This is a genomic window from Pseudomonas sp. CK-NBRI-02 (assembly GCF_008124495.1).
GTDB lineage: Bacteria > Pseudomonadota > Gammaproteobacteria > Pseudomonadales > Pseudomonadaceae > Aquipseudomonas > Aquipseudomonas guariconensis.
The window spans coordinates 1-230686 of record NZ_VSJH01000006.1; the positions used below are offsets into that span (position 1 = coordinate 1).

201 protein-coding genes, 20 tRNA genes and 5 pseudogenes (1 of these 226 cut by a window edge) are annotated in these 230686 nt (G+C 62.5%); 79 read left to right on the plus strand and 147 right to left on the minus strand.

Features of this window, described 5'->3' with window-relative positions:
- Positions 1–138 precede the first annotated feature (138 nt).
- From topA to DQ397_RS04400, 5 genes are all read right to left on the minus strand, one after another.
- A complete protein-coding gene (topA, locus tag DQ397_RS04380) occupies positions 139–2748 on the minus strand; it encodes a type I DNA topoisomerase (protein ID WP_043206689.1) in 2610 nt (869 codons plus the stop codon).
- A 100-nt stretch (positions 2749–2848) separates the two neighbouring features.
- Positions 2849–3100 (minus strand): DUF1653 domain-containing protein, encoded by a 252-nt coding sequence (locus DQ397_RS04385; protein ID WP_043206690.1) that lies wholly within the window; start codon positions 3098–3100, stop codon positions 2849–2851.
- Positions 3101–3177: 77 nt separating this feature from the next.
- Positions 3178–4353 (minus strand): acetyl-CoA C-acyltransferase FadA, encoded by a 1176-nt coding sequence (fadA, locus tag DQ397_RS04390; protein WP_043206692.1) that lies wholly within the window; start codon positions 4351–4353, stop codon positions 3178–3180.
- A 31-nt stretch (positions 4354–4384) separates the two neighbouring features.
- Complete coding sequence (gene fadB / locus DQ397_RS04395) at positions 4385–6532, minus strand: fatty acid oxidation complex subunit alpha FadB (protein ID WP_043206693.1); 2148 nt, start codon at positions 6530–6532, stop codon at positions 4385–4387.
- Positions 6533–6936: 404 nt separating this feature from the next.
- The gene (locus DQ397_RS04400; protein ID WP_043206694.1) at positions 6937–7374 is read right to left on the minus strand and encodes a hypothetical protein; all 438 of its coding nucleotides are present in this window, start codon (positions 7372–7374) and stop codon (positions 6937–6939) included.
- A 108-nt stretch (positions 7375–7482) separates the two neighbouring features.
- Between DQ397_RS04400 and DQ397_RS04405 the strand changes: the two genes are divergently transcribed.
- Positions 7483–7926 (plus strand): universal stress protein, encoded by a 444-nt coding sequence (locus DQ397_RS04405; RefSeq protein WP_043206695.1) that lies wholly within the window; start codon positions 7483–7485, stop codon positions 7924–7926.
- A 106-nt stretch (positions 7927–8032) separates the two neighbouring features.
- Here DQ397_RS04405 and DQ397_RS04410 read toward each other — a convergent pair whose 3' ends face one another.
- Positions 8033–9967 (minus strand): ATP-binding cassette domain-containing protein, encoded by a 1935-nt coding sequence (locus DQ397_RS04410; RefSeq protein WP_043206696.1) that lies wholly within the window; start codon positions 9965–9967, stop codon positions 8033–8035.
- Positions 9968–10188: 221 nt separating this feature from the next.
- On the opposite strand from DQ397_RS04410, the gene DQ397_RS04415 reads away from it, so the two are divergent.
- Positions 10189–12117 (plus strand): transglycosylase SLT domain-containing protein, encoded by a 1929-nt coding sequence (locus tag DQ397_RS04415; protein ID WP_043206697.1) that lies wholly within the window; start codon positions 10189–10191, stop codon positions 12115–12117.
- Between the two features lie 271 nt (positions 12118–12388).
- Here the strand turns inward: DQ397_RS04415 and DQ397_RS04420 are convergent, their stop codons facing one another.
- The gene (locus DQ397_RS04420) at positions 12389–13192 is read right to left on the minus strand and encodes an MOSC domain-containing protein (RefSeq protein ID WP_043206698.1); all 804 of its coding nucleotides are present in this window, start codon (positions 13190–13192) and stop codon (positions 12389–12391) included.
- 58 nt (positions 13193–13250) lie between these two features.
- Entirely contained in the window at positions 13251–14186 is a 936-nt protein-coding gene (locus DQ397_RS04425; protein WP_043206699.1) for a chemotaxis protein, read from the minus strand.
- Positions 14187–14529: 343 nt separating this feature from the next.
- Here DQ397_RS04425 and DQ397_RS04430 point away from each other — a divergent pair, with 343 nt between their 5' ends.
- From DQ397_RS04430 to DQ397_RS04440, 3 genes are all read left to right on the plus strand, one after another.
- Positions 14530–15045, plus strand: coding sequence for a hypothetical protein (locus DQ397_RS04430; RefSeq protein WP_043206700.1), 516 nt, complete (start codon positions 14530–14532; stop codon positions 15043–15045).
- A gap of 370 nt (positions 15046–15415) precedes the next feature.
- Positions 15416–16312 carry a sensor histidine kinase gene (locus DQ397_RS04435; RefSeq protein ID WP_043206701.1) on the plus strand — a complete coding sequence of 299 codons (897 nt, stop codon included), beginning with the start codon at positions 15416–15418 and terminating at the stop codon, positions 16310–16312.
- A complete protein-coding gene (locus DQ397_RS04440) occupies positions 16302–16961 on the plus strand; it encodes a response regulator transcription factor (RefSeq protein WP_043206702.1) in 660 nt (219 codons plus the stop codon). Before DQ397_RS04435 ends, DQ397_RS04440 begins: the two co-directional genes overlap by 11 nt.
- On the opposite strand, the gene yegS is transcribed toward DQ397_RS04440, so the two are convergent.
- Entirely contained in the window at positions 16945–17832 is an 888-nt protein-coding gene (gene yegS, locus DQ397_RS04445) for a lipid kinase YegS (RefSeq protein WP_043206703.1), read from the minus strand. The genes DQ397_RS04440 and yegS overlap by 17 nt on opposite strands.
- A gap of 183 nt (positions 17833–18015) precedes the next feature.
- Here yegS and DQ397_RS04450 point away from each other — a divergent pair, with 183 nt between their 5' ends.
- On the plus strand, positions 18016–19263 hold the full coding sequence (locus tag DQ397_RS04450; protein ID WP_043206704.1) for a glycosyltransferase family 4 protein: 1248 nt from the start codon (positions 18016–18018) through the stop codon (positions 19261–19263).
- Here the strand turns inward: DQ397_RS04450 and glp are convergent.
- The gene (gene glp, locus DQ397_RS04455; RefSeq protein ID WP_148921519.1) at positions 19252–20439 is read right to left on the minus strand and encodes a gephyrin-like molybdotransferase Glp; all 1188 of its coding nucleotides are present in this window, start codon (positions 20437–20439) and stop codon (positions 19252–19254) included. The two genes, DQ397_RS04450 and glp, sit on opposite strands and share 12 nt — an antisense overlap.
- A gap of 22 nt (positions 20440–20461) precedes the next feature.
- Positions 20462–21001 (minus strand): molybdenum cofactor biosynthesis protein B, encoded by a 540-nt coding sequence (moaB, locus tag DQ397_RS04460; protein WP_043206705.1) that lies wholly within the window; start codon positions 20999–21001, stop codon positions 20462–20464.
- 178 nt (positions 21002–21179) lie between these two features.
- Between moaB and DQ397_RS04465 the strand changes: the two genes are divergently transcribed.
- Positions 21180–21401 (plus strand): YgdI/YgdR family lipoprotein, encoded by a 222-nt coding sequence (locus DQ397_RS04465; protein ID WP_043206706.1) that lies wholly within the window; start codon positions 21180–21182, stop codon positions 21399–21401.
- Between the two features lie 82 nt (positions 21402–21483).
- Positions 21484–21560 (plus strand) — tRNA-Pro (locus tag DQ397_RS04470).
- Between the two features lie 204 nt (positions 21561–21764).
- Here DQ397_RS04470 and mqo read toward each other — a convergent pair.
- The 4 genes and pseudogenes from mqo to DQ397_RS04485 form a co-directional block, all read right to left on the minus strand.
- Complete coding sequence (gene mqo / locus DQ397_RS04475) at positions 21765–23351, minus strand: malate dehydrogenase (quinone) (RefSeq protein ID WP_043206707.1); 1587 nt, start codon at positions 23349–23351, stop codon at positions 21765–21767.
- 422 nt (positions 23352–23773) lie between these two features.
- Complete coding sequence (locus DQ397_RS24950) at positions 23774–24541, minus strand: methyl-accepting chemotaxis protein (RefSeq protein ID WP_372240734.1); 768 nt, start codon at positions 24539–24541, stop codon at positions 23774–23776.
- Between the two features lie 117 nt (positions 24542–24658).
- Positions 24659–25390, minus strand: a pseudogene (locus DQ397_RS24955) (HAMP domain-containing protein); the annotation flags it as partial.
- A gap of 190 nt (positions 25391–25580) precedes the next feature.
- Positions 25581–27344, minus strand: a complete 1764-nt coding sequence (locus DQ397_RS04485; RefSeq protein ID WP_043206849.1) for an ABC transporter transmembrane domain-containing protein — start codon at positions 27342–27344, stop codon at positions 25581–25583.
- Between the two features lie 263 nt (positions 27345–27607).
- On the opposite strand from DQ397_RS04485, the gene DQ397_RS24475 reads away from it, so the two are divergent.
- Positions 27608–27781: a PA1571 family protein gene (locus DQ397_RS24475; RefSeq protein ID WP_167358070.1), complete on the plus strand. Its 174-nt coding sequence runs from the start codon at positions 27608–27610 to the stop codon at positions 27779–27781.
- A gap of 144 nt (positions 27782–27925) precedes the next feature.
- Here the strand turns inward: DQ397_RS24475 and pdxB are convergent, their stop codons facing one another.
- From pdxB to rlmM, 3 genes are all read right to left on the minus strand, one after another.
- Entirely contained in the window at positions 27926–29068 is a 1143-nt protein-coding gene (gene pdxB, locus DQ397_RS04490) for a 4-phosphoerythronate dehydrogenase PdxB (protein WP_043206709.1), read from the minus strand.
- Positions 29069–29125: 57 nt separating this feature from the next.
- Entirely contained in the window at positions 29126–29368 is a 243-nt protein-coding gene (gene tusA, locus DQ397_RS04495; protein WP_043206710.1) for a sulfurtransferase TusA, read from the minus strand.
- Between the two features lie 105 nt (positions 29369–29473).
- Complete coding sequence (gene rlmM, locus DQ397_RS04500) at positions 29474–30538, minus strand: 23S rRNA (cytidine(2498)-2'-O)-methyltransferase RlmM (RefSeq protein WP_043206711.1); 1065 nt, start codon at positions 30536–30538, stop codon at positions 29474–29476.
- Positions 30539–30815: 277 nt separating this feature from the next.
- Here rlmM and acnA point away from each other — a divergent pair, with 277 nt between their 5' ends.
- The 3 genes from acnA (at position 30816) to DQ397_RS04515 (ending at position 36207) form a co-directional block, all read left to right on the plus strand.
- Positions 30816–33557 (plus strand): aconitate hydratase AcnA, encoded by a 2742-nt coding sequence (acnA, locus tag DQ397_RS04505; protein WP_043206712.1) that lies wholly within the window; start codon positions 30816–30818, stop codon positions 33555–33557.
- Between the two features lie 109 nt (positions 33558–33666).
- Entirely contained in the window at positions 33667–34443 is a 777-nt protein-coding gene (locus tag DQ397_RS04510) for a CPBP family intramembrane glutamic endopeptidase (protein WP_043206713.1), read from the plus strand.
- 198 nt (positions 34444–34641) lie between these two features.
- Positions 34642–36207, plus strand: a complete 1566-nt coding sequence (locus DQ397_RS04515) for a PAS domain-containing methyl-accepting chemotaxis protein (RefSeq protein ID WP_043206714.1) — start codon at positions 34642–34644, stop codon at positions 36205–36207.
- Positions 36208–36284: 77 nt separating this feature from the next.
- On the opposite strand, the gene DQ397_RS04520 is transcribed toward DQ397_RS04515, so the two are convergent.
- The 4 genes from DQ397_RS04520 to DQ397_RS04535 form a co-directional block, all read right to left on the minus strand.
- Positions 36285–37169 carry a pseudouridine synthase gene (locus tag DQ397_RS04520; protein WP_043206716.1) on the minus strand — a complete coding sequence of 295 codons (885 nt, stop codon included), beginning with the start codon at positions 37167–37169 and terminating at the stop codon, positions 36285–36287.
- Between the two features lie 50 nt (positions 37170–37219).
- Positions 37220–37528, minus strand: a complete 309-nt coding sequence (locus tag DQ397_RS04525; protein ID WP_043206717.1) for a hypothetical protein — start codon at positions 37526–37528, stop codon at positions 37220–37222.
- Between the two features lie 63 nt (positions 37529–37591).
- Positions 37592–37828, minus strand: a complete 237-nt coding sequence (locus DQ397_RS04530; RefSeq protein WP_043206719.1) for a glutaredoxin family protein — start codon at positions 37826–37828, stop codon at positions 37592–37594.
- Between the two features lie 73 nt (positions 37829–37901).
- On the minus strand, positions 37902–39110 hold the full coding sequence (locus DQ397_RS04535; RefSeq protein ID WP_043206721.1) for an ammonium transporter: 1209 nt from the start codon (positions 39108–39110) through the stop codon (positions 37902–37904).
- 289 nt (positions 39111–39399) lie between these two features.
- Here DQ397_RS04535 and DQ397_RS04540 point away from each other — a divergent pair, with 289 nt between their 5' ends.
- The 6 genes from DQ397_RS04540 to DQ397_RS04565 all read left to right on the plus strand — a co-directional run bounded on the left by DQ397_RS04540 (position 39400) and on the right by DQ397_RS04565 (position 46353).
- Complete coding sequence (locus tag DQ397_RS04540; RefSeq protein ID WP_043206722.1) at positions 39400–39714, plus strand: YqjD family protein; 315 nt, start codon at positions 39400–39402, stop codon at positions 39712–39714.
- A 9-nt stretch (positions 39715–39723) separates the two neighbouring features.
- Positions 39724–40098, plus strand: coding sequence for a phage holin family protein (locus tag DQ397_RS04545; RefSeq protein WP_043206723.1), 375 nt, complete (start codon positions 39724–39726; stop codon positions 40096–40098).
- Positions 40095–40424 carry a hypothetical protein gene (locus DQ397_RS04550; protein WP_043206724.1) on the plus strand — a complete coding sequence of 110 codons (330 nt, stop codon included), beginning with the start codon at positions 40095–40097 and terminating at the stop codon, positions 40422–40424. Before DQ397_RS04545 ends, DQ397_RS04550 begins: the two co-directional genes overlap by 4 nt.
- A gap of 75 nt (positions 40425–40499) precedes the next feature.
- Positions 40500–41831 (plus strand): deoxyguanosinetriphosphate triphosphohydrolase, encoded by a 1332-nt coding sequence (locus DQ397_RS04555; RefSeq protein WP_043206725.1) that lies wholly within the window; start codon positions 40500–40502, stop codon positions 41829–41831.
- Between the two features lie 272 nt (positions 41832–42103).
- Entirely contained in the window at positions 42104–42724 is a 621-nt protein-coding gene (locus tag DQ397_RS04560; protein WP_043206726.1) for a response regulator transcription factor, read from the plus strand.
- Between the two features lie 8 nt (positions 42725–42732).
- Positions 42733–46353 carry a transporter substrate-binding domain-containing protein gene (locus tag DQ397_RS04565; RefSeq protein WP_043206727.1) on the plus strand — a complete coding sequence of 1207 codons (3621 nt, stop codon included), beginning with the start codon at positions 42733–42735 and terminating at the stop codon, positions 46351–46353.
- A gap of 30 nt (positions 46354–46383) precedes the next feature.
- Here DQ397_RS04565 and DQ397_RS04570 read toward each other — a convergent pair whose 3' ends face one another.
- Complete coding sequence (locus DQ397_RS04570; protein WP_043206729.1) at positions 46384–46731, minus strand: YggL family protein; 348 nt, start codon at positions 46729–46731, stop codon at positions 46384–46386.
- A gap of 187 nt (positions 46732–46918) precedes the next feature.
- Here DQ397_RS04570 and dacB point away from each other — a divergent pair, with 187 nt between their 5' ends.
- A complete protein-coding gene (dacB, locus tag DQ397_RS04575; RefSeq protein WP_043206731.1) occupies positions 46919–48382 on the plus strand; it encodes a D-alanyl-D-alanine carboxypeptidase/D-alanyl-D-alanine-endopeptidase in 1464 nt (487 codons plus the stop codon).
- A gap of 262 nt (positions 48383–48644) precedes the next feature.
- On the opposite strand, the gene DQ397_RS04580 is transcribed toward dacB, so the two are convergent.
- Both DQ397_RS04580 and rlmKL read right to left on the minus strand, forming a co-directional pair.
- The gene (locus DQ397_RS04580; RefSeq protein ID WP_043206732.1) at positions 48645–51038 is read right to left on the minus strand and encodes a diguanylate cyclase; all 2394 of its coding nucleotides are present in this window, start codon (positions 51036–51038) and stop codon (positions 48645–48647) included.
- 96 nt (positions 51039–51134) lie between these two features.
- Positions 51135–53327 carry a bifunctional 23S rRNA (guanine(2069)-N(7))-methyltransferase RlmK/23S rRNA (guanine(2445)-N(2))-methyltransferase RlmL gene (gene rlmKL, locus DQ397_RS04585; RefSeq protein ID WP_090343852.1) on the minus strand — a complete coding sequence of 731 codons (2193 nt, stop codon included), beginning with the start codon at positions 53325–53327 and terminating at the stop codon, positions 51135–51137.
- Between the two features lie 553 nt (positions 53328–53880).
- Here rlmKL and rmf point away from each other — a divergent pair.
- Positions 53881–54096 (plus strand): ribosome modulation factor, encoded by a 216-nt coding sequence (gene rmf / locus DQ397_RS04590; RefSeq protein ID WP_080642046.1) that lies wholly within the window; start codon positions 53881–53883, stop codon positions 54094–54096.
- A gap of 99 nt (positions 54097–54195) precedes the next feature.
- Here the strand turns inward: rmf and DQ397_RS04595 are convergent, their stop codons facing one another.
- From DQ397_RS04595 to ppsA, 9 genes are all read right to left on the minus strand, one after another.
- Positions 54196–55221, minus strand: a complete 1026-nt coding sequence (locus DQ397_RS04595; RefSeq protein ID WP_043206735.1) for a quinone-dependent dihydroorotate dehydrogenase — start codon at positions 55219–55221, stop codon at positions 54196–54198.
- A 230-nt stretch (positions 55222–55451) separates the two neighbouring features.
- A complete protein-coding gene (locus tag DQ397_RS04600) occupies positions 55452–56486 on the minus strand; it encodes an OmpA family protein (RefSeq protein ID WP_043206737.1) in 1035 nt (344 codons plus the stop codon).
- 110 nt (positions 56487–56596) lie between these two features.
- Positions 56597–57163: an RNA polymerase sigma factor SigX gene (sigX, locus tag DQ397_RS04605; protein ID WP_043206738.1), complete on the minus strand. Its 567-nt coding sequence runs from the start codon at positions 57161–57163 to the stop codon at positions 56597–56599.
- A gap of 113 nt (positions 57164–57276) precedes the next feature.
- The gene (locus DQ397_RS04610) at positions 57277–58101 is read right to left on the minus strand and encodes a mechanosensitive ion channel domain-containing protein (RefSeq protein WP_043206740.1); all 825 of its coding nucleotides are present in this window, start codon (positions 58099–58101) and stop codon (positions 57277–57279) included.
- Between the two features lie 2 nt (positions 58102–58103).
- A complete protein-coding gene (locus DQ397_RS04615; protein ID WP_043206741.1) occupies positions 58104–58355 on the minus strand; it encodes a hypothetical protein in 252 nt (83 codons plus the stop codon).
- Between the two features lie 111 nt (positions 58356–58466).
- Entirely contained in the window at positions 58467–59462 is a 996-nt protein-coding gene (locus DQ397_RS04620; RefSeq protein WP_043206743.1) for a zinc transporter ZntB, read from the minus strand.
- 27 nt (positions 59463–59489) lie between these two features.
- The gene (rraA, locus tag DQ397_RS04625) at positions 59490–59981 is read right to left on the minus strand and encodes a ribonuclease E activity regulator RraA (protein ID WP_043206744.1); all 492 of its coding nucleotides are present in this window, start codon (positions 59979–59981) and stop codon (positions 59490–59492) included.
- Positions 59982–60073: 92 nt separating this feature from the next.
- Complete coding sequence (locus tag DQ397_RS04630) at positions 60074–61066, minus strand: alpha/beta fold hydrolase (protein WP_043206746.1); 993 nt, start codon at positions 61064–61066, stop codon at positions 60074–60076.
- Positions 61067–61162: 96 nt separating this feature from the next.
- Positions 61163–63538 (minus strand): phosphoenolpyruvate synthase, encoded by a 2376-nt coding sequence (gene ppsA, locus DQ397_RS04635; RefSeq protein ID WP_043206748.1) that lies wholly within the window; start codon positions 63536–63538, stop codon positions 61163–61165.
- Positions 63539–63716: 178 nt separating this feature from the next.
- Here ppsA and DQ397_RS04645 point away from each other — a divergent pair, with 178 nt between their 5' ends.
- Positions 63717–64535: a pyruvate, water dikinase regulatory protein gene (locus DQ397_RS04645; protein ID WP_043206750.1), complete on the plus strand. Its 819-nt coding sequence runs from the start codon at positions 63717–63719 to the stop codon at positions 64533–64535.
- 129 nt (positions 64536–64664) lie between these two features.
- On the opposite strand, the gene DQ397_RS04650 is transcribed toward DQ397_RS04645, so the two are convergent.
- The gene (locus DQ397_RS04650; protein ID WP_043206752.1) at positions 64665–69530 is read right to left on the minus strand and encodes an NAD-glutamate dehydrogenase; all 4866 of its coding nucleotides are present in this window, start codon (positions 69528–69530) and stop codon (positions 64665–64667) included.
- Between the two features lie 338 nt (positions 69531–69868).
- Here DQ397_RS04650 and DQ397_RS04655 point away from each other — a divergent pair, with 338 nt between their 5' ends.
- The 13 genes from DQ397_RS04655 (at position 69869) to DQ397_RS04715 (ending at position 86248) form a co-directional block, all read left to right on the plus strand.
- Complete coding sequence (locus tag DQ397_RS04655; RefSeq protein WP_043206753.1) at positions 69869–70222, plus strand: hypothetical protein; 354 nt, start codon at positions 69869–69871, stop codon at positions 70220–70222.
- Positions 70223–70340: 118 nt separating this feature from the next.
- On the plus strand, positions 70341–71051 hold the full coding sequence (locus DQ397_RS04660; RefSeq protein ID WP_043206755.1) for a FadR/GntR family transcriptional regulator: 711 nt from the start codon (positions 70341–70343) through the stop codon (positions 71049–71051).
- Positions 71052–71154: 103 nt separating this feature from the next.
- Positions 71155–72348, plus strand: coding sequence for an L-2-hydroxyglutarate oxidase (gene lhgO, locus DQ397_RS04665; protein WP_043206758.1), 1194 nt, complete (start codon positions 71155–71157; stop codon positions 72346–72348).
- A gap of 43 nt (positions 72349–72391) precedes the next feature.
- A complete protein-coding gene (locus DQ397_RS04670) occupies positions 72392–73720 on the plus strand; it encodes an MFS transporter (RefSeq protein ID WP_043206760.1) in 1329 nt (442 codons plus the stop codon).
- 201 nt (positions 73721–73921) lie between these two features.
- Positions 73922–74881: a MoxR family ATPase gene (locus DQ397_RS04675; protein ID WP_043206762.1), complete on the plus strand. Its 960-nt coding sequence runs from the start codon at positions 73922–73924 to the stop codon at positions 74879–74881.
- A 4-nt stretch (positions 74882–74885) separates the two neighbouring features.
- A complete protein-coding gene (locus tag DQ397_RS04680; RefSeq protein ID WP_043206852.1) occupies positions 74886–75830 on the plus strand; it encodes a DUF58 domain-containing protein in 945 nt (314 codons plus the stop codon).
- Positions 75827–76321 carry a DUF4381 domain-containing protein gene (locus tag DQ397_RS04685; protein ID WP_043206764.1) on the plus strand — a complete coding sequence of 165 codons (495 nt, stop codon included), beginning with the start codon at positions 75827–75829 and terminating at the stop codon, positions 76319–76321. Before DQ397_RS04680 ends, DQ397_RS04685 begins: the two co-directional genes overlap by 4 nt.
- Positions 76314–77390, plus strand: coding sequence for a VWA domain-containing protein (locus DQ397_RS04690; RefSeq protein WP_043206765.1), 1077 nt, complete (start codon positions 76314–76316; stop codon positions 77388–77390). Before DQ397_RS04685 ends, DQ397_RS04690 begins: the two co-directional genes overlap by 8 nt.
- Positions 77387–79105: a tetratricopeptide repeat protein gene (locus DQ397_RS04695; RefSeq protein ID WP_043206766.1), complete on the plus strand. Its 1719-nt coding sequence runs from the start codon at positions 77387–77389 to the stop codon at positions 79103–79105. Before DQ397_RS04690 ends, DQ397_RS04695 begins: the two co-directional genes overlap by 4 nt.
- Positions 79102–80727, plus strand: coding sequence for a BatD family protein (locus DQ397_RS04700; protein ID WP_043206767.1), 1626 nt, complete (start codon positions 79102–79104; stop codon positions 80725–80727). Before DQ397_RS04695 ends, DQ397_RS04700 begins: the two co-directional genes overlap by 4 nt.
- A gap of 51 nt (positions 80728–80778) precedes the next feature.
- Positions 80779–82017 carry an exonuclease SbcCD subunit D C-terminal domain-containing protein gene (locus tag DQ397_RS04705; protein WP_043206768.1) on the plus strand — a complete coding sequence of 413 codons (1239 nt, stop codon included), beginning with the start codon at positions 80779–80781 and terminating at the stop codon, positions 82015–82017.
- Positions 82014–85658 (plus strand): AAA family ATPase, encoded by a 3645-nt coding sequence (locus DQ397_RS04710; protein WP_043206771.1) that lies wholly within the window; start codon positions 82014–82016, stop codon positions 85656–85658. The genes DQ397_RS04705 and DQ397_RS04710 overlap by 4 nt, the downstream gene beginning before the upstream one ends.
- Positions 85655–86248, plus strand: a complete 594-nt coding sequence (locus tag DQ397_RS04715; protein ID WP_043206773.1) for a glutathione S-transferase — start codon at positions 85655–85657, stop codon at positions 86246–86248. The genes DQ397_RS04710 and DQ397_RS04715 overlap by 4 nt, the downstream gene beginning before the upstream one ends.
- Before the next feature lie 299 nt (positions 86249–86547).
- Here DQ397_RS04715 and DQ397_RS04720 read toward each other — a convergent pair whose 3' ends face one another.
- From DQ397_RS04720 to DQ397_RS04770, 11 genes are all read right to left on the minus strand, one after another.
- Entirely contained in the window at positions 86548–86727 is a 180-nt protein-coding gene (locus DQ397_RS04720) for a hypothetical protein (protein ID WP_043206774.1), read from the minus strand.
- A gap of 123 nt (positions 86728–86850) precedes the next feature.
- Entirely contained in the window at positions 86851–87942 is a 1092-nt protein-coding gene (locus tag DQ397_RS04725; RefSeq protein ID WP_052352365.1) for a lactonase family protein, read from the minus strand.
- A 4-nt stretch (positions 87943–87946) separates the two neighbouring features.
- Entirely contained in the window at positions 87947–88234 is a 288-nt protein-coding gene (locus DQ397_RS04730; RefSeq protein ID WP_043206779.1) for a DUF5629 family protein, read from the minus strand.
- Between the two features lie 105 nt (positions 88235–88339).
- Positions 88340–90742: an RND family transporter gene (locus tag DQ397_RS04735; protein ID WP_052352360.1), complete on the minus strand. Its 2403-nt coding sequence runs from the start codon at positions 90740–90742 to the stop codon at positions 88340–88342.
- The gene (locus DQ397_RS04740; RefSeq protein WP_043206780.1) at positions 90739–91767 is read right to left on the minus strand and encodes a YCF48-related protein; all 1029 of its coding nucleotides are present in this window, start codon (positions 91765–91767) and stop codon (positions 90739–90741) included. The genes DQ397_RS04735 and DQ397_RS04740 overlap by 4 nt, the downstream gene beginning before the upstream one ends.
- Positions 91768–92027: 260 nt before the next feature.
- The gene (pepN, locus tag DQ397_RS04745; RefSeq protein WP_043206782.1) at positions 92028–94685 is read right to left on the minus strand and encodes an aminopeptidase N; all 2658 of its coding nucleotides are present in this window, start codon (positions 94683–94685) and stop codon (positions 92028–92030) included.
- Positions 94686–94698: 13 nt separating this feature from the next.
- Positions 94699–95529 (minus strand): DUF2797 domain-containing protein, encoded by an 831-nt coding sequence (locus tag DQ397_RS04750; protein ID WP_043206785.1) that lies wholly within the window; start codon positions 95527–95529, stop codon positions 94699–94701.
- The gene (locus DQ397_RS04755; protein ID WP_043206786.1) at positions 95526–95786 is read right to left on the minus strand and encodes a YeaC family protein; all 261 of its coding nucleotides are present in this window, start codon (positions 95784–95786) and stop codon (positions 95526–95528) included. Before DQ397_RS04755 ends, DQ397_RS04750 begins: the two co-directional genes overlap by 4 nt.
- Before the next feature lie 13 nt (positions 95787–95799).
- Positions 95800–96672, minus strand: a complete 873-nt coding sequence (locus DQ397_RS04760; protein ID WP_043206789.1) for a rhomboid family intramembrane serine protease — start codon at positions 96670–96672, stop codon at positions 95800–95802.
- Complete coding sequence (locus DQ397_RS04765; protein ID WP_043206791.1) at positions 96669–97640, minus strand: metallophosphoesterase; 972 nt, start codon at positions 97638–97640, stop codon at positions 96669–96671. Before DQ397_RS04765 ends, DQ397_RS04760 begins: the two co-directional genes overlap by 4 nt.
- Positions 97640–98530 carry an NAD(+) kinase gene (locus DQ397_RS04770; protein ID WP_043206793.1) on the minus strand — a complete coding sequence of 297 codons (891 nt, stop codon included), beginning with the start codon at positions 98528–98530 and terminating at the stop codon, positions 97640–97642. The genes DQ397_RS04765 and DQ397_RS04770 overlap by 1 nt, the downstream gene beginning before the upstream one ends.
- A 58-nt stretch (positions 98531–98588) precedes the next feature.
- Between DQ397_RS04770 and DQ397_RS04775 the strand changes: the two genes are divergently transcribed.
- Together DQ397_RS04775 and DQ397_RS04780 are read left to right on the plus strand one after the other, a co-directional pair.
- On the plus strand, positions 98589–99578 hold the full coding sequence (locus DQ397_RS04775; protein WP_043206796.1) for a DUF1853 family protein: 990 nt from the start codon (positions 98589–98591) through the stop codon (positions 99576–99578).
- A 146-nt stretch (positions 99579–99724) separates the two neighbouring features.
- A complete protein-coding gene (locus DQ397_RS04780; protein WP_043206798.1) occupies positions 99725–100270 on the plus strand; it encodes a cytochrome b in 546 nt (181 codons plus the stop codon).
- On the opposite strand, the gene DQ397_RS04785 is transcribed toward DQ397_RS04780, so the two are convergent.
- The 3 genes from DQ397_RS04785 to DQ397_RS04795 all read right to left on the minus strand — a co-directional run bounded on the left by DQ397_RS04785 (position 100261) and on the right by DQ397_RS04795 (position 104654).
- Positions 100261–101157 (minus strand): 1-aminocyclopropane-1-carboxylate deaminase/D-cysteine desulfhydrase, encoded by an 897-nt coding sequence (locus DQ397_RS04785; RefSeq protein ID WP_043206800.1) that lies wholly within the window; start codon positions 101155–101157, stop codon positions 100261–100263. The two genes, DQ397_RS04780 and DQ397_RS04785, sit on opposite strands and share 10 nt — an antisense overlap.
- Positions 101158–101229: 72 nt before the next feature.
- Positions 101230–102453, minus strand: coding sequence for a hypothetical protein (locus DQ397_RS04790; RefSeq protein ID WP_052352362.1), 1224 nt, complete (start codon positions 102451–102453; stop codon positions 101230–101232).
- 164 nt (positions 102454–102617) lie between these two features.
- Positions 102618–104654: an NADPH-dependent 2,4-dienoyl-CoA reductase gene (locus tag DQ397_RS04795; protein ID WP_043206803.1), complete on the minus strand. Its 2037-nt coding sequence runs from the start codon at positions 104652–104654 to the stop codon at positions 102618–102620.
- Positions 104655–104837: 183 nt separating this feature from the next.
- Between DQ397_RS04795 and DQ397_RS04800 the strand changes: the two genes are divergently transcribed.
- Together DQ397_RS04800 and DQ397_RS04805 are read left to right on the plus strand one after the other, a co-directional pair.
- Entirely contained in the window at positions 104838–105956 is a 1119-nt protein-coding gene (locus DQ397_RS04800; protein WP_043206858.1) for a carbon-nitrogen hydrolase family protein, read from the plus strand.
- Between the two features lie 4 nt (positions 105957–105960).
- A complete protein-coding gene (locus DQ397_RS04805; RefSeq protein WP_043206805.1) occupies positions 105961–107001 on the plus strand; it encodes an AraC family transcriptional regulator in 1041 nt (346 codons plus the stop codon).
- Positions 107002–107230: 229 nt separating this feature from the next.
- Here the strand turns inward: DQ397_RS04805 and DQ397_RS04810 are convergent, their stop codons facing one another.
- The 20 genes and pseudogenes from DQ397_RS04810 to leuC all read right to left on the minus strand — a co-directional run bounded on the left by DQ397_RS04810 (position 107231) and on the right by leuC (position 126839).
- Positions 107231–108103 (minus strand): DUF2242 domain-containing protein, encoded by an 873-nt coding sequence (locus tag DQ397_RS04810; RefSeq protein ID WP_043206808.1) that lies wholly within the window; start codon positions 108101–108103, stop codon positions 107231–107233.
- A gap of 201 nt (positions 108104–108304) precedes the next feature.
- Positions 108305–108381, minus strand: a tRNA-Asp gene (locus tag DQ397_RS04815).
- 136 nt (positions 108382–108517) lie between these two features.
- Positions 108518–108594 (minus strand) — tRNA-Asp (locus tag DQ397_RS04820).
- 229 nt (positions 108595–108823) lie between these two features.
- Positions 108824–108900 (minus strand) — tRNA-Asp (locus tag DQ397_RS04825).
- 78 nt (positions 108901–108978) lie between these two features.
- Positions 108979–109054: transfer RNA gene (locus tag DQ397_RS04830), tRNA-Val, on the minus strand.
- A 230-nt stretch (positions 109055–109284) separates the two neighbouring features.
- Entirely contained in the window at positions 109285–110058 is a 774-nt protein-coding gene (locus DQ397_RS04835; protein ID WP_043206810.1) for an SDR family oxidoreductase, read from the minus strand.
- Positions 110055–111266, minus strand: a complete 1212-nt coding sequence (locus tag DQ397_RS04840) for an O-succinylhomoserine sulfhydrylase (protein WP_043206813.1) — start codon at positions 111264–111266, stop codon at positions 110055–110057. The genes DQ397_RS04835 and DQ397_RS04840 overlap by 4 nt, the downstream gene beginning before the upstream one ends.
- A gap of 15 nt (positions 111267–111281) precedes the next feature.
- A complete protein-coding gene (gene purF / locus DQ397_RS04845) occupies positions 111282–112787 on the minus strand; it encodes an amidophosphoribosyltransferase (RefSeq protein ID WP_043206817.1) in 1506 nt (501 codons plus the stop codon).
- Between the two features lie 42 nt (positions 112788–112829).
- On the minus strand, positions 112830–113384 hold the full coding sequence (locus tag DQ397_RS04850) for a CvpA family protein (RefSeq protein ID WP_043206819.1): 555 nt from the start codon (positions 113382–113384) through the stop codon (positions 112830–112832).
- A gap of 154 nt (positions 113385–113538) precedes the next feature.
- Positions 113539–114225, minus strand: a complete 687-nt coding sequence (locus tag DQ397_RS04855; protein ID WP_043206821.1) for an SPOR domain-containing protein — start codon at positions 114223–114225, stop codon at positions 113539–113541.
- Positions 114209–115512 (minus strand): annotated as a pseudogene (gene folC / locus DQ397_RS04860) (bifunctional tetrahydrofolate synthase/dihydrofolate synthase). The gene DQ397_RS04855 and the pseudogene folC overlap by 17 nt, the downstream one beginning before the upstream one ends.
- Positions 115512–116405: an acetyl-CoA carboxylase, carboxyltransferase subunit beta gene (gene accD / locus DQ397_RS04865; RefSeq protein WP_043206823.1), complete on the minus strand. Its 894-nt coding sequence runs from the start codon at positions 116403–116405 to the stop codon at positions 115512–115514. The pseudogene folC and the gene accD overlap by 1 nt, the downstream one beginning before the upstream one ends.
- 251 nt (positions 116406–116656) lie before the next feature.
- Positions 116657–117277 (minus strand): phosphoribosylanthranilate isomerase, encoded by a 621-nt coding sequence (locus tag DQ397_RS04870; protein ID WP_043206825.1) that lies wholly within the window; start codon positions 117275–117277, stop codon positions 116657–116659.
- 60 nt (positions 117278–117337) lie between these two features.
- A complete protein-coding gene (truA, locus tag DQ397_RS04875; RefSeq protein ID WP_043206829.1) occupies positions 117338–118192 on the minus strand; it encodes a tRNA pseudouridine(38-40) synthase TruA in 855 nt (284 codons plus the stop codon).
- Between the two features lie 170 nt (positions 118193–118362).
- Positions 118363–121044, minus strand: coding sequence for a FimV/HubP family polar landmark protein (locus DQ397_RS04880; protein ID WP_043206831.1), 2682 nt, complete (start codon positions 121042–121044; stop codon positions 118363–118365).
- 71 nt (positions 121045–121115) lie between these two features.
- Positions 121116–122120, minus strand: coding sequence for an aspartate-semialdehyde dehydrogenase (locus DQ397_RS04885; protein ID WP_043206834.1), 1005 nt, complete (start codon positions 122118–122120; stop codon positions 121116–121118).
- Between the two features lie 268 nt (positions 122121–122388).
- On the minus strand, positions 122389–123501 hold the full coding sequence (gene asd, locus DQ397_RS04890) for an aspartate-semialdehyde dehydrogenase (protein ID WP_043206838.1): 1113 nt from the start codon (positions 123499–123501) through the stop codon (positions 122389–122391).
- 64 nt (positions 123502–123565) lie between these two features.
- A complete protein-coding gene (gene leuB / locus DQ397_RS04895; protein ID WP_043206840.1) occupies positions 123566–124648 on the minus strand; it encodes a 3-isopropylmalate dehydrogenase in 1083 nt (360 codons plus the stop codon).
- A gap of 116 nt (positions 124649–124764) precedes the next feature.
- Positions 124765–125409, minus strand: a complete 645-nt coding sequence (leuD, locus tag DQ397_RS04900; protein WP_043206841.1) for a 3-isopropylmalate dehydratase small subunit — start codon at positions 125407–125409, stop codon at positions 124765–124767.
- Positions 125406–126839: a 3-isopropylmalate dehydratase large subunit gene (gene leuC, locus DQ397_RS04905; RefSeq protein WP_043206843.1), complete on the minus strand. Its 1434-nt coding sequence runs from the start codon at positions 126837–126839 to the stop codon at positions 125406–125408. Before leuC ends, leuD begins: the two co-directional genes overlap by 4 nt.
- A gap of 131 nt (positions 126840–126970) precedes the next feature.
- Between leuC and DQ397_RS04910 the strand changes: the two genes are divergently transcribed.
- The gene (locus tag DQ397_RS04910; protein WP_043206845.1) at positions 126971–127849 is read left to right on the plus strand and encodes a LysR family transcriptional regulator; all 879 of its coding nucleotides are present in this window, start codon (positions 126971–126973) and stop codon (positions 127847–127849) included.
- 60 nt (positions 127850–127909) lie between these two features.
- A complete protein-coding gene (locus DQ397_RS04915; protein ID WP_090343801.1) occupies positions 127910–131209 on the plus strand; it encodes a PAS domain S-box protein in 3300 nt (1099 codons plus the stop codon).
- Between the two features lie 68 nt (positions 131210–131277).
- On the opposite strand, the gene DQ397_RS04920 is transcribed toward DQ397_RS04915, so the two are convergent.
- The 14 genes from DQ397_RS04920 to gltX all read right to left on the minus strand — a co-directional run bounded on the left by DQ397_RS04920 (position 131278) and on the right by gltX (position 137745).
- A complete protein-coding gene (locus tag DQ397_RS04920) occupies positions 131278–131721 on the minus strand; it encodes an Hsp20 family protein (RefSeq protein WP_043215803.1) in 444 nt (147 codons plus the stop codon).
- A 166-nt stretch (positions 131722–131887) separates the two neighbouring features.
- Positions 131888–132862 carry a tRNA-dihydrouridine synthase gene (locus tag DQ397_RS04925; protein WP_043215804.1) on the minus strand — a complete coding sequence of 325 codons (975 nt, stop codon included), beginning with the start codon at positions 132860–132862 and terminating at the stop codon, positions 131888–131890.
- Between the two features lie 50 nt (positions 132863–132912).
- Positions 132913–133347 (minus strand): thioesterase family protein, encoded by a 435-nt coding sequence (locus tag DQ397_RS04930; protein ID WP_043215805.1) that lies wholly within the window; start codon positions 133345–133347, stop codon positions 132913–132915.
- A gap of 44 nt (positions 133348–133391) precedes the next feature.
- Positions 133392–134225 carry an alpha/beta fold hydrolase gene (locus DQ397_RS04935; protein WP_043215806.1) on the minus strand — a complete coding sequence of 278 codons (834 nt, stop codon included), beginning with the start codon at positions 134223–134225 and terminating at the stop codon, positions 133392–133394.
- Between the two features lie 25 nt (positions 134226–134250).
- On the minus strand, positions 134251–134790 hold the full coding sequence (locus DQ397_RS04940; RefSeq protein ID WP_043215808.1) for a TetR/AcrR family transcriptional regulator: 540 nt from the start codon (positions 134788–134790) through the stop codon (positions 134251–134253).
- A 165-nt stretch (positions 134791–134955) separates the two neighbouring features.
- A tRNA-Glu gene (locus tag DQ397_RS04945) sits at positions 134956–135031 on the minus strand.
- A 42-nt stretch (positions 135032–135073) separates the two neighbouring features.
- Positions 135074–135149 (minus strand) — tRNA-Ala (locus DQ397_RS04950).
- A gap of 51 nt (positions 135150–135200) precedes the next feature.
- A tRNA-Glu gene (locus DQ397_RS04955) sits at positions 135201–135276 on the minus strand.
- A gap of 43 nt (positions 135277–135319) precedes the next feature.
- Positions 135320–135395 (minus strand) — tRNA-Ala (locus DQ397_RS04960).
- Between the two features lie 70 nt (positions 135396–135465).
- Positions 135466–135541 (minus strand) — tRNA-Glu (locus DQ397_RS04965).
- Positions 135542–135621: 80 nt separating this feature from the next.
- Positions 135622–135697: transfer RNA gene (locus DQ397_RS04970), tRNA-Ala, on the minus strand.
- A gap of 51 nt (positions 135698–135748) precedes the next feature.
- A tRNA-Glu gene (locus DQ397_RS04975) sits at positions 135749–135824 on the minus strand.
- A gap of 78 nt (positions 135825–135902) precedes the next feature.
- A tRNA-Ala gene (locus DQ397_RS04980) sits at positions 135903–135978 on the minus strand.
- Between the two features lie 285 nt (positions 135979–136263).
- Positions 136264–137745: a glutamate--tRNA ligase gene (gene gltX, locus DQ397_RS04985; protein ID WP_043215431.1), complete on the minus strand. Its 1482-nt coding sequence runs from the start codon at positions 137743–137745 to the stop codon at positions 136264–136266.
- Between the two features lie 143 nt (positions 137746–137888).
- Between gltX and DQ397_RS04990 the strand changes: the two genes are divergently transcribed.
- Positions 137889–138944, plus strand: coding sequence for an HlyD family secretion protein (locus DQ397_RS04990; protein WP_043215434.1), 1056 nt, complete (start codon positions 137889–137891; stop codon positions 138942–138944).
- Positions 138945–138993: 49 nt separating this feature from the next.
- Positions 138994–140484, plus strand: coding sequence for a DHA2 family efflux MFS transporter permease subunit (locus DQ397_RS04995; RefSeq protein ID WP_178113778.1), 1491 nt, complete (start codon positions 138994–138996; stop codon positions 140482–140484).
- A 63-nt stretch (positions 140485–140547) separates the two neighbouring features.
- Here DQ397_RS04995 and uvrB read toward each other — a convergent pair whose 3' ends face one another.
- A complete protein-coding gene (uvrB, locus tag DQ397_RS05000) occupies positions 140548–142563 on the minus strand; it encodes an excinuclease ABC subunit UvrB (protein ID WP_043215438.1) in 2016 nt (671 codons plus the stop codon).
- Between the two features lie 287 nt (positions 142564–142850).
- Here uvrB and DQ397_RS05005 point away from each other — a divergent pair, with 287 nt between their 5' ends.
- On the plus strand, positions 142851–144047 hold the full coding sequence (locus tag DQ397_RS05005) for an amino acid aminotransferase (protein ID WP_043215441.1): 1197 nt from the start codon (positions 142851–142853) through the stop codon (positions 144045–144047).
- A gap of 62 nt (positions 144048–144109) precedes the next feature.
- Positions 144110–144185 (plus strand) — tRNA-Asn (locus tag DQ397_RS05010).
- A gap of 62 nt (positions 144186–144247) precedes the next feature.
- Here DQ397_RS05010 and DQ397_RS05015 read toward each other — a convergent pair.
- From DQ397_RS05015 to DQ397_RS05095, 17 genes are all read right to left on the minus strand, one after another.
- Positions 144248–144661 carry a cupin domain-containing protein gene (locus tag DQ397_RS05015; protein ID WP_043215443.1) on the minus strand — a complete coding sequence of 138 codons (414 nt, stop codon included), beginning with the start codon at positions 144659–144661 and terminating at the stop codon, positions 144248–144250.
- A gap of 137 nt (positions 144662–144798) precedes the next feature.
- On the minus strand, positions 144799–145356 hold the full coding sequence (locus tag DQ397_RS05020; RefSeq protein ID WP_043215444.1) for a DUF1285 domain-containing protein: 558 nt from the start codon (positions 145354–145356) through the stop codon (positions 144799–144801).
- 10 nt (positions 145357–145366) lie between these two features.
- Complete coding sequence (locus DQ397_RS05025) at positions 145367–145972, minus strand: DUF4823 domain-containing protein (protein ID WP_043215446.1); 606 nt, start codon at positions 145970–145972, stop codon at positions 145367–145369.
- A gap of 66 nt (positions 145973–146038) precedes the next feature.
- Complete coding sequence (locus DQ397_RS05030) at positions 146039–147007, minus strand: GTP 3',8-cyclase MoaA (RefSeq protein WP_043215448.1); 969 nt, start codon at positions 147005–147007, stop codon at positions 146039–146041.
- A 104-nt stretch (positions 147008–147111) separates the two neighbouring features.
- Positions 147112–147747, minus strand: coding sequence for a TetR/AcrR family transcriptional regulator (locus DQ397_RS05035; RefSeq protein WP_043215450.1), 636 nt, complete (start codon positions 147745–147747; stop codon positions 147112–147114).
- Between the two features lie 392 nt (positions 147748–148139).
- The gene (locus tag DQ397_RS05040; protein WP_043215454.1) at positions 148140–148925 is read right to left on the minus strand and encodes a TatD family hydrolase; all 786 of its coding nucleotides are present in this window, start codon (positions 148923–148925) and stop codon (positions 148140–148142) included.
- Positions 148926–148957: 32 nt separating this feature from the next.
- Positions 148958–149944, minus strand: a complete 987-nt coding sequence (locus DQ397_RS05045; protein WP_043215456.1) for a DNA polymerase III subunit delta' — start codon at positions 149942–149944, stop codon at positions 148958–148960.
- Positions 149937–150569 carry a dTMP kinase gene (tmk, locus tag DQ397_RS05050; RefSeq protein ID WP_090343787.1) on the minus strand — a complete coding sequence of 211 codons (633 nt, stop codon included), beginning with the start codon at positions 150567–150569 and terminating at the stop codon, positions 149937–149939. Before tmk ends, DQ397_RS05045 begins: the two co-directional genes overlap by 8 nt.
- Positions 150570–150578: 9 nt before the next feature.
- Entirely contained in the window at positions 150579–151736 is a 1158-nt protein-coding gene (gene mltG, locus DQ397_RS05055) for an endolytic transglycosylase MltG (protein WP_043214419.1), read from the minus strand.
- 3 nt (positions 151737–151739) lie between these two features.
- Positions 151740–152561 carry an aminodeoxychorismate lyase gene (gene pabC / locus DQ397_RS05060; RefSeq protein WP_043214417.1) on the minus strand — a complete coding sequence of 274 codons (822 nt, stop codon included), beginning with the start codon at positions 152559–152561 and terminating at the stop codon, positions 151740–151742.
- Positions 152561–153805, minus strand: a complete 1245-nt coding sequence (fabF, locus tag DQ397_RS05065) for a beta-ketoacyl-ACP synthase II (RefSeq protein WP_043214415.1) — start codon at positions 153803–153805, stop codon at positions 152561–152563. The genes pabC and fabF overlap by 1 nt, the downstream gene beginning before the upstream one ends.
- Positions 153806–153957: 152 nt before the next feature.
- Entirely contained in the window at positions 153958–154194 is a 237-nt protein-coding gene (gene acpP / locus DQ397_RS05070) for an acyl carrier protein (RefSeq protein WP_043214413.1), read from the minus strand.
- A gap of 206 nt (positions 154195–154400) precedes the next feature.
- Positions 154401–155141, minus strand: a complete 741-nt coding sequence (fabG, locus tag DQ397_RS05075; protein WP_043214411.1) for a 3-oxoacyl-ACP reductase FabG — start codon at positions 155139–155141, stop codon at positions 154401–154403.
- Positions 155142–155157: 16 nt separating this feature from the next.
- On the minus strand, positions 155158–156096 hold the full coding sequence (gene fabD / locus DQ397_RS05080; protein WP_043214410.1) for an ACP S-malonyltransferase: 939 nt from the start codon (positions 156094–156096) through the stop codon (positions 155158–155160).
- A gap of 124 nt (positions 156097–156220) precedes the next feature.
- The gene (gene plsX / locus DQ397_RS05085; RefSeq protein WP_080642141.1) at positions 156221–157231 is read right to left on the minus strand and encodes a phosphate acyltransferase PlsX; all 1011 of its coding nucleotides are present in this window, start codon (positions 157229–157231) and stop codon (positions 156221–156223) included.
- Between the two features lie 3 nt (positions 157232–157234).
- Positions 157235–157417: a 50S ribosomal protein L32 gene (gene rpmF, locus DQ397_RS05090; RefSeq protein ID WP_008096416.1), complete on the minus strand. Its 183-nt coding sequence runs from the start codon at positions 157415–157417 to the stop codon at positions 157235–157237.
- Between the two features lie 13 nt (positions 157418–157430).
- Positions 157431–157958 carry a YceD family protein gene (locus DQ397_RS05095; RefSeq protein ID WP_043214407.1) on the minus strand — a complete coding sequence of 176 codons (528 nt, stop codon included), beginning with the start codon at positions 157956–157958 and terminating at the stop codon, positions 157431–157433.
- A gap of 96 nt (positions 157959–158054) precedes the next feature.
- On the opposite strand from DQ397_RS05095, the gene DQ397_RS05100 reads away from it, so the two are divergent.
- Positions 158055–158633, plus strand: a complete 579-nt coding sequence (locus tag DQ397_RS05100; RefSeq protein WP_043214404.1) for a nucleoside triphosphate pyrophosphatase — start codon at positions 158055–158057, stop codon at positions 158631–158633.
- 82 nt (positions 158634–158715) lie between these two features.
- Here DQ397_RS05100 and DQ397_RS05105 read toward each other — a convergent pair whose 3' ends face one another.
- The 3 genes from DQ397_RS05105 to rluC are packed head-to-tail and all read right to left on the minus strand — an operon-like array spanning position 158716 to position 161353.
- Positions 158716–159708 (minus strand): S49 family peptidase, encoded by a 993-nt coding sequence (locus DQ397_RS05105; RefSeq protein ID WP_043214403.1) that lies wholly within the window; start codon positions 159706–159708, stop codon positions 158716–158718.
- Positions 159701–160390, minus strand: a complete 690-nt coding sequence (locus tag DQ397_RS05110) for an HAD family hydrolase (protein WP_043214401.1) — start codon at positions 160388–160390, stop codon at positions 159701–159703. Before DQ397_RS05110 ends, DQ397_RS05105 begins: the two co-directional genes overlap by 8 nt.
- Before the next feature lie 6 nt (positions 160391–160396).
- Complete coding sequence (rluC, locus tag DQ397_RS05115; RefSeq protein WP_043214399.1) at positions 160397–161353, minus strand: 23S rRNA pseudouridine(955/2504/2580) synthase RluC; 957 nt, start codon at positions 161351–161353, stop codon at positions 160397–160399.
- A 907-nt stretch (positions 161354–162260) separates the two neighbouring features.
- On the opposite strand from rluC, the gene rne reads away from it, so the two are divergent.
- Positions 162261–165449 carry a ribonuclease E gene (rne, locus tag DQ397_RS05130; protein WP_043214397.1) on the plus strand — a complete coding sequence of 1063 codons (3189 nt, stop codon included), beginning with the start codon at positions 162261–162263 and terminating at the stop codon, positions 165447–165449.
- Positions 165450–165564: 115 nt separating this feature from the next.
- Here rne and murB read toward each other — a convergent pair whose 3' ends face one another.
- The 8 genes from murB to DQ397_RS05170 all read right to left on the minus strand — a co-directional run bounded on the left by murB (position 165565) and on the right by DQ397_RS05170 (position 172438).
- Positions 165565–166581 carry a UDP-N-acetylmuramate dehydrogenase gene (gene murB, locus DQ397_RS05135; protein WP_043214395.1) on the minus strand — a complete coding sequence of 339 codons (1017 nt, stop codon included), beginning with the start codon at positions 166579–166581 and terminating at the stop codon, positions 165565–165567.
- Positions 166578–167042, minus strand: coding sequence for a low molecular weight protein-tyrosine-phosphatase (locus DQ397_RS05140; RefSeq protein WP_043214393.1), 465 nt, complete (start codon positions 167040–167042; stop codon positions 166578–166580). Before DQ397_RS05140 ends, murB begins: the two co-directional genes overlap by 4 nt.
- Entirely contained in the window at positions 167042–167806 is a 765-nt protein-coding gene (kdsB, locus tag DQ397_RS05145; RefSeq protein ID WP_043214391.1) for a 3-deoxy-manno-octulosonate cytidylyltransferase, read from the minus strand. Before kdsB ends, DQ397_RS05140 begins: the two co-directional genes overlap by 1 nt.
- Positions 167803–167988 carry a Trm112 family protein gene (locus DQ397_RS05150; RefSeq protein ID WP_003247142.1) on the minus strand — a complete coding sequence of 62 codons (186 nt, stop codon included), beginning with the start codon at positions 167986–167988 and terminating at the stop codon, positions 167803–167805. The genes kdsB and DQ397_RS05150 overlap by 4 nt, the downstream gene beginning before the upstream one ends.
- Before the next feature lie 42 nt (positions 167989–168030).
- Positions 168031–169041, minus strand: coding sequence for a tetraacyldisaccharide 4'-kinase (gene lpxK, locus DQ397_RS05155; RefSeq protein ID WP_043214388.1), 1011 nt, complete (start codon positions 169039–169041; stop codon positions 168031–168033).
- Positions 169041–169475, minus strand: a complete 435-nt coding sequence (locus DQ397_RS05160) for a biopolymer transporter ExbD (protein ID WP_043214387.1) — start codon at positions 169473–169475, stop codon at positions 169041–169043. Before DQ397_RS05160 ends, lpxK begins: the two co-directional genes overlap by 1 nt.
- On the minus strand, positions 169472–170107 hold the full coding sequence (locus DQ397_RS05165; RefSeq protein ID WP_043214385.1) for a MotA/TolQ/ExbB proton channel family protein: 636 nt from the start codon (positions 170105–170107) through the stop codon (positions 169472–169474). Before DQ397_RS05165 ends, DQ397_RS05160 begins: the two co-directional genes overlap by 4 nt.
- Before the next feature lie 111 nt (positions 170108–170218).
- Entirely contained in the window at positions 170219–172438 is a 2220-nt protein-coding gene (locus tag DQ397_RS05170; protein WP_043214383.1) for a DNA internalization-related competence protein ComEC/Rec2, read from the minus strand.
- 142 nt (positions 172439–172580) lie between these two features.
- On the opposite strand from DQ397_RS05170, the gene DQ397_RS05175 reads away from it, so the two are divergent.
- A complete protein-coding gene (locus DQ397_RS05175) occupies positions 172581–173222 on the plus strand; it encodes a DUF2062 domain-containing protein (RefSeq protein WP_139205743.1) in 642 nt (213 codons plus the stop codon).
- Here DQ397_RS05175 and DQ397_RS05180 read toward each other — a convergent pair.
- The 3 genes from DQ397_RS05180 to DQ397_RS05190 all read right to left on the minus strand — a co-directional run bounded on the left by DQ397_RS05180 (position 173106) and on the right by DQ397_RS05190 (position 175578).
- Positions 173106–173885, minus strand: a complete 780-nt coding sequence (locus tag DQ397_RS05180) for an ABC transporter permease (protein ID WP_043214381.1) — start codon at positions 173883–173885, stop codon at positions 173106–173108. The two genes, DQ397_RS05175 and DQ397_RS05180, sit on opposite strands and share 117 nt — an antisense overlap.
- Complete coding sequence (locus DQ397_RS05185) at positions 173882–174814, minus strand: ABC transporter ATP-binding protein (RefSeq protein ID WP_043214378.1); 933 nt, start codon at positions 174812–174814, stop codon at positions 173882–173884. The genes DQ397_RS05180 and DQ397_RS05185 overlap by 4 nt, the downstream gene beginning before the upstream one ends.
- 140 nt (positions 174815–174954) lie before the next feature.
- Positions 174955–175578 (minus strand): glutathione S-transferase, encoded by a 624-nt coding sequence (locus tag DQ397_RS05190; protein ID WP_043214375.1) that lies wholly within the window; start codon positions 175576–175578, stop codon positions 174955–174957.
- Positions 175579–175763: 185 nt separating this feature from the next.
- Here DQ397_RS05190 and DQ397_RS05195 point away from each other — a divergent pair, with 185 nt between their 5' ends.
- Both DQ397_RS05195 and DQ397_RS05200 read left to right on the plus strand, forming a co-directional pair.
- Entirely contained in the window at positions 175764–178211 is a 2448-nt protein-coding gene (locus DQ397_RS05195) for an acyl-CoA dehydrogenase (RefSeq protein WP_148921498.1), read from the plus strand.
- A gap of 93 nt (positions 178212–178304) precedes the next feature.
- Positions 178305–178715, plus strand: a complete 411-nt coding sequence (locus tag DQ397_RS05200) for a PA2817 family protein (protein ID WP_043209867.1) — start codon at positions 178305–178307, stop codon at positions 178713–178715.
- 114 nt (positions 178716–178829) lie between these two features.
- Here the strand turns inward: DQ397_RS05200 and DQ397_RS05205 are convergent.
- The 5 genes from DQ397_RS05205 to DQ397_RS05225 all read right to left on the minus strand — a co-directional run bounded on the left by DQ397_RS05205 (position 178830) and on the right by DQ397_RS05225 (position 179418).
- Positions 178830–178905, minus strand: a tRNA-Gly gene (locus DQ397_RS05205).
- An 86-nt stretch (positions 178906–178991) separates the two neighbouring features.
- Positions 178992–179067, minus strand: a tRNA-Gly gene (locus DQ397_RS05210).
- A 3-nt stretch (positions 179068–179070) separates the two neighbouring features.
- A tRNA-Glu gene (locus tag DQ397_RS05215) sits at positions 179071–179176 on the minus strand.
- Positions 179177–179264: 88 nt separating this feature from the next.
- A tRNA-Gly gene (locus DQ397_RS05220) sits at positions 179265–179340 on the minus strand.
- Between the two features lie 2 nt (positions 179341–179342).
- A tRNA-Glu gene (locus tag DQ397_RS05225) sits at positions 179343–179418 on the minus strand.
- 314 nt (positions 179419–179732) lie between these two features.
- On the opposite strand from DQ397_RS05225, the gene DQ397_RS05230 reads away from it, so the two are divergent.
- Positions 179733–180500, plus strand: a complete 768-nt coding sequence (locus tag DQ397_RS05230; RefSeq protein ID WP_043209865.1) for a hypothetical protein — start codon at positions 179733–179735, stop codon at positions 180498–180500.
- A 212-nt stretch (positions 180501–180712) separates the two neighbouring features.
- On the opposite strand, the gene DQ397_RS05235 is transcribed toward DQ397_RS05230, so the two are convergent.
- The gene (locus tag DQ397_RS05235) at positions 180713–181195 is read right to left on the minus strand and encodes a GAF domain-containing protein (RefSeq protein WP_043209863.1); all 483 of its coding nucleotides are present in this window, start codon (positions 181193–181195) and stop codon (positions 180713–180715) included.
- Positions 181192–181311: pseudogene (locus tag DQ397_RS05240) on the minus strand (AAA family ATPase); the annotation flags it as partial. The pseudogene DQ397_RS05240 and the gene DQ397_RS05235, both read right to left, overlap by 4 nt.
- 96 nt (positions 181312–181407) lie before the next feature.
- Between DQ397_RS05240 and DQ397_RS05245 the strand changes: the two are divergent.
- Positions 181408–183764: pseudogene (locus DQ397_RS05245) on the plus strand (response regulator).
- On the opposite strand, the gene DQ397_RS05250 reads toward DQ397_RS05245, so the two are convergent.
- Both DQ397_RS05250 and msrB read right to left on the minus strand, forming a co-directional pair.
- Positions 183754–184242, minus strand: a complete 489-nt coding sequence (locus DQ397_RS05250) for a glutathione peroxidase (RefSeq protein WP_043209858.1) — start codon at positions 184240–184242, stop codon at positions 183754–183756. The pseudogene DQ397_RS05245 and the gene DQ397_RS05250 overlap by 11 nt on opposite strands.
- Positions 184243–184255: 13 nt before the next feature.
- Positions 184256–184651 carry a peptide-methionine (R)-S-oxide reductase MsrB gene (gene msrB / locus DQ397_RS05255; protein ID WP_043209856.1) on the minus strand — a complete coding sequence of 132 codons (396 nt, stop codon included), beginning with the start codon at positions 184649–184651 and terminating at the stop codon, positions 184256–184258.
- A gap of 163 nt (positions 184652–184814) precedes the next feature.
- Here msrB and DQ397_RS05260 point away from each other — a divergent pair, with 163 nt between their 5' ends.
- Positions 184815–186026, plus strand: a complete 1212-nt coding sequence (locus DQ397_RS05260) for a pyridoxal phosphate-dependent aminotransferase (protein WP_043209854.1) — start codon at positions 184815–184817, stop codon at positions 186024–186026.
- Positions 186027–186306: 280 nt separating this feature from the next.
- Positions 186307–187194 carry a protease HtpX gene (gene htpX / locus DQ397_RS05265; RefSeq protein ID WP_043209852.1) on the plus strand — a complete coding sequence of 296 codons (888 nt, stop codon included), beginning with the start codon at positions 186307–186309 and terminating at the stop codon, positions 187192–187194.
- A 60-nt stretch (positions 187195–187254) separates the two neighbouring features.
- Here htpX and DQ397_RS05270 read toward each other — a convergent pair whose 3' ends face one another.
- Entirely contained in the window at positions 187255–187905 is a 651-nt protein-coding gene (locus DQ397_RS05270) for a thiopurine S-methyltransferase (protein WP_043209850.1), read from the minus strand.
- A gap of 101 nt (positions 187906–188006) precedes the next feature.
- Here DQ397_RS05270 and DQ397_RS05275 point away from each other — a divergent pair, with 101 nt between their 5' ends.
- Positions 188007–188774 carry a class III extradiol ring-cleavage dioxygenase gene (locus DQ397_RS05275; RefSeq protein ID WP_043209848.1) on the plus strand — a complete coding sequence of 256 codons (768 nt, stop codon included), beginning with the start codon at positions 188007–188009 and terminating at the stop codon, positions 188772–188774.
- A gap of 108 nt (positions 188775–188882) precedes the next feature.
- On the opposite strand, the pseudogene DQ397_RS05280 reads toward DQ397_RS05275, so the two are convergent.
- Together DQ397_RS05280 and DQ397_RS05290 are read right to left on the minus strand one after the other, a co-directional pair.
- A pseudogene (locus DQ397_RS05280) lies at positions 188883–190593 on the minus strand (DEAD/DEAH box helicase).
- Between the two features lie 319 nt (positions 190594–190912).
- Positions 190913–191668, minus strand: a complete 756-nt coding sequence (locus tag DQ397_RS05290; protein ID WP_043209843.1) for a spermidine synthase — start codon at positions 191666–191668, stop codon at positions 190913–190915.
- Between the two features lie 117 nt (positions 191669–191785).
- Between DQ397_RS05290 and DQ397_RS05295 the strand changes: the two genes are divergently transcribed.
- Positions 191786–193132: a class II 3-deoxy-7-phosphoheptulonate synthase gene (locus tag DQ397_RS05295; protein WP_043209841.1), complete on the plus strand. Its 1347-nt coding sequence runs from the start codon at positions 191786–191788 to the stop codon at positions 193130–193132.
- Positions 193133–193234: 102 nt separating this feature from the next.
- Here DQ397_RS05295 and DQ397_RS05300 read toward each other — a convergent pair whose 3' ends face one another.
- Positions 193235–193456 (minus strand): DUF1127 domain-containing protein, encoded by a 222-nt coding sequence (locus DQ397_RS05300; protein ID WP_043209839.1) that lies wholly within the window; start codon positions 193454–193456, stop codon positions 193235–193237.
- Between the two features lie 96 nt (positions 193457–193552).
- On the opposite strand from DQ397_RS05300, the gene DQ397_RS05305 reads away from it, so the two are divergent.
- The gene (locus DQ397_RS05305) at positions 193553–194404 is read left to right on the plus strand and encodes a LysR substrate-binding domain-containing protein (protein WP_052352446.1); all 852 of its coding nucleotides are present in this window, start codon (positions 193553–193555) and stop codon (positions 194402–194404) included.
- A 9-nt stretch (positions 194405–194413) separates the two neighbouring features.
- On the opposite strand, the gene DQ397_RS05310 is transcribed toward DQ397_RS05305, so the two are convergent.
- Positions 194414–195163, minus strand: a complete 750-nt coding sequence (locus DQ397_RS05310) for a sulfite exporter TauE/SafE family protein (RefSeq protein WP_043209835.1) — start codon at positions 195161–195163, stop codon at positions 194414–194416.
- 110 nt (positions 195164–195273) lie between these two features.
- Here DQ397_RS05310 and DQ397_RS05315 point away from each other — a divergent pair, with 110 nt between their 5' ends.
- From DQ397_RS05315 to DQ397_RS05325, 3 genes are all read left to right on the plus strand, one after another.
- Positions 195274–196227 (plus strand): LysR family transcriptional regulator, encoded by a 954-nt coding sequence (locus DQ397_RS05315; RefSeq protein WP_043209832.1) that lies wholly within the window; start codon positions 195274–195276, stop codon positions 196225–196227.
- 58 nt (positions 196228–196285) lie between these two features.
- Positions 196286–196741 carry a MarR family winged helix-turn-helix transcriptional regulator gene (locus tag DQ397_RS05320; protein WP_043209831.1) on the plus strand — a complete coding sequence of 152 codons (456 nt, stop codon included), beginning with the start codon at positions 196286–196288 and terminating at the stop codon, positions 196739–196741.
- A 129-nt stretch (positions 196742–196870) separates the two neighbouring features.
- Positions 196871–197299, plus strand: coding sequence for an organic hydroperoxide resistance protein (locus tag DQ397_RS05325; protein WP_043209829.1), 429 nt, complete (start codon positions 196871–196873; stop codon positions 197297–197299).
- 154 nt (positions 197300–197453) lie between these two features.
- On the opposite strand, the gene efp is transcribed toward DQ397_RS05325, so the two are convergent.
- Positions 197454–198023: an elongation factor P gene (gene efp, locus DQ397_RS05330; protein WP_043209827.1), complete on the minus strand. Its 570-nt coding sequence runs from the start codon at positions 198021–198023 to the stop codon at positions 197454–197456.
- Between the two features lie 48 nt (positions 198024–198071).
- Positions 198072–199205: an elongation factor P maturation arginine rhamnosyltransferase EarP gene (earP, locus tag DQ397_RS05335; RefSeq protein WP_043209825.1), complete on the minus strand. Its 1134-nt coding sequence runs from the start codon at positions 199203–199205 to the stop codon at positions 198072–198074.
- Positions 199206–199336: 131 nt separating this feature from the next.
- Between earP and DQ397_RS05340 the strand changes: the two genes are divergently transcribed.
- Together DQ397_RS05340 and DQ397_RS05345 are read left to right on the plus strand one after the other, a co-directional pair.
- Positions 199337–199729, plus strand: a complete 393-nt coding sequence (locus DQ397_RS05340; RefSeq protein WP_043209823.1) for a hypothetical protein — start codon at positions 199337–199339, stop codon at positions 199727–199729.
- A 2-nt stretch (positions 199730–199731) separates the two neighbouring features.
- On the plus strand, positions 199732–200214 hold the full coding sequence (locus DQ397_RS05345; RefSeq protein WP_043209822.1) for a GreA/GreB family elongation factor: 483 nt from the start codon (positions 199732–199734) through the stop codon (positions 200212–200214).
- A gap of 46 nt (positions 200215–200260) precedes the next feature.
- Here the strand turns inward: DQ397_RS05345 and DQ397_RS05350 are convergent, their stop codons facing one another.
- Positions 200261–201199: a LysR family transcriptional regulator gene (locus tag DQ397_RS05350; protein ID WP_043209820.1), complete on the minus strand. Its 939-nt coding sequence runs from the start codon at positions 201197–201199 to the stop codon at positions 200261–200263.
- A 118-nt stretch (positions 201200–201317) separates the two neighbouring features.
- Here DQ397_RS05350 and DQ397_RS05355 point away from each other — a divergent pair, with 118 nt between their 5' ends.
- Positions 201318–202067: a 3-oxoacyl-ACP reductase family protein gene (locus DQ397_RS05355; protein ID WP_043209818.1), complete on the plus strand. Its 750-nt coding sequence runs from the start codon at positions 201318–201320 to the stop codon at positions 202065–202067.
- A 44-nt stretch (positions 202068–202111) separates the two neighbouring features.
- Here the strand turns inward: DQ397_RS05355 and DQ397_RS05360 are convergent, their stop codons facing one another.
- Positions 202112–202990, minus strand: a complete 879-nt coding sequence (locus DQ397_RS05360) for a LysR family transcriptional regulator (protein WP_043209817.1) — start codon at positions 202988–202990, stop codon at positions 202112–202114.
- Positions 202991–203097: 107 nt separating this feature from the next.
- Between DQ397_RS05360 and DQ397_RS05365 the strand changes: the two genes are divergently transcribed.
- From DQ397_RS05365 to DQ397_RS05375, 3 genes are all read left to right on the plus strand, one after another.
- Complete coding sequence (locus DQ397_RS05365) at positions 203098–204285, plus strand: MFS transporter (RefSeq protein WP_043209815.1); 1188 nt, start codon at positions 203098–203100, stop codon at positions 204283–204285.
- 231 nt (positions 204286–204516) lie between these two features.
- Positions 204517–204894 (plus strand): hypothetical protein, encoded by a 378-nt coding sequence (locus DQ397_RS05370; RefSeq protein ID WP_043209812.1) that lies wholly within the window; start codon positions 204517–204519, stop codon positions 204892–204894.
- 178 nt (positions 204895–205072) lie between these two features.
- Positions 205073–207229, plus strand: coding sequence for a TonB-dependent siderophore receptor (locus DQ397_RS05375; protein ID WP_043209810.1), 2157 nt, complete (start codon positions 205073–205075; stop codon positions 207227–207229).
- A 122-nt stretch (positions 207230–207351) separates the two neighbouring features.
- On the opposite strand, the gene DQ397_RS05380 is transcribed toward DQ397_RS05375, so the two are convergent.
- Positions 207352–207441 (minus strand) — tRNA-Ser (locus DQ397_RS05380).
- A 289-nt stretch (positions 207442–207730) separates the two neighbouring features.
- On the opposite strand from DQ397_RS05380, the gene DQ397_RS05385 reads away from it, so the two are divergent.
- The 3 genes from DQ397_RS05385 to DQ397_RS05395 all read left to right on the plus strand — a co-directional run bounded on the left by DQ397_RS05385 (position 207731) and on the right by DQ397_RS05395 (position 210356).
- Positions 207731–208420 carry a crotonase/enoyl-CoA hydratase family protein gene (locus tag DQ397_RS05385; protein ID WP_043209808.1) on the plus strand — a complete coding sequence of 230 codons (690 nt, stop codon included), beginning with the start codon at positions 207731–207733 and terminating at the stop codon, positions 208418–208420.
- A gap of 137 nt (positions 208421–208557) precedes the next feature.
- Complete coding sequence (locus tag DQ397_RS05390) at positions 208558–209277, plus strand: 1-acyl-sn-glycerol-3-phosphate acyltransferase (RefSeq protein ID WP_043209806.1); 720 nt, start codon at positions 208558–208560, stop codon at positions 209275–209277.
- A 107-nt stretch (positions 209278–209384) separates the two neighbouring features.
- On the plus strand, positions 209385–210356 hold the full coding sequence (locus tag DQ397_RS05395; RefSeq protein WP_043209804.1) for a magnesium and cobalt transport protein CorA: 972 nt from the start codon (positions 209385–209387) through the stop codon (positions 210354–210356).
- Between the two features lie 76 nt (positions 210357–210432).
- Here DQ397_RS05395 and DQ397_RS05400 read toward each other — a convergent pair whose 3' ends face one another.
- Positions 210433–211167: an amidotransferase gene (locus DQ397_RS05400; RefSeq protein WP_043209801.1), complete on the minus strand. Its 735-nt coding sequence runs from the start codon at positions 211165–211167 to the stop codon at positions 210433–210435.
- 529 nt (positions 211168–211696) lie between these two features.
- Between DQ397_RS05400 and DQ397_RS05405 the strand changes: the two genes are divergently transcribed.
- Complete coding sequence (locus tag DQ397_RS05405; RefSeq protein WP_043209799.1) at positions 211697–212497, plus strand: cytochrome c; 801 nt, start codon at positions 211697–211699, stop codon at positions 212495–212497.
- Between the two features lie 60 nt (positions 212498–212557).
- Here DQ397_RS05405 and DQ397_RS05410 read toward each other — a convergent pair whose 3' ends face one another.
- From DQ397_RS05410 to DQ397_RS05425, 4 genes are all read right to left on the minus strand, one after another.
- Positions 212558–212890, minus strand: a complete 333-nt coding sequence (locus tag DQ397_RS05410; protein ID WP_043209796.1) for a ribonuclease E inhibitor RraB — start codon at positions 212888–212890, stop codon at positions 212558–212560.
- Between the two features lie 183 nt (positions 212891–213073).
- A complete protein-coding gene (locus DQ397_RS05415; protein WP_043209794.1) occupies positions 213074–213310 on the minus strand; it encodes a hypothetical protein in 237 nt (78 codons plus the stop codon).
- 154 nt (positions 213311–213464) lie between these two features.
- Positions 213465–215543, minus strand: a complete 2079-nt coding sequence (locus DQ397_RS05420; RefSeq protein ID WP_043209792.1) for an LTA synthase family protein — start codon at positions 215541–215543, stop codon at positions 213465–213467.
- Positions 215544–215765: 222 nt separating this feature from the next.
- Positions 215766–215957, minus strand: a complete 192-nt coding sequence (locus tag DQ397_RS05425; protein ID WP_043209790.1) for a PLDc N-terminal domain-containing protein — start codon at positions 215955–215957, stop codon at positions 215766–215768.
- 125 nt (positions 215958–216082) lie between these two features.
- On the opposite strand from DQ397_RS05425, the gene DQ397_RS05430 reads away from it, so the two are divergent.
- Positions 216083–217024, plus strand: coding sequence for a ZIP family metal transporter (locus DQ397_RS05430; RefSeq protein ID WP_043209787.1), 942 nt, complete (start codon positions 216083–216085; stop codon positions 217022–217024).
- 88 nt (positions 217025–217112) lie between these two features.
- Here DQ397_RS05430 and DQ397_RS05435 read toward each other — a convergent pair whose 3' ends face one another.
- Positions 217113–217643, minus strand: coding sequence for a hypothetical protein (locus DQ397_RS05435; RefSeq protein WP_043209784.1), 531 nt, complete (start codon positions 217641–217643; stop codon positions 217113–217115).
- A 60-nt stretch (positions 217644–217703) separates the two neighbouring features.
- Positions 217704–218225 (minus strand): ankyrin repeat domain-containing protein, encoded by a 522-nt coding sequence (locus DQ397_RS05440; protein WP_043209782.1) that lies wholly within the window; start codon positions 218223–218225, stop codon positions 217704–217706.
- Between the two features lie 270 nt (positions 218226–218495).
- On the opposite strand from DQ397_RS05440, the gene DQ397_RS05445 reads away from it, so the two are divergent.
- Entirely contained in the window at positions 218496–218768 is a 273-nt protein-coding gene (locus tag DQ397_RS05445) for a DUF3509 domain-containing protein (protein WP_043209779.1), read from the plus strand.
- Between the two features lie 101 nt (positions 218769–218869).
- Here DQ397_RS05445 and DQ397_RS05450 read toward each other — a convergent pair whose 3' ends face one another.
- From DQ397_RS05450 to aroC, 3 genes are all read right to left on the minus strand, one after another.
- Entirely contained in the window at positions 218870–219406 is a 537-nt protein-coding gene (locus tag DQ397_RS05450) for an oxidase (RefSeq protein ID WP_043209777.1), read from the minus strand.
- On the minus strand, positions 219406–220560 hold the full coding sequence (locus DQ397_RS05455) for an MFS transporter (protein ID WP_043209775.1): 1155 nt from the start codon (positions 220558–220560) through the stop codon (positions 219406–219408). Before DQ397_RS05455 ends, DQ397_RS05450 begins: the two co-directional genes overlap by 1 nt.
- A 111-nt stretch (positions 220561–220671) precedes the next feature.
- A complete protein-coding gene (gene aroC, locus DQ397_RS05460) occupies positions 220672–221763 on the minus strand; it encodes a chorismate synthase (protein WP_043209772.1) in 1092 nt (363 codons plus the stop codon).
- A 189-nt stretch (positions 221764–221952) separates the two neighbouring features.
- Here aroC and DQ397_RS05465 point away from each other — a divergent pair, with 189 nt between their 5' ends.
- Both DQ397_RS05465 and DQ397_RS05470 read left to right on the plus strand, forming a co-directional pair.
- Positions 221953–222915, plus strand: a complete 963-nt coding sequence (locus DQ397_RS05465; protein WP_043209771.1) for an alpha/beta hydrolase — start codon at positions 221953–221955, stop codon at positions 222913–222915.
- 198 nt (positions 222916–223113) lie between these two features.
- A complete protein-coding gene (locus DQ397_RS05470) occupies positions 223114–223902 on the plus strand; it encodes a hypothetical protein (RefSeq protein WP_043209769.1) in 789 nt (262 codons plus the stop codon).
- Positions 223903–223966: 64 nt separating this feature from the next.
- Here DQ397_RS05470 and prmB read toward each other — a convergent pair whose 3' ends face one another.
- The gene (gene prmB, locus DQ397_RS05475; RefSeq protein ID WP_043209765.1) at positions 223967–224875 is read right to left on the minus strand and encodes a 50S ribosomal protein L3 N(5)-glutamine methyltransferase; all 909 of its coding nucleotides are present in this window, start codon (positions 224873–224875) and stop codon (positions 223967–223969) included.
- Positions 224876–225053: 178 nt separating this feature from the next.
- On the opposite strand from prmB, the gene DQ397_RS05480 reads away from it, so the two are divergent.
- The 5 genes from DQ397_RS05480 (at position 225054) to DQ397_RS05500 (ending at position 227806) form a co-directional block, all read left to right on the plus strand.
- The gene (locus DQ397_RS05480; protein ID WP_043209762.1) at positions 225054–225644 is read left to right on the plus strand and encodes a cysteine hydrolase family protein; all 591 of its coding nucleotides are present in this window, start codon (positions 225054–225056) and stop codon (positions 225642–225644) included.
- 79 nt (positions 225645–225723) lie between these two features.
- Entirely contained in the window at positions 225724–226044 is a 321-nt protein-coding gene (locus DQ397_RS05485) for a hypothetical protein (RefSeq protein ID WP_043209760.1), read from the plus strand.
- A gap of 150 nt (positions 226045–226194) precedes the next feature.
- The gene (locus tag DQ397_RS05490) at positions 226195–226755 is read left to right on the plus strand and encodes a Smr/MutS family protein (protein ID WP_043209758.1); all 561 of its coding nucleotides are present in this window, start codon (positions 226195–226197) and stop codon (positions 226753–226755) included.
- Between the two features lie 71 nt (positions 226756–226826).
- Positions 226827–227372: a GTP cyclohydrolase I FolE gene (gene folE, locus DQ397_RS05495; protein WP_043209757.1), complete on the plus strand. Its 546-nt coding sequence runs from the start codon at positions 226827–226829 to the stop codon at positions 227370–227372.
- Between the two features lie 62 nt (positions 227373–227434).
- Positions 227435–227806 carry a glutaredoxin gene (locus tag DQ397_RS05500; RefSeq protein WP_043209755.1) on the plus strand — a complete coding sequence of 124 codons (372 nt, stop codon included), beginning with the start codon at positions 227435–227437 and terminating at the stop codon, positions 227804–227806.
- Between the two features lie 113 nt (positions 227807–227919).
- On the opposite strand, the gene DQ397_RS05505 is transcribed toward DQ397_RS05500, so the two are convergent.
- A complete protein-coding gene (locus DQ397_RS05505) occupies positions 227920–228522 on the minus strand; it encodes a glutathione S-transferase family protein (RefSeq protein WP_043209752.1) in 603 nt (200 codons plus the stop codon).
- 144 nt (positions 228523–228666) lie between these two features.
- Between DQ397_RS05505 and DQ397_RS05510 the strand changes: the two genes are divergently transcribed.
- Positions 228667–229857 carry a benzoate/H(+) symporter BenE family transporter gene (locus DQ397_RS05510; RefSeq protein WP_043209751.1) on the plus strand — a complete coding sequence of 397 codons (1191 nt, stop codon included), beginning with the start codon at positions 228667–228669 and terminating at the stop codon, positions 229855–229857.
- 63 nt (positions 229858–229920) lie between these two features.
- Here DQ397_RS05510 and DQ397_RS24960 read toward each other — a convergent pair whose 3' ends face one another.
- A protein-coding gene (locus tag DQ397_RS24960; protein WP_372240735.1) for a methyl-accepting chemotaxis protein crosses the window boundary here: on the minus strand, positions 229921–230686 show its 3' portion. The gene runs 107 nt beyond the window's last position; the window shows 766 of its 873 coding nt (coding positions 108–873); its start codon lies off the right edge, out of view; it ends in the stop codon at positions 229921–229923.

Below are 230686 nucleotides of genomic sequence, written 5' to 3' on the forward strand. Positions count from 1 at the left end.
AGTAATCACGCTGTGTTCGCTTCACACCATGCACCATCGAGGTCTCCAGATTCTCGGGGGAAAGGTGTAAACCTTATTCAGGACGGGACAATGTCAAAAGAAAGGGGCCGATTCGCGGCCCCCTTTCAGCACTTTGGATCAGCGCTTGTCTTCGATTTTCCAGCTGTTGCCGTTAAAGAATGCCTTCCAGCCGGTCGGCTTTCCGTCGACCTCGGACTGCACGTACTGCTCTTTGGTCTTGCGGCTATAGCGAATCACCGCCGGACGCCCATCGGGATCTTTCTGCGGGGCATCGCACAAGAAGTGATACTTCGGATCGATCTCGTGCTTGTGCGGGATGATCTCCAGCACCAGTGGCGCGCGTGTTTCGCGGTTCTTCGGGAACTGGCTGGCAGCCAGGAACAGCCCCGAGGCGCCGTCGCGCAGCACATAAGTGTCATCGACCTTCTCGCACTTGAGCTCGGGCATGTCCACCTTGTCCATCTTCGGTGGCGCTGCCTCACCGCTCTTGAGCAGCTTGCGGGTGTTCTTGCACGCAGGATTGGTGCAACCGAAGAACTTGCCGAAACGGCCAGTCTTGAGCTGCATCTCGCTACCGCACTTGTCACATTCCAGGCTAGGCCCTTCATAGCCTTTGATGCGATAGCTGCCCTGCTCGATCTCGTAACCGGCACAGTCCGGGTTGTTGCCACAGATGTGCAGCTTGTGCTTTTCATCCAGCAGGTAGGCATCCATCGCCGTGGAACAGATCGGGCAACGGTGCTTGCCACGCAGGACCAAGGACTCGGACTCACCCTCATCGTCGGCAGCGATTTCATCGCCCGGTACGAGGTTCACGGTGGCCTTGCAGCGCTCCTTGGGTGGCAGACTGTAACCCGAGCATCCCAGGAACACGCCAGTGGAGGCGGTACGGATCATCATGGGTCGACCACATTCCTTGCAGGGAATGTTGGTCAGGGTCGGCTGGTTGGCACGCATACCGTTCTCGGCGGATTCGGCAGCCAGCAGCTTCTTGCTGAAATCGCCATAGAACTCGTCCAGAACGTTCTTCCAGTCGCGCTCGCCCTGGGCGACGTCATCGAGGTTCTCTTCCATGCCGGCGGTGAAACCGTAGTCCATGAGATTGGAGAAGCTTTCCGACAGACGCTCAGTGACGATGTCGCCCATCTTCTCGGAGTAGAAGCGGCGATTGTGCAAAGTCACATAGCCGCGGTCCTGGATGGTAGAAATGATCGCCGCGTAAGTCGATGGTCGACCGATCCCACGCTTTTCCATTTCCTTGACCAGGCTGGCTTCGGTGTAGCGCGCCGGCGGCTTGGTGAAGTGCTGGCTCGGGTCGAGCTGGATGAGCTTGAGCGACTCGCCCTGGGCCATTTCCGGCAACACGTCATCTTCGCCCGGCTTGCTCTGCTGAGGCAGTACACGGGTATAACCGTCGAACTTGAGGATGCGGCCCTTGGCACGCAATTCAAAGTCACCGGCATTGACCGTGACGCTGGTGGACAGGTATTGCGCAGGAGGCATCTGGCACGCCAGGAACTGGCGCCAGATCAATTCGTACAGGCGCTCGGCGTCACGCTCCATGCCACTGAGCTTGGTCGGATGAGTGTTGACATCAGAAGGGCGAATCGCTTCGTGCGCTTCCTGGGCACCCTCCTTGCTGCCATACACCACTGGCTTTTCCGGCAGGTACTGCTTGCCGAACTCGCGCTCAATGTAGCTGCGCGCCATATCCAGCGCATCGACCGACAGGTTGGTCGAGTCGGTACGCATGTAGGTGATGTAGCCCGCCTCGTAGAGACGCTGGGCCATCATCATGGTTTTCTTCACACCAAAGCCCAGGCGGTTGCTCGCGGCCTGTTGCAGCGTCGAGGTAATGAACGGCGCCGACGGCTTGCTGCTAGTCGGGCGGTCTTCGCGTTTGGCAACGCTGTAGCTGGAAGCCTTGAGTTTCTCAAGCGCCGCCATGGCCTGGGCTTCGTTCAACGGCTTGAAGGCTTCGCCCTTCTCACGTGCCACTTCGAAGCGCACCTTGGCGTTCTTGGCGGTCCCCAGGTCAGCATGCACTTCCCAGTATTCTTCAGGATTGAAGGCCCGAATTTCCCGCTCACGTTCCACTACCAGCTTCACGGCCACCGACTGCACCCGACCGGCGGACAAGCCACGGGCGATCTTGGCCCACAGCAACGGCGAGACCATGTAACCGACCACGCGATCGAGGAAGCGCCGGGCCTGCTGGGCGTTGACCCGATCGATGTCCAGCTCGCCTGGCTGGGAGAAGGCTTCCTGAATGGCCTTCTTGGTGATCTCGTTGAACACCACGCGCTTGTAGCGGCTGTCATCACCACCGATAGCCTCGCGCAGGTGCCAGGCGATGGCTTCCCCTTCACGGTCCAAGTCGGTTGCGAGATAAATGGTGTCGGCATCCTTGGCCAGGCGACGCAGTTCGTCGATGACCTTTTCCTTGCCGGGCAAGATTTCGTACTTGGCTTTCCAGCCGGCTTCCGGGTCGACCCCCATGCGGGCGACCAGCTGGCGGCGCGCCTTCTCCTTCGGCGACAGCGCGGGGGCCTCGGACGCGGTCTTACCGCGCTTGGCCGCCGGCTCCTTGGTGGCGCTGGCCGAACCGCTGGTGGGGAGGTCTCGGATATGGCCGATACTCGACTTCACCACGTACTGGCTGCCCAAGTACTTGTTGATGGTCTTGGCCTTGGCCGGGGATTCCACAATGACCAGCGATTTGCCCATGGATCGGAGTATTCCTGAATCTGAAGATGAAAAACGCGTCAGGTGCCAGACGCGGCACCGCTATATATAGTGGCAACAGGGTGAGGTCAAGCGCTCAGGTTCAGCCTTGCGCTACACCAGGCTGCTCGAACCGTCCCTCTTCGGCCTTGACCAAAGCAAAGCGTGGCACCTGCTCGCCGTCAACCTCGACAGACTCCAGGAACATCGACAACGGCCTTACCCAAAGCCCGAATTCGCCATACAACGCCTGGTAGAACACGACCCATTCTTCGGTCTCGGAGTGCCGCGCAACGCCGAACACACGGTACTCAGGCCCTTTGTAATGCCGGTACACACCGGGTTGTATCTGCATGTCGCCCACCTCTTGAAACAAATCCTGTAAAAAACAAAAACCGGGGCACAAGGCCCCGGTTGCTGTCATCGACGCGATCAGACGCGTTCGAAGACAGTGGTGATGCCTTGACCCAGGCCGACACACATGGTGGCGACGCCGAGGGTACCGCCTTTTTGCTTCATGACGTTGAGCAGGGTGCCGGAAATCCGCGCTCCCGAGCAACCGAACGGGTGACCCAACGCAATCGCGCCGCCGTGCAGGTTAACCTTCTCATCCATCTTGTCGAGCACTTTCAGGTCCTTGAGTACCGGCAGGGCCTGCGCGGCGAACGCTTCGTTGAGCTCGATGAAGTCGATGTCGGCCATGGTCAGGCCGGCACGCTTGAGGGCTTTCTGGGTCGACGGCACCGGACCGTAGCCCATGATTGCCGGGTCGACGCCGGCCACCGCCATGGCGCGAATGACCGCCAGAGGCTGGATCCCCAGGTCCATGGCACGCTGGCCGGACATGACGATCATGCACGAAGCGCCGTCAGTGATTTGCGACGAAGTACCAGCGGTGACGGTACCCCCTTTCGGGTTGAACGCTGGCTTGAGCGACGCCAGGCCTTCAAGGGTGGTTTCCGGGCGAATGGTCTCGTCGTAGTCGAAGACCTTCAGGAAACCGTTCTCGTCATAGCCCTGCATCGGGATGATCTCGTCCTTGAAGTTGCCTTCGACCGTCGCCTGGTGGGCCAGCTGGTGCGAACGCAGGCCGAACAGGTCCTGCTGCTCGCGGGTGATGCCATGCATCTTGCCGAGCATCTCCGCAGTCAGGCCCATCATGCCCGACGCCTTGGCGGCATGCAGGGACAGGTGCGGGTTGGGATCCACGCCATGCATCATGCTGACGTGACCCATGTGCTCGACACCACCGACGACAAACACATCACCGTTGCCAGTCATGATCGCCTGGGCGGCGGTGTGCAGCGCGCTCATCGACGAGCCGCACAGGCGGCTCACGGTCTGGGCCGCAGAAGTGTGCGGGATCTGGGTCATCAGCGACGCCATGCGGGCGATGTTCCAGCCCTGCTCCAGGGTCTGGTTGACGCAGCCCCAGATCACGTCCTCGACTTCTTTCGGATCGACCTTGTCATTGCGCTCCAGCAGCTTGCTGATCAGGTGCGCGGACATATCCTCGGCACGGGTGTTACGGTGCATGCCACCTTTGGAACGACCCATCGGCGTGCGACCGAAGTCGACAATCACCACGTCTCTTGGATTCAGGCTCATATCAATACTCTCGCTCTAACTCGTTGGGCGCTCAGTTGAAGAAGCGCTGACCGTTCTTGGCCATTTCGCGCAGCTTCGCGGTCGGGTGGTACAGCGGCCCCAGATCGGCATACTGGTCGGCCAGGGCGACGAACTCAGCGACCCCGATCGAATCGATGTAGCGCAGCGCACCACCACGGAAGGGAGGGAAGCCAATGCCGTACACCAGGCCCATGTCGGCTTCGGCGGCGGTCTCGACGATGCCATCTTCCAGGCAGCGGACGGTTTCCAGGCACAGAGGGATCATCATCCAGTTGATGATGTCCTCGTCGGTCACTTCACGCTGCTCGAAGACGATCGGCTTGAGCACATCCAGCACCGAGGCATCGGCGACTTTCTTCGGCTTGCCGCGCTTGTCGGTTTCGTAGGCGTAGAAGCCCTTGCCGTTCTTCTGGCCCAGGCGATTGGCCTCGTACAGGGCATCGACGGCGGAGCGGCGATCGTCTTTCATGCGGTCCGGGAAGCCTTCGGCCATGACGTCGCGACCATGGTGGCCGGTGTCGATACCGACGACGTCCATCAGGTAGGCCGGGCCCATCGGCCAGCCGAACTTTTCCATCACCTTGTCGATGCGCACGAAGTCGACACCGGCGCTGACCAGCTTGGCGAAACCGCCGAAATACGGGAACAGCACACGGTTGACCAAGAAGCCCGGGCAGTCATTGACCACGATCGGGTTCTTGCCCATTTTCTTGGCGTAGGCGACGGTGGTAGCGACCGCGACTTCACTGGACTTCTCGCCACGGATGACTTCCACCAGCGGCATCATGTGCACCGGGTTGAAGAAGTGCATGCCCACGAAGTTCTCGGGACGCTTGAGGGCTTTGGCCAACAGGTTGATGGAGATGGTGGAGGTGTTGGAGGCGAGAATCGCGTCCTCTTTGACCTGCCCTTCCACTTCCGCCAACACCGCTTGCTTGACTTTGGGGTTCTCTACCACCGCTTCGACGACGATATCGACGTTGCCGAAATCACCGTAAGACAGGGTCGGACGAATGGCATTGAGCGCCTCAGCCATCTTCGCCGGGGTCAAGCGCCCCTTCTCGACACGCTTGCCGAGCAGCTTGGAGGCCTCGTTCAGGCCCAGCTGGATGGCCTCCTCACGGATGTCCTTCATCAGGATCGGCGTGCCCTTGACGGCGGACTGGTAGGCGATGCCGCCACCCATGATGCCGGCGCCGAGCACGGCAGCCTGCTTCACGTCACGGGCGATCTCGTCATGAGCCTTGGCCTTGCGCTTGAGCTCCTGATCGTTCAGGAACAGGCCGATCAGGCTTTCGGCGACCGAAGTGCGGGCCAGCTTGGCGAAACCTGCGGCCTCGACCTCCAACGCTTTGTCACGACCGAAATTGGCGGCTTTCTGAATAGTCTTGATGGCTTCGACCGGTGCTGGGTAGTTCGGGCCGGCTTGACCTGCGACGAAGCCCTTGGCGGTCTCGAAGGCCATCATCTGTTCGATGGCATTGAGCTTGAGCTTTTCAAGCTTTGGCTGGCGCTTGGCCTTGTAATCCAGCTCACCGCTGATGGCACGCTTGATCAGATCCAGAGCAGCGGACTGCAGCAGTTCAGGGGCAACCACGGCGTCCACGGCGCCGACCTTGAGCGCGTCCTCGGCACGGTTTTCCTTGCCGGAGGCGATCCACTCGATCGCGTTGTCCGAACCGATCAGGCGCGGCAGGCGCACGGTGCCACCGAAGCCTGGGTAGATGCCCAGCTTGACTTCGGGCAGACCGATCTTCGCGCTCGAGGACATGACGCGGTAATCGGCCGCCAGGCACATTTCCAGGCCGCCACCCAAGGCGATGCCGTTGATGGCAGCGACGGTCGGCACGGCGAGGTCTTCAAAGTCGTTGAAGATGCGATTGGCTTCCAGGTTGCCGGCGACCAGCTCGGCCTCGGGCAGCTTGAAGTTGTCGACGAACTCGGTGATGTCGGCGCCGACGATGAACACGTCCTTGCCGCTGCTGACGATCACGCCCTTGATGGCGGCGTCGGCCTTGATGGCGTCCACGGCCTGGCGTAGCTCTTCCAGGGTCAGGCGGTTGAACTTGTTGACGGACTCACCCTTGAGGTCGAACTTCAGTTCGACGATGCCGCTTTCAAGAGCCTTAACCGTGATGGCTTTACCTTCGTAAATCATCAACTGATCTCCACGATATGGAAGCTGAACTGTACACGCCGATCGCTGGTGCGAAGGCCGATCAAGCCTTCTTTCCAGGCACACCCGTCAGCGCGATAGTCGGGATTCTGTAAGAGCGATCTGACATACAAACGCTCAATTCATACGCCCGTTTGATTTGGGTATGCACACATTCACCGAAAAGATCGGCGTTGTCAAATGCTCGAAAGCACCCTTAAAACGCGACTTTCCGGTCATTTTGCACCGCACAGGTACCAAACATGATGACGGTGATTGCGGCACATTCATCGGGAAGATAGACACCCCATACACCCAGAAATGCACTGGTAAATGAGGAAAATGGGGCACAAGGCAGAGGCGTTACGCTATTGGGGCCGCGAAAAGCGGCCCAGGGAGGGTAGAGATCAAGCGAGGGTTTCGAGCACGCGGGCAATATCCTGCAAAACAGTCTTGTCGCCCCGCTCGCTCCAGTACAGGGCCAGCATGCGACTGTCGGCTTCGACTTTGTAGACCGTTGCCGGCAGGCGCGCAAAGGCTTCATTCAGGCGCGGGTCTGCGCAGGGCTCGCGCCACTGGTTCCACCAAACCCCCGGCGTGACCTGCCAATAACACCAGGTATCGTCGCTCCCCTTGCGCCGGGCTCGATGGTATTGCGGACAGGGGCTGGGAGGCTCTTTTTCCAGCCAATGAGGCCACTGCTGAGGCGCCAGCTGCATGGCCAACCCCATACGCCGGCCTTCCAGACGTAGATTCATCTGCTCGCTCTGTTTTCGCGAAGGGCGCAACCAGGCCATAGGGCTCAGAATCAGCGCAAGGATTGACACCACCAGCCATACCGTCATATCTGTAGATTCCATAAAGCGTTGCAAATGAGCTGGTTAGCCAGGTTTCTCGGCACTCGGCCCGAAAGCGACCATACTTCTACTATCGCAAATGTCAGGAGTACCACCATGTCCTACGAACATCTTCTGGTTGCTGTCGACCTGACCGAAGAATGCGACCCGGTGATCAAGCGCGCCATGAAGCTCGCCGAACCTACTGGAGCCAAGGTCTCGCTGGTGCACATCGTCGAACCCATGGCCATGGCCTTCGGTGGCGACGTGCCGATGGACTTGTCGCAATTGCAGCAGCAACAGTTCGATCAGGCCAAGGAGCGCATGGATCGCCTGTTCAACAAGTATCCGACCATCAACCGTGGCGACTCGCACCTGACCTACGGTCAGCCACGTCAGGAAATCCATCAACTGGCCAAGGACCAGAACTGCGACCTTATCGTAGTTGGCAGCCATGGCCGCCACGGTCTTGCCTTGCTGCTTGGCTCCACCGCAAACGATGTGCTGCATGGCGCGCCTTGTGACGTCCTGGCCGTACGCCTGCAGAAAAAAGAAGGCTAAACGCCCCCAGGGGCATCCAACAGCCACTCGCAGGTTTCACCAGCTTGGTCCTGGGCTGGCGAAGCCTGCGGCAGGGCGCCAGGCGCCCTGATGGCCTGAGACAGCCTTACCCTTCCAGTTCAGCCCAGCGCTCGACCAGCGTATCCAGCTCACTTTGCATCTGCTCAAGTTTGGCCAGCACCGCCGAGGTCTCACCGATCGGTCGTTGATAGAAGCCCGGGGCATTGACCTCTTCCTGCACCGTAGCCATGCGCTGCTCCAATTCATCGATCAGCCCTGGCAGCGCCTCCAGCTCACGCTGCAGCTTGTAGCTCAGCTTCTTCTTGGCCGGATCCGACGCAGCAGCCGCAAGGTTTGCAGCCGGTGCCGCCTGCTCCGCAGGCTTTTCCACTACGGCGCTGCCCAGCTCGGCCTTGCCGCCCTTGCTCTCGGCAACGCCGAGCAACTTTGGCGAGCCACCTTGACGGATCCAGTCCTCATAGCCACCGACATACTCACGCACCCGGCCTTCGCCTTCAAACACCAGGGTACTGGTCACCACGTTGTCGAGAAATGCCCGGTCATGGCTGACCATCAGCACGGTGCCCTTGAAGTTGGAGAGCACTTCCTCGAGCAGCTCGAGGGTCTCCACATCCAAGTCGTTGGTCGGCTCGTCCAGCACCAGCAGGTTGGCCGGCTTGCTGAACAGTTTGGCCAGCAACAGCCGCGCCCGCTCGCCCCCGGACAACGCCTTGACCGGCGTACGGGCACGTTGTGGACTGAACAGGAAATCGCCCAGGTAGCTGAGCACGTGCCGGCTCTGGCCGTCGATCTCGATGAAGTCCCGCCCTTGCGCGAGGTTGTCGATTACCGTCTTCTCCAGGTCCAGTTGATGGCGCAACTGGTCAAAGTAGGCGACCTCAAGCTTGGTGCCGCGCTCGACTTTGCCCGAAGTGGGCTCCAAGTCGCCCAGCATCAGCTTGAGCAAGGTCGTCTTGCCAGTACCGTTGGCGCCCAGCAGGCCAATACGGTCCTCGCGCTGCAGGACCATGGAGAAGTTCTTGACCAGCATCGGGCCATCGGCGTGCGCGAAGCTCACATTTTCGAGCGTCATGACCTGCTTGCCGGACTTGTCCGCAACCTCGATCTGGATGTTCGCCTTACCCTGGCGCTCGCGACGTTCGCCGCGCTCGACACGCAATGCCTTCAGGGCGCGCACACGACCCTCGTTACGGGTACGCCGGGCCTTGATGCCCTGGCGAATCCAAACCTCTTCCTGAGCCAAACGCTTGTCGAACAGCGCATTGGCAGTTTCCTCGGCGGCCAGCATGGCCTCCTTGTGTACCAGGAAGCTGGCGTAATCGCCGTTCCAGTCGATCAGACCGCCGCGATCCAGTTCCAGGATGCGGGTAGCCAGGTTTTGCAGGAAGGAACGGTCGTGAGTGATGAACAGCACAGCCCCGTTGAACCCGCTGAGGGCCTCCTCGAGCCAGGCGATGGCACCGATGTCCAGATGGTTGGTCGGCTCGTCGAGCAGCAGCAGGTCCGGTTCGGACACCAGCGCCTGGGCTAGCAGCACACGCCGACGCCAACCACCAGACAGCTCGGCGAGGGTCTTGTCAGCGGGCAGCTGCAGACGGCTCAGGGTGCTTTCCACCACTTGCTGCAGTCGCCATCCATCGCGCGCTTCGAGTTCATGCTGGACGTGCATCAGTTTCTCGAGGTCGGCATCGCCCTGAATGTTCTGGCTCAAGTGGTGATACTCGGCCAGCAGCGCGCCGACGCCGTCCAGGCCTTCGGCCACCACATCGAACACTGTGCGCTCGTCAGCAACCGGCAATTCCTGCGGCAATTCGCCGATCTTCAGGCCCGGAGCACGCCAAATTTCGCCGTCGTCAGGCTTCTGCTCGCCCTTGACCAGGCGCAGCATGCTCGACTTGCCAGTGCCGTTGCGGCCGATGATGCACACCCGCTCGCCACGCGCGATCTGCCAGGACACCTTGTCCAGCAGCGGCATGGCGCCGAACGCAAGGGACACATCGCTGAATTTGAGCAGGGTCATAATCTTCTCCAAAAACCGGGCGCGCATTCTACCTGACTTGCCCCTTGCGGGCATTAGCCAGACTGCACCCCGCAGACGTTGCGACATCCGGTCGAAGATAATGATTGGATACAAGCACAGTGCTTTCACCCGCTGCCGGCAAACGGCTAAGCTAAGGCAATAGATCCCAACAGTGCTGGCTTCGCCGTCACTTTTCCTTGGTTCACTTGCCCGGACGTCTCATGCGCAGCCGCCTGTTCCAACTCGTTTCCTGCCTGCTGCTCACCGCCACCACCGCGAGCGCGGCACAGGCCATCGATATCACTCAGCAGCGTCAATATTACGATGAGGCCAAGCGCGCCCTGGCCAAGGGCGACAAGGGGCCTTACCTGCGCTACGCCAATGCGCTTCGTGATTATCCGCTGACACCTTACCTGGCCTATGACGAGCTCACCGCCCGCCTCAAGAGCGCCAGTAACGAAGAAATCGAAGGCTTCCTCGCCCGGCATGGCGACCTGCCCCAGGCCAACTGGATGAAACTGCGCTGGCTACGCTGGCTGGCCGAACGCGGCGAATGGAACACCTTCGTCAAATACTACGACCCCAAGCTCAACTTCACAGAACTGGATTGCCTGCACGGCCAGTACCAGCTCACCCACGGCCTGCGCGCCGAAGGTTTTGCTAGCGCCGAAAAACTGTGGAACGTCGGCAAGTCGCAACCTGCCGCCTGCGACACCCTGTTCGGCCTGTGGGCGGCCGAAGGCCAGCTGACCGAGGCCAAACGCTGGCAACGGGCCAAGCTCGCGGCCCAGGCGCGCAACTACAGCCTGGCCAATAACCTGGTCAAGACCCTGACCACCCTCGCCCCCCAGGGCCGACTGCTGATCGATGTGGCGCAAAAGCCGGAGCTGCTCAACCAGCCGTCGCGTTTTACGCCTGTCAACGAAGCCATGTCCGATGTGGTCAGCCTGGGCCTGCGTCGCCTGGCGCGTCAGGACCCAGAGCGGGCCATGTCACTGCTCGACGACTACGCCCAGCGCATGCACTTCTCGCGCGACGAGAAGGTCGCCATCGCCCGCGAAATCGGCCTGACCCTGGCACGCCGTTACGACCCGCGCGCCCTGGACCTGATGACCCGATACGACCCCGAGCTGCGTGACAATACCGTCAGTGAGTGGCGCCTGCGCCTGCTGTTGCGCCTGGGTCGCTGGGAAGACGCCTACGAGTTGACCAAGCGTTTGCCTCAGGACTTGGCCAGCAGCAACCGGTGGCGTTATTGGCAGGCCCGTAGCCTGGAGCTGGCGCAGCCGAACAACCCCCAAATCCCACTGTTGTACAAGACAGTGGCCCGCGAGCGTGATTTCTATGGATTCCTCGCCGCCGATCGGGCACAGACGCCCTACCAGCTCAACAACAAGCCGTTGATGCTGAGCCAGCAGGTGATCAACAAGGTACGCAACACCCCCGGAGTGCGTCGCGCCTTGGAGTTCCATGCTCGCGGCCAGATCGTCGAGGGTCGTCGTGAGTGGTACCACGTCAGCCGCCACTTCAACCGCGACGAGATGGTCGCCCAGGCCCGCCTGGCCTACGACCTGCGCTGGTACTTCCCAGCGATCCGTACGATCAGTCAGGCTCAGTACTGGGATGATCTGGACATCCGCTTCCCCATGGCTCACCGCGACACGCTGGTGCGCGAAGCCAAGGTGCGCGGATTGCATTCGAGCTGGGTATTCGCCATCACCCGCCAGGAAAGCGCCTTCATGGAAGACGCCCGCTCCAGTGTGGGAGCCAGTGGTCTGATGCAGCTGATGCCGGCCACGGCCAAGGAGACAGCGCGCAAATTCAACATTCCGCTGGCCTCGCCTTCGCAGGTACTCAATCCGGACAAGAACATCCAGCTTGGTGCGGCTTACCTGAGCCAGGTGCATGGGCAGTTCAATGGCAATCGGGTGTTGGCCTCGGCGGCGTACAACGCAGGTCCCGGGCGGGTGCGGCAGTGGCTCAAAGGGGCCAAGCATCTGAGCTTCGATGTGTGGGTGGAGTCGATCCCATTCGACGAAACACGCCAGTATGTGCAGAACGTGTTGTCTTATTCGGTGATCTACGGACAGAAGCTGAACTCACCGCAGCCGTTGGTGGATTGGCACGAACGGTATTTCGACGATATGTGAGGGCTTGGGCTTTCAGATAGTGTGAATATCCATTCTGGGTGGGGCGCCACCGACGCTTTTCGCCTTTACGGCGACCTACTTTTGCTCTTGGGCAAAAGTAGGCAAAAACCGTTGGCTCCCACATCCGGCCCCTGCGCTACGTTCCGGAGTCCCCTCGCTGCGGTGTCTTGCGGGGCGTACGCGCAAAGGTGACTAACCGTCAATAAATCAAACGGATACACCCACGCCCCTCAAACCATCACAAACGAACAAACAAGCCAGCCACAACGTATTATTCGATCACCTCGACCGCCATCCCGACCCGCAACGCCCCAGGTCCATCGGCCGCCACGTTCTGCCCAAACAACACGTCCCCTTCTTTCTCCCGGAACGTCTTCAGTGTCGTCAAAGGCTCACGATCCGCGCTGCGCTCCCCCGTGGCAGGGTCAAGCGTGGTCAAGATGCATCGCACGCTAGGTTTGAGCAGCCGAAAGGTCAACTCGCCGATGCGAATCCGCTTCCAGCCGTCCTCGGCAAAAGGCGCAGCCCCTTCCACCACCAGGTTCGGGCGAAACCGCAACATCTCCATGGGGCGTCCGATCCGCCGGTTCAGCTCGTCAAGCGACCCTTGCCCGATCAGCAGCAACGGAAACCCGTCCGGGAACGCCGCCCGGTCGCTGTTCAGGCCATAGCCATTAGGTAGATAACGCGCTCGCTGCTCTGGGCAATACACCAGGCGAACCGACCTGCCGAGCAGTTCGCTCAACCAGGCTGCGGCGGCATCGCCGGCGTCCGGTACTCGCAGTGTGTCACGCCAAATGGTAACACCACGCAGGTCGTCATCGACTCCAGGTACGGGAACGGCCAAAGGCGCCTGCCCTGGGGCCTGGAGCAAGAGTTGCCCATGCTCGTCGTAGCTGGCATTGATTTGTCCCAGGCCTGGCCAGGCGCGTTGGGTGAGGAAGCGTCCATTGTCCTGCTCCACCACCATCCAGCGCCGGTCACCCCGCAACCCCAGAAGGTCAACCGGCGAGTCCACCAGGCTCTGGGCCTGCCCCGATTTCACCGGGTATCGATACAACGCACTCAAAAACATCCCTGCCCGCCTCGTGCCAGCCGAAAATGCCAAGCTTATACCCGGCCACGGCAGGCCACTAGGCTGTGGCGTGATCCAGCATCAGGCGCTGTCGCACCACATCCACCAGGCGGTCAGGCTGGAATTTGGAAAGGAAGTTGTCACAGCCAACCTTCTTCACCATTGATTCGTTGAAACTGCCCGACAGCGACGTATGCAGCACCACGTGAAGCCCACGCAGGCGCGCGTCGCCACGGATCTCGGTGGTCAGGCGGTAACCGTCCATCTCGGGCATTTCCGCGTCGGTGAACACCATCAGCAGTTTCTCGCAGACATCTTCTCCAGCATCCGCCCAGCCTTTGAGCATGCGCAATGCCTTCAGGCCATCGCTTGCCACGTGCAGCTTCATGCCGAGCTGAGACAGAGTCTCGCGCAGTTGAACCAAGGCCACGCTGGAGTCATCCACCAACAACACTTCACGACCGCGGGCGCGCGCCAGGACCGGGTCATCGAGCTTGTCCCGCGAGACGCGTGTGTTGTAGGGCACGATCTCGGCCAGGACCTTTTCCACATCGATCACCTCCACCAACTGCTCATCGACCTTAGTGATCGCTGTCAGGTAGTGCTGGCGACCGGCGCTGGACGGCGGCGGCATGATGGCTTCCCAGTTCATGTTGACGATGCGGTCGACGCCGCCCACCAGAAAGGCCTGCACCGAGCGGTTGTATTCGGTGACGATGATGGTGCTGTCCGGGCCGGGCTGCAGGGGCCGCATACCGATCGCCTGAGAGAGGTCGATCACCGGCAGTGTCTGGCCACGCAGATTGACCACACCACACACGAAGGCGTGGCGCTGCGGCATCAAGGTCAGCTTCGGCAGTTGCAGCACTTCCTGAACCTTGAACACGTTGATGGCGAACAACTGGCGCCCCGCCAGTCGGAACATCAGGATTTCCAGGCGGTTCTCACCTACCAGTTGTGTACGTTGATCGACCGTATCGAGAATACCAGCCATTGGAAAACCCCCAGGCTTGAGTCAGGAATGTGAATTCATCTGTCTTGTATCGGCGCAACTGCGCGCAGCTTGACCCCTCAGGGAAATTGTATTGCCGACATTTGATATCACTTTAACATCATGCTTTACTGCCTGCGCGGACATATCCGTTGCCGACTCATCATTTATCCGACCGCCATCAGGGAATCCCCTAGTAGCAATCGGGTGCGACCTGATGTTCCCCGTATCCAATAGCCATTAATGTGACGCCATTCTCAATGCATGAATGGAGTCAGGCTTTGCTAGCGACGGTCTCGGTGTTGCCAAGCGCAGATCCTCCTGCCCCGTGCGCAGGCGTTTCATGATGGACAGCGCACCACTGAACAACGGCGCCCTGCAGGATTTCCTGCTGGATGCACAGGTATGGCTGACCAAAACCCAGGAATGCCTTCAGCATCTGGAGCTGATCGATAACGATCCCGATGCATGCCAATGCCTGAACGAGACGCTCGACACCCTAGCCCGTCGTGCTGACGCGCTTGGGCTGCTTGAAGTCGCCCGCTACACCGCCGCGCTCCAGCAACTGCTGGCCCCCGTCTGCCAGCAGCAACATCATCTGGGCGAGCAGGCGTTGAGCACGCTGCATGCCTGCATGAATCTACTGGCTTGGCAGCTGGAGCTGGTCGATGCGACGACAGGCCGCTTGAACCTGGATACCGCCGAGCAGTCCCTGTTGCTCGAAGAACTGGCGAACGCCCTGGGGCAACCTCGTCCGGAACTGTGCGGGCCCTGCCAGTCGCGCGGCGACCTGTGCACCCACCCTCACCTATCCCAAACCCATCTTGCCTCGTCCGTCGTGGTGCCCGGTCACCGGCACTGAGCGTTTGTGACGAACAAACAATAAAAAATACAAAGCGCAAAGTTTTTCTTAGTTCGGAAAACGCTCTAGCAGGCATGTACGTATTAGTTGCGCTTGAAGAAAAACCATTTCAATGAATAATGGCGTTTTGATATCTGTCGAGTTGGGCTATGCCCCTGCATGGCCCCGAAAAACCTGAGGTTTCAAGCCACCGGCCACCGCGACCAAATCAACTTGAAGTGATACCATGCACGCAGTTGAATGCACGCGCCGCAGGTATTGTTCAATTGAGTGAACCGTCGTCGGCAAGTGCTTGAAAGCAGGACGCCAAAGCCTCTGACCAGTCCCATGCAAGGCCTCCAACAGCAACAATTCAGTGGCTTTTCTATCTATGCTTCCACGCTTGAAACTCCCTCAGCATTGCCGCTCCCGCGCCACCTTGCTGCGCTGGGCGACCGCGTTGCTGTGCGTGGGATCACTGCTCGCCAACCTAACGTTTGCCGTGCGCGCCCTCCCCCTGCCCGCCAGCCTGCTACTGCTGCAATCGATTGCCTTGATCGGGATCCTCTGGCACTGGCGCCAGTGGGCAAGATCGATCAGCCTGCGCCCAGCGGAACTGGCCGACCGTATGCTCAAGGTCCAGGAAGGCGAACGCCAGCGCCTAAGCCGAGAGTTGCATGACGATATAGGCCAATCGCTCACGGCCGCGAAGCTTCAGCTCGACTGGCTACAGCGGCGCATTCCGGCAGAGCTTCAAGAGCACTGCCAGACCCTGCGCAAGACCCTCGAAAGCACATTGAGCAATGTCAGGGACGTCTCGGCGATTCTCAACCCGCGTCAACTGGCCAGTCTGGGACTGGAGGCGAGCCTGCGGGCCCATCTGGTGCGCACCCTGGAGAGCAGCGATGTTCACTGGAGCCTGGAGTGCCATCAGCGCCTCGGCGGTATCGACGAAGCGGTTTCCATGGCCGCATTCCGGATCACCCAGGAAGCGGTGACCAACATGCTGCGTCACGCCCATGCGTGCAATCTCACGATCAGCCTGCGCCGCACGCCTGCGGGCCTGAGCCTGTCGATCCAGGATGACGGCCAGGGCTTCGAGCCCGCCGCCAACCCGGCCGAAGCCGGCCAACGAGGCCTGGCTGGGATGCTGGAACGCGCGGCGGCCCTGCAAGGCACGCTGAGCATCTCCAGCCAACCGGGTCAGGGCACCCGGATCGACGCGCTGTTCCCATGGCCACCGCGCACCGAAGAGCGCGCCAGGACTCCCGCCTCCCATGACCTGTAGATTGCTGCTGGTGGACGACCACTCGCTGATCCGCGCGGGCGTCCGCGCGCTGGTGACCGATATTCCTGGCTATTCGGTAGTAGGCGAAGCCGATGATGGCAGCCAGTTACTGGAGATGGTGCAGCGCGTGACGCCAGACATTGTCCTGCTGGACATCTCCATGCGCTCGACCAGCGGCCTGGACGCTCTCAGCCAACTGCGCGCAAACGGTTTCGTGTGCAAAGTACTGATCCTCTCCATGCACACCGATCCGGATCTGATCATGCGCGCCTTGGAAAGCGGCGCCCATGGCTACCTGCTCAAGGACACCACGGCCAACGAACTGGAACAAGCCCTGGCCGCCCTGCACAACGGCGAGCGCTACCTGAGCCCGGCGATTGCCCATACCGTGATCAACCAAGCCTTGCTTCACGCCCAGGACGGTAAGCAAACGGCGGGCGAGCGCCACAACCTGACCGCTCGCCAACTGGAGATCCTGCGTCTGATCGTGCGCGGCAAGTCGACCCGGGAAATCGCCAACGGCCTGGGCCTATCGATCAAGACAGTCGAAACCCACCGCTCGCAGATCATGAAACGCTTGCAGATCTATGACGTGGCCGGCCTGGTGCTGTTCGCCGTTCGCGAGAAGATCATCAGCCTGGACGACTGAGCAAGGGCGAGTCCGCCGGCAAATGCAGGCGCAACGCGGCCGGACACGCCTCGAAGCGCAGACTGTCGGCCTGCAACGGCTCGCCATCGAGGTTGATGTCCACCCCCTGTGAGCTCTTGATCTCGACCCAAGGCAGCCGAGCCCTCACGAACAACCCCTCTCCGGCAAGCAGATCGCGCAAAGCACCGATCATTTCCTGGGGGGCAGGCAAGATACCGATATCCAGCAAGCCATCGTCCACCCAAGCATCGGGGCACAGCACATGCCCACCGCCCGCCTGACGACCATTGCCGATACCCAGCGCCAGCAACTCGCCCTGCCAATGAAAATCCGGCCCCTGAAGCTCCACCGATGCCGCCTGCAGCTCGCTGAAACGAGACAGACCAGTGAACAGGTAGGCCGCGGCGCCTAGTACTTTCTTCAAATCTTCGGATGTATTGGCCGTAACTTGGCTGCCAAACCCACCGGTGGCCATGTTGAGAAACATCTGATCACCCACCTTGCCCAGATCCACCGGCCGTGCCGGCTGCTCGAGCAAGTCCAGAGCCGCCGCAGGCTCCAGCGGTATACCTGCGGCCTTGGCGAAGTCATTGGCCGTGCCCAAGGGCAGCAGTGCAAGGCTGGCATCCGAGCGAGCCTGCGCCATGGCCTCGGCCACGTCTCTCAAGGTGCCGTCTCCACCACCGGCCACCACCTGCCGAAAACCTGCGGCCAATGCCTGTGCGACCCACCGCTGGGCATCCCCGGCCTCCCAGGTCAGGCGCACGTCCAGTGTCCAACCGCGCTCACGCAGCCCGCCCACGGCGCTGCGCACCTCCTCGTTCATGGCTTGCTTGCCATGCAGGATCAACATCGCCTTGCGTTCGCCCATCACGCCACTCCTTGAAACCTGCGGTTTTCAATCTCGACCATCGGCAGCGCTTCATTGCTGCATGCAGCTTCCGCCAGATACTTGGCTATCTGACCACCTGCACGGCCACCAGGCCATTTTATTGACTAAGCTACTGCAATACACCGAACCGACCACACCAGCCGACGATGAGGTAGCGGGGCCATGCGTATACTCTGGACACTGCCCTACCTGCCCTGGCCCACCACCAGCGGCAGCAAGACCCGGCAATATCACCTCATGCGCGAACTGACGCGCCAAGGCCACCGGATCACCTTGCTGGTGCAGTCCAAAGTCCCGCTTGGTGACGCCGCCCGGCAAGCACTGGAGGCGGTGGTTGAACGTCTGATCGTCCTGCCCAGGCGCCCGCTGCACAGCCCGCTCAACCTGCTGGCCTCCCCCATCATCGATTACCCGATGCGTGCCATCATCAACGGTTTAGCGCCTTGTCTGCGCCATCGCTTCGAGCAATTGCTGGACGAGCCCTGGGACATCATCCAGATCGAACATAGCTACAGCTTCCAGCCCTTCGAAAAGGCCCTGCAGACCCGCCGCCTGCCCTTTGTGCTCAGTGAGCATAATCTGGAATCGGTGATGGGCGCGGCCTGTCATGACCGGTTGCCACTGTGGTTGCGTCCCCTCAATGCCTTCGACCGCTGGCGCTATCGGCGTTGGGAGCAACGCGTTCTACGTCAACCCAGCGAAGTGGTTGCCGTCAGCGCCCATGATGCAGAGCTGATCAGCCACATCAGCGGCCGGCCGGTGAACGTGGTGGTCAATGGCGTGGATTGTGACTTCTACCAGGACGTGCACCCTGCCTACCACAGCCAGCGTCTACTGTTCGTTGGCAATTTCGAATACGGCGCCAACCTCGAAGCCATCGAATGGGCACTCGAAGAAATCCTGCCTCAGGTCTGGATGAGCAACCCGGCCGTGCGCCTGGCCATCGCCGGGCATGCCCTGCCAGCGAGCTGGAAACTGCACTGGAACGACCCGCGCATCGAGTGGATCGGCTATCGCCCGGACCTGCGCGAACTGCAGCGGCGCTCGGCGCTGTTCTTTGCACCGCTGCGCTACGCAGGTGGCTCCAAGGTGAAAATCCTTGAAGCCATGGCCGCCGGGCTGCCGGTCATTACCACCAGCAAAGGTGTGTCAGGCTTGGCAGCCAACAATGGCGAGCATTACCTCGGCAGCGATGACAGTGGCCAACTGGCGCTGCTGATCACTCAACTGCTCAACCAGCCCTGGCGCATGTGCCAGTTGAGCGAGGCTGGCCGGCAGTTCGCACGCCAGCGCCACGACTGGAGCGTCGCGGCGCAGCAGCTGATGAACGTGCACATGCGCTTGAGCCAGTTGGGGCCGGCAGATGCCTCGCCCCTGGGCAACGTGTGGCTTGGTCGGTCAGCCAAGTAGCTCGCTGAAGGGAATGAACACCACGTTGTCGCCCTCGCGCACCGTGGTGCCTTCTCGCACTTCCGCCAGCCCCTCGGCCCAAGCTGCACTGCGCAGCACACCGGAGCTCTGGTTCTTGTAGATTCGCACCGTGCCCTCTTCGATTCGCGCGCGCAGGTATTCGCGGCGGCTGCCGGGCTTGGTCCATTCGAACCCCGCTGGAACGGTGAAGCGCAGCGGCGTGACCTTCTCGACGCCTTGGCGGCGCAACAGATACGGGCGGGCCAGCAAGGCGAAGGTCACCAGGGTCGAAGCCGGGTTACCCGGCAGGCCGATCACCGGCACACCACGGAAGTGCCCGAATGTCAGGGGCTTGCCCGGTTTGATCGCCAGCTTCCACAACGCAAGCTCGCCGGCCTCGCGAAGGGCCATGCCAAGGTAGTCCGCCTCGCCCACCGAGACACCACCGGTGGATAGAATCAGGTCGACCTCGCCCAGTCCGGCCAAGCAGTCACGAGTACCCTGCAGGTCATCGGCGAGAATCCCCACGTCCAGCACTTCGCAGCCCAGGCGCTGCAACCAACTGACCAGCAGACGCCGGTTGCTGTTGTAGATCTGCCCTGGCCCTAGCGGCAGGCCCGGCTCCACCAGCTCGTCGCCGGTGGACAGCACAGCCACACGGACCTTGCGTACCACCTCAAGCCGAGCATGGCCCAGGGTGGCCGCCAGGCCCAACGCGATCGGCCCCAGACGCGTGCCGGCAGCGATCACGTGCTCGCCAATGCGGGTCTCCTGCCCTTGCGGGCGCACGTTCTGGCCGATCTTGAGCGGCTCGAGCAAGCGCACCCGCCCGTCTTCCAGGACCTCGGCGTTTTCCTGCATCTGCACACAATCGGCGCCCTCAGGCAGTGGCGCCCCGGTAAAGATCCGCGCACAGGTGCCCGGCTGCAGCGGTGCCGGGGCATGGCCGGCAAAAATGCGCTGGCTCACCGGCAGAGGTTCGCCTTGCCAGTCGGCCAGGCGCAACGCATAGCCGTCCATGGCACTGTTCGGCCAAGGCGGCAGGTCCAGGCCGGCCACCACGTCGCGGGCCAATACCCGGCCTTCGGCGTCCGCGAGGGCCACTGCTTCGCTGTCCTTGATCGGCGCGGCCTCGGCCAGCGCCAGTAAGCGCTCCAGGGCTTCTTCAACCGGCATCAGGGGCCGGGCCTGCTTGACCTCAACCACGGCTGTCACAGGCCGCTGCCTGCTTCAGGTGAGGCACGAAGTTGCACGGCCTGTGACGCGCATCGAGCTGCTCGGCAAGAATGCCGTCCCATCCGGTGCGCACTGCGTTGGTCGAGCCCGGCAGGCAGCACACCAGGGTGCCATTGGCCAAGCCAGCCAAAGCGCGGGACTGGACGGTAGAGGTGCCGATGTCCGCCACGGAGATCTGTCGGAACAGCTCGCCGAATCCTTCGACCTGCTTGTCCAGCAGGCACGCCACGGCCTCCGGCGTGCTGTCCCGGCCGGTAAAGCCGGTACCGCCGGTGATCAGCACTACCTGCACCTGCTCATCGGCGATCCAGGTGGCGACTTGCGCGCGAATCTTGTAGAGGTCGTCCTTGAGCAGCACACGCTCTGCCAGTCGATGCCCGGCCGCACTCAGGCGGTCGACGAACAGCTGGCCAGACGTGTCGGTCTCGAAAGTACGGGTATCGCTGACGGTGAGCACCGCGATATTCAGCGCAACGAAGGGGATGTCTGCCTTGGCTTTCATGAGAGTGCGTCGCAGGAGTAAAAGATGGCGGTTGTTATATCACAGCCCAGCACGCCGCGACGCCGGCATTGTTCTCCGTCAATGCCGGCGTAATGCCGCTATGCTGCACTGAGAAGGAACTTGCATGGACACCGAGCGTCCTACTACTTATCAAGCACGATCGTACTGGAGAAAAGCAATGATTCAACGGACCCTTCCCGCCTTCCTGCTCGCCCTCGGCCTGGGTGCCTTGGCCGGTTGCGCATCGCCAACCGTCATCACGCTGAACGACGGCCGCGAGATCCAGGCAGTGGATACCCCCTCTTATGATGAGGACTCCGGTTTCTACGAATTTGAACAGCTCGATGGCAAGCGTACACGCATCAACAAAGACCAGATCCGCACGGTCAAAGAGCTGTGATCTGACAGGCCCTTTTTGCAAAACCCCCTTTTCGCAACAAGGGCTTGCGTTGAAAAATACGATGCAGTAGGATTTTGTTCATCGGAGTGTAGCGCAGCCAGGTAGCGCGTCTCGTTCGGGACGAGAAGGCCGCAGGTTCGAATCCTGTCTCTCCGACCAAATCCTAATTTTCAAAAAGCCCGCCTTGCGCGGGCTTTTTGTTGTGCCTGAAAAAATAACGGTGCAGCCTTTTCGCATATACCCTGCCCCCACCGGCCGATACTGCACTCCTGCACAACGCTGCATCTGTGGAGGCGGGTCACCCGCGAAGATTGGCCCCGCCATGACAGAAAAACGCCCCGCAGGGCGTTCTTCAATCCATCGTTACTGCGCCTCGGCCAGCGCTTGCTCGGGCTGCACAGGTACGTACAGCAATTGCAGACGCGAGCTGGTCCATTCGCGCGTCTTGTTGGTCAGCTCCAGGTTGTTGTTCAGCTTCTGGCCGTAAGTCGGCACGATCTGCTGAAGCTTGGCCTGCCACTGCGGGCTCTTGATGCGATCTTTGAAGGTCTTTTCCAGTACGGTCAGCATGATCGGCGCGGCAGTGGAAGCACCTGGCGAGGCGCCCAACAGCGCTGCGATAGTGCCATCCTCGGAGGCGACCACTTCGGTACCGAACTGCAGGATGCCGCCGTGCTCAGGATCCTTCTTGATCACTTGCACGCGCTGACCAGCCTGAAGCAACTTCCAGTCTTCGTTCTTGGCGTTGGGGAAATATTCGCGCAGGGCGTTCATGCGGTCATCGAAGCTGAGCATCAGTTGCCCCATCAGGTATGTGCTCAGGTCGATGTTGTCGATACCGGCGTGCATCATCGGCATGATGTTGTGGCTGGTCAGCGACGCGAACATGTCCAGCAGCGAGCCGTTCTTCAGGTACTTGGTGGAGAAGGTCGCGAACGGGCCGAACAGCAGCACCTCCTTGCCATCGATCACCCGAGTGTCCAGGTGCGGCACCGACATCGGCGGCGCGCCGACCGAAGCCTTGCCATACAGCTTGGCCTTGTGACGAGCAACGATGTCCGGATTGTCGGTCATCAGGAATTGTCCGCCTACCGGGAAGCCTGCATAGCCTTCGGCCTCCGGAATACCGGACTTCTGCAGCAGTTTCAGCGCGCCACCACCGGCACCGATGAACACGAATTTGGCATTGACGCGGGTTTGCTTGCCGCCATCGGCCAGGTCTGCCACCACCACATTCCAGGTACCGTCATCGTTGCGCACGATGTCACGCACTTCGTGGCGCAGGTGCAATTGCACGTTCGGGTTGCGAGTCATGGATGCGAACAGCTGGCGGGTGATCTCGCCAAAGTTCACGTCAGTGCCAATGGCCATACGGGTGGCCGCGACCCGCTGCTCGGGCGAGCGGCCTTCCATCACGATCGGCACCCACTTGCGAATCTGCTCGTGGTCCTCGGAAATCTCCATGCCACGGAACAGCGAGCTGTGCTGCAGTGCTTCGACGCGCTTGTGCAGGAAAGCGATGTTCTCATCCCCCCAGACGAAGCTCATGTGCGGTACGTTGTTGATGAACGATTTCGGGTTGCTCAGCACGCCCTGCTCGACCTGATAGGCCCAGAACTGCTTGGACACCTCGAACTGCTCGTTGACGTTGACCGCCTTGCTGATGTCGATCTTGCCGTCCTTGCCTTCGCTGGTGTAGTTCAGCTCGCAAAAGGCCGAATGGCCGGTACCGGCGTTGTTCCAGGCGTTGGAGCTTTCTTCGGCGACTTGGTCCATGCGCTCGTACACATCGACCTTCCAGTCCGGCTCAAGCTCAGTGAGGTAGGTCCCCAGACTCGCACTCATGATGCCACCGCCAATCAGCAGGACGTCGACCGTTTTTTCCGGTTCACCGGGCTTGGAGCAACCGATGACGCTCAGGCACAGGAGCGTCAGCAGGATTTTTTTCATGATTCAATCCAATTGAAGTGAAGTGACTGGCCTTTCGCTGCCCTTGCTGTGCACGCCCGGTTGTTGTTCTGACTCACGTGACCTTCGCGTCAGCGACGCTACATCCTGCGGCAACTGGCCAGCAGGACCGCTGAAGGTCAACGCCTGGGGTTTCGAAGGATCGGGACAGGATTGCCGTGGGCCTTGGCCCCGCTCGCCCTTAAGCAGAAGTTGTGCCAGTTACGCCAAGACCAACGACTAATAGCCAGGACGTTTGGTCGCAGGCCATCTTTAGCGGTTTCGCTGGCGACAATCCGCCACATGGGACAGGTCGCCAGAAGAGAAATGGCGGGTTTCCCCCCCCCCAAGATTGTGGGAGAGGTTCGAAACCGGTGTGAACGGCATTGTGTGGCGATTGGGCCGCCAAGCGGCCCAGAACCTGGTCAGGCATTGAGCCGGGAGGTGACTTCAGCCAGCTGCCCGGACAGACCATGCAGGCGTTGGCCTGCCTGCTCGGTATGCTGCACGGCCTGCTGGTTGGCCGTGGCGATGCGGGTGATCTCCACCAAGTTGCGGGAAATATCTTCGGCAACGCTGGTCTGTTCCTCAGCTGCCGTTGCGATCTGCCGGTTCATGTCGCGGATCGCCTCCACCGCCGTGGTGATGCGCTGCAGCATCTGCCCTGCCTGCTCGACCTGCTCGGCGCCTTCCTCGCTGCGTCGCTGGCCACTTTCGATAGCCTTGACCGCGTGTACCGCGCCGGACTGCACGGCGTCGATGATCTGGTTGATCTCAGCGATCGACGCAGCCGTGCGCTGGGCCAGGCTGCGGACCTCGTCGGCCACCACTGCGAAACCACGTCCGGCTTCACCAGCGCGGGCCGCCTCGATGGCGGCATTTAGCGCCAGCAGGTTGGTCTGCTCGGCGATACCACGAATCACTTCCAGAACCTTACCGATACGTGTGCTGTCGCTTTCCAGTTCGCGGATCACTTGGGCGGTGCCAGCAATTTCACGGTTGACCACGCCAATGATGTCGATGGTTGCCTGCATCACTTGCTCCCCGGCCTGGGCGCTGTGGTCGGCATCGTCTGCCGCCCGCGCAGCCTCGGCTGCGTGGCGCGCCACCTCCTGCGCGGTGGCGGACATCTCGTGCATCGCCGTGGCCACTTGGTCGGTGCGCTGGAACTGATCATCCGTGCCCCGGGCCATTCCCCCGGCGAGGGTGCGCAACTGACCGCTGGCGGTTTCCAGCTCATCGGCGTTGTCCTTGAGCCGGCCAACGGTCTCGGCCAGGAAGTCCCGCAAAGTATTGGCGGCACGGGCCAGGCGGCCCAGTTCGTCCTGTCGACGGCCGTCAACCCGAGCGCCGAAGCGGCCTTGGCTCAATTGCGCCACATATTCGATCAAACCACGGATCGGCTCGACCAGGCTGCGGTTGACCAGCCACAGGCTGAACAGGCCCACCAGCACCGCCGATGCGAGCATCACCAACATGCCCAGCCACACCGTACGCTGGGCAGCGGCGCTGAGTTCTGTCGAACGCTCGTGGGCGTCGGCTCGCAAATGCTCGACCAACTCGCTCATTTGCTCGCTGGCGGCACGGTCCACGCCCTTCACCGCCTGGTCACCCACAACCGGATCACCACCTGCGGCCAGAAACGCCTCACGCCCCTGGGCATAGGCCTTGCCCAATTGCCGGTGGCTGTCGCGCAAGTGCTGTAATCGCGCCTTGAGCTCACCGTCGCTGGCGCCGATCAACTGCTCAAGCAACTGTTGTACCTGCTGTTCGCGGGCCTGGAACTGCTGCCAGTACTTGTCCAGCTCGGCGCTCTGACGACCACGCAGCAACACGTTCTTCCATTCCTGCACTTGGATCTTGAACTGCAGGTTGGCCTCGTCGATCAACTGCGAATCACGCAACGGGCCATCGACCAGCGCGGCATAGCCGCGCACGTTGGCGGACAGGAACTGGAAGCACACCAAGGCGATCAGCAGCATCGCCACCAGGCTGCCGCCAAGCAGGGTGAGAATTTGCACTCTGAGGGATTTATGCAACATCGGGAAATCTCGCAAGCAAGGCTTGGGGAAACGACAGGCCGAAGGCTGCCGCACAAGACGTCCTTGTCTTCGTTCGCAGGCCAAAAAAAAGCTGCCATCGATCGATAGCAGCCAGGTCGAGCACTTACGCAACAGTTGAGCTAGATAGTCTCAGGCAATTGCTACAGAAATGTTACAAGCGCATTGCGCGCTATACCGCTGCAAACTGAAGCGCAGCCAGGCGCGCATAAAGTGGGCTTTGCTCGATGAGCTGACGATGACTGCCCACCGCCACCACTCGCCCCTTGTCGATCACCGCGATGCGATCAGCATGCTGCACGGTGGCCAGGCGATGGGCGATGACCAACGTGGTGCGCCCGGCCATGAGCTGCGGCAAGGCCTGCTGGACCAGGTATTCGCTCTGCGCATCCAAGGCACTGGTGGCTTCATCGAGCAGCAGGATCGGCGCATCCACCAGCAAGGCCCGGGCGATTGCCAGGCGCTGGCGCTGTCCACCGGACAAGCCGATCCCTGCCTCACCCAGTGGTGTCTGGTAGCCCTGAGGCAGTTCCTCGATGAACTCATGGGCATAGGCACTGCGCGCCGCTGCCTCGACTTCGGCCAGGCTGGCCTGGGGTCGGCCATAGCGGATGTTGGCCTCCACCGTGCCGCGAAACAACGCCGGGGTCTGCGCCACCAGAGCGAACTGCCGGCGCAAGCAAGTGGGGTCCAGCGCAGTGATCGCCTGCCCATCGAGCAGGATTTGCCCTTGCTGGGGCTCGTAGAAACGCAGCAGCAAGTCGAACAGGGTCGACTTCCCGGCGCCGGACGGTCCGACCAAAGCCACGGTCTGTCCCGGCTCGATGATCAGGCTCAGGCCGTCAATGGCCGCCACGCCCGGGCGCGACGGGTAGGCAAAGTGCACCTCACGCAGTTCGATGTGCCCGCTCGCCCGTCCCGCCACCTGCTCACTGGGCTGGGCCGGCGTCAGGATCGCACTGCGTGCTGCCAGCAGTTCGGCAATACGTTCAGCCGCACCCGCTGCGCGCTGCAGCTCGCCGATGACTTCGCTGAGGGTACCGAAGGCGCTGCCGACGATCAGGCTGTAGAACACAAACGCGGCCAGCTCGCCACCGGAGATGCGCCCTGCTATCACGTCCATGCCGCCGACCCAGAGCATCACCCCCACCGCGCCCAGCACCAACACGATCACCAACGTGATCAACCAAGCACGCTGGGCGATACGCCGCCGGGCCACGGTAAAGGCCGCCTCCACGGTCTCGGCGAAGCGTTCGCGATCGAGCGGCTGGTGGTTATAGGCCTGTACGGTCTTGATCTGGCCCAAGGTCTCGGCGACATAGCTGCCGACATCGGCGACCCGATCCTGGCTCTGGCGCGACAAGCTGCGTACCCGCCGGCCAAACAGCAGGATCGGCGCCAGCACCAGCGGCAAGGCCAGCACCACGATACTGGTGAGCTTGGGGTTGGTGACAAACAGCAGTACCACACCGCCGGCGACCATCAAGGCGTTGCGCAGGAACATCGACAACGACGAGCCGATGACCGATTGCAGCAAAGTGGTGTCTGCCGTCAGCCGCGACTGGATCTCCGAGCTGCGATTGTCCTCGAAAAAGCCCGGATGCAGGCCGAGCAGGTGATCGAACACCGCCCTGCGGATATCCGCCACGCAGCGCTCACCGATCCAGGAAACTAGGTAGAAGCGGCTGAACGTGCCCACTGCCAGGGCTAGCACCAACACGAGGAACAGGCCGATGGTCTGGTTGAGCTGATGCGGTGAACCGGTCATGAAGCCTTGGTCCACCAACAGGCGAATGCCCTGCCCCATGGACAAGGTGATGGCAGCCGTCACGATCAAAGCCAGCAATGCCAACACGACTTGCTTGCGGTAAGGACGGATGAACTGCCAGGCCAGGCGCAGAGCCCGACGTTGACGCACGGAAACCGGTTCAGGCATGAAAGGGGCCATCCACTGCGAAGAGCCTGCAGCCTACCACTCATCGGACAATGCGGAACTGTACAGCGTCTGCAGCCATCGTTAACAAGCGAGACGCCGTGCAAGGGAGCATAGATCAGTCCCTATGCGCTTTCGTTCTAAAACGAAGCTGGAGCTTTCATGAACTTTCTGGTGGACTACCCCTGCCGCGACGCAAGGGATATGTCACAAGGCAGTCACGGCAACGGTTTATCCTGAGCTTGAACCTGATGAGGAGACAGGAAATGAGCCTGCAACATGGCAGTGAAACACCCAAGGCCCCCAACCCACCACAACCTCAGGTCTGTGGTTCGATCATCGATGCACAGGGGCGGGAAATCCCGATCACCGAGCAGATGATCCAGAAGGCCTGCAAGGACCTGGAGCAAAGCCGGGTCGAACGCGTTAAAAAGGCCTGAGCCAAGCATTCCTTACAACCCGGCGCATGCGCCGGGTTTTTATTTGCACGCCCGTTGGTGTCTGCTCGAAACCCGCTTGAAGGAAAAGCCCCCTTCGAAAGCCTCCCTCTGGCAATGGAAACGCCGCAGTTTCAACCTGCCGAATCAGACCAGCACACCACCCAGCGCGCAGACCATCTGCGCCAATTGCGGCGCCTCGCCACGCAGGTGTACCGCCAGCCCTTCGATCTCCCGCCGCTGTGGGTAGTGCTTGCGCAACAGGTCGAATGCGGCGCGCTGTTGAGCGGGGTCTTCGCTCAGGCTTCGACGAAAATCGGCGTCGTCCCGACGCGGGTCATAGACCGCACGGCACAGCGTCGCCAATGCCCAGGCCGGGTCACAACTGGCGTCCAGATCGATCTGCGCCAGCGCCGGGGCAGGCAGTAGTTCAGACAATTGCACCTGCTCCGGCTCCCCCCGCCAGCGGCAGAACGCCTGATAGATCTGCGCCGTACCCCGTTGCTTGCCGTCCAGGCTGTAGCCGGCGATGTGCGGCGTGGCCAGGGTGCACAGGTCGGCCAGGTCGAGGCTCACCTGCGGCTCGCCCTCCCACACATCGAGCACCGCGTGCAGGTCCTCGCGATCGAGCAGAAGCTCTCGCAGGGCCTGATTGTCCACCACCGGGCCACGGCTGGCATTGATCAGCCAGGTACCAGGGCGCAGGCGCGCCAACTGATCGGCGCCCAGCAAGTGCCAGGTGGGGTACTCGCCATCGCGCTGCAGTGGAGTGTGCAGGCTGATTGCATCGCAGGTTTGCAGCAGAGTGTCGAGGCTGACGAAGTCCCCACCTTCCCGCGCCTGGCGAGGTGGATCGCAGACCAGCACTTTCCAGCCCAGGCCATGCAGCACCCGCACCAGGCGCTCACCGACCTGCCCTGCGCCGACGACGCCATAAACCCGCTCGCTGAGCTTGGCACCGTCGAGCTCGGCCAAGGTCAGCAAGCTACCCAGCACGTAATCCACAACGCCACGGGCGTTACAACCTGGTGCACTGCTCCAGTGAATGCCTGCTTGGGCAAAGTAGTCCAGGTCCAGGTGATCGGTGCCGATGGTGCAGGTACCGACGAAACGCACCTGGCTGCCTTCGAGCAGTCGCCGGTCGACCTGGGTCACTGAACGCACCAGCAACACATCGGCGTCCTTGACGCAGGCGGCGTCGATGCTGCGGCCTGGGTAGCGGCGAATCTCGCCGAACCCGGCAAAGAAAGCATCGAGCAGCGGGATATTCTCGTCGGCAACTATCAGCATGGCGCTCTCCTGTGAGGGGAGCGCAGTGTAGGCCCTATTGCGGTGCGCGATCCAGGCTCAGTCGGCCTTCTTGCGGATCCAGTACAGGTAGGTGCCGGCCTGCTCCTGCTGCTCCAGCAGCTCATGGCCCAGGAAGTTGCAGAACTTGGGGATGTCGCGGCGGGTGGAGGGATCGGTGGCAATGACCTTGAGCAGGCCACCGGCCGCCAGGTCACGCACGTGCTGGTGCAGCATCATCACCGGCTCCGGGCAGTTCAGGCCGGTGGCATCGAGGATGGCGTCAGGGGTGAATTCGGTCATGGGGGGCTCCACAAATGATGGCGGCATTGTCGCGCATCGGACGACGAGGTCCAAGAGGGCCGAGCCAGCTCCACGACGGTGGGCGCTGGCCAGGCCTGTGGTCGATCAACGCGACTTGAGGTCCAGCCGGCGCAGATGACAAGTGACTTCTTCGCGGTCGTGGTAGAGCTGTTTGCAGGCGATCGATACCTTGACCTTGCGCGCCTTGAAGCCTGCCTCGATCCGGTCGAGCAAGCGGCGTACTTCGCCATAGCGCTGCTTCATCGGCAGCTTGAGATTGACCACCGCCTCGCGGCACAGCCCCTCCCCCAGCCAGGTCTCGATCAGCGAGGCAGTGCGCGCAGGCTTCTCGACGATGTCGCAGACCATCCAATCCACGGTGTGTTTGGGCTGCCAGGTGAACCCATCGGCCATCAGGTGCTGGACCAGACCGGTTTCCATCAGGCTTTCTGCCATTGGGCCGTTGTCGATGGCCGTCACCAACATGCCCCGCTTGACCAGCTGATAGGTCCAGCCGCCCGGCGAGGCACCCAGGTCCACGCCGGTCATGTCGTCGTTCAGCCGCAGGTCCCACTGCTCGCGTGGGATGAACTGGTGCCAGGCCTCCTCCAGCTTGAGGGTCGAGCGGCTGGGCGCTTCGCGAGGAAACTTCAACCGCGGGATACCCATGGGCCACAGGGCCGAGTTGTTCGACTCGGCCAGGCCAACGAACACCCGGCGCCCACTGATGAAGGTCAACAGCAGGCGCGGCCCTGCGGCATTCTCGACCAGGCGCCCGGCCTTGTGCAGGGCCTTGCGCAACGGCACTTCGAATTTACGGCAGAAGGTCGAGAGCTCCTTGCCCTCGTTGCTGTCGAGCACCTCCAGCCACAGGCTGCCGAACACCGGGTAATCGGCCAAGTGTTCGAGCAAGACGCTGATCCGGTCGCTCTCCGGCAGTTCGACGAACGCGCCCCGTGCCCACTGGCGGGGGAAGATCAGTCGCTCGAAACGCAGTTCACGCATCAAGCGCTCGCCGCCATCGGGCTCTGCACAGACGAACTCGGCGCAGGCACTCTGCGGTTTGCCCCGGGCGTAGCCGGCAATGCCCAAGAGGGCGGCGTGTTCGCTGATTTCGGCGCAGACCTCGCCCTCGAAACCGGGCCGGCAATGCATGAACAGGGTATTCATCTTTCACTCCACGTCGCTGGCCTGGATCGCCAGCCTTGATCCGGCGCGAAGCAGGCGCCGGCAGGGCGGCGATGATAAAGGAAGATCGGAACCTGCGACATGCCCCACCTGTCCAGAAGTGGGTCAGGACCGGCAAACCAGTCTACCCTGACCATTCAGCCAGGTCCGTTGCGTACGGGCCGTTACAGAGCGGTGATACCGGCATCCACTGGCTTGTGTGGCAAGTCCGCACACTCGAAGCGGGAATGACCGGACACCGGCGCAGAAGGAGTTGGCAATGCCCTCGCTCGATAGCCTGAAGACCCTGAAGACCCTCAAGGTGGCCGACCACACCTATCATTATTTCAGCCTCGCCGAGGCTGCCCGGCAGCTCGGCGACCTGCAGCGTCTGCCCATGTCGCTCAAGGTACTGCTGGAGAACCTGCTGCGCTGGGAAGACGGCAAGACCGTCACCGGCGATGACCTACGCGCCCTGGCCGGCTGGCTGGGCGAGCGTCACTCGGATCGGGAAATCCAGTACCGCCCCGCACGGGTCCTGATGCAGGACTTCACCGGCGTGCCCGCGGTGGTCGATCTGGCTGCCATGCGCGCCGCCATGGCCAAGGCCGGTGGCGATCCGCAGCGGATCAACCCGTTGTCCCCGGTGGATCTGGTGATCGATCACTCGGTGATGGTCGACCGTTACGCCAGTCCCGCCGCCTTTGCCCAGAACGTCGACATCGAGATGCAGCGCAACGGTGAGCGCTATGCCTTCCTGCGCTGGGGCCAGAGCGCCTTCGACAATTTCCGCGTGGTGCCACCGGGCACCGGCATTTGCCACCAAGTCAACCTGGAGTACCTGGGCCGCACCGTCTGGACCCGTGAAGCCGACGGCCGTACCTATGCCTTCCCCGACACTCTGGTCGGCACCGACTCCCACACCACCATGATCAACGGCCTGGGCGTGCTCGGCTGGGGTGTGGGCGGCATCGAGGCCGAAGCGGCGATGCTTGGCCAACCGGTGTCGATGCTGATTCCCGAGGTGATCGGATTCAAGCTGACCGGCAAGCTGCGCGAGGGCATCACCGCCACCGACCTGGTGCTGACCGTCACCCAGATGCTGCGCAAGAAGGGGGTGGTGGGCAAATTCGTCGAGTTCTACGGCGATGGCCTGGCCGACCTGCCCTTGGCCGACCGCGCCACCATCGCCAACATGGCTCCGGAGTACGGCGCCACCTGCGGGTTCTTCCCGGTGGACCAGGTGACGCTCGATTACCTGCGTCTTTCGGGGCGTCCGGAAGAGGCAGTGCAGTTGGTCGAAGCCTATTGCATGGCCCAGGGCCTGTGGCGTGTGCCCGGTCATGAACCGGCTTTCAGCGATACCCTGTCGCTGGACATGCACGATGTCGAAGCCAGCCTGGCCGGACCCAAGCGCCCACAAGACCGGGTGGCCTTGTCGCAGGTCAGCCAGGCCTTCGAGGGCTTCATCGAACTGCAGCCCAAACCGTTGGCCAAGGAGGTCGGACGTCTGGAAAGCGAAGGAGGCGGCGGTGTGGCCGTGGGCAATGCCGACCAGGCCGGGGAAATCGACTATACCCATGACGGTCAGACCCACACCTTGCGTGACGGCGCAGTGGTGATCGCCGCCATCACATCCTGCACCAACACCTCCAACCCCAGCGTGATGATGGCGGCCGGCCTGGTAGCCAAGAAAGCCGTCGAGAAAGGCCTCACCCGCAAGCCTTGGGTGAAAAGCTCCCTGGCTCCGGGTTCCAAAGTGGTCACCGACTACTTCAAGGCAGCCGGCCTTACGCCTTACCTCGACCAACTCGGCTTTGCCCTGGTCGGCTACGGATGCACCACCTGCATCGGCAACTCCGGCCCATTGGATGACGCCATCGAGCAGGCCATTGGCAGCGCCGACCTCACGGTGGCCTCGGTGCTCTCGGGCAACCGCAACTTTGAAGGCCGTGTGCACCCGCTGGTCAAGACCAACTGGCTGGCCTCTCCGCCCCTGGTGGTGGCCTACGCCCTGGCCGGCAGCGTGCGCACCGACCTGACACGTGACCCACTGGGCATCGGCAAGGATGGCCAACCGGTATTCCTTCGCGATATCTGGCCCAGCCAGCAGGAAATCGCCGAGGCCGTGGCCAAGGTCGACACCGCCATGTTCCACAAGGAATACGCCGAAGTCTTCGCCGGCGATGCCCAATGGCAAGCCATCGAAGTGCCTCAGGCGGCCACGTATGTCTGGCAGGACGACTCCACCTACATCCAGCATCCACCGTTCTTCGACACGATCGGCGGCCCGCTGCCACAGGTCCGCGATATCCAGGGCGCTCGCATCCTGGCGCTGCTCGGCGACTCGGTGACCACCGACCACATCTCCCCGGCAGGCAACATCAAGGCCGAAAGCCCCGCCGGTCGCTATTTACGCAGCAAGGGCGTGGAGCCAAGGGACTTCAACTCCTACGGCTCACGACGCGGCAACCATGAGGTCATGATGCGGGGTACTTTCGCCAACATCCGCATCCGCAACGAAATGCTCGCCGGCGAAGAGGGCGGCAACACCTTGCATGTACCCAGCGGCGAGAAGCTCTCGATCTACGACGCGGCCATGCGCTACCAGGACGAAGGCACCCCGCTGGTGGTGATCGCCGGCCAGGAGTACGGCACAGGCTCCAGCCGCGACTGGGCCGCCAAGGGCACCAACCTGCTGGGTGTCAAGGCTGTGCTGGCAGAGAGTTTCGAACGTATTCACCGCTCCAACCTGGTGGGGATGGGCGTGTTGCCGTTGCAGTTCAGGGCCGGCGAAAACCGCAAGACCCTTGGGTTGACCGGCAAGGAGCGCATCGACGTACAGGGCCTCACCGACGCGCAGCTGCGCCCCGGCATGACTCTGGCGCTGCGTATCACCCGCGAGGACGGGCAGCAGCAGCAAACCGAAGTACTGTGCCGGATCGACACCCTGAACGAAGTGGAGTACTTCAAGTCAGGCGGCATCCTGCACTATGTGCTGCGCCAGCTGATCGCAGCCTGATCGGACATCGGGGCGCCTGAGCCCCATCACCGACGCGAACCCAGGTGGTGTCCTGAGCGCCACCTGGGCAGTCGAAAGGATTTCGACGACGTCATGACAAGGAATTCCCATGTATCCGCTTTCTTGGCCCGCACTGATCCCGCTCTGTTTCGGTTACGGCCTGGCCTTGATCCATGGCAGCCTGGGCCTGTCCAGTCTGCCCACCTTTGGCGCCCTGATCTGCGCCGCCCTGCTGGCGCACCGTGCGGTGCGCTGGCAACAAGTGGCGGGGCACGTGCTGTTCATCGTCCTGGCCATCGCCTTGGCAGTGCACTGGCTACCTGGCTTCCAGGGCGCCAAGGTGATCGACCAAGCGACCTTCAGCGACGGCGCCCTGCCCTTTTCCATGTACCTGAATCTCGACAAGCCGTTGATCGGCTTCTGGCTGTTGTTGACGTGCCCATGGGTGCTGGCCTGGCGCGGGGCCGCTTGGAGCACCAGTCTGGCATTCATCCTGCCGCCTACCGTGCTCGTGTGCCTCGGCGGCGCTTGGGCGCTTGGTGTAGTGACCTGGGCACCGAAATGGCCGGATCAGGCTTGGCTCTGGCTACTGAACAACCTGCTCCTGGTCAGCCTCACTGAGGAGTTGCTGTTCCGTGGCTACATCCAAGGTGGCTTGCAACGGCTATTGGGCCATGAGTCTCTGGCGCTGTTCGCCGCCGCATTACTGTTTGGCCTGGCCCACCTGGGAGCGGGATGGCAGTGGTTCTGCCTGGCCAGTCTCGCCGGCATCGGTTACGGCCTGGCTTACCGCCGGGGCGGGTTGATGGCGGCGGTGCTTTGCCATTTCGGTCTGAACCTTGTCCACTTTGCAGGCTTTAGCTATCCGATGCTGGCACTTGGCTAAACAATCGGTCATGATCGGACTAGCGCGTCACAAAACCGTAAAAAATCGGCAATATAGACGCCAATTGATTGGAAAAAACCGAATTTCTTGACTCAACCCTGGGTGCCATTCATTGCGCCAGATCAAGTAAATTAAATAAACATTCAATAAAACCGGCGGCTGGCCGATACGGATTCAAAGCCTTGCGGATTGAACCTCATGCGTAACAACCAACCGATTACCCAGAGAGAGCGGACGTTTCCTGCTGAACAGCGGTTGATCTCCACCACCAACGCCAAGGGGGTGATCACCTACGTCAACGATGCGTTCATCGATATCAGCGGCTTCTCCCGCGAGGAACTGACGGGAGCGCCTCACAACTTGGTCCGCCACCCCGATGTGCCATCGGCGGTGTTCGCCCACATGTGGCAAACCCTCAAGCAGGGCCTGCCGTGGATGGGGATCGTCAAGAACCGCTGCAAGTCTGGCGATCACTACTGGGTCAACGCCTACGTCACGCCCATCTTCGACAATAACCAGGTAGTCGGTTACGAGTCGGTGCGGGTCAAGCCCACGGCCGAGCAGATCCGCCGCGCCGAGGCGTTGTATCAACGCATCAACCAAGGCAAGCCCGCGATTCCACGCCGCGACAAGTGGCTGCCTGTCCTACAGGATTGGCTGCCATTCATCCTGGTCAGCCAGATCGGCTTCTTGATCGGCAACTGGCTCGGCCACTCCTGGGGGTTCGCCCTGGCTGCCGGCCTGTCGGTGCCGCTGGGCCTGCTCGGCCTGAGCTGGCAACAGCGCGGCCTCAAGCGCCTGCTGCGCCTGGCCGAACAGACCACTTCCGATCCATTGATTGCACAGATGTACACCGACAGCCGGGGTGTACAGGCGCGCCTGGAAATGGCCATGCTCAGCCAGGACGCCCGCATGAAGACCTGCCTGACTCGCCTGCAGGACAGCGCCGAGCAACTCAGCGACCAGGCACGCGAGTCCGACACTCTGGCCCATCAGAGCTCCACCGGCCTGGAGCGTCAGCGAGTCGAGACCGAGCAGGTCGCCGCCGCAGTCAACCAGATGGCTGCCACCACCCAGGAGGTGGCCAACCATGTGCAGCGCACCGCCGATGCGACCCAAGAGGCCAATCGACTGACCAGCCAGGGTCGGCAGATCGCCGGAGAAACCCGCGAGGCCATTTCTCGCCTTTCCCAAGCCGTCGGCGAAACCGGGCAGACCGTCACCCAACTGGCTAAGGACAGCGACGAGATTGGCGGCGTAGTCGATGTGATCAAAGGCATCGCCGATCAGACCAATCTGCTGGCCCTCAACGCCGCCATCGAGGCTGCCCGTGCAGGTGAGATGGGTCGTGGCTTCGCGGTCGTGGCCGATGAAGTCCGCCAGCTGGCTCAGCGCACCGCAGAGTCCACCGGGCAAATCCACAACCTGATCGCCAAGTTGCAGCAGACCGCCAGCAATGCGGTGCAGACCATGGAAAATGGCCATCGTCAGGCCCAGGAAGGCGTGGAGCGGGTGATGGAGGCTGACCAGGCCCTGATAGGTATCAGCGAAGCGGTGGCCAACATCACCGACATGGCCACCCAGATCGCCGCGGCCACCGAGGAGCAAACCGCTGTGGCCGACGAGATCAGCCGCAACATCAGCACCATTGCCGATCTGGCCGACCAGACTGCCGAACAGGCCCAGCGCTCTGCCTTGCTCAGTGAAGAACTGACCAGCACCGCCGGTAGTCAGTACTCACTGGTGGAACGCTTCAACCGCTGACGCACGTCGGCGCATGCCCGCCTCTACAGATGCATTACCTACCTGTAGGCGCGGGCTTGCCCTCACCCCGACAGATTTCACCAATCCAGCGTGAGTCGGCTCTCGAAGTAACGCATCTCCCCAGTCAGGGGATCCTGGAAACGCAAACTGTGCGCCAACAGCTTCAAGGGGCGTTGGTAGTCGTCCTCATCCTTCGAAAGCTGCGGATAGAACGGGTCATTGCAGATACCGGCGCCCAACGCCGCCATATGCACCCGCAATTGGTGCGTCTTGCCTGTCACCGGTGAGAGCCCGTAGCGCCACAGCTTGCCGTTCTTCTCCAGCACTTCGGCAAGGGTTTCGCTGTTCTCCACACCGTCCACCTCATGCATGCGGAAGAAGGGTTCGCCATGCACCAGGCGGCTACGGTGCACCAAAGGGAATTCGCGCTCAGGCAGTGCCGCCGCTATGGCCTGGTAGCGTTTGTCGATACGCCGCTCGGGAAACAGCCGTTGATAGGCGCTGCGGGTCTGCGGATTGGCGGAAAACAGCACCAGGCCTGCGGTATGCCGGTCGATGCGGTGCAACGGCACCAGATGCGGGTTATCCAGACGGCGGATCAGGCGGCGCAGCAAGGTCTGTTCGACGTATTCGCCGGTCGGCGTGACTGGCAGAAAATGCGGTTTGTCCGCGACCACCAGATGCTCATCGACATGCAGGATCGACTCCTGTACGGGAATCGGCTTTTCATTGAGCACTTCCCGAAAGTAGTGCAAGCGCATGCCCCGACGGTAGGGAAAGTCCGCCGCAATGGGCTGCCCTTGTGCATCCAGCACCCGCCCCCGGGCGAAGCGGTCCAACCACTGTTCACGATCGATCCCCTTGAAGTGCTCGCACAGGCAATCGAGCACGGTTTGCCAGGAGCCCGGAGGCAGGCAGACAGTACTGGCTTGCTGATGGGCAGGGTCGAAAGGTGCGGTCATGACAGGGCTCGGGAGTTCAAAGGCGGGCATTATCCCCCATGGCTACAGGCTCAACCAGTCTTGGCCTGCAGTTCAGTGCGCTCCTTGAGCCAGCGCAGTACTTGCACTGGCTCCCAGCGGGCGGGATCGTAAAGGGCATAGATCAGCCCCTGGTAACCCACCACATCCAGCGCACGGTGATAACCCGCGCGCTGGAACAACGCCTCGATCTCAGCGAAACAGGTGTTGAAATGGACTTTGCCGAACGGAGTCCGGTCGTCGGTCACCAAGCCTTCGAGGCGCAGTTCCAGCACGGCCTCGCATACCTGCTCGGGCGGCATGCGATTGACGCTGTACTTCAGTTGCTCGACGTTGAACATGGGCGAATCCGTATACTGTATTTATATACAGCATACGGATTCGCCCAAGCCTGCGTCAACGGCTCACCCCAGAAACGCCACGACTTGCTCGGCATCGAACGGCCAGCCCAGCTCGGCGCCGGTATCGCACCGGCGAAGTACCGGAATGCGCAGCCCATAGCGCTCGAACAGCGCCTCGCTTTCAGCGATATCGACCAGCTCCACCAACAAGCCATGCTCGATGAACGGCATCAGCATGGCCTCGGCGACTTCGCACAGGTGGCACCCCAAGGTGCCGAACAGTTGGCATTCAGGCAGCATGGACACGCCTCGAGTCTGCGGGAACGGGATATCCATTCTAGGACCATGCTTGCTCCCGCGCATCTGACGCGCGTCAATCTTGATTGGTCGCCCCGATGCGGTGCAGCGACAAGTCTGCGCCTTGGAATTCCTGCTCATGGCTAAGACGCAGCCCGTGTACCCGCTTGATCAGGCCATAGACCGCAAAACCACCAGCCAACGCCACGATGACGCCCGCCAGGCTGCCCACCAACTGACTGCCCAGACTGACGCCCCCCATCCCGCCGAGGGCCATCTGCCCGAAAATGCCGCAGGCGATACCGCCCCAGAGGCCGCATAGGCCATGCAGCGGCCAGACCCCGAGGACATCGTCGATCTTCCAGCGGTTCTGCGCCGCGGTGAAGCACCAGACGAACAGCACGCCAGCGATCAAACCCGTGGCCAGCGCTCCGACAGGGTGCATGACGTCCGAACCGGCACACACAGCCACCAATCCGGCCAGCGGGCCGTTGTGCAGAAAGCCCGGGTCGTTACGCCCGGCCAGCAAGGCCGACAAGGTGCCGCCGACCATGGCCAGCAGCGAGTTGATCGCCACCAACCCACTGACCCCTTGCAGGGTCTGGGCGCTCATGACGTTGAAGCCGAACCAACCGATGATCAGGATCCATGACCCCAATGCCAGGAATGGAATGCTCGACGGTGCGAAGGCCACCAGGCGCCCTTCGCGATAGCGCCCACGACGTGCACCGAGCAACAGCACCGCCGCCAGCGCCAGCCAGCCGCCCACGGCATGCACCACCACCGAGCCGGCAAAGTCATGGAACGGTGCTCCGAAGCGCGCTTGCAACCAAGCCTGCAGCCCGAAGTTGCCGTTCCATACCACGCCTTCGAAGAGCGGATAGACCACCGCCACGATCAAGGCCGTGGCGCACAGCTGCGGCACGAAGCGAGCGCGCTCGGCAATGCCGCCGGAGATGATCGCCGGGATCGCCGCCGCAAACGTCAGCAAAAAGAAGCATTTGACCAATGCATAACCGTGGTCGTCGGCCAGCGTTGCGGCGGGCTGGAAGAAGCTCACGCCATAGGCCACCCAATAACCCACGAAGAAGTACACCAAGGCCGAGACCGCGAAATCGCTGAGGATCTTCGATAAAGCGTTGACCTGATTCTTGTGACGTACGGTCCCGACCTCCAGAAAGGCAAATCCCGCATGCATGGCGAGCACCAAGATGGCGCCCATGAGGAGGAACAAGGTATTGGAGCCGTGAACGAGGGAGTCCATCGCGCTGTGCATGTTTTCCATGAATAGGCAGACCTGCTGAAAAGGCACCAGGACAGTTCAAGAGCCCGCATCCCTGCACCGATTCGGTGCCAGGCCTTTGCCCTATTTCGGTGAGCCGGGCGCGACCTGCGTGGTTTTTTCTTGGGTTTGTCGTGGATTGGGTTAAGGTTTATCGGTATCGCATGGCCCGCGCACGCATTCGGCGCGGCCACGCTCCGTGAGGTAGCAAGGGCCGTACCAGCGGCCATACTGAACCTTCCGCCAACCCCATCACTCGAAATAGCCACACACTTTTACAGGGAGAGCCTCCATGGCCAGCAAACCGGCAAAGACTGCTCAAGAGATACTGATGGCTGACTTCCAGGCGTTGGTGCGCGACACCGAAAAGCTGCTCGCCGACACCGCCAACCTGGCAGGCGACCAGGCCGACGAACTGCGTGAACAGCTTCATGACCGTCTGGCCCAGGCCCGCGAAACCCTGCAACTGACACAGGACTCGGTCCGCGAACGTGGCCAGGCAGCCTTGGGCAGCGCCGAGCAATACGTCCAGGAAAACCCTTGGCAGGCCATCGGCATTGCCGCCGGCGTTGGCCTGTTGATCGGCCTGCTGGCCAGTCGACGCTAAGGGGTGAGCATGGAAAACGACGCCCCCGGCACCAGCGCATCCGGCAAGCGCCTCGGCGCGGCGTTGCTCGGCCTGCTGCACAGCCACATCGAGCTGTTCGGCATCGAGTTGCAGGAACAAAAATCCCGCACCCTGAGCCTGCTGCTGTTCGCAGGCCTCGCCCTGGTCTTCGCCCTCCTGCTGTTGACGGCCCTGTCGGGCTTGGTGCTGGTGTTGCTGTGGGACAGCTATCGCCTGGCCGGCATCATCGGCTTGTGCGTGTTCTACGGCATCGCCGCCCTGTACTGTGGGCTGCGCCTGAAAGCGGCGGTATTCGATGAGTCGTCCCCCTTCAGTGCCACCCTCGAAGAACTCGCCAAGGACAGGGAGCGCCTATTGCCATGAGCCTGCCCGAACTGCCCAACACCCGTAATCCCCGTGAACTGCGCAAGGCGTTACTGCGCCTGCGCCTTGAAATGCATCGCCAACAGATCCACCACGAATCGGCGCAACTGCTCGAGCCGGTCCGCCGCCTGCGTGGCATGGGCGATTCATTGCAAGATGGGCTGGGGATCAAGCATGCGCCGCTCTGGGGCCTGGGCGCTGTGGTCGCCCTGGGATTTCTCACCGGCAAAGGCGTGCGCAGCGGCAACCTCGGCAGACTCGTGCGCCTGGGGACTAGCCTGGCACCGCTGGTGCGATTGTTCCTGCGCAACAGTCGACGCCCCTGATCGATCGCGCCCGCTGCTTGCACGGGCGCGCCCGACACGGGAAGCTATGGCGTCCACCTGACGGGAGATCGAGCCTTGGACTGGCACACCCTGCTGACCCGCGAACGCCTGGGCAAAGCCCTGTACAGCCCCGAGGAACTGGGGCGCAGCCCCTTCCACAAAGACCATGACCGCATCATCTTCTCCGGTGCCTTCCGCCGCCTGGGGCGCAAAACCCAGGTCCACCCCGTTTCGAGCAACGATCACATCCACACCCGCCTGACCCATTCCCTGGAGGTCAGCTGCGTCGGTCGCTCGCTGGGCATGCGCGTTGGCGAAACCCTGCGCGAGCGCTTACCGGCCTGGTGCGAGCCCAGCGACCTGGGCATGATCGTGCAGTCGGCGTGCCTGGCCCATGACATCGGCAATCCGCCTTTTGGCCACTCCGGCGAAGATGCCATTCGCTACTGGTTCCAGCAGGCCGCCGGACGTGGCTGGCTGGACGACATGAGCGATGACGAGCGCGCAGATTTTCTCAACTTCGAAGGCAACGCCCAGGGGTTTCGTGTACTGACCCAACTCGAATACCACCAGTTCGATGGCGGCACCCGCCTGACCTACGCCACTTTGGGTACCTACCTCAAATATCCATGGAGCGCCCGCCACGCCGACGCCCTGGGCTATAAGAAACACAAATTCGGTAGCTATCAGAGCGAATTGCCGCTGCTCGAGCAGATCGCCCGCAAGCTCGGCCTGCCGCAGCTCGAACAGCAGCGTTGGGCGCGCCATCCGCTGGTATACCTGATGGAGGCGGCAGATGACATCTGCTACGCCCTGATCGACCTCGAAGACGGCCTGGAGATGGAGTTGCTGCAGTACGCCGAAGTCGAGGCCCTGCTGCTCGACCTAGTAGGTGACGATTTGCCCGAAACCTACCGTCAACTGGGGCCCACGGACTCACGGCGGCGCAAACTGGCGATTCTGCGTGGCAAGGCAATCGAGCACTTGACCAACGCGGCAGCCCAGGCCTTCGTTGAACAACAGACCGCCTTGCTTGCCGGGCACCTACCTGGCGATCTGGTCGAACACATGCACGGTCCAGCCAAGCGTTGCGTGCTCCAGGCCAAGGACATGGCCCGCAAGAAAATCTTCCAGGACAAACGCAAGACCCTGCACGAGATCGGTGCCTACACTACCCTCGAGATTCTCCTCAATGCATTTTGTGGAGCGGCATTGGAGCAGCACGGCGGGCGTACACCTTCCTTCAAGAGCCGACGTGTACTGGATTTGATCGGCAATCACGCTCCAGACCCGCACGACTCGCTGCATACAGCCTTCCTGCGCATGATCGATTTCATCGCCGGCATGACCGACAGCTATGCCAGCGAGATGGCCAGTGAAATGACCGGACGCTCCAGCCCTCCCTGAGGGCTGGGTACCCAATAGTCTTGAGGGCTAGTAATTGAAGGAAATTTCTTATTAGCCCTCAACAGAATTAAACACTTATCAATATCTAAAAATAAAAAGTTACTAAACCAGGTGCCTTTGGCGACGTCAACACGCTCAATTCGTAGCGCGCGTAGCTTTTTACTGTAGGCATTTTCCCATATGCGAGTCGTGGCAGCTCCTCGCATGTCCGACGACTTCCAACTGAGCTAAGGTGCGCATTATTTCCGACACCCGCCGCATGGAAGTTGAATATGCACTCTGTATATATTGTCGATGATCATCCCGTTATCCGCATGGCGGTTCGCATGTTGCTGGAAAACCAGAATTACAAGGTCGTCGGTGAGTCGGACAATGGCGTCCATGCCATGCAGATGGTCCGAGAGACACGTCCCGACTTGGTGATCCTCGACATTGCCATTCCCAAGCTCGATGGCCTCGAAATCCTGTCCCGCTTCCAGAGCATGGCCTTGCCCTTGAAAGTGCTGGTACTGACAGCACAATGCCCCGCCCTTTTCGCGGTGCGTTGCATGCAATCGGGAGCCGCCGGATATGTCGGCAAACAAGAGGACCTGAGCGAACTGCTTAGTGCAATAAAAGCCGTGCTCTCCGGTTACAACTATTTCCCCAGCCAAGCGGTTAACACCAGCCAGATTATTCCAGACCACGAGATACGACTTTTCCGACACGTTAACGACAGAGAACTTATGGTTTTGCAACTTTTCGCCCAAGGAAAGAGCAATAAGGAAATTGCGAAGGGCATGTTTCTGAGTAACAAAACCGTCAGCACCTACAAAAAGCGCTTGATGCAAAAACTTCAGGTCCAGACGCTGGTCGACCTGATTGATGTCGCCAAACGCAACGCGCTGGTTTGAGGTGCGACATGGGGCGGTACCTAACCTGCCTGTTTATCGTTGCCCTTGCGCTGGCTTGCCATCCAGCGCACGCCCACCAAAACAGGCCCAAAGCACTTAACCTCCTGACGCGCTCGTCGCTAAAGCCGGTTCTGCCAATGCTGACACCGACCCAGCGCCAATGGCTCGCTGAAAAACAAGAGTTGGTGATCGGTACATCCTTCCCGGACTACCCACCTTTCGATATCACCACAGGCGGGCGCGACTACCAGGGGCTCACCGCTGAATACGCTGGCCTGATCGGCATTGCGTTGGGATTGAAGGTCCGCGTGCTGGGCTTCGACAGCCGCCAGTCAGCGATCGAAGCGCTCAAGCATGGCCGGATCGACTTGCTTGGCAGCGCCAATGGTTATGAAGCCGTCGCAGGCCTTGCGCTCTCTCGTCCTTATGCGATCGACCAGCCAGTGCTGGTGACGCGAGAACATGAGCGCCGCGTACTGGATGACGAACTCAAAGGGCTGCGCCTGAGCATGCTCTATCACTATCTCTCGCCCAAAGAGGTACTCAGTGCCTATCCGAAGGCCGAACTGCTGGCATTTCGCTCCTCCACATTGGCGCTGAACGCTGTCGCTTTCGGCCAGGCCGACGTGTTCATTGGCGATACGATTTCGACCCATTACCAACTCAATCGCGGCCATCTCCCGCCTTTGCGCATGGCGAGCTTCGGCAAGCACGAGGCCATTGGCTTTAGTTTCGCCCTGCGCCGCCAGGACACCATTCTCAAGGAGGTGATCGATGCGACCCTGGAGAGCCAGACACCCATCATGGCCGCCAGCATCTTCAAGCGTTGGGGGGCGGGAAGCGATTATCTGCTGACTGATCGCAAGCTTCAGCTCTCGGCCGGCGAAGAGCAATGGCTGCGGGAACATCCGGTGATGCGCGTGGCGATCAACGAGACCGCCGCTCCGGTTTCCTACTTCGACAGCAACGGCAACTTTCGCGGTATCGCCGCCGATCTGCTGGACCTGATCCGGCTGCGCACGGGTCTGCGCTTCGAGATCGAGCGGGCCAGCGGCATCCGGGACATGCTGGCCCGACTCAAGGACGGCCGGGCCGATGTCATCGCCGCCATTTCCAGCGACGAAAAGCACGATGGCGCCCTGCATATCAGCCGGCCGTACCTGGAAAGCACCTATGTACTGGTCACCCGCGCAGGCAGTGACCAGGCGGCGTCCCTGGAGCACCTGCAGAACCGGCAGGTCGCGATCACCCGCGACAGCATCATGGCCGGCTTGCTCTCGGCCCGTTACCCGAAAATCAGCAAGATCGAGACCGACAGCCCATTCTTTTCCATTGCGCTGCTAAGCAGTGGTGAAGTCGATGCGGCCATCACCACCCTGATCGACGCCAACCATGCCCTGGCCGGAAACCCGGACTTGGTCATTCGCAGTACGATCGGCAGCGAGCCGGCCACAGTCGCGATGGCCACCAACAGCCAGGCCCATGCACTGGCGTCGATCTTGGACAAAGCCTTGCAAAGCATCTCGCCGGAGGAGCTTGGCGTGATCAACAATCGCTGGGGAGGCTATCGGCTGCATGACGACGTGTATTGGCGGGAGTTTCGTCGCCTGGCGCTGAAGTTCTTGCTGGCAGTCGGCTTGCTGTTGCTTTTGGCACTGATCTGGAACGCGCACCTACGGTGGCAGATCAGGCAACGCAAATGCGCCGAGCGGGCACTCAACGACCAGCTTGAGTTCATGCGAGCCTTGCTCAACGGCACCCCTCATCCGATGTATGTGCGGGATCGTGAAGGGCGGCTGCAAAGCTGTAATGACAGCTACTTGCAGGCTGTCGATGCCCAAACCGACGAGGTCATGGGCAAGCGACTGGATGAAAGCCCGGGTGCTGATCGGGAATATACCCAACAGATGGAGGCCGACTACGAGCAAGTCATGGCCGCCGGCACCCCCTTGATCCTGGACCGTCCACTGCGCATGGGAGGACGGGAGCTGACCATCTACCACTGGATCCTGCCCTATCGCGACTCCCTAGGTGAAGTCCAGGGGATCATCGGTGGCTGGATCGACATCAGTGACCGTCGCGAGCTGGTCCAGGAGCTGCGCCTGGCCAAGCAACGTGCCGACGACGCCAACCGTGCTAAAAGCACCTTCCTGGCGACCATTAGCCACGAGATCCGCACGCCTATGAATGCAGTCATTGGCATGCTGGAGCTGGCAGTGCGCCGGGCGGATCGCGGGCAACTGGACCGGCCATCCCTGGAGGTCGCCTACCATTCGGCAAAAGACCTGCTCGGGCTCATCGGCGACATCCTGGACATCGTCAGGATCGAGTCCGGCCATTTATGCCTTTCCCCGGAGTCGGTCGATCCCAGCGTTCTGGTCGAGTCAGTGGCCAGGGTATTCGCTGGCCTGGCGCGACAGAAAGACCTGGCCCTGCAAGTGGTCATCGCGCCAAACGCCCGTTGCCACGCGCTGCTCGATCCACTGCGGTTCAAGCAGGTGCTGTCGAACCTGGTCAGCAATGCCATCAAGTTCACTGACCAAGGCCAGATCCAGATCAACTTGCTCGTGAACGAGGACACCGATCGCGATGGCCCGTGTCTGGAACTCAAAGTCCGCGACACCGGCATCGGGATCCACGAGGAGGCACTCAAGGAGCTGTTCAACCCGTTCGTCCAGGCCAATCCACACAGCGAGGGAGCAAGGGCTGGAACCGGTTTGGGATTGGCGATCAGTCATAGCCTGAGCGAGATGATGGGAGGGACGCTGAGCATCAAGAGCCTGCCTGGCGTCGGCACTCAGGTGACCCTGGTAATGCCCCTGCAACGCGTCGAAGCGCCACCGGTGACCACCCCACTGGTGCAGGACGTGGAGACACCGAACAGCGGGCTGAACGTACTGGTCATCGATGACCACCCGGCCAACCTGTTGTTGATGGAACAGCAGTTGAGTTTCCTGGGGCTGAGCCTGTCCGTAGCCAGCGATGGCCGAGAAGGGCTGGAAAAATGGCGCGCGGGCGGTTTCGATGTGGTGATTCTCGACTGCAACATGCCGCAAATGAACGGCTACCAAGTCGCTGAAGCCATCCGCGCGATAGAGCGCCAACGCGACTGGCCACGCTGCCTGATCCTTGGCTACACCGCCAACGCCCAGCCGGAAGTCCGTCAGCGTTGCCTGGACGTTGGCATGGACGACTGTCTGCTCAAGCCGATAGGCCTGCACACGCTGAATCAGCGCCTGGCAGGCATCGAACCGAGTTGGCATGCGTCGCCAAGGCGCAGGGCAAGCAAACGTCTCGCCCTTGAGGGCCTGTCCGCCATCGTTGGTGACGACCCGGACAGCCGTACTCGACTCCTCAACGCCTTACTGGAAAGTTTGATACAAGACCTGGCCACGCTGATGGCCATCGACCCGAAAGATGCACGGGCCATTGCCGCTCAGGCACACAAGATCCTCAGCACGGCCAGGATGCTGGAAGCCAGGGATCTGATGGAGGCGTGTGAAGCACTGGAGCAGGAAAACTTGCCATTGGCACAGCTAAAACTGCGACGGCAGGTATTGGCACGGCATATGCGCCGAACAGAGAAAGCGCTGGCCAGGCATTTGCAACACCCGGCCAGGGCTGGATGAGCAGCGCGTAAAAACGCTGCTCGGGGCGGATCAGGAAGCCTGGGTGTTGATTGGCTTGTCCGGATACCAAGCGTCCAGCAGCGGGCTGAGTTCGATTTTGGTCAGTTCGCTGCGGCCCTTGAGCCACGCTTCGACAATGGCGCGCTGCTCTTCGCTGACCGAGCCACGCTTGGCCAGGCAAACCAAGCCGAAGTCATCACCACCGACGTAATCCAGGCCGTTGGCATCCATGGCTTCAGCGAGGAAGGCATCGAGGAAGGCATCGATGGCTTCGTCGGACAGGTCTTCCTTGAATTCCAGGTTCAGTTCGAAACCCAGCTCCTGGAATTCGTCCACGCACAGTTTCTTGCGCAGACGACGGGAACGGTTGGTGGCCATGAAACTATCCTCTTGAGTATTAACGCGCGGCACTTTACCAGTTTCCGGGCGGCTGCGGCGCTTTTCCGTCGAACATGGCCCATGGAGGATGCGCTTGGGGCATAATGCGCACTATATTTCGTCCTGGGGCCATCATCTTGTACAGCCCCAATGTCACTTTCCCTCGTCCGCAGGGTTCAAATTGCACATGATCAAAACGCTCCGTCCCCTGATTCTCGCCAGCCTGTTCCTGCCCTTCGCCATGCCTGGCCAGGCCGCGCCCGTCAACACTACCCTCCCGCCGAAAGTGCAACAGGCGCTCAAAGCCAACAAACTGCAGGACTCAGCCCTGTCCCTGGTGATGCTGCCGCTCAACGGTCCCGGCACGCCCACCGTGTTCAACGCCGATGTCTCGGTCAACCCGGCCTCGACCATGAAGCTGGTGACCACCTACGCGGCGCTGGAACTGCTGGGCCCCACCTTCCAGTGGAAAACAGAGTTCTACACCGATGGCACCCTGAGCAACGGCGTACTCAACGGCAACCTGTACCTCAAAGGCGGTGGCGATCCGAAACTGAACATGGAAAAGCTCTGGCTGCTGATGCGTGACCTGCGCGCCAACGGCGTGCGCACGGTGACGGGCGACCTGGTGCTGGATCGCAGCCATTTCGTTCAGCCCAACCTGCCGCAGTTCAATGACGACGGCGGTGATGTGAACAAGCCGTTCCTGGTCCGCCCCGACTCGCTGCTGGTCAACCTGAAGGCCCTGCGCTTCGTGGCCCGCAACGATGGCGGAAAAGTCACTGTGGCCATGGAGCCGCCGCTTGCGAACGTGCGCATCGACAACCAGGTCAAGGCCGTCGCCTCCAGAAAATGTGCAGGTGATGTACGTTACAACCCGGTCACCCAGGCCGACGGCGTCAGCGTAGTCGTCAGTGGCCAGCTTGGCGAAGGCTGCAACTCACAGACCTATCTGTCGCTGCTCGATCATCCGACCTATGCCGCCGGTGCGGTGCGAGCGATCTGGAACGAACTGGGCGGTAGCATTCAGGGCCGCGATCGCATCGAGAACGTGCCCAAAGGTGCACGCCTGCTGGCACGGGCATTCTCGCCGGACTTGGTCGAGGTGATCCGCGACATCAACAAGTACAGCAACAACACCATGGCCCAGCAGCTGTTCCTGAGCCTGGGTGCGCAGTTCCGCACGGATGCCGACGGCGACGACGCCCGCGCAGCCCAGCGTGTGGTACGTCAGTGGCTGGCGAAAAAAGGCATCACCGCGCCGCACCTGATCATGGAAAACGGCTCCGGCCTGTCCCGTGCAGAGCGGGTCAGCACTCGCGAGATGGCGGCGCTGCTGCAGGCAGCTTGGAAGAGCCCCTACTCCGCCGAATTCATCAGTTCCATGCCGCTGGTAGGCATGGATGGCACCATGCGCAAGCGGCTCAAGCGCACGGCCATGACCGGTGAAGGGCACATCAAGACCGGCACCCTGAACACCGTTCGGGCGATTGCCGGGTTCAGCCGGGATAGCAATGGAAACACCTGGGCGGTGGCGGCGATTCTGAATGATCCCAAGCCCTGGGGGGCATCGCAGGTGTTGGATCAGGTGTTGCTGGATCTTTACCGGCAGCCGAAGGTGGGAAGTACTGCGGCGGCTGGCGTGCCTTGATCGGCTTGGGCTTTCAGATAGTGTGATATCCATTCTGGGTGGGGCGCCACCGGCGCTTTTCGCCTTTACGGCGACCTACTTTGCTCGCAAGCAAAGTAGGCAAAACCGCTGGCTCCCACATCCGGCCTCCTGAGGTCACGATCGGCGGCGACTGAACTACAGCGCACCAAAGGCAAACAAGCTAATTAATGTGTTGTTTGTTCCGGCCAATTCGCGGGTAAATCAGAGCGCCGAACCGCCGCGCCTACAGGCAATCCCACCCTCAGCGCAACTCCGCCTCAACCCGATCCCGCCCCGCCTGCTTGGCCGCATACACCCCGGCGTCAGCCCGCAACAGCAACGCATCAGCTCCCTCCCCCGGTCGCCAACCCGCCACTCCAAAGCTCGCCGTCACCCGGCCCACTCCATCGACCGGAACACTGCGAACCCCCTGCCACAGCTCCAATGCCAATGATCGTGCCTGCTCGGCATTGCTACCCGGGCAAAGCACCATGAACTCCTCGCCCCCCAAACGGCAAAACACATCGGTACGCCGCAGGCGACTGCCGATCCGCTGGCAAAGGCTGCGCAACACATGATCGCCCACCGCATGGCCGTACTGGTCATTGATCCGCTTGAAATGATCGATATCCAGCATGATCACCGCCAGCTCCAATCCGTCACGCTGTGCACGCTCCAGCTCGTTCTGCAATCGTTCCTGGAAATGTCGCCGGTTATGGATGCCGGTCAAGGCATCGGTGACCGAAAGCGCCCGAAGCTCTTCCTCCACCCGCTTGAGGTCGGAGATGTCCGTCTGGTAGCCATGCCACAAGGTGCATCCTCCTTCACCGATTTCGGGGGTAGCTTCCCCGCGCACCCAGCGCAGGCCCGCCTGAGGCAGTATCACGCGGTACTCCTCACGCCAGGGTGTCAGGTGCAAGGCCGAATAACGGACCGAGCGACGGACGCGCTCCAGGTCATCGGGGTGGATGCGTTCGAACACCGCCGATGCATCCTCACGCAGCGTCTTCAGATCGACTTCATAGATATCGTGCAGGCCTTGGCTGGCATAGGGGAAACAAGAGTGTCCGTCGGCATCCAGGCGGTACTGGTAGATCCCGCCGGGCACTTCGGCGCTGAGCTTCTCCAACAACCGATCACGGGCCGCCAGCGCTTCATGGACGCGCCGCCGTTCGGTGACGTCGATGCAGATGGCCAGGTAGCCAACCCACAACCCCTGCTCGTCCAGTACCGCAGTGACCAGCATGTTGGCCAGCAGGTGGCTGCCATCCTTGCGCACCAAGGTCCACTCCCCTGCCTCGGTCCCTTTTTCCTGCACGGTCTCGGCAAACATCGCCTGGCCACCGCCGATCTCGCGTCCATAGCGCACGCTCAGGGCGTGGGCGCGCTGGCTGAGTTCCTCAGGGGGGACCAGATCCTCCAGCCGCAACTGACCAATGGCTTCGCTTGCCGAATAGCCCAGCATGCGCTCGGCACCGGCATTGAAGGTACTGACCAGGCCCTTGAGGCTGGTGGCGATGATGGCGACCTGTGTCGCGGCGTCCAATACGCTGCGCAGCTGATTGTGGGTATCGCGCAAGGACTGCTCGCTGACCCGCAATTCGCCAGTGCGCTGATCGACCAGTGCCAGGGCACGCTGACGCTGGCTGAACAGGCTGTAGAGCAAGGCACTGAGCAAGACGCTGAGCAAACCACCCAGCAAACTGACCGCCACCACCGCGGAGGAGCGGTTGGCTTGGAGAAAAGCCCGGCTGGGACGGATATCGAGCTGATAATGGTGATCGGCCAGATGCAAAAGGTGGGTGCTGGCCAATGGCACCTGGGCGACGGTGTTGCGTGAGTCGAACAGCACCTGCGGCCCTTTGGCTCCGGAGGCATCGATAATGCGCACCACCAGGTTGTCATCCGCGGCAGGCGGCAGCCCTTCGGCGACCAAGCGCTGCATGCTCAGCAACGCCATGACATAGCCAGAAGGCAACCCACCGGGATCACCATCAGCGAACACCGGCGCCACGACCAGCACCCCACGGGTATAGGTAGGCTCGACATTGATCATGTCCAGCGGCGCAGAGACCGCCATGCTGCCGGGTGACGTAGCCCGAACAAGGGTGGCCTCGCGAAGGGGCTGTCCACGCAAGTCCAGGCCGTAGGGCTGCCCTTGCAGGGACGCCGCCTGGGTATAGAGCACCGGATAGTAATAGTCACGCGTGGGCGCAGGATGCCAGATACCCTGTGCGTCCTGATCACGGATCTGATACGCCTGCCCAAGCCAGGCACTGGCACGTCGCTCGAAATCGGCGCGTTGTCCAGCATCGACCCGGGGCGCCCAGGAATACGCCTGGGTCCGGTACAACAGTGGCCGCGCGTAACCGTCGAACTCCTGCGGGGTGATTTCGTTGGAATAACTGAAAAACCGTCGCAGGCCATCCAAGCGCTGCTCCTGGTCCTCGAAACGTTCGGCGATGCGACTGTAGCGCTCGTTAGCCAACAGCTCGAAGCGCTGACGCAGTTGCTGCGTGTAGAAGCTCTGCGTGGCAATGGCCAAGGCCGCCGTCAACAGACCGCCAGCGACCAGGACCACCAACGCCACCCCCCAGGCGGGCAGCGCTTCGCGGAACATGCCGAGCACCTTCGCACGAACGCCACACTTCGACATAAAGCAATCTCATCACGTCAGCGTCCTGCGAATTGTCGGGCCCTTCGCGTCAGTTATAGCTATTGGCCACTAGCCACGCAACCTCATACACGCCGCTTATCGCGCCTGAATGCGCCACGCCCGGTGGATTCGATTGTTGCGCGCGAAATCAGGATCCAGGGTCTGATGACTGATCTCCTCGACGGCATATCGCTCGACCAGACTCGGATCGAGCTGGAATTTGCGGAAGTTGTTGGAGAAGTACAGCACCCCGCCTGGCGCCAGGCGTGCCATGGCCAAGTCCAGCAACTGCACATGATCGCGCTGCACATCGAACACCCCTTCCATGCGCTTGGAATTGGAGAAGGTCGGCGGGTCGATGAAGATCAGGTCGTAGCTGTCCCGGTTGCCTTCCAGCCAGGCCATCACGTCGCCCTGCTCCAGGCGATGGCGGTCCGAAAAACCGTTGAGCGCCAGGTTGCGACGCGCCCAGTCCAGATAGGTCTTGGACAAATCGACACTGGTGGTGCTGCGGGCCCCGCCCTTGGCGGCGTGCACCGTGGCCGTCGCGGTATAGCAGAACAGATTGAGGAAGCGCTTGCCCGACGCCTCGCGCTGGATGCGCAGACGAATCGGACGATGGTCGAGGAACAAGCCGGTGTCCAGATAGTCCGTGAGGTTCACCAGCAGCTTTACACCCCCTTCGTTCACCTCCTGGAAGCGGCCTTCGGCACCTTGGCGCTCGTACTGACGCGTCCCACTCTGGCGCTCCCGGCGCTTGAGCACCACACGCTGTGGGTCGATACCCAGGGCCTGCGGGATGGCGGCCAAGGCATCGAGCAGACGCGCTTGAGCCTTGTCCGGATCGACAGAGCGTGGCGCGGCATACTCCTGCACGTGCACCCAGTCTTGGTAAAGGTCCACCGCCAGGGCATATTCGGGCATGTCGGCGTCATACAAGCGGTAGCAATCGACCTGCTCGCGACGGGCCCACTTGCCCAACTGCTTGAGGTTCTTCTGCAGGCGATTGGCGAACATTTGCGCGCCTTCGGACAGGCGCGCCGGTTCACTGGCCACGGCTGCCGGACGCTGCGCAGCGCCTGCATCCGGCTCGGCCGGGCGACGCTCGCCGGTAACGAACTGGTCGGGCTGAACCTTGAATAGCAGCAGCTTGCACGGCAAGGCGCCGTTCCAGAAGGCGTACTGCTTGTGGCTGCGAATACCCATGCGCTTGCCCAGCTCGGGGGCGCCAGTGAACACTGCCGCCTCCCAGCCCAGGCAGGCTTGACGCAAACGCTCCCCAAGGTTTTGGTAGAGGTACAGCAGGCTGGCTTCGTCACCCAGACGCTCACCGTAGGGTGGGTTGCTGATGACCAGGCCTTTCTGGTTCTGGTCCGGACGCGGTTCGAAACTGCCGACTTCGCCCTGATAGATCTTCACCCAGTCGCCCAGACCTGCGCGCTCGACGTTGTTACGCCCCGGCTGGATCAGCCGCGGATCGGCCTCATAGCCGCGGATCCACAGTGCAGGCTTGGCCAGACCCGCCTGGGCGCGGGCCTGGGCTTGCTCGTGAACTTTGCGCCACAACGCCGGCACATGGCCAAGCCAGGCCGTGAAGCCCCACCGCTCACGCTTGAGGTTGGGCGCGATATCCGCGGCGATCATCGCGGCTTCTACCAGGAACGTGCCCACACCGCACATCGGGTCGGCCAACGCGCCGCCTTCGGCGGCGATGCGTGGCCAGCCGGCTCGGATCAGCACCGCCGCCGCCAGGTTCTCCTTCAAGGGCGCAGCACCTTGCTGCAGACGGTAACCGCGTTGATGCAGGCTGTGTCCGGACAAGTCCAGGGAGAGGATCGCCTCGCCACGATCCAGGCGCAGATGCACACGCACGTCAGGATCAATCTTGTCCACGGACGGGCGCTGTCCTTCGCGGTTGCGTAGCTTGTCGACGATCGCGTCCTTGACCTTAAGGGCACCGAAATGGGTGTTGTCGATTCCGGAGCCATGACCACTGAATTCCACGGCCAAGGTGCCGTCAGCAGCCAAGTGATCTTGCCACTCGACCCCATGCACGCCGTCGTAGAGCTCATCGGCGTTTTTCATGCCGAAGCGCTTGAGCACCAACAACACGCGGTTGGCCAGACGCGACCACAGGCACAGGCGGTAAGCGGTTTCCATGTCGGCCGAGCCACGGATGGCAGAGGTGTGCTCCCGCACATCATCCAGGCCCAGGCTACGGGCCTCCTCGGCGAGCAGGCCTTCAAGACCTTTGGGGCAAGTGAGATAAAGTTCGAAACGGTCCGACATGAGCAATCCAGAGCCTTGGGCTGATTGAGTGACGGGCCGACGCATCGTCCCGCCGATGTTTGCCCGCACGCCCCTCCAGCAGGCGTCCGGGTGGCCTTGCCCGCAGTCCGGGAAAGCCGGGCCACCTGAACGACAAGCCCCTTCGCACCCTGCGAAAGTGGGTTAGATCGTCAGGCAGTATGAAAATTTCCAGCAACGCGGCCACGCATGTGACCCTTCGTCGCATTTCAAATTATTACTGCACACCCGACCACGACGCTGGCCAGATGACTGCAAAGGGCATTAAACCCTGATCATAGCGGGCTTAAGGACAAATCACGTTGAGTCGCAATTATTTACTTATCCTTTGACCCTATGAAACGTTACGTCCTTATGACAAATCGATCATTCACACTGTGACCCGCTTTGGTTAGAACTGGTCTCAGGTTGTCTCGCAACGAGGCAACACTTTCTGCTCGCCACGCCGGCAGCGAGCGCACACCGGCAGAACGATTCTGCCCGGCCTCGGAGAGGCCGACGGGACATTACAGTCAACAAGTGAGGGCAACACCCTATGAGAAGACTTAAGCGTGATCCGTTGGAAAGAGCATATTCACGTGGCTACCAATACGGGGTTACCGGCAAATCCCGCGAACTTTGCCCCTTCAATCTGCCATCCGTTCGTCAAGCCTGGATCAATGGCTGGCGGGAGGGCCGGGGCGATAACTGGGATGGTATGACCGGCACCGCAGGCATCCAGAGACTCAACGAAAATCACGCCGTTGGCTGAGACGAGGACACTGAATTCGAGTCACCATGCGCGCCCTATCCGGGCGGCGGGCTGAGGCCCAGGGGCCCCTTCAAGGGGCCCTTTTTTATGCCTGCCTTTTTACGGACGTGGCATGGCAGCAATCGCGTCCACTGCCTCACGGATCAGCGCCGGCCCTTTATAAATGAAGCCCGAGTAAATCTGCACCAGGCTCGCGCCGGCAGCGATCTTCTCGGCTGCATGACGCCCCTCGGTGATACCGCCTGCGGCGATGATCGGCAACTTACCGGCCAGCTCGCCTGCCAGAACTTTCACGGTGTGGGTGCTTTTTTCGAGCACTGGCGCGCCGGACAGCCCGCCCGCCTCTTCACCGTACGGCAGGCCTTGGACACCTTCGCGGCTCAGGGTGGTATTGGTCGCGATCACTGCGTCCATGCCTGTCTCGAGCAACGCAGAGGCCACCATGGCGGTTTCTTCATCAGTCATGTCCGGGGCGATCTTGATCGCCAGCGGCACACGCTTGCCATGCTCACTGGCCAGTTGTTCGCGGCGCACGGCCAGCGCCTGGAGCAGTTGCTTGAGCGAGTCGCCGAACTGCAGGGTACGCAGACCTGGGGTATTGGGCGAACTGACGTTGACGGTGATATAGCTGGCGGCTGTATAGACCTTTTCCAGGCAGATCAGATAGTCATCCACCGCGCGCTCGACCGGGGTATCGAAGTTCTTGCCGATATTGATGCCCAGCACGCCGTCGAAGCGCGACGCACGTACCCGCGTCAGCAAATGATCGACACCCAGGTTGTTGAAGCCCATGCGATTGATGATCGCAGTGGCCTCTGGCAGCCGGAACAGTCTCGGCTTGGGGTTGCCAGGCTGCGGGCGTGGCGTCACGGTACCGATTTCGACAAAGCCGAAACCGAGCTGGGCGAAGCCGTCGATGGCGGCGCCGTTCTTGTCCAGACCTGCGGCAAGGCCCACCGGATTGGCAAAGTTCAAGCCCATGACTGTCACCGGCAGCGCCGCCGGCTGCTTGCACAGCAGGCCATTGAGACCGAGGCGGCCACCGGCGCCGATCAGGTCTAGGGAGAGGTCGTGGGAGGTTTCCGGGGAAAGCTTGAACAACAGCTGGCGGGCCAGGGTATACATGGGCGGGCAAGACTCGCGGTGAGTGAGGGGGCGATTATAGCCACCGCGCGGCTCGGACGACAGGGCTCTAGGCTCATGGGTTGCTTGTCAGTTCCACATCGCGTGCCCTAAGCGGACGAGAATCCCTGGAAAACAGGCGTGCAGCAATTCTCCTGGGACCCTCACCGGGCGTCCCCCGAAAAAAGAAAAACCCGGCCGAGGCCGGGTTTTTCATGAAGCATCAAACCAAATTACTTGGCCTGGGCTTCGACCTGAGCTTCAACGCGACGGTTGATGGCGCGGCCTTCTTCGGTGGCGTTATCAGCAACCGGACGGGTCTCACCGTAGCCAACCGAGTCGATACGGCTGGATTCAACACCGTACTGCTGGGTCAGGACCTGCTTGACAGCATTGGCGCGACGCTCGGACAGCTTCTGGTTGTAAGCGTCTGGACCAACGGAGTCGGTGTGACCTTCAACGGTGGTGGTGGTCTGTGGGTACTGCTTCATGAAGTCAGCCAGGTTCTTGATGTCACCGTAGCTGTTTGGCTTGACGACCGACTTGTCGAAGTCGAACTTGACGTCCAGCTCAACACGTACGACTTCGGCAACAGCCGGGCAGCCGTCGGCGTCAACGGTAACGTTGGCCGGGGTGTCAGGGCACTTGTCGACGTTGTCGCAAACGCCGTCGTTGTCGCTGTCGGAGCAGACTTCAGCAACAGGAGCCGGAGCAGCTTCAGCTTGCTTCGGGCTACCGCCGAAGTTCATGCCGATACCGACGCTAGGAGCCCACTCGGTGTCGCCCTGGTCGATGTTGTACTGAGCTTCAACGCCAGCACGGGCGTAGAACATGTCAGTGATGTACCACTTGGCGCCAGCGCCAACGTTGGCGAAGGTGGAGTGGTTACGACCACCACGGCCGGTCTGGCCCAGGCTCTGGTGCGAGAAACCAGCCGAAACGTACGGACGGATGGCGTCGTACGGGTTGTTGAAGTGGTAAACGGCGTCCAGGGCAGTGTTGGAGCCCTTGATGTTCTTACCGTCTTCGCCACGAGCGTTGTGAACTTCGTCATAGCCCAGACGCAGTTCGACGTCGTCGGTCAGGAAGTAACCGATCGAGCCACCGAACAGGTTGCCGTCGTTCTTGAAGTCGCGCTGGCTGTCGAAGAACTCTTTCTTGTAGAAGAGTTCGGTCTCGACGGCGCCTTGACCTTGTGCCAGAGCGCCAAACGAAGTGGCGGCTACAAGCGAACCAATGGCCAAGCCCAAGGTGTTTTTCAATTTCATCCGTTAAATCCCCATCTGGTGATAGTTAAGCAGTCCCACCAACATCCGGGGGACAACTCGACGGCAAGTCTAGCAGAACTTGCCGGTTGGTTAGAGATATTTACGCGGTGCTAAGTTTCAGCCAGCCCCGTAAATTTCTCTCTAAGCTTGTCGAGCGCACGCTTGTAGCGCATTTTCGTGGCGCTCAGGCCCATGTGCATGATGTCGGCGATCTCCTGAAATTCCAGCTCTGCGACAAATCGAAGCACTAGGATTTCCCGGTCGATCGGGTTCACATGCACCAGCCATCTGTCCAGTCCGCCCTTCTCTTCGGCCTTGGGTGCCTTCTCTTCGGACGCCTCTTCAACAGGGTCCAGACTCAAGGCATCCATCAACCGTCGCTTGCGACGCTCCTTGCGGTACTGGGTAATGCATTCGTTGTAGGTGATGCTGTAGAGCCAGGTCTTGAACTTGGACTTACCCTCGAAGTTCTTCAGACCGTAGAGCACCTTGAGCATCACTTCCTGGCAGACATCGTCGGCATCCCGGTCGTTCCCCAGATAACGCGCGCAGACGTTGAAAAGGGTCCGCTGATAGCGCCGCATGAGTTCTTCATAGGCGCGCGTTACGTGATACAGCTCCTCATGCGAACGCGCCACCAACTCCTCATCGGTGAGCTCACGGGGGTCATAGCGCATGGGCGGCGAGTGAACTTTATTCAAAACGGATCTGGCCGACAGTCAGGTCAATGTCGCCGCGCGGCCCCCTTGGGCCGTTTTCGCGGCGGCATACATTAACAGCTTTTGTGCGGTTAGCGGCTATTGACTCGCTGTTCGAGCAATTCTCGATTTGAAAGCGACACCAATTCGCCATCATCGGTCAGCAGGGTCGTCTTGACCGTACCGATCTCCTCGATATGCCCTTCAACCTCTCCAATCCGCACCTGCTGGCCCACTTGATAGAGTTCGCGCACGTAGATGCCTGCCAGTATTTGCCCGGCAATTTCCCGGCTGCCCAGCCCCATCGCCAACGCAACGGCCAGACCAACGGTAATCAGGCCGATGACGATGACATGGTTGAGCAGATCGGTCTTGACCTCCAACTGGCTGATCGCAACCGAGATGCTGATGATAATCACCAGGCCTTGGGCGATACGCCCGACGCCTGCGGCATACTCCAGACCGACGCCTTCGGCAGCGCCACGTACCAAGCCATTGGCCAACTGCGCCAACAGCACGCCAGCCAGCAGCACTAGAGCTGCGCCAAATACCTTGGGCAGGTAGAGGGCGAGCATGTCCAAGGTGGCCGAGACACGCTCAAGGCCCAAGGACTCGGCGGCCGAAACCAGGAAAATCAGCAACACGAACCAATAGACGATCTTGCCGATCAAGGTAGAAATCGGGACCTGGATGCCCACCCGGCTGAGCATCTTGGTCAGACCGGTACCGCTCATCAGGCGGTCCAGGCCGAACTTGGCCAGCAGTTTGGACAACAACGTATCGAGCAGCTTGGCTACCACGAAGCCGAGCAACACCACGACCAGGGCGCCGAACAGGTTCGGGATGAAGTTCGCCACCTTGGTCCAAAGGGCGGTCATGGCGGTGACCAGGCTCTGGGTCCAGAGATCGAGTTCCATATTCAATCGGCCTTATCTGCTTTTCTGCCAGCGGCAGGGTTGCGACGCACCGGCGCGACATGCGCCGAGCCATTGTTCACAGCGATCATCAGCGCCTGGCTCCAGCGCCCCAGCAAGCTGAACAGATCGCCCGCGCCGACCTGGCGGTTGGCGGTCTTGAGGACGCGACCCAGGCATGCGGCATCGTCTCGGTCCTGGCCGGACGGCGATGCCTTGAGCAGGTCGCGCAAGGATTCTTCAAACGGATCGTGCATAGGCACCTCGCGCAATGTCTGTCAAAGACGAGGGCTCGGGACTACGGGTCACACATGAATGTGGGACGGATGTTTCAAAATGCCTCATGCATCCCCCGGCCGGACAGCCCATCATACCCAGCGTAACCGTCGGAACAGCCACCATTGCCCCGCCGCCAACCCCAGCACCACGGCGCAGGCGAACAGGAAGCCATACGGGCTCTCGGCGCCCGGAATGCCGCCGACATTGATGCCCAGCAGCCCGGTGACGAAGCTCATCGGCAGGAAAATGCAGGTGATGATGCCGAAGCGGTACATGGTCCGGTTCATCCGCTCACTGCGCCGTCGATCCTCGCTTTCCAGCACCAGAGCGGCCCGCTCGCGGGTCAGCTCGAGCTCTTCGAGATAGCGGATCAGGCTGTTGTTCAGCTCGTTCCAGTAGTCGGCATCCCCTTCGCCGAACCAGCTCCACTTGTTGCGCGAAAGTTGCGCATAGAGTTCCCGCTGTGGGGCGAGAAAACGCCGTAGCCCAGCAGCACGACGGCGGATCTGTTGCAGGCTGCCTTGCACCGGCGAATACCGTTCATCGGTTTCCACCTTCTCTTCTTCGAGATCGACCACTTCCGACAGGTCGCTAACCAACGCCTGGACCTTCTCGGTAAGCAGCTCCCCCATCAGCAGCAACAGCTCGGAGGCCGACTTCGGCCCCCTGCCCTCGTCCAATTGCTGAAGCACTTCATCACTGGCGCGCAAAGGTCGCAGGCGCAACGATATCACTCGCCGGGCCTCGGCGAAGATCCGCACCGAGACCATGTCTTCGGGCTCGGCGCCGGGATTGAGATTCACGCCCCGCAAAAACAAAAGCATCTGCTCGTTGGCCAAGGGCAACAGACGCGGACGCGTGTTCTCTTCCAGCAGCAAGTCGCAGGCGAAGGTGCTCAGGCCGCTCTCCTGGAGCAACCAGGTACGCGTCTGGGGATGGCTGCGATCCCAGTGCAACCAAAGGCTTTCCTCTGGTTGCAACTGGAGCGCATCCAGCGCTGTCCGGGCAATCGAGCGCGCACCGCCTTTACCATCGAGCACCAGGGCATGGACCAGCCCCCACTGCGCGTTGTCTTCCTCGAACATTCCTGCTCCATCAGCGCGCGCGGCGCATCACTCCGGCATTTTCAACGGGCTTGGCGAGACGATCACGCCATTGTTGTCGGCATACACATATTCGCCCGGACGGAAGGTCACCCCAGCGAAGGTCACGGCCACGTTGAGATCGCCAATACCGCGCTTGTCGGTCTTCATCGGGTGACTGGCCAGGGCCTGGACACCGACGTCGGTCTGCACCAGCACGTCCACGTCACGCACACAGCCATAGATCACCAGGCCTTCCCAGCCGTTCTTGGCCGCCTTTTCGGCCAGCATGTCACCCAGAAGCGCGCGGCGCAGCGAACCACCGCCGTCCACCACCAGGACCTTACCCTTGCCATCGAGCTCGACCTGCTCCTTGACCAGCGAGTTGTCCTCGAAGCATTTGATCGTGACGATCTGGCCACCAAAGGAATCGCGGCCACCGAAGTTGCTGAACATGGGCTCCAGGACCTGGACCAGGTCCGGGTAGGCGTCGCACAAGTCGGGCGTTACGTAATGCTGCATGGCAAACTCCTGTCAGTCACAACGAAAGCGGGATTTGAGCAAGGCTACACCGGGGAGGGCCTTGCAGTCATCCGAGACTACTCAGTCAGCCGCTACTGCTCTTCGGCGGATTCGGCGGCCACCGTAGCCCCCGGCAACGGTGATTCAGGGGCCCTCAGCCAGCGCTCCACCAGTGGCCATACCTGCACCTGGGCCGCCTTGCTAACCAACATGTCCACATGCCCGAATGCGTCGAAGCCTTCTTCCGCGCCAAGCCGTAAAAACTGCTTGCGCTGGCCACCCAACTGCTCGAACAACTTGCGGCAGGCCCAGACCGGGTCCTGGTAATCTGCCGCACCGGCCACTGCCAGCACCGGCACGTTCACGGTCGCCAGCCCCGCCCACCAGTCGTCCTGCTTATCGCCGAAACGCCCGAACAGGCCGTGCCAGCCCAGGGTCTCCAAGGCCAGACCGATCGGCTCGTCCTCCGGCCCACGTTTGAGCCGCGACCCGGACAGCTGACCTAGACGCTTGAGCAGCAAACGCGCGCTCCAAGCCACAGGCGGAACCTTCAACGGCCAATAGACCCGACTGACCTGGGTACCGAAGAACGCCGCGCTGGCCACCTGCTCGGCTGCCAAGTACGCGCCGCCCAGGGCTGCGGCGAGGATGGTGCCGCCCAGGGAGTGGCCGATCCAGTGCGGCGCCTGGCCGGCCTGCTCCTGGATGAATGCGCCGATCACCGGCAAATCGAAGCGGGCATAGTCGGCCACCCGGTTGTGACGCCAGTGGCGGTTGCGGGGAGAAAGTCCATGGCCGCGCATTTCCGGAATCCACACATCGAACCCGGCGCGCGCCAGAAAGGCGCCTAGGCCGACGCCCTTGGGCGAATACCAGAAGCGGCGATTGGAGAAGCTGCCGTGCAGGAGAATCACCGGCACGCCTTGGGCTACGGCCTGGTCGGCCAGCCCCAGGCGTGTAACGGCCAACTCGACGCTGGGGTCGGGGCTGTTGCCGGCCTTGATCCGGTACACATCCTCGCTCAGATCACCCCGGCGCTCGGCGCTGAGCAAGGCCACGGGAAACAGGGTACTGCTGCTTTGCATAGGTCGATTGCACAAAAAAGGGCGGGATCCATCGCTGGAACTCGCCCTGGAAGAAACCAGGCAGGAGCGCCGTGAAGCGCTCCCGCGTTCATTGCATCATGCCGCGCCCTGATCCTCGGCCAGGAAGAACCAGGTCTCGAGCACCGAGTCTGGGTTCAGCGATACGCTCTCGATGCCATGCTCCATCAGCCACTTGGCCAGGTCTGGGTGATCCGAAGGGCCCTGGCCACAGATACCGATGTACTTGCCGGCCTTGTTGCACGCGGCGATGGCGTTGGCCAGCAGCTTCTTCACTGCCGGGTTACGCTCGTCGAACAGGTGGGCAATGATGCCGGAGTCACGGTCCAGGCCCAGGGTCAGCTGGGTCAGGTCGTTGGAACCGATGGAGAAGCCGTCGAAGTACTCGAGGAACTCATCGGCCAGCAAGGCGTTGGACGGCAGTTCGCACATCATGATCACACGCAGACCATTGACGCCACGGCCCAGGCCGTTTTCGGCCAGCAGATCGACCACCTGGCTCGCCTCGCCCAGGGTGCGCACGAATGGCACCATGATCTCGACATTGGTCAGGCCCATTTCGTCGCGCACACGCTTGAGGGCGCGGCACTCGAGCTCGAAGCAGTCACGGAACGACTCGCTGATGTAACGCGAGGCGCCACGGAAGCCCAGCATTGGGTTCTCTTCTTCCGGTTCGTACAGCTTGCCGCCGATCAGGTTGGCGTATTCGTTGGACTTGAAGTCCGAAAGGCGCACGATGACCTTCTTCGGATAGAACGCCGCGGCCAGGGTGCTGATACCCTCGACCAGCTTCTCGACATAGAAGCCGACCGGGTCGGAGTAACCGGCCACGCGCTTGTCGACGCTTTCCTTGAGGTCGGCCGGCAGGCCTGCGTAGTTGAGCAGCGCCTTGGGGTGCACGCCGATCATGCGGTTGATGATGAACTCCAGGCGCGCCAGGCCCACGCCTGCGTTCGGCAGTTGGGCGAAGTCGAAGGCGCGGTCCGGGTTGCCGACGTTCATCATGATCTTGAACGGCAGCTCAGGCATGGCGTCGACCGAGTTCTGCTTGACGTCGAAGCCCAGCTCACCTTCGAAGATGAAGCCGGTGTCGCCTTCGGCGCAGGAGACGGTCACGCCCTGGCCGTCCTTGAGCACTTGAGTGGCATTGCCACAACCGACGACCGCCGGGATGCCCAGTTCACGGGCAATGATCGCCGCGTGGCAGGTGCGCCCGCCGCGGTTGGTGACGATGGCGCTGGCGCGCTTCATGACAGGTTCCCAGTCCGGGTCGGTCATGTCCGAGACCAGCACGTCGCCCGGCTGGACCTTGTCCATCTCGGAGACGTCGTGGATCACGCGAACCTTGCCGGCGCCGATGCGCTGGCCGATGGCGCGACCTTCCACCAGGACAGTGCCCTTCTCCTTGAGCAGGTAGCGCTCCATGACATTGGCGCTGGAACGGCTCTTCACGGTCTCGGGACGTGCCTGGACGATGTACAGCTTGCCGTCGTCACCGTCCTTGGCCCACTCGATGTCCATCGGGCGCTGGTAGTGCTGCTCGATGATCATGGCCTGCTTGGCCAGCTCGCTGACCTCGGCGTCGGTCAGGCAGAAGCGCGCGCGGTCGGCACGGTCGACATCGACGGTCTTGACCGAACGACCGGCCTTGGCCTCGTCGCCGTAGATCATCTTGATGGCCTTGCTGCCCAGGTTGCGGCGCAGGATGGCCGGGCGGCCGGCCTGCAGGGTTTGCTTGTGGACGTAGAACTCGTCAGGGTTGACCGCACCCTGTACGACGGTTTCGCCCAGGCCGTAGGCGCCGGTGATGAACACCACGTCACGGAAGCCCGACTCGGTGTCGAGGGTGAACATCACACCGGCGGTGCCGGTTTCCGAACGGACCATGCGCTGCACGCCGGCGGACAGGGCGACCAGTTTGTGGTCGAAGCCCTGGTGCACGCGATAGGCGATGGCGCGGTCGTTGAACAGGGAGGCGAACACCTCCTTGGCGGCGCGGATCACGTTGTCCACGCCACGGATGTTCAGGAAGGTTTCCTGCTGTCCGGCGAAGGAGGCGTCCGGCAGGTCTTCAGCGGTGGCCGAGGAGCGCACGGCCACGGCCATGTTGTCGTTGCCTTGGGACATTTCGGCGAAGGCGGTGCGGATTTCGGCATCCAGACGCGCCGGGAACTCGGCTTCCATTACCCATTGGCGGATCTGCGCGCCGGTCTTGGCCAGGGCGTTGACATCATCGACGTCCAACGCGTCCAGGGCTGCGTGGATACGGTCGTTCAGGCCACTCTGCTCGAGAAAATCGCGGTACGCCTGAGCCGTAGTGGCAAAGCCGCCCGGCACCGATACGCCGGCACCTGCGAGGTTACTGATCATCTCGCCCAGGGATGCGTTCTTGCCCCCCACATGCTCTACATCATGGACGCCGAGCTTATCGAGGGAAACTACGTACTCTACCAAGGTGATCTCTCCACTAACTGTATTGGAAAAGCTCAAGGGCGGCCGCCTGTCACACTGACTTGGCCGGACGCTTGTGGCCTGGACCTGGAAAATAAGTGAGAATGCCGAACAGTCACGTTCGGCAAACCGAACCTATCATACTCCAGAAAACTTCGGCAGCTTAAGGCCCAGGGTGCAAATGAAACGATCCGCGTTCTTCATCTCCGACGGTACCGGTATCACTGCAGAAACACTGGGCCAAAGCCTGCTGGCACAATTCGAAAGCATTCCTTTCAATAAATTCACTCGCCCCTACATCGACACCCCGGACAAAGCCCGGAGCATGGTGCAGCAAATCAATGCTGCCGCCGAACGGGACGGCATGCGGCCGATCATTTTCGACACCATCGTCAACCAGGACATTCGGGAAATCCTGGCAACGTCGAACGGCTTCATGATCGACATCTTTTCGACGTTTTTATCCCCGCTCGAGCAGGAATTGACCGCCCATTCGTCGTATTCCGTGGGCAAGTCCCACTCGATTGGCGGCAACTCCAACTACATGGAGCGCATCGAGGCAGTCAACTTCGCCTTGGATAACGACGATGGCGCGCGCACCCATTATTACGACAAAGCTGACCTGATCCTCGTGGGCGTGTCGCGATGTGGCAAGACGCCGACGTGTTTGTACATGGCCATGCAATTCGGCATCCGTGCGGCCAACTACCCACTGACCGAAGACGACATGGAACGCCTGCAATTGCCGGCGGTACTGAAAAAGTACCATCACAAGTTGTTTGGCCTGACCATCGACCCCGACCGCCTCACCGCCATCCGCCACGAGCGCAAGCCCAATAGCCGCTATTCGAGCTTCGCCCAGTGCGAGTTCGAGGTGCGCGAGGTGGAGAGCCTGTTCCGCCGGGAGAACATCCCGCACATCAACTCCACGCATTTCTCGGTGGAGGAAATCTCGGCGAAGATTCTGGTCGAGAAGGGCGTAGAGCGGCGTTTCAAGTAACATCCGCGCCGTTTGTTTCGCGGGCCTATCCGTTCCCGCAGACGTGCCCCGCCGCCGTCACGAATCTCGACAGCCCCAATGAAAAAAGCCCCGGCATCGCTGCCGGGGCTTTTTGTTTTCAGCTTACGCTCAGGACGGTATCACCGCCGCCTGCCCGCTCATGGCCAAGTCGACCAGCTCACGGTTGGCCACCGCATACATCGCGTAGTCGGTGCCCGTGGCGTTGCGCAGGTCATCGAGCATGGCGCGCCAGCGCTCCGTCATCACCCGGTGCTGTTCACACCACAGTGCGACACGGGCGTCCATGTCTTCCGGTGCATCGGCCATCTGCAACACAGAGATGGTGATCGCTCGCTGTTGCAGGTCGATGTCGTCGCGGAACGCCTCGCGGGCCAGGGCCTGCCAGTTGTTCTCCACCGGCAGGTTGCTGATCTCCTGCAGATACCAGGTCAGGTCCAGCGAGCTGCCCACGGCGAAGAACGCCTTGGCCACCTGGGCCGGATCGTGACCGGTGACATCCGAGGCCTCGATGATCGGCAACAGGGTGTACAGGTGGGTGGTGCCTGCGACCATGCGCGCCAGCAACTCCGGCACCCCGGCTTCGACGAAGCCCTGGTAGCGTTGCTGCCAGCGATCGCGGGTCGGGCCTTCGAGCAGCTCATCGAGCTTCAGGCCCAATTGGGCGATCTTCGGCCCGAAGTGCGCGACATCGCGACCGGCGTCCTGCTCGTTGCGGCGGCTGCGCAGGAACCAGCGGGTCGCGCGACGCCCCAGGCGCATCAGCTCATCCATCAGGGTCAGCTGAATCTCGGCCGGGACTTGGTAGTCCAGCGCCTCGATCTGACGGAACCAGTGCGGCAGGTGGAAAATGTCCCGAACGATCACATAGGCACCGGCGACGTTGGCCGGGCTCATGCCGGTGGATTCCTTCAGACGCTGGACGAACGTGATGCCCATGTTGTTGACCAGGTCGTTGGCGATCTGGTTGCTGACGATTTCGCGCTTGAGGCGATGACGGCGCATGGCGTCAGCGAACTTGGTGACCAGCGACGGCGGGAACGCGTTCTCCATGTCGCGGGTCAGGTAGTCGTCATCGGGCACCAACGACTTGAGCAGTTGCTCCTTGAGGTCGATCTTGCTGTAGGAAATCAGCACCGACAGCTCGGCGCGGGTCAGGCCCTGGCCTGCGGCCAAACGCTCGGCCAGTTGCTCCTCGGACGGCAGGAACTCGATAGCCCGGTCCAGTTTGCCACGCGACTCCAGATCAGCCATCAGGCGCTTGTACTCGGCGATCCGCTCCAAGGCACGGCGGGCCGCCAGGGACAGGGCCTGGGTCTGCTTGTAGTTGTTGCCCAGCACCAGCGAGGCGACTTCGTCGGTCATGCTACCGAGCAGTTGGTTACGCTGCTTCTCGGTCATGTCGCCACCCTGCACCACTTCGTTGAGCAGGATCTTGATGTTGACCTCGTGGTCGGAGCAGTCCACGCCACCGGCGTTGTCGATGAAGTCGGTGTTGGTCGCGCCGCCGTTGAGGCCGAACTCGACCCGGCCAAGCTGGGTCATGCCCAGGTTGCCGCCCTCGCCCACCACCTTGCAGCGCAGTTCATTGCCGTTGACCCGCAATGCGTCGTTGGCCTTGTCGCCGACATCGGCATGGCTTTCGCTGCTGGCCTTGACGTAGGTGCCGATACCACCGTTCCACAGCAGATCCACAGGGGCCTGCAGCAGTGCGTGCAGCAGTTCGGTCGGCGTCAGGCGGTCGGCTTCGATGGCGAAGCGTTCCTTCATCTGCGGGCTGATGGCGATGCTCTTGGCGCTACGCGGGAAGATCCCGCCGCCTTCGGACATGATGCTGGTGTCGTAGTCGCTCCAGGCCGAACGCGGCAGCTCGAACAGGCGCTTGCGCTCGACGAAGCTGGTGGCTGGGTCAGGATTCGGGTCGATGAAGATGTGCAGGTGGTTGAATGCCGCCACCAGCTTGAGCTTGTCCGACATCAGCAGGCCGTTGCCGAACACGTCGCCGGCCATGTCGCCGATACCTACCACGGTGATCGGGTCTTCCTGCACATTGATGCCGCGTTCGCGGAAGTGGCGCTGCACGCCGACCCAGGCGCCGCGAGCGGTGATGCCCATGCCTTTATGGTCGTAGCCAGCCGAACCACCGGAGGCGAAGGCGTCGCCCAGCCAGAAGCCGTAGTCGTTGGCGATGCCGTTGGCGATGTCGGAGAAGGTCGCGGTGCCTTTGTCCGCGGCCACTACCAGGTAGGGGTCGTCGTCATCGTGACGCACCACGTTGGCCGGAGGTACCACGCCGCCGTCCTTGAGGTTGTCGGTAATGTCGAGCAAGCCCGAGATGAAGATCCGGTAGCAGGCAATGCCCTCGGCCTGGATCTCGTCGCGGCTACCGCCCAACGGCAGACGGCGCGGCAGGAAACCACCTTTGGCTCCCACCGGCACGATCACCGAGTTCTTCACCTGCTGGGCCTTGACCAGGCCGAGCACTTCGGTACGGAAGTCTTCCTCACGGTCCGACCAGCGCAGGCCACCGCGGGCAACGTTGCCAAAGCGCAGGTGCACACCCTCGACCCGCGGCGAGTAGACGAAGATCTCGAACTTCGGCACCGGCTTGGGCAGCTCGGGGATCAGCTTGGGGTTGAACTTGAAGCTGAAGTACGACTTGTTCTGCCCGTTGGCGTCCGGCTGGTAGAAGTTGGTGCGCAGGGTGGCCTTGATCAGGTCCAGGTAGCGACGCAGGATGCGGTCTTCGTTGAGTACCTGGACCTCGTCCAGCGCAGTGAGAATGGCCTGCTCCAAGCGCTGCTGCTTGTCGTCCAGGTCCTCGACGGTGAGCTTGCGTGCCAGGTAGAAGCGGGTCTTGAACAACCGGGTCAGCTCGCGGGCGATGTCGGTGTGGTTGTTCAGGGTGCTGGCGATATAACCCAGGTCGAAGCCCAGGCGGATCTGCTTGAGGTAGCGTGCGTAGGCGCGCAGCAGCGCCACGTCACGCCATGGCAGGCCGGCGGTCAGTACCAGGCGGTTGAAGGCGTCGTTCTCGGCGTCGCCCTTGACGATGTGGATGAAGGCATCCTGCAGGATGTCGTTGAGCTGTTGGATGTCCAGGTCCAGGCCTTCGCTGTAGGTGAAGGCGAAGTCGTGGATCCAGTATTCGCGACCACTGGCATGGCGCAGGCGGTACGGGAACTCGCCGAGCACGCGCAGGCCCAGGTTTTCCAGGATCGGCAGCACATCCGACAGCGCCAGCGGGGTGTCGGCGTGGTAGAGCTTGCAGTGCAGCAGGCGGTCGCCCAGACGGGTCAGCGGCTGGTAGAAGCTCATCGCCAGCGGCTTGCTCTCGGACAGCGCCAATACATGCTGCATGTCGACGACCGCCGAGTGGGCAGCGAAGCGCTCGCGGTAGCCGGCCGGGAAGCCTTTGGGGAAGTCGGCCAGGATGTTGGTGCCTTGGGCCTCGCCGAAATTCTCCACCACCAGGGCGGAGTAGTCGTCCTGCCAGGAACGGCAGGCCTGGATGACTTCGTTTTCCAGCTGCTGGGGGTCCAGGTCGATGCGGTTCTTCGGATCGACGCGCAGGATGAGCTGAACACGCGCCAGCACCGACTCGGAGAAGAACGTCCAGAACTCGCAGTCGCTGGCCTTCAGGCGCTCCATCAGCACCTGCTGAATCTTCTGGCGCACCTCGGTGGAGTAGATTTCACGCGGCACATAGGCCAGGCAGTAGCAGAAGCGGCCGTACGGGTCCTTGCGCAGGAACACGCGGATCTTGTTGCGCTCCTGGATCTGCACGATCGACATGACCGTGGTGAACAGCTCGTCCACTGGCGTCTGGAACAGATCGTCACGAGGCAGCACCTCGAGCACCTGGGCCAGCTCCTTGCCCAGGTGGGCCTTGGCGTCGAAGTGCGAGCGGCGCTCGACTTCAGCGACCTTGCCACGGATGTACGGAATGGTACGCACGCTCTCGCCGTACACCGACGAGGTGTACAGACCCATGAAGCGGCACTCCTTGACGACCTTGCCGTCGGCGTCGATCTGACGGATCGACACGTAGTCCGGATACGCCGGGCGGTGCACACGGCTCGGCTGCGAGGCCTTGGCGAACGACAGCAGCTCAGGCGCGCGCAAGTAGGCGACGGCGTAGTCCTCGATGCGCAGGTCATCGGCGCCCAGCCCTGCGCGCAGCAGGCGGGTCAGGCCGAGGAACGAACTTTCGTCATAGACCAGGTGGCCGCCATCGGCGTCGGACTCGACCACGAACTCTTCGTAACCGAGGAAAGTGAAATGGTTGTCCAGCAGCCACGACAGGAAGCTCTTCACCTCGGCCTTGTCATGTTGTGCCGGACCGAATGCGGTCTGCTCTACCAACTCCACCAGGTCGCGGACCTTGGCCTTCATCGGCTCGAAGTCGGCGACAGCCACCCGCACCTCGGCCAGCACCTGCTCGATTTCCTTCGTCAGGGTGGTGAGCTCGGCAGCGCTGGAGCAGCGGTCGATCTCCAGGTACATCAGCGATTCATGGCGCACGCCCTCGCCCTGGGTGCCCTTGGGCAGCAACTCCAGCAGCTCGCCCTTGGCGCCGCGGCGCACGCTGAGCACGGTGGTCTGCAGGGTGTGGATGCTGTAGCCGCGACGGTTGAGTTCGGTACGCACCGAGTCGACCAGGAACGGCAGGTCATGGTGCAGCACCTCGACCACGGTGTGGGTCGATTGCCAGCCGTGGCGTTCGTAATCGGGGTTATAGACCCGCACCTGCGGGTGTTGGGGGTCGAAGCGCTCGATGATGCGCCAGGCAGAGAGGGTGCAACCGGCCAGGTCCGAAAGCCTGCGCTGGGTGAGTTCGTCCAGAGAGATGATGCCGAAGAACTGTTCGGCGAACAGCGCCACTTGTGGCAGTGCCTGCTCGCTGATGTGCTGCGCCAGGGCCGCTTGCAGTTGATGCTGGAAGTCGGCTTTGCTGGCTGCGGTGAAGAACGCCATCTGTGGTACTCCGCTTGGGCTTTGTTATTAGGTGAAGCGTCGCGTGCGTCCGCCGTTCACGGTCAACGATAGTCAAACCGTGACGACAGGGCGGTGAAAACCAGGCGTTTGGACGCGATCTGCACGTCCATCCGTTCCATGGATGGGCACCTGCAAAGACGACTGCCCCTCAGGGCTGTGGCTTTACGGGTGTCCATCGACTGGGCAGCTTAACGACTGAGCGGTCACCACGGCTTGCAGCGCTGCGACAATTTCGGTCAAGGGGCGGTAACTTTACGTTTATGTCCATGCCCAAGGCTGTCAGAATTCCCGCTCATTTCTTTGACCTGAGCCTGCCCATGCAACTGAAAACCGCCCTGCTCTTCGCCACACCCTGCGACGAAGAGGAAGACAACATGGCGACCTTGTGCTGCCACAGCGACAAGGGGCAGATGTTCCTGCTCACCCGTTACCCCGACGAAGACACCGTGGACCTGACCCTGGACGACGAGCCTTCGACGCTAGACGGGCTGAAGGTCACGCTGAGCGCCGACCGCCTGCTGATCGAGGTGGCCGCCGGCGACCGAGATGCGCTCAAGGGCTCGGAGCAGCTGGAGATCCTACTGACCTCACCGGGCACGGACCTCGAGGAGGTCGAGCTGACTTTGCGCAACATTCTCGACGGCACCGGGACCTACGTCAGCGAGCTCTGAACGCGGTAGCGGCAGGCTTGCTTTCTCCAGGGCCCGCTCTCATAACCCCTTGAAATCGTTGACAGGCGATCCTCACCCCAGGCATTGTCTGACAACCTGATCAATAGGCGGCATACCCATGCTAGAGCTTCAGCGCCCGGACACCTTGGTCGAACGGGTCGTCAGCGCCATCCGCGCAGAAATCGATTCCGGCCGCCTGGCCGCCGAATCGCGCCTGCCCACCGAACAGCAACTGGCCGAACAGCTCAATGTCAGCCGTTCGGTGGTGCGCGAGGCAGTGGCGCAACTGAAGGCGGACGGCGTGCTCATCGCCCGGCGCGGGCTCGGCTCCTATATCTCGCAAACGCCCTGCGGCACGGTTTTCCGCTTCCCCGGGAGCAACGGGCGCAAGCCAGATCTCGTGCAGATGTTCGAGATGCGTCTGTGGATCGAAACCCAAGCTGCCGCCGTTGCGGCCCGCCGCCGCGACGACGCGGACCTCGCCCGCATGGCCCAGGCTCTGCAGACGATGCTCGACGGGCGCAGCGACCTGGCCACAGCCTCTGCCGCCGACGTGGCCTTCCACCGGGCCATTGCCGAAGCCAGCAAGAACGATTATTTCGTGGCCTTCCATGATTTTCTGGGTGGCCAGCTAGCCACCGCGCGCCGCAACGCCTGGGAGAACTCCGCGGCTCTTCCCCAAGGCGGTGCAGCCGATGCCAACCGTGAACACCAGGCGCTGTACCAAGCCATTGCCGACGGTGACCGCCAGGCGGCTGCCGCCTGCGCTGAAGCCCACCTACGGGCATCGGCCAGACGCCTGAAGATCGACCTTCCCGACCTCGACTGATTTCGGAGCCTTCGCATACGGCCTGGCGACCTTTCATACGCCCTACTTAGTCTGACAACCTGATAAGCAGATTCACCGACAAGAACACCAAGGTATCCCCTGCATGACTTACGACTACTGCATCATCGGCGGCGGCATCGTCGGCCTCGCCACCGCCATGGCCCTGCTCGAACAGCGCCCCGGCGCCTCGTTGCTGATCCTCGAGAAGGAAACCAGCCTCGGTCTTCACCAGACCGGCCACAACAGCGGCGTGATCCATGCAGGCATCTACTACGCACCAGGCACTCTCAAGGCCGACCTGTGCAAACGCGGCGCCCAAGCCACCAAGGACTTCTGCACCGAGCACGGCATCGCTTTCGAGGTCTGCGGCAAACTGCTGGTGGCCTCGAACGATCTGGAAATGCAGCGCATGCACGCGCTGTACGAGCGCTCGCAGCAGAACGGGCTGAAGGTCGAGCGCCTGGACGCCGCCGAACTCAAGCGCCGCGAGCCGAACATCGTCGGCAAGGGTGCGCTGTTTCTCGATGCCACCGGCATCGTCGACTACAAGCAGGTGTGCGACGCCATGGCCCGGGTCATCCAGAAGGCCGGCGGTCACGTTCGTCTGGCCACCACCGTGCGGGCGATCCAGGAACAGGGCGACTACGTCGAGGTGAGCAGCGACAGCCAAAGCTGGCGCGCCCGCCAGCTGGTCGCCTGCGCCGGCTTGCAGTCCGACCGCCTGGCGCGCCTGGCCGGAATGAAGATCGACCACCAGATCATCCCCTTCCGCGGTGAGTATTACCGCCTGCCAGCGAGCAAGAACCAGATCGTCAACCACCTGATCTACCCGATCCCTGACCCGGACCTGCCGTTCCTTGGCGTGCACCTGACACGCATGATCGACGGCAGCGTCACCGTCGGCCCCAACGCGGTGCTGGGCCTGGGCCGGGAGAACTACCGCAAGTTCTCGGTGAACTGGCGCGATGTGGCCGAGTACGCGCGCTTCCCGGGCTTCTGGAAAACGATCTGGAATAACCTGGGCTCGGGCACCACTGAAATGAAGAACTCGCTGTTCAAGCGAGGCTACCTGGAGCAGTGCCGCAAGTACTGCCCGCAGCTGGAGGTAGAAGACCTGCTGCCGTATGAGGCCGGCATCCGCGCCCAGGCGGTCATGCGCGACGGCAGCCTGGTGCACGACTTCCTGTTCGCCGAGACCCCACGCATGGTGCATGTCTGCAACGCACCCTCGCCTGCAGCCACCTCCGCCATCCCTATTGGCCAGATGATCGCCGCGAAGATCCTCAAGGCCCGCTGAAACCCCTGCATAGCCCACTACAAAGACAATAAGGAAACCTCAGATGTCGGTACACGAGGCGGCCCTGGCCGCGACCGAAACCCCGGACCAGCAGCGCAAACGCCTGCGCAAGGTGGCAGCAGCGACCATCTTCGGCTCGATGCTGGAGTGGTATGACTTCTACCTGTACGCCACCATGGCAGCGATCGTCTTCTCGAAGATCTTCTTCGATGCCAGCAACCCGGCCGTGGCCTCGCTGCTGGCGTTCTCCACCTTCGCCATCGGCTTCATCGCCCGCCCCTTTGGCGGCGTACTGTTCGGCTACCTGGGCGACCGCTTCGGGCGCAAACAGGTGCTGGTGATCACCTTCTGCATGATGGGCGTTTGCACGGCCCTGATCGGCCTGATCCCCAGTTACGCCAGCATCGGCATCTGGGCCCCGATCATCCTGGTGGTGATCCGCATCATCCAAGGTCTGGGCGCGGGCGCCGAATTGTCCGGCGCGGCGGTCACCTCCTACGAGCACGCCAGCGAAGGCAAGCGCGGCAGCCAGGGTGCCTGGCCGGCACTGGGCCTGAACCTGGGCCTGCTGCTGTCGTCGCTGACCGTGTATCTGCTGACCATGAACGGCAATGAATTCCTGCTCGCCGGCGGCTGGCGCATCCCGTTCATCGCCAGCATCGCACTGGTCGGCATCGGCCTGTGGGTGCGCAAGAGCATCCCTGAGACCCCGGATTTCAAGAAGCTCGACCAGGCCAAGGATAAACCCCAGGTCTCGCCGCTCAAGCTGCTGTTCAAACATGACCTCAAGGGCCTGGCGGTGGTGTTCTTCGTAGCCATCGGCTACAACGCACTGAGCTACATCTTCAAGACCTTTTCCCTGGCCTATCTGACCCAATTCAAGGGCGTCGAGGCCCATGTCACTTCGCTATCGGTGACCATTGCCAGCCTGGTGGCGATCTTCACCGTGCCGTTGTTCGGCTGGCTGTGCGACAAATGGAGCAGCAAGACCGTACTGATGCTTGGCGGTGTGCTGTCGGCAGTGTTCGCCTACCCCTTCCTGCAATTGCTGAGCACGGGCGAGCCGACCCTGATCTACATCGCCATCGCGATCGGTACCGGCATCCTCGCGCCCATGATGTTCGCCCCTCAGGGCTCGTTCCTCAGTCGACAGTTCCCAGCCCAGACGCGCTCTTCGGGCTTTGGTACCGGCCGCGAGATCGGCACGGCCGTGGCCGGCGGCCTGGCGCCACTGGGCGGACTGGCCCTGGTGGCCGGATCGGCCACCCATTCCACTGACGGTGTGGCACTGATTTTGGCGATCTCTGGCGTATTGGTGGTGGTCTTTGCCCTGTTCGACCAAGGGCGCAAGCATTCCAGCGCGAAGAACTGACGCGCACTGGCGGCCCGATCGCAGCCAACCCACGATCGGGCCGAGCCACCCCGTTGAACTGCCCCGGCTTCACCGGACCAGCCCTGCAAGAAAAATCCACGCCGCCATTGGTCGGCATGGGCCTGGATGGATTAAAGTATCACCCCCTGCCCGGACGCCGCTGTGCCAGCACGCCAGGCCCATTTCCAGGAACCGTCGACGATGGAACACCGTGAGGCGCTGATCGCGCTGCGCACCTTTCTTTCCTCCCAGATCCTTGGCCAGGAGAAGCTGGTCGAACGCCTGCTGATCGTGCTGCTGGCCGACGGCCACATGCTGGTCGAAGGCGCACCGGGCCTGGCCAAGACCAAGGCCATCAAGGAACTGGCCGAAGGTATCGAAGCGCAGTTCCACCGCATCCAGTTCACCCCCGACCTGCTCCCGGCCGACATCACCGGCACCGAAATCTATCGCCCGGAAACCGGCAGCTTCGTGTTCCAGCAGGGGCCGATCTTCCATAACCTGGTGCTGGCGGACGAAATCAACCGCGCTCCGGCCAAGGTGCAGTCAGCGTTGCTCGAAGCCATGGCCGAGCGCCAGGTCAGCGTCGGGCGCAGCACCTACGAGCTGTCGCCGCTGTTCTTGGTCATGGCCACCCAGAACCCGATCGAGCAGGAAGGTACCTATCCCCTGCCCGAGGCCCAGCTCGACCGCTTCCTGATGCACGTGAAGATCGGCTTCCCGGATGCCGCCGTGGAACGACGCATCCTCCAGCAGGCCCGCGGCGAGGCGCTCGGCGGCGAGGTCAAGCCGGAGCGACGGGTCAGCCAGCAGGCGATCTTCGCCGCGCGCAAGGAAATCCTCGGCCTGTACATGGCCGACGCCGTGGAGGAATACCTGGTGCAGTTGGTGATGGCCACCCGCACACCGGCCAAGTTCGACGCCGAGTTGGCCGACTGGATCGCCTATGGCGCCAGCCCGCGCGGCTCGATCGCCCTGGACCGCTGCGCCCGCGCCCACGCCTGGCTGGCCGGGCGTGATTTCGTCAGCCCCGAGGACATCCAGGCAGTGCTGTTCGACGTGCTGCGCCACCGCATCATCTTGTCCTTCGAGGCGGAAGCGGCGGGGATCGACCAGGACCGGGTGGTCCAGCGCATCCTCGACGTTGTCGCTGTCGCCTGACCCCATGCCCACCGCGCACCTGACCGAACCCGGCATCCGCATCGGCCTTGCCGAGTTGATCGACATGCGTCACCGCGTGCGCGAAATCCAGCTGTTTTCCCGGCCCGGCCAGCGCAGCCCGCTGGTGGGCCTGCACCACTCCAAGCTGCGCGGACGCGGCGTGGACTTCGACCAGGTGCGGGTCTACCAGGCCGGCGACGACGTGCGCAACATCGACTGGCGCGTCACCGCGCGCACCCAGGAGCCGCATACCAAGCTGTTCCACGAGGAGCGCGAACGGCCTATTTTCATCCTGGTCGAGCAGAGCCAACGCCTGTTCTTCGGCTCCGGACTGATGTTCAAGTCAGTCCTGGCGGCCCAGGCTGCGGCCCTGTTCGGCTGGGCCGCGCTGGGCCACAACGACCGCATCGGCGGACTGGTGTTCGGCGACAACGAACACCACGAGATCAAGCCCCGGCGCAGCAAACAAAGCCTGCTGCAGTTGCTCAACCGACTGGCCAAAGTGAACCAGTCGCTGCACACCGAGGCCGTGCCCCAGCCCGACAGCCTGGGCCTTGCCTTGCGCCGCGCCCGCGAGGTGCTGCGCCCAGGCAGCCTGGCCATCATCATCTGTGACGAACGCGCCTTGACCCCTGGTGTCGAGCAGCACCTGAGCATGCTCTCGCGCCACTGCGATCTGTTGCTGATGCCCGTCTCCGACCCGCTCGACCACGCGCTGCCGGCCGCCGGCTTGCTGCGTTTTGCCCAACGCAGTGCCCAATTGGAGCTCGACACCCTCGATGCCAACCTGCGCCAGGCCTACCGCCAGCAGGCCGAGGCGCGCATCGAGCGCTGGGAGCTGCTGGCGCAGAAGCTGCGGGTACTGTTGATGCCCTTGAGCACCCAGAGCGAGATGATCGAGCAACTGCGTGAGTACCTCAACGCCCAGCGCCCGGGGAGCGGTCAATGAACCCGCTGGACCAGTTGCAACCCTTGATCGCGCCGCCGGCCGTGAGCCTGTGGCCGCCCGCGCCGGGCTGGTGGGGCCTGTTCGCCCTGCTGCCCCTGCTCGGCTGGGGGCTGTGGCGACTACGCCACTGGCGTCCGGCCAAACCCCGAGTGGTGCGCGCCGAGCAGCCGCTGGACCCCATCCGCCTGGAAGCACTGGCCGAACTGGCTCGCCTGCCCCGCCCCTACGACGGCGCACCTGCCGGCGCCTGGCTGCAGCACATCAACGCGCTGCTCAAACGCCTGTGCCGCAACCACTACCCCGGCGCCAACAGCCACACGCTCAACGGCCGTCAGTGGCTGGCGTTTCTAGACAACCGCTGCCCGGCCGCAGGCCTGACCCGCTGGATGGTGCTGGTCGAAGGCGCCTACAAACCCGAGTGCAAGCTCGACGACAAGGCCATCGCCGGGCTCGCCCAGGCGGTCGAAATCTGGATCCGCAAGCATGTTTGAGCTGGCCTGGCCGTGGGTCTTCTTGCTGTTACCGTTGCCGTGGCTCGCGCGCCTGGTGCTGCCGGCTGCCGACAGCGGCGAGCCGGTGCTCAAGGTGGGCTTTCTCGATGAACTCGAAGGCTTGGCCGGGCGCCGTGCCCGCCTGAATCTGCCGACCTGGCGCCAGCAGGCGCCCTTCGTGACGATCTGGCTGCTCCTGCTGCTGGCCGCTGCCCGTCCCCAATGGCTCGGCGATCCGGTGCCGGTGGCGGCCAGCGGTCGCGACCTGCTGGTGGCGGTGGATGTGTCCGGCTCGATGGACTTTCCCGACATGCAGTGGAAGGACGACGAAATCAGCCGCCTGGACCTGGTCAAGGCGCTGCTCGGCGATTTTCTCCAGGACCGCGAGGGCGACCGGGTCGGGTTGATCCTGTTCGGCAGCGAAGCCTACCTGCAGGCGCCGCTGACCTTTGACCGACGCACCGTGCGCACCTTTCTCGACGAGGCGCAGATCGGCATCGCCGGTAAGAACACCGCCATCGGCGACGCCATTGGCCTGGCGGTCAAACGCCTGCGCCAGCGTCCGGCGCAGAGCCGGGTGCTGGTGCTGATCACCGACGGAGCCAACAACGGTGGGCAGATCCACCCGCTCACCGCCGCCCGCCTGGCCGCCCAGGAAGGCGTGCGCATCTACACCATCGGCATCGGTGCCAACCCCGAAGCCAGCGGTACGCCAGGGTTGCTGGGCCTTAACCCGAGCCTGGACCTGGACGAAGCCTCGCTCAAAGAGATCGCCGAACTGACCCAGGGGGCCTACTTCCGCGCCCATGACGGCGCCGAGTTGGTCGCGATCGGCGATACCCTCGACCAGCTCGAACCGGTGGCCCAGCAACCGACCCAGGCACGCACCGCCAAAGCCCTCTACGCCTGGCCGCTGGCCTTGGCATTGCTCTTGAGCGTGCTGCTGGTGGTCGCCGTGCAATGGCCGGACAACCTCTTCCAACGCCTACTGCGCCGACCGCGCTTTCTACAGCCGCACCCGGAATGGCGCCAGCGCCTCAAGCGCCTGCGTCTGAGGAGGCGGCGATGATCGAACTCTGGCCGCAATGGCTGCGCCCTCTCTGGCTGCTGGTGATCCCTCTGCTCGGCTGGCTGCTGTTCAAGCTCTGGCACCGGCGCAAACGCGCCGGGCGCTGGCAGCTGATCCTTCCCGTGCAATTCCATGGTGTGCTGCTCGGCGGCGGCAACGGCCAGACCAGCAAGTTGCCGTGGATCGCCCTGGGCCTGGCCTGGCTGTTGGTGGTCCTGGCCTTGCTTGGCCCAAGCTGGCAACGCCTGGAAGAAACCCGCCAGCGCCCCGCCGACCCGCTGGTGATCCTGCTCGAGCTGACTCCACAGATGCTCGCCGAAGACAGCACGCCCAACCGCCTAGAGCAGGCCCGCCGCAAGATCTTCGACCTGCTCGAGCACCGTCGCGACAGCCAGACCGCCCTGGTGGTGTATGCCGGCAGCGCGCATACCCTGGTGCCGCTGTCCGACGACCTGGGCACCACCCGCAACCTCCTGGAGGCGGTCGATCCGTCGATCATGCCGCAGCCCGGCCAACGGGCCGACCTGGCCGTGCAGAAAGGCCTTGCCTTGCTCGCCCAGAGCGGCCTGGGCCAGGGGCGTCTGTTGCTGATCGGCTCGGCGCTGAGCGACGCCGAACGCAGCGGCATACTCAAGGCCCTGGGCCGTCAGGGCCCCAGCCTGCTGATGCTCGGGATCGGCAGCAGCGAGGGCGCACCGGTGCGTCAGGCCAACGGCGAATACCTCAAGGACGATCAGGGCGGCATTCTCCTGCCCCGCCTGGACAGCGCCAGTCTCAAAGCCTTCATCAACGGCACCGGTGGACGTTACCGCCACGCCCGCATCGACGACCTGGACCTGCGTGGCCTGGGGCTGTTCGATAACCCTCACGCCCTGCGCAGCAACGGCCAGACCGTGCAACTGGACAGCTGGGCGGACCAAGGCTACTGGCTGCTGCTGCCCTTGCTCGTGCTGGCCGCCTGCGCCGGTCGGCGCGGTTGGCTGTTCTGCCTGCCGCTACTGCTGGCCTTGCCGCAACCGAGCCAGGCCTTCGAATTCAACGACCTGTGGCTGCGCCCGGACCAGCAAGGCCAGCGCCTGCTCGAGCAACAACACCCTGCCGACGCTGCCCGGCACTTCGAAGACCCGCAGTGGCGCGGTATGGCGCTGTACCAGGCGGGCGACTATGAAGCAGCAGCCAAGGCCTTCGCCCAAGGCAGCAGCGCCGCAGCCCACTACAATCGAGGCAATGCCTTGGCCCGCGCCGGGGAGCTGGAAGCCGCGCTGGATGCCTACGAGCAGGCCCTGGAACGTCAACCCGACCTACAGCCGGCCCTGGACAACCAGGCGTTGGTCCAGCAATTGTTGCAGCAACGCCAGGCCAAGGCCGAGGAACAACCGGCCGGCAGCGAGTCCGAAGGTACCCCCGGCAACGAGACCGAGGGCAACAGCAGTTCAGCGTCCAGCCCAGCCCAAAGCACACCTGGCAGCGATGAGCAGGCCTCCTCCCAGGCCCAGGGCGAGAACGCAAGCAATGCGCAAGGGCCAGGCAGCTCGCAACCTGGCGATGACGACAGCACCACCCAGCCGCCGCAGCGGCCGGTCTCCACCAGCCTGGATGCCGAACAGCGCCAGGCCCTGGAGCAATGGTTGCGGGAAATCCCCGACAACCCGGCCCAGCTGCTGCGGCGCAAATTCTGGTATGAACAGCAATTGCATCAGGACACCTCACGATGAGTCGCCTCGGCGTCTTACTATTCAGCCTGCTGTGGCTTCTCCAGGCCCAGGCCCAACCGACCCTGCAGGCCAGCGTCGACCGCACTCGCCTGCAGGCCGGCGAAACCTTGGAGCTGACCCTGGAAAGCCAGGACGTCACACAATTCGGCAAGCCCGACCTGCGCGCCCTGGAAGGCGACTTCGAAGTGCGTGGCACCCGCCAGCTCAACAGCCTGCACACCCTTGACGGCGAGACCCGCGCGAGCACCCGCTGGATCATCACCCTGCTGCCCAAGCGCAGTGGCAGCTTGCGTATCCCTGAGCTGCAACTGGGCCAGTCGCAGAGCCAAGCCATCGAGCTGCAAGTACTGCAAGCCGATGCCAGCCGTCCCGAAAGCGCCTCCAAAGTCTTCGTCGAGGCCAGCCTGGACAGCCCAGAGGTGTACGTCCAGGCCCAGGCCGTGTTGACGCTGCGCATCTATCACTCGGTGTCGCTGTACGACGACAGCAGCCTGAGCCCTTTGCAACTGGACAACGCCAAGGTCGAGCCATTGGGCGAATCGCGCACCTATGAAAAGGAAATCAACGGCGTACGACACGGCGTGATCGAGACCCGCTATGCGATCTACCCGCAACAAAGCGGCACCTTGGAGCTCCCGGCACTGACTTTCACCGCCACCGCCGCCGACAATGGCGAGCAGCCGGCCGGCACCCCGCGCGTGGGTCGCCAGGTCCAGGTCAGCTCGTTGCCACTGCAGCTGAAGGTGCGGCCGATCCCCGGCGCCTGGCCTGCCGATCAACCCTGGCTGCCGACGCGAAGCCTGACCCTGGAAGAACACTGGAGCCCGGACCCAAGCAACCAGCAGACGCAGATCGGCGACTCCCTGACCCGCAGCATCACCTTGCGCGCCGAGGGGCTGTCCAGCACCCAGCTACCGCCTTTGCCAGCCACCGAGATCCACGGTTTGCGCCGCTATCCGGACCAACCTGTACTGCGCAATGAAATCAGCGAACGGGGCATGACCGCCAATCGCGAGGAGCGCGAGGCACTGGTCCCGACCCACAGCGGCGCCCTGGCCCTGCCTGCACTGGAAATTACTTGGTGGAATACCCGCGAAGACCATCTGGAGCACAGCAGCCTGCCGGCGCGCACCCTGCAAGTGGAAGACAACCCGGCCCTGAGCGCCGACACGCCGGTCGGCGACAGCAGTGCCAGCAATGCTCGCGTGTGGCCCTGGCAGCTCGCGACCCTGGTGCTGGCGCTGACCACCCTGCTGGGCTTCGCCCTGTGGTGGCGCGCCCGCTCGCAGCCGGCGGTGCTGCGGGCCACTCAAAGCGGTCCGAGCCCGCGCAGCCTGCTGGACGATCTCAAGCGCGCCTGCCAGGCCAACGACCCCCAGGCCACTCGTCAGGCGCTTGACGCCTGGGCACGCCAGCAGCCGGAAACCCTGGCCGAGATGGCCGCCCGTTTCGTACCCTTGTCCGATGCCTTGGATGGGCTCAATGGCGCCTTGTACAGCGAAAGCGGCCAGTATTGGCAAGGCGACGAGCTGTGGCGCGCCATCGGCACCATCCCACCGGCCGAGCAGGTCCTGACGCCTTCGGGCGAAACAGGCAGCCTGCCGCCGCTTTACCCCAAATAACCTTCAGCGCGTGGTCCTCGACTCCACGCCTGCATGCTTGCGGAAATTTCAATGCGTCTGTTTCACACCTCCGACTGGCACCTGGGCCAAAGCCTGCACGGCCAGGAACGCGACTTCGAACATGCCTGCTTCCTCGACTGGCTGCTCGGCCAGCTGCGCCTGCGCCAACCCGACGCCTTGTTGATCGCCGGCGACATCTTCGACACGGTCAACCCACCGGTCAAAGCCCAGGAGCGGCTCTACGACTTCATCGTCCAGGCCCATGAGCAACAGCCCAAGCTCGACATCGTGATGATCGCCGGCAACCACGATTCCGGCTCGCGGATCGAACTGCCGGCTGCCTTGATGCGGCGCCTGCGTACTCACGCGCTGGGCCGTGTGCATTGGCTCGATGAAGGCCAGCTGGACGCCGAGCGCCTGCTGATTCCGCTGACCAACGCCCGCGGCAAGGTCTGCGCCTGGTGTTTGGCCCTGCCATTCCTGCGCCCGGCGGAAGTCACCGGCCCACAGCTGGGCGACGACTACCTGCAAGGCATCACCCAGGTGCACCAACAACTGATCGCCGCTGCCCAGGCCAAGCGCAAGAAAGACCAGGCCCTGGTCGCCATCAGCCATGCGCACATGGCCGGCGGCGCAGTCTCGGAAGACTCCGAGCGCAGCCTGATCATCGGCAACGCCGAGGCCCTGCCGGCGCGTCTGTTCGACAAAGCCATCAGCTATGTCGCCCTGGGCCACCTGCACAAACCGCAACGGGTCAACCGTGAGGAGCGCATCCGCTACAGCGGCTCACCGATTCCGTTGTCGTTCGCTGAAATCAACTATCCGCACCAGGTACTGGAAATCGAGCTCGACGGCGCCGAGCTGGTCAGCGTCGAGCCTCGCCCGATACCGCGGGCCGTGGCCCTGCAACGTATCGGTCCGGCACCTTTGGGCGAGTTGCTGCAACAGCTGGCCGACCTGCCGGTGATCGATCTTCTGGACGATCCCAACCGCCAGAGCTGGCTGGAAGTGCGGGTGCACCTGGACGAGCCGCAGCCAGACCTGCGCCAGCAGATCGAGAGTGCCCTGCAAGGCAAGGCCGTGCGTCTGGTGCGCATCAGCGCCGAATACGCTGGGCGCGACAGGCAGGACGAGGGCGAGCAACCCTTCGTCGAGCTGTCGCAATTGACCCCGCAAGACCTGTTCAGTCGCGCCTGGGAACAGGCCTATGGCAACCCGGTCGATGAGCAGGCTCTGGCTGATTTCGCCCAGCTGCTGCAAGACGTCCAGTTGGAGGAGGCTCAGCCATGAAGATCCTTGCCATTCGCCTGAAAAACCTCGCCTCCTTGGCAGGCCCGATCGACATCGACTTCACCGCCGAGCCCCTGGCCAGCGCCGGCCTGTTCGCCATCACCGGCCCCACCGGCGCTGGCAAGAGCACCCTGCTCGATGCCCTGTGCCTGGCGCTGTTCGGCGCAGTCCCCCGCCTGGACGACATCGGCCGGGAGGCCAAGGTGCCCGACGCCGATGGCGAGATCCCGACCTCCGACCCACGCAACCTGCTGCGCAGAGGTACCGGCAGCGGCTATGCCGAGGTGGACTTCGTCGGCATCGACGGGCGCCGCTACCGCGCCCGCTGGGAAGCCAACCGCGCCCGCGAGAAAGCCAATGGCAAGCTGCAACACAGCCGACAGAGCCTGTACGATCTGGACAGCGAGCAACTGCTTGGCAGCGGCAAGAACGAATACAAGCATATGGTCGAAGCACGCCTGGGCCTGAACTTCGAGCAGTTCACCCGCGCGGTGATGTTGGCCCAGAGCGAATTCGGCGCCTTCCTCAAGGCCGACGACAAAGAACGCAGCGAGCTGCTCGAAAAGCTCACCAACACCGCCATCTACACCCGCCTGGGCCAACGCGCCTTCACCAAGGCCAAGGAAACCGGCGAACGGCACAACGACCTGAAGAAGCAGGCCGAGCACCTGCTGCCCATGGACACCGAAGCCCGCGCCGCACTCGACCAGCAACTGGAGCAGGCCCAGCAACAGTTCAAGGCCGACCAGGCGCGCCAGCGGCAACTGCAGCAACAACGCACCTGGCTTCAGGAGCAGCGCCAGCTACAGGCCCAGTACACCGAGGCCCAACAGGCGCTGCACGCGGCCGAGCAACAGTGGCAGCAACTGGCCGAGCAGCGCCTGGACCTGCAGCGTCTGGAACGCCTCGCGCCGCAGCGCCATCAGTTCCATCGCCAGCAAGTGCTGACCGCACAGTTGACCCCACTGGCTGCGGAGCTCGCCGACCAAGCCCGCCAGCAAGACGAACTGCAAGCCCGCATGGGCGAACTCGAGCAGGCGCTTGAAGGCGCGCGCCAAGCGCTTGCCCAGCGCCAAGCCCAGCACAGCGAAAACGCCCCACGCCTGCGCCAGGCCTTCGCCACCCAGGACAGCCTGGCGCGCCTGAGCGAAGAACTGGCCGCCCAACGCGCCGCTGCCGAGCAGGCAGCCCAGGAGGTCGCCGACAACCAGCAGCAATTGCAGCAGTTGGAGGAAAACCAGCAACGCAGTCTGCACACCTTGGCGCAGATCGATGCGGCGCTCGCGCACAGTGAACAACTGGCCGGGCTGACCGATGCCTGGCAAGCCTATCTGCCGCAGTTGAAGCAAGTGATGCTGGTAGGCGGCCGCCTGGCCAAGGGCCGTGAAGAGCTGCCGGGCCTGCAGGCCCAGGTCAGCCAGGCCAATGCCCAATTGCAGTCCCAACGCGACAGCTTCGAGCTGTTGTTCCGCGAAGCCGGTGCCGAACCCCAGGCGCTGGCCGAGCAGATCGACCTGCTGGGCGCAATGCTTCAGGACAACCGCAAGCAGCAACGCGTGGTCGAAGACTTGTCACGCTTGCACGGCCGCGAACAGGAACTGCGTCATACCCTGGCCAGCCTGCGCGAGCGCCAGCAGCAGGCCATGCAACAGCGCCAACAGCTCATCGGCCAAGGCACCGCCGCCAAGGCCGAGCTGGAAGCCGCCGAACAGGCCCTCGCCCTGACCCGCCAGTTACTGGAACGCCAGCGCCTGGCACGAACCAGCAGTGTCGAGGAGCTGCGCGCGCAACTGCGCGACGGCGAGCCCTGCCCTGTTTGCGGCAGCGCCGAGCATCCCTTCCACCAGCCCGAAGCCCTGTTACAGAGCCTGGGCCGCCATGACCAGGCCGAAGAAGACGCCGCCCGCACCCAGGTCGAGGCCCTCAACAACCAGTTGATGGAACTGCGTACCCAACTGGGCGTGGTCAACGCCCAGCTCAAGGACTACCAGCAGCAACAGGTACAGTTGGGCGAGCAACTGCAACCGCTCCTCGAGCAGCTCCAGGCCCATGCCCTGTGGCCCGCCCTCGCACCGCAGGACGACAAAGGCCGCAGTGCCTGGCTCGACGGCCAGCTGCGCCGCCTGGATGAAGAGATCACCCGCGACGAGAAGCGCCAGGGCACCTTGCTCGCCCTGCAAAAAGACGCTGCCCGCCTGAACCAGCAGTTGCAGGCTGCCAGCGAAGCCCAGCAGCAGGCCCAGCGTCATCTCGAGCAACAACACCAGGCCCTGGCGACCGATGAGCAACAGCTTGAGCAAGGTCTCAACGATCTGACCAACGTCCTGCCCGCGGACATCCTCCAGGCCCTGCGCGACGATCCGGCCAACGCCTTCCTCGGCCTCGACCAGCAGATCGCCCAGCGCCGCCAGCAGCTCGACCAGCGCAAGGACGAGCAACAAGAACAACAGGCACGCCAGGTTCAGCTGGACAAGCTGCGCGACCAGCAGCAATTGCGCCTGAACACCCAGCAGCAACTCCAACACAAGCTCGCCACCCTGGATGAACAGCGCCTGCAAGCCTTGGCCACCCTGGCTGAACTGCTTGGCGAACAGCCCAGTGCCGAGGCCTGGCAACAGCACATGGACGCGCAACTGGAACATGCCCGCCTCGCCGAGACCGAGACCGCCGAGCGCTTGCAGGAACTGCGCACCCAAGGTGTGCAACTGGCCGGCGAGCTCAAGTCCAGCCGCCAGCGCCAGCAGGCGCTGGAGCAGGAGTGCCAGCAGTTGCAAGGCCAGATCGCCCAATGGCGCAGCGAACATCCCGAACTGGACGACACCGGCCTGGACCGCCTGCTGGCCATCGACGATGCCCAGCTCGGCGAACTGCGCCAGCGACTGCAAACGGCGGAAAAAGCCATCGAGCAAGGCCGCGTGCTGTTGCAGGAGCGTGAACAGCGCCTGCAGCAGCACGTCGCCCAAGCCACCGGCGAAGTGGACCCCGAGTCTCTGGAAGCAGCGCTGACCACCCTCGAGCAAGCGCTGGCCAGCCAGGAGCAGCAGTGCGCCGAACTGCGCGCCCGTCAGGCCGACGATCAGCGTCGCCAGCAAGCGCACCAGGCGTTGGCCAGCGAGATCGAGCAGGCCTATCACCAGTGGCAGCGCTGGGCACGTCTGAACGCCCTGATCGGCTCGGCCTCGGGCGACGTCTTCCGCAAGATTGCCCAAGGCTACAACCTGGACTTGTTGCTGCATCACGCCAACAGCCAATTGCGCCAACTGGCCAAGCGCTATCGCCTCAAGCGCGGCGGCAGTGCCCTGGGCCTGCTGGTACTGGACACCGAGATGGGCGACGAGCTGCGCTCGGTGCATTCGCTTTCCGGCGGCGAAACCTTCCTGGTGTCCCTGGCCCTCGCCCTGGGCTTGGCGTCCATGGCCTCCAGTACCCTGCGCATCGAATCGCTGTTCATCGATGAGGGCTTCGGTAGCCTGGACCCGGAGTCTCTGCAACTGGCGATGGATGCCCTCGACGGGCTGCAGGCACAGGGGCGCAAGGTGGCGGTGATCTCCCATGTGCAGGAGATGCACGAGCGCATCCCGGTGCAAATCCAGGTCCGCCGCCAGGGCAATGGCCTGAGCGATGTGGAGGTGTGTGGGTGAGGCTCTATTCGTTCCGCCGCTGCCCCTGGGCCATGCGCGCACGCCTGGCCCTGCGTTATGCCGGCTGCCCGGTGGAGATTTGCGAAGTGGCGATGAAGAACAAGCCCGCCGAACTCCTGGCATTGTCGCCCAAGGGCACGGTGCCGGTGCTCGACACCGGTGATCACGTGCTTGAAGAAAGCCTGGACATCATGCGCTGGGCCCTGGAGCAGAACGATCCACAGGATTGGCGTCTGCAGGCCGCCCCCGCGGCGGCGGCCCAGGCGTTGGAGCTGATTGCGCGCAACGACCACACCTTCAAGGCCCAGGTGAATCTGTACAAGTACGCCGAACGTTACCCTGAACATTCGCGCGAGCACTACCGCCAGCAGGCCGAACCCTGGCTGGCGGAACTGGAAGGATTGCTCGAAGGCCGTCCGTACCTGCTGGCAGAGCACCCGAGCCTGGCCGATGCCGCCCTGCTCCCCTTGATGCGTCAGTTTGCGGGGGTGGAACCGGCCTGGTTTGCCGGGGCACCGTACCCACGTGTGCGCACTTGGTTGCAGGGCTGGCTGGAATCAGACCTGTTCAAGGCCATCATGGCCCGCTGAGGCCCTGTGTCTGCAGGGTGCCCATTCGCGGCGGCTCGACGCCTCGATAAGCCCGTCCCCACAGGCACAGCGGTGTGCTTGAGAGCACCGAAGGACCTGTGGGAGCGGGTTCACCCGCGAAGAGGCCGGCGCAGCGACCCGAGACCGGCGTTTGTATCTTTCAGATAGCCAGGATCGGCGAAGAGAACAGCAACAGCACCACCGCCGCGATACGCCACATCATGCTCCACCTCCGGAGTCAAAAATACAGCGTCAAATTTAAACATATGGCGTTGTGCTACTACCACCCCTTCTACGAATCAATGTGCGTGTTTTCCGCCCAGGGCTGCATGGAAATGCGCGCTTTGCTGCAGGTACTTTTCGGTATAGCTCTGGGTGACAGACGATTTACCGCGCACTTCGACCTGAGCATGGGCAGGCAGGACGACAGAGGCGGAAATGGCGGAAGCGGCAATGACCGGGAAGAGATTGAAGTTCATGCGGGCTGTCCTCGACTTCGATGGTTTGACGATGGCCGTTGTTGGCCTTGGGTCAAACTTACGCCGCCAGGGAGGCCCGCAGAAATTCATTGCGCCAGTAGCGATTATCAAGCCGATTGATAGTCACTCGAGAAACTTGAGGTCCGACGGCGCGTCCTGGGACAGGGTCTGGACAGTCTCGCCGAGCTTGCCGCTGCGTGGGTCGCGGCGCATGACCACGATCTGGTTGCTCTTCTGGTTGGCCACCAGCAAGAAGTTGCCACTCGGATCTAGGGCGAACTCCCGGGGGTGGTCTCCCTCCACCGAGCGGCGCTGCAACAGGCTCAACTGGCCGTCATCCTTGCCCACCGCATACACCACGATCTCGTTGGCAGTGCCGCGGTTGCTGACATAGAGGAATCGGCCGTCGGCCGACAAGTGCAGCCCTCCGGACGCCTTGGCCGCAGCATCCTGCTGCTCGGTCAGGGGCAGGCGCTGGCGTTCGATCAGGTTGCCGTCCTGGGCCTCGAACGTCACCACCTCGCCGCTCATTTCCAAGGTCAGGTAGGCGTACCGGCCCTTGGCGTCGAACAACAGATGACGCGGGCCGCTGCCGGCAGGCAAGGCCACCGAAGCGGGGATCGCCGGGCTCAAGGGATGCTGGGGGCTGGCACCGTCGTAGCGGTAGATGAATACCTTGTCTGCGCCCAGGTCGCTGGCGTACAGGTGGCGACCGTCGGGCGAAAGCACCACCGAGTGCACATGGGCACCGGACTGACGTTCGGGATTGACCTTGCTCGGGGCATGGCGCAGCTGCTGGACCGCCTCCTTGAGCGTGCCGTCCCGTGTCACCGGGATCACCACCAGGCTCCCCCCCGGCACAGGTGCGACAGCGTAGTTGGCAATGAACAGGTAGCGCTGGTCATGACTGAGGCTGGCATGGGTCGGCTCGTCGCCACGGCTGGCCACCTGGTTGAGCGGCTTGATCTGGCCCTGGGTGCCCAGCGAAAAACTGCTCACGTGGCCTTGTGGCGTTTCGTTGACCACGAACAGCAAGCGCTGGTCAGCCGAGAGCACCAGCCACGAGGGGCTCACGCTCTTGACCACCTGCAGCGGCGTGGGGTCGATCTGGCCGCTGCGGGTATCGAAGCTATAGCGATAGAGCCCCTGACTGGCGCCATCGGTATAGCTACCGACTAACAGCACGCCTGCGTGTGCGTTGAACGTCAGGCCCATGAGACTAGCGGTCAGCAGGCTCTTCCAGATCTTCATCGTCGTCATCTTCCGAGGCGCGCAAGGCATCCATACAGACTAGCCGATGCTCACCGTCGGCATCGTCGAGCAGCCATTGATCGCCCTCGGCGACTGCGGCGGCGACTTGCTCTGGCGTGAAGCGCCAACGGCGCAGTTGACGGCCGTCCATGCATTCGACCGACAGGCCATCGGCGTCGAAGGTGAAATCGAAGGCATGCAGCCCATCGATCAGCAGCATGTCACAGGATTCGAGGGCAGTGGCAAGGGTGGTCATGGAAAGGTCCGCAGAGAAATGGAGCGGCATTATAGCCTCGGCGACGCGAGAGCTGTGGCCGCGAGTCACGCCTGCGAAGGGCCGCAAAGCGGCCCCCCCTCCGGATCAATGTGCGAAGATCGACCCACCCGCCTTGCCCGCCAGCTTCTGCGGACGAATCAGGAAGCGCGCCAGCGCCGGCAGCAGCCACAGCGCGCCGAACATGTTCCACAGCAACATGAAGGTCAGCATCAGGCCCATATCCGCCTGGAACTTGATCGCCGAGAAGATCCAGGTGCACACCCCGATGGCCAGGCACAGGCCGGTGAACAGCACCGCCTTGCCGGTGGAGCGCAAGGTTTCGTAGTAGGCCTCCTGCAGCGGCAGCCCTGCCCGCAGGAAGCTCTCCAGACGGCTGTAGATGTAGATGCCGTAGTCCACGCCGATCCCCACGCCCAGGGCCACCACCGGCAAGGTGGCAACCTTGACGCCGATGCCCATGAAGGCCATCAGGGCGTTGCCCAGCACCGAGGTGAGCACCAGTGGCAGGACAATACACAGCGTTGCAGCGAACGAGCGGAAGGTGATCAGGCACATAGCTGCCACGCACAGGTACACCAGCACCAAGATGGTCAGCTCGGCCGACTTGATCACTTCGTTGGTGGCCGCCTCGATGCCCGCGTTACCGGCCGCCAGGAGGAACTGCAGGCCCTCTTTGTTATGGCTGTCGGCAAAGGCCTGGGCTGCCGCGGTCACCCGCTCCAGCGTCTCGGCCTTGTGATCGTTGAGGAACACCAGCACAGGCGCCAAGGAGCAATCGGCGTTGTACAGGCCATCGGCGCGGGCGATGGAGTTATTGAGCACGTCCGGGTTGCGCGACAGGGTCTCCCATTTCAGGCTGCCCTCGTTCATGCCTTTGATCACTTGCTTGGACACGGTCACCAAGGAGATCGCCGACTGCACGCCGGGGGTGTTCTCCATGGTCCACATCAGCTCGTCGATCGGAGCCATGGTCGAATGGATCGAGCAGCTCTCGGCCGGGGTCTTGACCATGATCACCAACACGTCGGAGCTGGTGGAGTAATTGCTGATGATGAAGTTGTTGTCCTGGTTGTAGCGCGAGTCAGGACGCAGCTCCGGCGCGCCCTGGTCAAGGTCGCCGATCTTGAGGTTCTGGCTGTACCACAGGCCGCCGGCAAAGGCCGCCAGGGCCAGGGCGATAGACACCGGCGCCACCTTGGGGCTGGCGAAGTTGGCCAGCAGGCGCCAGAACGGGTGTTCGCGGGTGGCGTCCTTCTTGCTGCGGGCAATGGCCTTTTGGCTGATGCCTACGTAGGAAATCGCTACCGGTAACAGAATCAGGTTGGTGAAGACGATCACCGCCACGCCGATCGACGCACCGATGGCAAGCTCACGGATCACGCCGATGTCGATCACCAGCAAGGTGATGAAGCCCACGGCATCGGCCAGGATGGCGATCATGCCCGGCAGGAACAGCTGCCGGAACGTGCGCCGGGCAGCGGTCAGGGCGTTGTCGGCTCCGCTCGACTGCAAGGCGATGCCGTTGATTTTCTGCACCCCGTGGGAGATGCCGATGGCGAAGATCAAGAACGGCACCAGCATCGAGTACGGATCCAGCCCGAAGCCGACCGCATGCATCAGCCCCAACTGCCAGACCACGGCCACCAAGGTGGTGATGAGCACGGCGATGGTGCTGCGGATGCACCAGGTGAACCAGTACAACAGTGCCCAGGTGATGGCCAGGGCCACGCCGAAGAACATCACCACCATCACCAGACCGTCGATCAGATCACCGACTTTCTTGGCGAAACCGACGATGTGGATCTTCACGTTGGGATTCTGGGCCTGGAACTTGTCGCGAATCTTCTCTTCCAGCTGATGGGAAAACTGCTGGTAGTCGAGCTTGACCTGCTTGCTCTGGTCTTGAGGGTCCGGGTAACTCTCCATCAACGGCACGTCGACGATGCTGGACTTGAAGTTGTTGGCCACCAGACGCCCGACCTGGCCGGACTTGAGCACGTTGTCGCGCAGCTCGTCGAGGCTTTCGGCCGAGCCGTTGTAAGTGTTGGGGATCACCTCGCCGCCGGCGAAGCCGTCTTCGGTCACCTCGGTCCAGCGCACGCTCGGACTCCACAGCGACTTGAGCCCAGCCCGGTCGACGCCCGGAATGTAGAAGACCTCGTCATGGATCTGGCGCAAGGTCTCCATGTAGTCCTTGTCGAAGATATCGCCATTGACCGCTTCCACCGAGATGCGCACGGTGTTGCCGAGGTTGGCCAAGTCATTGCGGTGCTCGAGCATCTGTTCGATGAACGGGTGCTGCAGCGGGATCATCTTCTCGAAACTGGTAGACGGGCGGATCTGCGTGGCCTGCCAGAACAGGAAGATGCTCACCAGCAGGCACAGGGCGATGACGGCCGGCCGATTGTTGAAGATCAGCCGTTCGAGCAAGGTCGCCTTGTCTTGATGATGGTGCTGGTGCATGTCGAAACTCTCCCGGCTGGTCATTGCTGCCCCTCCTCTGCGCCTTCAGCGGTGGCCAGGTGCACGCCCCCTTGGCCCACCAACAGCAGACCGCCATTGGCAAGCTCCGCGGCGCCCGACAGGGCGAGACGGTCGGCGCGGTTGTAGACCGTGAAGCTCTGGCCGTCATCGCGGCTGCGCAGTACCGTGCCGCCATTGCCCACCAGAACCAGGCTGCCATCCTTGAGCAAGGTGGCGCTCGCCAGGCCGAACTCCAGCGAGCCACGGGCAGCCTTGAGCGCGATCGGCTGCCAGGTATCGCCGAAATCAGTAGAACGGAACAGGTTGCCGCGCAGGCCGTAGGCCAGCAGCGTGCGGGGGTGAGCAGTGGCGATCACGCCGAACAGCGACCCCTCGTAGGGGCCTTCGACGCGCGACCAGCTCTGGCCGTTGTCGCTGGAACGGAACATGCTGCCCTGTTCGCCGACGATAAACAGGCCCGCATCCTTGATGCTGGCAATAGCGTTGAGGTGCAACTGATCGGGGTTGTCCAGCCGCTCGGCGATGTCCTGCCAGTGCTGGCCGCCATCGGTGGTCTCGATCAGGGCGCCATAGGCACCCACGGCAAATCCATGCTGGGCATCGAGGAAGGTCACGTCGAGCAATGGTGCTTCGCGCGCGAGGTCTTCGAACTGTTTGCTCCAGGTGGCGCCGCCATCGTTGGTGGTCAGCACCTGGGCGTCATGGCCGACCGCCCAGCCGCGCTTGTCGTCGAGGAAGAACACTGCCGTGAGCAACTGCCGGGTGGGCACCCGGGCCTGGGTCCAGGTCTTGCCCTGGTCGTCGGAGAACAGGATATGGCCACGGTCGCCGACCACCACTAGCCGTTTACCGAGATTGGCGGCATCGATCAACAGGCTCTGGCTGGCCCTGGCCGACTCCACCGAGTACTCCTCGGCAGCGGCGGCCTGGGCACCACCTGCTGCTGTCGAGATGGCCAGCGCCAGCCACATGCTGGCCGCCAGTGGCCAGGCACCACGCCGGGCACGCGCCCTAATCCGGTCTCTCATGACCGCTCCCCTTTTGTGTTCTTGTAGTGGGTGAGCCTATTGGCAGGTGCTGCGAAAACCCTGTTCCAGAGCACTGCAATGGCTTTGGGGCCATCCTATCGGGGATATCGGCGGGAAAACAACGAGCGGGACGTTATGTTTTGTTAAGCAAAAGAAAGGGGCTGCTGCGCCCCATCGCAGGCTTCGCCAGCTCCCACCTAGGTTGATAGGGGCTGACGAAGCCTGCAATGGGGCTGCCCAGCAGCCCCTGTCAGTCCGGTTCAGGCCAGACTCTTGCTCACCACTTCATACACATCGCTGGACAGCGCACCACAAGCCAGGATGCGCTCCAGCTCGCCACGCATCAGAGCCTGGCGCGCATCGTCGTACTTGCGCCAGCGGGTCAGCGGCGCCAACTGGCGCGAAGCGATCTGCGGGTTGAGCGCGTTGAGCTCGATCACCAGGTCCGCCAGGAAGCGGTAGCCCGAACCGTCGGCGGCGTGGAAGTTCACCAGGTTCTGCCCGGCGAAGGCACCGATCAGCGCACGCACCTTGTTGGGGTTCTTCAGGGTGAAGGCCGGGTGCTGCATCAGCGCCTTGACCCGCGCCAGGCCACCCGGCAGGGGGCTGGCGGCCTGCACGCTGAACCACTGGTCCATGACCAGCGGGTTGTCCTTGAAGTGCTCGGCGAAGGCGTCCAGGGCCTTGGCGCGCTCGGCCTCGAACGGCGAATTGACCAGCACCGCCAGGGCGGTGAGACGCTCGGTCATGTTGTCGCAGTGCTCGAACTGCTCCAACGTCGCCTGCAACACCTGCGGCTTGCCGGTGAGCATCAGGTACGACAGGGCGATGTTCTGCAGGCTGCGGCGCGCGAAGTGCTCGGCTTCGGCGACGTAAGGGGTCTTGCTGGAGACTTCGCGGTTGGCCTGGTAGCGCGCCCACAGGGCGTCGAACAGCTGCTCGGCGATCTGCTTGCGAGCGAATTCACGGGCTGCATGGATGGCATCGACGTCGGCCACCTGGCTGATCTCGGTCAGGTACGCCTCACCAGGCAGCGACAGCATCTCGGCGACCATCGCTGCATCGAGCGCCGCATTGCCCAGTACTGTGCCCAGGGCAGTGATCAGCCGCTGATCGAGCTTGAGGGCCTCGCCGCGCTGATATTGGCCGATCAGCTCCTGCAACACCTGCACCGACAGCTGCTGACCCGCTTCCCAGCGGTTGAAGCCATCGCTGTCGTGCTGCATGAGGAACATCAACTGGTCGCGATCGTAGGGGAAGCTCAGCTTGACCGGCGCGCTGAAACCACGCAGCAACGACGGCAGTGGCTTGGCGGCGATGCCTTCGAAGGTGAAGGTCTGCTCGGCTTCGGTCACCGACAGCACGCGGCTGGTGCCCTGCGGTACAGCTTCGCCGGCCAGGCGCAGTGGCAGGTCGTTGCCCTGGGCGTCCAACAGGCCCAGTTCCACAGGGATCACGAACGGTTGCTTCTGGGCTTTGTCCGGGGTCTGCGGGCAGCTCTGGCGGAAAGTCAGGCTGTAGGTCTGCGCGGCAGCGTCATAGGCTTCGCTCACCTCCAGGCGCGGCGTGCCGGCCTGGCTATACCAACGCTTGAACTGGGTCAGGTCCACGCCGTTGGCGTCTTCCATGGCCTTGATGAAGTCATCGCAGGTCACGGCCTGGCCGTCATGACGTTCGAAGTACAGGTCGCTGCCCTTGCGGAAGCCTTCGCTGCCCAGCAGGGTACGGACCATGCGCACCACTTCGGCACCCTTTTCATACACGGTCAGGGTGTAGAAGTTGGAAATCTCGATGAAGCTGTCCGGGCGAACCGGGTGGGCCATGGGACCTGCGTCCTCGGCGAACTGGTGCGTGCGCAGGTAGGCTACGTCCTCGATGCGCTTGACCGTGCGCGAGTTCATGTCGGCGCTGAACTCGGCGTCGCGGAACACGGTGAAGCCTTCCTTGAGCGACAGCTGGAACCAGTCGCGGCAGGTCACCCGGTTGCCCGACCAGTTGTGGAAGTACTCGTGGGCCACCACCCCCTCGACCCGCTGGTGGGCGGCGTCGGTGGCCGTTTCGGCACGCGCCAGCACACAGCTGGAGTTGAAGATGTTCAGGCCCTTGTTTTCCATGGCGCCCATGTTGAAGTCATTGACCGCGACGATCATGAAGATGTCCAGGTCGTATTCACGGCCGTAGACCTCCTCATCCCAGCGCATGGACTTCTTCAGGCTGACCATGGCGTGGTCGCACTTGTCGATGTTCTCTGGCTCCACGTAGATACGCAGGGTCACGTCACGACCGGACTGGCGGGTGAAGGTGTCCTCGACGCACCACAGGTCACCGGCCACCAGGGCGAACAGGTAGGCCGGTTTCATGAACGGGTCTTCCCACGTTGCCCAGTGACGACCGTCCTCGGCCGGTCCGCTGCCGACCGGGTTGCCGTTGGACAGCAACACCGGGTAGCGATGCTGCTCGGCGATCACGGTGGTGGTGAATTTGCTCATCACGTCCGGGCGATCGAGGTAGTAGGTGATCTTGCGAAAACCCTCGGCCTCGCACTGGGTGCAGAACATTTTGCCGGACTTGTACAGGCCTTCGAGCGCGGTATTGCTCTCTGGATGGATCTTCACGCTGGTATCGAGGGTGAACCGCTCGGCCTTGGGCTGCACGGTCAGGCTGTCGTCATCGACCTGATAGTCGCCGGTGGCCAGCGTCTGGTCATCCAGCTGCACACTCAGAAGCTCCAGTTGCTGGCCGTCGAGCACCAGCGGCGGCAGACCAGCGCCCCGGGCCGGGTTGCGGCGCATGACCAACTGCGCATGGACCAGGCTGTGGTCCTCGAACAGCTCGAACGTCAGGTGCGTCTCGTCGATCAGGTACTCAGGCGCCTGGTAATCCTTGAGGTAGATCACTTGCGGTTGTTCGGTACGCATCGTGCTGGTCCTTTTACTGGTGCACGGCCAATTGATAGGCCGTGTACTTGCGAATGTTGATCACACCGGTGTCGAAGATCAGGTACTGGCCCTTGATGCCCAGCAGCGTGCCTTCGGCCACCGGGTCTTTGTCCAGGTTGAAGCTCACGATCTTTTTCGGATAGGCCTCGACCGGGTAGCGCATTTCGACCACTTCGGCGTCGGCCAGCGGCTGGATCGCCTGCAGGCCAAAGCGCGCCTGCAAGCCCTGCAGGCCTTCGGCGCAGGCATCGAAGATCTGTTCGCGGATGGCTGGCAGGTCGAGCACGTCGGCGTCGCCCTTGAGCAGCGCTCGCCAGTTGGTACGGTCCGGTACCTGGCTGCGCAGCAGATCCTCGACCAGGCCGGACTGTTGCCGGGTGGCCACGCGCAGGATCGGCAAGGCCTGGCTGGCGCCTTGGTCGAGCCAGCGGGTGGGCAGCTGGGTGGCGCGGGTGATACCGACCTTGATACCCGAGGAGTTGGCCAGGTACACCACATGGTCGGTCATGCAGAACTGCTCGCCCCAGGACGGCTCACGGCAGGTGCCGGCGTCGTAATGGCATTTTTCCGGGGCCATGATGCAGACATCGCACTGGGCCAGCTTGGTCATGCAGGGGTAGCAGTAACCCTGGCTGAAGCTGGTCTTGGTGCGCTTGCCGCAATGGGTGCAGTGGATGGCGCCGAGGTACTCCAGGCGCAGGGTCTTGCCGATCAGTGGATTGACCGGCACCTGCTCCTCACCGAGGCGAAAGGCGTATTGGACAACCGGTGCTTCCAGGCGCACCGCCATTTTGCTCAGAGAGCCACGAGCGAGTTCGATCAATGTACCGAGTCCGACTTGAACAGGATGTTGGGGACCGGTGCCGATTTCGACGCGCACTCCTGTGGGCCCATATAGCCGGTGCGCTGCTCCTCGGGCAGGTTCTTCATCTCCCAGGCGATCACCGCCTGCAGCGACAGCGCTTTCTGCTCCGGGGTCAGCTTGCGGCCGTCAGCCCATTTGCCGATTTCCACGGCCAGTTTCAGGCTCTCGTAGATCTCGGGGGTGATGTTTTCGATCATTTGCGCAAAGGTGGACATAACATCTCCTAAATCAAGCCGACAGTTTACGCCGTGCCAGGGCCCCGCCCAAGAGCCCGGTCAGGCATCCGATGAGCAGTCCACCGACGTGGGCGGCATTGGCGATCTGGCCGAAGCCGAGCTGGCCGACCACGCCGGTCAGGCAGATCAACAGCCACACCAGCATCATCACCAGTACGCCCTTGGGCAGGCTGAACAACGGGCTGGGCGCCAGCCACTGGTACAGCCAGACATGCCCGAGCAAACCGTAGAGCACACCGGACAAGCCGCCGAACAGGCTGGGGCCGCTGGTGTAATGCTGGGCCAGGTTGGACACCAGGCTGAACAGCAAGGTCAGGCCCAGCAACGCCCAAGGGCCCTGGCGCAACTCGATGCGCCGCCCCAACTCCCAGTACCACAGGGCGTTCATGGCCAGGTGCAGCACACCGAAATGCAACAGCATCGGCGACACCAGCCGCCACCACTGCCCCTCGGCCAAGCCTTGCTCCAGCGAGGTGAAGTACAGGTACTGGCCCTGCACTCGGAAATCCAGGAAGGTGAACCAGCCGACCGTCGACAGGTTGTCACCCAGACCGGTCAGCACGGCGACGACCAGGCACGCCAGCAGCATCCCGGCGGTGATCTTGCAGGCCCGGGCCTGCTCAGCCAGGGAGGGACGCTGGGCCATGCCCGCGAGCACTTCTTCGGGCAACTGGATTTCGTCGTTGCCCTCGGGATAGCGCTGATACAGCTCGCGCACGTCCTCGGCCAGCGACTCCGGCACCCAGAGGATCTGCTCCTGTCCCTGCTCGACCACCCGGTGCGGGACCTGCAACCGGCGCAACATCTTGACGAATCCGCCCAGGTCGACCGACAGCGGCAGGCGCATTGCGGCGATCACGTTCATTGGCTGGCCTGCGGGCGTTCGACGTCGACCCAGACGAACTTGTGGGGGTCGATGCGGGTTTCATCATCCAGGCGGTAGGCCGCCAGCTTGCCGTAGAGCACGGCGCTGTAGTCCAGGCAGGCCAGGTTGCCGCGGATCGGGGCCGGGCGGCCGCTGCGCCAGTAGTGACCGACGAACAGCAACGGCTCGTCCTCGGCGTAACGCAGCAGGGCGTTTTTCTGGCTGTGGCTCAGGGGCGTGCGGGCCACGTCCTCGGGCAGGGCGTCGGGCTGGAACACAATGTCTCCATAGGTTTGAGGGTCTTCTTCCCAGAACTTGGTGCGGAAGAAGGCGCGAGTCAGACCATCGCCACCGGTCAGCGTCAGACCGTCCGGCAGGCGCATGTCGGTACCGCGCAGCAGGCGGTTGCATACGGTAGATGCAAAGCTACCGGAGACCGCCGAGGCCTGGATGAAATGCTCATCGATGCACCCGTTCGGGTACTCCCGACGCAGCGGCTCGATCAGCCTCGGGTCCCAGCAGGCATGGACCAGGCGGAAGCGCCCAGCGTCGACGAACAACGGCAGCTCATAGAACCATTGCAGGAAATCGTGCCAGTCACCTGGGTGCTGGGCGAACTGGGTCAGGGTTTCGTCGATCAGCCGAGCGTGGCGCGGGGTGTGCTCGCGCACGTAGGTCTTGCCACTGCCTGGCAGCGCCGGAGTGACCCAGGCCAGGGCGTTGTACTCATGATTGCCCATGATGCAGAAGGCCTGCCCGGCTTCGACCATGTCATGGACGATGTGCAAGGCCTCGCGGATGCGCGGGCCGCGATCGACGATATCGCCGAGGAACAGCGCCTGGCGGCGAGGATGGCGCCACACGCCCCCCTGGCGCTTGTAGCCCATGGCGTCGAGCAGGCGTTCCAGGGTCAGGGCACAACCGTGTACATCGCCGATGATGTCGAAACTGCGTGCCGGATCGAACATCAGTCGCCTCCACTCCCCAGACGGCTGCCCCAGCCGAGCTTGGTGCGGCACACCTCGTAGTAGTTATGGTCCAGCGGATGGATCAGGCGCAGCTTCTGCGGTTTCTTGCTTACCGTGATGGTGTCGCCTGGGGCGCAGGTGAAGTGGTTCTGGCCGTCGCACGAGACCTGCGGGTAGATCTGCAGGTCCTGGGAGACGACGATCTTGAGTTCACTGTTGCCGTCCACCACGATCGGCCGCCCGGACAAAGTGTGCGGGTACATCGGCACGATGACGATGGCATCGAGCTTGGGGTGCATGATCGGCCCACCCGCGGAGAGCGCGTAGGCGGTGGAGCCGGTGGGGGTGGCGATGATCAAGCCGTCGGCCTTCTGGCTGCAGACGAACTGGCCATCGATGTAGATCTCGAACTCGATCATCCGCGTCGACTTGCCTGGGTGCAGCACCACGTCATTGAGCGCATCGCCCTGGCCGATGGCCTCGTTGTGGCGACGTACCTCCGCCTGCAGCAGGAAGCGGTTTTCCACCAGATAGTGGCCGTCGAGCACCTCGGCGACCTTGGTCTCCAGCTCGTCGGGACGGATGTCGGTGAGAAAGCCCAGGTTGCCGCGGTTGATCCCCAGCACCGGGATGTTGTGTCGAGCCAGGGCGCGAGCCGCGCCGAGCAGACTGCCGTCGCCACCGACCACGATGACCAGGTCGCAGACCTCGCCCAGCAGCTTGCGTGTGGAGGTTTGCAGGCCATGGCCGGGCAGCACCTCGGCAATGGTGTCCTCGAGGATCACATGCAGGTGGCGCTCGATCAGGAATTTTTTCAGTCGGCGAATGGTGTCCAGCACCTGGGAGCTGCCAAGGCGACCGATGATACCGATATTGCGAAATTGCTCCATGGTGCTCCTGCAAGGCTCTGCGGCGGGGTGACGGATGGCCAGTGTGGCCCTTGGGATTATGGGCGAAACGACCAGCCAGCGGCAAACCGGCTATGCTCGCTGGATGACGCCTTTCGCCGATCTTCACGACCTCCCTGGCCAGTTGCGCCGCCCCGCCGTACGCGACCTGGCGTGGACAGTGTTGTCGCCTGCCCTGCTGAGCCAACCGCCCTGTGCGCAACGTCACCCGTTGACGGCCAGCGCCTGGGCGGACGACCCCGAACGCCTGCGACAGTGGCTACTGGCGCTGGACCAAGACGAACAGGCGCTGCTCGACTGGCTCGCCCGCCTCACCAGCCACCGCCTCGGGCTGTACTACGAAAGCCTGTGGCAGTTCGCCCTAGGCCAGGCGCCCGGCGTCGAGCTGCTGGCAGCCAACCTGCCGATCCGCGAAGGCGGACACACCCTGGGAGAGCTGGATATCGTCCTACGTGACCGGGAAGGCGTTCACCATCTGGAACTGGCCATCAAGCTCTACCTGGGGCCATCCGGCGGGGACGGCCATGATCCGGCGCACTGGCTGGGCCCGGGCTGCCATGACCGCCTGGACCGCAAACTGGGCCACCTGGCCCGCCATCAGTTGACGATCTCATCCTGGCCCCAGAGCCGCCAGGCCCTGGCATCGCTAGGGGTGCACGAGGCACGGGCACATGCCTGGCTCGGCGGCTACCTGTTCTACCCTTGGCCAGTGCTTGCCGAATCACCGGTCGGCGCCAACGCACAGCATCTGCGCGGGCGCTGGTTGCGTCGAAGCGACTGGCCTGATTACCAGCAGGCCAATCCAACCGGACGCTGGCAGCCCCTGCCCCGCCATGCCTGGCTGGCACCGGCGCGGGTGGAGGCCACGGCGTGCTGGTCGCCCCTGCAGTTCGAGGCCTGGCTGGGCGAACTGGACGATCAGGCGCGCGCGCAATTGCTGGTCAGGCTGGAGGTGGCCGGGGACGGTACCTGGCAAGAGGCCGAGCGGGTGTTCCTGGTCGCCGACAGTTGGCCGCAACTCTCGGCTTGATAATCAAAGCGCCCCGACCTCGCGTCGGGGCCACACCAAGAACAAATTTCATCGACCTGGCGCAAAGAAAAAATCCAGCCTGCCATTAAAATACCTCTCACGCGCCACTCAAGAGCGCAATTGCGACCTGATGATGAGGAACCACCATGGCTTCACCCACGCCCACGGCGCATTACGCGCGTCTGTCCATCGCCCTGCACTGGCTGATGCTGGTGCTACTGGCTGCGGTCTACGCCACCATCGAGCTGCGCGGTCTGTTTCCCAAAGGCAGCGCCGAGCGCGACCTGATGAAAGAATTGCACTTCATGCTTGGCCTGACGGTGTTCGTGTTGGTCTGGCTGCGCCTGGCCCTGCGCCTGAGCCGCCCGACGCCACCGATCGTCCCCAAGCCACCGGCCTGGCAGACGGGGCTGGCGCACCTGGTGCACCTGCTGCTGTATGTGATGATGATCGGCCTGCCAATCGCCGGTTGGATCATCCTCAGCGCCGCCGACAAACCGATCCCTTTCTATGGCCTCGACCTGCCTGCACTGGTCGCGCCCGATCAAGACCTGGCCAAATTCGTCAAAGGCTGGCATGAACGCGTCGGCAGTTGGGGCTACTGGCTGATCGGCCTGCACGCCGTGGCCGGCCTCTATCACCACTATGTGCGCCGCGACGACACGCTGCTGCGCATGCTGCCCTATAAGTAACCGCGACGTCCCTGCAGCCCGCCGGTGTGCAGGAAGATCAGGCGTGTGCCGCGCGCAAAACGCCCGGCCACGACCTGATCGCGCAGGGCCAACAAGGCCTTGCCGGTGTACACCGCTTCCAGCGGCAGGCCACTTTCGCGCTCGCTCTGGTCAATGAACGCCAGCAGCTCATCGTCGATCCGGGCGAATCCGCCACGGCACGCGCCATGTAGTTCATAGCCGCCCTGCACCAAGGCCGAGAGGTTTTCTTCGACGCCATGCCCAGGTGGCACCGCCAAGGCGCCATGCACCCCACGACGGCCCTGCTCTGCCATCACCAGGCCTGCCAACGTGGTCCCGGTCCCCACCGCCAGCCACCAGCCGTGGTAATCCGTCCAACCCAACATCGGTAGCTGCGCCCTCGCCTGCTCCACGATCAGTCGACAACCCTCGGCGCCCGCCAGCCCGCCACCGCCTTCGGGAATGCAGTACCACCCAGGATAGCGCGCCAGCCAAGGCGTCCAGAAACCGACCTGGTGACGCTCCCGGTAGCCGCCGTAACCCAACCAGTGCAGCTCCATGCCAAAGGCCTGCAGATCACGAACGGTGGCAGTGTCCTGCGGATGCCCACGCAGCAGCCCAGCCGTGGCGAAGCCAAAGCGCTTGCCCGCAGCCGCCAGGGCGTGAAGGTGATTGGAGTGATTGCCGCCGAGGCTGATCAGCCCGGGGGCGCCCATGGCATGGGCGTCGCGCAGGTGGTGGCGAAGCTTGAACCCTTTGTTGCCGCTGATCAGCGGGTCGATCAGGTCCAGACGCAGCACGGCGAGCTGGACACCGGCGTGCTCGAGCCAGGGCAAGGACAACGGCTGCAAAGGTGCTTGGGGAAGGTCGGCAAAGGCGTAAGACATTGGGCGAGTGTATCGAGATCAGGAGGCTCCTGTGCACCCCGTCCTGCGCCTTTGCACCCGGTGGGCACCCGCTCAGAGCGTGGCATCGAACAATACCGTCACATCGCCCTGATACACACTGCCGGGATAGTCGAGCATGGATTTGACATGCTGGGAGACGACATCGAAGTGCAACTGCCCCGACTGGCCAGCCACGGGCATGGCCATTTCAAACGCCAGGGCGCTAGCGCGGCCGGTCGGAATAGTCAGTCGCTGCACAGGCGCATTGGCATGCTGCACGCTTGAGGGCAGCGTCAAGGCCACGTCTACCGGCACCTGATGCCCCGCGCCGTTGCGAATGCCACAGCTCGTCCCTTGATCGTACTGACACGTCTTATAGACCTTGAACGGGCCAGTGGACCACAGGTTCAAGCGCAGGCTGCGCTCCAGGCGAGAAGGCGGCGTGCCACCCCCGAGCCACCGCGACCAGCCCCCTGGAGGTTCCAGCACGGCACGATCACTCGCTGCGGGGAAGTTCAGGACGAAGGCGTGCTGCACGTCCAGTTCAAAGTTGATTGTGAGAGTCGGCGAGTTGAGATTGCTGACGCCATCGCCCAGATCAAAATCACCTCCCGGCCCCACCGTGAAGCTTGCACTGCCTCGATAGAGGCCCTGCTTCATGCGCAAAGCTGAAGGCATGGTCAGTCTATAGCCGATCCCCATGTCACTCACCGGGGTGAAATACACCTCTTTTGGCTTCCCCCCCTCACCGCTGGAATAACAGGGCGAGGGACTTTCGGGTGACCGCGTTGCCCAAAGATAATAAGCCCGATGCGCAACCAGATAGGTTCTTAGATAACGGCAGCCGCCCTGAGGAAAAGCCGTGAACACAGGATTAGCCGTATTGGAAAAATTTGTGTCGCCTTGTATTTTCTGACTGCTGTGAGTGATCTCGAAAACCAGCTGATGGGTGTCGATGCCCTTTTCATGGACCACCTGAACAGTACGACGTGCCGGTAACTTTATGTAGAACTGTTCCCGTGGATTCGCAGCTTGATGGGTCGACACCTTGTCGTAGGTTAGCGGCAAGCTCACCGTGAACGCCTGGAAGTCTTTGCACGCATTGGCCCAGATACTGCAGAAGCTGGCCTGGGGTGTGGTGTTCTCAAACGCTCCGGTCACATTCCCCTTGTAACGAGCACTGACAGTGACCTCTGCTGTCTGACCATCGAGCGGCGCAGTTAACAACCACAACAACACGCTCGTGCTGAATAGACGCGAGGCTGTAAATGCATTAATGATTTTGGTGGAAAACATGCAACGCTCTCATAAACTTGGGTAGCTTTCAGGAGCGTACGCGTAATCCCGACCATCCCTACAGGCGACGTTTCCGAGCGTCTTTGAAGAAACTTCCCAAGACCGAGATCACGGGAAGCGGAACAAACTGCGGGGGATGCAAAGCCCCCGCGCCCTCGAGACGATCACAATTGAGCAGCCAACCTCGACCCCTGGTTGATTGCCCGCTTGGCATCGAGCTCCGCCGCAACGTCCGCCCCACCGATCAGGTGCACCGATTGCCCCGCCGCGACCAGCCCGTCGTACAGCTCACGCAGCGGCTCCTGACCCGCGCAGATGACGACATTGTCCACTGCCAGCACCTGCGGCTCGCCCTCGCCGATACGCACATGCAGGCCATCATTGTCGATGGCCAGGTATTCCACGCTGTTGAGCATCTGTACCCGCTTGTTCTTCAGGCCTGTGCGGTGAATCCAGCCTGTGGTCTTGCCCAGGCCATCGCCGACCTTGGTTTTCTTACGCTGCAACAGGTACACCTGCCGCGCTGGCGCATGCGGCTCGGCCTTGATGCCTGCCACACCACCACGGGCCTCGAGATGGGTATCGATGCCCCACTCTTTCCAGAACGCCTCGCGATCCTGGCTGGTAGCCACCCCCTGATGTACCAGGTACTCGGATACGTCGAAACCGATGCCGCCCGCTCCGATCACCGCCACGCGCTTACCGACCGGTTTACGCTCGAGCAGCACGTCCAGGTAGCTCAACACCTTCGCATGCTCGATGCCTGGAATGGCCGGTGTGCGAGGGCTGATGCCGGTGGCGAGAATGATCTCGTCAAAACCGCCCGCCACCAGCTGATCGACCCCGACCCGAGTATTCAGACGCAGGTCGACACCGGTGCGCGCCACCTTGTTGCGGAAGTAACGCAGGGTTTCATGGAACTCTTCCTTGCCTGGGACACGTTTGGCGACATTGAACTGCCCGCCGATCTCACTGGCACTGTCGAAGAGCGTCACCTGGTGACCACGTTCGGCGGCCACAGTAGCCGCGGCCAGGCCCGCGGGGCCCGCACCGACCACGGCGATGCGCTTGATCTGGGTGACTGGGAGGTAGTTGAGCTCGGTCTCGTGGCAGGCACGAGGATTGACCAGGCAACTGGTGAGCTTGCCGGCGAAGGTGTGGTCCAGGCAGGCCTGGTTGCAACCGATGCAGGTGTTGATCTCTTCGCTGTGGCCTGCGGCGGCCTTGTTGACGAACTCCGGGTCAGCCAGGAATGGTCGGGCCATGGACACCATGTCGGCATCGCCTTCAGCCAGCACGGCTTCGGCCACTTCCGGCGTGTTGATACGGTTGGTGGTGATCAGCGGAATGCTCACAGCGCCCCGCAGCTTGGCGGTCACTTTGGTGAAAGCCGCGCGCGGCACCTTGGTGGCGATGGTTGGAATGCGCGCCTCGTGCCAGCCGATTCCGGTGTTGATCAAGGTAGCCCCGGCCTGCTCGATGGCCTTGGCCAGCAGCACGATCTCGTCCCACGTGCTGCCTCCTTCCACCAGGTCGAGCATCGACAGGCGGAAGATGATGATGAAATCGGTCCCGACTGCCTCACGCACCCGGCGCACGATTTCAACGGCCAGGCGCATGCGGTTCTCGTAGCTGCCGCCCCAACGGTCGGTACGCTGGTTGGTATGGGCGGCGAGGAACTGGTTGATGAAGTAGCCTTCCGACCCCATGATTTCGACGCCGTCGTAGCCCGCGCGCTGGGCCAGCGTGGCGCAGTTGACGAAGTCGGCGATCTGCTTCTCGATGCCCTGCTCGTCCAGCTCCTTGGGTTTGAACGGGTTGATCGGCGCCTTGATGGCGCTGGGCGCGACTTGGCGTGGGCTATAGGCGTAACGCCCGGCGTGCAGTATCTGCAGACAGATCTTGCCACCGGCGGCATGCACAGCCTCGGTGACGATCCGGTGCTGGTCGGCCTCCTCCTCGGTACTGAGCTTGGCCGCGCCGGAATACACCCCGCCTTCGTCATTCGGCGCGATGCCACCGGTGACCATCAGGCCGACACCACCCCGAGCCCGCTCGGCGAAATAGGCGGCCATGCGTTCGAAACCACCTGGGCGCTCCTCGAGGCCTGTGTGCATCGAGCCCATCAAGGTCCGATTGCGCAAGGTGGTAAAACCCAAGTCGAGCGGGGCCAGCAGGTGCGGATAAAGGGTGGCGGCCATGGATGAACTCCCAGGTGGCAGGATCACGGAGCGCGGGTGCCTCGCAGGCCCCGTCGTTTATAGACAGCGACATTAAACAGCCGTTTGAACAGGCTCAATGATCGAAACTGACAACTTATTGATCCTCCTGCACAGCAGGTCTACCCTAGGACACCCTATACAGTGAAGGTGCCTTGGCGCTTCATGCGAAAACTCCTGGCAGGCGCTCTAGCGCTGGTGATGATCGCCGCCCTCTGCGGCTACGGCTTCTGGACGATGCAGCGACCGGAAGGCCATTACCTTTCCGATTTGCGAATCGAACTAGCGCTCAACCACGGCGTACCGGGCGAACACGGCAACTTGCTGGGAATCGAACCGGTGCTCTACCCGGGCGATTACCAGAACCTGCAACGTCTGCACCGCAAGCTGTCAGCCTATCTGGAACAGGCTCGCGCCCAAGGTCTGGTCAGCCCGCGTACAGTGGTGGTGTTGCCGGAACACATCGGTACTTGGCTCTGGGCCCGGGGCGAAAAGAACGAGCTGTACCAGGTCACCCAGCGCCACGAAGCCTGGCAGTGGCTGGAGGTGAGCAACCCACTGCGCTACGGCTTGGCCATGCTCAGCGCCACCGGTGACGATCGCCGCTCCGACGCCCACCTGCGAATGAAGGCCGAACAGATGGCCAGCGACTATCAGCAACTGTTCGGTGGCCTGGCCAAGGAGTTCGGCGTGACGCTGGTGGCAGGCTCCATCGTCCTGCCCGCGCCCTACCTGGATAACGGCGTGCTGCGCCCCGGCAGCGGCCCTCTGTTCAACAGCAGCCTGGTGTTCGGCGGTGACGGTTCGGTACTGGGCCAACCCCAACGCCAACAGTATCCGGACAGCGAAGTACGCCGCTACGTCCATCACGGACGCAAGTTTCCCTTGCAGGTCATTCAGACCCCGGCTGGCCGCCTCGGCGTGCTGGTGGGCAGCGACAGCTGGTACCCGGAAAACTACCGGCAATTGGCGCAGCAGTCGGTGGATCTGATCGCCAATCCTGTTTTCCTCAGCGGCAAGGACACCTGGAATACACCCTGGCGCGGCAACCGCCACCAGGACGCGACGGCCGAATTGCCACTGCAACGTGGCGAAGTCAGCGAACAGACGGCCTGGCAACAACTGACCCTGACCGCCAACAGCATCACCCCAAGCCTGAGCGTATTCCTGCGTGGCCAGTTTTGGGAACAAGGCAGTGACGGACAGGGCTTTGCCAACCAGGCAGGCACCCATTTGGCCGGCACTTCCAGCCAGGGTGCGCGCCTGCTGAACCTTTGGTTGTAACCCCATGACCCGGCCTCGCGTACGCCTGGGCGACCTCTCGGTGGGCTTCGTCCAACCGCTGGGCGAAGCACTCCAGCAACTGGGCCACGACCCGGCTCCTCTCCTACGCCGCTATGGACTGGACCACCCTCGCCTGGCCGAAGCGGGCGCACGCCTGTCGATTCCCCGCTACATGCATTTGGGTCATGCCGCCATCGAGCTGTGCGGCGAACCAGCCCTAGGCCTGCACATGGGCCGCTTGAGTCGTCTGGCCCAGGCAGGGCTGGCTGGCGTCACGGCAGCCCAGGCCCCGACCCTGGGCGAGGCCGCGCGTGTCCTGCTGCACTTCGAGCCGCTGTATGCCGCCAATTACCGGGGACAGTCGAGCTTTCAGGAGGACGCCCACGGCGCTTGGCTGCGCTTCTACTCCATCAGCCCCTACAATGCCTACAACCGTTTCGTGGTCGACTCGCTGCTGGCTGGCTGGCTGGCCCAACTCTCGCACTTGGCAGGCCACTCGGTGCAGGCCGAGCGCATGGAGATCGAATTCCCGGCGCCCAGCTATGCGGCCCAATACCAGGCGTTGAGCGCAACCCCGGTGCAGTTTGGCGCATCCAGCAACCAATTGCGCCTGGACCGCGCCACCCTGGATTTGCCCAACCTCCAGCATTGCCCCAGCACCTGGCAGCACCTGTTGCAGCTGTGCGAAGCGGAATTGGCCCAACGCACCCGCGTGCGCAGCCTGGGTGAACGCATCACTCATCTGCTCGGCCCGTTGCTCAATGGTGGACAGGAACCGGACCTTGAAGCCGTGGCGCGTCACCTGCAACTACCCACTTGGACTTTGCGTCGCAAGCTGGCCGAGGAAGGCACGCGCTTTCGCAGCCTGCTCAATGACACACGCCGCGACCTCGCCGAAACCTACATCCGCGATACGGAGCTGGCCTTCGGTGAAATCGCTTATCTTTTGGGGTTTGCCTCGGCGGAGGCCTTCCAGCGCGCATTCAAGCGCTGGACCAGCCTGACGCCGGGGGAGTTTCGCCGCAATCAGCGGCGGGTGGGCTAAGACCTGTGTGAAATGCTAGAGCTCGGTGGCGTCGTCCGCCGGCTCCATAGGGTCCAGCTCATAGGCCTGGTATTCGAGCAACTCTTCCTGATAGTCATCCATTGGCTTGCTTCCTCTTCTCATTCATCTGTTCGGTCATGCCGTCACGCTAAGCGGGACGGATGAAGGTTTCATGACAGGTTTATGAAAGGTAAACGTAGCCGACGTTCGGGAAGTTAGGTGATCGCCTCTACAAAGGCGCAGGCGCCGCCTCGGTTGCAGGAGCCTCCTGCTGCACCTGGATCGGCGCAGGTTCGGCAGGCGGGGTGACAGGCTGCGAGCCCTGGCTATCATCGACCATGGGGGCCGCCGGTACTTCGCTGGCAGGCGCCGCGAGGGCTGCGGGTGCTGGGGCTGCAACTGGGGCTGCCACGGGGGCTGGGGGCGGTACGGGCTCAGCTGTCGAAGCCGGTGCGCTGACCGCGAGCGGCGCGGCCACAGGCTGTGTAGAGGTCTGCTCTGGCAGCCCCAGATCAGCAGCCGGCTTTTCGGACTTGGGCGTCTCGACCTTGGGCTCGGCCTTTTTCACTTTCTTAGGCTTTGGCAGGTAACTTTCGACCAAGGCGAAATAGCGCTCGTAGAACTGCGGCGCAGTGACTGTCTCGCTGGCCACCTTGACCATGGAATCGTCAGTCGAACCGATAGGCATGGATACCGAACCCAGCACGCCCACGCCAAGGCTCGCAGAGGTGTTGGATTTCTTCAGCGCATAACGATCCTGCAGGGCGTTGGCGAACATGGTGGAGCGCTGCTCATCACCGCTGTCCGGGACACAGGTGATGTTGAAGCTGATCTGCAGGTGATTCTCGGCGTTCTGCTGGAAACTCTTGTTACCCGCGATCTGGTTGGCACCGCTGCTGGTGATGATGTAACCCTGACTGAGCAGCGCACGCCGGGCTGCCTCGCACGAGCCAGCTTCGCTGACCGGGAAGCTGCGCGAAAACGTGCCCGAGTCGTCGAAGTTTTCGTGCTCGTAGATGGCGGGCTTCTTCGAGGAGCAACCGGATACGCCCGCCAGCACAAGGGCTAGCCCGAGCGCACCGAAGACGGAGGTTCTGGACATCATGGATTCCGGGTAGGACAAACTGCGCCTATTGTGCAACACATGGCTCATCACTGAAACCGCGTTGCACGCTTGGCTGGGCAAAATTCATATAATCGACAAGCAGGCCCACTTGAGTGAGGCGGGCCCAGAAAGCAAAAAAGCGACCCTAAGGTCGCTTTCGTGTTGCTTCGAGGTGTTCATGGAGCCTCGAAGCGAAGATGGCGCAGCGGACGGGACTCGAACCCGCGACCCCCGGCGTGACAGGCCGGTATTCTAACCGACTGAACTACCGCTGCGTATCGCTCAGGCTTGCGCCTGATTGAAACTGGGATCCCCCTTTCGATCACGGCTCGAAAGGCAGGCACAAAAAAAGCGACACGCTGATCGCTTTGATTGTTGCTTCAAGGTGTTCATGGGACCTCGAAGCGAATATGGCGCAGCGGACGGGACTCGAACCCGCGACCCCCGGCGTGACAGGCCGGTATTCTAACCGACTGAACTACCGCTGCGTATCGTTCAGGCTTTCACCTGATTGAAACTGGGATCGGCCTGAAGTGCTCTTGGCCTTCAGACCTCAGACCGGTGATGACACCCATCTGAAGAAAAAGTGGCGCAGCGGACGGGACTCGAACCCGCGACCCCCGGCGTGACAGGCCGGGAAAGGCAGGCACAAAAAAAGCGACACGCTGATCGCTTTGATTGTTGCTTCAAGGTGTTCATGGGACCTCGAAGCGAATATGGCGCAGCGGACGGGACTCGAACCCGCGACCCCCGGCGTGACAGGCCGGTATTCTAACCGACTGAACTACCGCTGCGCATATGGACTTGCGTCCGGTTCCTCTCAATTAGGAAGCTTCTTACGAAGTCTCCTGGGTCAGGAACATCTCAGGAAGTGGTGGGTGATGACGGGATCGAACCGCCGACCCTCTGCTTGTAAGGCAGATGCTCTCCCGGCTGAGCTAATCACCCTCGCAGTGTTGCTTGGTGCGTTTGCTTCGCTGAGGCCGCGAAATTTACGCAGGTACCGAAGCTAAGTCAATAGCCCCATTGGATTTTTTTTCAAAAAGGCCGAAAAAGCTACAAGCTGCGAGTGGCAAGCGACAAGGAAACGCCTGCCGCTGTAGCAAGTAGTCCTGTCCCACAAATGACGAAGGGACCTCACGGTCCCCTCTTGCAGCTTGTGGCTAAAAGCCTGCAGCTCAGGTGTAGATCATTTTGCGGCTCATCCCGCCATCGACCACGAACTCCTGGCCGGTGACGAACCCTGCCTGGCGTGACAACAGCCAGGCCACCAACGCCGCGACATCCTCCACCGTCCCTACCCTGCCCGCAGGATGCTGGGCATGATCAGCCTCGGTCAGCGGTTCGGCACGGCGCTGGGAAGGGTCCCGGGCGTCGATCCAGCCAGGGCTGACCGCATTGACGCGAATCTCCGGCCCAAGGCTCATGGCCAGTGCATGGGTCAACGCCAACAGGCCACCCTTGCTCGCCGCATAGGCCTCGGTGTCCGGCTCTGACTGCCGGGCCCGGGTGGATGTCAGGTTGACAATGGCCCCGCCATGGGCGCGCAGGTAGGGCGCACAATGCTTGGCCAGCAGCATCGGCCCGTTGAGGTTGACCGCCAGCACCCTGTTCCACTGGGACAACGACAGGCTCTCCAGGGTCTGGTTGTGTGGATTGGCGATAGCCGCATTGCAGACCAAGGCATCCAGACGGCCGAACTGCGCCAGCACCTCAGAGACGCCAGCGCTGACCTGGGCCTCGTCGGCGACATCCATAGACACGAACCAGGCATTGTCGCCAAGGGCCTTGGCCACTTTGGAACCCCGCACGCGGTCCAGGTCGCTGAGCACCACCTGCCAACCTTCGCAGATCAGCCAAGCGGCGATGCCCAGTCCGATGCCGCGAGCGGCACCGGTGACCAAGGCGACCCGACCATTGTGGCCCGGCTCACCGCCCTTCCAGTCGATCACAGCGCCGCCAGACCGCGGGCCAGATCGGCTTGCAGGTCAGCCACGTCTTCCAGGCCGACAGCGACGCGGATCAGGCTGTCGCGGATGCCTGCGGCTTCACGCTCCTGCGGCGTCAGACGCCCATGGGAGGTGGTAGCAGGGTGAGCGATGGTGGTTTTGCTGTCACCCAGGTTGGTGGTGATGGAAATCACGCGGGTCGCATCGATGAAGCGCCACGCGCCCTCTTTGCCCCCCTTGACCTCGAAACTGACCACCGCGCCGAAACCACTCATCTGGCGCTTAGCCAGTTCGTGTTGCGGATGGCTAGGTAGTCCGGCGTAATGAACCTTCTCCACACCCTCCTGCTTCTCCAGCCACTCTGCCAACGCTTGGGCACTTTCGCAGTGGGCGCGCATACGCAGCTTCAGCGTTTCCAGACCTTTGGTGAAGATCCAGGCGTTGAACGGGCTGAGCGTCGGGCCGGCGGTCCTCAGGAAGCCCACCACTTCTTTCATCTGCTCGCTGCGCCCAGCCACCACGCCACCCATGCAACGGCCCTGGCCGTCGATGAACTTGGTCGCGGAGTGGAAGACGATATCGGCACCGAGCTTGAGTGGCTGCTGCAATGCCGGGGTACTGAAGCAGTTATCCACGACCAGCATCGCGCCGCGGGCGTGGGCGATTTCGGCCAGTGCGGCGATATCGACCAGTTCGGCCAGCGGGTTGGACGGTGACTCGACGATCAGCAGCTTGGTGTTGGCCTTGATGGCCTTTTCCCACCCGCTGAGGTCGACCAACGGCACGTAGTCCACCTGCACGCCGAAACGCTTGAAGTACTTCTCGAACAGGCTGATGGTCGAGCCGAACACGCTCTGCGACACCAGCACATGATCACCGGCGCTGCACAGGGACATCACCACGGCCAGGATCGCGGCCATGCCGGTAGAGGTCCCCACGGCCTGCTCGGCGCCTTCCATGGCCGCCAGACGTTCCTCGAAAGCGCGTACTGACGGGTTGGTGTAACGCGAATAGACGTTGCCGGGTGTTTCGCCAGCAAAGCGCGCAGCCGCATCGGCGGCCGTGCGGAAGACATAACTGGAGGTCAGGAACAGCGCTTCGCTGTGCTCGGCTTCCGGTGTACGGTTCTGACCGGCGCGCACCGCCAGGGTGTCGAAACCGACACCCTCGAGGTCACTGTCCAGTCGACCGGCATCCCATTGATCGGTCATGCCGTCGCTCCCAAATCAGTTGTTGTAGAGGTCGATGATCGCGCTGACAGCCTGATTCTTCGCCTTGGCCAAATCGTTGCGCTGCTGCTCGATACGCTCAAGGTAGGCTTCGTCGATGTCGCCGGTGACGTATTCACCATTGAACACCGCGCAATCGAAGTGCTCGATCTTGATCTTGCCGCCACCGACCGATTCGATCAGGTCAGGCAGGTCCTGGTAGACCAGCCAGTCGGCGCCGATCAACTCGGCCACCTGTTCGGTGGTACGGTTGTGGGCGATCAGTTCGTGAGCGCTCGGCATGTCGATGCCGTAGACGTTGGGATAGCGCACCGCGGGGGCCGCGGAGCAGAAGTAGACATTCTTGGCACCGGCTTCGCGGGCCATCTGGATGATCTGCTTGCAGGTGGTGCCGCGCACGATGGAGTCGTCCACCAGCATCACGTTCTTGCCGCGGAATTCCAGCTCGATGGCATTGAGCTTCTGGCGCACCGATTTCTTGCGTGCGGCCTGGCCGGGCATGATGAAGGTCCGGCCGATATAACGGTTCTTGACGAAGCCTTCGCGGAACTTCACACCCAGGTGGTTGGCCAGCTCCAGGGCAGCGGTACGGCTGGTGTCCGGGATCGGGATGACCACATCGATGTCGTGATCGGGGCGCTCACGCTGGATCTTCTCGGCCAGCTTCTCACCCATGCGCAGGCGCGCCTTGTACACCGAGACGCCGTCCATGATCGAGTCCGGGCGGGCCAGGTAGACATGTTCGAAGATGCACGGCTGAAGTTTAGGGTTGTTGGCGCACTGCTTGGTGAACAGCTGGCCTTCCTCGGTGATGTACACCGCTTCGCCCGGCGCCAGGTCACGGATCAGGGTGAAACCGAGCACATCCAGGGCAACGCTTTCGGAGGCAATCATGTACTCGACGCCCTCGTCGGTATGACGCTGACCGAACACGACCGGACGGATACCGTTGGGGTCACGGAAGCCGACGATGCCATAGCCGGTAACCATCGCCACCACAGCGTAGCCACCGACACAGCGGCTGTGCACGTGGGAGACCGCGGCGAACACGTCTTCCTCGGTCGGCTGCAGCTTGCCGCGCACGGCCAGCTCATGGGCGAACACGTTGAGCAGCACTTCCGAGTCGGAGTTGGTGTTGACGTGGCGCAGATCCGATTCGTAGATCTCCTTGGCCAGTTGCTCGACGTTGGTCAGGTTGCCGTTGTGCGCCAGGGTGATGCCATAGGGCGAGTTGACATAGAACGGCTGAGCCTCGGCCGAGGTGGAGCTGCCCGCGGTCGGGTAGCGGACATGGCCAATGCCCATGTGACCGACCAGGCGCTGCATGTGGCGCTGCTGGAAGACATCACGTACCAGGCCGTTATCCTTGCGCAGGAACAACCGGCCGTCGTGGCTGGTCACGATACCGGCAGCGTCCTGGCCGCGGTGCTGGAGCACGGTTAGCGCGTCATACAGCGCCTGATTGACGTTCGACTTACCGACGATACCGACGATGCCACACATGCGACGCAACCCCTACTTTGATGAAACTTGATTGAAAAGCGCTCAAGGCCTGGTGGGCCCGAGCAACTGTTCCTTGAACGGAAGATCAGCCGGTGCGCTGATCCCACTGGACATCCATTGACCGGTGAATCCCAGAATCAGGTTCTTGGACCAGTCAGCGACCAATAGAAACTGTGGTATCAGGCGCGACTCCTGCCACCACGGATCCTGTTGTACCGGCCCCAGGCTCAACAGCCCAATGGCCACCACCACCAGCAAGGCCCCGCGCGCAGCTCCGAAGGCCATGCCGAGGAAACGATCGGTGCCGGACAGCCCGGTCACGCGAATAAGCTCGCCGATAAGGAAGTTGATCATGGCCCCCACCAGCAAGGTGGCGACGAAAAGAATGGCGCAGCCGGCAATGATGCGTGCCGATGGCGTCTGGATATAGCTTTCAAGATACTGCGAAAGGGAGCCGCCGAACATCCAGGCGACCGCACCGGCAATGATCCAGATGAGCAGGGACAAGGCTTCCTTGACGAAGCCGCGCTTGAGACTGATCAGTGAGGAAATGGCGATGATCGCGATGATCGCCCAATCGACCCAGGTAAATGCCACGGTGTTGCCTGCCGACGTTTGAGGCGGCGCATTTTACCAGAGCGGCGGGTTTGGGGTAAGCGGAATGTCAGCCCATTAGGGCGACTTTGCCTCTGGCGACGCAGGTCCGGGTGCAAGCCTGCGCAGCCGGGACAGGCTGCGCAGGCATTCTGGATCAGTTGCGCTCTGGCTGGAAGCGCACCACAAAGCCCTTGAGGTTGTGCTGGCGATTGATCACATCCCGCAGGCGCTCAGCCTCGGCCCGCTCGATCAGTGGCCCGACATAGACACGATTCATGCCGTCGGCAGCACGGATATAGGCGTTGTAGCCCTGGCTGCGCAGGGTTTTTTGCAGATTGTCGGCGCCAGCGCGATTGGAAAGACTGGCCAACTGGATCGACCAGCTCACCGGTAGACCATTGACATCGACCTTGGAGGGCGCGGCTGGCTTGGTAGTGCTGGCTGTCGCTGCAGGTGCAGGCGTGGCGGCCGGACGCGTCTCGGCCTTCGGCGTGGGCGTTGGTGCAAGCTTGGGAGCTGGTGCCTGGGCGGCCTGGGTCGGTGATGGCGTGATCGGCTGGCTCGGCGTGGTCATCGGCGCACTGGATTCGTTGACCACCACAGGTGGCTGCTCCGGCACCGGCTCCGACACGTCGGGCAATGGCTGGGGCTCCGGTACCTGCACAGGCTCGACCTGCACCTGCGGCAAGCTCGGCATGGCAGGCGCCTCAGGCGCCTCGACACGCACTTGACGCATCTCGTCTTCGCGGGTGAACAGCATCGGCAGGAAAATCACCGCCAGCGCCACCAGCACCAACGCACCCACCATGCGCTGCTTGATCCCTTTATCCAGCACTGCCATCTACTCCTCCGGAGCTTGCCGCTCTAGCCATTCCAGGGCTTGGCCAACACAGAAAAACGAACCGAACAGCAGGATCTGATCGTCCGCCGTCGCCTGCGCGCATTGCCCCTCAAGGGCCGCATCGATGCTGGCATAAGACTTCACCGCTGCACCGACGTTCGTCAAGGCTGCTACCAGCTCCGCGGCCGGACGACTGCGTGGCGTTTGCAGCGGTGCCACCGCCCATTCATCGACAACGCCCTTGAGCGGCGCGATCACGCCCTCCAGATCCTTGTCGGCGAGCAGGCCGAACACCGCCAGGCGACGCCCCTTGATCGGGCGCGCGGCCAAACGGGCAGCCAGGTATTCGGCAGCATGGGGGTTGTGCCCCACATCCAGCAACAGCTCCAGACGCCGGCCTTGCCACTGCACCGTGCGGCGGTCCAGACGACCGGTAACCTGGGTATCGAGCAGCGCCTGGCGTATCTGCCCAGCCTCGAAAGGCAAGCCCATCAGCAAGTAGGCCTGCAGCGCCAGGGCGGCATTCTCCATCGGCAGGTCAAGCAAAGGCAGGTCATGCAGTTCCACGCTGCTGCCGTCGAGCCGGCTGCCACGCCACTGCCAGTGCTGGTCAGTGGTTGCAAGATCGAAATCGCGACCCCGCAGCAGGAACGGGCAAGCAAGTTCACGCGCCTTGTCCAGCAAAGGCTGTGGCGGGTTCAGATCGCCACACAGGGCCGGCTTGCCCTGACGGAAGATCCCCGCCTTTTCGAAGGCAACGGATTCGCGGGTATTGCCCAGGTAATCGGCGTGATCCACGCCGATGCTGGTGACCAACGCCAGGTCCGCGTCGATCAGGTTGACCGCATCCAGACGGCCACCCAGGCCGACCTCGAGCACCACGGCATCCAGCGCGGACTGCTGGAACAGCCAGAACGCCGCCAGCGTACCCATCTCGAAGTAGGTCAGGGAGATCTCGCCACGGGCTGCCTCCACGGCAGCGAACGCCTCGCACAGGCGTTCATCGCTGGCGTCGGCTCCGTCGATGCGCACCCGCTCGTTGTAACGCAACAAGTGAGGCGAGCTGTACACGCCGACTTTAAGCCCCTGCATCCGGAGCAGTGATGCCACGAATGCGCAGGTCGAGCCTTTGCCGTTGGTACCGGTAACCGTCACCACCCGGGGCGCCAGCTTGCCTAACCCGAGCCGCGCCGCCACCTGCTGCGAACGCTCCAGCCCCATGTCGATGGCCGATGGGTGCAACTGCTCGAGGTAGGCGAGCCAGTCACCCAGAGTGCGAGTGCTCATCACGCGACGGCAGCCGCCTCAAGGGCTTGCGCCGGAGTCGCCTGGCCGGTCATCTGGGCCAGCAGGCGGGCAAGACGCGGACGCAGCTCGCCACGGGAGATGATCAGATCGATGGCACCGTGCTCGAGCAGGAATTCGCTGCGCTGGAAGCCTTCCGGCAGCTTCTCGCGGACGGTCTGCTCGATCACGCGAGGACCGGCGAAGCCGATCAGCGCCTTCGGCTCACCGACGATGACGTCGCCGAGCATCGCCAGGCTTGCGGAAACACCGCCGTAGACCGGGTCGGTCAGTACCGAGATGAACGGAATGCCTTCTTCCCGCAGGCGGGCCAGCACAGCCGAAGTCTTGGCCATCTGCATCAGCGAAATCAGGGCCTCTTGCATGCGCGCGCCGCCCGAAGCGGAGAAGCAGACCATCGGGCAGCGGTTTTCCAAGGCGTAGTTGGCGGCACGTACGAAGCGCTCGCCCACGATGGCGCCCATGGAGCCCCCCATGAAGGAGAACTCGAAGGCGCTGACCACGATCGGCATGCCCATCAGGGTGCCGCTCATGGAAATCAGCGCGTCCTTCTCGCCAGTCTGCTTCTGGGCTGCCGTCAGGCGATCCTTGTACTTCTTGCCGTCACGGAATTTAAGGCGATCCACAGGCTCGAGGTCAGCCCCCAGCTCGGCACGCCCCTCGGGGTCGAGGAAGATGTCGATACGAGCACGGGCGCCGATGCGCATGTGGTGGTTACACTTGGGGCAGACATCCAGGGTCTTTTCCAGCTCCGGACGATACAGCACGGACTCGCATGCCGGGCACTTGTGCCACAGGCCCTCAGGCACCGAGCTCTTCTTCACCTCGGAACGCATGATCGAAGGGATCAGTTTGTCGACTAACCAGTTGCTCATGCTTTCTTTCTCCAGTATCGGTGGGCGGGGGCCGGTCTGGCCGGCCATGCCCTGCCCTTGAGCTCATGTTCTTCAATGAAACGATGATGACCCGGTCCGGGGCCCGCATTGAAGCGGAGCCGACCTGGCGGTCGGGCCATCGTCAATCTGTCATGCCGGCGATCCGCACCACCTGTCCAAGGAACAGGCTTGGCAGCACCGGGCTGCGAAAGCTATGGACGATGCCGCGCGGGCAGCCGTCACATCCATCGTCACGCCTGCTTCACCGCACGCATGAAGGCTTCGATCTTCGCCGCGTCCTTGATGCCCTTGGCCTGCTCAACCCCGCCGCTGACATCCACGGCGTAGGGGCGCACCTGGGCGATGGCCTGACCGACGTTATCCGCGGACAGGCCACCGGCCAAGATGATCGGCTTGCTCAGCGAAGCAGGTACCAGCGACCAGTCGAAGGCCTCGCCAGTGCCGCCCGGCACGCCCGGCACGTAGGTGTCCAGGAGAATACCTCGAGCCCCTGCATAGTGTTGGCAGGCAGCATGCAGGTCATCGCCAGGGCGCACCCGCAGCGCTTTGATCCAGGGCCGATGGTAACCCTCGCAATCGGCCGGGGTTTCGTCGCCGTGGAACTGTAGCAGGTCCAGCGGCACCACCTCGAGAATCTCGTTGAGCTCGCACCGCGATGCATTGACGAACAAGCCCACCGTAGTCACGAATGGTGGCAGCTCGGCGATGATCGCACGCGCCTGGCGCACATCCACCGCACGCGGGCTCTTGGCATAAAAGACCAAGCCGATAGCATCGGCACCGGCTTCGGCGGCCGCCAGGGCGTCCTCGATGCGGGTAATCCCGCAGATCTTGCTGCGAACGTTGCTCATGGACGGCGGACCTTGAGTGGGCGGTTAAAGGCCGGATGGTAGCAAATGACGTTTCGCCCGTCAGTCTGCCAATGCTTCGTACCCGGTGAGAAAGTGTGGACCGATGTAACGTTGCGGCAAGGCGAAGACCTCGGGGTATTCCACCTGGACCAGATATAGGCCGTAGGGGTGGGCCGTTACCCCGCCCTCGCGACGATTGCGTCCTTCGAGCACCTCGCGCGCCCAGGTCACGGGGCGCTCGCCCGCACCGATGGTCATCAGCACACCGGCGATGTTACGCACCATGTGATGGAGGAACGCCGTGGCGCGAACGTCCAGCACGATCATCTTGCCGTGGCGAGTGACGCGCAGGTGATAGATGTGCTTGATCGGCGACTTGGCCTGGCACTGGCTGGCCCGGAACGCGCTGAAGTCATGGGTCCCCAGCAGGAACTGCGCCGCCTCGGCCATGCGCTCGACATCCAGCGGCCGATGGTTCCAAGTGACCTCCTCGGCCAGGTGCGCGGGGCGGATCGGGTCGTTGTAGATGACATAACGATAGCGCCGTGCCACGGCCTTGAACCGGGCATGGAAATTCGCAGGCATCGGCCGTGCCCAGGTGACACTGATGTCATTGGGCAGATTGAAGTTGGTGCCCATGGTCCAGGCGCGCTCATCGCGCACCGCGCGGGTATCGAAATGAACGATCTGGCCACAGCCATGCACTCCGGCGTCGGTGCGCCCGGCACAGATCACCGAGATTGGCTCGTTGGCCACCGTCGACAGCGCTTGCTCCAAGGCTTGCTGGACGCTTGGCACGCCACTGGCCTGACGCTGCCAGCCACGGTAGCGCGAGCCTTTGTATTCCACGCCCAAGGCGATGCGGGAGTAGCCTTCGGCTGCCGATTCGGCTGCCTCGATGTCGTTGATGTCCAAGAACCTGAAACCTGTGGATGGAACGAAAGGCCGGCATTATAACGGCAACGGCAGCCACAAGGGCTGCCGTTATCGGGGGACCGGCCGTATTACAGCGGCGCTACCTTGACAGGCGGGCCCGCCCCACCTGTGCTGCGCGCGTGGGAATGGGCCAGGCCTCGGGAAGGTCACTACACCAGGCGCGAAAGCATTTCCTCGGCTTCCTGGCGCTGGTTGTCATCACCATCCTTGACCACTTCGTCGAGGATGTCTCGCGCGCCTTGGTGGTCGCCCATGTCGATGTAAGCGCGAGCAAGATCCAGCTTGGTCGCCACTTCGTCAGCGCCGGAGAAGAAGTCGAAGTCCAGGTCATCCAGCGGATCAAGCTCCTGGGCGGCATCTTCGGCGGTGAAATGCGGCTCGAGCGAAGGCGACTCAAGGCTCTGGGAAAGCTTGTCCAGCTCGGCGTTGACGTCGTCGAGCTCCGAGGCAAAGCTCTTGGCCGCAGGCGACTCATCGTCCAGCGACAGGGACAGGTCGAAGTCTTCCGGCAGTTCCAGTTCGGAGATTGGATCGAACTCTGGAATCTCGTCGAAGGCCGCCAACTCAGCCGCCACATCCACCGGTGCCTCTTCGGTCTCCACTGGAGCAGGCTCCGGCGACTGCGCCTCGCCAATGTCCAGATCGAAGTCGGCCAGATCGTCCAGGCTTTGTGGTTCGGTCTGGACCTGGGCCTGTTCGAGCAAGGCTTCGAAATCTTCGTCGGCATCGGTCTGGGGTGCGACAGGTTCGGCACTGTCCAGAACGGGTTCTTCGGCGACCACGGACTCTTGCGGCAGCTCAAGCGCCGCATCCGCAGGAAGGTCATCATCCAAGCTGAGATCGAAGGCGCTGTCCAGATCGCTTTCATCGATAGCTGGCGCCTCGATGATCGCGTCCTGCTCAGGCTCCGGCTGTGGCTCCGCCTCGACCTGGGTAACGGCTTCTGGCTCGGGCTCTGGCGCAGGTTTGCCTTCAGCGACATCATCCGTGCTTTCCTGCAGCAGGTCCTGAACGTACTGCGCGTCCATTTCGGCAGCCAGGGCTGCGGCACCAAGGCCTGCAGCGGCCACTGCAACCATCGCCGGGAAACGCTCTTTGAGCGACTCGACTTCGGCCTTGTTCTGCTCGGTCGGCGCCAGTTGGCGCTCCTCGTTGGCGAACGCGTTCTGATCGCCCTGACGGGCATAGACTTCCATCAGCTTAAGACGCAGGTCGCCGCGCTCGGGGTGAGCGGCCAGCGCCGGCTCGAGCAAGTCAGCGGCGTGGTTCAGACGGCCTTGCGCCAAGCTCTGGTCGACCTCGACCAGCAGGCCGGCCAACGGATCGGTCACTGGCGCAGGCGAAATTGCAGGGGCGGGCTCCGGTGCCGGTGCAGCCGGTTTCTCCGCGGCAACGGCAGCCGCTGCGGAGGCTGCGACCACGGCGGGAGACAGCGTCACGCTAGGTGCCGACACCTCCAGGTCATCGAAGCTGCCCGGCGGCATGTTCAGGTCAGGGCCGCGCTCATTTTCCTCAGCCAGAGCCCGCGCCATGCGCAAGTGTTTCTCCGCTTCCTGCTGAGCCTTGCGCTTGCGCGCCAGAAGCAGCAGCAACAACAGCAACACCAGGAAAGTCGAACCGGCCAGCAACCCTAGCAACAGCGGGTTGCCAAGCAGCTCGTCGAGCACGCCTTGATAAGGGGTTTCCTTGACCACAGGCGCCGTGTCCACCGCTGCCGGCGCCGGCTCGACTACGGGCTCGGCCGGCGTCAGCTGGGCACTGACCGCAGGCTGCGCAGGAGCTGGCTCGCCTGGCAAGGCCGCTGCAGCAGGGGGCTGCGCTGCAGCACCCTGGGCTTCGAGGCGGGCCAGTTGATCGTTCTTGAGCTGGATCAGACGCTGCAGCTTGTCCAACTGGCTCTGCAGGTCTGCCATGCGGCTTTTGAGTTCTTCGTTGTCACGTCGGCTGGTGTCGAGGCTCTCCTGAGCCACGGCCAGCTTGTCGCTGAGCGCCTTGGCATCGCCCGCAGCGCCCTTGGCATCCGGGCTGACCAGGCGCAGGTTGTCACCTTGGGCGATGCGCGCCGGTGCGGCCTCGGCAGCGCCTCGGCGGGTCGCGTCCAGCTGACGGGCCCGCGGGCCCAGGCGTCGACCTTCACGCCAGGCAGCGTACTGCTCGGCAACTTCGCGAATGGCCTCGCCCTGTGGGATGTTCTGGATTTGCTGCTGGTCAGGCAGGCGCAGCACCTGCCCGACCTTGAGCTGGTTGATGTTGTTGCCGATGAAAGCATCCGGATTCAAGGCCTGGATAGCCAACATGGTCTGCTGGACCGAGCCGCCCTGGGTGTTACGCGCGGCAATCTGCCAAAGCGTATCGCGCCGCTTGGTGGTGTAGCGACCCGCGCCACTGACCGCCGGCGCGATACCAGCGGCGGAAGCCGCCTCGCCCTGAGCCTTGGGCTGATCGAGCAGCATGTTGTAGTCACGCAGCAGGCGACCTTGGGGCCACATCACCTGGACCAGGAATTTCACCACCGGTGCCGGCAGCGGCTGGCTGGAAGTCACCCGCAACACACTCTTACCGTTTGGGTTGATCACCGGCGTGAAGGTCAGGTCTTCGAGATAGGAAGGGTAAGGCACCCCAGCCTTGGCGAATTCTTCCGGCGGTGCCAGGCTCGGCGCCACTTCGGCAGTGGTGAGGTCACGCACGTCGAGCAGTTCGATCTCGGCGTCCAGCGGCTGGTTCTGCGCCGACTTGAGGGTCAGCTCACCCAACCCGAGGGCATTGGCCATGCCCGACGACAGCGCCGAGGCTGCTGCCATGGCCAGAACCAGTTTGCGAATTCGAAGCATGACCTCTTCCCTTCTAAGAATCGTCCCTAGACCTGCGTGTGGTGTAGGACAAAAGTACGCGCCAGTATCTTTTACACCATGTCTTTTATCAACAATCCGGCCACTTGCACGGCGTTAAGGGCGGCCCCTTTGCGCACGTTATCGGTCGTCAGCCAAAGGTTGAGTTGTTCCTGCTCGTCGATGCCATGGCGTACACGACCAACATAGACCACGTCTTGCCCCACTGCGTCGCCGACAGCCGTCGGATAATCATCCGGCTCGACCAGCTCGATACCTTGTGCAGCCTCGAGCGCCTCATTGACCGCGACCAGGTCGACCGGGCGACGGCTCTGCACCGCCACACTGAAGCTATCGCCATAAAACACCGGGACTTGAACGCAGCTCACGGAGATTTTCAGCGCCGGCAGGTCGAGCAGCACACGCAACTCATCGACCAATCGCCGCTCCAGGCTGGTATGACCGTGCTCGTCGGCGGCACCGACCCGCGCCAACACATTGAAAGCGACCTGACGATCGAAGAAGCGCGGCTCCAGCGGCCTGGCATTGAGCAGTTCGGCTGTCTGTCGGGCCAGTTCGCTCACCGCCTCCCGGCCTTGGGCCGACACGGCCAGGCTAGCCATCACCTGTACCCGCTCGATGTCGAGCAAGCCTTTGAGCGGGGCCAGCGCCACCGCCAGCGCGACGGCCGCTGCACTGGGGCTGGCAATCAGCGCGGGATGCTTGAGCTGGGCAACCTTGTCCCCGTTGGCTTCCGGGACCAAAGCCAATGCCCGCTCCAGTCCTCCGGACAGGTCGATCACAGAGCAACCGGCCTGCTGGGCCTTGGGAGCAAAACTACGGGTGACTGCGGGGCTTGCGGCGAAGAACGCCAACTTGACCTGAGAGAAGTCGAAACTGTCGACCTCCCGGACGCGCAGTTTCTTGCCCGCGAACATCATGTTGCTGCCAGCGGATTCCATACTGGCCAGCAAGTGCAGGGTAGCGACGGGGAATTCGAGTTCCTCGAGGATCTGGACGAGGGTTTCGCCGACGCTGCCGGTGGCGCCGATGATGGCGATGTCTATGGGCTGGGGCATGGTTGGGTCCTTCTGGTGGAACTTAGGGTGCGGCACTTTACTTGGATTGGGCGATGGGGAGTAGTTTTGCTTGGGCTTGGGCGCTTGGAGTTTTGAGCATATCCATTTTTTGTGGGGGCGCCACTGGCGCTTTGCGCCTTTACGGCGCAATGGTGAACTAGCGTCACCCTATCAAGTGGATATGCCCTCCACCTCGCAACACCAACACCCGCCTCAGAAACAGAAAACCCACGCCAGGCGTGGGTTCTCGGTCAAAGCAAAGGTGCGATCAACGCTCGAGCAGGATCCGCAACATGCGACGCAGCGGCTCGGCAGCGCCCCACAGCAGTTGGTCACCGACCGTGAAGGCCCCCAGGTACTGAGAACCCATGTTCAGCTTGCGCAGACGGCCAACCGGCACGTTCAGGGTGCCAGTCACCTTGGTCGGGCTCAGTTCCTGCATGCTGATCTCACGCTGGTTCGGCACCAGCTTCACCCATGGATTGTGCTGGCTGATCATGCCTTCGATATCCGCCAGCGGCACGTCTTTGTTCAGCTTGATGGTCAGCGCCTGGCTGTGGCAACGCATGGCGCCGATGCGCACGCAGATGCCGTCGACCGGGATCGGGTTCTTGAAGCGTCCCAGGATCTTGTTGGTCTCGGCCTGGGCTTTCCATTCCTCACGGCTCTGGCCGTTCGGCAGCTCTTTGTCGATCCAGGGGATCAGGCTGCCTGCCAGCGGTACGCCGAAGTTCTCGGTCGGGAAGGCTTCGCCGCGCATGGTCTCGGCAACCTTGCGGTCGATGTCAAGGATGGCACTGGCCGGGTTGGCCAGGTCATCAGCGACCGCCGCATGGATCCCCCCCATCTGCTTGATCAGCTCGCGCATATTCTGCGCACCGGCGCCGGAGGCGGCCTGATAGGTCATGGCGCTCATCCACTCGACCAGGCCCGCTTCGAACAGACCACCCAGGCCCATCAACATCAAGCTGACAGTGCAGTTGCCGCCGATGTAGTTCTTGGTGCCGGCGTCGAGCTGCTGGTCGATGACTTTGCGGTTGACCGGATCAAGGATGATCACGGCGTCATCCTGCATGCGCAGGGACGAAGCAGCGTCGATCCAGTAACCCTGCCAGCCGGCTTCACGCAGCTTGGGGAAGACTTCGTTGGTGTAGTCGCCACCCTGGCAGGTCAGGATGACGTCGAGGGTCTTGAGCTCTTCAATGCTATAGGCGTCCTTGAGCGGAGCAATGTCCTTGCCCACATTCGGACCCTGGCCACCCACGTTGGACGTGGTGAAGAACACCGGCTCGATGAGGTCGAAATCCTGCTCCTCCAGCATCCGCTGCATGAGCACGGAACCGACCATACCTCGCCAACCGATCAGACCTACACGTTTCATCGCAACTACACCTTTGCTAAAAGTGGGCCGCCATCGAAGGGAAGACGATGGCGGGCCAGAGAGATTACAGATTCCGCAGCGCTGCGACTACTGCGTCGCCCATTTCCTGCGTACCTACCTTGCTGCAGCCGGCCGACCAAATGTCGCCGGTACGCAGGCCCTGATCCAATACCACGCTGACAGCCTTCTCGATCGCGTCGGCGGCAACCACCTGGTTGAAGGTGTAGCGCAGCATCATCGACACCGACAGAATGGTCGCGAGCGGGTTGGCAATGCCAAGGCCTGCGATGTCCGGCGCCGAACCGTGGCAAGGCTCGTACATGCCTTTGTTGTTGGCATCGAGGGACGCAGACGGCAGCATGCCGATGGAACCGGTCAGCATGGAAGCTTCATCCGACAGAATGTCACCGAACATGTTGTCGGTCACCATCACGTCGAACTGCTTGGGCGCGCGGACCAGCTGCATGGCGGCATTGTCGACGTACATGTGGCTGAGTTCGACGTCCGGGTAATCCTTGGCCACCTCCTCGACCACTTCACGCCACAGTTGGCTGGAAGCGAGCACGTTGGCCTTGTCCACCGAGCACAGCTTCTTGCCGCGCACGCGGGCCATGTCGAAGCCGACGCGGGCAATGCGGCGCACTTCACTTTCGCTGTACGGCAGCGTGTCGTAGGCCTGGCGCTCGCCACCTTCCAGCTCGCGCTGACCACGTGGCGCACCGAAGTAGATACCGCCGGTCAGCTCGCGGACGATAAGGATATCCAGGCCCGCGACGATTTCCGGCTTGAGCGAGGAGGCATCGGCCAATTGCGGATAGAGGATGGCCGGGCGCAGGTTGGCGAACAGGCCCAGCTGCGAACGGATCTTGAGCAGGCCGCGCTCTGGACGGATATCACGCTCAAGCTTGTCCCACTTGGGCCCGCCGACCGCGCCGAGCAGCACGGCATCGGCCTTGCGTGCGCGCTCCAGGGTCTCGTCGGCCAGCGGAATGCCATGCTTGTCGATGGCGGCGCCGCCGATCACGTCGTGCTCCAGGGTGACGCCGAGCTGGAACTTGTCGTTGGCCAGCTCCAGCACCTTGACCGCCTCGGCCATGATTTCCGGGCCGATACCATCACCTGGGAGAATCAGAATCTGCTTGCTCATGCTTTCCTCTATCCATTCGAACGGCGCGCCTGCTCGGCCCACCGAAAAAAACCGGCCCGGCGAACCGGCCCCTGCCTACATCGTTACAGGAGCCGCCTAGCCGGGCAATCCGCGTATCAGGCGTCGCGGAACAACCAAGGCTGACTGGCCCGGTGCTTGGCCTCGAACGCCTGGATGGCGTCACTGTCCTGCAAGGTCAGGCCGATGTCATCGAGGCCGTTGAGCAAGCAGTGCTTGCGGAAGGCATCGATCTCGAAATGCAGCACCTTGCCGTCTGGACGTGTCACGGCCTGGGCTTGCAGGTCGATAGTCAGTTGGTAGCCCGGGTTGGCTTCGACCTGCTTGAACAACTCATCGACTTCTTCGTCGCTGAGGATGATCGGCAACAGGCCGTTCTTGAAGCTGTTGTTGAAGAAGATATCGGCGAAGCTCGGTGCGATGACGCTACGGAAACCGTATTCGTCCAACGCCCACGGCGCGTGCTCGCGGCTCGAGCCGCAACCGAAGTTCTCCCGCGCCAGCAGCACGCTGGCCCCCTGGTAGCGCTCGTGGTTGAGCACGAACTCCTTGTTGAGCGGACGTTTGCTGTTGTCCTGGTAGGGCTGGCCTACGTCCAGGTAACGCCACTCATCGAACAGGTTCGGACCGAAACCGGTGCGCTTGATCGATTTCAGGAACTGCTTGGGAATGATCTGGTCGGTGTCGACGTTGGCGCGATCCAATGGAGCGACAAGGCCGATGTGCTGGGTAAAGGCTTTCATGCTGCGCTCCCTTGGATCAACTCGCGGACATCGATGAAGTGGCCGGTGACCGCGGCGGCGGCGGCCATGGCCGGGCTGACCAGGTGGGTACGACCTCCTGCGCCCTGACGGCCTTCGAAGTTGCGGTTGGAGGTCGAGGCGCAATGTTCGCCGCTCTCCAGGCGGTCCGGGTTCATCGCCAGGCACATGGAGCAGCCGGGCTCACGCCATTCGAAACCTGCCTCGATGAAGATCTTGTCCAGCCCTTCGCGCTCGGCCTGGGCTTTGACCAGGCCCGAGCCTGGCACCACCAAGGCTTGCTTGACGTTCGCCGCGACCTTGCGGCCCTTGGCGATCTCGGCGGCGGCGCGCAAGTCTTCGATGCGCGAGTTGGTGCACGAACCGATGAACACACGGTCGAGCTTGATGTCGGTGATCGCCTGATTGGCGGCCAGGCCCATGTACTTGAGGGCGCGCTCGATGGAGCCACGCTTGATCAGGTCAGGCTCGGCAGCCGGATCCGGCACACGCTGATCGACGGCCAGGACCATCTCCGGCGAGGTGCCCCAGCTCACTTGCGGCTTGATCTGGGCAGCGTCCAGCTCAACGATGGTGTCGAACACGGCATCGGCATCGGAAACCAGCCCCTTCCAAGCCTCCACCGCCTGTTTCCACTGCTCGCCCTTGGGCGCGTACGGACGACCCTCGACATAAGCGATGGTAGTGTCATCCACAGCGACCAGCCCCACACGGGCACCGGCTTCGATGGACATGTTGCAGATGGTCATGCGGCCTTCCATGGACAGCGCGCGGATGGCGCTGCCAGCGAACTCCATCGCGTGGCCATTGCCGCCGGCGGTGCCGATCTTGCCGATCACAGCGAGGACAATGTCCTTGGCGGTCACGCCTGCAGGCAACTCGCCTTCGACGCGTACCAGCATGTTCTTCATTTTCTTGGCAACCAGGCACTGGGTGGCCAGCACATGCTCGACTTCCGAGGTGCCGATGCCATGGGCCAGCGCGCCGAAGGCGCCGTGGGTCGAGGTATGCGAGTCACCGCAGACGACGGTCATGCCTGGCAAGGTGGCGCCCTGCTCGGGGCTGATGACGTGCACGATGCCCTGACGTTCATCGTTCATCTTGAATTCGACGATGCCGTATTCGTCACAGTTCTCGTCGAGGGTCTGCACCTGCAGGCGCGACACTTCGTCGGCGATGGCTGCGATGCCGCCCTTGCGCTCTGGCGTGGTCGGCACGTTGTGGTCAGGGGTCGCGATGTTGGCATCGATACGCCATGGCTTGCGGTTGGCCAGACGCAGGCCTTCGAAGGCCTGGGGCGAAGTCACTTCGTGAATGATGTGACGATCGATGTAGATCAAGGACGAACCGTCGTCGCGCCGCTTGACTTCGTGCGCATCCCAGAGTTTGTCGTAGAGCGTTTTGCCAGACATCTGACTATTCCTCATCAGCGTATTTCTATGCCAATAACCCCTTGGCTTGTACGGTCGATGCTATGGGGTTAGATTGAATAACTCAAATTCATAATTTTTATGCTTTGGATAACCAATAGGAATTCTAAGCCGTGGACCTGGCCAACCTCAGTGCCTTCATCGCCATTGCCGAAACCGGAAGTTTTTCCGGTGCCGGGGAACGCCTGCACCTGACCCAGCCGGCTGTCAGTAAACGCATTGCCGGGCTCGAGCAGCAACTGGATGTGCGCCTGTTCGATCGCCTGGGTCGGGAAGTGACCTTGACCGAGGCCGGGCGCGCCCTGCTACCGCGCGCCTACCAGATCCTCAATGTCCTGGATGATACCCGACGAGCCCTGACCAATTTGACCGGTGAGGTGAGTGGTCGCCTGACCCTCGCCACCAGTCACCACATCGGCTTGCACCGCTTGCCCCCGCTATTGCGGGCTTTCACCCGCGAGCATCCGGCGGTGGCGCTGGATATTCAGTTCCTGGATTCGGAAGCGGCCTACGACGAGATTCTGCATGGGCGCGCAGAGATCGCGGTTATCACCCTGGCTCCCGAACCCCACCATCTGGTGCGTGCCGTGCCCGTCTGGGACGATGCACTGGATTTCGTCGCCGCACCGGAACACCCCTTGGCCAGCAACCAGAAGGTCAGCCTGGCCGATGTCGCCCGTCACCCGGCGGTATTCCCCGGCGGCAATACCTTCACCCACCATATCGTCCAGCGGCTGTTCGAAAGTCAGGGCCTGACGCCGAACATCGCCATGAGCACCAACTACTTGGAGACCATCAAGATGATGGTTTCCATTGGGCTTGCCTGGAGCGTGCTACCGCGCACCATGCTCGACGAGCAGGTTGCACCCATCGCCTTGCCCGGCATACAGCTGTCGCGCCAGCTAGGCTACATTCTGCATACGGAACGTACGCTGTCGAACGCGGCCAAGGCCTTCATGGCGCTGCTCGACAGCCACGCAGCGACCGCCTGAGCGCAGTCGGCCGGTCTTCCACACTACAGGGACGCGTCATCCGCCAAAGGTCTGGTACCGATGCCCAAATCAGCAAACCGTTTTCCGCGCCTGCCGCGCATCCACGCGGCAGCCCCCCAGGAGTCGGAGCAGACTTGGCAGAACGCTCCGCAACTGTTGGCCGCGCTCAATGGCGCGCGTCTGGGGGCGTGGTTGTGGGATATCGACAGTGGCCGGATCAGCTGGTCGCGGGCCACCCAGGCGCTGTTCGGCTTCGAACCCGATCGGCCCCTGCCCAACGACATCGACTACCTCGACCTGCTGCCCGAGGAGGACCGGGCCCGCACGCGCCAGATGTTCCAGGCCGTGGTCAATGGCGAACCCGTGGAACCGGCGATGCGCCATCGCATACGCTGGCCCGATGGCAGCGTGCATTGGTTGGAAGTCACAGGCAGCCTGACACACGCCCCTGACGGTCGCCCTCAAATGATCGGGGTCGTACGGGAAATCACCCGTCAACACGATCGGGAAACCGCACTGATCAACTCCGAGAAGCGCTTCGCCACGCTCTTTCACCTGAGCCCTAATGTCATTCTCTTGACCCGTCGCCAGGACGGCATGATCTTCGAGGTCAACCAGCATTTCGAAGACATGTTCGGCTGGCCCGGACACCAGGTCATCGGCAAGACCACCTTGGAGCTGGGGTTGTGGGTCAACCCCGAACTGCGCCATCAGGTGCTGGACAACACCCGAAACAGCAATGGCGGCCCACTGACCCTAGAGGTCCAGTTTCGCGCCAGCACCGGCAAGCTTCACGACGGCATCCTCTGCACCCAGAGTATCGAGCTCGAAGGCGTGACCTACCTGCTCAGCACCTTCGTCGATACCAGCGAACGCAAGCGCGCTGAACAAGCCCTCAAAGACAGCCAGGAACGCCTGGACCTGGCCCTGGATTCGGCGCAACTGGGCACCTGGGACTGGCACATCCCCAGCGGCATGCTCTACGGCTCGGCCCGCGCCGCACAGCTGCACGGCCTGCCCCCGGTGCCTTTCCACGAGTCGTTCGAGGCCTTCTTCGAAGGGGTCTCGGAGCACGAACGCAGCGTCATGCGCCAGACCTATCGCAGCCTGCGTGAGGGACCGGCGGGCAACTATCAGGTCACCTACCGCGTGCAACTGGACAACGGCCAGTCGCGTTACATCGAAAGCCGCGCCCGCCTCTATCGCGACGAACAGGGCAACCCCCTACGCATGGCCGGCACGTTGCTCGACATCACCGACCAAGTGGAACGCGAACAGCGCTTGAGCGCCTCTGAGGAAAAATTCGCCAGCCTGTTCCAGGTCAGCCCTGACCCGATTTGCGTCACCCGCCAGGACAATGGCCAGTTCATCGAGATCAACCGCGCCTTTACCCAGACTTTCGGTTGGAGCGCCGAACAGGTCATCGGCCGCACTGCCGAACAGATCGGTCTGTGGGCGGAGTCGGCGAAACGGGCACAACGCATCGAGCAAGTGATCCGGGAACGGGCATTGAGCAATGTGGCGGTGGTAGTCAATCACCACAACGGCTCGTCGCTGACATGCGTCATCTCCAGTTGCCAGATCACCGTCGACAACCAGCCCTGCAGCGTCACGACCTTGCGCGACATCACCCAACAGCAGCGCGCCGAGGCGGCCCTCAAGGCCAGCGAAGAGAAATTCGCCAAGGCTTTCCACTCAAGCCCCGACGCCATCACCCTGACCGAGCGCTCGACAGGCCGCTACCTCGAAGTCAACGATGGTTTCTGCCGACTGACCGGTTACAGCAGCGCCGAAGTGATCGGACGCACGGTCTATGAGATCGGCATCTGGGCTGACGACAAGCAACGCGCCGCCCTGCTCACCGAGCTGCGCGAACGTGGCAGGGTGCACCACCGTGAAATGCTGGGCCGCAACAAACGCGGCGACATCCTCACCGTGGAGGTTTCGGTGGAGCCGCTGAGCCTCAACGAGGCCGATTGCCTGCTGCTCACTGCCCGCGATGTGAGTCAATTGAAGAACGCCCAGGCGCAGATCCGCCACCTGGCTTATCACGACCCGCTGACCAACCTGCCCAACCGTGCCTTGCTGATGGACCGCCTCAGCCAACAGATCGCCCTGCTCAAACGCCACAATCTGCGCGGCGCGCTGCTGTTCCTGGACCTTGACCATTTCAAGCACATCAATGATTCGCTCGGTCATCCGGTGGGCGATACGGTGCTCAAGATCATCACCGCGCGCCTGGAGGCTAGCGTACGCCTGGAGGACACAGTGGCCCGCCTGGGTGGCGACGAGTTCGTGGTACTGCTCAGCGGCCTGGAGGGCAGTCGCGATCAAGTGGAAGCGAAAGTCCGCGACCTGGCCGATACCCTGCGCGAACTACTCGCCGAGCCTATGTCCCTCGATGGCCAGCGCCTGCAGGTCACACCCAGTATCGGCGTGGCGCTGATACCCGACCATGGCGCGACCCCCGCCGACCTGCTCAAACGCGCCGACATCGCCCTGTATCGAGCCAAGGACTCCGGGCGCAACACCACACAACTGTTCCACACCAGCATGCAAAAGGCCGCCAGCGAACGCCTGCGCATGGAAACCGACCTGCGCCTGGCCTTGGCCCGCGGCGAACTCGCCCTGCACTTCCAGCCGCAAGTGGACGCCCGCGACAATCGCATCGTCGGTGCCGAGGTACTGCTGCGCTGGCATCACCCGCAACTGGGCCAGCAGCCACCCTCGCAATTCATCCAGGTGCTTGAAGAGAGCGGCCTGATCCTTGAAGTGGGCAGCTGGATCCTTGACGAAGCCTGCGATGCCTGCGCGCGCATGCTCGAGGATGGACTGATCGATGCCGATGATTTCAGCCTGTGCGTGAATATCAGCCCCCGGCAGTTCCGTCAGAACGATTTCGTCGAACGGGTGCTGCGCAGCCTCGACGACTACCGCCTGCCACGGCGCATGCTGAAGCTGGAGATTACCGAAGGCATCGTTATCCAGAATCTGGAGGACACCATCAGCAAGATGCGCGAACTCAAGCGTTACGGGGTGAGTTTCGCCATGGATGACTTCGGCACCGGCTATTCTTCTCTGACCTACCTCAAGCGCCTACCCGTCGATGCCCTGAAGATCGACCAGACCTTCGTGCGGGACGCCCCGATCGACCCCAACGATGCCGAGATCGTCCGCGCCATCGTGGCCATGGCCCGTAGCCTGGATCTGGCGGTGATCGCAGAAGGGGTCGAACAGTCCGATCAGCTAGAGTTTCTCGAGCGCCAGGGTTGCTACCTCTACCAGGGCTACCTGCACAGCCGCCCGCTGCCCTTGCCAGAGTTTCGCCAGATGTTGATGGAGGCACCGGCGGATTATTGATTTCCCTGCACGCAGCATCAGATACAAAAAAGGGCACCCGAAGGTGCCCTTTCTTCACTCTGCCGAACTTAGTTCAGCGCTGGCTGCTCGCCATTGATCGGGATGCGCTTTGGCTTGGCCTCTTCCGGCACGATGCGCAGCAAATCGATGCTGAGCAGACCGTTGGCCAGGCCCGCGGACTTCACTTCGATGTGGTCAGCCAGGCGGAAAGACAGCTTGAAGGCCCGTTGGGCAATGCCCTGGTGCAGATAGGTGACGCCTTCGGTGCTGTTGTCGCGCTTGCCACCGATAACGGTCAGGACGCCTTTTTCGACCTGCAGGTCGAGGTCCTGCTCCTGGAAACCGGCTGCGGCAACCACGATGCGATAGTGGTCATCGCCATGTTTTTCCACGTTGTAGGGAGGGTAGCTGCTACCCGCCTCGTTACGTGCCGCGGATTCGAACAGATCGTTGAAACGGTCGAAACCAACGGAATGACGGAACAGTGGAGCGAGAGAGAAAGCGGTAGTCATGGTCATGAACTCCTGAGATTCAGCAAGTTAAGTCACTACGCGACCCGGCTTCGGCATCGCGTACTCAAGAGATAGGGCCCGACAAGAGGGTTTCAAGAGGTCATCCAAAAATTTTTTCGAAGCCATGCCAGCGTCGGCTGGCACGGGACCAGCCGGCATTGCATGCTCAGGCAACGCAGGCGTCCAGCGCTAGCGCCTGCTCTACGCCTAGCAACCGGCTGATGCGCTGGCAATCATCCTCACGCCGCAGTTCGGCAAACAACACCACTGCCTCGGGATAACTACGGGTCAGCATGGCCAGCCACTGCTTCAAGCGCCCGGGCGCATAACGCGGCGACAGTTTGGCCTGAGCCTGACGCCAGAATTCACGCAGCAGCGGCATCAGGTCGTCCCAGGTCATCGGTCGGTAGTCCCGCCCGTCGCGAGCCGCGGCGATCTGCAAGCCCAGGTCCGGCCGCGACACCAGACCACGGCCGAGCATGATGTCTTCGGCCCCGCTGACTTGGCGGCAACGCCGCCAATCATCGACGGTCCAGATTTCGCCATTGGCGAACACCGGCACTTTCACCACATCCTGCACCCGCGCCACCCATTCCCAATGGGCCGGCGGCTTGTAGCCCTCAACCTTGGTCCGGGCGTGCACCACCAGATGTTCGGCTCCACCTTCGGCCAGCGCAGTGGCGCATTCCAGGGCACCGTCCGGACTGTCGAAGCCTAGCCGCATCTTCGCGGTCACCGGAATGTGGGCCGGTACCGCACGACGAACCTCGTGGACGATGGCATGCAGCAACTCGGGCTCCTTGAGCAGCACCGCGCCACCTCGAGACTTGTTCACCGTCTTGGCCGGGCAACCGAAGTTCAGGTCGATCACCGGCGCGCCCAGCTCGCAGGCCAGCACGGCGTTGTCGGCCAGACAGGCCGGATCCGAACCCAGCAATTGCACGCGCATCGGCACCCCGGCTGCCGTCCGCGCGCCCTGGCGCAGCTCAGGCGCCAGCTTGTCGAACGACGAGGCCGGCAGCAGGCGATCACAGACACGGATGAACTCGGTGACACACCAGTCGATGCCGCCCACCCGGGTCAGGACGTCGCGCAGGATGTTGTCTACCAGCCCCTCCATGGGGGCCAGGGCAATTTGCATGTCAGGGTCTCGGCGAAAAAGGCGGCAGTCTAGCAAAAAAGACTGCCGGATCAGGCACCGGCCAGCGCCGGGCCGTAGCCTTCGATAAATTCTGCAGGCATGCGCTTGGGCTTGCCGCTGGACAACTCGATACAGGCAAAGGTGGTTTGCGCTCGCAACAGAGTGACGCCGTCACGCGGGCGCTTGAGCTGAAAGCGGCGGGTCATGCGTAGGCGCTGGTCCCAGTCGATGATCCAGGTGGCCAATTGCAACTCGTCGTCTTCATAGGCGGCGGCGAGGTAGTCGATCTCGTGGCGGACCACGGCCATGGCACGGTCCAGGCGGCGGTACTCGGCCAGATCCAGCCCCAGCCGCTGCGAATGACGCCAAGCGCAACGCTCCAGCCAGGTGACGTAGACCGCATTGTTGGCATGGCCGAGGCCGTCGATGTCCTCGGTGCCGACGCGAAGATCAATGATGAATGGCGATGCCAGATCCCAGCTCATGCCCGCTCCCCTTGGTCAGTGATCGGGCAGAGTGTACCGGATGCTCAGGCGCTTTGCCGCGCTCCTTGTGACGTGCGCGCCAGCAGCTCAAGCACCGCCTGATTCACCCGCGGATCAGCCAGCACACGCTGATGGCCACCCTCCTCCAACAACATCAGGCGGCTGTCGAACCAGGCGTTGTGGATGGCCTGAGCCTCACTGACCGGCACCAGGATATCGTCGCAGGCATGCACCACCAGGCCAGGCACGTCCAACTGGTAGCCGCTGACATCCAGCCGCGAGATCTGCACGCCAACTTCCTGCTCGACCTGGCGGATGAACGCTGCTCTAGCCCGCGCCGGTAGCCCCAGGCGATGGGCAAAACCTCGCAATACACCAAGCAATTGCGCCGGCGCAGCGATGCTCACCGCGGCCTCGGCACGCAGCCCCCATTGCAGAGCCAGCAGCATACTGGCCCCGCCCATGGAATGCCCCACCACCGCACGCAGCGGCGGCAATTCGGCAGCCGCCTCCAGCAAGGCACGGGCAAACAGCCCTACATGGGCATGCTGCCCGGGAGACCGCCCGTGACCCGGCCCCTCAAGTGACACCACGGTGTGCCCGGCCGCTACGAGTGCCTCGATCAGGGCTGCGAACTGAGTGGGCCGACCTTCCCAACCGTGCATCATCAACACGGTCGGCCCCTTGCCCCAGCGCAAGGCCGAGAGCCCAAAACGCAGGGTGATGCGCTCGGCCCTGGACAACAGGGGCAGTTCCCATTGCCGAGGCGGCAAAGGACGCGGGGTCATGAATGCGCGACGCATCTTGCCGGCGACATGCTCTGGGGCCAGGCGACCCAGAGTGCCATTGACGCCACGAATCCAGCTCAGAGTAGTCATCACCTTGCTCCAGAGGTCGGTTAGCTCAGATCACCGCCGATTTGGCGGCGCGCAGGATACGGTCGGACAGCTCGCTATCACCCAAGGCCCGCGCCAAGGTCAATCCGCCAATCATCAGGGATAGATCGGCAAAGGCCTTGTCGATGTCTTCTGGGCGATCAACCATTTGCGCGGTCATCAACTCGAGGTGCTCGGCCAACACCTCACGGAAGGTTTCGGGCAGGCGCTGCATCTCGCTCAGGGCAGTGGGCAGTGGACAGGCGTGCTCATGGGCATCGCGGTGCTTGCGCGACAAGTAGAACGCTGCCACCAGCGCACGTCGCCCTGCCCCATCGACGCTCGGGTCCACTTGGGCAAGCAAGGCTCGGCGCTCACAAAGCAACTGGCGAAATGCCTCGAGCATCAGCTCGTCCTTGCTGTCGAAATGGGCGTAGAAGCCCCCGACAGTCAGCCCGGCGGCCCCCATCACCTGACTTACGCTAGGGTCGGCGGGGCCTTGTTGAATCAAGGCACTGCGGGCTGCCGCCAGGATGCGCTCGCGGGTCTTGCTCTTCTTGTCACTCATGGCAACCTCGGAAATATTATGATCGGAATATTATTCCCATAATATTTTTTTGCAAGCAGAAAACCGCCATTCCGTCTGGAGGACTGATTTTTTCGAGGCAGAAAAACAAAAGGCCCATTCAATATGCGAATGAGCCTTTAAAGTCCCGCAAAACGCGGGGAAAAGTGGCGTCCCCTAGGGGACTCGAACCCCTGTTACCGCCGTGAAAGGGCGGTGTCCTAGGCCACTAGACGAAGGGGACAACAACCTTCGTGCCGATCCGTTTCCACGGACCGCGGCAAATTGGTGGAGCTAAGCGGGATCGAACCGCTGACCTCCTGCATGCCATGCAGGCGCTCTCCCAGCTGAGCTATAGCCCCGGATTTCTAGCCTCTCGGCCCAGCGACATCGAAATATCGCTTGTGCAAAACTGGCGTCCCCTAGGGGACTCGAACCCCTGTTACCGCCGTGAAAGGGCGGTGTCCTAGGCCACTAGACGAAGGGGACGTGAACCTTCGTGCAGATCCGCTGATGCAGACCTTGGCAGAATTGGTGGAGCTAAGCGGGATCGAACCGCTGACCTCCTGCATGCCATGCAGGCGCTCTCCCAGCTGAGCTATAGCCCCAAAGTGAAAACAAAAGGCCCATCCAAACATGAGAATGAGCCTTTCAACTCCCGCAAAGCGCGGGTAAAAGTGGCGTCCCCTAGGGGACTCGAACCCCTGTTACCGCCGTGAAAGGGCGGTGTCCTAGGCCACTAGACGAAGGGGACAACAACCTTCGTGCCGATCCGTTTCCACGGACCGCGGCAAATTGGTGGAGCTAAGCGGGATCGAACCGCTGACCTCCTGTTGGTGGAGCTAAGCGGGATCGAACCGCTGACCTCCTGCATGCCATGCAGGCGCTCTCCCAGCTGAGCTATAGCCCCGGATTTCTAGCCTCTCGGCCCAGCGACATCGAAATATCGCTTGTGCAAAACTGGCGTCCCCTAGGGGACTCGAACCCCTGTTACCGCCGTGAAAGGGCGGTGTCCTAGGCCACTAGACGAAGGGGACGAACCTTCTACCTCAAAGACCGGATTGCTGGAACCGATCTTTCTTCCCGATCAATTACCTTGATCGTGAAGCGGAATTTGGTGGAGCTAAGCGGGATCGAACCGCTGACCTCCTGCATGCCATGCAGGCGCTCTCCCAGCTGAGCTATAGCCCCACGATGTCGCGCTGAGCTGAAGTGCTGGCTGGGTGCCTTGCGCTTCGTTTTGCTCATCGCTGTGGACGGGGCGCATATTAAGTTCCGATTGCAGGGCTGTCAAACAAATTTTTGAAAATACCCAAAAATTTTTTCACAGATAACAATCACTTACCGCCCTGCCCTGAGGAACCCGCAACGCCGCGCCCGTAGGAGCAGGTTTGTCCGCGAATGCCGAGGTGAATGCACCTTCGTATACGCGGGCCAACCCGCCCCCACAGCTCAACGACGAGCCTCGGAAAGCTGTCAGGCGATGCTCGCCAGCAGTTTTTCCCATTCCTTGTTTTCTTTCTTCGACACGCCACCGAGCAAGTCCAACGCCTGGCGCAGACGGTAACGGGTCAGGTCAGGGCCGAGGATTTCCATGGCATCGAGCACCGATACCGAGCTGGCTTGGCCCGTGACGGCCGCGAACATCAGCGGCATGGCGTCACGCAGTTTCAACTCAAGGGCATCGACCACCGCCTGGATGCAGCCGGTGATACGGTCCTTCTCCCACTGGCGCAAGCTTTCAAGCTTCCACAGGATCAATTGCATGACCTGGCGCACCTGATCGGCGGACAGCTTCTTGCTCTCGAACAGCTTGGCATCGAGCTTGAGGGCACCTTCGAAGAAGAAGCCGCCCAGCGCAGCGATCTGGCTGAAGGTCTCGACCCGGCCCTGCACGTGTGGCGCGATCTTCATCATGTAGTCGCTGTTGAAGGCCCACTTCTGCACGCGTGCGGCGAACTCTTCCACCGGCAGCTCGCGCAGCCACTGGCCATTGAGCCAGGACAGCTTTTCGATGTCGAAGATCGGACCACCCAGGGAGATGCGCGACAGGTCGAAGTGCTCGACCATCTCGGCCAGGGAGAACTTCTCGCGCTCGTCCGGCATCGACCAGCCCATGCGGCCCAAGTAGTTGAGCATGGCTTCAGGCATGAAGCCCATGCGCTCGTAGAACGTCACCGAGGTGGGGTTCTTGCGCTTGGACAGTTTGGATTTATCGGGGTTGCGCAGCAGCGGCATGTAGCAGAGCTTGGGCTGCTCCCAGCCGAAGTACTCGTACAGCTTGATCAATTTCGGCGCCGACGGCAGCCACTCCTCACCGCGCAGGACGTGGGTGATGCCCATCAGATGATCATCGACCACGTTGGCCAGGAAGTAGGTCGGCAGGCCGTCGTTTTTCATCAACACCTGCATATCCATGCGATCCCATGGGATCTCGACGTCGCCACGGAGCATGTCAGGAACCACGCAGACACCTTCGCTCGGCACCTTCATGCGGATCACATGGGGTTCGCCGGCGTCCAGTCGTCGCTGCACTTCCTCGGCGCTCAGCAACAGCGCGCGGCCGTCATAGCGCGGGGTCTCACCACGGGCCATCTGCTCGGCACGCATCTGCTCCAGCTCTTCAGCGGTGCAGAAGCAATAGAAAGCGTGGCCGGCATCGACCAGTTGCTTGGCGTACTTGGCGTAGATCTCACCGCGCTCGCTCTGCCGGTATGGACCGTGGGGGCCGCCGACGTCCGGGCCTTCGTTCCATTCGATGCCGAGCCAACGCAGGGCATCGAAGATCTGCTGCTCAGACTCACGGGTCGAGCGCAACTGGTCGGTATCTTCGATACGCAGGATGAACTCACCGCCGTGCTGCTTGGCAAAGCAGTAGTTGAACAGGGCGATGTAGGCGGTGCCGACATGGGGATCGCCGGTGGGCGATGGCGCGATGCGCGTGCGAACGGTGGTCATGGAGAGTCTCGAACGAAAGATGAAACAAAGGCGGGATGTTAGCAGGGAGCGGGCGTCCGGCTCCAGCAATGGCGCGATTGTCACTTGTGAGGGCGCCAGTACTGGCTGTTAAATTTACTTACATTTCTGGAACCATAGTACCCATGCCCGCCCAGCTCAAACGTCGCCTGTTGATCTTCTTCACCCTGGTCCTGCTCGTCGCCCTCGCCTTCCTGGCCCATTGGTACTTCAAGGGCCGCTTCTACGAGAGCACCGACAATGCCTATGTCCAAGGTGAAATCACGCGCATCTCAAGCCAGCTCGGTGCCCGCATCGACAACGTCCTGGTCGAGGACAACCAGCATGTGACCAAGGGCGAGCTCCTGGTTCACCTGGAACGGGCCGATTTCGAACTGGCCGTCGAGCGCGCCCGGGCAGCCCTGGCCACCCGCGAAGCCGAACGTGAGCAGGCGCAAAGCCGGCTGACCCAGCAAGGCAGCCTGATCGCGGCCGGCCAAGCCCAGGTGGCCGCCAACCAGGCGACCTTCAACCGCTCGCAACTAGACCTCAACCGCGCCCAAGCCTTGCGTAAGCCGGGTTTTGTCTCTGAGGAACGTGTCACTACTCTCTCGGCGGAGAGTCACGTGGCCCGCTCCCAAGTCGACAAGGCCCAGGCCGATCTGCAAAGCCAGCGCCAGCAGGTCAATGCCTTGAGCGCTGACCTCAAGCGCCTCGATGCGCAGATCGCCAATGCTCGTGCCGACCTGGCCCAGGCCGAGCTGAACCTGAGCCGCTGCGAAATCCGCGCGCCGATCAGCGGCACCATCGGCCAACGCAACGCACGCAATGGACAGGTAGTGCAAGCTGGTGCCTACCTGCTATCGATCGTTCCGGATGAAGACATCTGGGTGCAGGCCAACTTCAAGGAGACCCAGATTGGCCGCATGCACCCAGGGCAACGCGCAGAGCTGGTGTTCGACAGCTACCCGGATACTCCGATAGAAGGCCAGGTGAACAGCCTGTTCGCCGCCTCCGGGGCACAGTTCAGCCTGCTGCCGCCGGACAACGCCACCGGCAATTTCACCAAGGTGGTCCAACGTATCCCGGTGAAGCTCACCTTTGCTGCGGACAACCCGCTGCATGGACGTATCCGTCCGGGCATGTCGGTAACCGTGACCGTTGACCTGCGCGATGCGGACGAAGGCCAAGATGGCCGGTGACGCGCTGATACGCCCCACTGCGGAGCCAAGCCGTCGCGACTGGATCGCGGTGATGAGCGCGATGCTCGGGGCCTTCATGGCGGTGCTGGATATCCAGATCACCAACTCATCGCTCAAAGACATTCAGGGCGCGCTTTCGGCCACCCTTGAGGAAGGCTCATGGATCTCCACCTCGTACCTTGTGGCGGAGATCATCATGATCCCTCTTACCGCCTGGCTGGTGCAGCTGCTCTCGGCCCGGCGCTTGGCGGTCTGGGTGTCACTGGGATTTCTCGCTTCCTCGCTGCTGTGCTCCATGGCCTGGAACCTGGAGAGCATGATCCTTTTTCGCGCTCTTCAGGGTTTCACCGGCGGCGCCCTGATCCCCCTGGCGTTCACCCTTACGCTCATCAAGCTGCCGGAACACCAACGCGCCAAGGGCATGGCCATGTTTGCCATGACGGCCACCTTCGCCCCGTCGATCGGCCCGACACTGGGCGGCTGGCTGACCGAGAACTGGGGCTGGGAGTACATCTTTTATATCAATGTGCCACCAGGCATCGTGATGATCGCGGGCCTACTCTATGGTCTTGAGAAGAAAGAGGCCCATTGGGACCTGCTCAAGCGCACCGATTACGCCGGCATCGTCACGCTGGGGCTGGGCCTGGGCTGCTTGCAAGTGTTTCTAGAGGAAGGCCATCGCAAGGATTGGCTAGAGTCGAACCTGATCGTCAGCCTCGGCACGGTAGCACTGATCAGCCTGATCACGTTTGTCATCCTGCAGTTCTCCAGACCTCACCCGCTGATCAACCTGCGCATCCTCGGCAACCGCAATTTCGGGCTCAGCAGCGTGGCAAGCTTGGGGATGGGCGTAGGGTTGTATGGCTCGATCTACTTGTTGCCGCTGTACCTGGCGCAGGTCCAGGGCTACAACGCCTTGCAGATCGGCGAGGTGATCATGTGGATGGGGTTGCCGCAGCTGTTCCTGATTCCGCTGGTGCCGCTGCTGATGAAGGTGATTCCGCCCAAGGTCCTCTGCGCACTGGGCTTTTGCCTGTTCGGACTGGCCAGCTTCGGCTCAGGCGTATTGAACCCTGATTTTGCCGGGCCGCAATTCGATCAAATCCAGATCATCCGTGCCGTGGGGCAGCCGATGATCATGGTGACCATCTCGCTTATCGCCACCGCCTACATTCTGCCGGAAGACGCCGGCTCAGCGTCGAGCCTGTTCAACATCCTGCGCAATCTGGGCGGGGCGATCGGTATCGCCCTGCTGGCGACACTGCTGGACGCGCGAACCAAGGTGTATTTCGATTACCTGCGAGAATCAGTGGTGCCAAGCAATCCACAGGTGGCCGAACGGCTATCGCAGTTGGCCGAGCGGTTGGGCAGCGATAACGCGGCGCTGGGCAAACTGAGCGAGATCACCCACCAGCAAGCGCTGATCATGGCCTACAACGACGCCTTCCACTGGGTTGGCTTGGGACTGGTGGTGAGCATGGTGGCCGTGTTGCTGACCCGCAAGTTGCCACCGGGAATGAAGCCGGGCGAGGCCCATTGAATGGGTGTCGCCTGCCCTTTTCGCGGGCAAACCCGCGAAGAAGTCTTACAGGCACTCGAGCGATCAACTCACTATTAATCGATCGCGCAGTTGGGTGATCTCGTCGCGCAATTGGGCGGCCGCCTCGAACTCCAGGTCGCGGGCGTACTGGAACATCTTCTCTTCCAATTGCTTGATGCGCTTGGTGATCTGCGCCGGCGTCTGCAACTCAGCCTCGTTGCGGGCGCTCTCTTGCGCTGCCTTGGCCATGCTCTTGCGCTTCTTGCTGCGTCCGCCCGGAACGCTTGCGCCTTCCATGATGTCGGTGATGTCCTTGACCACGCCTTTGGGCACGATGCCGTGGGCCAGGTTGAATTCGATCTGCTTGGCCCGGCGTCGCTCGGTCTCGTCGATGGCCCGTTGCATGGAGCCGGTGACCTGGTCGGCATAAAGGATCGCCTTGCCGTTGAGGTTACGTGCGGCGCGGCCGATGGTCTGGATCAGGGAGCGTTCCGAACGCAGGAAACCTTCCTTGTCGGCATCCAGGATGGCCACCAGGGACACCTCGGGCATGTCCAGGCCCTCGCGCAACAGGTTGATGCCCACCAGCACGTCGAATGTACCCAAGCGCAGGTCACGGATGATCTCGACCCGTTCGACAGTATCGATGTCCGAGTGCAGGTAGCGTACCCGCACGTCGTGATCGGCCAGGTAGTCGGTAAGGTCCTCGGCCATGCGCTTGGTCAGGGTGGTGGCCAGCACCCGCTCGCCAGCACCCACGCGCTTGCGGATTTCCGACAGCAGGTCATCGACCTGGGTCAGGGCCGGCCGCACCTCCACCTGCGGATCCACTAGGCCGGTGGGGCGCACCACCTGCTCCACCACCCGCCCGGCGTGCTCGGCCTCGTACGGACCGGGGGTGGCCGAGACGAAGATGGTCTGCGGGCTGACGGCCTCCCACTCGTCAAAGCGCATGGGGCGGTTGTCCAGGGCCGATGGCAGACGGAAGCCGTACTCCACCAGAGTTTCTTTGCGCGAGCGGTCGCCCTTGTACATCGCACCGACCTGGGGAACGCTGACGTGGGATTCATCGATAACCAGCAACGCGTCCGCCGGCAGGTAGTCGTACAGGGTCGGTGGCGGCGCGCCGGCCGGTCGGCCGGACAGGTAGCGCGAGTAGTTTTCGATGCCGTTGCAGTAACCAAGCTCGAGGATCATCTCCAGGTCAAAGCGGGTGCGCTGCTCCAGACGCTGGGCTTCTACCAGCTTGTTCGCCTTCTGTAGGTAGTCCAGGCGGTCCTTGAGTTCTTCCTTGATGCCCTCCACTGCCTCGAGCAGGGTCTCGCGTGGCGTGACGTAGTGGCTCTTGGGGTAGAAGGTGAAGCGCGGCAGCTTACGGAAGACCTCGCCGGTGAGCGGGTCGAATGCGGCGATGTTCTCCACCTCATCGTCGAACAGCTCGATGCGGATGGCCTCAAGGTCCGATTCGGCCGGGAAGATATCCACCACATCCCCACGCACGCGGAAGGTGGCACGGGCGAAGTCCATCTCGTTGCGGGTGTATTGCAGGTCCGCCAGGCGGCGCAGCAGTGCGCGCTGGTCGAGTTTATCGCCACGATCGACGTGCAGGACCATCTTCAGGTAGGTCTCGGGGCTACCCAGGCCGTAGATGCAGGACACCGTGGTGACGATGATCGCGTCGCGGCGTTCCAGCAAGGCTTTGGTAGCCGACAGTCGCATCTGCTCGATGTGATCGTTGATCGAGGCGTCCTTCTCGATGAAGGTGTCGGACGAGGGCACGTAGGCCTCAGGCTGGTAGTAGTCGTAGTAGGAGACGAAATACTCCACTGCGTTGTTCGGAAAGAACGCCTTGAACTCGCCGTACAACTGCGCCGCCAGGGTCTTGTTCGGTGCCAGTACCAGGGTCGGACGCTGGACCTGCTGGATGACATTGGCGATGCTGAAGGTCTTGCCCGAGCCGGTCACGCCCAGCAGGGTCTGGTGCGAAAGCCCAGCCTCGATGCCTTCGACCATCAGTCGGATGGCTTCGGGCTGGTCGCCGGCCGGCTGGAAACGGGTGACGAGTTGGAACTCGGACATGACGGACCTCGCGGTAACGCAGCAACTGTAAATTTAGCCAGTAGTCTATACCCAAATGCGCTCGCCCGGGACCAGAATCAAGGTCAAGCTGCGAACGCGCATTACAGTGGACCGGGCAATTCGACCAATGGTTGAAAAATATTCGCACAAAAGCCCGGAAAACCTGCGCCAGACTGTCGCGGTGACCGATGGGTATCACTATACTGACTCCCCGTTTGCGCACCACTTCTGTGCACTCGGCCGGAGTGTGCGCGTCCTATCACTCTCCAATCAGAGCCAAGGTAACAATGAGCCTGTTTTCCGCTGTCGAGCTGGCACCCCGCGACCCCATCCTGGGCCTCAACGAAGCATTCAACGCCGACCCACGTACCGACAAGGTCAACCTGGGCGTAGGCGTGTACTGCAATGAGGAAGGCCGCATTCCGCTGCTGCGCGCCGTGATCGAAGCCGAGACCCAGCGTGCTGCCCAGCACGCCTCGCGCGGCTACCTGCCGATCGATGGTATCGCCACCTACGACCAGGCCGTACAGAAGCTGCTGTTCGGCGCCGAGTCGCCACTGCTGGCCGCTGGCCGCGTGGTCACCGTACAGGCCGTTGGCGGTACCGGTGCTCTGAAAATCGGCGCCGACTTCCTCAAGCGTATTTCGCCCAACGCCGTCGTAGCCATTAGCGATCCGAGCTGGGAAAACCACCGCGCCCTGTTCGAAAGCGCTGGCTTCCCGGTGCAGAACTACCGCTACTACGACGCGCCGAGCAATGACGTCAACCGCACTGGCATGCTCGAGGACCTGAACAATCTGCCTTCCGGCTCCATCGTCGTGCTGCACGCCTGCTGCCATAACCCGACCGGCGTCGACCTGACCCTGGACGATTGGAAAAACGTTCTGGACGTCGTCAAAGCCAAGGGCCACGTGCCCTTCCTGGACATGGCCTACCAAGGCTTCGGTGACGGCATCGCTGAGGATGCCTTCGCGGTGCGCCTGTTCGCCGAGTCGGGCATGGAGTTCTTCGTTTCCAGCTCGTTCTCCAAGTCGTTCTCGCTGTACGGCGAGCGCGTTGGTGCGCTGTCGATCGTCACCGCCTCGAAAGACGAAAGCACCCGTGTGCTGTCGCAGGTCAAGCGTGTCATCCGCACCACCTACTCCAACCCGCCGACTCACGGCGCGACCATCGTCGCCACCGTGCTCAACAGCGCTGAACTGCGCCAAATGTGGGAAGCGGAGCTGGGCGAGATGCGCGAGCGTATCCACGGCATGCGCAAGCAGATGGTCGAGCTGCTGGCCCAGTACGGCGCCAAGCGCGACTTCAGCTTCGTGGGCCGCCAGGTGGGCATGTTCTCCTATTCGGGCCTGACCGTTGAACAAGTGGCCCGCCTGAAGAACGACTTCGGTATCTATGCCCTGGACACTGGCCGTATCGCCGTTGCCGCATTGAACCAGAGCAACATCCACGTCGTCACCAAGGCCATCGTCGAAGTGCTGTAACTCATTGATTGCTCAGGGGGAAGCTTGACTTCCCCCTGGCGATCAGTAAGATACGCGCAGATTCCGCGATAGCTCAGTCGGTAGAGCAAATGACTGTTAATCATTGGGTCCCTGGTTCGAGTCCAGGTCGCGGAGCCAAACATTGAAAAAACCTCCAGACGCGTAAGCACTGGAGGTTTTTTCGTTTCTGCCGTTGCGTTCTATTTCAGTGGCTCGGTGACAGGTTTGCCCTCATCGACCAGACTCCAAACCAGCAGCTTGGCGGGCCGGCTCTGGCTGGCGTTACGCGACACACTGTGCACGGTACCCGGTGCCTCGTACCAGTACTCCCCTGCCTTGTAGATCCTTTCTCGCTCATCATTGAGCTTGGAAGCCACCGCCCCCTCGAGTACATAGGCCATAACCGCGCCAGGGTGCTGATGGGCCGGCGAGGCCTGTCCCGGTGCATAACTGACGGTGAGCATGACGGCTTTTTTGCCAGGCGCATTGCTGGGAAGCCGCTCTTGCAGGATCTTGACCTGATTGGGCTGCTCACCGTGGGCCCAGGCTGGCGCTTGTAGGCCCCAAAGGCCGAAGGACAGTAGCAAGACGAGGGAGTGATGGAGGGTTTTCATGGGTTTCTCCTGATGGGCGATTGCCAGCAGGTTATGTCCCGATGCGCTAGGGGCAAATGGCCAATTCAGCGAAAAAGCAGGAGGCCGATCGGCGTCGATCCTGGGCCGCTGTGCGCCCCATATCAACCTTCAGCTCTTCAAGGCCGACCGATCGGATAGAACTCGCCGCGACTCCAGACACCCAGCCACACTTGTCCGTCGATCTCGCGCGGCACCGCCAACTCGACCAATTGGTAGAATACGTTGCGGTGAATCAACGCCTCGAGGTTGCTGCGCATGAGGATATAAGGCGAAGGTTCCTGGGTTCGCGAATCGATTTCGACACGTAGGGGATGGTCCTTGCCAGCAGCGACCTGATCGTCGACGTTACTGGTAAAGCGCAGCACCTGTTGCTCGCCGCTGCCTTCCACATCCAGCGTGACAGCGACGAACGGTGCGTCATCGACGCGGATGCCGACCTTCTCCACCGGGGTAACCAGAAAATAGTCATCGCCGTCGCGGCGAATGATGGTGGAGAACAACCGCACCATCGGCTTGCGCCCGATAGGTGTGCCCAGGTAATACCACGTGCCATCCCGGGCGATGCGCATGTCGATGTCGCCGCAGAAGTCCGGGTTCCATAGATGCACCGGCGGCAAGCCCTTCTCCTTGGGGATCTGCGCCAGAAGATCGTTGGCCTTGCCGCTACCTGTCATGCCCCTGCCCTCAACGACTCATACCCACGAGACTACGAGCGTAATCGCGCATGGGCTGAGCAAGCAAATCTTCCGGCGCATTGTCGTGGAACGTCAACAAACCGCCACGGCTCTTGATACGTACGGTGTCGATCAGATAGCGAGTGCTGGTCTCGATCAGCATCATCTGTACCACGCCAGTGTCCACGCCCAAACGATCCACAGCCTGCTCGTCATACCATTCGTCCCCATTGCCGATGCGGTCGTCGCTACGAGCGAAGCGAGTGTACAGGACGTAATCGGCCCCAACCGAGCGCGCCTCGGCAATCGCCTCCTCCAGCCCCAACGGCCCCTGTGCACGACGTACCAGCGGGAAGTACTCGACAAAATTCTTGTAGGCTTCCTCGGCCACAGCGTTCTGGCGTGGAACCGGACCTTTGGCCGGCGGTACGAAGTGGCCTTGGCCGATGAAGATGAACGAATCTGGTTGCAGACGCACCGACAGGCTGCGCCGAGTCTCGCTGTGATCCAGCAGCCCAGCATCGCTCATGTGGTACCGAACGCCTTCTCCCATATCACTGACATTCATGCAGCCGCCCAACGCCATCAGGGCGAGCGACAAGACCAGGCTACGCATCATTCCTCCAGAACCCGGCGACGAAAAACCGGCGAATAGCCGCCAGATGCAGCTTTTGCGCCAGAATCAACCGCCGATCACTTTCATGATCGTCACCCCACCGGAAAACGCCACATCCTGCTTGTCCGCCAAAGCCTTGACCAATAACCGCTGCAGGCTGGGAAGCGCCTGGTGACGCGGCTTGTCGAGCAAATCGCCGACAAAATGCCGATTGCCCGATGACAAGCAGCCATGCAGCCAGCCCGTGGAGGACAACCGCAGGCGTGAGCAGGTTCGGCAAAATGGCACGCTCTCGTTGGCAATCACGCCGAAATGCCCTTTGCCGGGAATGCGATAACGCATCGCAGTGGCATCGATAGGGGCACTCGCCTGTTGATAGGCATGAACTTGGCCGATCAACCCAAGCAGTTGCTCCAGGCTCACGAACTGCTGCAGAAAAGCGTTGTGATCGCGGGCCAGATGCCCCATGCGCATGAGCTCGATGAAGCGCAGCTCGTATCCTCGCTCCAGGCAATAATCCAGTAGCGGCAACACCTGATCGAGGTTCTGCCCACGCATCGGCACCATGTTCACTTTGATGCTCATACCAGCGGCACTGGCTTGCGCCATGCCGGTCAACACGCTCTGCAGGTCACCTCCGCGCGCAATTCGGCGAAACGCCTGCGGATCGAGGGTATCGAGGGAAACATTCAGGCGGCGAATACCAGCATCTAGCAACAGCGGCAGCTTGCGTGAAAGCAGCTGGCCATTGGTGGTCAGTCCGATCTCGGCCAGCCCCAGCTTGGCCACCGACTCCAGAAAGCCTTCCAAGCGGGGACTGACCAAGGGCTCCCCCCCGGTAATGCGTAGTCGCTCGATGCCAGCCGCCTCGACCAGGTAGGCTACGCCGCGGGCCAGGGTTTGCGCCGGGAGTTCATCCTGTGCCGCCACCAGGCGCTTGCCATCAGGCACACAGTAGGTACAGGCGTAGTTGCAAGCAGCCGTCAGGCTGACACGCAGGTTGCGAAAACGCCTACCTTGACGATCGACGATCATGAATGACTCCGGCATGGAAGAATCGGGCCTGCAAAACCTGACTCAAAAATCAGGTTTTTGCAAGCCTCAATGCCGGACGGTGCAGGGAAAGGCCGGTCAGACCTTCAGTTTGCGATTTCCGGGTCGCGTTTGCGCTTGTTGCCCATGCGTACGCCGATGTCCATGAGGAACTGGAAGAAACCTTCCTGATCCTCCAGTACATTGCTCCAGAAGGGTGAGTGGTACAGCGCAACGGCGCCATGCACCAACGCCCAGGCGGCGCAATAGTGGAAGTATGGCGGCACGTCCTCGAGCTTGCCCTCGCTGATGCGCCCCTTGATCAAGAGGGTCAGGCGATCGAAATTGGAGGCACGGATGCGGTGCAGTTCGTCGACCATCTCCGGCACCTGGTTGCCCTTGACCACTTTCTCTTCCAGGCGGTCGAACAGCCGGTAGCGCTGCGGATCGCGCATGCGGAACTCGAAATAGGCGCGCGACAGGGCCTCCTTGTCACGGTCGACGTCGTCCGAATGCAACAGCGCGTTCAGGTCACGCTCATAGTCGAGCATCAGGCGCAGGTATATCTCCGCCTTGGACTTGAAGTGCTTGTAGATCGTGCCTTTGCCGATGCCCACGGCGTCGGCGATCATCTCGACGGTGACGCTGTCTTCCCCTTGTTCGAGAAACAGCTTGAGCGCGGTATCGAGGATCTCTTGTTCGCGGCGGCGAAACTCACGGACCTTACGAGGTTCTTTCTGCATAGGAAGGACTGGATGACAATCGAAGCGGATTATTATGCCTAACTTGCAGGAAATTGCACGGATCATCCAAGCATCTGTGTATCACGATACGTGCAAGGAAGCCCTCAAGCCCTTGGAAAATACGCCCAGCCATACAGGGATGGCCCAATGGTTCCAAGGCGTATTCCAAATCTGTTTAAAAAACGACCAGTTGTCGCTGGCACTGTGCCAAACCTGACCAATACTTGGAGTGTTGGCGCGGCGCATCCCCCCAAGTGGCGCGTCAATAAAGGTGCCCAGGGACCGCGGTACCTTTGTTTTACTCCTAATGGTCTTAACCCGGATTCCCCCCCCAGAACCCGGGTTTTTTTTGCCCGGATCCCCATGCGCGTTGCAGGGTCAGGGCACTCGGATCAACCAGCCACCCGCGCCAGCGGGAACAGCCGCTTGAAGTTGGCCGTGGTCTGCTCGGCCAATTGGGCGTAACTGACGCCACGCAGCGACGCCACGTACTCGGCCACTTCACGCACGTATTGCGGCAGATTCGGCTTGCCCCGGTATGGAATCGGCGCAAGGTATGGCGAGTCGGTCTCGACCAGCAGCCGGTCGGCAGGCACCTGACGGGCGACGTCACGCAGGGCATCGGCATTGCGGAAGGTGACAATGCCCGACAAAGAGATGTAATAACCCAGGTCCAAGGCTTGGCGGGCCATGTCCCAGTCTTCGGTGAAGCAGTGCAGCACACCGGCCTGGGGCAAGTTGGCCTCACGCAGCAACGCCAAGGTGTCGGCCCGTGCCGCGCGAGTATGAACGATCACCGGCTTGCCGGTCTGGCGCGACGCCTCCAGGTGCAGACGGAAGGATGCCTGCTGCAAAGCTGCCGCCTCCGGCTCGTAGTGGTAATCCAAACCCGTTTCGCCAATAGCGACGACGTGGGGGTGGGCCAGCTCACGCAGCAGCCACTCCAGCGCGGGTGTTTCACCGGGTGCAAGGTCCAACGGGTGCACCCCCACCGAGCAATCCACATCGGCGTATTGCTCGCTCAACGCTTTGACGGCAGCGGCGTTCTCGGCGCTCACCCCGATACAGAGAAAATGCCCGACACCCCGCTCCCGGGCGGTCTGCAGCGCCGCATCGAGGGAGCCTTGGTGGGCACTGAGGTCCAGACGATCAAGATGGCAATGGGAATCTACGAGCATGGATGACGGCACACATGGAGAAAACGAAAGTATCAGCGGGCGCCAGGCAACTGGACCCAATGGGCCAGCAAGGCTTCCAGCAGCAGGACACGATTGAGGTTGGCCTTGGCCAGTACTTTCTGGCGCTGTTCGAGAATCCACGCCTGGACCTCCAGCACCCTGCCCTGTCGGCTCTTCTGCGCCAGATACTGAACCACCTTGCACATATCGGCCAAGCCTAGCCCCTCTTCGTCCTGGGTCAATTGATAACGCAGAATCAGGTGCGACCAGTCACAGAACCAGTCGAACAACAAGAGCAAAGGGACGTTGTTCCAGGCCTCGGCGAGCTGACTGGGCGATTGCTGTTGCTTGAGCAGCTTCTTGACCCCTTCGGTGACCAGCGCACGCTGTTCACGCACGCCTTGTGCCTGCAGACTGACAGCCATCAACGGCGAGCCAGCAGCGAGGGCCAGTAGCTCATCGCGCTCCTCAGCGCTGCTCTCGGGCAAGGCACCGGCCAACCAAGCCTGGCTTTGAGCCAGACTTGGTTGCGGGCATGCGATCTGCTGGCAACGGCTCTTGATAGTCGGCAGCAAGCGGCTCGGCTGATGACTGACCAGTAGCAACACGGTGTCGCCGGAGGGTTCCTCCAGGCTCTTGAGCAAGGCGTTCGATGCATTGACGTTCATTGCCTCGACCGGCTCGATCAGCACCACCTTGCGGCCGCCCTGTTGGGCAGTCTGCACCACGAAGGACACCAGCTCACGCACCTGGTCGATCTTGATCGGCTTGTCGGCCTCTTCGGGCTCTAGCACGAAGTTGTCCGGATGGCTCCCCGCCTTGAGCAGCAGACACGACTTGCACTGGCCACAGGCATCCAGCCCCTGGGGCTGTTGACATAGCAGGCGCGCCATCAGGCGCTCGGCCAAGGCGCGTTTACCGATGCCCTGCGGCCCGTGCAGGAGGTAGGCATGGGCGTGCTGAGCACGTCCAGACAGTTGCTCCCAAAGCCCCTGCTGCCAGGGATAGGCTTCAGCCACGGCACCGCTCCAAAATGCCAGGCAACAGTGCGTCGATGGCACGCTGCACAGCCTCCAGCGGTTGTGCGGCATCCAGCACGCTATAGCGCTGAGGGGCGCCTTGGGCTCGCTGCAGATACGCCTGCCGCACAGCCTCGAAGAAGGCCTGGCCTTCCTGCTCGAAGCGGTCCAGGCGACCACGGGCAGCAGCGCGCGCCAGGCCGACCTCGACCGGCAGGTCGAACACCAGAGTCAGATCCGGACGCAACGAGCCCTGGACAAAGGTTTCCAAGGTAGCGATACGCGCCTGGGGCAGCCCCCGGCCGCCGCCTTGATAGGCATAGGTGGCGTCGGTGAAGCGATCGCAAAGCACCACCGCACCACGCGCCAGAGCAGGACGAATGACCTGATCCAGGTGCTGAGCGCGGGCGGCGAACATCAGCAGCAGTTCGGTATCGACCGCCATGATCTCGTCACTGGGCGCCAGCAACAGTTCGCGGATCCGCTCGGCCAGCGGCGTACCACCGGGTTCGCGGGTCATGACCACGTCCAGCCCTTGCTCGCGCAAACGCTCGGCCAGGTATTCGCGATTGGTACTTTTGCCCGCGCCTTCGGGGCCTTCCAGGGTAATAAACAAGCCGCTCACTGGCAGTCCTTACTGTTGTTCGTCAGGTGCCGGCGCATCGCCCGGCGCAGGGTCGCTGGCAGGTGCATCGCCCTCAGGGATCGGGTTCTGACCCGACTCGGCCGGCGCCTGCTCGCTCGCATCCGGCTGCGTCTGCGGCGCGGGGCTGGAGCGGTAATCGGAGCGGCGCTTGAGCTGGAACTCACGCACCGCGCTATTGTGATCATCCAAGTCATCCGAGAATACGTGGCTGCCATCGCCGCGGGCGACGAAATACAAGCTCGTGCCATCGGAGGGGTTCAGCGCGGCATGGATCGCCTCGCGACCGACCATGGCGATCGGTGTCGGCGGCAAGCCCGTCATGGTGTAGGTGTTGTAGGGCGTCGGCTCACGTAGGTCGGCCCGGGTGATCTTGCCGTTATAGCGCTCACCCATGCCGTAGATCACGGTCGGGTCGGTCTGCAGCATCATGCCCAGGCGCAGACGACGCACGAACACACCGGCGATCTGCCCGCGCTCCTGGGGAATACCGGTTTCCTTTTCCACCAGCGATGCCATGATCAGCGCTTGGTATGGGTCACGATAAGGCAAATCAGTGGCCCGCTCGGCCCATTCCTTGGCCAGGACTTCCTCCAGGCGCATGTAGGCTTGCTGCAGCAGCTCGACATCGCTCATGCCCCGCACGAAACGGTAGGTGTCGGGGAAGAAACGACCTTCAGGAAACACGCCGGTATGCCCCAGCTTTTCCATCACCTCGGCGTCGGACAGGCCGTCAAGGGTGTGTTTGACTTTTTCGTGCTTGGCCACTGCGGCGCGCACCTGGCGGAAGGTCCAGCCCTCGACCAGGGTCAGGTTGTACTGCACCACATCGGCCCGGCGCCAGGCCTCGAACAGTTCGGCCACGGTCATGCCCGGAGACAGACGATATTCGCCGGTGTGCAATGGGGTGCCGGCCATGTTGAAACGCCAGTACAGGCGCAGCCAGACGGCATCATCGAGCAGTCCTTCGCTCTGCATGCGATAGAACATACGATTAGGGGTGGTGCCGCTGGGCACGTCGAGCAGTTGCTCCTGCGTCACGTGCAGAGGCTGCTCCAGAACCGAGTTGACCTTCCAGGCCGACCAGCCCACAGCGAGGCCAGCCAGGATCAACCCCATTTCCAGCAGCAGCAGGAATTTGCGTCTCACGAATCAGGTTTCCAGTAACGTACGGGCAACGGCCTGCAGTTTACGGGTGAGCGGGCCTGGCGACCAGTTAAGCTTGAGTGCCGCGAATTCGCGCACCGGCCAGACGCCGTACACACTATTGCACAGGAACACTTCGTCAGCCTGCTCCAACTCCGCCAACGCGAGGTCGCGCACCTGGGTCTGGACACCGAGTGCTGCGGCCTGCTCGAGCAACGCCGCACGCATCACGCCCGCGACACCGCAGCGGCTCAGGTCCGCCGTCAGCAGCACACCGTCGCGCACCAGGAACAGGTTGCTGTACACCCCCTCGATCAGCCGCCCTTGCATGTCGCGCATCAGCCCTTCGGCGTGATCGGTGCCTTGCCATTCACTGCGGGCCAATACCTGCTCCAAGCGGTTCAGGTGTTTGAGCCCGGCCAGCAGCGGTTGTTCCGCCAGGCGGGTCTGGCAGTCGAACAGCCGTATGCCGTGTTCGGCGTTTTCCCGAGGATAGGCAGGCAACGGGCTGCCCTGGAGGATACGACGGGGCGCGGCACCGGCAGCAGGTGCATAGCCACGCAGGCTGTCGCCACGGGTGAGGATCAGCTTGGCCACGCCTTCACCGAGCTGGCTGGCGTAAGCGATGATTTCGTCGCGGATCAGTGGCAGGTCAGCCTCGATCGCCAGTCGCTGGCAACCCAATGCCAGGCGATCAAGGTGCTGCGTGAGCAGGCTAGGCCTGCCCGCACGCACGGCGATGGTCTCGAACAGGCCATCGCCATAGGCCAAGCCGCGGTTCTGCAGATTGAGTGCAGTCGCGGCCTGGCCGTCGATCCAACTGTGCATCAGCCGACGAACCGGCGGAACACCAGCGAACCGTTGGTCCCGCCAAAGCCGAAGGAGTTGGACAACACTACATCGATAGGCATGCTGCGGGCTTCGTGAGGCACGAAGTCAAGGTCGCAGCCGTCGTCCGGCTCGTCCAGATTGATGGTCGGCGGCGCCATCTGGCTGTTGATCGCCAGTACGCTGAAGATCGCTTCCACCGCACCGGCGGCGCCCAGCAGGTGGCCGGTCATCGACTTGGTCGAGCTCACGGCCAGCTTGTAGGCGTGCTCGCCGAACACCCGCTTGATCGCGGCCACTTCGGCGATGTCGCCCGCCGGGGTCGAGGTACCATGGGCGTTGATGTAGCTGACCTCTTCCGGCTGAATGCCAGCGTCACGCAGGGCATTGGTCATGCAGCGCGCAGCGCCATCACCGGTGTCGGGCGGCGAAGTCATGTGGTAGGCATCCCCGCTCATGCCAAAGCCAACCAGCTCGGCATAGATCGTCGCGCCTCGGGCCTTGGCATGCTCGAGTTCTTCGAGAACCAGGGCACCAGCACCATCGGAAAGCACGAAGCCATCACGGCCTTTGTCCCATGGACGGCTGGCGCGGGTCGGCTCATCATTGCGCGTCGACAGTGCACGGGAGGCGCCAAAGCCCCCCATGCCCAGACCACAGGCTGCCATTTCGGCACCGCCGGCGATCATCACGTCGGCTTCACCGTAGGCGATGTTGCGCGCGGCCATGCCGATGCAGTGGGTGCCGGTGGTGCATGCAGTGGCGATAGCGTAGTTCGGTCCCTGCAGACCCAAGTGGATCGACAGGAAGCCCGAGATCATATTGATGATCGAACCCGGCACGAAGAACGGCGAAATCCTCCGCGGCCCTTGATCATGCAAGGTGCGACTGGTTTCTTCGATGTTGGTCAGGCCGCCGATGCCCGAGCCCATGGCCACGCCGATACGCTCGCGGTTGGCGTCGGTGACTTCCAGGCCGGCATTGCGTACCGCCTGGAAACCGGCCGCCAGGCCGTACTGGATGAACAGGTCGAGCTTGCGAGCTTCCTTGGCCGACAGGTACTGCTCAACCTCAAAGCCCTTCACCGAGCCGCCAAAACGGGTGGTATAGGCAGACAGGTCCGTGTGTTCGATCGGCCCAATGCCACTGCGGCCAGCCAGAATGCCCTGCCAAGTGCTCGGTACATCGGTACCCAGTGGCGACAGCATACCCATACCGGTGACCACGACGCGTCTACGCGACACAGTACTCTCCTCTTCTAATAACAGAGTCTCTTGCCATTGCATTCAGGCAATGGAATGAAATGGCAACAGGCTCTCGACACTCGCAAAGAAAAAACCGCACGCCGGCAAAGGCAGTGCGGTTTTTCCCGACAAGAAGCGTCGACTACTGCGTCTTAGGCCTGGTGGCTTTTGACGTAGTCGATAGCAGCTTGAACGGTAGTGATCTTCTCGGCTTCTTCGTCAGGGATTTCGGTCTCGAATTCCTCTTCCAGAGCCATCACCAGCTCAACGGTGTCAAGCGAATCGGCACCCAGGTCATCGACGAAGGACTTCTCAGCAGTCACTTCCTCTTCCTTGACGCCCAGTTGCTCGGCGACGATTTTCTTGACGCGTTCTTCGATGGTGCTCATACCTAGTTTTCACTCCTAATGGACATATGTCAGGCAGCTGGCCGGTGACCAAGTTTATAGAAAGACGCCTGCTTTTCAAGCGGAACGCGCCGATCTCGAAGTCACCTGACCCTCTGCCTGGAATCTGGTTGCAGCTTTATAACGGATTTTAGGCTCCGTGTATGACACTTTTTTGAAGCAATCCGTCACATTGGTGCTGCAGGTTTTTACATGTACATCCCGCCGTTGACCGGCACGGTGGCGCCCGTTACGTAGGCCGCGCCATCGGATGCCAGGAAGGAAACCACCTTGGCGATCTCGTCGGCGTGACCCAGACGACCCAGCGGAATCTGCGACTGCAGAGCTTCGCGCTGTGCTTCTGGAAGCTCACGGGTCATATCGGTATCGATGAAGCCCGGAGTCACCGAGTTGACGGTGATGTTGCGCGAGCCCACTTCACGCGCCAAGGCACGACTGAAGCCCTCCAAACCGGCCTTGGCGGCAGCATAGTTGACCTGACCGACGTTACCCATGGCACCGACGACCGAGCCGATGCTGATGATACGACCCCAGCGTGCCTTGGTCATGCCGCGCAGCACGCCCTTGGACAGACGGTAGAGGCTGTTGAGGTTGGTGTCGACCACGTCGAACCACTCATCATCCTTCATGCGCAGCATCAGGTTATCGCGGGTGATACCCGCGTTGTTGACCAAGATGGCCGGTGCGCCGAACTGCTCACCGATGGCCGCGAGCACGGCACTGACCGACTCGTCGCTGGTCACATTCAGCTCCATGCCGGTGCCATTGATGCCGTGTTCCTTCAGGGTCGCGGCGATACGTTCGGCACCCGAGGCCGAGGTAGCGGTGCCGATCACGGTCGCGCCCTGGCGGCCCAGTTCCAGGGCGATAGCCTGGCCGATACCGCGGCTGGCGCCGGTGACCAGGGCAACTTTACCTTGCAGGCTCATGCAAGCTTCTCCAGTTTCAGGCCAGCGCCGCACGGGCGGCGGCGACGGCGTCAGGGGTATTGAGGTTGTAGGTGGTCACGCCATCGGCGCACCGCTTGTTCAGACCAGCCAGGACTTTACCAGGGCCACACTCGACCAGGTTGACCGCACCATTGGCGGCCAGGGTCTGCACGCACTCGACCCAACGCACAGGCTGGTACAGCTGGGCCAGCAAGTCCTGCTTGAGGGCAGTCAGGTCGGCGGCGATCGCGGCGGTGACATTCTGCACGACCGGAATCTGCGGGGCCTTCCACTCGATGGCGTTGACCGCCTCGGCGAAGCGCTCGGCGGCAGGCTTCATCAATGCACAGTGCGATGGCACGCTGACCGCCAGCGGCAGCGCACGCTTGGCACCCTTGGCCTTGCACAGTTCCATGGCGCGATCCACCGCGGCCTTGTTGCCGGCGATGACCACCTGGCCTGGCGAGTTGAAGTTGACCGCGCTGACCACTTCATCTTCAGCCGCTTCTGCACAGATCGCCACAACATCGGCATCATCCAGGCCCAAGATTGCCGCCATGGCACCGTGACCTGCAGGAACGGCCTCTTGCATGAGCTGGCCACGACGCTCGACCAGGCGAACGGCATCTTTCAGGCTCAGGCTGCCAGCAGCGACCAACGCGCTGTACTCGCCCAGGCTATGGCCGGAAACGAAGGCCGGTTGCGCACCACCCTCTTCCAGCCACAGGCGCCACAGGGCAATGGATGCAGTGAGGATCGCCGGCTGGGTTTTGTCGGTTTGGTTGAGTTGTTCCTCCGGACCTTGCTGGACCAGCTGCCACAGGTCATAGCCCAGAGCCTCGGAAGCCTCCTTGAAGGTCTCGACGATTACCGGTTTCTCTGCGCCGAGTTCGGCGAGCATGCCCAGCGACTGGGAACCTTGACCGGGAAAGACGAATGCGAGGGATGCAGACATTGAACAAGCCCTTATGATCTTGTCGTCGGATAGGGTGCGTCGAGCCCAGGGCTGGACGCGGAAACTGAAAACTTGGATGGGAAAAGAGACCAAGCGGTCACATTTAACCATTTCACGGCGGGAATTAAAGCAAGAGATCTTCCAGGCGACCATGCAGGCGTTGCGGCAGGTTCTCCTGGATTTCGATCAGCGCACGCTGGATGGCGCTCTGGAAGCCCTGCACTCCGGCAGAACCATGGCTCTTGATGACGATACCTTGCAGACCGAGGAAGCTCGCGCCATTGTGCCGCGCCGGGGCCAGGTCGGCCTGCAGTCGCTTGAGCAGGGGCATGGCCATGGCACCAGCAGCCCGGGCCAACACACCCCCCTTGAATAGCGCCTCGATGCGCGCACCGATCATGGTGGCCAGACCTTCGCTGGACTTGAGCAGGATATTGCCGACGAAACCGTCGCACACCACCACATCGGCCTCACCACGGTAGAGGCCATCGCCCTCGACGAAACCAATGTAGTTGAGCCCGCGAGCATTCTGCAAAAGGCTCGCTGCAAGCTTGACCTGCTGATTGCCTTTGATGTCCTCGGTGCCAACATTGAGCAGCGCTACCCGCGGACGATGGATTCCCAGCGCCTGGGCGGCCACTGATCCCATCACGGCGAACTGATAGAGGTTCTCGGCGCTGCAATCGACATTGGCGCCAAGATCCAACAGCTGGCAATACCCTGCCTGCGTGGGGATCGCCGCCACCATAGCCGGCCGGTCGATGCCCGGCAGCGTCTTGAGCACGAAGCGCGACAGCGCCATGAGCGCACCGGTATTTCCGGCGCTCACGCAGGCCTGCGCCTTGCCATCACGCACCAGTTCCAGGGCGACGCGCATCGACGAGTCAGGTTTACCCCGCAATGCCTGTGATGGCCGCTCGTCCATACCCACCACTTCGCTTGCCGCTACGATTTGCAGGCGCGCGCGATCCGCAGCCGGCAGACTGCTGACAAGATCTTCGAGGAGGGAGGGTTGACCGACGAGGGTCAGATGTAACGAGGGGGTAGCCGAGAGGCAAGCAATACTTGCCTGAACAATGCTGCGGGGACCGAAGTCCCCGCCCATTGCGTCGATCGCGATGATCTGAGCGGACAAGGATTACTCGTCAGCGCCCTTGTCGATCACTTTGCGACCACGGTATACGCCTTCTGGCGAAACGTGGTGGCGCAGGTGCACTTCACCGGTGCTCTTCTCTACGGACAGCGCGTTTTCCGACAGGGCGTCGTGGGAACGGCGCATGTCACGGGCAGAGCGGGATTTTTTGTTCTGCTGAACAGCCATAATTGATTAACTCCTAAACGTTTGGGTCACGCTTTAACTGCGCCAAAACACTGAACGGGTTGGACCGCGATACCTCGTCCTTGCTCGATTCGGGCTCATCTGCGCCCGCCGGCTGCTGGCATTCTTCCGGATGATGAGCAGGCACGATAGGCAAGGCGAGCAAGAGCTCTTCCTCGATCAACGCCTGCAGATCCAAAGGATCTTCGCCCAGTTCCAGCACGTCATAGCCTTTCGGCAACGACTGGGTATTCGCACCCTCCTTCACCACAGCGTACGTACATTCACTGTGAATCGGCAGGGTGACCAGCTCAAGACAACGCTGGCAAACCATCTTGACTTCGACATCGAGTTCGCTGTGAAACACCACAGCGCCTTGCTCGTCTCGCTCAAAATCGAACTTCGCCTGCACCGTACCGACATCGTCGGACAGCGGGTCGCAGAGTCTTTCCAAATCAGCGAGTTGCAGCGAACCTTGGATGGTTACGCCACGATCGGCCAATTTGCGCGGGTCAACGTGAGGTGGAATCGGGTCATTCAACATAGGCGCAGCATTCTAGGGATGCCCCCCGCCCCTGTCAAAGGAAATTCGGCGGCATCTCACATGTTAGAATTTGGTTCATCTGCCCAGGAGTCTACCATGCTTCCCCTGTTACTGGCTTCCAGCTCCCCCTACCGGCGCGAACTGCTTGAGCGCCTGCACCTGCCCTTCGGCTGGGCAAGCCCCGATATAGACGAGCGGCGCCTGGATGACGAGCCGGCCACCACTTTGGTTCGTCGCCTGGCCCGCCAGAAAGCCGAGGCGCTTGCGGCCAGCCACCCCGACCATCTGATCATCGGCTCCGACCAGGTAGCGGTGCTCGGCGAGCAGATCCTGGGCAAGCCACATACCTTCGAACGCGCCTGCGAACAACTGCTGGCCGCCAGCGGCCAGCAGGTCACCTTTCTCACCGGCCTGGCGCTACTCAACAGCACCACAGGCCAATGCCAGGTGGATTGCGTGCCCTTTACCGTAAATTTGCGCGAACTCGATCGCGAAAGCGTGGAACGCTATGTGGCAGCGGAACAGCCCCTGGATTGCGCAGGCAGCTTCAAGGCCGAAGGCCTGGGGGTAAGCTTGTTCCAGAGCACCCACGGCTGCGATGCAACCAGCCTGATCGGGCTACCGCTGATCCGACTGGTCGACATGCTTTTGAAAGAAGGCGTGCAGATTCCCTGAAGGTCTGAACGAAGCAACCCAGCCCCTGGGGGCATCGCCTCACATGCGCGAGCGATGCCCAATGGCTGGAGCGGGCTTGATGTCAGCGCAGCGATGGCCCTTGGAAACCCATCCACATAGCCAGGCGCTCAGCCACGCTGGCACCCAAGCGCTTGGAGAAGCGATCGAACGGCGACTCCTGGACAGTGAAGTCCACCAACTCCTTCTCGCCCACGATCTCACGCGCCACGTAGCTGGCACTGCCCAACCCATCCACCAGCCCCAGTTCCTTGGCCTGCTCGCCCGACCAGACCAGGCCACTGAACAGCTCTGGATGCTCCTTGTCCTTCAGGCGATCGCCGCGCCCCTGCTTGACCATGGCGATGAACTGACGATGCGTGGTATCGAGCACGCCCTGCCAGAACGCGGTCTCTTCTGGCTTTTGCGGCGAGAACGGATCCAGGAACGCCTTGTGCTCGCCTGCGGTGTAGGTCCGCCGCTCCACACCCAGTTTTTCCATGGTGCCGACAAAGCCATAACCTGCAGCGGTCACACCGATGGAGCCCACCAGACTCGCCTTGTCGGCATAAATTTCATCAGCCGCACTGGCAATGTAATAAGCCCCCGACGCGCCCAGGTCGGCAATCACCGCATAAAGCTTGATCGCAGGGTATTCAGCACGCAGTCGGCGGATCTCGTCGTAAACGTAACCCGACTGCACAGGACTGCCGCCAGGACTATTGATGCGCATGATCACAGCCTTGGTCTTGGCATCCTTGAAGGCGTCTCGCAGACTCTTGATGATATTGTCGGCACTGGCTGGCTCCTCGTCGGCAATCATGCCACGCACCTCTACCAACGCTGTATGGTTGGCACTGCGCGACGCAGCCTTGTCCACATCCATCATGGGCGTGAACAGCACCAACAGCCCGAACAGGTAAACGAAGGTCAGCAGCTTGAAGAAAATGCCCCAGCGCCGCGCCCGACGCTGCTCTTGGACACCTGCAAGCAGGGTCTTTTCCAGCAACTTCCAGCTCTTGCGCTCCTCGCGTTCTTCCGACTCTTCGGGCTCGGGCGCCCGCCACTCATCAGCCATGCTTACCTACCTTGGAATTGACCGTGCGCGAACAAGCGAGCCACTCGCGCAACTGTGAAAAATGATCGATGCACACCTGTGGACCGAATTCGCTCAAGGCCTGCAACGACATAGCACCATATCCCACCGCAACCGAATGCATCCCGGCGTTGCTGGCCATTTGCAAGTCGAATGCAGAGTCTCCGACCATCAGCGCCTGATGGGGTTCGACCTGGCAGTGAGCCAGGATCTGCTCGAGCATCAGCGGATGTGGCTTGCCGCGCGTCTCGTCGGCGGCACGGGTAATGTCGAAGTAACGTTCCCAGCCATTGGCCTTGAGCACCCGATCCAGACCACGACGCGCCTTGCCGGTGGCTACCGCCAGACGGTAGCCGTCGGCACGAAAAGCCTCCAACGACTCGGCCACGCCATCGAACAACGGCGAAGGCTGTTGATCCAGGGCCATGTAGATATCGGCGTAGTGCTGGCGGAAAACCTCGACCTGAACGGCATCCAGGTGAGGATATAGCGTGGAGATCGCCTCCCCCAGCGCCAGACCGATGATGCCCTTGATCGCAGCATCGCTGCTGGAGGCTTCGCCGGCACGCTCAGCCGCGGCATTCATGGCCTCGACGATACGCCCAATGGAATCGGCCAGGGTGCCGTCCCAATCGAAGATCAACAACTCATAGGGTTTATTCATGAACGATCAAGTCGCACTCAAGCGCTCCACAGTCTTGGACCAGACCTCATCCACCGGAGCCTCGAGCTTGAGCTCACCGCCATCGGGCAGCGGCACGGTCAGGGCATAGGCATGCAGGAACAGACGCTTGCCACCCAGATCGCGAATCTCCTTGGAGAAATCTTCGTCACCATACTTGCTGTCCCCGGCAATGCTATGCCCGGCATGCAAGGTATGGACACGAATCTGGTGGGTACGCCCCGTCACCGGACGCGCCTCGACCATGGTCGCGAAGTCGCCGAAGCGACGCAGGACGCGGAACAGCGTCAGCGCTTCCTTGCCCTCCTCATCGACTTCGACCATGCGCTCGCCGGAGCGCAGGTTGCTCTTTTGCAGCGGCGCGCTGACCTGCTTCTTGGACGTTGGCCAGTGGCCACGCACCAACGCCATGTACCGCTTGTCGACACCGTCGCCACGCAACGCGGCATGCAGATGGCGCAGCATGCTGCGCTTCTTGGCGATCATGAGCAGCCCGGAGGTGTCACGATCGAGGCGATGCACCAGCTCCAGCTCCTTGGCATCCGGACGCAGCTGACGCAGTGCCTCGATCACGCCGAAGCTCAGACCACTGCCGCCATGCACGGCAATGCCGGCTGGCTTGTTGAGCACGATCAGCGCCTTGTCTTCATAGACAATAGCCGCCTCCAGACGCTGCAAAAGGCCTTGGGCCACCGGCGCCGGCTCGTCGCGCTCAGGCAGACGGACAGGCGGCACTCGTACGATGTCGCCAGCCTGCAGTTTGTACTCAGGCTTGATCCGCCCTTTGTTGACCCGCACCTCGCCTTTACGCAGGATGCGGTAAACCAAGGTCTTGGGCACGCCTTTGAGGGCCGTGATGAGGAAATTGTCGATGCGTTGGCCGGCAAGCTCCGGCGCGACTTCGATCAGCTGAACGCCGGAAGTCGGAGGGGTATTGGTCGTCATGGAGGAATCATAACAATTTTTTATGGAATTGAAGCACTTAATCATTGCTGCTATAGTCGCGAACGCCGCCAAAAGCGGCAGGCCAGCGGCAGCAGGCTCCAGGCCCGCCCCTGACCATCGCAATTCTCGAGGACGCGAGGCCGTCCGACGGGGTTTTCGCCAGTTTACCGAAATGCCTGGAATCGCCACCAGCGCCGTGTAGAGAAGACCGAAAAAAAACGACAAGTGCGGTGTTTCACCTGCTTACCCGCTTCTTTTCGCCGTACCTCTGCCCGCCCCTTGGCGCTTGCACGCATCGCCCGGCGAATGCTTCGGAAATACCTGCCTTGGACATAAATGGCGCCAGTTCCCGAATCGGAACTGACGAAAAATGCAACCCGTTGCGGATTCAGCGCGCGGCAGCACCCGAACTATCAGGGATACGTGCAGGGTGGAGATGCACAGACCTCGGACCGTGTAGCACGGCATCCGGCCACCAGCCCCAGGCTGGCCTGGCAAGCGGACCCGGGCTTCGCAGACACCCCCGAAAGTGTCCACGGCCCACGGCTGATTCCTCCTCCTGACTGAGTGCAAGTGGCCTGTACGGTTGTTCGAGGATTCACCTTCGAGTGCCAGGGTTTGCCAGGCAAGGCGCCACGCCCCGTCGTAGCCAAGCTACGCCGAGCAATGGCAATGCAGCGAGGCAAGCCCAGGCACCGAGATGAAGTACTCGGTTCGACCACACCGGCCGCCAGGCACCGCAAAACAGGACGCGTCGTCGCGACCACGGCAGGCTGGGCAACCGGCTGGTGCCGAATGTCGTTGGACACGGGGGTGGCCCGCCACCCTTTGCGCACCTTGGCACCGACCATGAGAAGTCGTGTGTGCCGAACGCCGTTTCCGGCAGCCCGGAAACCGACGGTACAACATGAAAAGAATGCTGATTAACGCAACTCAACCCGAAGAGTTGCGTGTAGCCCTGGTGGATGGCCAACGTCTCTACGACCTGGATATCGAATCCGGGGCGCGCGAGCAGAAGAAGGCCAACATCTACAAAGGCCGGATCACCCGGATCGAACCCAGCCTCGAAGCCGCTTTCGTCGATTTCGGCTCCGAACGTCACGGCTTCCTGCCGCTCAAGGAAATCTCCCGCGAATACTTCAAGAAGGCGCCAGAAGGCCGCGTCAACATTAAAGAAGTGTTGAGCGAAGGCCAGGAAGTCATCGTCCAGGTCGAGAAGGAAGAGCGCGGCAACAAAGGCGCCGCCCTCACCACTTTCATCAGCTTGGCCGGTCGCTACCTGGTGCTGATGCCCAACAACCCACGTGCCGGCGGCATCTCCCGTCGCATCGAAGGCGAAGAGCGCAATGAGCTGCGCGAAGCCCTCAACGGCCTCACCGTCCCAGGCGACATGGGCCTGATCGTGCGCACTGCCGGCCTTGGCCGCAGCAGCGAAGAAATGCAGTGGGACCTCGACTACCTCCTGCAACTGTGGACCGCCATCAAGGAGGCCTCCCAAGATCGCGCCGCACCTTTCCTGATCTACCAGGAAAGCAATGTCATCATCCGCGCCATCCGCGACTACCTGCGCCAGGACATCGGCGAAGTGCTGATCGACAGCATTGACGCCCAGGAAGAAGCCCTGACCTTCATCCGCCAAGTCATGCCGCAGTACGCCAGCAAGGTCAAGCTGTACGAAGACAGCGTCCCGCTGTTCAATCGCTTCCAGATCGAAAGCCAGATCGAGACCGCCTTCCAGCGTGTGGTCGACCTGCCCTCCGGTGGCTCCATCGTCATCGACCCGACCGAGGCCCTGGTCTCCATCGACATCAACTCGGCGCGCGCCACCAAAGGCAGCGACATCGAAGAAACCGCCCTGCAGACCAACCTGGAAGCGGCCGAGGAAATCGCCCGCCAACTGCGTCTGCGTGACATCGGCGGCCTGATCGTCATCGACTTCATCGACATGACCCCGGCCAAGAACCAGCGCGCCGTTGAAGAGCGCGTGCGTGAATGCCTCGAGGCCGACCGCGCCCGCGTCCAGGTTGGCCGCATCTCGCGCTTCGGCCTGCTGGAAATGTCCCGTCAGCGCCTGCGTCCTTCCCTGGGCGAGAGCAGCGGCATCGTCTGCCCACGCTGCTCCGGCACCGGCATCATCCGTGACGTCGAGTCGCTGTCCCTGGCCATCCTGCGCCTGATCGAGGAAGAAGCCCTGAAAGATCGTACCGCCGAGGTACGCGCCCAGGTACCGATCCCGGTTGCAGCTTTCCTGCTCAACGAAAAACGCAACTCGATCACCAAGATCGAACTGCGCACCCGCGCCCGCATCATCATCCTGCCGAACGATCACCTGGAAACGCCGCACTTCGAAGTCCAGCGCCTGCGCGACGACAATCCGGACGTGCTGAACAACCAGTCCAGCTACGAGATCGCCGCCGCCGAAACCGAAGAAGCGCCGCAGCCGACTGCCACCCGCACCCTGGTTCGCCAGGAAGCCGCGGTCAAGACCGCCCCGGCCCGCGCCAACGCGCCGGTACCCAGCACACCCGAGCCGGCACCGGCCGCACCAGTCGCACCGGCACCAAGCGCTCCGGAGCCAAGCCTGTTCAAAGGCTTGGTCAAATCGCTGGTAAGCCTGTTCGCCGGTAAGGACGAACCTGTAGCCGCACCGGTCGCCAACACCGAGAAACCGGCTGCCGAGCGCCCACAGCGCAACGAAGAGCGCCGCAACGGTCGTCAGCAGAGCCGCAATCGCAACGGCCGTCGCGATGAAGACCGCAAACCACGCGAAGAACGCAGCGAGCGCGCCCCGCGCGAAGAGCGTCAGCCACGTGAAGAGCGTGCCCCGCGTGAAGAACGCGCCCCCCGTGAGGAGCGTGCTCCACGCGAAGAGCGCCAAGCACGTCAGCCGCGCGAAGACCGCCGCGGCAACCGTGAAGAGCGCGTGCGCGAACTGCGTGAACCTCTGGATGCCGCCCCTACCGCCCGTGAAGAGCGCCAGCCACGTGAAGAACGTGCCCCGCGCGAAGAACGTGTAGCCCGCGAGGAACGTGCGCCACGTGAAGAGCGCCAACCGCGCGAAGAACGTCAGCCTCGTGAAGAACGTCAGCCACGTGAAGAGCGTGCACCTCGTGAAGAGCGTGCCCCGCGCGAAGAACGCGCACCACGCGAAGAGCGCGCCGAACGCGAAGAGCGTCAACCACGCCCACCTCGTGAAGAGCGTCAGCCTCGCGCAGGTACCGAGGCCGCCGAGGCCGCCGAGGAACAACTGCCAAACGAAGAGCTGCTGCAGGAAGAGCAACAGGACGGCGCCGATGGCGAACGCCCACGTCGTCGCTCCCGCGGCCAGCGTCGTCGCAGCAACCGTCGCGAGCGCCAACGCAATGCCAATGGCGAGCTGATCGAAGGTGGTGAAGACGAAGCCACCGGCGAAGAGCAACCAGCACAGCAACACCAGGCTACCGAGCTGGGTGCAGAGCTAGCCGCTGGCCTTGCCGTCACCGCTGCCGTTGCCTCCAGCAACATCAGTGCCGAAGCCGAAGCCCAGGCCAACCAGCAGGCCGAACAGGCTACCAACGTGGTTGCCCAAGCCCAGGAAGCTGCCCAGCCTGCCGAGCAGGTCGTCGAGCAGATCGACCAGGCTCAAGAGCTCGCCATCGCACCCGTGGTCGAACAACCGCTCAGCGAGCCGGTCGCGGTGACCGAGCCAAGCGCCGAGCCCGTGGTCGAAGTGGTCCCACAACCGGTCGTCGAAGCGCCAACTACCGAAGCGGTTACAGAAGCTGCTGTCGTGGAATCCGGCGAAGCTGAGCAAGCCCCTGCCTTTGAGCAGCAAGCCGCACCAGCACCGGTTGCCGAGCAGCCTGCCGAGGCTGCCGAGGCCAAGCCGGAAGTGGCCGAGCCCGCTCCGGTAGCTGTCCAGGCCAGCGTACAAGAGCAAGCCCCGGCTCCGGCCGAGCCTGCCACTGTGATGCTGCCAAACGGCCGCGCACCGAACGACCCACGTGAAGTGCGTCGCCGCAAGCGCGAAGCCGAAGCCGCTGCCAAGGCTGCCGCCGAGGCACAGGCTGCCGAAGCGCTGGCGACCACCGATGAGCAGAAACCTAATCACGGTTGATGCCATCGGTTGAATGAAAAAGCCCCGCCAGTGTGAACTGGCGGGGCTTTTTCATTTCGGGAACATTTACCGCGAGACTGACTTGAACGATGGTCTGTGTAGCAGCCCCCAAGGATCAGTACAGGTTCGGTTCCATCTCCAGCTCGACCCCGAAGCGCTCGTAGATATCGGCTTGTATCCTGCGCGCCAAGTCATGCACCTGTGCCCCGCTTGCCCGGCCATAGTTCACCAGGACCAGCGATTGCAGACGATGCACCCCGGCATCCCCGTCCCGGTACCCTTTCCATCCCGCCTGCTCGATCAGCCAGCCTGCAGCCAGCTTCACCTGCCCATCTGCCTGCGGATAAGCCACCACGCCCGGGAAGCGCTCGCGAATCTGCTCGGCCAGCGCCGCCGTTACCACAGGGTTCTTGAAGAAGCTGCCGGCGTTGCCAAGCTCGGCCGGGTCAGGCAGTTTTTCCCTGCGAATGCTGCAGATAGCTTCGCTGATGGCCATGGCGGTCGGCGCATGAACGCCCTGCTCCAGCAGACGCTGGCGAACCGGTCCGTAATCCAGATGCGCATGCAGGGTTCGACTCAGAGCAAAACGCACCCGCAGGATCAGCCACCGCCCAGGGTTGCGTTTGAACAAGCTGTCCCGATAAGCGAAGGCACATTCCTCCAGAGCAAAGTCCCGCAACTCGCCGGTTTCACGATCCAAGGCGGTTAGGCCGGCAAATACGTCCTTGATCTCTACGCCATAGGCACCGACGTTCTGCATGGGCGCGGCGCCAACGGTGCCCGGGATCAGGCTGAGGTTCTCCAGACCGCAAAAGCCCTGTGTCAGGCTCCACTGCACGAAGGGATGCCAAGGCTCGCCTGCCTCGGCCTCCACCACGACCCGATCACCATCGTCCTGCAACACCCGACGGCCTCGGCTGGCCATATGCAACACCAAGGCATCGATGTCACCAGTCAGCAGCAGGTTGCTGCCGCCACCGATCACCAGCACACGCACTTGCCGCTCGATGGCCTCAGCCAGGGCCTGACGGACCTGCGCATCGTCATGGGCCTGGGTGAAATAGCGTGCCTTCACGTCAATGCCAAAGGTGTTGTAGGGCTTGAGCGAGACCCGTTCCTGCCAGCTCGTCATAGCCGCCCCTTGATTTCAACGACCAGCGCCTGGCATGCAGCTTCGATCAGGTCCAAGACCTGCTCGAAACCTTCGGCGCCGCCATAGTACGGGTCCGGTACCTCATCCAAGGCTGCGCCATAGCGGCGCAGAAAGAGATCCAGTTCACCGGGCGCGGCGTGGGGACGCATGGCGTGCAGATGAGCCAGGTTGCTCTTGTCCATCGCCAGGATCAGGTCGTATTCGGCAAAATGCTCTGCCTTGACCTGCTGGGCACGCTGACGGGACAAGTCATAGCCACGCGCCAGGGCCGCGCGGCAGGTACGGCTGTCGGGCGCCTTGCCGACGTGCCAGTCACCGGTGCCGGCCGAGGCCACGTGCACCAGCTCGGCAAGTCCTGCGGCCTGCAATTGGTGGCGCAATACACCTTCGGCAGTCGGTGAACGACAGATATTGCCCAGGCAGACGAACAGAACGCGCATCAGGCCTCCAGCAAGCGCCGAACGCGCTCCAGGTCTTCAGGAGTATCCACGCCGACGGCCGGGGCCTCGATGGCGTCTGCTACGTGAATGCGCACGCCATGCCATAGGGCGCGCAGTTGCTCCAGCGCTTCGGTCTGCTCCAGCCAGCAAGGGCCCCAGCTGACGAAGTCCTGGAGAAAACCCACACGGTAGGCATACATACCGATATGACGGCGGTAAGGAACGCCTTCGGGGATGCTGTCGCGGCGCTTGGCGAACGCATCTCGCGCCCAAGGCAGCGGTGCACGGCTGAAGGTCAGGGCCAGACCATGCTTATCGCTGATCACCTTGACCGCATTGGGATTGAACACGGTTTCAGGCTCGGCGATCGGCTCGGCCAACGTCGCGATGCCCGCTTCCGGATGGGCTGCAAGGTTGGCGGCCACCTGATCGATGATCACCGGCGGAATCAAAGGCTCGTCGCCCTGCACATTGACCACGATGGCGTCAGCCGGCAGGCCCAGATGCGAGGCCACTTCGGCCAGTCGGTCAGTGCCGGACTCGTGGTCGGCACGGGTCAGCAGGACCTCGGCGCCAAATGCCTGGCAAGCCTCGACGATGCTGGCATCGTCGGTGGCGATGACCACGCGGCTGGCGCCGCTTTTGCGGGCCTGTTCCCAGACATGCTGGACCATCGGCTTGCCGGCAATCGCCAACAGCGGCTTGCCCGGCAGGCGGGTCGAGCGCAGGCGGGCAGGAATCACCACGGTGAAATTCAAGCTCATTTGTCCAGGCGCTCGTCGTCGGTCAGGGTGCGCGCTTCACTTTCCAGCATCACCGGGATGCCGTCACGAATCGGATAAGCCAGGCCCGCGCCCTTGCTGATCAGCTCGGTTTTGTCGGCACTGAGCTTGAGCGGGCCCTTGGTGATCGGGCAGGCCAGGATATCGAGCAATTTGGTGTCCATGGAGGCTTCCTTGAGGCCAAAGGCCGGAAAAAAGAAAAAGGCTCAGGGCTGGAGACGTTCAGGCAGCAGACGCTGCAACTGCCCGTCGAACCAGTTGGCAAAGGCCTGGGATGGCACGGCGTCGACCGCCAGGTACCACCAGTCGTCGGCCGCAAAGGGCCGGCACTTCACTGCATCCTTCTCGGTCATCACCAGCGGCAGCGCCGGACTGAACGCCAGGTTCTCGACGCTGAACTGCGCATGATCGGCAAAGGGATGCGGTATCGGCTGCCAGTTTAGCCCTTGCAATGTATTGAAGAAACGCTGTGGATTGCCGATGCCAGCCACGGCGTGCAACGCCTGGCCAACCGGAAAGTGATCGAGTGGGCGACGCTCGCCGCTGCGCAGATTGACCAGTGCCGAGGGCCGCAGGCCGAAAGCGAAGCCGTCGTCCAGGTCCACCTTTGCGCCGTTGTACAGCACCGCATCGGCCTCGGCCAGACGCTCGACCGGCTCCCGCAACGGGCCCGCCGGCAGACAACGGCGATTGCCCAGGCCGCGGGCGGCGTCAATCAGCACCAGCTCCAAGTCACGCGCCAGGCGGTAGTGCTGCATGCCGTCATCGCACAGGATCAGGTCTAGCGGCTCGCTGGCCAGCAGCGCCTGCACGGCGCAGGAACGGTCGGGGTCGATCATCAGAGGCACGCCTGTACGTTGAACGATCAACAGCGGTTCGTCACCGGCGTGCTGCGCGCTCTGGTCTGCCCGGACACGCCAAGGCAGGCTGGGCGGCGCTGCGCCATAACCCCGACTGACCACCCCGACCTTGAGCCCAAGCAGACGACAGTGCTCGATCAACCAGAGAATCATCGGCGTCTTTCCGGTGCCGCCGACCGTGATGTTGCCCACTACGATCACCGGCACCGGCGCTCGGTAGCTGGCGCTGTCACCCCTGAGAAAACGTGCACGCTTGCGCGTCACCACCCGCCGGTACAGGGCCTCGAGCGGGCGCAACAGCGCAAGCGCCGGATGCCCGGCATACCAGGCCGCGAGCAGACGGTCAGCGAAAGCCATCAAGGAGTACCCTGCGCGGCCTCGACGGTGGTCATGCGCAACTTGCTGAAGCCGAGCTTGCCGGCCGCATCCATTGCGGTGACCACAGCCTGGTGCGGCGTCTTGCCGTCCGCGCTGATCGCCAGCGGCAGGGTGATGTCCCCGCCCGATTCGCGCTCGAGCGCCTCGGTCAAGGTCGCCAGATCGCTCTTGGGCAGCAAGTGGTTGTTGACCGAATACACGCCGTCCGCACTGATGGTGATTTCCACAACCTTGCCCTCCTCTGCCGGTGCCTGGGTGGCACTGGCGGCTTCGGGCAGCTCGACGCGCAGCTGGGTCTCGCGGGTAAAGGTGGTGGTGACCACGAAGAACAGGAGCAGAACGAACACCACGTCGATCAACGACGCCAGGTTGATGTCCACGTTCTCCCGTTGCCGGTTGCGCCGGAACTTCACGCCTTGCCTCCGGCCACTTCCACTTCGCGATCGCCTTGCAGCACCTCGACCAGCTTGATTGCCTCCTGCTCCATGCCGACGACCAGCTCATCGATACGTCGCTGCAGGAACCGGTGGAAGAAGACCGCCGGGATCCCCACCATCAGGCCGGCGGCCGTGGTGACCAGGGCCTTGGAAATACCACCCGCGAGAACGGCCGGGTTGGCAGTCATCTGCGAGCCCATGAAGGCGCTGAAGATATCGATCATGCCCAGCACCGTACCCAGAAGGCCGAGCAAGGGGGCCATCGCGGCGATGGTGCCCAATGTACCGATATAGCGCTCCAACTCATGGATGACCCGGGAGGCGGCCTCCTCGATGCACTCTTTCATGATCTCGCGACCATGGCGGGAGTTGGCCAGGCCCGCAGCGAGGATTTCGCCCAACGGCGAATCGGCGCGCAGGGCCTTGAGCTTGTCACTGGTCAGTTGCTTGTCCTTGATCCACATCCACACCTGGCCCAGCAGGTGCGGTGGGGTCACGCGACTGGCGCGCAGGGTCCACAGGCGCTCGGCGACGATAGCCATGGCGGCGATGGAACTCAGAATGATCGGCAGCATCATCCAACCACCGGACTTGACCAATTCCCACACAGTAAGCATCCCCTTGAAAAAGGCCGCCACTCTACCATAGGACCGTGGGGGGGCTCATCTGCCAAAGGTCAGGGAGTCGGCCGTTCACATTATGACCTGCGCATGGGCCATTCATTGCCCCTGTCGCCAGAACCGCCGCTGCGCCCGCAGTCCCTCGACCTCGCCATGGGTGCCCAGGCGTAGGCGCAAAGCGCCTTCGATCGCGGTGTCATGAACGCTCAACCCGTACCGCCGGTAACGCTCCACGACCTGCGGATGCGGATGACCGAAGCTGTTGTAACGCCCCCGGGAAATCATCACGCCCCTTGGCGACGTAGCGCGGATGAACGGCTCGGTGGACGAGCTGCGACTGCCATGGTGCGGCGCCTGCAACCAGTCGATGCGCGGCGCATCGGTCGCTGCCAGCCAAGCCCGCTCGGCACCAGCCTCCATATCGCCGGCCAGTAACAACCGCTCGCCCTGGGCCTGTACCAGCAGCGCACAGGAACGCTCGTTACCGGCCGGCCCCCCTGCCCACTGCCAAAGCATGAAGTCCACCCCATCCCAGTGCCAGCGCTCGCCACTGACGCACCGGCGTGCCCGCAAAGCCTCCGGTAATTGTTCAGGCTCCCCCGCAAGCACCCTACCCAGCGGCAGACCGCGCCCGATAGCCGCTGCGCCGCCGGCATGATCGGCGTGGCCATGACTGATCAGCATCAGATCCAGGTGCTCGACGCCAAGCTTGCGCAAGGTCGGCAACACCACCCGGTCCCCCAGGTCCATGTCACCCTTGGCGGGGCCGGCATCGTAAAGCAGGCTGTGCGTGCGGGTTCGCAGCAGCACGGCCAGGCCCTGCCCCACATCCAGTTGCAGGATTTCAACCTGCCCCTGCGGCACTGGCTCCCGTGGAGCCCACAGAGCCATCAGCATCACGCCCCCCAGTCCACGCAGCGGCACCCCCCGGGGCAGCAACAGCAACGCCGCCCCCAATCCGACCAGCAGTCCCGCCCACGGCGTCAATGCCTGGGGCTCCCAGGCCGGACGCCATTGCCCCAACAGCGCCAACTGCTGAAACAATATTTCCAGCAACCCGCCTGCCCACCACAGCAACAGCTCACCGGGCTGGCCCAGCGGCAAGAGCGCACTGCCCAGCAGCGCCAACGGCAACACGGCAAAACTGATCCAGGGTACCGCCAACAGATTGGCCAGGGGCGCTGTCAGGCTGATCGGCAAACCCAGCGCCAGCAAGGCCGGCAACAAGCCCACCGCGACCACCCATTGCGCCCTGCTCCAGGCTTGCCACGGCCGCCAGCCGCCGAGGCGCCCGGCAAAGCAGAACACCAGAACCGCGACTGCGGCGAACGATAGCCAGAACCCGGGCAACAGGCTCGCCAACGGTTCGATCAGCAGCACGCCACACAGGGCGGCCAGCAACGGCAGGAGCGCCCCCAGATGACTGAAGTGCAGACGCCAGAGCAGGACCATCGCCAGCATCAGGCAAGCTCGCTGCACCGGCACACCGAACCCCGCGAGCCCGCCGTACCCCAACGCTGAAACCAGACTCAGCGCGCATGCCCAAGGCAACCATGGCAGACGCTGGGGCCACAGGCCCAGGCGCGCCAGCCACGCCACCAAGCCATAGACCAGCCCGGCCACCAAGCCGATGTGCTGGCCGGAAATCACCATCAAGTGCACCGTACCGGTGGCCTGCAACGCCTGCCATTCCGAGCGCGCAAGCCCCGAGCCATCCCCCAGGACCAGCGCCGCCAGGGCACCTTCGCGCCCCTGGGCATCGACTGCCAGCAAGCGTTGGCGCACCGCGTCGCGCCAGTTGTTCGTGGCGGGTGCCAACAACTGCCCAGCCTTGACGGTGCCCACGGCGCCGATCCGCCGCGCGAGAAAAAGCGCCTCCCAGTCGGGACCATGGGGGTTGAGCAGGCCATGGGGTCGCTTGAGCGTGACAGCCAGGCGCCAGTACTCGCCGGCGCTCAGTTGTGGCCCCTCGAACCAGTTCAACTGAAGCCGACGCGGCAAGGCGGTGCGACGCGAGGTAGGGTCCGCAAGCTCGAAGCGCACGGATTGCCCTCGTAGTGCGGGCAATCCCACCACCCGCCCCTCCAGCCACACGGTTCGCCCATCCAACGCGGATTCCAGACGATCATCCAAGGCGTTTTGCGCCGACCAACAGGCCCAGCTCATTCCGAGGAGAAAGCAACCTACAGCCCTGGCTCTGCCAGGAAGACAAACCACGCCGAGCAACAGCATCGTCAGCATCGCGCCGACCGATGGCAATGCAGGCAGAAAACGCAGGCTCAACAGCCCGAGTGCGAGCGCGAACATCCCTGTGCGCATGAGATAGAGCTCCAGAAGCGAAACAGCCCTCTGAGGCTTAGCTGAAAAGTCGGCCGACCTTGCTCAATAATTGTCACAAACTCTGAACAAGGTCGTCAGGCAAAAAAGGCATACTGCCCTCATTCACCTGCCGGGAGCGTACATGCCGCGCCGTCTCTTCAAACGCTACATGCCGGATCCAACCAGCATTCGCGAACACAAGTCCTTACGCTTTTTCGGCAGGTTGCTGCACGATCCCAACCTCTGGCACCTGAACCGCCATTCGGTGGCGCGGGCCATGGGCGTCGGCCTGTTTGCGGCACTGATTCCCATGCCCATGCAGATGTTGCTGGCCGCCAGCCTGGCAATCCCACTGCGGGGCAACCTGCCAATCGCGGTCAGCCTGGTCTGGCTGACCAATCCACTGACCATGCCGCCGGTGTTCTTCGTCACCTACATGACCGGCGCCTGGCTGATGCAGGTGCCGCCCCGCACGCTGCCGGACGAAATCACCGTCCAGTGGGTCACCGATCAACTGTCGACGATTTGGCAGCCCTTCCTGCTGGGCTCGGTGGTGTGTGGGCTGGTGCTGGGCCTGTTCGCCTACTTCGCCACCATGCTGTACTGGCGCTGGTGGGTAGGCCGGCAATGGCGCCGGCGCAAGGCCCAGGGGGCAGCCAGGCACGCCTCAGGCACGCATGCCACGGCCGCTAACCAGCAGACGAACGCACAGCAGGTAAAGCACTGCAGTGGCCACCAACATGAAGGTGATCGCAGTGCCGATACGGATATCCGACACCCCTAGGATGCCGTAGCGGAACGAGTTGACCATGTGCAGTACCGGGTTCGCCAACGACACGGTCTGCCAGAATGGCGGCAGCAAGCTGATCGAATAGAACACCCCGCCGAGGTAGGTCAACGGCGTCAGCACGAACGTCGGAATGATCGAGATATCGTCGAAATTGCGCGCGAACACGGCGTTGACGAAGCCCAGCAGCGAGAAGATGGTCGCGGTCAGCAGCACCACCGCGACAGTGACACCCAGGTGATGCACCTGCAGATGGGTGAAGAACATCGACAGGATGGTCACGATCACCCCGACAGCCAGGCCACGCAACACGCCTCCGAGCACATAGCCGACGAGAATGGTGTGCGGCGATACCGGCGAGACCATCAGCTCTTCGATCGAACGCTGGAACTTGCTGCCAAAGAAGCTCGAAACCACGTTGCCGTAGGAGTTGGTGATCACCGACATCATGATCAACCCCGGCACGATGTATTCCATGTACGTGAAGCCGCCCATGTCGCCGATCTGTCGACCGATGAGATTTCCGAAGATCACGAAATACAACACCATGGTGATCGCCGGCGGCAACAGGGTTTGCGGCCAGATGCGCAAAAAGCGCCGGACTTCACGGTAGACGATGGTGTTGAGGGCGACCCAGTTGGTGCGCAGGTCCAGACTCATACGGCCACCTTCGACAGGTTTTTTTCTACCAGTGACACGAACAGCTCCTCGAGTCGGTTGGTCTTGTTGCGCAGGCTCTGCACTTCGATCTGCTGCAATGCCAGTTGGCCAAACAGCGCGGTGATGCCCATCGCTTTGTCCACCTGCACTTCCAGGGTGTGCGGCGTGATCAGCCGGCACGGGTAGCCCTGAAGCACCGGCGCCTGGGCAAGATCCTGCTTGAGGTCGAGAACGAAGGTTTCCACGTGCAGCTTGCTCAGCAGCTTGCGCATGCTGGTGTTCTCGACGATGGTGCCATGGTCGATGATGCCGATGTTGCGGCACAGCTGCTCAGCTTCTTCCAGGTAATGGGTGGTCAGGATGATGGTGATGCCTTTCTGGTTCAGCTCGGTGAGAAAGCTCCACATCGAACGGCGCAGCTCGATGTCCACACCCGCGGTCGGCTCATCTAGAATCAGCAAGCGCGGTTCGTGAATCAGCGCCCGGGCGATCATCAAGCGGCGCTTCATGCCGCCGGAGAGCGAGCGCGACTGCACATCCCGCTTATCCCACAGGCCCAGTTGAGTCAGGTACTGTTCGGTGCGCTCCTTGGCCAGCTTGGGCGGGATTCCGTAGTAGCCCGCCTGGGTGACCACGATATCGAAGGTCTTCTCGAACTGGTTGAAGTTGAACTCCTGCGGCACCACGCCCAGGCAACGCTTGAGCGCGGCAGGGTCGCGATCCAGGTCATGGCCGAACACATTCACCGTGCCGCTGGTCTTGTTGACCAGGGTGGAGAGGATGCCGATGGTGGTGGACTTGCCGGCGCCGTTGGGGCCAAGCAAAGCGAAGAAGTCACCCTCGGCGACATCCAGGTCGATGCCCTTGAGGGCCTGGAAGCCGTTGCCGTAGGTCTTGGTCAGCTGTCGTATGGACAGGGCGGAACTCATAGCGGGTCAGGTACCGAGAAAAGGGTTCAGGACACGCCAGAGCTGATCACTGGCGCAGTGAGTGCGGCCAATGGTGCAAGCCCTGGCCGCGCAAGTACAGTCATGTGTATCGATAATGACTATCGAAATGACCACGGTGTTCAGGTCAATGCCGTCATTACCGCTGCTTGGTAGGCCGGGCGTTGGCGCAGGCGCTCATACCAGGCCCTCAGATGGTGCATCTGCGGGCGCTCGATCGGCATTTCGAACCAGGCGTAGATAAAACAGCCCAGGGGGATATCGCCCATGCCAATCTGCTGGCCGGAGAGGTAAGGCTGGTCCGCCAGGGCCTGGTCGGCGATCGACAGCAACTGCGCGCATTGCTTGTGGGCAGCATTGATGGCCACCCAGTCGCGCTGGTCCTCCGGCGTGCGCAGCAGGCCCCAGAACAACGGCCGGAATGGCGTAGCGAAGGACGAGGTAGTCCAATCCATCCATTTGTCCGCCAAGGCGCGCTGGCGCGGATCGTCCAGATACCAGCCTTGGTCGCGGCCATATTGGGCGCACAGGTAGCGAACGATGGCGTTGGACTCCCAGAGCACCAAGTCGTCATCTTCGAGCATTGGCACCAAGCCATTAGGGTTGCGCGCCCGATAATGCGGCTCGTCCACCACACCGAAGGCGCCGCCAGCGTCGATCGATTCGAAGTCCAGGCCCAGTTCATGGGCAATCCACAGTGCCTTGCGCACATTGCTCGAGTTCTTGCGGCCCCAGATCTTCAGCATGACAGCGTCCTTTGGTATGCAGAGGCCCGATAGTCTACTCCAATCCGCCGGCCTGGTTGGTGAAACACCGGACTGCGCTGAACGCTCGCCGCCATACCCTGTCACTGTTCAGGTCAGGCCGTCCCGCCAGGCAGGTCTAAGCTCTGTGGGATAGCTCGTACCCAATGTTCCATGGAGGAAGGATTATGTTGCTGCTGTGGTTGGTGGTGTTGGTGATCGGTGCGGCGTACCTCACGCATCGGCGCCTGGCCCCCCTGAAGATCCTGGGGGCCGTCGCGGTATATGTGTTACTGATGGGCATCTGGGGGCACGCCCCTGCCTGGCTGCTGGCATTGATCTGGCTGGTATTGGCCTTCAAGACCGCATTTCTGGTATTGCCGCAATGGCGGCGCAAGTTGTTCACGACCCCTGTGTTCCAATGGTTCCGGCGCACGCTGCCGCCGATGTCACGAACCGAACGCGAGGCCATCGACGCCGGCACGGTCTGGTGGGATGGCCAACTGTTCAGCGGCCGCCCCGACTGGAATGTCCTGCTCGACTATCCGGCAGCCACGCTGACCGACGAAGAACAGGCCTTCATCGACGGCCCCACCGAGGCCCTCTGCGCCATGGTCAGCGACTGGCAGATCAGTCAGGACCTGGACCTGCCAGCAGAAGCATGGACGCATATCAAGGCCCATGGCTTCTTCGCTCTGATAATCCCCAAAGCATACGGCGGCAAAGGTTTCTCGGCCTATGCCCACTCTCAAATCGTGATGAAACTGGCTACCCGTAGCGCCGACCTGGCCTCGACGGTGATGGTGCCCAACTCCCTGGGCCCGGCCGAGCTGCTGTTGCACTACGGCACTGAGGAACAACGCAATCATTATCTGCCTCGCCTGGCTCGCGGCGAGGAAATCCCCTGCTTCGCCCTCACCGGCCCACTGGCCGGCTCGGACGCGAGCGCCATGCCAGACACCGGCGTGATCTGCAAAGGCCAATGGCAAGGTGAAGAAGTGATCGGCCTGCGCCTGAACTGGGAGAAGCGCTATATCACCCTTGGTCCGATCGCGACACTGCTGGGCCTGGCCTTCAAGGCCTATGACCCGGAGCACCTGCTGGGCGACACGCAGGATCTGGGCATCAGCCTGGCGCTGGTGCCCACCGATACACCGGGTGTCGAAATCGGCAGGCGCCACTTCCCGCTGGGCGCGGCCTTCATGAATGGCCCCAACAGCGGCAAAGATGTCTTCATACCGCTGGATTACCTGATCGGCGGCAAGGACATGCTCGGCAAAGGCTGGATGATGCTGATGAACTGCCTGTCCGTGGGCCGTTCCATTTCCCTGCCCGCGGGAGGCACAGGTGCAGCCAAGTACAGCAGCCTGGTGACCGGTCAGTACGCACGCATTCGCGAACAGTTCAATGTTCCCTTGGCCGCCTTCGAAGGCATCCAAGCCTCCCTGGCCCGCATTGGCGGCAACGCGTGGCTGGCCGACAGCGCCCGAATACTGACCGCTCAGGCCGTCGACCTCGGCGAAAAACCCTCGGTGCTGTCGGCGATTCTCAAGTACCACCTCACCGAGCGAGGTCGCGAATGCATCCAGCACGCCATGGATGTACATGGCGGCAAAGGCATCATCCTGGGGCCGAACAATTACCTGGCACGCAACTGGATGGGCGCACCGATCTCCATCACCGTCGAAGGGGCCAACATTCTTTCACGCAATTTGATGATCTTCGGTCAGGGCGCGATCCGCTGCCATCCGTTCGTGCTCGAGGAAATGGCCCTTGCCGGGCGCGAGGACCACGAGCAGGCGCTCGCCGAGTTCGATGACTTGTTGATGAAACATATCCTCTTCGCCGCCGGCAATGCCGCCAGCACCCTGGTACTGGGGCTCGGCCTGGGTCGCTTCGAGCAGGTACCAGGTGATGCCCTCAGCCAAGGCTATTTCCGCGCGCTGAACCGACAAGCTGCGGCATTTGCACTGCTGGCGGACCTGTCGATGATGATGCTCGGCGGTGCACTCAAACGCCGGGAACGCCTCAGTGCGCGCCTCGGCGATGTATTGAGCTATCTGTACCTGGCTTCAGCGTCTCTCAAGCGCTACCACGACTTGGGCTCACCGGAGCACCTGCAGCCATTGCTGCGCTGGGCCCTGGAGGAAAGCCTGGGCCAGTCGGAGGCCGCACTGGATCGCCTGCTCGACAATTTCCCTAACCGCTTCGTCGGTTGCGCCTTGCGTGTGCTGGTCTTCCCTCTGGGACGTCGCCACACCGGGCCAAGCGATGAATTGGATGCCGAGGTGGCGGAGTTGATTGGGCGGCGCAAGGGAGACCCTGCGCTTGAAGAGCTGCTGAGCGGCTGCTTCCGTCCGCAGGCCGAAGCCGACCCGGTGGCAGCCTTGCAACGGGCCAGCGACCTATTGGCAGAGTGCGCCCCTCTGCACAAGGCGCTGCACGAGGCGATCAGGCACGGCAAGGTCCATCCCGCACCCGGGCAGTCAGCGATAGACGCTGCCGTCGAGGCTGGCGTACTGCAAGCTGCCGAGGGGCAGCGCTTGCATGAGGCGCAGGCAGCTCGGCGACGGGTGATCGATGTGGACGCATTCGACAAGGAGGCGCTGCGCCCGATCAAAGACGCGATACGCTGACTCCTGGCGATCGGGTTGTGCTGACACGCTCAGCACAACCCGCGCAACCGGCGTATACTCCGCCCCCGTTTCAGCCATACCGAGGACCCTTCCATGGCCAACCCGCACCTGGAGTATCACCTGCAACTGCTTCAGCACCTGCGCACCATTCTGGTCGCCCTGGGTGAAGCCGAGCAGGTGCCGGAAGAGAGCCACGCCCTGTTCCTCGAACGCTTCGATGAACTGCTCACCCTGCTGCCGCAGGATCCACTGGAAAGCCAGTACCTGGGCCAAGACCTGATTTGCCAGGTAATCCAGCGCTACCCGCAGATTGCCCACCTGGTACCACGAGACCTGCTTTGGTTCTTCGGCGGCGACTGCCTGCACTTCATGCCCGATGAAGAACTGGCCGTGTACCAGCAACTCGAAGACCTGCGCTACGAAGCCGAACAGAACGGTGAAGCCTTCGACTGGAACCAGCAAAAGCAACTGCTGAGCCTGCCTGAACAGACACCGAAGCATTGATGCCCCAGCAGGGCAAGCACAGGCTTGCCCTGCCCCCCAAAAACGGGAGCGCGGGTGCCGACGCTAGAAACGGCAAAAAAAAACGCCCTCTCGTCTGAGAGGGCGTTTTCGATTTGGAGCGGGAAACGAGACTCGAACTCGCGACCCCGACCTTGGCAAGGTCGTGCTCTACCAACTGAGCTATTCCCGCAAATATGAAGCAAACCGCTATTTGGCATGAAGCGCCGTACTGGCCTTCATCGCCACTGCATCGCCATGGACGATACAGCTTTGAATTGGAGCGGGAAACGAGACTCGAACTCGCGACCCCGACCTTGGCAAGGTCGTGCTCTACCAACTGAGCTATTCCCGCAAATGGCGTCCCCTAGGGGACTCGAACCCCTGTTACCGCCGTGAAAGGGCCTCGAACCCCTGTTACCGCCGTGAAAGGGCGGTGTCCTAGGCCACTAGACGAAGGGGACATACCCAACGCTTTTCAGCGCACCAGCTCAATGCCTTTCGACAGCGACTGGATTTTCAAGCTCTGCCAGAGGCAGAACTCAGGAAAACTGGAGCGGGAAACGAGACTCGAACTCGCGACCCCGACCTTGGCAAGGTCGTGCTCTACCAACTGAGCTATTCCCGCATTGGCGTCCCCTAGGGGACTCGAACCCCTGTTACCGCCGTGAAAGGGCGGTGTCCTAGGCCACTAGACGAAGGGGACACACACTACAACTTTTCACTCCCTGCCGCGCTTTGCTGTGAGCTTTACGCTGCAAGTGGCGCGCATTCTATGGATGCCTTGAGGGGGCGTCAACCCCTTTCTGGAAATTTATTTAAATCAATGACTTCCGGCTTTAGAAAGACAACAGGCATGATGCGCCCAACGGCTGGCGTTGATTTTTTGACAGCAGGTCGGCAAGCTCGTGGCAAAGTGCTAGCAGAGCAATTCGCAATCCTGTCGGATAGCCCTACCCGGCCATAGGCGAACTCTCCTACACTCAAGTCGGAAATTATCTATTTGACGAGGCGTTAACGGTGACACCACTTCTGATCACCTTGCTCATCGTGGCAGGTATCGCGCTACTGATCGTGATCGGCTACCTCAATAATGTCGTGGAAAACGCCAAGCTTGAGCGCGCTCGCCTGAAAATAGAACTGGCAGAACGCCTGCGTCGCTGCGGCGAAATCAGCGAAACCTTCCCCCGGCAACTCATGACGCCAGCCCTCAAGGTGCTGCTGACCCGCCTGGAGCTCAACCTTTATCAACGTCAATTGGCACTGGACAAGCACAACGCCGAGATCAAGGGACGTATCAGCGAGCTGGAAAGCCTCGTTGCCCAAGGCGACGGCATTGCGATCAACAACCCGCCCAGCCCGATCCAGACCGAGGCCAAAGCCAAGGAAGTGCGTTTTCTCTTGGAGTCGTTGCACAACCAGATCGTACGCGCCACTCAGGAAGGTTTCCTGCAAACCAATGAAGGCAAGTATTGGGTCAAGGAGATTCGCCACCTGTTGGTCCTGCTGCACATCGAGTTCTTCAACAACCTGGGCCAGCAAGCCCTGCAGCAGAACCAACCCGGTCAGGCGCGGCTGGCTTTCGACCGGGGTGTGCAATACCTGCGCAAACAGCAGGACCCCAAGCAATACGACGAACAGCGCATCTACCTGGAAAAGCTCCTGGCCCGTGCCGACGCACTGGTGAAGGACAAGATGGAACCTGCGGAAAACGACGAAAATGCGCTGACCCAAGGTCTGAAAGCCGACGAAAGCGAAAACTGGAAAAAGAAAGCGCTCTACGACTGAGGGCTGATCCTCGCGACCACTTCGTCAAACTGCTCGTTGCGCGAAGCAGATAACGCGCTACGCCAGTGTGCACGGACAAACCCGCTCCCACAGAATCGGCGCAAATCCTGGAGGATCGGGTTTAGCCGTGAAGACACCGCCACGGGGCCAGGCAACGGCTCCCACAGAAAACGCAGCAAAGACAAGGGGCTTTCATAGGCCCCTTGTCGTTTTCAGCAGTCTGTCAACTCAAGGAAAATCGCCGTCAGGCGTTCCAGCCCGGCTTGATCCGCCTCGCTGAACCGCGCCAGCTTCGGGCTGTCCAGGTCCAGCACACCAATCAGCCTGCCCGCCTTCACCAGTGGAATCACCAGCTCGCTATTGGATGCGCTGTCACAGGCGATGTGGCCTGGGAAGGCATGCACATCCTCGACCCGCTGGGTCTGACGCGATGCCGCGGCCGCTCCGCACACACCCTTGCCGAAGGGGATGCGTACGCAGGCCACCTGGCCCTGGAACGGGCCGAGCACCAATTGCTCGTCGCGGTTGAGATAGAAGCCAGCCCAGTTCAGGTCCTCGATCTGATGATAGAGAAACGCAGAAAACTGCGCGGCATTGGCGATGAAGTCGCGTTCGTCGGCAAACAGCGCCTGCACTTGCGCGGCCAGCAGGTCGTAGCCATCGAGGCCGGAGCCGCTGGCGTTGAGGTCGATCATTGTTTCTGCTCCAACAATTGCCGCCCGAACCAATACCGGGCGAACTGATAGGCACAACGGCCATTACGGATGCCGCAGCCGGACGACCGGCGCACGACGAGTTTGTCCAAGGCTTCGCACGATGCCGCCCCCCGGGCTAGAGGTGCCGCCAAAGCCCATGATCGAGCGGTAAAGAACCTGAAACCAATGCGAGCAGCTTGGCTGTATCGACTATGCTTGCGCAGCGCAAGGGACGTAAACCGGCTCGGACTCCATGGATATCAAGTTCACCAATCGCCTGTCATACAAGCAAGCCCGGTTGACAGTCATGGTCGGCTTCATCTTGGGGGCGCTACTCAGCCTCGTGCAGATCGGCATCGATTATGCCAGCGAAGACGCGTCCATCAACCGCGAGGTGCAGGCGCTGCTGCAAATCAGCCACGATCCGCTGTCGCGCATCACTTACAACATCGACGCAGAGCTTGCCCAAGAGCTGATCGGTGGCCTGCTGCAATCGCCGGCGGTGATCCGCGCGCGCCTGGTCGACAACAACGACACCGTGCTGGCCGACGCCAGCCGCCCTCGCCAGGAAGACCGCTACCGGCCACTGAGCGATTTCCTGTTTGGCGAACAGCGCCAGTTTCAGGAACGCTTGTTTCTGTCCAGCCTGCCCAATGAATACCTCGGCACTTTGTATCTGGACATCGACACCTATGCCTTTGGCGGTCGCTTTCTGGACCGCGCAGGCGTCACCTTGGTCAATGGTTTCGCCCGCAGCCTGGTGCTGGCCGGCATTCTCCTGGCGTTGTTCTATATGATGCTGACCAAGCCGCTGGTAACGGTGATCGCCGCTCTGAGCAGTAGCGACCCGCGCCATCCCCACCAAGGACGCCTGACATGCCCCCATGGCCATGAACAGGATGAGATCGGCGTGCTGGTCAAAGTCGCCAACCAGCAGTTCGTCAGCATGTCCACCGAGATCCAGCAACGCCGCAATGCCGAAAACCGCCTGACCGAGTACCTGAACGAACTGGAGGATATCGTCTCGGCCCGTACCGACGAGCTCAAGGCCAGCAACAACCGCCTCAGCCAGTCCAACCAAGAGCTGGAGCACGCCCGCCAACAGGCATTGGACATGGCCCAGGCCAGAGCCGCATTCCTGGCCAACATGAGCCATGAAATCCGCACGCCGCTCAACGGCATGCTCGGCATGATTTCCCTGGCCTTGGACAGCCCGCTGGCCGCCGAACAACGCCAGCAGCTATCCATCGCACACGACTCGGGCAAGGTGTTGGTAGAACTGCTCAACGATATTCTCGACCTGTCCAAATTCGATGCCGGGCAACTGGAGCTCGAGCGCATCCCCTTCGACATGGGCGCGATGGTCGAGGACACCGCCAATCTGCTGTCGCAGAACGCGGCAGCCAACGTCGAACTGACCTGCCTGATCAGCCCCGACTTTCCCAGCACGGTGCTGGGCGACCCGACCCGGGTACGGCAGATTGTGAGTAATTTGCTGTCCAACGCTCTCAAATTCACCCGCTTTGGCCGGGTCGATGTGCGCCTGACGCCGATCGTCGGGGGCGTACGCCTGGAAGTGTGCGACACCGGCATCGGCATCCCCGAACAGGCCCAAGCGCGCATCTTCCAGCCCTTCACCCAAGCCGGCGCCGGCATCACCCGCCAGTACGGCGGCACGGGGCTAGGCCTTGCCCTGACCCGCAACCTGTGCAAGGCCATGCAAGGTCACTTGCACATCGACTCCGAGGCAGGCTTTGGCAGCCGCTTCACGGCTGAGCTGCCGCTGCTCGCGCACACCGAAGCCATCCCGCCCGCCCCTTTGCATGGGCGCGTCGTCGTTCTGAGCAACGCTGCCAGTGGCCTGACCGAACTGTTGCACAAGCTGCTGCCTGGCTGGGGACTGTCCTATCACGGCTTCGATGATGCAGCGCAGGCCGCCGACGCCACGCCCGACTTGGTAATCACCGACGATGTGGCCCACCTGGACACCTTGCGCTCCTGCCTGCAGGCGCCGATTCTGCTGGTGACTGCGTATGGCAACTTCCTCACCCAGGAGCACGCCACGCAACTGGCCCCCCTGCTGCAACTGGCGCGCCCCCTGGCACGCAACACCCTGTATCAGACGCTGCGCCGCGCATTGGAGGGTGTCGAGGCCGACGTCCCCCTGCCCCACCTGCAGGCCCAGCCCCAACCAATACGGGCTCGCGTCCTGCTGGTAGAGGACAACCCGGTCAATCAACTGGTGGCCAAAGGCATGCTGGTCAAACTCGGTTGCCAGGTGCTGCTCGCCACCCAGGGCGCCGAGGCCCTGGCGCGATTGGAGCAGGAGACGGTGGACATGGTGCTGATGGACTGCAACATGCCGGTGATGGACGGCTACGAGGCCACCCGGCGCATCCGCCAGGACGGGCGATGGCCAGCACTGCCGATCGTTGCCTTGACCGCCAACGCCATGCCCGAGGAGCGCGAGCGTTGCCGCGCCGCCGGCATGAACGATTACCTGGCCAAGCCGTTTCGTCGCGAGGAGTTGCTGGCGTTGGTCGACCACTGGGTGCCGATCAGCGGCTGAGCAAGGCCTCGATCGACGCCTTGAGCGCCTCAGGCTTGGTGTTGGGGGCGTAGCGGGTGACTTTGCCGCTGGCAGGGTCGACCAGGAACTTGGTGAAATTCCACTTGATCCGCTGCGTGCCCAGGATGCCGGGTGCGCGCTTTTTCAGCTCGACGAACAAGGGATGGGCATCCGGGCCATTGACCTCGATCTTGCGAAACAACGGGAAGCTCACACCGAAGTTGCGCTCGCAGAATTGCGCGATGTCCAAGGCATCCCCGGGCTCCTGCTTGCCAAACTGATTGCAGGGGAACCCGAGGACCACCAGCCCGCGCTCGCGGTATTGCTTCCACAGCTGCTCCAGGCCCCTGTACTGGGGCGTGAAACCACACTGGCTGGCGGTGTTGACCACCAGCAGCGCCTTGCCCGGAAAGTCGCCCAGCACCTTTTGCTCGCCCTTCAAGGTGACGCAGCGGATGTTCTTCAGCGTATCGGCCATCGCAGGTCTCCGGTCAGTCACGCGGCTTGAGGTCCAGGCACACTGAGTTGATGCAGTAGCGCAGGCCGGTCGGTGGCGGGCCATCGGGGAACACGTGGCCCAGGTGGGCATCGCAACGCGCGCAGGTGACTTCGGTACGGATCATGCCGTGGGAGGTGTCGCGTATCTCGATCATGGCGCTCTGTTCGATCGGCTCGTAGAAACTGGGCCAACCGCAGCCGGAGTCGAACTTGGCTCGCGAGTCGAACAATGGCAGGTCGCAGCAGATGCAGTGGTAGATGCCATCGCGACGCTCGCTGTTGTACTTGCCACTGAAGGGGCGCTCGGTGCCCTTCAAACGGCACACCTCATACTGGGCCGGATCCAGCATCTGGCGCCATTCTTCCAGGGTTTTGTCGATCTTTTGCATGGGGGAACCTCGGCAGGCTGAATTTCACTCGCGCCGTCTTTCTTTATGGCGGGGGTGACACGTATATTAGTTGGCTTCTTTTGCCAGCCAGTCTGGCATGCACTCCGCCCTTTTCAAACCTTTTGACGGCGGCGCGCCGCGACTTCTCAATCGGGATCACATCATGCAGTTCAGCAAATCGAACAAGCTCGCCAATGTCTGCTACGACATTCGCGGCCCAGTGCTCAAGCACGCCAAACGCCTGGAAGAGGAAGGCCATCGCATCCTCAAGCTGAACATCGGCAACCCGGCGCCGTTTGGCTTCGAGGCGCCGGACGAGATCCTCCAGGATGTGATCCGCAACCTGCCCACCGCCCAGGGCTACAGCGACTCCAAAGGCTTGTTCAGTGCGCGTAAGGCGGTCATGCAGTACTGCCAGCAAAAGCAGATCGAGGGTGTGGGCATCGAGGACATCTACCTCGGCAACGGCGTGTCCGAGCTGATCGTGATGTCCATGCAGGCACTGCTCAACAACGGCGATGAAGTGCTGATCCCGGCCCCGGACTACCCGCTGTGGACCGCCGCCGTCAGCCTGGCGGGCGGCAAGCCTGTGCACTACCTGTGTGACGAACAGGCCGACTGGTTCCCGGACCTGGAAGACATCAAGGCCAAGATCACCCCGAACACCAAGGCCCTGGTGATCATCAACCCGAACAACCCGACCGGCGCTGTGTACTCCAAGGAACTGCTGCTGGGCATGCTGGAGCTGGCCCGCCAGCACAACCTGGTGGTGTTCTCCGACGAGATCTACGACAAGATCCTCTACGACGAAGCCGTGCACATCAGCACCGCGTCGCTGGCCCCGGACCTGCTTTGCCTGACCTTCAACGGCCTGTCCAAGTCGTACCGGGTGGCGGGCTTCCGCTCCGGCTGGCTGATCATCTCAGGGCCCAAGCAGCACGCCCAGAGTTACATCGAAGGCATCGACATGCTGGCCAACATGCGTCTGTGCGCCAACGTGCCGGCCCAGCACGCGATCCAGACTGCCCTGGGCGGCTATCAGAGCATCAACGACCTGGTGCTGCCGCCAGGCCGCCTGCTCGAGCAGCGCAACCGCACCTACGAGTTGCTCAACGACATTCCCGGGGTGAGCTGCGTCAAGCCCATGGGCGCGCTGTACGCCTTCCCCAAGATCGACCCGAAAGTCTGTCCGATCCACAATGACGAAAAGTTCGTCCTCGACCTGCTGTTGTCGGAAAAACTGCTGATCGTCCAGGGCACGGCCTTCAACTGGCCTTGGCCGGACCACTTCCGCGTGGTGACCTTGCCACGAGTGGACGATCTGGAGCAGGCCATCGGACGGATCGGCAACTTCCTGCGCACCTACCAGCAGTAAGCTATCGGAGGGGGACTGTGTCCCTTCCCAGGCTATCGCCTTCGCCCGACTGCCTTCGGTGTCGGCGATAGTCCTCGATGATTCGCAGCGCCGTCATGGAGCGTTTTCTGCAGGAGAGTTCTTACATCCTGCAACGCTCTATCCCACAGCCCGCGCCCTATCCTCTGCCATACTCCGCCGTACACAGTTTGAAATAGTCGGCCGGTTGAATCAGTGTGACCCGCCCCTTATATAGCCCGCAGTACGCGACATTTTCATCCGTCAGGAGAACGTAACAACCATGATGCGCATTCTGTTGTTTGTAGCCACCAACCTCGCGGTGGTGCTGGTTGCAAGCATTACCCTGAGCCTGTTCGGCTTCAACGGGTTCATGGCGGCCAACGGCGTTGACCTCAATCTCAGCCAACTGCTGGTCTTCTGCGCCGTGTTCGGCTTCGCCGGCTCGCTGGTCTCGCTGTTCATCTCCAAGTGGATGGCGAAGATGACCACCGGCACCCAGATCATCAGCCAACCTCGCACCCGCCACGAACAGTGGCTGCTGCAGACGGTCGAGGAACTGTCCCGCGAGGCCGGCATCAAGATGCCGGAAGTGGGTATCTTCCCAGCCTACGAAGCCAACGCCTTCGCCACCGGCTGGAACCGCAACGACGCTCTGGTGGCCGTATCCCAGGGCTTGCTCGAGCGCTTCTCGCCTGATGAAGTGCGTGCCGTGCTGGCCCATGAAATCGGCCACGTGGCCAACGGTGACATGGTCACCCTGGCGCTGGTGCAAGGCGTGGTGAACACCTTCGTGATGTTCTTCGCCCGCATCATCGGCAACTTCGTCGACAAGGTGATCTTCAAGAACGAAGAAGGCCAAGGCATCGCCTACTATGTGGCGACCATCGTCGCCGAGCTGATCCTGGGTATCCTGGCCAGCATGATCGTCATGTGGTTCTCGCGCCGCCGCGAATACCGTGCCGACGAAGCCGGCGCCCAGCTGGCCGGCACCGGCGCGATGATCGGCGCCCTGCAGCGCCTGCGCGTGGAGCAAGGTATGCCTGTGCACATGCCCGACACCTTGAAGGCGTTCGGCATCAATGGTGGCCTCAAGCACGGCCTGGCGGGCCTGCTGATGAGCCACCCGCCACTGGAAGACCGCATCGAGGCGCTGCGCCGCCGCGGTTGATCCAAGCGCACGAAAAAGGGCGACTTCGGTCGCCCTTTTTCGTGCGCGCTGGACGCTCGTTCAGCGCACCAGTCGATATACCCGCTCGATCAGACTCGTGATTCCGGCCTGTTCGAATTTTGGGCTCTCCTGAATGATCTCCCGCTCTTCGAGCGTTTCCACCCGCCAGCCAGCGAACCCAGTCCGTACCTCGTCATCCGTTACCGAAAACGGCGGCCCGTCGAGCCGTGCCTGATCGTAATCGAGCGTCACCATCAGGCCCTTGCAGGCATCCGGCAACAGCCGCGACAGCAACGCCAGGTAACGTTCGCGCATGGCAGGGGGCAAGGCAATGACCGCCGCACGGTCATACAGGCCGACGCAATCGCCCACATCCTGCGCCGTCAGCGCAAAGAAATCCCCGCACCACAGTTCCACATCACCGCTGCGCCATACTTCGAAGGCGCCCTGCTGGGTCACCTGCGGCGCCAAGCCGTGTTCGTTGAAAAAGTCCTCTACTGCACGCCGGGACAGCTCCACGCCTAGAACCTGATGCCCCTGCCCCGCCAGCCAGGCCAGGTCCAGGCTCTTGCCACACAAGGGCACCAGCACGCGGCTAGCCTGCGCCAGGCCTAATGCAGGCCAATAGGTTTGCAGATAAAGATTGACCTGCGCCTGATGAAAGCCGATCTGATTGTCCGCCCATCGCTTGTGCCAGAACGCCGGCTCCATGCTTCCTCCCGGTTTTTCGATGAAATGCGCTGAAAACTTATATTGGATATCGATCGGTAACTGATCGAAGATGAACGCATCTTACCCGCCAGGACATCTCCATGCTGCCCAGCCTGTTCATTTCCCATGGTTCGCCCATGCTCGCCTTGCAACCCGGCGCCAGCGGGCCCGCATTGTCCAAGCTGGCCAATGACCTGGCGCTTGCGAAGGCGATCATCGTGGTATCGGCGCACTGGGAGAGCCGCGAGTTGCTGGTGACGGGCAATCCACAGCCACAAACCTGGCATGACTTTCATGGGTTTCCTGCCGCGCTGTATGCCGTGCAATACCCCGCCCCCGGTGAGCCGGAACTGGCCCGACAGGTGAGCGACCGCCTGACGGCAGCAGGCCTGCCCACCCGCCTGGATACCCACCGCCCCTTCGACCACGGCGCCTGGGTGCCGCTGTCGCTGATGTATCCGGATGCCAGCATTCCCGTCATCCAGGTGTCGTTGCCCAGCCAACTTGGCCCAGCCCTGCAGCTCAAAGTTGGCGAAGCGCTTGCCGGGTTGCGCGCCGAAGGCGTACTGCTGATCGGCTCCGGCAGCATTACTCACAACCTGAGCGAGCTAGACTGGCACGCCGGGCCGGATGTGATCGAGCCGTGGGCGCTGGCGTTTCGGGACTGGGTAGTGGAAAAGCTGACACAGAATGACCGGCAGGCGCTGCTCGACTACCGACAACAGGCGCCATTTGCCGTGCGCAATCACCCCAGCGACGAACACCTGTTGCCGTTGTTCTTTGCCCTGGGGGCTGGCGAGCGGTTTGGTGTCGTCCATCAAGGATTCACCTTGGGGGCGCTTGGGATGGACATCTATCGGTTCGACTGAGGAACGTTTCACGTCCCAGGCCTGTGCGGCCCTGTACAGCCCATCACGCCAATGCACCGACAAAAAAAATCCCCGACCTAGGGCGGGGATTTTTTCATTGCGCCAGGATCAATCCTCGCGGTAGCGGCGCAGCTTCAGCTGCTTGCCAGCCACACGGGTGTCCTTGAGCTTGGACAGCAGACGCTCCAGGCCGTCTTCAGGCAGCTCGATCAAGCTGAAGCTGTCACGTACCTGGATACGGCCGATGGCGTCACGCGCCAGGCCACCTTCGTTGAGGATCGCGCCGAGCAGGTTCTTGGCGGCGATGCCGTCACGGGCACCGAGGGCGGTACGGCAACGCACGCGGCCTTCGGCCAGCGGCATTGGCGCACGGCGCTCGCGATCACCACGCTCGCTGCGCTCACCGCGATCGGAACGCTCGCCGCGCTCACGCGGGGTGAAGGTCGGCACCAGAGGCTGCTCACGCTCGACCGAAGCCAGGTCCAAGGCTTGGCCGTTGGTGGCCTTGCGCAGCAGGGCCGAAGCCAGGGCACGCGGGCTGCAGCCCAGGTCTGCGGTCAGGCGGTCGAACAGCTCGCCATGGCTGGCTTCTGCCTCGGCAACCATCGGTGCCAGGCTTGCGGTCAGCTTCTTGATACGTGCATCGAGCACGGCCTGCGGGTTCGGCAGGCGGGCTTCAGCGACCTTCTGCCCGGTCACGCGCTCGATGACCTGCAGCATGCGACGCTCACGTGGGGTGACCAGCAGCAGTGCGCGACCATCGCGACCGGCACGACCGGTACGGCCGATACGGTGCACGTAGGACTCCGGGTCGTACGGCATGTCGACGTTGAACACGTGGGTGATGCGCGGTACGTCCAGGCCTCGGGCGGCGACATCGGTCGCGACGACGATGTCCAGGCGGCCATCCTTGAGCGAGTCGATGACACGTTCACGCTGGTTCTGGGCGATGTCGCCGTTCAGCGCGGCGGCCTTGTAGCCCTTGGCTTCCAGCGCGGCGGCCAGGTCCAGGGTGGCTTGCTTGGTCCGTACGAAGGCGATCAGCGCGTCGAACTCTTCCACTTCCAGCAGACGCAGCACAGCCGGAATCTTCTGGTCGGCATGGACCATCAGGTGGGCCTGGTCGATCGCGGTGACGGTCTGGGTCTTGCTCTGGATCTTGACGTGCTTCGGTTCACGCAGGTGACGCTCGGCGATGGAGCGAATCGAAGACGGCAGGGTGGCGGAGAACAGTACGGTCTGGCGCGACTCCGGGATGGCCTTGAAGATGACTTCCAGGTCGTCCATGAAGCCGAGCTTGAGCATTTCGTCTGCCTCGTCGAGTACCAGGTACTGGACGGTGGACAGGACTTTCTCGTCGCGGCGCAGGTGGTCGCACAGGCGACCCGGGGTGGCGACGACGATCTGTGCGCCGTTACGAATGGCGCGCAGTTGTGGGCCCATCGGGGCACCACCGTAGACAGCCACCACGTTCACGCCAGGCATCTGCTTGGCGTAGGTTTCGAAGGCGGTGGCTACTTGCAGCGCCAGCTCGCGGGTTGGCGCTAGGATCAGGGCTTGCGGTTCGCGCTTGCTCACATCGATCTTGTTGAGGATCGGCAGGGCGAAGGCAGCGGTCTTGCCGGTGCCAGTCTGCGCCTGGCCGATCATGTCGTGACCGGCGAGGATGATCGGGATCGATTGTTGCTGGATGGCCGATGGCTCTTCATAGCCTGTGGCCAGCACGGCGGCAACGATGTTCGGATGAAGATCGAGAGCGGCGAATCCGCCGGTTTCCTGGGTCATGGGTCTGCCTCTATGTGCATCCGCAAAGACCCATGCTCCAAAGCTGCACATGCCTTGAAAGACCAAAAGGTCACCCAGGCAGCTTTGGCGGCGGGGATTTGCGAAAACGATTGAAAAAGGAACGTCTTGGGGAGGTCCGCCTAGCGGACGTGCAGCCGAAGCTGGACTCGGAGGGTTTGCACCACCTGATTTTGAGGTCCGCTAAAAGACCGGCGCGTACTATACCCGAATCCGTGCCCGACCGTGAGATTTTTTTCAGTGGAGAGGGCCACCTTGCCGCTATCGCGTCGTCGCCGCTGAATCGTTTCTACAGCCTCGATGGAAAGCGACGCCTCCCAGACGCTCGTCAACCGTCAGGTCGCGGGCCGGATCGCCTTGATCAGATACTCCAGCGAATACCCAAGACGCGGCGCCAGGGCCGCGGCGCGCTCACCCACGCCGTCCAGGTCCAGTACTTGCTCGAGATCGGCCGGTACCAGCAGGATGACGTTGCCCTCCTTCACCGGCAGTTCCCAGTAATGGCGATGGTACAGCCCACGCAGCAAGGCCGCGCCCAGCGGCCTGCCATCATCGCCAGCCCACTGGTTGATCACCAGCCAGCCGCCAGGGTTTAGCTGCTTCTGGCAGTTTTCCAAAAAGCCCCACGCCAGATGACCGACGCCCGGCCCGTGGTCGGTATACAGGTCGACGAACAGCAGATCGGCCTTTTCGGCGGTCGGCAGCAGTTCCAGGGCATCGCCAACCCGCACGTACAGCCGCGGATCATCGTCAAGGCCCATGTACTCCATGGCCAGGCGCGGCACATCCGGCCGCAGCTCGATGGCTTCGACATCGTCCAAGGGCAGGAACTTCAAACACGCCTGGGTCAGGGTGCCGGCCCCCAAGCCGAGGAACAACGCGCTCTCGGGCTGCTCATGGCACAGTGCGCCTACCAGCATGGCGCGAGTGTAGTCGTACTCCAGCCAGCTGGGGTCGGCGGTAAACGTGCAGCTTTGCTCGATGGCATCGCCAAACTCCAGGAAGCGGTAGTCGTCCACTTCATAGACGCTGATGACCCCGAAGGCGTCCTCGACCCGGGCCAACAACCGCTCTTCCCGCTCCGTCCCCATGACCGACACCTGTGCGCGCAAAAGCCGACATTCTCCGCCAATGCCCCCGGTGCAACAAGCGCGTCGCCAACTGATACCATGGCGATCATGCCTATAGCCGACAACACCGAGCCTGTGATGAACCGACCCTGGAGTCCCGATAGCTGGCGCGCCCTGCCGATCCAGCAGCAACCGACCTACCCCGATGCTGCGCACCTGCTCAAGGTCGAGCAGACCCTGGCCAGTTACCCGCCCCTGGTGTTCGCCGGTGAGGCCCGGGAGCTGCGCCGGCAGTTCGCCGAGGTGACTGAGGGCCGGGCGTTTCTGCTTCAGGGTGGCGACTGCGCCGAAAGCTTCGCCGAATTCTCGGCAGCCAAGATCCGTGACACCTTCAAGGTATTGCTGCAGATGGCGATCGTCATGACCTTCGCCGCCGGCTGCCCGGTGGTGAAGGTCGGGCGTATGGCCGGGCAATTCGCCAAGCCGCGCTCCGCAGGCGACGAGACCATCGGTCAGGTGACACTGCCGGCCTACCGGGGCGACATCGTCAACGGCATCGGTTTCGATGAGCAAAGCCGCGTTCCGGACCCCGAGCGCCTGCTGCAGGCCTATCACCAGGCCACCGCCAGCCTGAACCTATTGCGCGCGTTCGCCCAGGGCGGCTTTGCCGACCTGCACCAGGTGCACAAATGGAATCTGGACTTCATCGCCAACTCGGCGCTGTCGGAGAAATACCACCAACTGGCCGGACGGATCGACGAGACCCTGGCCTTCATGCGTGCCTGCGGCCTGGATAGCGCGCCGCAATTGCGCGAAACCAGCTTCTTCACCGCCCACGAAGCCTTGCTGCTCAACTACGAGGAAGCCTTCGTGCGCAGCGACAGCCTGACCGGCGACTACTACGACTGCTCGGCGCACATGCTGTGGATCGGCGACCGTACCCGGCAATTGGATGGCGCACATGTGGAGTTCCTGCGCGGGGTGCACAACCCGATCGGGGTCAAGGTCGGCCCGAGCATGAACCCTGAGGAACTGATTCGCCTGATCGACACCCTCAACCCGGCCAACGACCCCGGCCGCCTGAACCTGATCGTGCGCATGGGCGCCGGCAAGGTAGGCGATCACCTACCCGGGCTGATCCGCACCGTCGAGCGCGAAGGTCGCAAAGTGCTGTGGAGCTCCGACCCGATGCACGGCAATACCATCAAGGCCAGCAGCGGCTACAAGACGCGGGATTTCGCGCAGATTCTCGATGAGGTACGCCAGTTCTTCCAGGTGCACCAGGCCGAAGGCTCGTATGCCGGCGGTATCCACATCGAGATGACCGGACAGAACGTCACCGAGTGCATTGGCGGAGCGCGCCCGATCACCGAGGATGGCTTGTCGGATCGCTACCACACCCATTGCGATCCACGGCTCAACGCTGATCAGTCGCTGGAACTGGCCTTCCTGATTGCCGAAACGCTCAAGCAAGTGCGTCGCTAAGGGCGCATCGCGTCGCGGCTTCGCGGGTAAACCCGCTACCGCAAGGGTGGCAATACCCTTGTAGGAGCGGGTTTACCCGCAAAAAACCACCGCAACACCCGGTCATTTGCGCAGTGGGTCATCCCAGAATGGCCGCTCGGCCTCCTGCTGGATATCCGCCCGGCTCAACCCCAGGTCATGCAAGGTCGCATCGCTCAGGCTCAGCAGCTCGCGGCGCTGACGGTACAGCTGATACCAGCGAAGGATCCGCGCCAGTGCGGCCTCTCCCAGATGGGTGATCGAAAAGGCAGGTTTGACGTACAGGGAAGTGATCTGACCTTTCATCTTGAAGCCCTCCGTGAAGATGGCTTCAGTCTCTCGCCAGGCTTAAGATCAATCCAACGAATGTTTCTGATGCCATGCATCTCGGAGATTGATGCAATGTCCCAGTACCAGAACCTGGATTCGGATGTGCTGCGCACCTTCGTTGCAATTGCCGAGCAAGGCGGCTTCACCCGCGCCGGCGAGGTGGTCAACCGCACCCAGTCGGCGGTGAGCATGCAGATGAAACGCTTGGAAGAAGACATCCTCCAACGCCAGCTGTTCGAGCGCGACGGCCGCCAAGTCCGCCTGACCGCCGAAGGCCAGGTCCTGCTCGGCTATGCCCGGCGCATCCTCAAGCTGCAGGGCGAGGTGTTCAACACCCTGCGCATGCCGCACATGGTCGGCGTGGTGCGCATCGGCACGCCGGACGACTACGCCATGCGCTTTCTGCCTACCATTCTTTCAAGCTTCGCCCAGGCGTATCCGCTGATCCAGGTGGAGGTGCACTGCGACTCGTCCAAGCAACTGATGCTGCGCCAGGATCTGGACCTGACCATCGTCACCCGCGAGCCTGGCAACGAGATTGGCCAATTGCTGCGCCAGGAGCGGCTGGTCTGGGCCGCAGCCCAGGGCTTTTGCCCGCAAGAGCAGCGGCCCATGCCTCTGGCCTTGTTCAACACCGATTGCTTCTGCCGCGCCTGGACCTGCAATGCCCTGGAAAGCCAAGGCATCGACTACCGCATCGCCTACACAAGCCCCAGCCTCGCGGCGATCTTCGCCATCGTCACCGCTGGCTTGGCGGTGACAGCGCAACTGCAGAGCCTGATCAGCGGCAACCTGCGCACCCTCGGTGAGCAGGAAGGCCTGCCGCAACTGCCCTTGGCCAACGTGATGCTGCTGCGAAATACCCAGCACCAGTCGCCCATCACCGACTGCATGGCCGATTACATCGTGGAAGGCTTCAAGTAAGGCCGGCAACTACAGCTCGTACGCCAGCATCACCGCACAGACCACCAGGAAGGCACAGAACAGCGTACGCAGTACTTTTTCCGGGAGCGCGTGGGCGAGCTTCACTCCCCAGCTGATGCTGAGCAGGCCCCCGATGGCCAGCGCGATACCCGCGTGCCAGTCGACACTCCCGTGCACGCCGTAAGTGACCAGTGTCACCAGTGTGCTGGGCGCGGCCAAGGCCAGGGACAACCCTTGCGCCACAACTTGTGTGGCGCCGAATACGCTGGTCAGGATCGGCGTGGCCACCACTGCCCCGCCTACCCCGAACAACCCGCCCATGGCACCGGCAAAACTGCCCAGCACGCCCAGCCACGGCCAGGGGTAGCGCAGCTCGGTGCTCGGCGGGGCGACCGGTAGGAACATCCGCGCCACATTCCACACCGCCAGCGCCACCAGAAAGCCCACGAAGCCCAGGCGCATGGAATGGGCGTCGATGCCCACCGCCCAGATCGACCCAAGCCAAGCGAACAAAAAGCTGCACGCCGCCAACGGCAGCGCGTGGCGCAGTTCGATGCGGTTGCGCTGGTGATAGCGCCACAGCGCCAGCAACACGTTCGGCACCACCATGACCAAGGCCGTGCCCTGGGCCAGTTGCTGGTCGAGGCCGAACAGCACTCCAAGGGCCGGAATGGCGATCAGTCCGCCACCGATGCCGAACAGACCACCCAGGGTACCCAGGGCCGCGCCCAGCACTATGTTCATCAACCACTCGATCATCAGGGCCTCATCCACATTCAACGATGTCCGCATGCTAGCGATTGATGCCTGGCAGGGAAACGCACAGCAGCGCACAATGGCTTTGCGTTATTTGCACAAGCAGAGCCACCATGAGCCCCGATATTCTCACCGAACAACTGAGCCTGTTCCTCGATGTACTGGAAACCGGCAGTTTTTCCGCCGCCGCCCGGCGTCACCCGCTGACGCCTTCGGCCGTGGCGCGGCGCATCGACAATCTCGAACAGGCGGTGGGCAGCCGCCTGTTCGACCGTAGCACCCACGCGGTTCGAGCCACGCCCGCCGGCAAGGCTTTCGCCGAACGTGCCAGGCGCATCATCGAGGAGCTGCGCCTGGCGCGGGCCGAAGCGGTGTCCTTGAGCAGCGCGCCGGAAGGCCTGATCCGCGTCGATGCCCCGGCTGCCTTCGGGCGTCGCCACCTGGCCCCAGCGATTGCCGATTTCCTGGCGGCCTACCCGGGCCTGGATGTGCAACTGCGCTTGATCGACAGCTTCGTCGACCTGCACGGCAGCCACCTGGGAGAGGTCGACCTGGTACTGCGTGCAGGCCCCCTGGCCGACACCCGCCTGGTGGCCACACCCCTGGCGTACATGGTGCGCATTGCCTGTGCCAGCCCCGCCTACCTGGCCAGCCGCGGCGTACCGGCCTGCCCCAGCGAACTGCCGGAGCACCACGGCCTGGACTGGGACGGACTGGCTCCCCCCTTCGCCTGGCGCTTCACGGTAGATGGCCAGGCACGCCTGTACCGCCCCGCGCGCATGCGCATGGCAGCCAACAATGCCGAAACCCTGCTGTTCGGCGCCCTGGCCGGGCTCGGCATCGCGCACCTGCCCACGTGGTTGATCAGCGACTACCTGCTGCGGGGTGAACTGGTGCCGTTGTTCTGCGACAACGGCCTGCCGCCAGCAGAAAGCAGCGGCATCTATGCAATGCGCCTGGCACATGAAACGAACTCTCGCAGTCGCTTGCTGCTCGAATTCCTCAAGAGCCGATTCAGCCCGATACCACCATGGGACTTGGCCCTGCGCAGCGAACTGCGCGGGTAGTAAGCGCGCTAACCATCAGCGTGCTAGATTTTCACCTTGAACTCATTGAAGGACCTGCATGAACGCCACCACCAAAGCCCCCTGCGACGAGCTGCTGCTGGACAACCAGGTCTGTTTCGCCCTGCACTCCACCTCGTTGCTGATGACCAAGGTCTACAAGCCCCTGTTGCAAGCCTTGGGCCTGACTTATCCGCAGTACCTGGCCATGCTCGTGCTCTGGGAGCAGGACGGCCTGACCGTGGGCGAGATCAGCCAACGCCTGCTCACCGATCCCGGTTCTCTCACACCCTTGCTCAAACGCCTGGAAAGCGAAGGCCTGCTCAAGCGCACCCGCAGCCGTGAGGATGAACGGGTGGTACTGGTAGAACTGACCGACAAGGGCCGCGCCCTGCAGAACGAGGCCAAGCGCGTACCCCCGTGCATCCTGCAAGCCAGCGGGCGTAGCGTCGAACGTCTGCAACAACTGCAAGCCGACCTGTTGGAGTTGCGCGCCAGCCTGCAAAAAAACCTCTGAGGGCTATGCTGGTAGGGCCGTTCCGATGAGCGGTGGCAAATTTATCTTGCGCGCAAAATAATTGAGCGCTAATTTAAGTCCCGTACCCACCCCAGCGCCATGGCGCACAGCACACAAGCGAGGCTCAAGATGCAAAAGGTCACTCCCCTGTACATCGCTGAAGCAACCTCCACCGGCGGTCGCGATGGTAAATCCCGCTCCAGCGACGGCAAGCTCGAGGTCAAACTGAGCACTCCCAAGGAATTGGGCGGCGCAGGCGGCGAAGGCACCAACCCTGAGCAGATGTTCGCCGCCGGCTACTCGGCCTGCTTCATCGGCGCCTTGAAGTTCGTCGCAGGCCAGGCCAAGAAGCAACTGCCAGCAGACAGCTCGATCACGGCCAAGGTCGGCATCGGCCAGATCCCCGGCGGGTTCGGTCTGGACATCGATCTGCACATCAACCTGCCAGGCCTGGCCCAGGCCGAAGCCGAGGACCTGGTCGAGAAGGCGCACCACGTGTGCCCTTACTCCAACGCCACCCGCAACAATGTGGATGTCAGGCTGCATGTGACCGTCTGAGCCTCTTCGCGAGACACCCGCCCCTACAGGGCCACGGTGTCCTCCTGGGAGCGGGTTCATCCCCGTAAAAGGCACTGCCAGGCATCACATGAAGATTTTGCAGTGGCATAAAAAAACCCGGCCTCGGCCGGGTTTTTTGCGATCGCAAGAAGGATTACTTCTTGGAACGACCCTTGAAGCTGCCGTCGCGAGTGTCGATGTCGATCCACTCGTCGATCTCGATGAAGTCGGCAACCTGAATTTCGGTGCCGTTGGCCAGTTTGGCCGGCTTCATGACCTTGCCCGAGGTGTCGCCACGGGCGGCGTTCTCGGTGTAGGTGACCTGACGGCTGATAGTGGTCGGCAGTTCGACCGATACGACTTTCTCTTCGTACATGGTCAGGGCGCAGACGTCCTGCATGCCTTCTTCGATGTACGGCAGAACGGCGTCGATGTCTTCGGCGTTCAGTTCGTACATGGTGTAGTCGGTGGTGTCCATGAAGGTGTAGGCATCACCGCTGATGAAGGACAGGGTGACTTCCTTGCGATCGAGGATCACGTCGTCCAGCTTGTCGTCGGCGAAGTAGACGGTTTCAGTCTTGTAGCCGGTCAGCAGGTTCTTGAGCTTGGTCTTCATGATCGCGCTGTTGCGACCGGACTTGGTGAATTCGGCTTTCTGTACCAGCCACGGGTCGTTGTCGATCCGCAGTACGGTACCGGGTTTCAGTTCTTTACCAGTTTTCATTACGAAGTATCCGAATCTGGATGGATTTATAAAAATCGAGGCCGCGTATCATAGCCAATTTCGGTAAAACTGTACCAGCGTCGTGGCAAGGTCCGGCCGAGCGGCCTGTGCGGCGCTCCATTGGCGGGCATGGGCCACGAGCTCCGGCCAGTGCCCAAGCGCCCCGCGCCAGGCGGCGCCCATGTCCTGATCCTTGTTCCAGGCACGCCAAAGATCAACCAGCGCATCCCCTGCTTTTTCTGATAGGCCTTGGCGATAAAGTGCGAGAAACGCCTCGAGTTTTTCCCAATGGGTGTTCTCTTCCTGGACATAGATGTGCCACAGCATGGGCCGGCCGGCCCACTGGGCGCGCACGAACGAATCTTCGCCACGCACGGCATTGAAGTCGCAAGCCCAGAGCAACCGGTCGTAGTCATGCTGGCTGACGAAAGGCAGGATCTGCACGGTCAACGCGCCTCTGCGCCGCACATCGCCAACGCCCAGGGTTGGCGCGTCGAGCCAACGACGCACATCGGCCAGGATGCGCCCCTCTGGCACCAGCAGGTGGCTGGGTTGGGCATCCTCGGCCAGCGCCTCGAGCCAGTTCCCCAGTTGCGCGTTCTCGTAGGCGAACAGCGAGATCAACCGAGTACCCTCCTCCACCTGCACACCCAGGCGCTGGAGAAACGCCCGGCGCGCCGCTGGATCCGCCTCGAAGGCCTCACGCCGAGCCAGCAGCGAGCCCTCGCGCAGCAAGCCGCCGGTCTTGTCGGTGAAGCCTGGGAAGAAAAACACCGTCCGCAGGCCATTGGCCTGTGGCGAAGGCAACCCGTGGCAGCCCTCCACCCAGTCTTCGGCGCTGAGGTATTCGAGGTTCAGCCACAACGCAGGCCGGGGGCGCAGCCGCAGGGCCTCGACGTAGTCCGCAGGCAGCCGGCAACCAAAGGCGCCGATCACCACATCGGCGGGCTCCACCGGCTGCCACGGGGCCGGCCAGTGCCGCACGTCGACACCTGCCTGCCATTGCTGCGAGGCACCGGCATCGGCTTGCGGACACAAGCGCACGAACGCGGTCAGATCATCCACCCACAGGCGTACGGCCAGGCCCTGTTCGGCCACCAGTTGCCGGGCCAGGCGCCAAGTCACGCCGATATCGCCGTAGTTGTCCACGACTGTGCAGAAGATGTCCCAGGTGGCTTTCATGCCCACTCCCCTCACCGCGGAAAAACCGCGGATTCTGCGGATAAATTGTCGCAGACGAAAGCGCGAAGCTGAAAATATCGACCGCCGCCATGCGACAATGCAGGCCAAGAACTGCCTGCCAGGAGGCCCTCATGCCCCGTCACCGCGAACTGAAGATTACCCTCAAGCCTGCGCAGCTGATCCTCTGCGTGGCCTTTGGCCTATGGCTCGGCGCCGTGGCCATCGCGCTGAGCCTATGGCTGGCCTGGCGGTGGTGGCCGCAGCAGGTGCAACCGGTGGCCCAGACCGTTGCACCGGCCCTCTACCCCGCTGCGCCAGCACCCGCCCAGCCCGCCGATGCCCAGGCCGAGATGTTCGAACGCTACAAGGTGATCCTGCAGGAGCAACAGGCCCGCCAGGCCGCCGATGCCGCACAGGGCAACCCGCGCAACCTGAACAACCCCAAGTGCCAGTTCTGGCTGCAGCAGAACCGCACCGCCCCCACCGACAAGAGCCAGGCCAACGTGCTGGAATTCTGCTACTGACCATGGACAAGACTGCCCTGCTCGCCCGTATCGTCGAGACCCTCGCACGCGATGAGGATGTGCTCCGTCGCGCGGCCCAGACCGCCTACGAAGCGGCTACCGCTGAGGAGAACATCGCCGAGAACAAATACGACACCCTGAGTCTCGAGGCCTCGTATCTCGCCACCGGCCAGGCCCGACGCACAGCCGAGATCCGCCAGTCGCTGCTGGCGTACCAGCAGTTGCTGCTACGCGACTATGATCCGGCGCGCGGTATCCAGATCAGCAACCTTGTCACCCTGGAAGACGAAAGCGGTGAGCAACGTCTGCTGTTCCTAGGTCCCGAGGCCGCCGGGCTCAAGATCGATGCAGGGGATGGACAGGTAACGGTCATCACCCCGCGCTCGCCCTTGGGGCAGCAGTTGCTGGGCAAGAAGGTCGATGACGAAGTGAGCTTGGTGGTGGCCGGCGTGGCTCAGGTTCAGGTGGTAGTCGAGGTGGTCTGAGCGGGCCCATCCGCGGGGTGAATCCACCCACGCCAAACCTGCAAATCTACAGCGTTTCCAGAGCATTGAACCGCCTCGCCAACCCCTGTTCGGCAAACCGCTGCACCACAAAATCGATGAACGCCCGGGTCTTGCCCGGCAGCAGCTTGTGCTCGGCGTAGTACAAGCTGATATGCCCATCGTCGACGTACCAATCCGGCAGCACTCTACGCAAACGCCCGGCCACCAGATAGGGCACTGCGAACGGCAGGCTGACCAAGGCAATGCCCAATCCCTGCTCGGCCACCACACAGGCGGCGTCCGAATCGCTCATGGTCATCGCCTGGTGCAGTTGCAAAGGCCGCTGTTCCTGCCAGCGGCTGGTCAGCGGCCAGGAACGCACGCGGCCGGTCTGGGGCGAACGGATGAGAATACCGGTATGGCGCGGCAACGCCTCAGGTGCCTCGATCGGCCCGAGGCGTTGCAAGTAGTCAGGTGCAGCCACCAGCACCCGATGCGCAGGCGTCAGTTTGCGCGCCACCACGCCCGGCGGCAGCTCGAAGCCGCCGCCGATGGCTGCATCGAAACCTTGGCCTATGAGATCGATCTGGCGGTTGTCGAAGTGCCAATCCGGGATGATCGCCGGGTATCGCTGCAAAAACTCTCCCAGCAATGGCAATACGTACAGGCGCCCGAACACCGTGCCCATGCTCACCCGCAAGGCCCCGGCCGGCTGGCCTTCGGCGCTGGCCAGGTTAGCCATGGCGTACTGGATGGTGCGAAAGCTGTCGCTGACCTCGCCCAGAAACCGCTGCCCTGCTTCGGTCAGGGTGAGCTTGCGCGTGCTGCGCTGAAACAGCCGCACGCCCAATCGTGCTTCCAGTTGGGCGACGTTCTTGCCGACGGCCGCCGGGGTCAGGGACAGGCGTCGGGCCGCCTCGGCGAAACTGCCCACCTCGGCACTGCGAATGAAGCACTCCAGTATGCTGAACGATTCCATGGCCATGATTATCAACCTAAGGTTTACTCTGCTAATCGTGATTGCCATCTTATCAGCGGGTAATCCAGGGTCGATACTGCGTCCATCCAAGGCATCGGGCCTTGCTTAGAAGCAGGAGATCAGCATGTCCAACACATTCAACCTCAACGGCAAGGTGGCTCTGGTCCAGGGCGGTTCTCGCGGCATCGGCGCGGCGATCGTCCGCCGCCTGGCCAAGGAAGGCGCCAAGGTCGCCTTCACCTATGTCAGCGCTACCGAGACCGCTGCCACGTTGGTTGCCGACATCCACGCCGAAGGCGGCCAGGCACTGGCGCTGCGCGCCGACAGCGCCGATGCCGCCGCCGTGCAGCAGGCCGTGCAGGCGACCGTCGAAGCCTTTGGCCGCCTCGACATCCTGGTGAACAACGCCGGCGTGCTCGCCGTGGCGCCGGTGACCGAGTTCGACCTGGCCGAGTTCGACCGTATGCTGGCCATCAACGTGCGCAGCGTGTTCGTCGCCAGCCAGGCGGCGGCACGTCATATGGGCCAAGGCGGACGGATCATCAACATCGGCAGCACCAACGCCGAGCGCATGCCGTTCGCAGGCGGCGCGCCCTATGCCATGAGCAAATCGGCACTGGTCGGCCTGACCCGGGGTATGGCTCGCGACCTGGGCCCACAGGGCATTACCGTGAACAACGTGCAGCCCGGGCCGGTGGACACCGACATGAACCCGGCGTCGGGCGAGTTCGCCGACAGCCTGATCCCACTGATGGCCATCGGGCGCTACGGGAAAGTCGAAGAGATCGCCAGCTTCGTTGCCTACTTGGCTGGCCCTGAAGCCGGTTATATCACCGGCGCAAGCCTGACGGCCGACGGCGGCTTTGCCGCCTGAGTCGTGTCGCCTCTTCTCGGATTTGCCCGCGAAGAGGCGACATCTCACAGTGACTGCAGGTGCGCCTGGAGCAACTCGAGGAATGCCCGCGCCGCCGGCGTCGGGCTGCTCGACCACACCGCGTACAAGTGACGCACAGGCGCCTCGTCCAGGTACGCCATGGCCACGCCTTGAAAACCCTGGGCGATGCGCTCGGGGACCAAGCCCACGGCCATGCCGCGCTGGACGAATTTTTCCACCAGGCGGATATGACCGATCTCAAACTGCACCCGACGCTGCACACCCGCTGCCAGGAACGCCTCATCGGTCTGCCGGCGCGCACCGGTCCCTTCGGGAAAGTCCACCAACACTTGGTCCGAGAGCGCTGCCAGGGCCAGTTGCCCACGATTTGCCAAAGGATGATCCGGATGCAGTACCGCCACCAAGGCCTCACGGGCCAGCAAACGATGCTGCACGCCCTGCAACGTCTCGCCCTGCCACAGGCCGATGAAGCCGACATCCAGGCGCCGCTCATTGACATCGGCCACCAGCCATTCGCTCTTGGCGGTCAACCAGCGGATGTCCACGTCTGGGTAGCGCTGGTGAAACACCGCCAGCAGATCAACCAGATCGAGCGCCGTGAGCGAACTGATTTCACCGATCGCCAAGCGTCCTCGCACCTGGCCGCAGGCCGCCGCGACGTCCTCTGGAATGCGCAGCGCCGCTTCCACCGCCGGCCGCGCACTGCGCACGAAGGCCTCACCGGCTGGCGTGAGCCGCACCCGCCGCGAACTTCGCTCGAACAGGTTCACCCCCAGTTGCGCCTCCAGCCGGGCCACCTGATGGCTGAGTGCCGACTGCACGACATGGCAGCGCTCGGCCGCGCGGGTGAAACTGCCGGTGTCGGCCACGGCCAAGGCATATTCGAGCTGCTTGAAGTTCATGATTGATCTGTTTTAGAGATAGATAAGTTGAAAACTATACATTGGCGTCATGCCGTGCACTTCCCGATACTTGCCTTCACTTCCGATTGCCCGCAATGAGAGCAACCATGAACACCCCCTCCCTGAGCCGCGCCTTGATCCTGCTGATGGCCACCGCCACCGGCCTGGCCGTGGCCAGCAACTACTACGCCCAACCGCTGCTGCACAGCATCGCCGAACAATTTGGCCTGGACACTGCCAGCGCCGGGACCATCGTCATCGCCGCCCAGCTCAGCTACGGGGCTGGCCTGTTGCTGCTGGCGCCGCTCGGCGACCTGTTCGAACAGCGCCGCTTGATCGTGTGCATGGTCGCCATCGCCACCTTGGGCCTGGTGATCAGCGCCTGCGCGCCGAGCCTGCCCTGGCTGTTGCTCGGCACGGCGCTGACCGGACTGTTCTCAGTGGTGGCCCAGGTGCTGGTGCCCATGGCCGCCACCCTCAGCGCCCCAGAGCAACGCGGCCGCGCCGTGGGCACGCTGATGAGCGGGCTACTGCTGGGCATTCTTCTGGCACGTACTGCCGCAGGGTTCATGGCGGAGATCGGCGGCTGGCGCAGCATCTATGTACTGGCCGCGGTATTGATGGCGGCGACCGCCATCGCCCTGTATCGCAGCCTGCCGCAGCACCACTCCCACGCGGGACTCAAGTACCCGGCCCTGATCGGATCGGTGTTCCGCCTGTTCGTCGAAGAACCTGTACTGCGCCTGCGTTCGCTGCTGGGCCTGCTGGCGTTCAGTCTGTTCGCCTTGTTCTGGACCCCTTTGGCCTTCCTCCTGGCCCGTGAGCCTTACCAGTACTCCGATGCCGTGATCGGCCTGTTCGGTCTGGCGGGGGCGGCCGGTGCATTGTCGGCCAATTGGGCCGGACGCCTGGCCGACCGTGGCCAGGGCTCGCTGGGCACTACCGTCGGGCTGGTCGCCCTGCTGCTGTCGTGGGTGCCGCTGGGCTTTGCCCAGAGCTCGCTGATGGCGTTGCTGATCGGAGTGCTGGTACTGGACCTTGCGGTGCAGCTGATACACGTCAGCAACCAGAACGCGGTGATCGCTTTGCGCCCAGAAGCCCGCACACGGCTCAACGCCGGGTACATCACCTGCTACTTCATCGGTGGTGCGCTGGGCTCGTTGCTGGGCACCCAGTTGTTCCAACGCCAGGGCTGGATGGGGATCGTCGTGGCCGGCCTGGTCATCGGCACACTGGCCCTGGTGGTATGGGCGCTGGCCGAACGCAAGCGCAAGCTGGCCATGCAGTCGGCGTGACGGTCTGATCTTTCGCGGGTAAACCCGCTCCCATCGGGCCTACGCAAGCCTTGTGGGGGGGTACCCGCGAAACAGCCGGCGCGGACGAACATCGTTGTACCTGCCCGTGGGCTACAGCAAAAATCCTGCCGCAGTGCGCCACCAACCCTCCGTCGCCTGCCCGTTGACTTGCCGAGCGCCACAGCGCTCAGTAGGCGCTGGTCAAAGCCCTTTCCCGGACAGGACGACACAATGACAAGACTCACGGTGCAATCCGGCGATTTCTTGCAAGGTGAAGGCGAGTATCGCAATGGATCGCTCACACTCAAGACCCCGCGCAGCCCATCCCCAGGCGAGCGGATTTCCCTCACACGCATCAAGGACCTCAGGCTCGCCAGCCTCGAGCCCAGTCGCAGCCTGGGCAGCGCCATCGGCTGGGGAGTGGCCGGTGCCTTGGTAGCAGGGCCCGTCGGCCTGCTTGCCGGGCTCTGGCTAGGCGGCAAGGATGAAGAGGCTACCTTCCTGGCCACCTTCAAGGACGGCCGCAAACTGATGGCCATTACCGACGGCAAGACCTGGTCGAAGATCGACGACAACTGGCGAAAACATCAGCGCTCCGCCGCTCGCTGATCTTTTTTCTTCACCCAATCGTTTCAGTCCCCAGGTGCCTGCGAAATGCTGGCGCCTGGGGCGTTCGCGCCTGCTACCATGGCGCCCTTTTGCCCGTCCGACGCAACGCCGACGGCGCCCATCCTGTCTGACATCCCGGCATCTGCGCCCCCCGCGCCCAGCCTTCAAGGAGCCCTGCATGACCCCGCTTCGCCCTCGTCTGCCCCTCAGCCTGCTTGGCCTGAGCCTTGCCCTGCACAGCGCCCAGGGGCTAGCCGATGACAGCGTGACCTTGGCGCCGCTGCGCGTATCGGAGGTTTACGGCGACGAGGGTTATCAGGCTCGCGAAGCCCAGGTCGGCGGCTTGCAACCAGGCCCGCTGCTCGACACACCAGCCTCGGTCAGCGTGTTCGGTCGCCAGTTGTTGGATGATCGCCAGGTCCGCACGCTCAGCGAAGTGCTGCAAAGCGATGCTTCGGTCGGTGAAAGCTACGCCCCGGTCGGCTATTACGAGAACTTCAATGTGCGGGGTTTCGAGCTCAACGCCGCCAGCAGCTACCGCATCAACGGTCAGACCATCGCTGGCGAGCAGAACGTGGCTCTGGAGAACAAGCAGCAAGTGGAACTGCTCAAGGGGTTGTCGGGCCTGCAGAGCGGTGTGTCGGCGCCTGGCGGCCTTATCAACTACGTGACCAAGCGCCCGGAGGACGTGCGCAGCGTCAGCGTATCGACCAACGAGCAAGGCGAGCGCTACCTGGCCACCGACCTCGGGGGCTGGTTCGGCAGCGAGCGCCAGTTTGGCCTGCGCGCCAACCTGGCCCATGAAGACATCCGCTCCTACGTGGAGCATGCCGACGGCAAGCGCGATTTCGCCTCCCTGGCGTTCGACTGGCAGATCAACCCCGATGCCATCTTGCAACTCGATGCCGAGTACCAACATCGCGAGCAACTGTCGGTTCCAGGGTATCAACTGCTGGGCGGTACCGAGGTGCCCCATGGCGTGGACCCTGACGACCATCTGGCCTATCAGCGTTGGGCCAAGCCTGTGCAGAACGACTCGCTGAACGTGGGTGGGCGGTTCGAGTACCGCTTCAGCGATGCCTGGAGCGGCACCCTGAGCGCCTCGCGCAGCAAGGTAGTGATCGATGATTACAGCGCATTCGCCTGGGGTTGCTACGGCGCAGCCAGTTGTGCAAGTGCCGCGGTACCCAATTATTTCAGCCCCGAAGGCGACTACGACATCTATGACTTCCGAAGCCCGGACGACACCCGTCGCATCGACGAAGCGCAGGCCATGCTCAATGGCCGCTTCGACGCCCTGGGCGTGGGTCATGAGCTGACGGTGGGAACGAGTGCACAGCGTCGCACCTTGGATCAACGCCCTTACTACAACATTGGCGTCGGAAGCGGCAACATCAACGAAGATGTACCTGCAGTCCCTCCGGCCACCGTTCCCGTCGGTTCCAGCGAACGCCGCCTGGACAGCCGCCAATACGGTTTATTCATCAACGACACGATCACCATCAACGAACAGTGGCAAAGCGTCATCGGTGCCCGCGAAGTGCGTCTGGACGAAAAAACCTGGAACGAGAACGGCGATGCCGGTCGCCATACCCAGCAATACCAGCTGCTGCCCAACGCCGCGCTCATCTACAAGCCGCAGCCGGACACCACGCTCTACGCGAGCTACTCGAAAGGCCTGTCCGCCGGCGGTACCGCGCCCTGGTTCGCCAGCAATGCCTCTGAAATCCTCGCCCCCACCCTGTCGCACCAGACGGAGCTGGGCATCAAGCATGACTGGCAGGGCATGAGCTTCAGCGCCGCGCTGTTCCAGATCCGCCAGGCCTATCAATACGCACGCCCGGAAAACGGCGGCTTCACCTATGTGCAGCAAGGCCAGCAGAAGAATACCGGCCTGGAACTGGGTGCCAGCGGCTGGGTGACCTCGCGCCTGCAAATCCAGGCCAGCGCTGCGGCGATTCATGCCCGGGTGCAGAACAGTGGCACCGATGACTACGAAGGGCACCAGGCGATCAACGTCCCGCGTCTGCGCGCCGCACTGCAGGCCGATTACAGCCTGCCGGTCCCAGGCCTGGCCCTGCTCGGCGGCGCCCGCTACAGCGCCAGCAAGTATGCAAGCCAGGCGGGGAACGTGGAGGTGGGTGGCTATACGGTGTTCGATCTCGGCAGCCGCTATCGCACCCGCATCGGCGGCTATGAGACTGTGCTGCGCCTGACGGTGGATAACGTCTTCGACAAACGCTACTGGCGGGATGTGGGGAACTACCTGGGCGACAACTACCTATTCCAGGGCGCACCACGCACAGCGCGACTGTCGGCTTCGGTCAGCTTCTGAGAGATCAGGGGCTGCCTGGCAGCCCCATTGCGGGACAGGACGGGTTGCACAGCAGCCCTGAGCCCAAAGACGAACAAACAAAAAGCCCCCGGCATTTCTGCGCGGGGGCTTCTTGTGGAATGTGGCGGTGAAGAAGGGATTTGAACCCTTGATACGATTTCTCGTATACACACTTTCCAGGCGTGCTCCTTCGACCACTCGGACACTTCACCGGATCTCTTCAAGCAGTTCAGCCTGTCGAGGCGCGCTAATTTAGTAGAAGCCTTTTCCTTTGGCAAGTATTTTTTTCAGAATTTTCATGCGCTTAAGCCAATTGGCCAAAACAACGGGCCTGCCAGGGCAATGCTGCCAATCTGGCCAGTGCTTTTACAGCCCATGTTGCCCCTGCCCCGTCGCGGCAAGGGGCGCGGCCCAGACGCTGACCGACCGGTCAGCCTTATCGCTTTACCTGACCGGCGTCGCTGGGTACCGTCGTCGCCACGTCACCCAAAGGACTCTGTCATGAGCGAGCTGATTACCTACCATGCCGAAGACGGCATCGCCACCCTGACCCTGAACAACGGCAAGGTCAATGCCATCTCGCCGGATCTCATCGCCGCCTTCAATGCCGCCTTGGACCGCGCCGTGCAAGAGCGCGCCGTGGTGATCATCACCGGCCAGCCGGGCATTCTCTCCGGCGGCTACGACCTCAAGGTGATGACCAGCGGCCCGAAGGAAGCCGTCGGCCTGGTCACCTTGGGCTCCACCCTGAGCCGTCGCCTGCTCAGCCACCCCTTCCCGGTGGTGGTCGCCTGCCCGGGCAACGCCGTGGCCAAGGGCGCGTTCCTGCTGTTGTCAGGGGACTACCGTATCGGTGTCGAGGGCCCCTACAAGATCTGCCTGAACGAAGTGCAGATCGGCATGACCATGCACCACGCCGGCATCGAGCTGGCCCGTGACCGTCTACGCCGTTCGGCCTTCCATCGTGCGGTGATCAATGCCGAAGTGTTCGATCCGCATGCGGCGGTGGATGCAGGCTTCCTCGACAAAGTGGTGCCCGCTGAACAACTGCAGGAGGCTGCCCTGGCTGCCGCCCGCGAGTTGAAGAAGATCAACATGCTGGCGCATAAAAACACCAAGCTGAAGGTGCGCAAAGACCTGCTCGAGACGTTGGACAACGCCATCTTGCTGGACCAGCAACAAATGGGTTGAGTCGACAGCGCCTTTCACAAACGCGAGCCCGCGCGCCTCTAGCCGCGGGCTTTGCCATGACACAACACCCAAAGGTTTGCCCCAGGCAGTGCACACCCGTACACTGCGCCGCGACTGTCTGGTGTGTGAGTCGTCCCATGCTCTATATGCTCCGCATGCTCCTTCTGGCACTGCATTTTCTGTTCGTCGGCGTGGCGGGTCTGGTCATCGGCCTGTGTCGGCCGTTCAACCCCGATAACAGCCGCCTGTTCGCCCGCCTCTACAGCCTGCCTGCCGCCTGGCTGATGCGGATCAAGGTCAAGGCCGAGGTCGGCCCGTTGTGGGACCAACCACCCGGCTGCGTCATCGTTGCCAATCATCAGTCCAACTTCGACCTGTTCATCCTCGGCCAGGTGGTACCGCAACGCACCGTGGCCATCGGCAAGAAGAGCCTGGGCTGGATCCCCCTGTTCGGCCAGCTGTTCTGGCTCGGCGGTAACGTGCTGGTGGATCGCAAGAATGCCTACCAGGCGCGCAAGGCCATGCAGGTGACCACCCGCATCTTGCGTAACGACACCTCGATCTGGATCTTCCCCGAGGGCACCCGCAACCCCGGCGAGCACTTGCTGGCCTTCAAGAAAGGCGCGTTCCACATGGCCGTCGAGGCCGGTGTGCCCATCGTGCCGGTATGCGTCAGTCGCTACTCCAAGCGCCTGGGCCTGAACAGCTGGCGCCAGCGCACAGTGATCGTGCGCTCGCTGCCACCGATCGCCACTGCCGGCCTGAGCCAGCAGGATCTGCCGGTACTGATCGAGCAATGCCGCACGCAGATGCAGCAGTGCATCGACCGCATGGAGGGCGAGCTGGCGCAAAGCTGATTCGCTCGGCAATGCGCTCGACGCCCTCAGCGACACAGGCGATGGTTGCTCTATGACGTGACTGAGCCCAAGCTGTATCGGGTGTTCAACCGAAGAAGCGGACAACCATGGGGCGAGTCGTGGCATCGGCGGTGTACAGCGCCGGCAGGAAGGTCACCAATATCAGTATCGACGAGGGCAGCGAGTGGGCCCGCAAGCCAGGGCACTTCGTCTGGATCGGCCTGGAAGAGCCCAATGCCGAAGAGCTGGCCAACCTGCAGCGCCAGTTCGGCCTGCATGAACTGGCCATCGAAGACGCCCTGGAAAAGCACAGCCGCCCCAAGCTCGAGACCTTTGGCGACGCCCTGTTCATCGTCACCTATTCCCCGGTGCGCCATGAAGGCAAGCTGGAGTTCATCGAGACGCACATCTTCGCCGGCAACGGCTACATCATTACCTGCCGCAACGGCCATTCCAAATCCTATGCCTTGGTGCGCCAACGCTGCGAGGCGCGCCCGCTGTTGCTCGAGCATGGCGAAGATTTCGTGCTCTACGCCTTGCTCGACTTCGTCACCGAGAACTACCAGCCGGTCAGCGAGGCCATCCACGGCGAGATCGAGGAGCTGGAACAGAGCGTGCTGAGCAATTCGCTCCAAGAAGAGGACATCCAGCGCCTGCACAGCCTGCGCCGGGACATCCTGCGCCTGCGCCGCTACGTGGCGCCGATGGTCGAGGTCAGCGAGGAGCTGCAGCGCCTGAACTTCCCCTTCATCGACAAGAACATGCGCCCGTACTTTAGGGACGTGCAGATCCACGTCACTCGGCAGATGGAAGATCTGGCCAGTATCCGCGACATCGCCAGTCAGACTATCGAGATCGGCATGCTGCTGGAGTCGTCACGCCAGAGCATCGTGCAGCGAAAGTTCGCTGCCTGGGCGGCGATCCTGGCGTTCCCCACCGCCATTGCAGGCATCTACGGGATGAACTTCCAGAACATGCCGGAGCTTGGCTGGCATTACGGGTACTTTGGGGTCCTAGGCGTGATTGGCGTGGGATGCAGTGCGCTGTACGCAAGCTTCAAGCGCTCGGGCTGGCTGTAGCCGTATGCCGCACGGGCCGATCTTCGAGCTGCTTTGAAGCCTGTGAGAGGCCGCAAAGCGGCCCCCACAGGGCTCTTTATGCCGCGTTTTCCTTGGCCTTGTCCGAATGCCCGATGAACCGCAGCATCCACTTGCCGACCAGATCGCCCTGGTGGTCTTGCTCCAGGCTGGCGATCGCTCGCCGGTAGACCTCTTCGCCCAACACATCCTGGCGCGCGTCGAGCAAGGCGCGGGAGTAGTCATGGACGAACTCCGGATGCCCTTGGAAGCACAGCACCTGATCGCGGATGTGGTAGGCCGCATTGGGGCAGAAATCGCTGGAGGCGATGACCGTAGCGCCCTCAGGCAGCTCGGTCACCTGGTCCTGGTGACTGATCAGCAGGGTCAGTTCGGACACTTCAGGATCCATCCACGGCGCATGGGCCGCCAAGGAATAACGGTGGATACCCAGGCCCCAGCCCTGATCGGCCCGCGCGGTCTTGCCGCCGAGCACCAGCGCCAGCACCTGATGGCCGAAACACACACCCAGTAGCTTCTCGCCACGCTCGTAGAGCTTGAGCAGGTAGGCCTTGAGCGTCTGGATCCACGGATCGGAGCCGAACGAGTCCGCCTTGCTGCCGGTCACCAGGTACGCATCGAAGGTTTCGCCCTCGGGAGGGTACTCGCCGTTCATCACGTTATAGACGTGAAACTGCGCTGCGATCGGCTGACGCGAGAACAGCTGCTCGAACATCCTTCCGTAGCCCTGATACTGCGCGGTCAACTCCGGTCGCAGGACATCGGTTTCCAGGATGCAGATGCGTAACGACATAGGGATAGTCCTGAACGACGTGTGTGGGATTTTTGCTGTAGAGACTGACGCGAAACCTACCTACAAGCAAGTAGGATGCACTGACGAACGGTCACTAATTTCACCGGGGCGCTCGTTCATGCCGCACCTGTCTAGCCAGAGGATGCCAGCGTGATAGCCCTTGGCCTCATAAACGAAAGAAATCAACGAATCTGCCAATAGAACAAAGGGTTCTCAAACATGGATAACGCACACCCTACTGTTGGTTGTATATCCAGACACACGAGGCATGCACGACCGGCGTCACCGAGCGCCGTTGCGATCGACCCGAAGCAAGACAAGGAAGCCAAGGGCTATTCAGGAATAACAACAAGAAGGCGGTCCGCCATGTTCAGACAATCGAAAGTACGCCAAGCCGGGCTCATTCTCTTCGCCACGACCTTGCTGCTCATCCTGCCGAACCTGACACGCTTGTTCGGATAAACGCAGCCGTGGCCATTGTTGGCATTGCACAGGTAATCTGCCGACCACTCAAGGTTGGAGATTACCCATGCGCAATTGCTTTGCCCTATTGACCTTGCTGTTCTGTCTGCCGCTATCGGCGGCGCAATTGCATCTGGAATTCGGTCATACCGCGCGCCAGTGGCAAAGCGAGGCATTGCTGGCACACCCACAGGCCCAGGACATCAGTATCGAGCAGGATGTCTCCTACAAGCGCCCCATGCACTACCGCGCTGTGCCATTGAGTGCACTGCTCGAGGGGGTGGGCCCCAACGATCATTTGCAAGCCGTCGCGCTGGATGGCTTCGCCGCCGAAATGCCTGCCGCGCCCTTGCTCCAGGCCGGCCCCGCACGGGCCTGGCTGGCCGTGGAAGACCCGGCCAAACCCTGGCCGGCGCTGGGCAACGGCAAACCGGGTGCCGGGCCGTTCTACCTGGTGTGGACCGACCCTCAAGCCGGGAACATCCGCCCAGAGCAATGGCCGTTCCAGATCACCACGATTCGTCGCCTGGCACCGGTGCAGGAGCGCTTCCCTGCCCTACTGCCCGACCCCACGCTCGCAGCGAACGATCCAGTACGCCAGGGCTTTGCCCTGTTCCAGCAGAACTGCCTGGCGTGCCACCGCCTCAATGGCGCAGGCGATGCCCAGTTCGGACCAGACTTGAACGTGCCCCACAACCCCACCGAGTACTTCCAGCCGGGCTTTTTGCGCCGCTACATTCGTGATCCGCAAAGCCTACGGCAGTGGCCCCAGGCGAAAATGCCAGGGTTTGCCGAAAACGTGCTGAGCGAGCAAGAGCTCGACGCATTGATCGCCTACCTGGCGCACATGGCCAAGCGCAAGCCTTGAAAGGTTGTGCCGCCGGCGCAGCCTGCAAAGGGCCGCACAGCGGCCCCAGGCCCAGGGTATTCAGGCGACTGGCCGCTCCTGCTTCACGCCCCATCCCTCGACCTCGCCCCCAAAGGGCGAGACGACCTGCTCGAAGGCCTCCTCGAAGGCCCCGATCCCTCGGTAGGTGGCGTACATGATTTTGCTCAGCTCCAGGTGCCAAGCGCCGTCGTCCAGCTCACGTACCTGGGCATTGAGGGATTCACCGCGGAACTGTCCGGCCGCACGCCGGGCACCAGCCTCGTCAGGGAACACCGCATAGAACTCGATGGGATGGATTCGGGTGAAGTCGAAACCGCCAGCTTTCATCTGGCGAAGGACATTGCTGCTGATATCGTCGTTCTGGCTGCTCATGAAACGTCCTCCTACAAACGCAATGGATAGACTTTCCGTGCACAACGCACCTGCTTTGCACAATCGAGTGCCTGGCAGATCGAGCTAATGAGAGACGCGAATGGAGCCGACGCGGATCCGCAGAAAGATCCGGGCCTCGTCTGAGCGTAGTGCCTGCTGGCTCACAACGCCAGCGCAGCGCGTTCAGGGCCTTTCTTCGATGCGTGTGATGGAGACGCCGCTCTGCTCCTTGAGCCAGCGCACGGTGGGGAATGGACTGCGGTCCTGGAAGTCATTGAGGTCAAGTTCATCGATGACCGGGAACAAATGCGAGCGGATCAGGCGGGCGGCTTGCTCATCGCTTGGGCGTTGATCGCCGTTGTAGAGCAGTGAACTCTGTACGCCATTCTGGTCGACGAAGGTGACTTCCCACTCTTTCATTGAATTGTCCTCTCAATCAAAGAATACCGGGTGTGTGCTGCCAGTATCCTTGACCGTCGACGAGGGCGTTTGTTCAGTTCACCGCAGTGGTGGGAAAGCCCGCCCCACAGGTGAAGGCTTGGCCATCACCTGTGGGAGGGAGCGCGCGAGGGCGTCAGTCCTTGGGCACGCCATGGACGACACCGGCGGTGTTGTCCATCAGGCTCTTGGTCGCCGTCTGGATGTAGGACTCGAGGTTCTTCAGCAGCTCAGGCTGGTCGGGGCTCTCGATCAGCTCGGCCTTGAACTCGCGACCCAGCTGGTAGCGATACAGGCGCGGGGTCATGTCCTTGGACTCGATGAGGATGCGGTCACCCTTGACCAAGCCAACGATCTGCTCGCTGCCCGACGGCTTGATGATGCCCACGCCCGGGTCGCCCTCAGGCAGGTTCAGCAGGTCACGGCCCCAGCACTGGTGGCGGGTCTGGCCACCCAGGCGGCCCATGATGGTCGGCACGATGTCGACCTGGGTACCCACGGTGTGGTTGACCGCACCGAACTTCTCCTGGATCCCCGGGGCGATCAACAGCAACGGTACGTTGAAGCGGCCCAGGTCCAGCTCGGTGACCTGCTGCTGGTTGCCGAAGCCATGGTCGCCGACGATGACGAACAGGGTGTCCTTGAAGTACGGCTCCTTGCGCGCCTTCTCGAAGAACTGGCCAAGTGCCCAGTCGGAATAGCGCATGGCCGTGAGGTGTTCGTCCAGGCGGCCCTGGCCTGTGACCTTCTCGACGGGCAGGTCCTTGGGCAGCGCATACGGGGTGTGGTTGGAGAGCGTCTGCAGCAGCGCGTAGATCGGCTTTTTGCCATCGTGCTTGGCCAATTCCTCGTTGCCCCGGTCGAACATGTCCTGGTCGGACACGCCCCACGTCGGGTCGGAGAACACCGGATCGACGAAATCGTTACGGCCAATGAAAGTGGTCATACCCTGGTTGCCGAAGAAACCGGACTGGTTGTCCCAGGCGAAATCCCCGTTGTAGACGTAGACATCGTCGTAGTCACGAGCGCTCAGTAGCGCTGGCAGGCCAGACAGCTTGTGCCCCCCTTCCGGGGTCTGCATCAGGTATTCGAAACCAGGCAGGTTCGGGAAGCACGCCATAGTGGCGAACATGCCCTGGTGGGTGTGGGTGCCGTTTGAGAAGAAACGGTCGAACAGCAGGCCTTCCTTGGCGAGCTTGTCGAAGTACGGCGTGATGTTATTCGGGCTGCCGAGGGCGCCCACCGAATGACCGGCGAAGCTTTCCATGAGGATCACTACGACGTTCTTGACCGGCAGGGTGCGGTCAGCGGGCGGCTGGAAGTCACGGCGCACAGCCGCTTCGTCGGCATCGACCAAGGTGTCGTGAGGGGTCAGCAACAGATCACGCACGGTTTGCGTGGCCACGTCCTGCTCGACGGTGGGCTTCCAGATATTGGCACGGTCTTCACCGAAACGGCTCTTGGCCGCGTCGATCAGGGTCAAGGTGCCGTTCAGGCCAAGCTGGTTGACGAAGTTCGAGTCGGTGGTGAAGGCATCCCCCCAACGCATCGGCGGGCCCTGGCGCAGGGTGCCACGGGCAGCCACGACGGCTACCAGCAGTACCACCATGAACACTGCCAGGCGGTGGTACCAAGGGGCGATCCGACGTGGAGCCAGGCTCTGGGAGGCTCCGCCATTGCGGGTCAGGCGGTCGATACCCTTGAACAGCAGGCTCAGCAGCCAGGTCCCGAACAGCCAGGCCAGCAGGTAGCGCACGACTGGGAAGCCGTACCACAGCATGCTCAGGACGGTCTTGGGGTCTTCCTTGATGTACTGGAACACCAGGCCGTTCAGGCGCTGGTGGAACTCGCGGTAGAAGTCCATTTCCATCAGGCCAAGGAACATCACCACGCTGGACGTCAAGGTCAGCCAAAGGCGGAAGAACCCGCGACGGGCCATCGCCCAAGGGCTGAGCAACGCCAGCAACAGCGGAATGCTCAGGTACACCACCACCCGCAGGTCGAAGCGCAGGCCGTTGAGGAATCCTTCGGCGACGGTGGAAGATGGGGTGTCGCCGATCATGTCGCTGTTGTAGATCAGCAACGCCAGGCGAACCAGGCTCAGCATCAGCATGATCACCAGGCCGCTGAGCAGCGTATAGGCCAGGTGCGATTTGAGGGTCGGCGCGAACGGAGCCGGCACGGCCCGTTGCTTCAAGGCATCCGTGTTAGCCATGAATGAGGGGATCCTAGGATTGCGGGTTTGCGGAAAGGCGAAATCGCCCTGCTACCTGAAGGGCCCGGCCATCAAAGCACGGCTATTGGGCCAACGCAGCATTGTGCGGCGCGGATTTTCAATAATCCAGTGTGAAAATTTCGTCACGAGCCGGCGTTTGCGGTGTCTAGCGGGCCCATTGGCGGATAAACCTGCCAATGGGCCGGATTGGTACCGCTGCCTTCAGAATTTCAGGCTGCCCCTGGGCCCGGCGATGGCCCAGATGATCAGCCCGATCACCGGCAGCAATACGATCAACAAGATCCAGAGCACCTTGATGCCCACCTCGGCGCCGCTCTTGAGCACGTGAAGAATCGCCCAGATGTCCAGGGCGAGAATGATGAGCCCGACAAGGCTGTTGAAGGTGGACCCCATGCGACTGCTCCTGGCAAAAGATTTGGTGCCAAGCATAGCCGGCTATTGCGTCGATAGAATGGAATGCTTGGCCGCTGGAATAGGTCAATGGCTAGACTGCGTTCATACATTGTCACGAGGTCCGCATGCCCCCTGCCCACGCTCCTGAAAGTCCTGCTCCCGCCTCGCTGTTCAACGCCTGGCGGCAACAAGCCGCGACCACCCCATGGCTCAGCGCCGGCCTGGGCCTGAGCCTGTTGGTCGTGCTCGGCCTGCTCGCGGCCAGCCTGTGGAATGCGATCCATGGCGACCATGCCGACAACCTGCACTTGGCGCTGCTGGGTGGGCTGTCAGGGTTCGGCGCCACAGCCCTGGGCGCGGTGCTGGCAGTGGTGCTGCGCGATGTCAGCACGCGCAGCCAGGACGTGATGCTCGGCTTTGCCGCCGGGATGATGCTCGCGGCCAGTTCCTTCTCGTTGATCCTGCCAGGCCTGGACGCTGCCCGGGAAATCACCGGCAATGGCCCGGCAGCGGCCTTCACCGTGGTGCTGGGTATGGGATTGGGTGTGCTGTTGATGCTTGGCCTTGATCGCTTCACCCCGCACGAACATGAAAGCACTGGCCCTTGCGGCCCAGAGGCGGAGCGAATCAACCGGGTGTGGTTGTTCGTGCTGGCGATCACCCTGCATAACCTGCCCGAAGGCATGGCCATCGGCGTGAGCTTCGCCAACGGCGACATGAACATCGGCCTGCCGCTGACCAGCGCAATTGCCATCCAGGACATCCCCGAAGGCCTGGCCGTGGCCCTGGCTCTGCGCGCGACAGGCCTGTCGAACCTCAAGGCGGCGCTGGTGGCGGTCGGCTCCGGCCTGATGGAGCCGCTGGGTGCGGTGATTGGCCTGGGTATCTCTACCGGCTTCGCACTGGCCTATCCGGTGAGCATGGGCTTGGCGGCGGGTGCGATGATCTTCGTGGTGTCCCATGAAGTGATTCCCGAAACCCACCGCAATGGGCACCAAACGTCGGCAACCCTGGGCCTGATGGGCGGATTCGCGGTGATGATGTTCCTCGATACCGCGTTGGGCTGACGCTACCGCCTCATCAGGGGTAAACCCGCTCCCAGCAGGTCCGCATCGATGCCTGCGGAAGCGGGGCCACCCGCGAACGAGCAGCCCGTCAAACGTGAACAGCGACCTTCAATGCTTCCAACGCCGGCTCGACCTTGATCCCCACCTCAGCGCCCAACTCCAGTACTCGGGCCAGGTCGTTCTGCCCCACCATCACCATCTGCAACTCGTCATCGAGCAACTGGCTGAAGTTGACCAGCACATAACCGCCGGCCTCCTTGTTCAGGGCCCCCATCTGGACCTGGATGCGATTGAGCGCGGTCAGCGGCTCGGTGCGCGCCAGCTGCTTGGGCTTGAGGTTGAACGGCACACTCTTGTCGAATGAGTCGGTGATGCGCTCGAACAGCTCTTGGTAGCTATCGGCCTGGAACAGCACGGTGTCCGGCAGGCTGCCGACCACCACCCATTCACCCAGTGGGATGGGGAAGCTGTCGTCGTAGTTGATGTCTGGGTTGGCGGCCAGGAAGGCGGCGGGATCGGCGTAGGCCTGGGCTGCTTCGTCGGCGATGCGCTCGATGTCTTGCTCGCGCATGCAGCCGGCGCCGATGAGGCTGATGAGTTCGGACAACTGGTTTTTCATGGGGGGGCCCCTGCGCTGGCGAAAAAGTCGCCAAGGATAGCCGCAAATGCCCCCTGAGGGTTAGCCGGCCAGCGTCTGCAGGCGCGCGGCAGTGTCCGGTGCGCCCATGGTCTGGGCGGCGACCAAGGCAGTGGCGCCACGGGCATCCTGGCGTGCAGGATCGGCACCTTGAGCCAACAAGAACTCGAGTATCTCGCTGCGGTTGAACATCGCCGCGAGCATCAGGGCGGTACGACCGTCCTCGGCGGCGGCATCCACTGGCACGCCATGTTCGATCAGCAAGCGGATCATGGCCAGGTCACCCTTGAATGCGGCCCCCGCGATGGGCAGTTGACCGTTGTCGTTGGCGATCAGCGGGTCGGCGCCATGGGCCAGCAGCACACGCACCGCGTCGATGTGGCCATGGTAGCTGGCCAGCATCAGCAAGGTGTCGCCCTTGTGATTGCGCAGGTTGGCGGGCAGACCGCTCTGCAGCAGGCGCTCGAGCATCGGCGCATCGCCGCGTCGGGCACGCTCGAAGACTTCTTCGGCAAATGCGGCCGCCTCTTCGTCAGTCATGGCGGTGGGCTGTTGGTCGGACATCTGGAACCTCCTGGCAAGAAAAGAGCCCAAGTCTTCGTCAGGCACTGCCAGGTGGTCAAAGGTTCAGATTCTATCGGCTCGAAAGACAAACCTTATGACCCTTGCAAATTGCACTGTGCAAAATGCACGACCATGCGAAATGCACGGTTGCCCAAATTTCATTTATTCACAACTCATTGATTTTAAAGGTATTTTTCAAATCAACGAGGATGGCACGGTCACTGCAACACTCAACTCACGTCTGCCCATACAACAGTCAGGAGTTGAGATATGGACCTCATCCAGGAAAAGTTCGCCTCGGTATTCTGCGCCTATCAAGTCGAAACCCAGCCTCGCCCCGACGGCGGTATCCAGCTGACCCTGCGGGCAGCCGATGGCAAGGTGACTCGCCGTGCATTGACCTACGCACAGTTGCACAGCGCCGAGCAGTTGTCCTGGGCGATCAGCGCCATCCGCCGCGACTTGGCCGAACAGGCCAGTGAGCTTCCAGTGATCTCGATGTTGCAGAGCCAGCAGCGTTTTGCCCTGCCGACCTATCGCTGATGCGGCGCGACTTTCGCGGGTAAACCCGCTCCCACAGGTGTTCCATCGTTCCAAAGGCGGTGGAGTGGCTGTGGGGGCGGCTTATCCGTGAAAAACGTACCTCAAAGCTCATCCATGCCGGCAAACTGCCGGGCCATCGAATCGCCGGTGAACTGCGGCTGCATCCCCGATTCGCTGCCAAACAGGCGCAACGCCAGGCAGAACGGGTTGTCCCCCAAGTCCACCCAACGGCGTACGCCGGCGGGAATCACCAACACGTCGCCCTTCTCGCACAACACCGCATACACGTAGTCGCCCAGGCGCAAGCTGACCTGTCCGCGTCCGCCAATCACGACAAACACTTCAACCGCTTCGTGCACATGCTCATCGCGAAGGTCAGCCTGGCTCGGGTCAAGGCCATCGCGGTTGAGCAGGCCGAACGCGACGCTGCCATGTGTGGTCATCAGTTGATCCAACAGCCCATGGCATTCGGCCAACACTTGCTCATGGGCTGTGCCCGGGCGGATGCGCAGCTCATCGGTACGGCGCTCCAGGCGCACACCCTGCTCGGCGAGGGTGGCGGCGATATCGTCGTGGTGGGTCAGCACCTTGTTCGGCAACTCGGGGGTGTAGAGATGGAAAACGCTGAGAATGCTCATCAGGGGCTGGTCCTGGTCTGTTTCGAACAAAGGGCAATGATAACGGCTGCCGCGAGCGCCGCGACGCTGGCCATACCAAAGGTGAAGGACGGGCCCAGCAGTTTCCAGCTGTAACCCGAATAGAGTGCGCCCAGGGCACCGCCGGTGCCAGACAAGGCCGCATACAACGCCTGCCCCTGCCCTTGCTGACGCGCGCCGAAGCTACCTTGGACGAAGGCAATGGCTGCGGCATGGAAACAGCCGAAGGTCGCCGCATGCAGCAGCTGGGCAAACACCAGCACCGCTGGAATATCCGCCAGATTCCCCAGCAACAGCCAACGCAGCGCCGCCAGCAGGAAGCTCGCCAATAGCACATGGCGCACTGAAACCCGGGCGAAGATTCGACTCATGGCCATGAATACCAGCACTTCGGCCACCACCCCCAGCGCCCACAGCAAACCAATGGCGCCACGGGTGTAGCCCAGATGTTCCAAGTGCAGGGTGAGGAAGGTGTAGTAAGGGCCGTGGCTGAGCTGCATCAGCGCCACGCACACATAGAACGCCATTACACCCGGCGCCGCCAGTTGCCGCAGGAAGCCCCCTGCCCCCTTGCGCTCGGCATGCTCCACCGGCTGGGCATTGGGCACCCAGAGGCTCGCGATGAAAATCCCGGCCATGATGGTCACCAACGCCACCGGGTAGATATCCAGGCTTAGCCACTCGAACAGCCGTCCCAGGCCGACCACGGTGAGGATGAAACCGATCGAGCCCCACAGGCGCACCTGGCTGTAGCGCGAGGTTTGCCCGTGCAGGTGCGCCAGGGTGATCACCTCGAACTGCGGAAGCACCGCATGCCAGAAGAACGCATGGAGCGCCATCACCAGTGCCAGCCAGGCGTAGCTTTTGTCGATGAAGATCAGCGAGAAGGTGGCCAGAGTCGACAAAGCGCCCAGGCGCACGATCAGCAACCGTTGGCCGCTGCGATCCCCCAGCCAGCCCCACAGGTTAGGTGCGATGCAGCGCATCAGCATGGGAATGGCCACCAGTTCGCCGATGCGTGCCGGCGAAAAGCCCAAATGGTCGAAGTACAACGCCAGGAACGGCGCGGTGGAGCCGAGCAAGGCGAAGTAAAAGAGGTAGAAGCTGGACAGGCGCCAGTAGGGAATCGGGGGCATGGGTGGGGCCTTTGGTTGCCTGTGCCGGCTCCTTCACGGGGACCGCTCCCACAGGACCTGCGGTAGTCCTCTAGGAGCGGGTTTACCCGCGAAGTGACCCGTGCGGACGAATCAGCGCTGGCCCAGCACCGGGGTATTGACCTTCACATCGGCGTTCTGCGCACGGTGGCGCAGCAGGTGATCCATCAGCACGATAGCCATCATCGCCTCGGCGATCGGCGTGGCACGGATGCCCACGCACGGGTCGTGACGGCCCTTGGTGATGACCTCGACCGGGTTGCCGTCGACATCGATGGAGCGGCCCGGGGTGGTAATGCTCGACGTCGGTTTGAGCGCCAGGTGGGCGACGATCGGCTGGCCGGAAGAGATCCCGCCCAGGATGCCGCCTGCGTTGTTGCTCAGGAAGCCCTCAGGCGTCAGCTCATCGCGGTGCTCGGTGCCACGCTGGGCGACACTGGCGAAACCGGCGCCGATCTCCACGCCCTTGACGGCGTTGATGCTCATCAAAGCATGGGCAAGCTCCGCGTCCAGGCGGTCGAAGATCGGCTCGCCCAGGCCAGGCATCACGCCTTCGGCGACCACGGTGATCTTCGCGCCGACCGAGTCCTGGTCACGGCGCAACTGGTCCATGTAAGCCTCCAGCTCCGGCACTTTGTCAGGATCAGGGCTGAAGAAGGCGTTGTGCTCGACCGACTCCCAGGTCTTGAACGGGATTTCGATCGGGCCCAGCTGGCTCATGTAGCCACGCACGCGGATGCCTTGGGTGGCCAGGTACTTCTTGGCGATGGCGCCGGCAGCCACGCGCATGGCGGTCTCGCGGGCCGAACTGCGGCCGCCGCCGCGGTAGTCGCGGATGCCGTATTTATGGTGGTAGGTGTAGTCGGCGTGGGCTGGGCGGAACAGGTCCTTGATCGCCGAATAGTCCTTGGATTTTTGGTCGGTGTTGCGGATCAGCAGACCGATGGAACAGCCGGTGGTACGACCTTCGAACACACCCGAGAGAATTTCGACCTCATCCGGTTCCTGGCGCTGGGTAGTGTGCCGGCTGGTGCCCGGCTTGCGGCGATCCAGGTCGTGCTGCAGATCGGCCAGGGAGATTTCCAGACCCGGAGGGCATCCATCGACAATGGCGACCAACGCCGGGCCGTGGCTTTCGCCTGCGGTGGTGACAGTGAACAGCTTGCCGTAGGTATTGCCGGACATGGACGCTCCGCGAATCTGCCTGAATGTGAGGGAGGCGGGCAGTATACGGAAATTCCCTTTATTCGGGTGGTCGGTTCAGCCCCTTCGATCACGCTCAAACCTAGGGGAGTGGGTTCATCGGCGAAGGGGCATGAGAGAACCTTCGGTCAGCCACCCGGTCCAACCGACATCCCACCAAGTAGTAGCCCTATGATGTTGCGCCTCGCCGCCCTGCTTCTGCTGCTGTGCTCAGGCCTCGCCCAGGCCGCCGCCCCGACCGTACTGCAACGCCCCATCGACCTGGACACCGGCCAGGGCGTGCTCCATGGCAGCCTGCTGCTGCCGCAACAAGCCACCCCGCCGCCGGTAGTGCTGATCATTGCCGGCTCCGGCCCCACCGACCGCGACGGTAACAACCCCGCCAGTGGTCGCCTGGACAACCTCAAGCGTCTGGCCCTGCTGCTGGCCGGCGAGCACATCGCCAGCGTGCGTTTCGACAAGCGCGGCGTTGCCGCAAGCCAACCGGCCACGCCCGATGAGCGGGACCTGAGCGTCGAGCGCTACGTGGCCGACACCGTGGCCTGGGGCCGCAAACTCAGGGCTGACCCACGCTTCGGTCCGCTGATCCTGCTTGGCCACAGCGAAGGCGCGCTGATTGCGACGCTGGCCGCTGAACAGGCCGGCGCCAGCGCGGTGATCACCGTGGCCGGCAGCGGTCGCCCCGTGGCAGAGGTGCTGCGCGAACAATTGGCCCAGCGCCTGTCGCCGGCAGAACTGGCGCGCGGCAATGCGCTGATCGACCGCCTGCAGGCCGGACAGACCTCTCTGGATGTGCCGGCGCCGCTGCGCGATGTGTTTCGCCCGAGCGTGCAGCCTTACCTGATCTCGTTGCTGCGCCAGGACCCGGCAGCAGCGTTCGCTCGTCTGCAGATGCCCGCCCTGATCATCCAGGGCCGCAACGACGTGCAGGTGGACATCGCCGACGCCGAACGCCTCAAGGCCGCCAAGCCCGACGCGCAGTTGGCCCTGATCGATGGCATGAACCACATGCTGCGTATCACCCCTCGGGACATGAGCCAGCAGCGCGACAGCTACCGCAACCCGGGGCTGCCGCTGGCCCGTGAACTGGGTGAGCGGATCGTGGCGTTCATTCGCCAGCTGCCGCCGGCCTAGATTGTCCTCAGGAAGTCTCCGTTGCTGCCGATAACCGGTTGATCGAGGCAGTGATCGGTGTTTTTGAGGCCGTTTGCGCTCCATCGCGGACAAACCCGCTCCCACTGATTGAATGTAGGAGTGGCCTTGCCTCGCGATTGGGCAACGCATCAGCCCCTTTCCACCGTCCTGCCCGCCGTGCATTCGAGGACACTTCCGATGACCGACGCCCCCGCCGCCGTTGAGGCGGACGAAGAGCCACAAGCCCCAGCAAGCGCTCCGCTGCCATGGGAAGACCTGGCCCCTGAACACTTCCAACTGCTGCGCCTGGCAGCCCTGCCCACCGACCGCAACAGCGGCGCCCGTCCGCTGCGTTTCGTCGAGTTCGGCCATGCCGAGCGGCATAGCAAGACGCACAGCCTGCTGCGGCTGGAAATCCGCCTGCCAGGTCAGAAAGTGCGCAAGGAGCAGAACCAGCTGGACATCCGTGTCGATCACGAACAGCGCCAGGTGCGTATCGGCGGTGACGGTGGCTTGCAGCTCGAGCCGGCGAACCGCGGCCTGGGGCGGTTCCTCCTGGGACAGGCGGTGCAGTGGCTGCAACAGCGTTGGTCGAACTACCAAGTCGAAGGCGTAGCCCTGCCCAGCAAGGATGCCCTGAACGAAGACAACCGCCTGCGCCGCGACCATGTACTGCGCAGTGCAGGGCTTGAGGTGGAATACGAAGGCGGACAACTGCTCAAGGGGCGCACCGTGGATACCACGGTAGGCCAGCTCAAGGGCGGCTGGAACAATGAAAAGGTCCAGCGCGTCGACATCCTCGAGGCTGCCGGAATGCTGCAACAGGCCGAGCAACAGCTGCTGGAGAAGCAGGCGCAGTTGCGCGAGCGGGATGAACGGGTCGCCAAGTACCGCCGCGAAGACAGCGGCCTGCGCTTTACTATCACGTGCCTGGTGGCGTTTGCCGTGTTCCAGGCGGGGCTGCTGATCTGGATCGCCACGCGCTAGAGACGTGGCGCCCTTTTCGCGGGTTTACCCGCGAAAAGGGCTGCAGCGCAGCCCTCTGTCTTGATCAGACGCGGGAGCGGAACAGCTCCTGGTGCTGACGGCACTGTTCGGCAGTCAGCATGAACACGCCATGCCCACCCCGCTCGAACTCCAGCCAAGCGAAGTCCACCTCTGGATACAGCGCCTGGACATGCACCTGGCTGTTACCCACCTCGACGATCAGCAGCCCTTTTTCATTCAGGTGGTCAGCCGCCTCGGCGAGCATGCGCCGCACCAGGTCCAGGCCATCGTTGCCACAGGCCAGGCCCAGCTCGGGCTCGTGGTGATACTCGGCCGGCATGTCGGCGAAATCTTCGGCGTCGACATACGGCGGGTTGGACAGAATCAGATCGAAGCGCTGCCCGGGCAGGCCGGCGAAGCCATCACCCTGCACGGTGTATACACGCTCTTCCAGGCCATGGCGCTCGATGTTGTGGTTGGCGACTTCCAAGGCATCGAAGGACAGGTCGGCCAGCACCACCTCGGCCTCGGGGAACACGTCGGCGGCGACGATGCCGATGCAGCCGGAGCCGGTGCACAAGTCAAGGATGCGCGCAGGCGGCGCGGCCAGCCAGGGCTCGAAGCGTTTTTCGATCAGTTCGCCGATGGGCGAGCGCGGCACCAACACACGCTCATCGACCACGAACGACATGCCGCAGAACCACGCCTCGCCCAGTAGGTAGGCGGTGGGCACCCGCTCTTCGATTCGGCGCTTGAGCAGGTGCTGCAGGCGCACGCGCTCGTCATCTTCCAGCTGGCAGTCCAGGTAGCTGTCGGCCACCTCCCACGGCAGGTGCACGGCGCCCAGCACCAGCAGGCGGGCTTCGTCCCAAGCGTTGTCGGCACCGTGGCCGAAGAACAGGTCGTGCTCATGGAAGCGGCTGACCGCCCAGCGGATATGGTCGCGCAGGGTGCGCAGGCGGGATGTGATCACGGGTGACTCCTTTTAAGACAGGACAAAAGTCTAACAGCCCACCGACACAAATGTTCCCTTCGATTGCCCGGTCGGTAGCCAGAGGCCAGTAACCATGCTGTCTGCAATGTCAACCATTCACATTGGCGCCGAGGCAAGGGAGAATAGGTATACAAAAGCCCTACCCAAGGAGCCCTTGATGTCCGTTCCAACCACGATGTTCCGCCTCAGCGGCCGCGACTATCCGCCGGCCAAGCTGGGCCAAGCCAGCCTGATTGTCATCGATGCGCAAAAGGAGTACCTCAGCGGTCCCCTGGCGCTGTCGGGCATGGACGAGGCCGTGGCCAACATCGCCCGGTTGCTCGACGCCGCGCGCAAGGCCGGCCGTCCGATCATCCATGTACGCCACCTGGGCACCGTCGGTGGCCTGTTCGACCCGCAGGGTAGCCGCGGCGAGTTCATCCCGGGGCTGGAGCCTCGCGAGGGTGAGATCATCATCGAAAAGCGCATGCCCAACGCCTTCAAGAACACCAAGCTGCACGAAACGCTGCAGGAGCTGGGCCATCTGGACCTCATCGTCTGCGGTTTCATGAGCCATTCGAGCGTCAGCACCACCGTTCGCCGCGCCAAGGACTATGGTTATCGTTGCACCTTGGTCGCCGATGCCTCCACCACCCGCGACCTGGCGTTCAAGGACACGGTCATTCCGGCTGCGCAGATCCATCAGTGTGAAATGGCCGTGATGGCCGACAACTTCGCCTGCGTCGCCCCGACCGCCAGCCTGATCTGAGCCACGACCGCCCGGCAGACGGGCGGAACCCCAGGGCCGACCCTAGGTCGAATTCCGGATACCTACAGAGGAAATCGGAATGAAGCTCAAAGGCAGTTTCGACGCCAAACGCCTGCGCCAGCGCGAACCGCGCAACTGGGGTGCGCGCCTGGCCGCCGGCCTGTCCGCCCTGGTGGCCACCCTCGGCGTGCTGCTGGCCATGGCCGGCGTCGCAGGCCTTCTGGGCAACTACAGTGCCCTGGCCGAACTCAATGCCAACCGCCCACTGTCGGTGATCCTCGTGGTGGTCGGTTTGCTATTGCTCTACCTGGGCGTGCGCTTCTGGCGCCGCAGCCGGATTCGCCTGCGCCGCGGGCATGGGTTGAACCTCTCGCCGCACCTGATGAAAAAGCACGATTAGCAGCGTGTGCTGCTAGCCGCTTCCTCCGACATCTGCGTTCACGTTTCAAAGGGTGTCGCTGTACCTGGCGGATCGGTTCGGCGCGAAAAGGCCAACAGGCGACACAACACCGCCCACTCACGTAAAATATGCCCCCTACGTGGAGGCACCATGCAAGACGACGATTTTTCCCTCTTCAGCGCCCAGATGCGCGGCGTGAAGCCGATCAAGCACGACCGCGCCGATGTCGGCAAACCCAAGGCCGACCGCAAGAAGCTGGCCGGCCTGCGCATGGCCGCGACCGTGCACAGCGACCAACCCCTCGTGGTCGATGGCATGTCCGACCAGTTCGTCATCGACGTCGGCGCCGAGGACGAACTGATGTGGCGCCGTGACGGCGTACAGGAAAGCCAGATCCGCAAGCTCAAACTCGGCCAGATCGCCTTCGAAGGCAGCCTGGACCTGCACGGCATGACCGTGGAAAAAGCCCGCGAGACCCTTTGGGATTTCATCGCCGAGGCCACCAAGCTCGAAGTGCGCTGCGTGCGCGTCACCCACGGCAAGGCTGCGCGCCTGGACGGCAAGCGGCCGATGATCAAGAGCCACGTCAACACTTGGCTGCGCCAGCACCCGCAGGTGCTCGGCTTCACCTCCTGCCAGGCCCGCCATGGCGGCACAGGTGCGGTCTATGTGATGCTCAAGCGCACCATGCTCGAAGGACGCGACGAGTGACGCCAGGCTTGCAGCCTCGCCCTCGCCGCCGTACCCTTCGTCTTTGCGATTAATCCCCCACAGGTAGATCCATGTCCCTGGAACAGAACTACACCGCGATCCTCAGCCAACTCGGCGAGGACGTCTCCCGCGAGGGCCTGCGCGACACGCCCAAGCGGGCCGCGAAGGCCATGAAGTACCTTTGCCGCGGTTATGAACAAACCCTGGAAGAAGTCACCAACGACGCGCTGTTCACCTCCGACAACAGCGAGATGGTGCTGGTCCGGGACATCGAGCTCTACTCGATGTGCGAACACCACATGCTGCCCTTCATTGGCAAGGCCCACGTGGCCTACCTGCCCAAGGGCAAGGTCCTGGGCCTGTCCAAGGTCGCGCGCATCGTCGACATGTTCGCCCGCCGCCTGCAGATCCAGGAAAACCTCAGCCGCCAGATCGCCGAAGCCGTGGAGAAGGTGACCGGCGCCGCTGGCGTGGCCGTGGTCATCGAGGCCAAGCACATGTGCATGATGATGCGCGGTGTCGAGAAGCAGAACTCCACCATGATCACCTCGGTGATGCTTGGCGAGTTCCGCTCCAATGCCGCCACCCGCAGCGAGTTCCTCAGCCTGATCAAGTGATCGGCGTGTGACTGCGAGCCGACCCTTAGGGGTCGGCTTTTTCTTTTGTTCAGGAGTTGTCCATGATCGTCAAAGCCCTGCGGGTCGGCCTCGGCCAGCTTATCGTGTTCGGTGACTGGATCAGCCGCCCGGCCAAGCGCAAGCGTGATGCCGCAGCCCAGGCGCAGGTCGCCAAAGACGCCCAGAACCTGGCGCTGTACCAGTTCCATGCCTGCCCGTTCTGCGTCAAGACCCGCCGCACCTTGCACCGCCTCAACGTACCGGTGGCCCTGCGCGACGCCAAGAACGACCCGGTACACCGCCAAGCTTTGCTTGAAGGCGGTGGCCGGGTGAAGGTGCCATGCCTGCGGATCGAGGAAGCCGGCGAGGTGACCTGGATGTACGAATCCAAGGCCATCATCGCCTACCTGGACAAACGCTTCGCGGCAGTTTGAAACCCAGGCTGCTCCGGCCTTTTCGCGGGTAAACCCGCTCCCACAGGTACCAAGAACCCTGCCAGAGCGGGTTTACCCGCGAAAGAGCCGGAGCAGCTTGCAAAAAGCCTGGATCAGTCCACCATCGGCACATGCCGCGGATGGCTCGTCACCCGCGCCAACCACGCCCGCACGCCGGGGTAGTCCGCCAGGTCGAAGCCGCCCTGATGCGCCACATGGGTGTACGCATACAACGCCACGTCGGCGATCGAATACTGGTCACCAACCAGATACGGCGTCATCTGCAGTTGCCTCTCCATGACCTTGAGCGCTTTGTAGCCGCCTTTGTGCAGCTTGCGGTATTCCTCCACGCGCTCATCAGGCAGCCCCAGGTAGAACTGGATGAACCGCGCGACGGCAATGTACGGCTCATGGCTGTACTGCTCGAAGAACTGCCATTGCAGCACCTGGGTGCGCAGACGTGGCTCGGTGGGCAAAAACTCACTGCCATCGGCCAGGAAGTTCAGGATCGCGTTGGACTCCCACAGGCAGGTGCCATCCTCGAGCTGCAGCACCGGGACCTTGCCGTTGGGGTTCATCGCGAGGAACTCCGGCGTTTCGGTTTCGCCCTTGAGTATGTCCACCGGCTGCCACGTGTAAGGGCGATCCAGCAGGTGCAGCATCAATTTGACCTTGTAGCAGTTGCCGGACTGGTAATCCCCATAAACCTTGTACATCACCCCTCCCCTCTCGTGCAGTTGCGCAATCGCGCCCAATAGTTGGCGACTGTACGGCTAAATGCAATGGCTGCTGTATCGCATCGATTGCGCCAGGTCACGGTAGTCTGAAAAAACTGCTTACACCTTTACAAGGACTTTTCAATGACCGATGCCACCTCCGCGCGCCTGCGCCCCCTGGCAGACAGTTCTGCGTCGGCGATCGTCGCCGGCTTCATCGCCATGCTCACGGGGTACACCAGCTCATTGGTGCTGATGTTCCAGGCGGGCCAGGCTGCTGGGCTGACCAGCGCGCAGATTTCCTCGTGGATCTGGGCCTTGTCGATCGGCATGGCGGTGTGCAGCATCGGCCTGTCGCTGCGCTACCGCACGCCGATCACCATTGCCTGGTCGACCCCAGGCGCTGCACTGCTGATCACCAGCCTTGGCGGAGTCAGCTATGGCGAGGCCATCGGCGCCTATATCACCTGCGCGGTGCTGGTGCTCATCTGCGGCTTGACCGGCAGCTTCGAGCGCCTGGTGCGGCGCATTCCTGCGTCCCTGGCCTCGGCGCTGCTGGCCGGTATCCTGTTCAAGATCGGCAGCGAAATCTTCGTCGCCGCCCAGCACCGTACCGTGCTGGTGCTGGGCATGTTCTTCAGCTACCTGCTGGTCAAGCGCCTGTCGCCACGCTACTGCGTACTGGCCGCGTTGCTGGTGGGCACCGCCCTGTCGGGCGCCCTGGGCCTGCTGGATTTCAGCGGCTTCAACCTGGAGGTGGCCAAGCCGGTGTGGACCACCCCGAGCTTCTCGCTGGCGGCGACCATCAGCATCGGCATCCCGCTGTTCGTGGTGGCGATGACTTCACAGAACATGCCAGGCGTCGCCGTGCTGCGGGCCGATGGCTATCAGGTGCCGGCCTCGCCGTTGATTTCGGCCACCGGCTTCGCCTCGCTGCTGCTGGCGCCGTTCGGCTCCCACGGGGTGAACCTGGCGGCAATCAGCGCGGCAATCTGCACCGGGCCCCATGCCCATGAAGACCCGAGCAAGCGTTACACCGCAGCGGTGTGGTGCGGGATCTTCTACGGCATCGCCGGGGTGTTCGGCGCCACGCTAGCGGCCCTGTTTGCGGCGCTGCCCAAGGAGCTGGTGCTGTCCATTGCTGCACTGGCGCTGTTCGGCTCGATCATGAATGGCCTGAGCGTGGCCATGGGAGAAGCCCGTGAACGCGAGGCGGCCCTGATCACCTTCATGGTGACGGCCTCGGGGTTCACTTTGTTCTCGATCGGCTCGGCGTTCTGGGGGATCGTGGCGGGTGTGTTGACCTTGCTGATCCTGAGCCCGCGCAAAGGCTGAGGATGTCTTGTTGTCAGTGCCGGCCTGTTCGCGGGTTGACCCGCGAAGGGCCGACACACTCGATCACAATCTGAAATGGCCGACCATGCCCTTGAGATCCGTGCCCAACTGCGCCAGCTCGACGCTCGAGCGGGCGTTGTCCTGCATGGCCAGGGCAGCTTGATCGGCACTGCCGCGGATCTGCGTGACGCTGCGACTGATCTCCTCGGCCACCGAGCTTTGCTGCTCCGCCGCCGCGGCGATCTGCTGGTTCATCTGCTGGATCAACGACACCGCAGCCGCGATGCTGCCCAGCGCACTTTCGGTGTGCAGCGCATCGGCCACCGCCAGACGCACCAGCTCGGTACTGCCACGAATCTGCGATACCGACTGCTGGGCGTTGCCGCGCAGGCTGGCAACCAGGCGCTCGATCTCTTCGGTGGATTGCCGGGTGCGCCGCGCCAGGGCCCGCACCTCATCGGCCACCACGGCAAAACCGCGTCCCTGTTCGCCGGCCCGGGCAGCCTCGATCGCCGCGTTGAGCGCCAGCAAGTTGGTCTGCTCGGCGACGCTCTTGATCACTTCCAGTACGTCGCCAATGGTATGGATTTCGGCACTCAAGCTGTCGATGCCAGCGCTGGCGGTTTCCGCCGCGGCAGCCAGTTGCTCGATGCGCTGCATGCTCTGGCGCACCACCTGCTGGCCTGACTCGACCTTGTCGTCGGCGCTCTGGGCCGCCTGGGCAGCCTCCTCGGCGTTGCGCGCCACATCGTGCACGGTGGCTGTCATCTGCTGCATGGCAGTGGCCACCTGCTCGGTTTCTTCCTTCTGGCTGCCCACCTCACGGTTG

Excerpts from the sequence above, each read along its gene's own strand:
- topA (WP_043206689.1), bottom strand. The coding sequence starts at position 2,748 with ATGGGCAAATCGCTGGTCATTGTGGAATCCCCGGCCAAGGCCAAGACC.
- DQ397_RS04385 (WP_043206690.1), bottom strand. The coding sequence starts at position 3,100 with ATGCAGATACAACCCGGTGTGTACCGGCATTACAAAGGGCCTGAGTAC.
- fadA (WP_043206692.1), bottom strand. The coding sequence starts at position 4,353 with ATGAGCCTGAATCCAAGAGACGTGGTGATTGTCGACTTCGGTCGCACG.
- fadB (WP_043206693.1), bottom strand. The coding sequence starts at position 6,532 with ATGATTTACGAAGGTAAAGCCATCACGGTTAAGGCTCTTGAAAGCGGC.
- DQ397_RS04400 (WP_043206694.1), bottom strand. The coding sequence starts at position 7,374 with ATGACGGTATGGCTGGTGGTGTCAATCCTTGCGCTGATTCTGAGCCCT.
- DQ397_RS04405 (WP_043206695.1), top strand. The coding sequence starts at position 7,483 with ATGTCCTACGAACATCTTCTGGTTGCTGTCGACCTGACCGAAGAATGC.
- DQ397_RS04410 (WP_043206696.1), bottom strand. The coding sequence starts at position 9,967 with ATGACCCTGCTCAAATTCAGCGATGTGTCCCTTGCGTTCGGCGCCATG.
- DQ397_RS04415 (WP_043206697.1), top strand. The coding sequence starts at position 10,189 with ATGCGCAGCCGCCTGTTCCAACTCGTTTCCTGCCTGCTGCTCACCGCC.
- DQ397_RS04420 (WP_043206698.1), bottom strand. The coding sequence starts at position 13,192 with ATGTTTTTGAGTGCGTTGTATCGATACCCGGTGAAATCGGGGCAGGCC.
- DQ397_RS04425 (WP_043206699.1), bottom strand. The coding sequence starts at position 14,186 with ATGGCTGGTATTCTCGATACGGTCGATCAACGTACACAACTGGTAGGT.
- DQ397_RS04430 (WP_043206700.1), top strand. The coding sequence starts at position 14,530 with ATGGACAGCGCACCACTGAACAACGGCGCCCTGCAGGATTTCCTGCTG.
- DQ397_RS04435 (WP_043206701.1), top strand. The coding sequence starts at position 15,416 with ATGCTTCCACGCTTGAAACTCCCTCAGCATTGCCGCTCCCGCGCCACC.
- DQ397_RS04440 (WP_043206702.1), top strand. The coding sequence starts at position 16,302 with ATGACCTGTAGATTGCTGCTGGTGGACGACCACTCGCTGATCCGCGCG.
- yegS (WP_043206703.1), bottom strand. The coding sequence starts at position 17,832 with ATGGGCGAACGCAAGGCGATGTTGATCCTGCATGGCAAGCAAGCCATG.
- DQ397_RS04450 (WP_043206704.1), top strand. The coding sequence starts at position 18,016 with ATGCGTATACTCTGGACACTGCCCTACCTGCCCTGGCCCACCACCAGC.
- glp (WP_148921519.1), bottom strand. The coding sequence starts at position 20,439 with ATGCCGGTTGAAGAAGCCCTGGAGCGCTTACTGGCGCTGGCCGAGGCC.
- moaB (WP_043206705.1), bottom strand. The coding sequence starts at position 21,001 with ATGAAAGCCAAGGCAGACATCCCCTTCGTTGCGCTGAATATCGCGGTG.
- DQ397_RS04465 (WP_043206706.1), top strand. The coding sequence starts at position 21,180 with ATGATTCAACGGACCCTTCCCGCCTTCCTGCTCGCCCTCGGCCTGGGT.
- mqo (WP_043206707.1), bottom strand. The coding sequence starts at position 23,351 with ATGAAAAAAATCCTGCTGACGCTCCTGTGCCTGAGCGTCATCGGTTGC.
- DQ397_RS24950 (WP_372240734.1), bottom strand. The coding sequence starts at position 24,541 with ATGGCCCGGGGCACGGATGATCAGTTCCAGCGCACCGACCAAGTGGCC.
- DQ397_RS04485 (WP_043206849.1), bottom strand. The coding sequence starts at position 27,344 with ATGCCTGAACCGGTTTCCGTGCGTCAACGTCGGGCTCTGCGCCTGGCC.
- DQ397_RS24475 (WP_167358070.1), top strand. The coding sequence starts at position 27,608 with ATGAGCCTGCAACATGGCAGTGAAACACCCAAGGCCCCCAACCCACCA.
- pdxB (WP_043206709.1), bottom strand. The coding sequence starts at position 29,068 with ATGCTGATAGTTGCCGACGAGAATATCCCGCTGCTCGATGCTTTCTTT.
- tusA (WP_043206710.1), bottom strand. The coding sequence starts at position 29,368 with ATGACCGAATTCACCCCTGACGCCATCCTCGATGCCACCGGCCTGAAC.
- rlmM (WP_043206711.1), bottom strand. The coding sequence starts at position 30,538 with ATGAATACCCTGTTCATGCATTGCCGGCCCGGTTTCGAGGGCGAGGTC.
- acnA (WP_043206712.1), top strand. The coding sequence starts at position 30,816 with ATGCCCTCGCTCGATAGCCTGAAGACCCTGAAGACCCTCAAGGTGGCC.
- DQ397_RS04510 (WP_043206713.1), top strand. The coding sequence starts at position 33,667 with ATGTATCCGCTTTCTTGGCCCGCACTGATCCCGCTCTGTTTCGGTTAC.
- DQ397_RS04515 (WP_043206714.1), top strand. The coding sequence starts at position 34,642 with ATGCGTAACAACCAACCGATTACCCAGAGAGAGCGGACGTTTCCTGCT.
- DQ397_RS04520 (WP_043206716.1), bottom strand. The coding sequence starts at position 37,169 with ATGACCGCACCTTTCGACCCTGCCCATCAGCAAGCCAGTACTGTCTGC.
- DQ397_RS04525 (WP_043206717.1), bottom strand. The coding sequence starts at position 37,528 with ATGTTCAACGTCGAGCAACTGAAGTACAGCGTCAATCGCATGCCGCCC.
- DQ397_RS04530 (WP_043206719.1), bottom strand. The coding sequence starts at position 37,828 with ATGCTGCCTGAATGCCAACTGTTCGGCACCTTGGGGTGCCACCTGTGC.
- DQ397_RS04535 (WP_043206721.1), bottom strand. The coding sequence starts at position 39,110 with ATGGAAAACATGCACAGCGCGATGGACTCCCTCGTTCACGGCTCCAAT.
- DQ397_RS04540 (WP_043206722.1), top strand. The coding sequence starts at position 39,400 with ATGGCCAGCAAACCGGCAAAGACTGCTCAAGAGATACTGATGGCTGAC.
- DQ397_RS04545 (WP_043206723.1), top strand. The coding sequence starts at position 39,724 with ATGGAAAACGACGCCCCCGGCACCAGCGCATCCGGCAAGCGCCTCGGC.
- DQ397_RS04550 (WP_043206724.1), top strand. The coding sequence starts at position 40,095 with ATGAGCCTGCCCGAACTGCCCAACACCCGTAATCCCCGTGAACTGCGC.
- DQ397_RS04560 (WP_043206726.1), top strand. The coding sequence starts at position 42,104 with ATGCACTCTGTATATATTGTCGATGATCATCCCGTTATCCGCATGGCG.
- DQ397_RS04565 (WP_043206727.1), top strand. The coding sequence starts at position 42,733 with ATGGGGCGGTACCTAACCTGCCTGTTTATCGTTGCCCTTGCGCTGGCT.
- DQ397_RS04570 (WP_043206729.1), bottom strand. The coding sequence starts at position 46,731 with ATGGCCACCAACCGTTCCCGTCGTCTGCGCAAGAAACTGTGCGTGGAC.
- dacB (WP_043206731.1), top strand. The coding sequence starts at position 46,919 with ATGATCAAAACGCTCCGTCCCCTGATTCTCGCCAGCCTGTTCCTGCCC.
- DQ397_RS04580 (WP_043206732.1), bottom strand. The coding sequence starts at position 51,038 with ATGTCGAAGTGTGGCGTTCGTGCGAAGGTGCTCGGCATGTTCCGCGAA.
- rlmKL (WP_090343852.1), bottom strand. The coding sequence starts at position 53,327 with ATGTCGGACCGTTTCGAACTTTATCTCACTTGCCCCAAAGGTCTTGAA.
- rmf (WP_080642046.1), top strand. The coding sequence starts at position 53,881 with ATGAGAAGACTTAAGCGTGATCCGTTGGAAAGAGCATATTCACGTGGC.
- DQ397_RS04595 (WP_043206735.1), bottom strand. The coding sequence starts at position 55,221 with ATGTATACCCTGGCCCGCCAGCTGTTGTTCAAGCTTTCCCCGGAAACC.
- DQ397_RS04600 (WP_043206737.1), bottom strand. The coding sequence starts at position 56,486 with ATGAAATTGAAAAACACCTTGGGCTTGGCCATTGGTTCGCTTGTAGCC.
- sigX (WP_043206738.1), bottom strand. The coding sequence starts at position 57,163 with ATGCGCTATGACCCCCGTGAGCTCACCGATGAGGAGTTGGTGGCGCGT.
- DQ397_RS04610 (WP_043206740.1), bottom strand. The coding sequence starts at position 58,101 with ATGGAACTCGATCTCTGGACCCAGAGCCTGGTCACCGCCATGACCGCC.
- DQ397_RS04615 (WP_043206741.1), bottom strand. The coding sequence starts at position 58,355 with ATGCACGATCCGTTTGAAGAATCCTTGCGCGACCTGCTCAAGGCATCG.
- DQ397_RS04620 (WP_043206743.1), bottom strand. The coding sequence starts at position 59,462 with ATGTTCGAGGAAGACAACGCGCAGTGGGGGCTGGTCCATGCCCTGGTG.
- rraA (WP_043206744.1), bottom strand. The coding sequence starts at position 59,981 with ATGCAGCATTACGTAACGCCCGACTTGTGCGACGCCTACCCGGACCTG.
- DQ397_RS04630 (WP_043206746.1), bottom strand. The coding sequence starts at position 61,066 with ATGCAAAGCAGCAGTACCCTGTTTCCCGTGGCCTTGCTCAGCGCCGAG.
- DQ397_RS04645 (WP_043206750.1), top strand. The coding sequence starts at position 63,717 with ATGAAACGATCCGCGTTCTTCATCTCCGACGGTACCGGTATCACTGCA.
- DQ397_RS04650 (WP_043206752.1), bottom strand. The coding sequence starts at position 69,530 with ATGGCGTTCTTCACCGCAGCCAGCAAAGCCGACTTCCAGCATCAACTG.
- DQ397_RS04655 (WP_043206753.1), top strand. The coding sequence starts at position 69,869 with ATGCAACTGAAAACCGCCCTGCTCTTCGCCACACCCTGCGACGAAGAG.
- DQ397_RS04660 (WP_043206755.1), top strand. The coding sequence starts at position 70,341 with ATGCTAGAGCTTCAGCGCCCGGACACCTTGGTCGAACGGGTCGTCAGC.
- lhgO (WP_043206758.1), top strand. The coding sequence starts at position 71,155 with ATGACTTACGACTACTGCATCATCGGCGGCGGCATCGTCGGCCTCGCC.
- DQ397_RS04670 (WP_043206760.1), top strand. The coding sequence starts at position 72,392 with ATGTCGGTACACGAGGCGGCCCTGGCCGCGACCGAAACCCCGGACCAG.
- DQ397_RS04675 (WP_043206762.1), top strand. The coding sequence starts at position 73,922 with ATGGAACACCGTGAGGCGCTGATCGCGCTGCGCACCTTTCTTTCCTCC.
- DQ397_RS04680 (WP_043206852.1), top strand. The coding sequence starts at position 74,886 with ATGCCCACCGCGCACCTGACCGAACCCGGCATCCGCATCGGCCTTGCC.
- DQ397_RS04685 (WP_043206764.1), top strand. The coding sequence starts at position 75,827 with ATGAACCCGCTGGACCAGTTGCAACCCTTGATCGCGCCGCCGGCCGTG.
- DQ397_RS04690 (WP_043206765.1), top strand. The coding sequence starts at position 76,314 with ATGTTTGAGCTGGCCTGGCCGTGGGTCTTCTTGCTGTTACCGTTGCCG.
- DQ397_RS04695 (WP_043206766.1), top strand. The coding sequence starts at position 77,387 with ATGATCGAACTCTGGCCGCAATGGCTGCGCCCTCTCTGGCTGCTGGTG.
- DQ397_RS04700 (WP_043206767.1), top strand. The coding sequence starts at position 79,102 with ATGAGTCGCCTCGGCGTCTTACTATTCAGCCTGCTGTGGCTTCTCCAG.
- DQ397_RS04705 (WP_043206768.1), top strand. The coding sequence starts at position 80,779 with ATGCGTCTGTTTCACACCTCCGACTGGCACCTGGGCCAAAGCCTGCAC.
- DQ397_RS04710 (WP_043206771.1), top strand. The coding sequence starts at position 82,014 with ATGAAGATCCTTGCCATTCGCCTGAAAAACCTCGCCTCCTTGGCAGGC.
- DQ397_RS04720 (WP_043206774.1), bottom strand. The coding sequence starts at position 86,727 with ATGAACTTCAATCTCTTCCCGGTCATTGCCGCTTCCGCCATTTCCGCC.
- DQ397_RS04725 (WP_052352365.1), bottom strand. The coding sequence starts at position 87,942 with ATGGGCCTGACGTTCAACGCACACGCAGGCGTGCTGTTAGTCGGTAGC.
- DQ397_RS04730 (WP_043206779.1), bottom strand. The coding sequence starts at position 88,234 with ATGACCACCCTTGCCACTGCCCTCGAATCCTGTGACATGCTGCTGATC.
- DQ397_RS04735 (WP_052352360.1), bottom strand. The coding sequence starts at position 90,742 with ATGACCAGCCGGGAGAGTTTCGACATGCACCAGCACCATCATCAAGAC.
- DQ397_RS04740 (WP_043206780.1), bottom strand. The coding sequence starts at position 91,767 with ATGAGAGACCGGATTAGGGCGCGTGCCCGGCGTGGTGCCTGGCCACTG.
- pepN (WP_043206782.1), bottom strand. The coding sequence starts at position 94,685 with ATGCGTACCGAACAACCGCAAGTGATCTACCTCAAGGATTACCAGGCG.
- DQ397_RS04755 (WP_043206786.1), bottom strand. The coding sequence starts at position 95,786 with ATGTCCACCTTTGCGCAAATGATCGAAAACATCACCCCCGAGATCTAC.
- DQ397_RS04760 (WP_043206789.1), bottom strand. The coding sequence starts at position 96,672 with ATGAACGTGATCGCCGCAATGCGCCTGCCGCTGTCGGTCGACCTGGGC.
- DQ397_RS04765 (WP_043206791.1), bottom strand. The coding sequence starts at position 97,640 with ATGTTCGATCCGGCACGCAGTTTCGACATCATCGGCGATGTACACGGT.
- DQ397_RS04770 (WP_043206793.1), bottom strand. The coding sequence starts at position 98,530 with ATGGAGCAATTTCGCAATATCGGTATCATCGGTCGCCTTGGCAGCTCC.
- DQ397_RS04775 (WP_043206796.1), top strand. The coding sequence starts at position 98,589 with ATGGGCGAAACGACCAGCCAGCGGCAAACCGGCTATGCTCGCTGGATG.
- DQ397_RS04780 (WP_043206798.1), top strand. The coding sequence starts at position 99,725 with ATGGCTTCACCCACGCCCACGGCGCATTACGCGCGTCTGTCCATCGCC.
- DQ397_RS04785 (WP_043206800.1), bottom strand. The coding sequence starts at position 101,157 with ATGTCTTACGCCTTTGCCGACCTTCCCCAAGCACCTTTGCAGCCGTTG.
- DQ397_RS04790 (WP_052352362.1), bottom strand. The coding sequence starts at position 102,453 with ATGTTTTCCACCAAAATCATTAATGCATTTACAGCCTCGCGTCTATTC.
- DQ397_RS04795 (WP_043206803.1), bottom strand. The coding sequence starts at position 104,654 with ATGGCCGCCACCCTTTATCCGCACCTGCTGGCCCCGCTCGACTTGGGT.
- DQ397_RS04800 (WP_043206858.1), top strand. The coding sequence starts at position 104,838 with ATGCGAAAACTCCTGGCAGGCGCTCTAGCGCTGGTGATGATCGCCGCC.
- DQ397_RS04805 (WP_043206805.1), top strand. The coding sequence starts at position 105,961 with ATGACCCGGCCTCGCGTACGCCTGGGCGACCTCTCGGTGGGCTTCGTC.
- DQ397_RS04810 (WP_043206808.1), bottom strand. The coding sequence starts at position 108,103 with ATGTCCAGAACCTCCGTCTTCGGTGCGCTCGGGCTAGCCCTTGTGCTG.
- DQ397_RS04840 (WP_043206813.1), bottom strand. The coding sequence starts at position 111,266 with ATGACCGATCAATGGGATGCCGGTCGACTGGACAGTGACCTCGAGGGT.
- purF (WP_043206817.1), bottom strand. The coding sequence starts at position 112,787 with ATGTGTGGCATCGTCGGTATCGTCGGTAAGTCGAACGTCAATCAGGCG.
- DQ397_RS04855 (WP_043206821.1), bottom strand. The coding sequence starts at position 114,225 with ATGGCAGTGCTGGATAAAGGGATCAAGCAGCGCATGGTGGGTGCGTTG.
- accD (WP_043206823.1), bottom strand. The coding sequence starts at position 116,405 with ATGAGCAACTGGTTAGTCGACAAACTGATCCCTTCGATCATGCGTTCC.
- DQ397_RS04870 (WP_043206825.1), bottom strand. The coding sequence starts at position 117,277 with ATGAGCAACGTTCGCAGCAAGATCTGCGGGATTACCCGCATCGAGGAC.
- DQ397_RS04880 (WP_043206831.1), bottom strand. The coding sequence starts at position 121,044 with ATGCTTCGAATTCGCAAACTGGTTCTGGCCATGGCAGCAGCCTCGGCG.
- DQ397_RS04885 (WP_043206834.1), bottom strand. The coding sequence starts at position 122,120 with ATGCCCCAGCCCATAGACATCGCCATCATCGGCGCCACCGGCAGCGTC.
- asd (WP_043206838.1), bottom strand. The coding sequence starts at position 123,501 with ATGAAACGTGTAGGTCTGATCGGTTGGCGAGGTATGGTCGGTTCCGTG.
- leuB (WP_043206840.1), bottom strand. The coding sequence starts at position 124,648 with ATGAGCAAGCAGATTCTGATTCTCCCAGGTGATGGTATCGGCCCGGAA.
- leuD (WP_043206841.1), bottom strand. The coding sequence starts at position 125,409 with ATGAAAGCCTTTACCCAGCACATCGGCCTTGTCGCTCCATTGGATCGC.
- leuC (WP_043206843.1), bottom strand. The coding sequence starts at position 126,839 with ATGTCTGGCAAAACGCTCTACGACAAACTCTGGGATGCGCACGAAGTC.
- DQ397_RS04915 (WP_090343801.1), top strand. The coding sequence starts at position 127,910 with ATGCCCAAATCAGCAAACCGTTTTCCGCGCCTGCCGCGCATCCACGCG.
- DQ397_RS04920 (WP_043215803.1), bottom strand. The coding sequence starts at position 131,721 with ATGACTACCGCTTTCTCTCTCGCTCCACTGTTCCGTCATTCCGTTGGT.
- DQ397_RS04925 (WP_043215804.1), bottom strand. The coding sequence starts at position 132,862 with ATGCAAATTGCCCTGGCCCCCATGGAGGGGCTGGTAGACAACATCCTG.
- DQ397_RS04930 (WP_043215805.1), bottom strand. The coding sequence starts at position 133,347 with ATGAGCTGGGATCTGGCATCGCCATTCATCATTGATCTTCGCGTCGGC.
- DQ397_RS04935 (WP_043215806.1), bottom strand. The coding sequence starts at position 134,225 with ATGACTACTCTGAGCTGGATTCGTGGCGTCAATGGCACTCTGGGTCGC.
- DQ397_RS04940 (WP_043215808.1), bottom strand. The coding sequence starts at position 134,790 with ATGAGTGACAAGAAGAGCAAGACCCGCGAGCGCATCCTGGCGGCAGCC.
- gltX (WP_043215431.1), bottom strand. The coding sequence starts at position 137,745 with ATGACCACCGTTCGCACGCGCATCGCGCCATCGCCCACCGGCGATCCC.
- DQ397_RS04990 (WP_043215434.1), top strand. The coding sequence starts at position 137,889 with ATGCCCGCCCAGCTCAAACGTCGCCTGTTGATCTTCTTCACCCTGGTC.
- uvrB (WP_043215438.1), bottom strand. The coding sequence starts at position 142,563 with ATGTCCGAGTTCCAACTCGTCACCCGTTTCCAGCCGGCCGGCGACCAG.
- DQ397_RS05005 (WP_043215441.1), top strand. The coding sequence starts at position 142,851 with ATGAGCCTGTTTTCCGCTGTCGAGCTGGCACCCCGCGACCCCATCCTG.
- DQ397_RS05015 (WP_043215443.1), bottom strand. The coding sequence starts at position 144,661 with ATGAAAACCCTCCATCACTCCCTCGTCTTGCTACTGTCCTTCGGCCTT.
- DQ397_RS05020 (WP_043215444.1), bottom strand. The coding sequence starts at position 145,356 with ATGACAGGTAGCGGCAAGGCCAACGATCTTCTGGCGCAGATCCCCAAG.
- DQ397_RS05025 (WP_043215446.1), bottom strand. The coding sequence starts at position 145,972 with ATGCGTAGCCTGGTCTTGTCGCTCGCCCTGATGGCGTTGGGCGGCTGC.
- DQ397_RS05030 (WP_043215448.1), bottom strand. The coding sequence starts at position 147,007 with ATGATCGTCGATCGTCAAGGTAGGCGTTTTCGCAACCTGCGTGTCAGC.
- DQ397_RS05035 (WP_043215450.1), bottom strand. The coding sequence starts at position 147,747 with ATGCAGAAAGAACCTCGTAAGGTCCGTGAGTTTCGCCGCCGCGAACAA.
- DQ397_RS05040 (WP_043215454.1), bottom strand. The coding sequence starts at position 148,925 with ATGCTCGTAGATTCCCATTGCCATCTTGATCGTCTGGACCTCAGTGCC.
- pabC (WP_043214417.1), bottom strand. The coding sequence starts at position 152,561 with ATGCACAGTTGGATCGACGGCCAGGCCGCGACTGCACTCAATCTGCAG.
- acpP (WP_043214413.1), bottom strand. The coding sequence starts at position 154,194 with ATGAGCACCATCGAAGAACGCGTCAAGAAAATCGTCGCCGAGCAACTG.
- fabG (WP_043214411.1), bottom strand. The coding sequence starts at position 155,141 with ATGAGCCTGCAAGGTAAAGTTGCCCTGGTCACCGGCGCCAGCCGCGGT.
- fabD (WP_043214410.1), bottom strand. The coding sequence starts at position 156,096 with ATGTCTGCATCCCTCGCATTCGTCTTTCCCGGTCAAGGTTCCCAGTCG.
- rpmF (WP_008096416.1), bottom strand. The coding sequence starts at position 157,417 with ATGGCTGTTCAGCAGAACAAAAAATCCCGCTCTGCCCGTGACATGCGC.
- DQ397_RS05095 (WP_043214407.1), bottom strand. The coding sequence starts at position 157,958 with ATGTTGAATGACCCGATTCCACCTCACGTTGACCCGCGCAAATTGGCC.
- DQ397_RS05100 (WP_043214404.1), top strand. The coding sequence starts at position 158,055 with ATGCTTCCCCTGTTACTGGCTTCCAGCTCCCCCTACCGGCGCGAACTG.
- DQ397_RS05105 (WP_043214403.1), bottom strand. The coding sequence starts at position 159,708 with ATGGCTGATGAGTGGCGGGCGCCCGAGCCCGAAGAGTCGGAAGAACGC.
- DQ397_RS05110 (WP_043214401.1), bottom strand. The coding sequence starts at position 160,390 with ATGAATAAACCCTATGAGTTGTTGATCTTCGATTGGGACGGCACCCTG.
- rluC (WP_043214399.1), bottom strand. The coding sequence starts at position 161,353 with ATGACGACCAATACCCCTCCGACTTCCGGCGTTCAGCTGATCGAAGTC.
- rne (WP_043214397.1), top strand. The coding sequence starts at position 162,261 with ATGAAAAGAATGCTGATTAACGCAACTCAACCCGAAGAGTTGCGTGTA.
- murB (WP_043214395.1), bottom strand. The coding sequence starts at position 166,581 with ATGACGAGCTGGCAGGAACGGGTCTCGCTCAAGCCCTACAACACCTTT.
- DQ397_RS05140 (WP_043214393.1), bottom strand. The coding sequence starts at position 167,042 with ATGCGCGTTCTGTTCGTCTGCCTGGGCAATATCTGTCGTTCACCGACT.
- kdsB (WP_043214391.1), bottom strand. The coding sequence starts at position 167,806 with ATGAGCTTGAATTTCACCGTGGTGATTCCTGCCCGCCTGCGCTCGACC.
- DQ397_RS05150 (WP_003247142.1), bottom strand. The coding sequence starts at position 167,988 with ATGGACACCAAATTGCTCGATATCCTGGCCTGCCCGATCACCAAGGGC.
- lpxK (WP_043214388.1), bottom strand. The coding sequence starts at position 169,041 with ATGGCTTTCGCTGACCGTCTGCTCGCGGCCTGGTATGCCGGGCATCCG.
- DQ397_RS05170 (WP_043214383.1), bottom strand. The coding sequence starts at position 172,438 with ATGCGCACAGGGATGTTCGCGCTCGCACTCGGGCTGTTGAGCCTGCGT.
- DQ397_RS05175 (WP_139205743.1), top strand. The coding sequence starts at position 172,581 with ATGCCGCGCCGTCTCTTCAAACGCTACATGCCGGATCCAACCAGCATT.
- DQ397_RS05180 (WP_043214381.1), bottom strand. The coding sequence starts at position 173,885 with ATGAGTCTGGACCTGCGCACCAACTGGGTCGCCCTCAACACCATCGTC.
- DQ397_RS05185 (WP_043214378.1), bottom strand. The coding sequence starts at position 174,814 with ATGAGTTCCGCCCTGTCCATACGACAGCTGACCAAGACCTACGGCAAC.
- DQ397_RS05190 (WP_043214375.1), bottom strand. The coding sequence starts at position 175,578 with ATGCTGAAGATCTGGGGCCGCAAGAACTCGAGCAATGTGCGCAAGGCA.
- DQ397_RS05195 (WP_148921498.1), top strand. The coding sequence starts at position 175,764 with ATGTTGCTGCTGTGGTTGGTGGTGTTGGTGATCGGTGCGGCGTACCTC.
- DQ397_RS05200 (WP_043209867.1), top strand. The coding sequence starts at position 178,305 with ATGGCCAACCCGCACCTGGAGTATCACCTGCAACTGCTTCAGCACCTG.
- DQ397_RS05235 (WP_043209863.1), bottom strand. The coding sequence starts at position 181,195 with ATGATCGACCTCAACGCCAGCGGCTCCGGCCTCGATGGCTACGACCTG.
- DQ397_RS05250 (WP_043209858.1), bottom strand. The coding sequence starts at position 184,242 with ATGGCCGATACGCTGAAGAACATCCGCTGCGTCACCTTGAAGGGCGAG.
- msrB (WP_043209856.1), bottom strand. The coding sequence starts at position 184,651 with ATGCAAAAGATCGACAAAACCCTGGAAGAATGGCGCCAGATGCTGGAT.
- DQ397_RS05260 (WP_043209854.1), top strand. The coding sequence starts at position 184,815 with ATGCAGTTCAGCAAATCGAACAAGCTCGCCAATGTCTGCTACGACATT.
- htpX (WP_043209852.1), top strand. The coding sequence starts at position 186,307 with ATGATGCGCATTCTGTTGTTTGTAGCCACCAACCTCGCGGTGGTGCTG.
- DQ397_RS05270 (WP_043209850.1), bottom strand. The coding sequence starts at position 187,905 with ATGGAGCCGGCGTTCTGGCACAAGCGATGGGCGGACAATCAGATCGGC.
- DQ397_RS05275 (WP_043209848.1), top strand. The coding sequence starts at position 188,007 with ATGCTGCCCAGCCTGTTCATTTCCCATGGTTCGCCCATGCTCGCCTTG.
- DQ397_RS05290 (WP_043209843.1), bottom strand. The coding sequence starts at position 191,668 with ATGGGGACGGAGCGGGAAGAGCGGTTGTTGGCCCGGGTCGAGGACGCC.
- DQ397_RS05295 (WP_043209841.1), top strand. The coding sequence starts at position 191,786 with ATGAACCGACCCTGGAGTCCCGATAGCTGGCGCGCCCTGCCGATCCAG.
- DQ397_RS05300 (WP_043209839.1), bottom strand. The coding sequence starts at position 193,456 with ATGAAAGGTCAGATCACTTCCCTGTACGTCAAACCTGCCTTTTCGATC.
- DQ397_RS05305 (WP_052352446.1), top strand. The coding sequence starts at position 193,553 with ATGTCCCAGTACCAGAACCTGGATTCGGATGTGCTGCGCACCTTCGTT.
- DQ397_RS05310 (WP_043209835.1), bottom strand. The coding sequence starts at position 195,163 with ATGATCGAGTGGTTGATGAACATAGTGCTGGGCGCGGCCCTGGGTACC.
- DQ397_RS05315 (WP_043209832.1), top strand. The coding sequence starts at position 195,274 with ATGAGCCCCGATATTCTCACCGAACAACTGAGCCTGTTCCTCGATGTA.
- DQ397_RS05320 (WP_043209831.1), top strand. The coding sequence starts at position 196,286 with ATGAACGCCACCACCAAAGCCCCCTGCGACGAGCTGCTGCTGGACAAC.
- DQ397_RS05325 (WP_043209829.1), top strand. The coding sequence starts at position 196,871 with ATGCAAAAGGTCACTCCCCTGTACATCGCTGAAGCAACCTCCACCGGC.
- efp (WP_043209827.1), bottom strand. The coding sequence starts at position 198,023 with ATGAAAACTGGTAAAGAACTGAAACCCGGTACCGTACTGCGGATCGAC.
- earP (WP_043209825.1), bottom strand. The coding sequence starts at position 199,205 with ATGAAAGCCACCTGGGACATCTTCTGCACAGTCGTGGACAACTACGGC.
- DQ397_RS05340 (WP_043209823.1), top strand. The coding sequence starts at position 199,337 with ATGCCCCGTCACCGCGAACTGAAGATTACCCTCAAGCCTGCGCAGCTG.
- DQ397_RS05345 (WP_043209822.1), top strand. The coding sequence starts at position 199,732 with ATGGACAAGACTGCCCTGCTCGCCCGTATCGTCGAGACCCTCGCACGC.
- DQ397_RS05350 (WP_043209820.1), bottom strand. The coding sequence starts at position 201,199 with ATGGCCATGGAATCGTTCAGCATACTGGAGTGCTTCATTCGCAGTGCC.
- DQ397_RS05355 (WP_043209818.1), top strand. The coding sequence starts at position 201,318 with ATGTCCAACACATTCAACCTCAACGGCAAGGTGGCTCTGGTCCAGGGC.
- DQ397_RS05360 (WP_043209817.1), bottom strand. The coding sequence starts at position 202,990 with ATGAACTTCAAGCAGCTCGAATATGCCTTGGCCGTGGCCGACACCGGC.
- DQ397_RS05365 (WP_043209815.1), top strand. The coding sequence starts at position 203,098 with ATGAACACCCCCTCCCTGAGCCGCGCCTTGATCCTGCTGATGGCCACC.
- DQ397_RS05370 (WP_043209812.1), top strand. The coding sequence starts at position 204,517 with ATGACAAGACTCACGGTGCAATCCGGCGATTTCTTGCAAGGTGAAGGC.
- DQ397_RS05375 (WP_043209810.1), top strand. The coding sequence starts at position 205,073 with ATGACCCCGCTTCGCCCTCGTCTGCCCCTCAGCCTGCTTGGCCTGAGC.
- DQ397_RS05385 (WP_043209808.1), top strand. The coding sequence starts at position 207,731 with ATGAGCGAGCTGATTACCTACCATGCCGAAGACGGCATCGCCACCCTG.
- DQ397_RS05390 (WP_043209806.1), top strand. The coding sequence starts at position 208,558 with ATGCTCTATATGCTCCGCATGCTCCTTCTGGCACTGCATTTTCTGTTC.
- DQ397_RS05395 (WP_043209804.1), top strand. The coding sequence starts at position 209,385 with ATGGGGCGAGTCGTGGCATCGGCGGTGTACAGCGCCGGCAGGAAGGTC.
- DQ397_RS05400 (WP_043209801.1), bottom strand. The coding sequence starts at position 211,167 with ATGTCGTTACGCATCTGCATCCTGGAAACCGATGTCCTGCGACCGGAG.
- DQ397_RS05405 (WP_043209799.1), top strand. The coding sequence starts at position 211,697 with ATGCGCAATTGCTTTGCCCTATTGACCTTGCTGTTCTGTCTGCCGCTA.
- DQ397_RS05410 (WP_043209796.1), bottom strand. The coding sequence starts at position 212,890 with ATGAGCAGCCAGAACGACGATATCAGCAGCAATGTCCTTCGCCAGATG.
- DQ397_RS05415 (WP_043209794.1), bottom strand. The coding sequence starts at position 213,310 with ATGAAAGAGTGGGAAGTCACCTTCGTCGACCAGAATGGCGTACAGAGT.
- DQ397_RS05420 (WP_043209792.1), bottom strand. The coding sequence starts at position 215,543 with ATGGCTAACACGGATGCCTTGAAGCAACGGGCCGTGCCGGCTCCGTTC.
- DQ397_RS05425 (WP_043209790.1), bottom strand. The coding sequence starts at position 215,957 with ATGGGGTCCACCTTCAACAGCCTTGTCGGGCTCATCATTCTCGCCCTG.
- DQ397_RS05430 (WP_043209787.1), top strand. The coding sequence starts at position 216,083 with ATGCCCCCTGCCCACGCTCCTGAAAGTCCTGCTCCCGCCTCGCTGTTC.
- DQ397_RS05435 (WP_043209784.1), bottom strand. The coding sequence starts at position 217,643 with ATGAAAAACCAGTTGTCCGAACTCATCAGCCTCATCGGCGCCGGCTGC.
- DQ397_RS05440 (WP_043209782.1), bottom strand. The coding sequence starts at position 218,225 with ATGTCCGACCAACAGCCCACCGCCATGACTGACGAAGAGGCGGCCGCA.
- DQ397_RS05445 (WP_043209779.1), top strand. The coding sequence starts at position 218,496 with ATGGACCTCATCCAGGAAAAGTTCGCCTCGGTATTCTGCGCCTATCAA.
- DQ397_RS05450 (WP_043209777.1), bottom strand. The coding sequence starts at position 219,406 with ATGAGCATTCTCAGCGTTTTCCATCTCTACACCCCCGAGTTGCCGAAC.
- DQ397_RS05455 (WP_043209775.1), bottom strand. The coding sequence starts at position 220,560 with ATGCCCCCGATTCCCTACTGGCGCCTGTCCAGCTTCTACCTCTTTTAC.
- aroC (WP_043209772.1), bottom strand. The coding sequence starts at position 221,763 with ATGTCCGGCAATACCTACGGCAAGCTGTTCACTGTCACCACCGCAGGC.
- DQ397_RS05465 (WP_043209771.1), top strand. The coding sequence starts at position 221,953 with ATGATGTTGCGCCTCGCCGCCCTGCTTCTGCTGCTGTGCTCAGGCCTC.
- DQ397_RS05470 (WP_043209769.1), top strand. The coding sequence starts at position 223,114 with ATGACCGACGCCCCCGCCGCCGTTGAGGCGGACGAAGAGCCACAAGCC.
- DQ397_RS05480 (WP_043209762.1), top strand. The coding sequence starts at position 225,054 with ATGTCCGTTCCAACCACGATGTTCCGCCTCAGCGGCCGCGACTATCCG.
- DQ397_RS05485 (WP_043209760.1), top strand. The coding sequence starts at position 225,724 with ATGAAGCTCAAAGGCAGTTTCGACGCCAAACGCCTGCGCCAGCGCGAA.
- DQ397_RS05490 (WP_043209758.1), top strand. The coding sequence starts at position 226,195 with ATGCAAGACGACGATTTTTCCCTCTTCAGCGCCCAGATGCGCGGCGTG.
- folE (WP_043209757.1), top strand. The coding sequence starts at position 226,827 with ATGTCCCTGGAACAGAACTACACCGCGATCCTCAGCCAACTCGGCGAG.
- DQ397_RS05500 (WP_043209755.1), top strand. The coding sequence starts at position 227,435 with ATGATCGTCAAAGCCCTGCGGGTCGGCCTCGGCCAGCTTATCGTGTTC.
- DQ397_RS05505 (WP_043209752.1), bottom strand. The coding sequence starts at position 228,522 with ATGTACAAGGTTTATGGGGATTACCAGTCCGGCAACTGCTACAAGGTC.
- DQ397_RS05510 (WP_043209751.1), top strand. The coding sequence starts at position 228,667 with ATGACCGATGCCACCTCCGCGCGCCTGCGCCCCCTGGCAGACAGTTCT.